Below are 184,883 nucleotides of genomic sequence, written 5' to 3'. Positions count from 1 at the left end.
GAGTAACGGAGGCGCGCAAAGGTTCCCTCAGGCTGATTGGAAACCAGCCGTCGAGTGCAAACGCATAAGGGAGCTTGACTGCGAGACAGACATGTCGAGCAGGTACGAAAGTAGGTGTTAGTGATCCGGTGGTCCCGCATGGAAGGGCCATCGCTCATCGGATAAAAGGTACGCCGGGGATAACAGGCTGATCGCATCCAAGAGTTCACATCGACGATGCGGTTTGGCACCTCGATGTCGGCTCATCACATCCTGGGGCTGGAGCAGGTCCCAAGGGTACGGCTGTTCGCCGTTTAAAGTGGTACGCGAGCTGGGTTTAAAACGTCGTGAGACAGTTTGGTCCCTATCTTCTGTGGGCGTAGGAGAATTGAGTGGGTCTGTTCCTAGTACGAGAGGACCGGAATGGACGATTCCCTAGTGGACCTGTTGTCGCGCCAGCGGCATAGCAGGGTAGCTATAATCGGAATGGATAACCGCTGAAAGCATCTAAGCGGGAAACCAGCCACAAGATAAGTTCTCCCTTGTCGCAAGACACTTAAGATCCCAGGAAGACCACCTGGTAGATAGGCCGGAAGTGTACGCGCAGTAATGTGTTCAGCTGACCGGTACTAATAGATCGTGAGTCTTAACTCTCTCTCTTCACCTGTTTTTCTTACATATTTCGTCCTGGTGACCACGGCGGAGGGGCCACACCCGATTCCATTCCGAACTCGGAAGTTAAGACCTCCAGCGCCAATGATACTGCCAGTCCACTGGTGGGAAAGTAGGTCGTCGCCAGGACTTTTTTTATTTCTGCTCTCCCTTCCCCATGTCCGCCATAATCTGAGCTCTCGTCTTCCACTTTTTCATCGCCTTTGCTACGCCATCTTTGTAGTCCCATCTCCTCGTTATTACTGAATTATTTTGGCATATGAGTCTTTCTGGCCTTGTGCGGTACGATCAGATAAAATGATCGTGTGTCGCTAACTGAGCACAATAGACATCAATCATGAAGCAAATAGTAGCGTGGGCCGGAAATGCCTACTTCGTTTCGCACATGCGCAATGCAGGATATCATGTCGTTGTCCTGCCAAAAAGTTTTCGCGCGGTCGGCTGGGATGACATCATTGAACACTGCGGCACCGTTCCCGACATGTTCATCTACGGTGATTGCAGCGTCCTCCCATTTCTTCGGGATATTGAATCATTCCCGTGTCCCACGATTTTTTACGCGATAGATACGCATATCCACAGTTGGTATCCACGGTTTGCACAGGCCTTCGACTTGTGCTGTGTTGCGATGCGCGATCATCGTTCAGAGTTTGCGGGGCATCGGCTCAGAGATGATCAGATCTCCTGGTTGCCGCTATTTGCCAAGGACCAGGATCGGCGCACCGATATCCATGATGGCCCGCGCTACGATGTCGTATTTGTCGGCAAGAACGATCCGTCGCTCACTCCAGTCAGGCACAGGCTCCTTCAGGAATTAGGTGACAAGGTCCCCCTGACGGTTTTGCAGGGCAGGTACAATGAAGTGTATGCCCGCGCAAAACTCGTGCTGAACATATCCGAGCATGGCGATCTGAACTTCCGGGTGTTTGAGGCCCTTGGATGCGGTGCCTGCCTGATCACGCCTCGAGTCGGTCATGGCCTTCTCGATCTTTTTTCTGACGGGAAGGATCTGTTCACCTATGATGCGGATGATCTGCCGGCGCTGGTGAGGCTCATAAGGGAACTGCTGGCGGATGAAACGAGGCGGGACAGAGTTGCCGACGCCGGTCTGGCTGCCGTTGAGGGGAAGCACCGAGCGGCAGACCGTGCGCGCGAGTTCATGGAGTGGATTTCAGCCCAGGACCTCACGCACCTGGTCCGGGAAAGGCTGGCCGCGAAGGAAGGGATCAGGCAGGGCTATCTGCGCCTGCTGTACCTTCATCTGGCCAAAGCCGAGGCTGACGCCGAACGGGCGCGGATGTATATGGAATTTGCCGGTTCGGGACCGGTCCTTTGATTGCCTGCGCACCTTCCGCATGATTCGCGGATGATGGCAGCTGCAGATTATCGGTGCTGGACCGGTTATCTCGCCGTCATGTCGACTGCTCACCCAAGGGTGGCTTTGAGCGCCCTGGCGACGTCCTCGATAATCCACGACGGTGTCGACGCACCGGCGGTGAGGCCGATACGTTCGAAGGCTTCAAGTTCGCCCCAGGGCAGCTCATCGGAGGTTTCGACATGCACTGTGAACACGCCAGCCTCCTGGGCGATTTGGGCCAATCTGCGGGTGTTGCCGCTGTTTTTTCCTCCCACCACGACCATGGCCTGAACCTCCCGCGACAGGATGCGCACCTCTTCCTGCCTGTCTTTCGTCGCCGTGCAGATGGTGTCCAAAATGGTCATCTCCTGATCGATTTCACCCAGAAGAAATTCGCGGATGGCGGTGAATGACTCGCGGTCCTGCGTTGTCTGCGCGGCAAGGAAATATCTGCTGCCCTGCGGAAGCGTCATGGCTTTCACTTCCTCAAGGCTTTCAAACACCGTGTGCTCCGTTGCGTAGCTGATGAGCCCCTTGACTTCGGGGTGGTCCCGCTCGCCGAAAAGCAGGAGATGCTTGCCCTGCTCGGCCTGTTTTTGGATGAGGATCTGCGCCTTTTTGACTTTCGGGCACGTGGCGTCGATCAGGGTTACACCAAGCCTTTCGAAGTTTTCCTGCACCTGCTTAGGGATTCCATGCGCCCTGATGATGACCACATCCGCCGGGTCGAGCCGTTTCGAGCCGTCCGTCTGCTTCACCCCGAGGTTCTGGTAGCGTTCGAGCACCTGCGGGTTGTGGATGATCGGTCCCAGAGTATGGATGGTGCCCGTGCCGGGGGGGGTGCGAACGGCCTTGTCGAGCTTGTTCAGGGCCATGTCAACGCCCATGCAGAATCCCGCGGTTTTAGCGATGATGAGTTCCATGTTCCTCCTCCGTCTCCATGTGCGTTGCTTGTCCTTCCAGCAGGGCAAACACTTCGTCCCAGGTTTTGCAGAACACGATGTCGCGCCGCAGGCTGCGCGCGCCGGGCAGGCCTTTGAGAAAGCGCGGCACCAGAGTGCGCATCTTCAGAAGTCCCAACCGGTCCATGCCGTGTCCCGTATAGAGTTCGCACAGCCTGCGAACCATGGTGATGGCCTGGTGGCCGCTCTTCTCCGATGCTTCGGCATGTCCGTGCAAGGCCAGGTAGCGCTCGAAAATCGCCGGATCGTTCAGGGCGCCCCGCGCGAACATGATGCTGTCGACACCGGTCTGCTCGACGCAGCGGACCGCGTCTTCCGCCATGAAAAGGTCTCCGCTGGCGATGACGGGCAGGCCTACGGATTTCTTCAACTCGGCCAGCCGAGGCCAGTCCGCCTGGCCGGTGAACCCCTGGGCCCCGTAGCGTGGGTGCATGGTCACCCAGCCGGCGCCCAGATCTTCGAGCCCCTTGGCTACATCCAGAAAGACCGGCTGTCCGACGTACCAGCCCAGACGGATCTTGAATCCCATGCATCCGGGTTCCGTGGCGCCGATCATGGCCTTGGCGAGTCGCAGGAGGTGCTGCGGCTCCTTCAGCAGGGCTGCGCCGCTGCCTGTTTTGGAGACTTTGCGCACCGGGCAACCGCAGTTGAGGTCGAAGTAGCGGAAACCGGCCTCCCGCAGGCGCTCAACAGCCTGCACGAGGAATTGTTCCTCGGATCCGAAAAGCTGGACGACCAGGGGCTCGTCCGCCGCACTGGTCATGAGCAGTTCCTGGGTGCCGGGGCTTTGGTAGATAAGTCCTTTGGCGCTGACCATTTCCGTCACGGCCATACGGCAGCCGTGTTCGCGGCAGAGCAGTCTGAAGGGCAGGTCCGAATAGCCGGCCAGAGGGGCAAGCCATGGCGCGTCGGGAGAAAAGGATATGCGTGGGGTCATGGGAGCTGTGGTCTATGGTTTCAATTCGATGTGTCGCTCGGATCGTGGCGGGTCGCGGTGGTGGATTTCAGGTCGAGGTAGCTCGAAAATTCCCGGGGCATCAGGATTCGGTCTTGGGCTGGTCGAGGATCAGTTCCACCTCGTCGACACTGAGACCCGTGGCCTGAGCCAGGGCCTGGGCAGACTGGCCGCGCCGGAACCCGCTCAGGATGGTCTGCCGCAGGAACTGGGGCGATTTGGTGAAGTTCTCGGCCTGTTCGAGGAGGCGGCGCATTTCCGTGGAGCGCTGGTGCAGCTTGTCTTCGAGCAGGGCCAGCTCTTCCTGCCGCTTGGCGAAGGTTTCGACGATTTCTTTTTCCAGGCGCGCGTTGAAGTCGAGCTTCTGCAGGAATTCCTGCTGCTTGTCCTGCAGGGAGCGGACGAGGAGCTCCGACTTCTTGAGTTTCATGTAGAAGATGCACGCCAGCGCCATGAGCAGGAGTTCCACTGCCGTGGACGCTGCCAGAATCCAGTAGGAAAAATCCGTGTTCATCTAGACCTGCGTGTCGATCAGGCGGCCCTGATCCGATTCCGGTTCAGGTTGCGTGTCCTGGGCTTCCCCGTGCCCGGCAAAGAACTGCCCGCTCGACTGGCTGTGGCCCTCGGGATCCACCAGGTTGCCGGAGTCTGTCGCTTCACTTTTGATGACCTGTTTCTGCTCCTGGCGCTGGCGGCGCAGCACCGCTTCCTGGGCAAGGGCCTGCTGCGCTTCGGGGTGGGCGACTTGGGTATGGTGGATTTTCTGGGCCTCCGGAATCTGGCTGATGAGCGTCGTCAGATTGAGATTGTCGACCATTACCGCACCACATATTCCTCGATAAGGATTTCCGACACGGTCCCGCTTTTCATGTGCCGGTTGATGACCGCCGCCAGATCGCTTTTGAGCTTATCGGAATTGGCCGGGTTGTCCAGAAAGGACAGGGGCGCGCTCTTCAGGTAGCCGTAGATGCCGTCTCTGATGAAAACCGACTTGACCTGCATTTCCAGGCGCATGATCTCCGTCACGTTGGGGATCGACAGGGTGAAGGTAAGGATGCGAATCTGGTCCGCAAGCGCGAATTCCACCTGAAACCGCTCCAGGCTGTGGGTCACGAGCACCGGAGGCTGCTTCGTTGCGTTGTCGGCTTCGGGCGACGAGGCTTCGGGCTGGGGATGGGGAGCGGCTTCAGTCTGTTGCCGTGGTTCTTCGGCTTCCGCCGGTTGCTTTGTTGGCTCGTCGGACGAGGATTTCATGAAGAAATACGCTCCGCCCGCGCCGAACAGCAGGCAGAGTGCCGCAGCGAGACCGAATATCAAGATTTTTTTCCGCGAACGTTTGGGGGCTGTCAGCTCTTGGGGGGCCAGAGCCGGGACTGTCTGCTCGGGCTCCTGTTCGGCGGGAGGGGGAGGCGGTTCTTCCTCTTTCTCCTCGAATTCAAGGAACAGGGCGTCGTCCAGGTCGAGTTCGACCTTCTGCAGGCCCTTGGGGACCTCGTCCCGCAGACGTTCATCATCCAGGGCGACATTGGTGTCGCCATTCTGGAGCGGCTGGGCGAGAAGGACGAGAAGGATCATGGGGCGGCCCCGACCGGCAACGGGGGACGCTGCCGGCCAGGATGGTTATTCAAAGATTTTGTTGATTTTCTGGCCCAGGGTTTCCGCAGTGAAGGGCTTGACAATGTAGTTGGAAACCTTGGCCTGCACGGCCTCGATGATGTTCTCCTGCTGGGCCTCGGCCGTGACCATGAGGAAGGGCAGGTCCGCGAACTCCTCGCTGGCGCGAACCTTGCGCAACAGTTCGATGCCGGTCATCTGGGGCATGTTCCAGTCGGAGATGATGAAATCCACCTGGTCCTTGTTCAGGAGCTCCCAGGCCGCGGCGCCGTCGTCGGCCTCGATGATGTTGGAGAAGCCGAGCTGTCTGAGAATATTTTTAATGATCCGGCGCATGGTCGAGAAGTCATCGACAATGAGCACCCGCATGTTCGTGTTGACCGCCATGTATTCCTCCGCATTGGAAATTCATGAAATCGAAGGGCCCGTCAGGTGATGTCCCCGTACTCTCGCATGAACATATGCTTGAGCTTCCCCAGGGCCTGCGAGTGCAGCTGCGAGACCCGTCCCTCGGTGATGTCCAAGGCGGAAGCCACTTCCTTCATGTTGAGTTCTTCGGTGTAGTACAAGCTGAGCACCAGCTTTTCCCGTTCGCTCAGTCTATCGATGAGATGCCCCAGCTTGTCAATGATATCCTGGAATGCCGCGGCGGCAAAGGGTTCCTGGTGATTGCGCCCCTCTCCGGCCTGCTCTCCGTGCTCCTGGATCGCCTCGAGACTCAGGATGATTTGGGAGTTCAGGGCTTCCAGCGTCGACTCCAGTTCCAGGCGGTCCTGGCCCGTGACTTCGAGCAGTTCATTGCGGGACGGGGCGTGTCCGTTCTCCTGCTCGAACTCGCGGATGACCTGTTCCAGCTTCTTGATTTTCTGTCTGAGCCCCCGCGAGAGCCAATCCATGCGCCGCAGTTCGTCGAGCATGGCGCCGCGGATCCTGTTGTCGGCGAAGGTTTCGAAGCGGATGCCCAGATCTGGCCTGAATTTGCCGAAGGCCTCCATGAGGCCCAGGGTCCCCGCGCTGATCAGGTCCGGCAGTTCGATGTGGGACGGGAGTTTGGACTTGAGGTGCAGGGCGCTGGCCTTGATGCGGGGGGCGAAGGCGCGGGCGATGCGGTCCTTGTCGGCGGGGGACAGGGACGAGAAGGAGGTTCCGGTCTGCTCCAGCACGGACCAGACCGGTTCGGCGGCGTTATTCCGCAAAGAGGAGCTTCTTCCAGAAGAACTTGATGTTCCCATCGAGATGGTCCTGCGGTTTCCATTGCGCCAGCTTGCGGGCCACGGCGGACATGGCTCTGGACGCCTCGGCCTCCGGGTTCAGGCTGCAGAAGGGCTGCTGCCGGATGACGGCCTGGCGCACCGTCGGGTCCTGGGGGATGGCGCCGACGAAATCCAGGGAGATGCCTCCCAGGAAATGGTCGCAGGCGTTGTAGAGCTTGGCGAAGATTTCCCTGGCCGCTTTTTCGCTGCCGGCCATGTTGACCAGCACGTGGAACGAGTCGACCCCATGCCGCAGCTTCAGGACCTTGATGAGGGCGTAGGCGTCGGTCAGGGACGTCGGCTCGGGCGTGATGACCAGCAGTCGGTTCTGGACGGCCAGGTTGAAGTAGAGGACGTTGTCGTTGATGCCCGCCCCCGTGTCGACGATCAGAAAGTCGATGCTGTCCTCCAGGACGTCCATGGCCTCCAGGAGTTCGAGCTTCTGTCCCGTGGACAGGGATAGCATGCCGCTCACGCCGCTGGCCGCCGGCAGGATGGAGAACCCGAATTCCGTCGGGTGGAGGATGTCGCCGATGGACACGCCTTCGTGAAAGACGTGGAACAGGTTCTTTTCCGGTGTCATGCCCAGTACGACATCGACGTTGGCCAGGCCCAGGTCCGCGTCAAGGATGACGCAGCGCTTGCCCAGCCGTGCGAGGCACAGGGCGAGATTGACGGAGACGTTGGTTTTTCCGACGCCCCCCTTGCCGGAGGTGACCGAGAGAACGATGGGGAGGTTGGCGCTCATGCTCTGTCCGGGACGTGTTATCAGTTGGTTGCGAGGGGCAGCTCGTGCCGCAGCAGGAGTTTCCAGACATCGTGCCCGCAGGGCTGGGCCAGGGTGTTCTTCAGATCCGGCCCGACGGAAAAGAGGGAGACGGGCAACCCGGTGCTGCTGGCCAGATTGATTATTTCCCCGTAATTACAGGCTTCGTCCAGCTTCGTCCAGATAATGCTGGACGCCGACGGACAGCGCAGCCGGCTCATGAAGCTCTCCATCTGGGACGAGCCGAACAGCGGGCTGAGGACCAGGTGCACGTGGCAGGGGGGCAGGGCGCCGCCGGCGGCGTCGTCCAGCCAGGACGTCAGGCTCTGGCGGCCGGGCAGACCGGGCAGGTCCACCAGGATGAGGTCGTAACTTTGCGCGTCGCCGCGCAGGGCCTCCCAGTGCTCCCTCGTGTCCAGTTCCCGGTACGAAAGCCCCGAAAGCTCGGTGTAGTGGCGCAGGTAGAGGCGCCCCTTGCCCTGGGAGCGGTCGGCGTTGACCACCAGGATGCGCGGGCCTTTTCCGTTTTTCTTCGCGGCCAGGGCCAGGCGCAGGGCCGTGCTGGTCTTGCCGCTGCCGAAGGGGCCGGCCAGGAGATGGATCTTGTGTTCCCAGGGCGTGTCCAGCCAGGGAGCGACGCCGACCATGTCGTTCATGACCGAGAGGGTGGGCGTGTCGGGCGAACGGCGGAATTTCTCCCACAGGTCCATGAGCACGTCCTCCTTCACTCCCTCGCGTTCCAGGTATTCGAAGACCAACTGCTGTCGGGGCGTGAGCAGGCCCACATCCATCTGGGGCTTGAGCACGGCCATGAGCTGCTTGCGCAGCCTCGTCCACTCCTCGCGCAGGCAGGATGCGTCGTCCTGGCCCAGGGGCGGAGCGATCTCGGCCGTTTCCGTGGCGGCGGGGGGCACATCCAGGGCGGCCATGATCTCGTAGGTGGTCACCCCTTTGACGGACCGCTTCTGGTTGCTGAGGATGATGGCGTCAGGGCCCAGCTCGTTCTTGATCCGGGCCATGATGTCCTTGGTGCTCGTTCCGGTGAATGTCCTGACCTGCATGCTAGATTTCCACCATGGCTACGGATTCGAGTCTGATGTCGGCCGGAATCTCCGCCTGGGAGATGACCGGCATGGTCGGCAGGAAGCGGGCCAGGAGCTGGGCGAGGTGCTGCCGGATGACCGGGGAGGTCAGCAGCACGGGCTGGCCCTCGGCCACGATGCCCTTTTCGGAGGCCTTGTTGATGGCCTGGATGATCTTGTGCGCCAGCCCCGGCTCCATTGCCAGGTAGGTGCCGTTGTCCGTGCGCTTGATGCTCTCCTGGAAGGCGTTTTCGATGGCCGGGTTCAGGGAGATGATGGGCAGCAGGTTGCCCGATCCCAGGTAGGGCTTGATGATGGTCCTGGACAGGCGCTGCCGCACGAATTCCGTGAGCTGGTCCGGGTCCTTGATGGAATGGCCGTAGTCGGCCAGGCATTCCACGATGCTCAGCAGATCGCGGATGGACACGTTCTCTTTCACCAGGTTCTGCAGGACCTTCTGCACCGAGCCCAGGGCCAGGATGCCGGGCACCAGTTCCTCCACGACCTTGGGGGCGCGCTGGGACAGGTTGTCCAGCAGAGCCTGGACCTCCTGGCGGCCCAGGAACTCGTGCAGGTTCTGCTTGAAGACTTCGGTCAGGTGCGTGGCGATGACCGTCGAGGGGTCGACCACGGTGTATCCGGCCATGACGGCCTCGTCCTTCTTGGCGTCGGGGATCCACAGGGCCGGAAGGTTGAAGGCCGGCTCCAGGGTCTCGATGCCCTTGATGCGGTGGCGCGCGTCGCCAGGGTCCATGGCCAGGAAGTGGTCGATCATGATCTCGGCCGAGGCCACACGGTTGCCCTTGATCTGGACCACGTACTCGCCGGGCTTGAGCTGCAGGTTGTCGCGCAGGTGCAGGGACGGCACAATGACGCCCATGTCCAGGGCGAATTGGCGGCGGATGGAGCGGATGCGCGCCAGCAGGTTGCCGTTCTGCTCCTCGTCCACAAGGGGGATGAGCCCGTAGCCCACTTCAAGTTCCATGACGTCGAGGGGCAGCAGGGCCTGGACCTCTTCGGGGCTGTCGGGCGCCGCGCCCTTCTTTTTCCTGGGTTCGGGCTCCTTGGTTTCGGCCTTGATGCGGTCGGCCAGGACGGACACGCCGAAGAGGGCGCCGGAAATGATCATGAAGGCCAGGGTCGGCATGCCCGGTACGATGGCGAAGAGCAGCAGCACGCCCGAGACGAGCTTCAGGGCCTTGGGGTGGTTGGTCAGCTGGCCGATGAACTCCTCGCCCATGCGCGCCTCGGCCGCCGCGCGGCTGACGATGATGCCGGCCGAGGTCGAGGTGATCAGCGAGGGGATGGTCGAGACCAGGCCGTCGCCGATTGTCAGCAGCGAAAAGGTCTTGGCCGCTTCCATCCAGCTCATGTCCTTCATCAGAACGCCGATGAAGATGCCGCCGACGATGTTGATGAAGGTGATGAACATGCCCGCGTTGACGTCGCCGGAGACGAACTTGCCCGCGCCGTCCATGGCGCCGTAGAAGTCCGCCTCGCGGCGCAGGTTCTCGCGCTGCCTGACGGCCTGCTCCTCGTCGATGAGGCCGGCGTTCAGGTCGGCCTCGATGGCCATCTGCTTGCCGGGCATGGCGTCCAGGGTGAAGCGCGCCGCGACTTCGGCGATGCGCGTCGTGCCGGCCACGATGACGGTCTTGTTCAGGATGAAGAGGATGAGGAAGATGACCGCGCCGATGGCGAAGTTGCCGCCGACCACGAACTCGCCGAAGGCCTGGATGACCTTGCCCGCGGCCCCGGTGCCCTGGTCCCCGTGCAGCAGGATGAGCCTGGTGGAGGCCACGTTCAGGGCCAGGCGCAGGAGCGTGGTCACGAGCAGGACCGACGGGAAGATGGAGAATTCCAGCGGCGAGGTCATGAACATGGAGGTGATGAGGATGACCAGGGAGAAGGAGATGGAGAAGGCCAGCAGCACGTCCAGGATGATGGTCGGCAGCGGCACCAGCATGACGAAAAGCGTCAGGACCACACCGCCGGCCAGGAGGAAGTCTCCCTGCTTGGTGAAGCGCTTGTAGTTGATGGTCATGGCCTGGGCGCGTGAAGACATTATTTTGACGTCCTGAAGCGGTTGCGGTTCTAGGGGCGGCGCTGCCTGGTCCGGTAGATCTGGGCCAGGATCGCGGCCACTGCCTGGTAGAATTCCTCAGGGATGGTGTCCCCGACCTCGACCACCTTATACAAGGCCCGTGCCAGGGGTTTGTTCTCGCGGATGGGGATGCCGTGTTCGCGTGCGATCTCCCTGATGCGTTCGGCCACCTTGCCGGCGCCCTTGGCCAGCACCACCGGTGCGGGAGCTTCCTGGGCGTTGTAGCGGACGGCGATGGCCAGGTGGGTCGGGTTGGTGATGATGACGTCGGCCTTGGGCACGTCCTGCATCATGCGCCGCATCATGACGGCCATCATTTTCTGGCGCTGCTTGCTCTTGACGACCGGGTCGCCCTCGGCCTGCTTGCGCTCGTCCTTGATCTCGCTCTTGGTCATCTTGATATTCTCCTCGTAGTCCCAGCGGGAATAGAGGAGGTCGGCGATGCCGATGATGAGCATGGGCGCCAGGGCGTACTGGAACATGGTCTGCCCGGCCGAGAGGACGTAGGCGGCGATGGCCTCGGGAGTCTGGTAGAAGAGGGGGATAACCTCGCCGAGAGCCTGCTTGAGGACCACGTAGGGCCCGATGGCCACGGCCACGGCCATGAAGATGCTTTTGAGCAGGCGGACGACGGACTGCTTGCTCAGGATCAGCTTCTGGAGGCCGGACACGACGTTGAGGAATTTGAACTTGGGCTTCATGACCTTGGGCGCCCAGAGCTTGCCGACCTGCAGTCGGACCATGACGAAGGCCGCGACGGCGATGACCAGCATGACGGGCAGCACCATGACGGCGATGCTGACGAGGCAGTCCTTGAAGAGCGCGTAGACCGAGGTGCGGGTCAGTTCGAAGGTGAAGCCTTCATGGAAGAACCAGCGCATGAGCTTGTCCATCTCGGCGTGGATGGTGTCCAGATACAGGCGCAGCATGATGATGCCGAAGAGCAGGGTCACGGGCTTGGGCAGCTCCTGGCTCTTGGGCACGCTCCCCTCGCCGCGGGCCTTGTTGCGGCGTTTGGGGGTGGCTTGTTCTGTGCGGCTCGGATCGTTCTGGGACATGGGGTCCTAGCGCATGGCGCCGATGAGTTGGGAGAAGAGGAGCGGCATGCGCGACACGAAACCCTCCATGTGCAGGGTCAGAATCTCGAAGATGATGCCCAGAAACAGAAAGCCGACGCTGATCTTGATCGGGAAGCCGATGATCAGCACGTTCATCTGCGGGGAGGCGCGCGAAACCAGGGCCAGGGCCAGGTCCACCAGCAGGATGGCGGCGATGACCGGGGCGCCGATCTGGATGGCCAGGACAAAAATCTGACCCGAGAGGGCGAAGACCTGGGAGACCAGCCGATCGGTGATGAGGATGGAACCCGGGGGCAGCAGGTCGAAGCTCTTCATCAGCCCGCTCAGGAGGTAGAGGTGGCCGTTGAAGCTCAGGAACGTCAGCAAACTGACCATGTAGAGGAAATGCGCCGTGACCGCCTCGGACGCGCCTGAATCCGGGTCCACGACGTTGACCATGGCGAAGCCCATCTGGAAGCCGATGAGCTGGCCGCCGGTCTGGATGGCGGCGAAGACGAAGCGGATGACCAGGCCCAGGATCAGGCCGATCAGCAGTTCCGCGCCGAGCATGACCGCCAGGGAGAACGGGTGCGCCGGCAGTTGGTCCCCGACCAGCGGCAGCCGCGGCCAGAGGGCCAGGGTCAGGGTCAGGCAGAGGGCCGCCTTGGCGGGCGTGGGCAAGGTCTGGCCGCCGAAGAAGGGCATGAGGAAAAGGATCACGCTGATGCGCATGAGCGCAAACAGAAAGGTCAGGGTGACGCCCGGATCGAAGGAGAAGAGGTCCATGCGCCGCGTAAAGCAAAACACGGACCACGGGACGGGGCTGGCCCCGATCTGCCTTTGCTGGCTGTGGAAAAGCTCGAAATTCGCAGGCCGCTCAAAAACGGCGGATTGCTAGACCATGCCTGGCCAGGACTCGGTCTGCCAGCGGCGCAGGGCGTTGAACATGTTGGTGCGGATGCGCTTGTCGCCCTTGCACAGGGACAGGGCGGCGTCCAGGGTCTCGCTGCGGGCCGTGGCGTCCTTGGATGGGCAGTCATTCTGCCAGAGGGGGAGCTTCCACTGCCGGCAGGCTTGGGAGATGGTGGACTTGTCCAGCAGGAGCAGGGGGCGGATGAGGGTCAGGCGGCCGCCGAAATAGGTCTCCTTGGGCACCAGACCGTATATTTTCCCCGTCTTCAGCATGTTCATGAAGAAGGTCGAGATCAGGTCGTCGGTGTTGTGCCCCAGGGCCAGGTGGGTCAGGTTGTACTGGCGGCAGAGGTCGAAGAGGCGCTTGCGGCGGTGCCAGGCGCAGAAGAAGCACGGCGATTTCTTGCGGTTTTCGGACGAGTGGGCCCGGGGACCGAAGTCCGTGGTTTCGAGATGGCCGGCCACCCCGTGCTCCCGCATCCAGTCGGCCAGGGGGGCGTGGTTCGTCGAGTCGAAGCCGGGGTTCAGATGGATGACGAAGAGCTCGAAGGGGAAAGGGACGATGCGCTGGCGCATGGTCATGACCTGGAGCATGACCCAGCTGTCCATGCCGCCCGACACGGCCAGTCCGATGCGGGCCCCGGGCCAGGCCATGCCCGTCTGCTGCATGAGTTTGCCGGCCTGCCCGAGGCAGGACTGCTGGGCGTATTTGAGTTTGCCCCACTGGGCCATGGCGGTCTCCGGAAATCGGCTTGCAGCGGAGCGCACAGGCGCACCCGCAGGGGTTTGACAGATTCGCGATGCGTATTATGAGCCTTAAGTGCCCGCCTCCCTATCGACGCCGCAGGCCCGTGTAAAGGGCTCGCCCCGGGGAGGAGGCGAGTTGCACGTTGACAGGGCCCGAAGGTTGTGCGTAACGTTAAATGTTATTCCCGACTCGATCCGTTGAGCCGGGCATTTTTTCTGTGTATTCTCAACTCGATATATATTTGCGGAGGTGCAATGGCCAGGATTACCGTTGAAGATTGCCTGGAGAAGGTCAACAACAGATTTCTGATCGTGCAGATGGCCATCAAGCGGGTCAAGCAGTATCACGAAGGGTACGATCCCCTCGTCTCGTCCAAGAACAAGGAAATCGTGACCGCCCTGCGCGAGATCGCCGAAGGCAAGGTCCTGCCCGATGTGGAGCACATCGAGGATTTCAGTTTCGAAGCCGACGATCAGGATGAGTGATGGCTGACAAGCGTGATTACTACGAAGTGCTGGGCGTCGGCCGCAGCGCCTCGGCGGACGAGATCAAGAGCGCCTATCGCAAGCTCGCCCTGAAATACCACCCCGACCGCAACCCGGACAATCCTGAGGCCGAGGACATGTTCAAGGAGGCGGCCGAGGCCTACGAGGTTCTGAGCGACGCGTCCAAGCGCGCCCAGTACGACAGGTTCGGTCATGCCGGCGTCAACGGCCAGGGCTTCGGGGATCATTTCCACTCCTCCGAGGACGTGTTCAGCGCCTTCGGCGACATCTTCGGGGATTTCTTCGGATTCGGCGCGGCCGCCGGTGGCCGGCGCCGTCCGCGTGCCGGGGCGGACCTGCGCTACAACCTGACCGTGTCCTTCCGCGACGCGGCCAAGGGAACCGAGGTCGAACTCAATATCCCCAAGAAGGAGACCTGTTCCGACTGCGGCGGGTCCGGCTCCACGCCGGGGCACACCCCCGAGACCTGCCAGCATTGCCGCGGGCAGGGTCAGGTCACCCAGAGCCAGGGATTTTTCCGCATCTCCGTGCCGTGTCCCGTCTGCCGGGGCGAGGGCAAGGTCATCACCCACCCGTGTGCCAAGTGCCGCGGCCAGGGCGTGACGCAGATCAACAAGAACCTCAAGGTGCGCATCCCCGGCGGCGTGGACAACGGCAGCCGCCTGCGCCTGCGCGGCGAGGGCGAGCCCGGTGATTTCGGCGGGCCGCATGGCGACCTCTACGTGGTCATCTACGTCGAGGACGACAAGATATTCACCCGCCGTGGCCAGGATCTGGTCATCGTGGCGGAGATCTCCATCGTGCAGGCCATCCTCGGGGCCAAGATCGAGGTCCCGACCCTCGACGAGCCCGTGAGCCTGGAAATCCCCAAGGGCACCCAGTCCGGCAAGATCCTGCGCATCAAGGGCCTCGGCCTGCCGCACCTGGGCAGCACCCAGAAGGGCGACCTGCTGGTGGAGGTCTCGGTGCGCATCCCGACCAACGTGACCAAAAAGCAGGAGGAGCTGTTGCGCGAGTTCGAAAAGCTCGAGGACAACCGTCCGCTGAACAAGGTCAAGGATTTCTTCAAGAAAGCCATGGGCGACTAGTCCGGGCGAAAGCTGCGAACGGCCGGAACCTGTTTCCGGCCTTTTTCATTTCAGGGAGGGCGTGTGGAAGAGAAATTGACGCATATCGACGAGGCCGGGAACGTGGTCATGGTGGACGTCGGCGGCAAGGCCGACACCAAAAGACGGGCCGTGGTCCGCTGCCGCGTGCTTCTGAACGCGCACACCTTCGACCTGCTGACCAAAAACGCCCTGCCCAAGGGCGACGTGCTGACCACGGCCAAGGTGGCCGGCATCATGGCCGCCAAGCGCACCTGGGAACTCATCCCCATGTGCCACCCCATCCTGCTTTCCAAGGCCGACGTGCGCCTGACCCCGGTGCCGGTCGACCTGTCCATCGAGATCGAGGCCGAGGCCCGCACCACAGGGCCCACGGGCGTCGAGATGGAGGCCCTCATGGCGGCCCAGGTGGCGGCCATGACCATCTACGACATGTGCAAGGCCGTGCAGCGGGACATCCGCATCACGGACTGTCGCCTGACGCACAAGAGCGGCGGCAAGAGCGGCGAGTTCAACGCCGAGTGACGTTCATCTCGATTTCCGGTTTTCACGGCGCGCCCCGGTTCATCCCCGGCGCGCCTTTTTTCGCGGCCCAGGCATCCCGTGGCGGCATATGCCGCGCAACCCTTTGACACACAAGACAAGGATATATTCGTGACCACTGAGAGCATCATCAAGGACTCTTCGGCCAATCCCGCCCCCCTGGGCCTCCTCGGCTTCGGGCTGACCACCATTCTCCTGAATATCCACAACGCCGGGCTCTACCCGGTCAACTCCATGATCATGGGCATGGGCATTTTTGTCGGCGGCATCGCGCAGATCTTCGCCGGCCTGCTGGAGTCCAAGAAGAACAACACCTTCGGCCTGACGGCCTTCACGGCCTACGGCTCCTTCTGGCTGTCCCTGGTGGCCATCTGGGTCCTGCCCGCCCTGGGCCTGGCCGAGAAGAGCGACGAGACGGCCATGGGTATCTATCTGGCCATCTGGGGCCTCTTCACCTTCTGCATGTTCCTCGGCACCTTCCGCCTGAACCGGGCCCTGCAGGTCGTCTTCGGCACCTTGGTCGCCCTGTTCTGGCTCCTGGCCATCGGCGACCTGACCCACATCGCGGCCTACAAGACCACGGCCGGCTACGTCGGTATCCTGTGCGGCTTTTCGGCCTTCTACGCGGCCATCGCCCAAGTGCTGAACGAGGTCTACGGCCGCACGGTTCTCCCGCTGGGCCCGGTGGCGAAGAAGTAGCTCGGGGACGCCATGGCGCCAGGAAAGGCCGATCACGCTGTGGTCGGCCTTTTTTTCGGCGTGCGCCCGGCAAAAGAAAAGCCCCCGTCCGGGAACGAGGGCCTTTTATCGGTCGGATGGGGGCGCTACCAGATGCGGCGCACCTTGACCCCTTTGTCGGCCATGTAGTTCTTGAGGTCCGTCACCGTGTACTCGCCGTAGTGCACGATGGAGGCGATGAGGGCGGCCGAGGCGCGGCCTTCGGTCACGGCGTCAACCATGTGCTGCGGGTTGCCGGCCCCGCCCGAAGCGATGACCGGGATGCGCACGCTGTCCGCGATGAGCCGGGTCAGGGTCAGTTCGTAGCCGTCCTTGGTGCCGTCGGCGTCGATGGAGTTGACGCACAGTTCGCCCGCGCCCAGGCGCTCGACCTCCCTGGCCCACCACAGGGCGTCGATACCCATGTGCTTGCGGCCGCCGTGGATGACGATCTCGTAGCCCGAGGGGATGGTCTCGGACGCGGGCACGCGCAGCACGTCCATGCCGACGACGATGCACTGGGAGCCGAAGGCCTCGGCCCCTTCGGTGATGATGTGCGGCGTCTTCACCGCGGCCGAGTTGACGGAGATCTTCTCGGCGCCGGCCAGGAGCACGTCGCGCATGTCGGCCAAGGTGGAGATGCCGCCGCCCACGGAGAAGGGGATGAAGATCTGCGAGGCGACGGCCTCCACGACCTTGAGCATGATGCCGCGGCCCTCGTGGGAGGCCGTGATGTCGTAGAAGACGATCTCGTCGGCCCCTTCCTCGTAGTAGCGTTTGGCCGTCTCGACCGGGTCGCCGATGTCCACGTTGCCTTCGAACTTGACGCCTTTGGTCAGCTTGCCGTTCCTGACGTCCAGGCAGGGGATGATCCGTTTACTGAGCATTGGCCGCCTCCCTGCAGTACGCGTAGAAGTTGGAGAGCAGTTTCAGGCCCGGTCGTCCGCTCTTCTCCGGGTGGAACTGGGCCGACCACAGCCCGTCGCGGCCGTGCACGGAGCAGAACTCCCGTCCGTAGTAGGTCGTGCCGATGATGTATTCGGGGGCGGGGTTGGGGTAGTAGCTGTGCACGAAATAGAATTCGCTCTCCGGGGAGATGCCGTCGAAGAGAGGGCAGTCCTTCTTGAGGGCCACGGTGTTCCAGCCCATGTGCGGGATGTTGATGGGCGAGCCGTCTTCCTCGGTCAGGTCCGGGGTGAAGATGTCGCAGCGTCCCGGGATGAGGCCAAGCGTCGTCGTGTCGTTTTCCGGGCTGTATTCGAGCAGGATCTGGCAGCCCAGGCAGATGCCCAGGAGCGGTTTGCCCGAGGCGATCTCATGGGCCATGATTTCTTTCAGCCCCGACCGGCCGAGGTAGGCCATGGCCGAACCGGCCGCACCCACGCCGGGGAAGATGAGCCCCTCGCAGCCCGCGATGACGTGGGCGTCGGCCGTGATGGTGCAGGGGATGGAGAGGTAGTCCAGGGCGCGTTTGACGCTGGTCAGGTTGCCGGCCTTGTAGTCAAGGATGGCGAGCATAGGGTGCTCCTCGTGGAAGTGGTGGACAGGAAGGCGGCACTGTAGCCAAAGCCCGTGCAAAAACCAAGACCCGAATGTTCCTCTGGCCGGAACGCCGGAGCGTCAGGCGGACTGGAATCAGTCCCGTACAGGGGCTGGCGTCTTGCCCCTGGGGCCCTTTCAAGCTAGGGGCGGTGGGAGAAGACTCGAAAGGGAGGCACTATGATCATCATCACCGGCGGCGCCGGCTTCATCGGCAGCGCCATGGCCTGGGAACTGAACCGCCAGGGCATCCGCGACATCCTCGTGGTCGACAACCTTGCCAGCACGAACAAGTGGCGCAACCTCGTGGGCCTCAAGTACCACCGCTACATCCACAAGGACGAATTCCTGGGCCTGACCAAGACCCGGTACATGGAAGGCCGCATCGAGGCCGTGATCCACATGGGCGCCTGTTCGGCCACCACCGAGGCCGACTGCGACTACCTCATGCGCAACAACCTCGAATACTCCAAGGCCCTGTGCCGTTTCGCCCTGGAGCGCGACGCGCGCTTCATCTACGCCAGCTCCGCCGCGACCTACGGCGACGGCAGCCGTGGCTTCGACGACTCCGACGAGGCCATGGAGTCCCTGCAGCCGCTCAACATGTACGGCTATTCCAAGCATCTCTTCGACCTCTGGCTCAAGGGCGACGGGCTTCTGGAAAAGGTGGCGGGACTCAAGTTCTTCAATGTCTTCGGCCCCAACGAGTACCACAAGGACGACATGCGCTCCGTTGTCTGCAAGGCCTTCACCCAGATCCGGCAGACCGGGAAGCTCAAGCTCTTCAAGTCCTACCGCCAGGAATACGCCCACGGCGAGCAGCGCCGCGACTTCGTCTACATCAAGGACTGCGTGAGGGTCATCGACTGGCTGCTCAAGAACCGCGGCGTCGGCGGCGTCTTCAATGTCGGTACGGGCCAGGCCCGGACCTGGAATGACCTGGCGCGCGGGGTGTTCGCGGCCATGGGCCGGGAGACGCAGGTCGAGTATGTCGAGATGCCCGACGCCCTGCGCGGCAAGTACCAGTACTACACCTGCGCCGACCTGAAGAAGCTGTCCGGCCGCGGCTGCGACGTGGACTTCCGTCCCCTGGAGGACGGCGTCGCCGACTACGTCCAGAACTACCTGATGCACGGCTACGCCCACCTGACGTCGCGCTACTGACGGTCGGAGCGCGGGGCGAAAAAGGCGGCCGGGTCTCCCGGGCCGCCTTTTTCAATTGCGGCGCGCTTCGAGCATGATGGAGATGATTCTCGGGTCGAGACAGGAGCGCATGAACGCGTTCATGTCCGTCTCGTCGCCCGAAGGATAGAAGGCGAGCATCAGCTCGTTGAATTCCAGGCGGCGGCTGGCCGGCAGGTTGATGGCCGGGTAGCCGTTGGCCAGGAGATGCCCGTTCATGAGGAATCTTCCCATGCGCTTGTTGACGTCATAGAAAAATTGGCAGCGGGCCATGGTCAGGAAGATGTGGATGGCCTGGTCGTAGATGTCGGGCATGCTGGCCGCGGTCAGCAGCACGTCCTCAAAGAGGCGTGGGAGTTCATCGGAAGGCGGCGGCGTGAACTTTGTTCCTGCGATCAGCACGCCGCCCGAGCGGAACCGTCCCCATTCCAGGGCGTCCTCGCGCGCAGCCAGAGCGTGAAGGGCGCAGGCCTTGTCCCGGGAGAGCTCGAATTCCCCCGCCTCGACCCATTCGAAGAGCCGAGTCCAGGCTTCGCGCTGGTTGAGGGCTATCCTCTGGTCCGAAAGTCTGTGCCCCCCGACGGTGACACCCTGCAGGAGTGTCTGGATTTCCGGCAGCGTGAATGGGATGCCCTCCAGGTTCACGGCGTCGCAGACGAATTCCGCAAGCTGTCGCTTGGCCAGCATGAGGGCCTTGGACCGGTCGGGCGTCATGCCCCAGTGCGTGTCCGTCATCAGGCGGCTCCTTGGTTGTCGGTAGCGGCTGTTCCGGCTGGCATACCTTCAGTTCCCCGCCCTTCGCAAGGCTCGGTTCACAGCTCCAGAAACGGCCCCGTGACCGAGCCGGGGTTTTGCTTCAGTTCCTCGGGCGTGCCCTGGGCCACGACCAGGCCGCCGTTCTCGCCGCCGCCGGGGCCCAGGTCGATGACGTGGTCCGAGGCGGCCACCACGTCCAGGTTGTGCTCGATGACGATGACCGAGGCGCCCTTGTCCACCAGGGTGTGCAGCACCGAGATGAGCTTGCCGACCTCGTGCATGTGCAGGCCCGTGGTCGGTTCGTCCAGGATGTAGAGGGTGCCGGGGAGGCTCCGCTTGCCCAGTTCGCGGGAGATCTTGATGCGCTGGGCCTCGCCGCCGGACAGGGTCGTGGCCGGCTGGCCCAGGCGGATGTACTCCAGGCCCACCTCCTCCAGGACCCCGAGCTTGCGCTCCAGGGCCGGGTGGTTGGCGAAGAACTGGCGGGCCTGGCGGACCGTCATGTCGAGAATGTCGGCTATGGACTTGTCGCGGTACAGGATGTCCAGGGTCTCGCGGTTGTAGCGCTTGCCGCCGCAGACCTCGCAGGTCACGAAAACGTCGGGCAGGAAGTGCATCTCGACCCGGATCTGGCCGTCGCCCTGGCAGGCCTCGCAGCGGCCGCCGCGGACGTTGAAGCTGAAGCGCCCGACGTTGTAGCCGCGCTTGCGGGCGTCCTTGCTGCCGGCGAAGATGCCCCGGATCTCGTCGAAGACCTTGGTGTAGGTGGCGGGGTTGGAGCGGGGCGTGCGGCCGATGGGGCTCTGGTCGATGGAGATGATCTTCTCCAGGGCCTCGGCGCCGTCGATGCCGCCGATGGTGCCCGGCGCCTCGACCTTGAGGCCCTGGGCGAGGGCCAGGTGCTTGTACAGGGAGTCCACCACCAGGGAACTCTTGCCCGAACCCGAGACCCCGGTGATGCAGACCAGGGAGTCCAGGGGGAAGCGGACGTCGATGCCGCGCAGGTTGTTGGTCGTCACCCCGCGCAGGGTGATGGCCCGGCCCGATTTTCTGCGCGCCGGCGGCCGGGCGATGCGCAGGTCGCCGCGCAGGTATTTGCCCGTCAGGCTCTGGGACTCGTTGACCAGCTTTTCGGGCGTGCCGGCGAAGACCAGGTCCCCGCCCAGGAAGCCCGAGCCGGGGCCGAGTTCCAGCACGTGGTCGGCCGAGCGGATGGTGGGCTCGTCGTGCTCGACCACCAGCACCGTGTTGCCGCGGCTCTGGAGCTGGCGCAGGGTGCTGATGAGGCGCACGTTGTCGCGCGGGTGCAGGCCGATGCTCGGCTCGTCCAGGACGTAGGTCACGCCGACCAGACCCGAGCCGAGCTGTCCGGCCAGGCGGATGCGCTGGGCTTCGCCGCCGGACAGGGTGGTCATGTTGCGGGCCAGGCAGATGTAGTCCAGGCCCACGTTGGCCAGGAATTCCATGCGGTGGCGCAGCTCTTTGAGTAGCGGCGTGCTGATCTCGGCGTTCACGCCGGCGAAGTCCAGGCCCTGCAGCCACTTCAGGGCGCGGGCGATGGGCAGGGCGCAGAAGTCGAAGATGTTGAGCCCCTCCACGCGCACGGACAGAGCCTCGGGCCGCAGACGGGCGCCCCTGCATTCGGGGCAGTCCATGGTCTGGCGGTAGCGCGCAAGTTCATCGCGCCAGATGTGGCCGAGTCCCTGCCCCTGTTCGAGGAAATGGATGACGCCCGGCCAGTCGCCGTCGCCGTGGAACAGGGCGTGCCGGGCCTCGATCGCGAACTCCCGCAGGGGCGTGTCCAGGGTGAAGCCCTGCCGCAGGCCCAGAGCCTTCAAGTCGGCGGCGAAGCGGTCGAAGGCGCGGCCCTTCCACGGCAGGATGGCGCCCTGGCGCAGGGACAGGCCGCCGTTGGGCGCCAGCAGCACCGGCTCGTAATATTCCACCGCGCCCAGGCCCGAACAGTGCGGGCAGGCTCCCTGGGGGCTGTTGAAGGAGAAGAGCTGGGGGCTGGGTTTGGGCAGGCTCAGGCTGCAGCGGGGGCAGACCGCGTCGGTGGAGAAGAAGATGTCCTCGCCGCCGATGACGGACACGACGATGCGCCCCTCGCCCGACGTCAGGCCCAGCTCCACGGAGTCGGCCAGGCGCTTGCGCATGTCGGCCTTGAGCACCAGACGGTCCACCACCAGGTCGACGCTGTGCTTCAGGTTCTTGGCCAGCTCCGGCATGGGGTCCAGGGGCCGCACCTCGCCGTTCACGCGCACGCGCACGAAACCCTGGCTCTTCAGTTTCTTGAAGAGGTCGGCGTGGGTGCCCTTCTTGTGGTCGACCATGGGCGCCAGGAGCATGAACTTGGTGCCTTCGGGCAGGCTCATGATGCGGTCCATGATCTGGTCGCCGGTCTGGGCCTGGATGGGCACGCCGCATTCGGGGCAGCAGGGCGTGCCCAGGCGCGCGTAGAAGACGCGCAGAAAGTCGTAGACCTCCGTGACCGTGCCCACGGTGGAGCGCGGGTTCTTGGAGATGGTCTGCTGCTCCAGGGAGATGGCCGGGGTCAGTCCCTCGATGAGGTCGATGGCCGGCTTGTCCATCTGAGGCAGGAACTGGCGCGCGTAGGCTGACAGGGACTCGACGTAGCGGCGCTGGCCTTCGGCGTAGACGATGTCGAAGGCCAGGGTGGACTTGCCCGACCCCGAAGGGCCGCAGACCACCACCAGCTTGTCGCGGGGGATGTCCAGGGTCAGGTTCTTGAGATTGTGCTCGCGCGCGCCTTCTATATGTATGACTTTGGTATCCATGAACGCCCTGTTGCTGCTGCAGGGAAAATGCAGGTTTAGACTTGCGGGATGCTACCTATAACCATATGAAAATCACTGGCAAGTGGGACATGAGGAAATGAACGTGACGCCATCCCGGAGACGACCATGAAAATCTCCCTCGGGGCCAAGACCCTGGCCCAGCCGACGCCCTTGTGGATCATCGGCTCCTATGACGAAAGCGGCAAACCCAACGCCATGGCCGCGGCCTGGGGCGGGATCTGCTGTTCCAAGCCGCCGTGCGTGGCCGTTTCCCTGCGCGAGGAGCGGCACAGCTTTTCGGCCATCACCGCCCGCAAGGCCTTCACCGTGAGCGTCCCCTCGGTGCGTTTCGCCGCCCAGGCCGACTTTTTCGGCATCGCCTCGGGCCGCGACACCGACAAGTTCGCCGCCGCGGGCCTGACCCCGGTGCGCTCGAAGCTCGTCGACGCCCCGTACGTCGGGGAGTTCCCCCTGGTGCTGGAGTGCGCACTGCTGCGGACCGTGCCGCTGGGCATGCACGTGCAGTTCATTGGAGAGATCGTAGATGTCAAGGCTGACGAGGATGTCCTGGATGCGAAGGGATATCCGGATGCGGCCAAGGTGCAGCCCCTCATCTTCACTCCTGTTTCCAGAGCCTATCACGCCGTGGGTGAGTATGTCGGGCAGGCTTTCGAAATGGGTCAGCTTTTCTGCAAGAAAGACTAGTCCGAACCTCAACCATGCGGATTTAGGGCCATGACCGAGCACTACGCCGATTTCTTCTGTTCCCGCGACCTCGTCCTGTCCCTCGTCAAGGCGGGCGTCCCGGCCAACTCCAAGTGGGGGGCCCTCATCCTCTACATGCGCTCCATCACGGAATACGACTACCTTTCCGCCGAGCAGAAGCAGCAGATGCAGGACCTGGTCATGCAGGTCATCCGGGAGCGGGACTACTCGGAAACGCGCTTCAAGGAGTTCGTGCGCCTGCAGGAGCAGATCCTCTACAAGCCCTGGAACAAGAAGCTCGAAGAGGCCTTCCGCGAGACCGTGGGCCTGATCGAGCACATCCGCTCCCAGAACATCCAGCGGGCCAAGGAAGTCAAGGACCTGCGCGAAACGACCATCAACACCGTGCGCGATCAGAACGCCCTGGAGGACATCGTCGTCGAGATCCGGGCGGCCTTCGAGAAGGTCATCTCGCAGCTGGAGGAGGACACGCGGGACCTGGTCGAGATGAGCTACACCGACCAGCTGACCAAGCTCAACAACCGCCGGGCCTTTGATCGCTACTTCCGGGCCACCCTGGCGGAGCACGTGGTCACGGGCAAGCCCATGAGCCTCATGTTTCTGGATATCGACCATTTCAAGGCCTTCAACGACTCCTACGGGCACCGCATCGGCGACCAGGCCCTGGTCACGGTGGCGGGCAAGCTCATGGGCTTCGCCCACAAGTACCGCACCATGCCCAACCGCAGCTTTTTTCCGGCGCGCTTCGGCGGCGAGGAGTTCATCGTCGCCCTGCCGGGCGTGGGCCTGGACGAGGCGAAGGAGGACGCGGAATCCCTGCGCACCATCATCGAGGAATACAATTTCATCATCCGCGATCACAACGGCCAGGTGCTGCAGAAGGGCATCAAGATCACCGTGTCCATCGGCGTGGCGACCCTGCGGCCCGAATGGACCGGCAGCCACGGCGAACGGCTCCTCGACGAGGCCGACCGGGCCATGTACCGGGCCAAAAATCAGGGCCGCAACCAGGTATGCGCCATGGGCGAGTGCTGAAGGGTTTCTTCGGGAAACGCGAAGGGCTCCACGGGATATCCGGGGGCCCTTTTCGCTTTTCAGGTGCTATGTCCGGGTCGCGTCCAGAATGACCTCCAGCCTGCGGGCGTAGGTGTGCTCCGCCAGGATGTGCTCCTGCCAGGCCAGGCGCAGCTCTTCCTTGCGTTTTGGCGCGGCGGCCAGGGCTGCCAGCAGGTCCGTGGCCTGCTCAGGGGTTTGGAAGGCCACGGGGCGGGTCAGTTCCGGCGGGAAGATCGAGAGGCCCGGCGTGTCGTCGGTCAGCAGGAAGCCGCCGCAGGCCCAGACGTCGAAATGGCGCTGGGTCAGGCCGTGGGGCAGGAGCAGACTCGTCAGGTTCAGGGTGAAGGATGCCCGGCGGCAGGCATCGGCCAGACCGGCGTAGTAGTCCACAGGGGGCAGGAGGCGAACTCCGGGCACAAGGCTGCGCCAGGCGTCGTCCCCGATGACGGTCAGGTCCGTCGCGGCGTTCAAGGCGGCCAGGCAACTCATGCGCCACGCGGCGGACGCCGTTTCCGCCCCCAGTCCCAGGACCCTTACGTCGTTGCCTGGCCAGAGGGGGATGTCCGGCAGCCTGTCGCGCCACCAACCGAAATGGGCCTGCCTACCCGGCAGCGTCCCAGCCTCGTCGGCCAGGCTTTGCGGAATCCTGCAGGCGGCGAAGAAGCGGTCCCGGTCCGGGAAGGACGAGCGGCCGACGAAGGTCAGGTCGCGGCCTGCCGGACACGCGGCTCCCGGGGCGAAGAATTTCGGGCTCCCGGCCAGGGGCAGATGCCTCGCCTCGGCGCCCATGGAACGCAGGGGCCGGGCGAACCAGTCGTCGGTGACGAAGAGGGGCAGGCGTTTCCAGAGCAGGTTTTTCTGGCCCGTGAGCAGGTGGAAGGGGTTGTCCACGCACCACACGGCCACGGGTACTCCGGCCGCCTCCAGCAGGGCCTGGTTCTCGCCCCAGGGGTCCAGGCCGTGGAAGTTGACGCTCAGGAACAGGCCGGGCGCTTCCGCTTCGAGGGCCCTGGCCAGATCGGCGGCCGGGATGGCTGCGGGCAGGCGCCTGGGCCGAAGTTCCAGGGCAAGGGCGGCGTCCTCCAGTTCCGGGACGATGAGCCCTTTATCCGGGCAGGGCAGCCAGACGTCGGCAGGCTTGCGGGCCTTGGGCGCGGGGTGCAGGGCGGCCAGCAGCGGCGCGTAGACCGAGGGCAGCAGGCGGGTGGCCGGCGTGTAGTGCAGGACTCGCACGCCGGGCAGCAGGGCCGGGGTGGCCTCCATGGAGACGGGCTCCCAGTCCGGCGGGAAGGCGCCGGGCCATGCGGGGGGCATCCGCCTTTCGAACTCCGGTTCCCGGAGCACGAGGACGCGCCGCGCTCCGGACAGCAGCGGCGCGCACAACTCGGGCTCGGGCCCCGGACAGAGGACGAGGATGTCCTCCCCACGGCCCAGCAGACGAAGATATTGCTCTCCTGCGGGGAGCGTTGTAGATATCCCAAGCTCGTTTTTGAACTTTACACGTATGGGTCTGGCTGGCATGAAGGCGCTCGCTTGGGTGGTCGGGATGCTGCCCCGGTCATGAGAGCATGAAACAATACCGCGATTACTATTTCAAAAAGGCCAAGCAGGACAACTACCCTGCCCGCTCCGTATACAAGCTTCAGGAAATGGACAAGGCGCACAAACTGTTGCGCCCCGGCCAGAAGGTCCTGGACCTCGGGGCCTGTCCCGGCTCCTGGACCCTGTACGCGGCCGAGCGCGTCGGCCCGGGCGGGCGGGTGCTGGGCGTCGACCTGAACATGCCGGACACTGTCTTTCCGGAGCAGGTGACCTTCCTGCAGGAAGACATCTTCGCGCGCTCGCCCGTGTTTCTCGGGCATCTGCAAACCCTGGCCCCCTTCGACGTGGTCATGAGCGACATGGCCCCGAAGACCACGGGATCGAAATTTACGGACCAGGCCCGCTCCATCCAGCTCGTGGAGGCGGCCTTCGCCGTGGCCGAGGAGTGGCTGGCGCCGCGCGGAACGTTCATCGCCAAGGTCTTTGAAGGCCCGGACGTGCACCCCTTCGTGCAGTCCCTGCGGGGGCGCTTCGCCAAGGTCGTCATGGTCAAGCCCAAGAGCAGCCGCTCCGAGAGCAAGGAAATCTTCATCCTGGGTCTGGGGTTCGTCCCGGCCGGACGCGAAGAGCATCGCGCATAACGAATTTTTTTGGAGGAAAACATGGCAGGACATAGTAAATGGAAGAACATCCAGCACCGCAAGGGCCGTCAGGATCTCAAGCGCGGCAAGATGTTCACCAAGGTGACCAAGGAAATCATCCTCGCGGCCAAGGGCGGCGGCGACCCGGACATGAACGCGCGGCTGCGCGCGGCCATCGATGCGGCCAAGGCCGTGAACCTGCCCAAGGACAAGATTGACACGGCCATCAAGAAGGGCACGGGCGAGCTGGCTTCCGAGGCCCTGGAAGAGATCATGTATGAAGGCTACGCGCCCGGCGGCGTGGCCATCCTCATCGAGGCCGTCACGGACAACCGGAACCGCACCGTGGCCGAGGTGCGCCACATCCTGAGCAAGGGCGGCGGCTCCATGGGCGCGGCCGGCTGCGTGGCCTGGATGTTCGACAAGAAGGGCGTCTTCGCCTTCGACAAGAAGTACACCGAGGATCAGCTCCTGGAAGTGGGCCTGGAGGCCGGCGTCGAGGACGTGCTCGATGACGACGATTCCTGGCAGGTGCAGTGCGCGGTCGAGGATTTCCATTCCGCCAAGTCCGCCTTCGAGGCCGCGGGCATCGAGATCATGAGCGCCGAGCTGAACCGCATCCCCCAGAATACCGTGGCCGTGGACGTGGAGACAGGACGCAAGGTCCTCAAGCTCTACGACGCCCTGGACGACAACGACGACGTGCAGAACGTCTACGCCAACTTCGAGCTGCCCCCGGAACTCCTGGCGGAGATGTAAGCCCGGAGCATGGCTGCCGAACGCGTCATCCTGGGCGTGGACCCCGGGTCGCGCTGCATGGGCTACGGCCTGGTGCGGGAGCGGTCCGGGGTTTTGTCCCTGGTCGAGGCTGGCGTGGTCCGGCCGGCCGAGGAGGCCATGAGCGCCCGGCTGGGGCTCATGTACTCGCGCATCACGGCGCTGCTGCAGGCCCATTCTCCGCAGGCCGTGGCCGTGGAGAATGTATTTTTCGCCCGCAACTCGGCCTCGGCCCTGAAGCTCGGGCAGGCGCGCGGGGCGGTGCTGGCCGCCTGCGGCGTGCATGGGGTCGAGGTCTTCGGCTACGAGCCCACCCTGGTCAAGAAATCCCTGGTCGGCGCGGGGCGGGCCGAAAAGAGTCAGGTGTCCTTCATGGTCGGCCAGCTCCTGGGCGTGCGCCCCGACTGGGCCGAAGATGCAGGCGACGCCCTGGCCCTGGCCATCTGCCACCTCAATCACTCCCGCTTCCTGGCCGCCGTTGCGGCTGGTCAAGACGGGGCAACTCGTCTATAGCCTCTGTCCATGATCGCATATCTCGAAGGAACCGTGCTGCGCCGCGACGCGGAGGCCTGCATCCTGCTGACCTCCGGCGGGGTGGGGTACCAGGTCCACATGACCGTCGGCGCCCTGTCGTCCCTGCCCGGGGCCGGCGACACGGCGCGCCTCTTCGTGCACACCCTGGTGCGCGAGGACGCGCTGGTGCTGTACGGCTTCGGGACCTGGGAGGAGCGGGAGGCCTTCGAGACCCTGCTGGCCGCGCCCAAGCTCGGCCCCAGGACGGCCCTGGCCATGCTCGGCTGCTACGGTCCCTCGGAGCTTGCGGCCTGCATAGCCAGGGAGGACGTGGCCGCCCTGACGCGGGTGCCCGGCATCGGGGCCAAAACGGCCAAGCGGCTGCTTCTGGACCTCAAGGACAAGCTCGTGGCCTCGGCCACGCTCTCGCCCGGCAGGACGGCCCCGACGGCCACGGCCGAGTCCGACTGCGCCGCGGCCCTGGTTTCCCTGGGTTACGGCAGGCACGAGGTGGACGAGGTGGTCCGGACCGTGTTCGAACGCGAGCCGGACCTGGACGCGGGCAGCGCCATCCGGCAGGCCCTCAAAATTTTCGCGTCGAAATAACATGGTGCACAACCCAGGCGAAGAGCACATCCGTCCGCGCACGCTGGACGATTTCATCGGACAGGAGGACGTCCGCGGCAACCTGAAGATCTACCTTCAGGCAGCCAAGGAACGCGGACAGCACCTGGACCACTGCCTGCTCTACGGCAACCCGGGCCTCGGCAAGACGACCCTGGCCCAGATCATGGCCAGTGAGCTGGGCGTGAATCTGGTCTCCACCTCCGGCCCGGTGCTGGAGCGCAGCGGCGACCTGGCCGCCATCCTGACCAGCCTGAACCGCCACGACCTGCTTTTCATCGACGAGATCCACCGCATGCCCGCAGTCGTGGAGGAAATCCTCTACCCCGGCATGGAGGATTTCAAGCTGGACCTCATCGTCGGCCAGGGGCCCGGGGCGCGTACGGTCAAGATCGAGCTGGAGCCCTTCACCCTGGTCGGGGCCACGACGCGCATCGGCCTGTTGACCTCGCCCCTGCGCGACCGCTTCGGGGTCATCTGCCGCCTGGAGTTCTACAACCCTCGCGAACTGGCCCAGATCGTGACCCGCGCCGCGCGCATCCTCGGCCTTGAGATCAGCCACGAGGGCGCCCTGGAGATCGGGCGGCGCTCCCGCGGCACGCCGCGCATCGCCAACCGGCTGCTGAGGCGCGTGGCCGACTACGCCCAGGTGGCCTGCAGCCCGGTCATCGACGCCGAGGTGGCGGCCAAGGGCCTGGACATCATGGACGTGGACTCCATCGGCCTGGACATGATGGACCGCAAGATCCTGGAGTGCATCATCGACCACTTCGGCGGCGGGCCCGTGGGCGTCAAGACCATCGCCGCGGCCTGCTCCGAGGAGGTCCGCACCATCGAGGACATCTACGAGCCCTATCTCATCCAGTGCGGGTTCCTGAAGCGCACCCCGCGCGGCCGCGTGGTAACGGCCAAGGCCTACCAGCACATCGACGGCGGCCTGAAGCTGCGCAACGCCTAGCCGGGTCGCGCGTTCAGCCGGCCGGTTTCCAGGCGGCGTGCCATTCATCCTTTCACCAACCAGTTCAGCGAGGAGCCATGAAAGTCATCGACCCCAGTTTCTCCTTCATGCACCTGCCCGACGGCGAGTTCATCCTGCAGCACCTCGAACTGGCCGCCCGCACCTGTTACAAGTCCGAGGACAAGGCCAGCCCGGACTCGGCCCGCAAGCTCCTGTCGCGTATCGTCCGCCTGGGCCACGACAGCGTCCTCGAACACATCTCCGTCACCGTGCGCATCGTCTGCGACCGCGGCGTGACGCACGAACTGGTCCGCCACCGCCTGTGCTCCTTCTCCCAGGAGAGCACCCGCTACGCCAACTACGCCCAGGACAAGTTCGGCAGCGAAATCACCGTCATCCGTCCCTTCTTCTGGGCCGCGGACGACGCACGCTACGCCCTCTGGCTCTCGGCCATGCAGGCCTGCGAGGACACCTACCTGCGCCTGGTGGACGCCGGCGCCACGGCCCAGGAGGCCAGGAGCGTCCTGCCCAACAGCCTCAAGACCGAGATCGTGACCACGGCCAACATCCGCGAGTGGCGCCACATCTTCAAGCTACGCTGCGACAAGGCCGCCCACCCCCAGATGCGTCAGGTCATGCTGCCGATGCTTGCCGCCTTTGCCCAGCGCATTCCGCTGCTCTATGACGACCTGGCCGAGCGTTTCGCCGATTCCATCCGCGAGATGAACGATCAAGGCGCCGCCGCGTCCGTCTTCTGATCCCCCCTGCCAGCGCGTTTTCATCCGGGCATGTTCAAAAAACGTGCCCTTTTTTTCGTTTTCTGATGTGAGAAATTGTCCGACAAAGATGTCGGCTCCCCTCCAAACGGCGCCACAAACGATAAATCACGTGTTTTGGCCCTCCGATGCAGATATTTCGGAGCGCTCCTGCCGGTTATTGTCTGCCCAAGCCTTTACATGCAAAGCTGTAGAAATTTCTTCGTGTACCGGGGTAGTTTTATTTTATTCATTATTTCAGCATATTGTTCAAAGATGCTCCCTGCTTGGGCGCTGAACGGAGATTTGTTCCCATTAAGGGTCCCGTGATCTAAAATTTGAAGAAAATAAAAGAAAAATTCAAATAATAAATTTGTAGATGTGGATAAATTTTTTCCTGATGTTGAAAAATATGCGTTGACAATCCGGGAGCGTCGGCCAAGCGGGACAATGACGTTTCCGCGTCGAAGCCCCGGAAGTCGAAGGAAATATGGAAATTGTTTAATTACGCAATGTTAGCCTGTATAGAAAGAGTTGGCCCGAGTCGCGACAGGCTCCCCTTACCGGAGTTGTCGCAGGTCTGTCGCTTGGCTAAGACCCCTTCCCATGATTGACGCATGGGACCGAATTTCACACTCGCTGGAGAGGACGCTTTCTCCGGGGCACTTTCAGCTCTGGGTCAAGCCGTTGCAAGGCTGCCTCGAGAACGACACGCTCGTGCTCCGGGCGCCGAACGACTTTGTCTGCACCTGGGTCAAGGATCGCATACTTGGCCGGATCAGGGATGCTGCGGCGGACGTGTTGGGATTTGCGCCCCGCGTCGACCTGGGTTCCGCCCAGGCCGGCGCTCCCATGCTTCCCGTGGAACCGGCCGCGCCCCAGAGGCGCATTGTCACCCAGCAGATGGGGCTGCCCATGGCGCACGCCCTGCCAACCCAGACCATTCACAACTGGCGGCATCAGTTCGACGATTTCATCGTCGGCCCGTGCAACAACCTCGCCTATGTCGCGTCAAAGAGCTTCTGCCAGGACGTCGCGGGCTCGGATCAGCTTTTTCTCTGCTCGGCCCCGGGCCTGGGCAAGACCCATCTCGCCCAGGCCATCGGCAGCGAGATCGCCCGCCAGACCAACCGCCAGCATCTGCGCGTCTGCTATCTGAGTGCCGAGGAGTTCTCCTCCCAGCTCGTCATGGCCATCAAGGCCAAGGCCGTAGAGCAGTTCAAGACGCGTTTCCGCTCCGATCTGGACCTTCTCCTGCTCGAAGACGTGCATTTCCTGCAGGGCAAGGAAAAGATGCAGGACGAGCTTCTGAACACGCTGAAATCCCTGCAGAACCAGGGGCGGCGCGTGGTCATGACCAGCACCTTCCTGCCGCGGGAGCTGGCGGACATCGACCCCAACCTGACGTCGCGCTTCGCCCAGGGCTTCATGGCCGTGATCAACAAGCCCGACCACCAGACCCGGCTGTCCATCATTGACGCCAAGGCGCGGGCCGCTCAGGTGAGCATGCCCGGGAGCGTCGCAGAGCTTCTGGCCACGCGCATCACCTCTGACGTCCGCCAGCTGGAGAGCTGCCTCAAGAACATCTTCCTCAAGTCCAGGCTCCTGAACATGGACATCTCCATGGACCTGGTCTGGGACATCCTCCAGAACTACGACCTTGGCGGCGGCTCCATCGACCTGGACAAGATCATCAGCTTCGTCTGCCAGGCCTACGGCTTCGGCTTCGACGACCTGTGCTCCAAGAGCCGCAAGCGCGATCGCGTCGTCGCTCGCAACACGGCCTTCTACCTGGCCCGCAAGCACACGGACCTGTCCCTGGTGGACATCGGCCGGCGTTTCAACCGCAAGCATTCCACGGTCATCAAGGGCATCGCCTCCGTGGAGCAGGAAGTGGCCCGCAAGACGTCGCTCGGCAACCAGATCGCCCGGACCATCAACCAGCTGCAGGCCTGAACCGGCCCCCCACGCTTTTTTCGCAACGCGAAAGGCCCGGATGCTGTCAAGCGCCCGGGCCTTTCGCGTTGCGTGTCGTCGATCAGCGGCTAGGAGCAGACCACCGCGCACTCCATGGCCTTTTCCAGCACCCGGCCGCCGCGGGCCGTGCCCAGGGCCGACTGCAGGGCGTCCAGGACCTGCGGGTCGTAGCTTCCCGCAGAAGCGCGCATGATCTCCAGAGTCTGGTCCGTGCTCATGGCCGGGCGGTAGGACCGGGGGCGGATCATGGCGCAGAAGCTGTTGGCCACGCTTAGAACCCGGGCCTGGAGGCTGATTTCTCCGTTCTGCAGACCCTTGGGGTAGCCGCTGCCGTCCAGGCGTTCGTTCATCTGGTAGACGGCCTCGTAGACGGGCAGCTCGAAATCGATCTGACGCAGGATGTCCCCGGCGTGCTCCACGTGCTTCTGGACCATCTGCTTCTCCTCTTCCGTGAGCTGGTCCACCTTGGTCAACAGCGACTTGTCGATGAAGATCTTGCCGATCTGGGAGAGGTGGGACGCGATCTCCACAGTGGCTTTGTCCTCGGGCGAGAGCTTCAGGGTCTCGGCCAGCAGGGACGCCACGTCGCGCATCAGGATCGAGTGGCCGGCGAGGTACGGGTCCGTGAACTCGATGGCCTTGACCAGGGCCTCAACCGTCTGGGAGATGGCCTGACGCTTGCGCTCCTCGGCTTTGACCATGCTCGTGATGTCGCGGAACACGGACACGATGCCCGTGGGCGCGCCCGAGTCCTCCTTGAGCATGACCTTGGTGATCTGGAAATAGTGCTCCTGCGACTTCAGGAAGATGCGTTCGGTGAAGGTCACGGGCCGGCCTGTCTTGAGGGCCTGGTCGTCGGACTGTTCCAGGCGTTTGCCCGTGTCGAAGCCGAACAGGGCGATGTCGTCGAGGCCCAGGACCTCCTCCTCGGGCCGCCCCACGCCGTCGGCCAGGGCCGGGTTGGCGTAGGTGTAGTTGCCGCTCAGGTTCTTCACCACGATGAAGTCCGGGATGGTGTCATTGATGGAATCCAGGAAGTTGCGCTGCTGTTCGAGCTCCTGGGCCAGGTGCTGGAATTCCCCGGCGATGCGCTTCTGGTTCTGGCCCAGGGTGCGCCACCAGATGGCGCCGAAGAGCAGGCTCAGCACCATGGCGATGAGCCCGGCGATGAGCACGGAGATGCGCGTGTAGTCCTGCAGGCTCTTGGTAGCGTCCTGCACGTCCACTTCCTGCACCATCCACAGGTCGAGGTCGGGAACCTTGATTCCGAGGGAGAATACGGGAGTCTGCCCGCCCAGGCTGTCACGCTTGGCGAACCCGAGGCTCCGGTCCGACTGCAGTTCGGGCGCCGCGGCCAGGGCCACCGTTCCCTCGGGCTTCCAGGGTACGATCTCCTGGAATCCGGCCTCGGTCAGCTGCATGAGCCGCGTGCGTTCGCCTTTGGCCGACAGCGGCGTGTTGGAGACCAGGGAGGTGACGGTCGTGCCCGCGCTCTTGGTCAGCATGACCACGGCCACGGCCTTCTTGGTCCCGTTGTCCTCGGCCGTGGACAGGATGGGCACGAACAGGTCGATGACCATGCCGTTGTCCGTCTGCCGCAAGGGCGAGAAGTGGGGCATGGGGTAGGCGAAGGTCATCTTGATCAGGCCGGACTGGACCGGCGAGAGCGGGACCATGCGGTTGTCCGAGCCGATGTAGGACTGGCCGCTGCGGTGCACGATGCGCCCGGACAGAAAGCCGGCGAAGGACGTGAAGTCGGCGAAGGTCTGGTGCATGAGGGGGAACTGGTCCGTGAGCTGGGCCAGGTGGTCGTAGTTCTTGCCCTCGGGGATGATGCCGGTGATCAGGAAGCTCGGGTCCACGTCGATGAGGTCCATGTCCGTGGCGTACAGTCGGAACAGGTCCGAGGAGATGAGCTTGTCCGTCTGCTGCACCAGCCCCGACAGCCAGGTGCCGAAGACTTCCGCGCGGCTGTTGGCCAGAAGCTCCAGGCGTTCATGGACCTGCTCCTGCAGTTCTCCCTGCTTGACCCTGACGGTCCAGGCCACCCATGCCAGCAGGGCCGTGAGGATCAGCGAAATGATCGCGACACCCATCACAAGTTCCGACTTGCTCCTGCCTACGGGTGGAGTCGTTCTGCCGTTGTCTCGTGTCATATTCCCATCTCCATTAAGGTTTTGTGTCCAGAGGGATGTGCGACCACCTGTACCGTTCGTTCAAGGAGTAGTACGGCGCGTAATGCTTGTACTTGTCGTGCGAGAAGACCACGCTGGTGACGTTGTCGAGGACCAGGGCGTCCCCGTCGATGAAGACCGCCAGGATCGCGTGCGCGATGCCCCGGATGCGGTCCTTCAGGATGACGATGCGCAGGCTCTCCGGAGAGAAGCCCAGTTCCCGCAACGCGAAATACTTGGTGATGGCGAAGTCTTCGCAATCGCCCGAAATCTTGAGAAATTCCTGCGGCGTGGCCCACCAGTCCGAGGTTCCATAGGCATCCTGGTCCAGGCGGTAGGGCCATTTGTTGAAAAACGTGTTGACCGCCTTCAGCTGCTCCATGGGCGCAAGGCCCCTGGCCTGGGACATGATGCGCTGCCAGCTCGTGGCCCCCGGGGGGCACCCCGCGCCGCTGCAGGAGTTCAGCACCCGGACCTGGGCCTCGGCCTTGGACAGGACCCGCTTCCATTTGGGCAGGGCGTCAAAGTTGCCCCTGAAGGCCGCGGTCTGGAAGAGCCGCACGGGCTGGCCCTTGGCGTCCTGGCCGGACTGCCCGGCAGGCGCCGTGCCCGCAGGTTGCGCCTGTCCTGGCGTGCGGCCTGGCGCGGTTTGCGCCTGGCTTTCGCCCCGCCAGGGCCTGGCCGCAGCCTGGCCCGTCAGGGGGCGGGTCGGAGCGGTTTCGGCCGCATCCGCGGGCGGCTGGGGGCTGGCGACCTCCGCGTCCGCCACCTGCGTCGGAGCCGGGTCAGCCGTTCGCTCCGGAGCCGCGTCCGCCACCTGCTCCGGAGCCGGGTCCGTCTCTGCGGCCTTCACATCGGGGTTCGCCGGGACCTGCTCCGGGGCTGCGTCATCCTCCATCCTGTCCGACGCATCGCGGGCCGGCGTCTCCCCGGCCCGGTCCCGGGCCGCCTGGTCGTTCAGCCTGGCGGGGGGCGCTGTCCGGCCTTCGCGCCCCTCGTCCCCGGCCGCGACGTCGCTGGGCCTGGGTGGCGGGGTTTCGTCAACCCGGCCTGCCAGGCCAGGCTTCGCCTCCTGCCGCGCATCGGTTCCGCCGATCTGTTCCGAACCGGCCCTGATCTCCGGCCCCGGCCCCTGCGCACCCATTGGCTGCGCCCGCTCCGCCAGGAACAGGCCCGGCAGCAGGAGGGCCGCCGCGATCAGCGTCAGGAGTGCCCGGGGCCGTCGCGTCAAGACATCACCGCTCCCTCAAGGCGTTCTCCTTGGCCTTGAGAATGGGTTTCAGGAGGTAGTCCAGCACGCTCTTCTTGCCCGTCAGGATGTCCACGCTGGCCGTCATGCCGGGGATGATGGGCAGCTTCTCGCCGCGGTAGACGATGGCCGCGGCCTTGGTGCGCAGCTTGACCTTGTAGAAGCTTTCGCCCTTCTGGTTCTCGATGGTGTCCGCGCTGATCTGCTCCACCGAGCCTTCGAGACCGCCGTAGATGGAGAAGTCGTAGGCCGTGATCTTGATCATGGCCTTCTGGCCCGGGTGCAGGAAGGCGATGTCCGCGGGCTTGATGTTGGCCTCGACGAGCAGGGTGTCGTCCAGGGGCACGATTTCGAGGATGGGTTCGCCGGGTTTGACCACGCCGCCGATGGTGTTGAGGATGACCTGCTTGACCGTGCCGCGCACGGGGCTGCGCACGTCGGTGCGCATGACCCGGTCCTTGCCGGCCGAGAGGGCGTGCAGCTTGGAGTTCAGCTCCACCTGGTGCTGGTTCATCTCCTGCAGGGCCATGGCCTTGAACTCGGCCATGCGCTGGGCCTCGCGCTGCTTGATCTCCTGGGCCGCCTGCTGGGTGCGCGGGATGGCCACGTTGAGGCTCTGCACGTCGCCGCGCAGGGAACTGACGGCGCGCTCCAGGGAAAGGTACTCGACTTTGGGGTAGACGTTCTTCTCCATGAGCGGCTTGGCGATGCCCAGCTGCTCTTGGGCCAGCTTCAGGTCCTGGGCGGCCTGGTTGCGGCGGATGGTCATCTCCTGGGCTTCCTGGACGCGCTGGGAGTACTGGCTACGCAGGATGGCCATCTCCTGGTTCAGCTGGGCCATGCGGGCCTGGTAGATGGCCAGTTGGTCCCGGACGGCGTCGGGGGCCTTGGCGCTGACCTCTTCGGGGAAGGACGGCTCCGTGCCCGTGGCCTCGGCCTGGAGGCGGGCGATGGCGGCCTTGTGCTCCAGGGCCTGGCTGGCCACGTCCTTCAGGGTGCTCTGGGCCAACTCGTTGCTGATGCGCACCAGGATGTCGTCCTTCTCCACGATCTGGTTCTCGCGGACCAGGATTCCTTCGAGGATGCCGCCTTCGAGGTTCTGGATGACCTGCACCCGCTGGGACGGGATGACCTGGCCCATGCCGCGCGTGACCTCGTCGAGGATGGCGAAGTGGGTCCAGGCGAGGAAGGATCCCAGCAGCAGGCAGATGGTCAGGGACAGGACGTAGGCCCAGCCGTGCCCGCGGCGGTAGAGGGCGGCGTCGACCTCGCTCATGAAGTTGAGGTCGGCTTCGGAATATTTCGGATTACTCACGTTTGGCTCCATTGCCGCGTTTCTGCAGTTCGGCCAGCACGGCGTTGCGCGGCCCGTCGGCGACGATCTTGCCGTCATCGAGGGCGATGACGCGGTTGGCTAGGGAGAGCAGGCTCGGGCGGTGGGTGATGAGGATCAGGGTCTTGCCCTTCAAGGCTGAGGCCAGGCGCAGCTTGAGCACTGCCTCCACGCCCACATCCATGGAACTGCTCGGCTCGTCCAGGATGACGATGTCCGGGTCCAGGAGCAGGGTGCGGGCAATGGTGATGGCCTGGCGCTGCCCGCCGGACAGGGCCAGGCCGCGTTCGCCGACCTGCAGGTTGAAGCCGGCCGGGTTGTTCTTCACGAAGTCCGTCACGCCGGCAATGGTCGCGGCCCGCAGCAGGGCCTGGTCGCTGACGTGGGGCGCGCCCAGGGTGATGTTCTCGCGCACCGTGCCGTAGAACAGGAAATTGTCCTGGGCCATGTAGCCGATCTTGGCCCGCAGTTCGGCCGGGTCCAGCTGCCGGATGTCCATGCCGCCGATCTTCACCGAGCCGCGCTGGGGCATGTAGAGTCCGGTGATGAGCTTGCCGAGTGTCGTCTTGCCCGATCCCATCTTGCCGATGACGGCCACGTGCTCGCCCTGGGCGATGTGGAAGTCCAGGTAGGACACGGCATTGGTCAGGCCGCTGGGGTACTTGAAGCTGACCCCCTCGAAGGTGATGGTGCCGCGCAGGTCCTGGTGCTCCATGCGCTGGGCCTCTTCGGGACGTTCGCTGGGGATCTGCATGAGCAGGTCCAGGTTCTTGAGGGCCATGCGGCTCTGCTGCAGGCGGGTCAGCATGGCGGCCACGGCGCCCAGCGGGCTCATGGCCCGGCCCACGAGGATGGAGCAGGCGATGATGCCGCCCGTGGTCATCTCGCCCTGGGCGATGCGGTACACGCCCCAGATGACGACGCCGCAGTAGACGACCTGCGAGGCGAACTGGGTGAAGCTCATGGAGAAGGTGGACAGGGCCTTGGAGCGGATGGCCGAGCGCGCGCCCTGGCCCACGATCTTTTCCCAGCGGCCGAGCATGGAGCCTTCGGCGCGGCTGGTCTTGATGGTTTCCATGCCGCTGATGGCCTCGACCAGCAGGGCGTTCTTCTGCGTGGACTCCTTGTAGCCGCCCTCGATGGCGCGCTTGAGGGGCCCCTGCATGACGATGCCGACCAGGATGACGATGGGCGCGACCACGCCCGGGACCACGGCCACGGGGCCGCCGATGTAGGCGATGATTATGATGAACAGGATCAGAAAAGGCAGGTCCACCAGGGCCAGGAGGGTCGTGGAGCTGAAGAACTCGCGCAGGGCGTCGAACTCGCGCATGTTGTTGACCAGGGCGCCCGTGGATTCGGGCTTGTGGTCCATGCGGATTGACAGGAGGTGGCTCATGAGCTTGCTGGCCACGAGGATGTCCGAGTTGCGGCCGGCGATGTCCACGAAGTATCCGCGCAGGTTGCGCAAGGCGAAGTCGAAGAAGAAGGCCAGGCCCACGCCCACGGCCAGGACCCACAGGGTCTCCACGGCGTTGTTGGGCACCACGCGGTCGTACACGTTCATGGTGAAGATGGGCGAGGCGATGGCCAGCAGGTTGATGAAGATGGAGGCCAGGATGACGTGTCGGTAGATGGGCAGGAAATGGAAGATGGTGCCCCAGAACCATTTCTTGGTGTCGAAGATCTTGAGGCCTTCGGTGCGGCTGTCGAGGCGTCCCTTGGGCCGGGCGAAGACCGCGTGGCCGGAGTAGTTCTGCCGCAGGGTCTCGATGGGCGTGTCGAAGGGCGCGTCGGGGTTCTCGGGCATGATGATGCGCGCGCTCTGCCCGTCCACCGCGGCCAGCACGCAGGCGCCGCCGTCGGTCATGAGCAGGATGCAGGGCATGTTCAGGGGCGAGATCTTCCCGATGTCCGGCTTGTGCCCGATGCGGGCGTCGATGCCCTCGCGCCGCGCTGCCCGGATGCAGGCGTAGGGAGTCAGTCCCTCCTGGGTCCGCGGCAGTCCGTTCTCCAGGGCCGTGACGGTCACGGGCCTGCCGTGCAGCCGGGAGACGATGGCCAGGCATTCGACCAGCGGGGGGGGTGAAGGCGACCTGGGAGGGCGCGAGTTGCAGGGTGATGGAGGGCCGCGCCGGTTTGGCGTCGACGGTGGGGTTGACCTCCACGGGAGTGACATTCGGGTCGTTCATGCGCTCGCTACCTCTAGGATACAGAATTTGTAGAACATTATGCGCTCCCCCCTGCGCATGCAAGGGAAATCGGGGGAGACGGCCGTCGCCCGAAAGTGTGAGGCCGAATCGGGCGACGGGAAAATGGTCACGGTTGGGAGTTGGAATATCGCTATTGTTGTCAGGTTGTTGCTGCGGCGAGGCGGTGTCTTGGTATGAGTTTCATGTAAAACACTACGTAATTGTATTTATTTCTTGGGCCTGCGTTTGTACTGTCTGCAGTATGTTGCGTCAAGAGTCTATGTAGGTATTTGGAGTGAAAGACTAATTCGATTTGCGAGTATGAAGATACGTTTTTCATACTTGCCCCTCTGTATCCCCTGCTTACCGGAAGGGCATGAAGAGTGATTTCCCGGTTTCGTTATCGGCCTGTCGGCCAGGGAAAGGAGGGCATCATGGCAGAGACAATCAGCAACACGACACGAGTGGTCGAGGCGCCGCTGGCCGACCAGACGATCGTCATCACGGCAACGGCGGGGCAGGACATTGCCCTGTCGGCGGCATTCGAACTGGTTGAACCCGTGCGCGAGGGGGAGAACGTCATTTTCGCCTTTGACAATGGCGGAAAGGTTGTCATCGATTTCGCCGATCTCGGTGAAACCCAGGTACCGAACATCGTTCTCGCCGACGGGACCATGTTGAGCGCCGAGGAGTTCCTGGCTTTCGTGGCTGGCGACCGCATGGCGGCCCTGGAAGGCGAGGGGGTCGAGCCCGCCGCCGGTCCGGCCGGGGGCGCTGCCGGCGGCGGTGTCGGCGCATACGTGGATGACGCGGGCAACATCATCGACGGCGTGGACAAGCTGGGCGGCCTGGACCCGCGGGACTTCGCCACCATCACGGTGGAGCCCCTCGAAGCCGACCCGGAAGAGGAAGTGGCGGCGGTAGTGCCGCCGAACAACCCCCCGAGCATCGTCATCAATCTCGACGCCATCGGCGACGAGGTCGACGAAGCCGGGCTGCCTGACTACGGGTCCAATGCCGGGTCCGATGCGGAGTACGCGGCGGGCAGCTTCACCCTCTCGGACCCGGACGGCCTCGACAATCTCGCTGCGCTCTCCATCAACGGCGTCTCCATCGCCATGGCGGATCTTGTCGGCAGCGCGATCATAACGGACAAGGGCACGATGACCATTACAGACTACGACCCGGCAACGGGCATCGTTACGTATGGTTACGTCCTGACAGCTGCGCAGGACCATGCAGGCGGTCCTGTCTCCGATTCCTTCACCCTGGTCCTGACCGACCTCGGGGGCCTTTCTTCCGCCCCGGTCGATATCGCGATCAACATTGTGGATGACATGCCGACGGCTGCCGACGACGGCCCGGCCGCGGTGACCGAGGACGCCTTGGGCTTCGTGTCCGGCAACGTCCTGGACAATGACGCCTCGGGCGCCGACGTGTCCAAGGAGTTCGTGTCCTGGACGGCGGACGGCCACGACAACACGGACGCCCTGGCCGCCCTCGGCGGGTACGGCAGTCTGGTCCAAGGCCCTGGCGGATCGTGGAGCTTCACCCTCGACAACACCCTGGCCTCGACGCAGTCCCTGACTGCCGAGGACAGCCTCAGCTACGACATCTGGTACACCATGAAGGACGCCGACGGCGACGAGTCGCCGGCCAGGCTGACCATCGTCATCAACGGCGCAGACGATCGCGCCACGGTGGTCACGGCGGCGGCTCAGGGCCCGGACAACACCGTCGACGAGGCGGGCCTGAACCCCGACGGGTCCAAGGCCGGCCTGAACATCGAGACGGACGACGGCACGTTCGCGGTATCCGCCACGGACGGCATCGAGAACATCGTCATCGGCGGACAGGTCTTCGCCCTTGATGAGATGCAGGCCTTCGACGGCACGCAGACGGTTGACACGGACGAGGGCATCCTGACCCTGACCGGCTACGCGGGTGACTCCTTCGGCGGAACGGTGAGCTACACCTACACGCTGAAGGCGACCATCGACAACGACACCAAGGCCGACGCGACGGACGGGCATTTCGACGACGTCGTGGCCTTGACGGTCAACGGCATCGGCGGGACCACGGCCAGCGACGACCTGGTGGTGCGCATCCTCGATGACACGCCCACGGCCGTCGATGACGCCGACAGCGTGACCGAAGGCCTGGGTCACATCGCCGACGGCAACGTGTTCATGGGCGGAGGCGGCGATGATGAGAATGTCACGGACGGAGTCCCCGACGTGCTCGGCGCCGATCAGGAAAGCTCGGGCTTCGCGGTTACGGGCATCCGACTTGGCACAGAGGCCGGCCCCGGCGCTCTGACGCTGGTGACGGCGGGAGGCGTGATCATCGCCGGCGCGTACGGCGATCTGAATATTGCGGCCGACGGCAGCTACACCTACACGCTCACGACGGATGCGATCCCCCTTGGCGTGGAGAGCGAAACCTTCACCTACGAGATCACGGACGGCGACGGCGACACGGATCTGGCCCAGCTCGTGATTGGTCTGAACCAGGACCTCCGCGTTCCCGACGTGACCGGCGACGCCCGGACCGTCTACGAGGACGGCCTGGCCGACGGTCAGCAGCACGGCGCCGACAGCGAGATCGTGACCACGGGCAGCTTCACGGTCGACGGCAACAACGAGAACTACACGCTGCTGCTCAACGGCGTGCTGATCGACGAAGAGGGTGACACCGTGGACACCGGCAAGGGCGTTCTGCAGATCACCTCCATATCCGACCCGGACGCGGGCGGCGTGGTGACCTACGGCTACACCTACACCCTGTCCGCCAACCTGGCCCATACCGGCCAGGGCGAAGTGAACCCCATCCTGGATGCCATTTCCATGACCGTCACGGACGCGACCGGCGACAGCGACCCGACGCCTGGTTCCATCCTCATCTCCATTGTCGACGACATCCCGACACTCTCGGCGGGGAACCTTGCAGTGGCCAACGAAGTCGGGACGCACACAGGGGAATACGCCTTTGAAGTCGGCGCGGACACGCAGGCTTTTGCCGACAGTTTCGACGCGGCCTCGCTGGTCTGGTTGAACCAGGCGTCCGGATTCGTCTTCGAGTACGACGGACTTGCGTCCAGCGCCTCGACGCTTGTCTACAACGCCAAGGACGCGGAAGGGAACGTGTTCTTCACCGTGTCGGTCAACAGCGACGGCACCTATGACTTCAACCTCGTCAACCCCGTGCCGGTAGCCGAGATCGAGATTCCGAGCCTGCTGGCCGGCATCTCCGGCGGCACGGGCCTTGAGAGCTACACCTTCCCGAGCGCCATGTTCGGCGGCCAGTTCGAGCTGGTGGCCACGGGCACGAGCGGCGGCGCGGACGACGGGCTCTGGATTTCCGCCACGGACCTGGGCGTGGGTGACAACGTCATGCACGGCAACAAGGGCGATGTCCTGACCTTCGATGTGGTGCCCGTCGACGGCTCGACGGCATCCATCTCCGAACTGACCATATCCATGTCGGGCACGGCCGGGACAAAGGACACGGACATGGTCACGCTCAAGGCCTACTACACGGACGGGACCTCGACCTCCGTCGATCAGGTCATCGGAAGCGATCTGGAAGTGACGTACGAACTCAATGTCGCCAAGACCGTGGATTACCTTGAACTGTACCCGTACGACAGCTCCGTGAGCTTCAAGATCGACGGGTTGTCCGCCAAGTACATCACCCAAGTCTACCCCGATGACTACGAACTGCAGTTCCAGCTGACGGGCGACGATTCGGACCTCGATACCGCTTCGGCCGGGTTCGTGGTCGCAGTGAACACGGAAGACGAAGACGGGTATGAAATCCACGGCACCAGCGGCCACGATTTCGTGTACGGCACGGACGGCGACGACGTCCTGTTTGGTCACGACGGCAACGACGTCCTCTTCGGAGGCAAGGGCGGCGACACCCTGACCGGCGGGGAAGGGGCGGACACCTTCGTCATCCTCGGCGGAGACCTGGACGGCGGCGTCGACCACATCACCGACTTCCATGTCGGCGGTGGGGACACCCTCGACGTGAGGGGCCTGTTCACGCCCGCAGCGGGCAGCGAGCTCGGGGACTATCTGGAATTCCGGAACGTGACGACCGTCGACGCGACGACCAGGACCGCGGACCTGTACGTTGACCAGGACGGCTCCGGAGCCGGCGCGGCCGTGCATGTGGCCACGATCACCATCACGGGCCTGGCCGCCGAGGCGGACACCGGGGCCGAGGTGCTCGGTGCCATGGAAAGCCAGATCAAGCCCGAAATGCCCTGACGGCGACGGATTGCGGGAGGGGGGCTTTGGCCCTCCTTCGCGCCGTTTCGCAGGTGTGTTCGCGAGTTGAAGGAAGCCATCGGAGGGAACTCCCATGATCGAGACACTGCGCATGATATCCTTCGCCGGTCAGCCCGTGCCCGATGACGGGCTGACCATCCGGACGCCCCAAGGCTGGGACCTGACGGTCTGGCCGGACGGGCACTACGCCTTCGCGCCGCCGGAAGGCGGGGCGGCGGACGGGCAGGCGCCGGTCACGACCTTCTACAGCTACGTCATGGAAGACATCGACGGTTCGACCTCCGTGGGGACCCTGGCCTTGAACCCGGGGGACGAGGCGCCCGGCCCTGCGGAGGATTTCCAGGCCTGGTCGCTGCCCGAGCTGCTTCACGACGAGGCCGGTGCGGCCCGGCTGCTGCTCGGCGGCGAGGACGGCCATGACCATGCGGCGGCCGCCGCTGCGGATGCCCTGGTGCATGAGCCTCACCTTGATTTCATGGGCGACGGCTCCTTCGATGACGATCTGACGCGTCTCATTCTTCACTCCCAGAATTCATGACCCGCTCTCCTCAAAAAGCGAGGCCGTTTCCAGGGCGCGAGGCGCCCTTTTCATTTCTGTCGGCCGGACAGAGCTGAACTTTCCTTTGCTTTGCGGGGGCGTCCAGCCTGTGCGCTTTTGGAGGCGGGCGGGGCTTCGTGATGCGAATGCGGCGTATTGATGGCTCTTGTCATGAAAGAGCATAAGTTCGGCATGTTGCGGGCGTGCTGAAAAGGAGGGAAGGCCGGAGGCTCACCCGAAAGTGTGAGTTGTGAGGTATGATTGGTTGTTTTTTAATAACCGCTCTTTTTAGCGCTTTCATCTCCTAAGCGTCTGAAATCATGCCCGTCGAGACTGGAAAAGTACGAGAACTAGTTTAATACTTTGGAAAATTTTTTTCATACTTGACCCTATTCTGGCTCACATTCATATACGTAACCATAATAAGAAAATTATTTTTTAATTCTTACCTATACCAAGTCCCGATCAGGGCGGAGGGTTCCATGGCTGAGACGACGCAGAACACCAAGCAGATAGTCCAGGCACCGCAGGCAGGCGAAACCATCGTCATCAAGGCCATGCCCGGACAGGACATTGTGTTGTCGGAAGCCTTCGAGCAGGTCGATCCTGTCCTCGAAGGCTCGACGGTACTCTTCGCCTTCGACAACGGCGGCAAGGTAGTCATCGACTTCGCCGACCTGGGCGAAGTCCAGATCCCGAACATCGTCCTCGCCGACGGCACCATGCTCGGCGTAGATGAATTCCTGGCCTCGGTCGCAGATAACAAGGAAGCGGTTCTGGGCGGTGAAAACATAGAGCCTGCAGCCGGGCCGGCTGCAGGCGGTGCGGCCAGCGGAGGTGTGGGCTCGTATGAGGACGGCGCCGGTGACACCATTGGCGGCGTGAGCAAGCTGGGCGGGCTGGACCCGAGGAACTTCACGACGATTACGGTGGATTCGCTGGAGGCTTCCCCTGAACCAGAAATCGCGGATGGCCAGCCGAGTGCCAGCGTGACTGCCGGGGCGGTGGACGAGGATGGCTTGGAAGGCAGAGTCGGGTTCAATGACGGTATCCCAGGCGGACTAGGCGATCATCCGACAGATTCCAGCGTATATTCGGGCTCTCTTGGTTATGATTTTGGTCCGGACGGGCCTTCGGCGACCGCCCCTTTTTCGTGGAATACAGGCGGTCTTTCCGCCATGGGAGTTACGTCCCAGGGCAATACTGTTCTTTACGAAGTTGTTGACGGCGGCCTGACGCTGAACGCGTATTATATCTACGGTGAGCCTCAGGGCGAAGCCGAGGGCGATTACGAATACGGTCGAGTGGAAGTATTCAGTGTGACAGTGACTGATGTCGCTGCTGGGGCATTTGTTTTCGAACTTTATAAGCCTCTCGATCACACCGTTTCGGGTACGGAAGACGATATTGTCTACAACATCGGCTTCACCATAACTGACGGTAACGGCGACGCCGCCACAGGCGGCCTATCCATGATTGTGGATGATGATTCGCCGGTGATCACCCTTGGTGGTTCGGAATTGCCGACCCTTATCTTGGACGAGTCCACGACTGGGTCAGGAATCGTTGAAAGCCCCCAGGATACTGGTAACTCAAATATTGCCAATGCAATTAGCCTTGATGGGCATTTTACATTGGGCGAAAATGCCGACGTGGCAAATTCTGGGACAATGCCATTTGTCTCCATTCATGCAGTTGGTAATGGTTCATATGATTTCTATTCATTCACGGTGACCCAGCCTGGAAGCGTTGGTGTATTTGATATAGATTACGGGGCTGGTCATGGTGGAAGCTTTGACTCTATTGTGAAGTTGTACAATTCAAGTGGGGTGCAGCTTGTTTGGAGCGACGATGCGAGTGTAAGCTATGGAGGCTCTGGGAGTACTTCTGGGCTTGATACTTTCCTCACGTACAATTTTTCAGTGCCTGGAACATACTATGTTGCGGTGGGCAGTTATTACGATGGCCCTCTTCCTGTAGGTGCAACATATCAACTTCAGCTGTCCCTTACGGATCCTGTAATGGGTGAGAGCGGAGGGTCTGGCGACGGAATCCACATTATGTCCGCTGATTTCTCTGGTAATTTCGATTATGCATACGGTGCGGACGGTCCCGGTGATGTGGATTATGCTCTGAAGCTTCAGGCAGACGGAGATGGACCTGTTGCTTCCGGACTTTTCGCTGTGGATTCTTCGGATACAGAGACAGAAGTTGATGGTTACGGCCAAGGAGCTGCGATCCTGCTGTCGATGGAAGGGGACGACATTGTTGGCAAGGTGGGCGGCAGTGACACGGTCTACTTCAGAATCACGGTCAACCCGGACACCGGCGTCGTCACCTTCGTGCAGTATGAAAATGTCTGGCACGCCAACACCGAGAATCACGACGATGCCTCGTGGCTGAACACGATGGGTGGAACCATCGTGCTCGGGGCCTCTGTGGTCGATGCCGACGGGGATTTGGTTACCGCAACTCTCAATCTGGGAGACGGTGTGTTCGCCATTGAGGACGACGGCCCGACCCTGTCGGTCGAGACCGAAGTGGACCGGGTTGAGGCCGCTGCGCTCGAGTCTCACCTCGACGAGACGGTGGGTCTGGACCGCGGCGCCGATGCCGATGGGAACACGGACGACGCGGGTCCCGGCCTTGGTCAGGTGACGACGAACGTGAGCGGCGGTCTGCTGAGCCTGTTCGCGGCTGTCGGCGGGGACTACGGTTCCGACGGCGCAGGCACGACGGTCGGAGCGCTGAGCTTCATCGGCCTTCCCGAGACGGGCGGGCTGGCGACGACGCTGTCCGCGACGGACGGCGGAGCGATCAGCCTTGAGGCGGACGGCGCGACGAAGATCAACGGCGTCGACGGCGATGGCGACGTGGTCTTCACGATCGAGATCGTGAGCGTGGGCGACCCTGCGGCGTACCAGCTGCAGACGACGCTGTACGAGGCCCTCGACCACGGCCCCGGCGGCAACCAGTTCGACTCCGCAGTGGACCTTCTGCTCTCGGGCGAAGGCTCCGTGCAGCTTCAGTACGAGGTGACGCGTACGGATGCGGACGGCGACTTTGTGACGGATTCCGCCGCGGTGGACCTGGTCACGAACGAAACGAGCTACTTCAGCTTTGACGACGACGGTCCGACCCTGTCGGTCGAGGTTGCGATGTCCGAGTCTGAGGCCGCTGCGCTCGAGTCTCACCTCGACGAGACGGTGGGTCTGGACCGCGGCGCCGATGCCGATGGGAACACGGACGACGCGGGTCCCGGCCTTGGTCAGGTGACGACGAACGTGAGCGGCGGTCTGCTGAGCCTGTTCGCGGCTGTCGGCGGGGACTACGGTTCCGACGGCGCAGGCACGACGGTCGGTGCGCTGAGCTTCATCGGCCTTCCCGAGACGGGCGGGCTGGCGACGACGCTGTCCGCGACGGACGGCGGAGCGATCAGCCTTGAGGCGGACGGCGCGACGAAGATCAACGGCGTCGACGGCGATGGCGACGTGGTCTTCACGATCGAGATCGTGAGCGTGGGCGACCCTGCTGCGTACCAGCTGCAGACGACGCTGTACGAGGCCCTCGACCACGGCCCCGGCGGCAACCAGTTCGACTCCGCAGTGGACCTTCTGCTCTCGGGCGAAGGCTCCGTGCAGCTTCAGTACGAGGTGACGCGTACGGATGCGGACGGCGACTTTGTGACGGATTCCGCCGCGGTGGACCTGGTCACGAACGAAACGAGCTACTTCAGCTTTGACGACGACGGTCCGACCCTGTCGGTCGAGGTTGCGATGTCCGAGTCTGAGGCCGCTGCGCTCGAGTCTCACCTCGACGAGACGGTGGGTCTGGACCGCGGCGCCGATGCCGATGGGAACACGGACGACGCGGGTCCCGGCCTTGGTCAGGTGACGACGAACGTGAGCGGCGGTCTGCTGAGCCTGTTCGCGGCTGTCGGCGGGGACTACGGTTCCGACGGCGCAGGCACGACGGTCGGTGCGCTGAGCTTCATCGGCCTTCCCGAGACGGGCGGGCTGGCGACGACGCTGTCCGCGACGGACGGCGGAGCGATCAGCCTTGAGGCGGACGGCGCGACGAAGATCAACGGCGTCGACGGCGATGGCGACGTGGTCTTCACGATCGAGATCGTGAGCGTGGGCGACCCTGCTGCGTACCAGCTGCAGACGACGCTGTACGAGGCCCTCGACCACGGCCCCGGCGGCAACCAGTTCGACTCCGCAGTGGACCTTCTGCTCTCGGGCGAAGGCTCCGTGCAGCTTCAGTACGAGGTGACGCGTACGGATGCGGACGGCGACTTTGTGACGGATTCCGCCGCGGTGGACCTGGTCACGAACGAAACGAGCTACTTCAGCTTTGACGACGACGGCCCGACCCTGTCGGTCGAGGTTGCGATGTCCGAGTCTGAGGCCGCTGCGCTCGAGTCTCACCTCGACGAGACGGTGGGTCTGGACCGCGGCGCCGATGCCGATGGGAACACGGACGACGCGGGTCCCGGCCTTGGCCAGGTGACGACGAACGTGAGCGGCGGTCTGCTGAGCCTGTTCGCGGCTGTCGGCGGGGACTACGGTTCCGACGGCGCAGGCACGACGGTCGGTGCGCTGAGCTTCATCGGCCTTCCCGAGACGGGCGGGCTGGCGACGACGCTGTCCGCGACGGACGGCGGAGCGATCAGCCTTGAGGCGGACGGCGCGACGAAGATCAACGGCGTCGACGGCGATGGCGACGTGGTCTTCACGATCGAGATCGTGAGCGTGGGCGACCCTGCTGCGTACCAGCTGCAGACGACGCTGTACGAGGCCCTCGACCACGGCCCCGGCGGCAACCAGTTCGACTCCGCAGTGGACCTTCTGCTCTCGGGCGAAGGCTCCGTGCAGCTTCAGTACGAGGTGACGCGTACGGATGCGGACGGCGACTTTGTGACGGATTCCGCCGCGGTGGACCTGGTCACGAACGAAACGAGCTACTTCAGCTTTGACGACGACGGTCCGACCCTGTCGGTCGAGGTTGCGATGTCCGAGTCTGAGGCCGCTGCGCTCGAGTCTCACCTCGACGAGACGGTGGGTCTGGACCGCGGCGCCGATGCCGATGGGAACACGGACGACGCGGGTCCCGGCCTTGGTCAGGTGACGACGAACGTGAGCGGCGGTCTGCTGAGCCTGTTCGCGGCTGTCGGCGGGGACTACGGTTCCGACGGCGCAGGCACGACGGTCGGTGCGCTGAGCTTCATCGGCCTTCCCGAGACGGGCGGGCTGGCGACGACGCTGTCCGCGACGGACGGCGGAGCGATCAGCCTTGAGGCGGACGGCGCGACGAAGATCAACGGCGTCGACGGCGATGGCGACGTGGTCTTCACGATCGAGATCGTGAGCGTGGGCGACCCTGCTGCGTACCAGCTGCAGACGACGCTGTACGAGGCCCTCGACCACGGCCCCGGCGGCAACCAGTTCGACTCCGCAGTGGACCTTCTGCTCTCGGGCGAAGGCTCCGTGCAGCTTCAGTACGAGGTGACGCGTACGGATGCGGACGGCGACTTTGTGACGGATTCCGCCGCGGTGGACCTGGTCACGAACGAAACGAGCTACTTCAGCTTTGACGACGACGGTCCGACCCTGTCGGTCGAGGTTGCGATGTCCGAGTCTGAGGCCGCTGCGCTCGAGTCTCACCTCGACGAGACGGTGGGTCTGGACCGCGGCGCCGATGCCGATGGGAACACGGACGACGCGGGTCCCGGCCTTGGTCAGGTGACGACGAACGTGAGCGGCGGTCTGCTGAGCCTGTTCGCGGCTGTCGGCGGGGACTACGGTTCCGACGGCGCAGGCACGACGGTCGGTGCGCTGAGCTTCATCGGCCTTCCCGAGACGGGCGGGCTGGCGACGACGCTGTCCGCGACGGACGGCGGAGCGATCAGCCTTGAGGCGGACGGCGCGACGAAGATCAACGGCGTCGACGGCGATGGCGACGTGGTCTTCACGATCGAGATCGTGAGCGTGGGCGACCCTGCTGCGTACCAGCTGCAGACGACGCTGTACGAGGCCCTCGACCACGGCCCCGGCGGCAACCAGTTCGACTCCGCAGTGGACCTTCTGCTCTCGGGCGAAGGCTCCGTGCAGCTTCAGTACGAGGTGACGCGTACGGATGCGGACGGCGACTTTGTGACGGATTCCGCCGCGGTGGACCTGGTCACGAACGAAACGAGCTACTTCAGCTTTGACGACGACGGTCCGACCCTGTCGGTCGAGGTTGCGATGTCCGAGTCTGAGGCCGCTGCGCTCGAGTCTCACCTCGACGAGACGGTGGGTCTGGACCGCGGCGCCGATGCCGATGGGAACACGGACGACGCGGGTCCCGGCCTTGGTCAGGTGACGACGAACGTGAGCGGCGGTCTGCTGAGCCTGTTCGCGGCTGTCGGCGGGGACTACGGTTCCGACGGCGCAGGCACGACGGTCGGTGCGCTGAGCTTCATCGGCCTTCCCGAGACGGGCGGGCTGGCGACGACGCTGTCCGCGACGGACGGCGGAGCGATCAGCCTTGAGGCGGACGGCGCGACGAAGATCAACGGCGTCGACGGCGATGGCGACGTGGTCTTCACGATCGAGATCGTGAGCGTGGGCGACCCTGCTGCGTACCAGCTGCAGACGACGCTGTACGAGGCCCTCGACCACGGCCCCGGCGGCAACCAGTTCGACTCCGCAGTGGACCTTCTGCTCTCGGGCGAAGGCTCCGTGCAGCTTCAGTACGAGGTGACGCGTACGGATGCGGACGGCGACTTTGTGACGGATTCCGCCGCGGTGGACCTGGTCACGAACGAAACGAGCTACTTCAGCTTTGACGACGACGGCCCGACCGCCGGTTCGACCGCCGCTGCGACCCTTGATGACGAGGGCCTCGCTCCTCACGGCATTCCCGGCCAAGGCACTGGCGATGTGGATGGCGTGCTGATCTCCACTTCGGGGGTTCTGCCTCACGACTTCGGTTCCGACACCCCCGGTGCTGTCGGGTTTAGCGCGATGCACAATCAAGCCGGTGTCGTGGGTGCCGAGGCCGTGACCTACAATTGGGATGCCGGCACGAATATGCTGACCGCTGTGTCCGCACGGGGCACGGTCTTCACCATCGAGGTGACTGATCCCGAAACCGGGGCCTACACCCTGACGCTCGACAAGAACGTCCTGCACGCATCCCTGGATGGCATGGTCGGCGACAACACCGAGAACGACGCCCTGGTCACCCTGAATTACACCGTGACTGACGGTGACGGGGACAATGTGAACGGCACCCTCAGCCTGACCTTCGATGACGACATGCCTGTCTTCACTTCGGCTCAAGCCGGAGAGGTCGACAATGTCGCCGACGAAGTGTTCCACGGAACGCTGAGTTTCGCCATCGGTGCAGACCAGCCCGTTCCCGGCGGCGCTTTGAGCCTCATCGGGAACGAAGCTCCCGCGGACTTGAGTGTCGGCGGTCTGCCGGTCTCCTACTACGTGGATCCCGACGCGCCGAACGTTCTCGTCGCCCACACGGGAGGAGACCCGGACATTGTCGCGAATCAGGTCTTCACTCTGGTATTGAACGAGTCCGGCAGCTATGACTTCACTCTGCTCAAGACGATCGACAACTCCACTCTGGTCGAGATCGGCTCCTCGACATCCTTCGGCGCCGGCCCCACCGGATTCCAGGTTCTGCAGGATGCCGGCGCGACGCAGCAGCTTGCGGTTCTTTCCGGCTGGGATTGGACCGGAACACCGGCCCAGCTCCAGTCCTGGCTGGACAATGGGGTGCTTGACCCCACCCTGACCACCCAGAAAAGCGTGAACGGAAGTACGGCCGGGTGGGGCATCGGAAACAACCAGTTCGAAGGGGCTGAAATTTTCCGCATCGACTTCGATGACTTCGATTCCTACGACTCCTTGGTGACGGATCCGGGCTTCAACGGCCCGCCCGTCAACTTTACAACGGTGGATTTGATCAACTTCGCGGATGCGGACAAGATCGCCTACGTCATCCATTACACGGACGGTTCTTTCGACTCCGACAGCGGTACGGTGCTGGCTCTGGCCGGTGACGACAACGTCATGACTCTGGGCGAGGCCGGCAAGTTTATCGACTACATCGAGTTCATGGACATCAGCGGAAATGGCAAGTTCGATGTGGTCAACGTTTCCACGGTGACACCCGGCGACGATATCGATCTGGGCTTCGACTTCACCGTGACAGACGCCGACGGCGACACCGTGTCCGGTAGCCTGGACGTGACGGTGAATGGTTACGAGGTCGAGCCCGACCCGCTGCTTATAGTCGGATCCTCGGTCGGCGACGACCAGCACTCCCTCGCGGACTACACCGTCGGCGATGGGCCGGGCGTCATCACTGGCGACGACGCCGATGATATCCTGGTGGGAGATCCCGGAGGGACGCGCCTCGTGTTCGAGCCGGGCAGTAATTACAACATATCACTCATAGTCGACTCGTCAGGCAGCATGACCGCAATGAGCGGGACGGACGGCCTCAGCAGGATGGATTTAGCCAAGGAGGCCTTGAAGCACCTTGTCGAGCAACTCGCCGGTCACGACGGGACGGTAAATCTCCAGCTGGTGGATTTCGACAGCGGGCTGACGGTCAACCTGCACTGGGCCGATATCACCCTCTCGGATTTGACGAATATCGATGCGGCCATCGACAACATGATGGCATTGGGCGGCACCAACTATGAGGCGGCGTTCAATGCATCCGCGGAATGGTTCAACTCCCTGTCGAACGGATTTGAGAACCGGGCGTACTTCCTCACGGACGGCGACCCGACATACTATCTCGATGACAATGGCGCCATACGGGGGCCTGGCAATACCACGGACTACGATGTGATGAGCAATTCCCTGGATGCGTTCGTCGCCCTGTCGAACGTCAGTCCCGTGTTCGGGATCGGCATAGGGAGCGGCGTGAATGAAGACTATCTGAAGTTCTTTGATAACACCGACCCCGCTGGCAGTGCGGCCGTGCCCCTGACGGACGTTGCCGTCGGATCGACGGTGCTTGCCGACTTCAGCTCCTCCGGCGGATTGAATGGCTCCGACGCGTGGACTAGGACGGGTGACAGCACTGGAAACGTCGCCATCGCGTCGGCTTCGGGGAATTCCTTTCTCGTGGTCACCGACAATACGGCCTCAGCTTCCGGGCCAGTGAATGCCACGAGCTCCAGTTTCACTGTGAATGCCGCAGTTGATGGTTCGGCAAGGTTGAGCTTCGATTACCAGACGGACAATTACAGCAATTCCGATGCGTTTACCTGGACCCTCCAAAAGAATGACGGAGGGGGCTGGACCGCTGTTGCCAATGGCCAGGAACCCGAACACATCAGCGGTTGGCGCGGGGTTGAGATCGATGACCTCGACAACGGCATGTACCGGCTTGTCTTTTCGGTCCTCAATGGTCAAGGAGGCGGCGATCTGGTCAGGATCGACAATATTGTGGTGGACTACATGGAGACGGCTCATGTCGGCCAGCCTGAGATCGTGAATACGGCCGCGGAACTCGAGGCCGCCCTGCAAGGCGGCTCGTCGACGACCACGGTCATCGACGCCGGTGATGACGTCATCGTCGGCCATGACGGAAACGATCTCATCTTCGGCGACTCGGTGAACACGGACGCCCTTGCGGATTCTCACTCCCTGACGACGCCCGACGGTACGGGCTGGGGGGTGTTCGATTCCCTTGGCTGGGATCGCCAGCAGGTTGTCGACTACCTCCACAGCAACCATGCGGCCCTCTCCGCCGAGAGCGGCAGGGACGGCGGGCATGATCTCATCTACGCAGGACTCGGCAACGACACCGTTTATGGTCAGGAAGGAAACGATGTCATGTACGGAGGACTTGGCAACGACTCGTTGAATGGCGGTTCGGGAGATGACGTCCTGGTCGGAGGGCCCGGTGCCGACACTATGGCCGGAGGCGCCGGCAGCGACACGTTTGCCTACCTTGGAGGCGACCTCGACGGCAGCGTCGATCAGATCACCGACTTTCATTTGGGGGCCGGGGGGGACAAGATCGATGTAAGTGATGTGCTTGAAGGTTATACAGCCGGGAGCGACAACTCCTACTTCAAGTTTGACAACATCACGATCGACACGGTTAACGACACCGCTTCCATCGACCTGAGCGTCGATGTGAACGGGGCAACAGGCGGGCAGGAGTGGACACCTGTGGCGCATGTTGAAATCCAGAACTTTACAGGCACAACTGATCAAGACGTGGTCAACGAGATGCTGAGCCATATTGTAAAGCCGGAAATGCCATAACAACTCGGTTGGCGAAAGGGCTGCTTGTTTCCCTTTCGCCAACTATGAATTTAATGTCTCGCTGTACTATTGATGCTAAGTGGATGTTTTTCAGAGAAGATGATGCTCTGAATGAGGAATTTCCGGGGTTCTCGCAGAGATTGCCGCATTTTATGATACTGACAGACAATGGGAGAACGCTCCTATGGCCGACACGATAAAAATTACAACCTTCGCCGGCCAACCCGTCCCCGATGACGGTTTGGTCGTTCACCCGCCCCAGGGCGGGGAGCTGACCATCTGGCCGGACGGGGGGTATGCGTTCATGCCTCCGGAAGGGGGTGTGGTCGTTGGTGGGCAGTCGCCTGTGACGACCTATTACAGCTTTGTCATGGAAGACATTGACGGCTCGAGTTCCGTGGGGACGTTTGCCTTGAATCCTGCGGAGGAGGTGCCGGGGGGCATGGATGATTTCCGGGCGTGGTCGTTGCCCGAGTTGTTGCATGATGAGGTCGATGCTGCTTTGCTCTTGGCTGGCGGGCATGATGCGCATGTGGATGCGGCGAGCGTCGACGCGCATGGGCCCCACCTGCATGTGGAGTTCGCGGCGGCCGATTCTTTCGACGACGACCTGACGCAACTGATCATGCACTCCCAGCATTCATGACGTGTCTTACGGAAACGTAAGGCGGATTATTTTGTAAAAAAGGGTGCATAGCGCCCTTTTTTCATTTACAAAGATTCATGGCGTAGTTACAGGATCAACAATATCGGAATTCATTCTGAACTCATCGGGACCTCATCAAGGAGAGGAAGTTATGTCCACATCGAAAATCGGCCTTTCCCTCGCATTCGCAATGTTACTGACTGGTGCCGCAGCGTACGCAGAGGATCAGATCACCGTGCAAAAAAGCGTGATCGATACCTTGCGCTACGCTCCCCGTCTTGAAATGATCAAACAGAACCGTCAGGCCGTGGGCCATGACCTCGAAAAATCCAAGGGCCGCTGGTACCCCAAGATCGACGTGCGCGGCGGGTACGGCGTGGATTCCTTCCATGACGGAATTTCCAATAACAACAATGACAGATCCGAAGATTGGCGCGAACGCTCGGAACTGGGCGGTTACCTGACCCAGCGCCTCTATGACGGCGGCGAGGCCTCGAGCCAGATCCGCCTGGACGAATCCCGTCTGGAATCCCTGCAGTACAGGGTTTTCGACAACGCCGAATCCCTGGCCCTGGACGCCATCATCGCCTCCCTGGAAGTCTACCGGCAGCGCGAGCTGCTCTTCCTGGCCGAAGAGAACGTCAAGGCGCACAAGGACATCCTGGCATCCCTCAAGGAACGTGAAAAGGCCGGAGCCGGCAGCGTGGCCGACGTGACCCAGACCCAGGCCCGCATGTCCATGGCCCAGGCCTCCTTGGAAAAGACACACACCAACCTGCGTGACGCCCTGTCCGAATTCCAGCGCCTGACCGGCTACCTGCCCGGTCAGATCGAAATGACCCCGTACCCGGCCGACAAGCTGCCCGCCACCATCGAAGACATGACCGCCCAGGCCAAGGCCAGCAACCCCAAGATCAGCGCCGGCACCCAGGACGTGACCTCCGAGCAGGAGCGCGTCAACGTGGCCAAGTCCAACTACCACCCCTATGTCTATGCCGAACTGTCCTCGCAGTACTCCGACGGCGTGCAGGACTCCGAAGACTGGGAACGCACGGACGCGGCCATGGTCCGCTTCAACTGGAACCTCTACAACGGCGGGTCTGACTTGGCCGCGACCAAGGCCGCCAAGGCCCGCATGCGTCAGAGCCAGGCCGACCTCGATGACCTGACCCTGGCCGTCGAGGACGAGACCAAGGTCACATGGGCGCAGTTCAACTCGGCCCAGAAGGAAGTGGCGGAATACACCGAGGCCGTGAAGCAGAACCGCGCCACCAAGGAAGTCTACCTCGAACAGTTCGGCGTGGCCCAGCGAAGCCTCTTGGACGTGCTGGATTCCGAGAACGAAGTCTTCCAGTCCTCCAACCAGCTGGTGACCTCCTCGGTCAACGAACACATTGCGGCGTACAAGCTCATGGCCCTGTCCGGTTCCCTCATCAAGAGCTTGGGCGTGGACCCCGAGTTGTACAAGAGCGCGGCCCGGAACCAGGAAGAATAGGCTTTCGGTCACCCGCACGGAAAAGGAGGCGCAAGCCTCCTTTTTTTATGGAGTTTTTTGAATTGGTGCTGGTGCATGCATATACCCATGGACGACCGGTCGGCACCATGGTAGGCGCTGGTGCGTTCCGGCCGTCCGTGCAAGCCGATATCCGCCACGGACGCCATGCGCTGACGCCTCTTGAAATTTTTTCTCAAATATTCATCTGGTTATGTTTAGGGGTGGGCGCACCGGGAAGGCCGGTAAAGGCTGGGGCCGATACAGAATTGTCCGCAACTTTGGAGGAGGAGACCGTGTTAGCTGATTTCGGAAAGAAACTGATTTTGGGGCTTATCGCAGCCGCCTGCGTGGTCGGCGTGCACGCAGCCATGATCGCTTCCGTAGCGGGGTGACGTTTCTACGTACCGCCAGACGATATATTCCGCGCAGTGAAGACGCGCGACGAAGACCCCGGGCCGGCAAGGCGCGGGGTCTTCGCGTATGAGGGGCAATGAGGACGGGGCGGCAGGCCTGTGCGCCTGCCACCCCGTGCGGAGGGAGGATGGTTGAGAGGTTACGCGGCCAGGCTGTCCCTGTTGGACGCGATGCGGGCGTAGAGCCAGTTGTCCGTGCCCACGCGGCTGGCGACGATGCGCAGGGACGAGGACAGGCAGCGTCTGGCCCGGAGGTGCATGCCCTGCTGGGCGTAGACCAGAGCCAGGCTGTTCAGGATCTTGGCCTTCATCATGGGCATGCCGGCCCGGCGCAGGCCGCCCATGGCAGTCTTGAGCAGGGTTTCGGCCTCGCCGGTCCTGCCGTCGTTGGCCAGGGCCATGGCCGCCTTGCATTGCCTGGCGGCCTTGATGGCCGGGTGGCTGCACCCGGTGCAGGTGGAAAACAGCGGGGTCATGGTGCCTCCTTGATGCGCGATTGGCTGACTGGTTAAAAAAACTCAACGTATACAGGCCGTTCAAAAATGGCCTGTCAGAGGGCCGAGCCGATCTGGTAGATGCCCGTGGACACGCCGAAGGCCAGGACTGTGTTGAAGGTCACGGAGAAGGCCGCCCATTTCCAGCCCAACTCCCGGCCGATGACGGCCACGGTCACGAAGCAGGGCGCGTAGAGGAGCACGAAGGCGATGAGGCTCGCGGCCACCCAGACGTTCCAGGCCGGGTCGGTGCGCAGCTGCTCCGAGAGGCCCGCGCTTTCCTCGGGGTCAACCTCGCCCAGGGAGTAGGCAGTGCCCAGGGTCGAGACGATGACTTCCTTGGCCGCGAAGCCGCCGACCAGGGCGATGTTGGTCCGCCAGTCGAAGCCCGCCAGGCTGGAGACGGGTTCCAGAGCCGTGCCGATCCGGCCCGCCACGGAGGCGCGCAGTTCCTGTTGGGCCTGGGCGTTGTCCACCAGGGTCAGCGCTTCGTCCCTGGCTTCGTCGGAGTCCCAGGCCGAGGCCTCGATGCTGGCGCGCTGGGCGTCGAATTCCGCGATCGTTTCCTCGGACGGGCCCGGGAAGGTCATGGCCGCCCAGAGGAGGATGGAGATGGCCAGGATGACCGTGCCGGCCTTCTTGACGTACTGCCAGACACGCTCCCAGGTGTGCAGGCACAGGCCCTTGAGGGTGGGCATGCGGTAGGGCGGCAGTTCCATGACGAAGGGGGTCGCCTCGCCCTTGATGATGGTCGAGCGCAGGAGGCGGGCCGTGAGCAGCGCCATGACCCAGCCGCCCAGGGTGATCCAGAACAGGGCGCTGGCGCCTGAGTTCGGGAAGAAGGCCGCGGCCAGGAGCAGGAAAACCGGCACTTTGGCGCCGCAGCTCAGGAAAGGCGCAGTGAGGACCGTGGCGATCTTCTCCTTGGGGCTTCTGAGGGTGCGCGCGGCCATGACGCCGGGCACGGCGCAGCCGCCGGGGATGCCGCCGGAGATGATGAAGGGCATGACCGAACAGCCGTGCAGCCCGAAGACGCGGAAGACGCGGTCGAGCATGTAGGCCATGCGAGCCATGTAGCCCGAGTCCTCCAGGAAGGACAGGAAGAAGAACATGATCATAATCAGGGGCGTGAAGCCGAGCACGCCGCCCACGCCGTCGATGATGCCCGAGACCACCAGCGAGGCCAGGAACCCTTCGGGCAGGATGGCCGTGGCCGTGTCGCCGAGCCAGCCGAAGAAGGCCTCCAGCCAGCCCATGGGCACCTCGCCCAGGGCGAAAGTCAGCTGAAACATGCCGTAGATGATGGCGAACATGAGTACCGGGCCGGCCAGGCGGTTGGTCAGGACGCTGTCGAGCCTGTCCGTCAGGTCGAAGCGGGCCCGGGTCGTGGGCCGCGTGATCACGCCGTCCTTGAGCAGGGCGGCGATGAAGCCGTAGCGGTAGTCGGCGATGATGGCCTCTGGGTCCGCGTCGAGGGTCGTCCGGCAGTGCTCGGCCAGGCCGGCGGCCATTTCCCGTAGCCGGTCGTGCACCTGAGGCGACGCCGCGCCCCGGGCCATGACCTCGGCGTCGTTTTCAAGGTACTTGAGGCCGATCCAGCGGGCGGGGTAGCGGCCTTCCAGAAAATTCGACGATTCGATGAGGGCCTGCATGCGGTCCAGGGTTTCATCCAGGTCATGCCCGTAGGAAATGCGCAGGCCGGGATGCGTGGCCCTGTCGCGCATGGCCTTGCGAGCCTCGGCCAGCAGACTGTCCCGGCCCTCGCCAGTGCGCGCGACCATCTCCAGGATGGGGGTGCCCAGCAGCGCGGATAGGCGCTTGGTATCGATGGTCACGCCCTTGCGGCGGACCTCGTCCATCATGTTCAGGGCGATGATGGCCGGCGTGCCGAGTTCCAGGATCTGGAGCACGAGGTAGAGGGAGCGCTCCAGGTTGGTCGCGTCGAGGACCGTGACCACCGCGTCGGGGCTCGTGTCCACGAGGAAGTTGCGGGCCACCAGTTCGTCCTGGGTGTACGCCGTCAGGGAGTAGGTGCCGGGCAGGTCGACCACGGTGATGTCCAGGTCTTCGACCAGCAGCCGCCCCTCGCGTTTCTCAACGGTGATGCCGGGGTAGTTGCCGACATGCTGCCGCGCGCCGGTCAAGTTGTTGAAGAGGGTCGTCTTGCCGGAATTGGGGTTGCCCATGAGGGCCATGGTCGCGTTCATTGCAGGGTTTCTCCGTTTTCGCCGACGCGGACGGTGATCAGGTCGGCCTCGTTGTTGCGCAGGGTCAAGGTGAAGTCGCGCAGGCGCAGGGCCACGGGGTCTTTGAGAGGCGCGCGGCCGATGATGGTCACGGCGGTTCCGGGCACGAGGCCCATGTCGCGGATGCGCCGCCCCAGCTCGCCCGTCGCGCTGACGGAGAGGATGGTTCCGGACTGGTTTTCCTGCATGTGTCTGAGAGGGATGGAGAGGAACATGGGGACTCCTGAATTAGATATGGCTAACTATGTGTGTAAAAAAAGGCCTCTGCGACGAGAGGCTGATTGTCATGGGACTGGGGTCAGTCTTTGCGGGATGGGCACGAGCCGTCGGGCCTGGGCTGGATCTCCCCGGAGCAGCCAGAACAGCCGCAACACCCGCCGCTCTTCTTCCGGAAGCGGGAGCCCAGGTATATCCCTGCGACGACAATGACGCCTAAGGTGACGAGAAGGTCGAAATTCATGGTGACTCCGTAAAAAGTTTGTCTTGATGAACTCTTTATGGGGGTGTGAGTGGGGAAGTCAATAGAAAAGTTAGTTGTGTGAAAAATATGAGAGTCGTCCTCGGGGACGTGCGTGGAAGGGCGGGCGCGGAAGGCGTCAGTTCGGGTCGGAGGAAATGAGGCCTGCGGCGGCGAGGACGTGCGCTGTCGCTTTGGGTTCCTGGCCGATGTGGCGGGCCATTTGGGCAAAGGAGTGCAGCATTTTGCCGCGCCTGGTTTTGTGGATGCCGCTGGCAATTTTCCCGACAGCCGAAATTTCGGCGGGGAGTTTGCATAGCGTTTTGCAGACAGATTCGACTTGTCTGTAATCTTTGTACTTTTTTGCCGCATTCCGACGTGCGTCGGCGACGATGAGTTTGTGCACGACAAATGCGGACATCGATGGCACGCACACCTTGCCGATATCCCTGGCTTCGAGGACAGTCGGGTTGTCCAGGAGGATTTTGAGATACGGCAGGGCCTGGGTCGTGATGCCCAGATTTTTTACCGCGTCGTCCCGTTTTCGCTGCTGTCCGTTGCCCTGCCTGTCCTGGAGGAATTCGACCACGAAGTCGTCACATCGGTATACGAAGACATTGCTGTGGTAATCGAATTGCTCCTCGAATCCCATGCTTTTCAAGATGTCTGCGATACTGACCTGTTTTCCCGAATACGGAACTCTTACTGCGAGATCGACATCAAGATGCGCATTCCGGAGAAACTGAACACTGATTCCATGCCAAACTGAACACGCGTTCCGGCTGAAACTGACCAGGAAATCGAAGCGAAGCGACGCTGGTTTTGGAACGCTATGGGAACTGGTCAGTTGGGGTCAATGATGGATTTCATCTTCCGCATGGATTCTCCTTTGAGGTTGAGCTGGTAGGCGTTGTGGACGAGACGGTCGAGAATGGCGTCGGCCATTGTCGCGTCAGCGAGGTAGTCGTGCCAGGCCGCGACGGGCAGTTGGCTGGTGACGATGGTCGAATGCCTTCCGTGACGGTCTTCGAGCAGTTCAAGCAGTTCCCTGCATGCGGCTGGGGTCATCGGAGCCAGCCCCCAGTCGTCGAGCACGAGCAGAGGGGTTTTGGCAAAGGACCGCATGAGCTTTCCGTACCGGCCGTCGGCTTTGGCGATCAGCAGATCCTCCATGAGCCGAGGCAAGCGCATGTACAGGGCGTCGAAGCCTTCCAGACAGGCCTTGTGAGCCAGGGCGCAGGCCAGAAAGCTCTTCCCTACGCCGGTCGGTCCAGTGATGAGCACGTTGTGTCCCTTGCCGATCCAGGAGCAGGAGCCCAGGCCCATAACCAAGGGTTTGTCGAGACCCCTTGGAGTGTGGAGGTCGATGTCCTCGAAGCAGGCCGCGTGCCTGAGCTTTGCCCTCTTCAGTCTGGTCGTAAGACGGCGGTTCATGCGGTGCATCTTTTCGCGGTCGATGAGAAGCGCCAAGCGCTCTTCAAAGGACAGTTCTTCGATGCCCTGCATGGCCCGCTGTTCCTCCAGAGCCCTGGCCATGCCGCCAAGGCCGAGGGCATTGAGAGTCTGCGTGGTTGGGTGACTCAGCATGAGGCCTCCTTGCGATAGTATTCCGGGCCGCGCACGTTGTCGTGGTGTATGGAGGTCTGATCAGCGTTGCGGATCGGCAACGGCAGACGGTCCAGTCCGGTCTTGAGGATGGACTTGAGGCTTTTCTGAGAAAGGGCGCCCAGATGCAGCGCCCGTTCGCAGGCCGCGTCCAGGCGTTCGGGACCGTGCTCCTTGGCCAGCCCAATGACGCCCAGGCAGGATCTGTAGCCCTGCACAGGATGTTTGCGCGAGTCTATGATGGCCTCGGCCAGCGCAAAGACATTGGGGCCGAGCTTCCGTGCCCATTCCATGATGCGCTCCGGGGTCCAGCCCGCGTATTCTTGGTGGCTCTTGGGCATGTGTTCCATCACGGTCGTATGCCGTCCTTTCTGCATGGACCTAGGATGCACGGACACGCGCTGGCCCTTGTGGAAGCATTCCACGCTGGTGGCCGTGATCCGAACGTCGACACGTTTTTTGATGAGGCTGCACGGCACGGAGTAATAATGCCCGTCCACTTCGACATGGTAGTCGATGTTGACCGTGGCCTGCTTCCACTCGGCAAAGACGTAAGGGGCGCACGGCAGCGGGAGGAGTGCTGGCTTGTCGAGGGTTTCGAAAGCCTCCCTTCGGCTGCCCGGCAGCTTTTTGAACGGTCGGGAGTTGAGGTCGGCTACCAGGGCGGCGATGGCAAGGTTGGCTTCGTGCAGGGACAGAAAGATCCGGTTGCGCAGTCTGGCCAGAATCCAACGCTCCACAATCTGCACGCCGACCTCAACCTTGGCCTTGTCCTTGGGCTTGCGCACCCTGGCCGGGATGACGGCCGAGCCGTAGTGTGCAGCCATGTCGTCGTAGGTCGGATTGATGTCGGGCTCGTAGCGGCAGGCTTTGTTGACGCCCGACCGCAGATTGTCGGGGACAAGCAGATGCGGGGCGCCGCCGAAAAAGGTGAAGGCGCGGACATGGGAGCCGATCCAGTCCGGCAGGCCCTGCGTCCACGTGGCCTCGGCAAAGGTGTAGTTGCTGGCACCAAGCACGGTCACAAAGATCTGGGCCTCGCGAACCTTGCCGCTGAACGGGTCCTGGATGGGAAGGGTCTGGCCGGCGTAGTCAATGAAAGCCTTTTCCCCGGCCAGATGGATTTGGCGCATGGATGGCTTGAGTTTGCTGACGAAGGCGCGGTAGCGGTCGCAGAAGCAACTGTATTGCAAGCCGTCGGGTTGCTCTGCCTTGTACTCCTCCCAGAGCAGAAGCAGGGTCACAGAGCGTCGTTTGCGCTCTATGTGGACGTCGGCCCAGTTCGGCTCCGGCCGCTTCACAGTGCTCGGCGGCAGGGGCGGAAAGAGCAGGCTCTCAATATCCGAGTCGGACAAGCCGGGCGGCAAAGGCCAACCTATATTGGCCGCCCGAGATCGACGCAGATACTCGATTGCGGTGTTGTGTGAAATGCTGAGGCTCTGACCGATCTGTCGCACGGTCAGCCCTGATTGAAAGTGAAGTCGTAAGACGTCTTTGATCTTGCGCATGGATAACCTCGAATTGGCCATGGGCACCTCCTGAAAAGGAGTATGCCCGAGTTATCCAGCGCCGCACCCGCTGAGGAAATTTTTCCCGTGGGATCGAACACGACCCGGTGTTCAGTTTGTTCCGGAATCGGTGTTCAGTTTCCCATGGATTCCGTGTTCAGTTTGCCGCGGAATCGGTGTTCAGTTTGCTCCGGAATCCATGTTCAGCTTGGATCGGAATACGCATCAAGAGTGCGTTCCGGGTAAAACTCAACCCCGAAATTGCTTTGGAACACTTTGAAGCACCACGATCCTATGAGCTGCAATCCGTCATCCCAAAGACCTTCATTGGCGAATTTTTCAAAAATGTCTCGCAATGATTTCGTATAGTCTTGATTTGTGAGTTCTTTTTTGCCTATATGAAGATCTTTCATCGCTTTTTTTACAGAACGTATGGATGATATATGTTTTTTTCTTTGGGATAGTTCTTTTGAAATTATTTCTGCAATGACTGATTTATGATGCCCTATATATGTGTCTATGCGCATATTATGAGATATTCTGCGCAAATATAGATAATATTTACCGCAAATAGACTTTGATATCAAAGTCCCTGTTGCGTTTACAAGAAGCCGTCCGACCAACTCTTGCTTCAAAGAGCGGTAATAGTCGCGGCTTTCTTGAAGGATGTCATGGATTGCTGCTGTCATGGTTGCGTCCTGTCGATAATATTTTTACCCACAGAAAATAGAAAAAGCAAGTTTCTGTGGGTAATTTTCAGGGCGGCCATGTCGTTTCCAAACGAATGTCGCAAAACGTATGGGACGGCGCAAGGCGTGGGTATACGTATTTCAATGAAGAAATAGATAATGAAATTGATGGAGTACGAGTTGGGAAATGGGTGGTTGCAAAGCAGTAGATGCGCGCCTCATGACGCACGGTACTGCCCTGTGGGGACGTGCGGTTTGTCATTCCCGCGCAGGCGGGAATCCATGTATTTGGGCATTCGAGAACCATGGATCCCCGTCTTCACGGGGATGACGCGGAGGCGTGGCGGACGTGCGGTTTGTCATTCCCGCGCAGGTGGGAATCCATGTATTTGGGCATTCGAGAACCATGGATCCCCGTCTTCACGGGGATGACGCGGAGGCGTGGCGGACGTGCGGTTCGTCATTCCCGCGCAGGCGGGAATCCATGTATTTGGGCATTCGAGAACCATGGATCCCCGTCTTCACGGGGATGACGCGGAGGCGTGGCGGACGTGCGGTTTGTCATTCCCGCGCAGGTGGGAATCCATGTATTTGGGCATTCGAGAACCATGGATCCCCGTCTTCACGGGGATGACGCGGAGGCGTGGCGGACGTGCGGTTTGTCATTCCCGCGCAGGTGGGAATCCATGTATTTGGGCATTCGAAAACCATGGATCCCCGTCTTCACGGGGATGACGCGGAGGCGTGGCGGACGTGCGGTTTGTCATTCCCGCGCAGGTGGGAATCCATGTATTTGGGCATTCGAGAACCATGGATCCCCGTCTTCACGGGGATGACGCGGAGGCGTGGCGGACGTGCGGTTTGTCATTCCCGCGCAGGTGGGAATCCATGTATTTGGGCATTCGAGAACCATGGATCCCCGTCTTCACGGGGATGACGCGGAGGCGTGGCGGACGTGCGGTTTGTCATTCCCGCGCAGGCGGGAATCCATGTCTTTCCACGGTCTCGCTGTGAATTCGCGGAGTTTACGGCTTGATGTAGGCGCAGCCCTGCTGCTGGAGTTTGATCAGGGCGACGACGCCGGCCGGGATGGGGGAACAGCCAGGGCAGAGGGCGTCTTCGGGGATGTCGAAGGCGCGCAGGGCGTTCTGGCAGACGAAGATCATCACGCCTTTGTCCAGCAGACCCTTGACGCGGTTGACGTGCTCTTCCGCGAAGTCGGCGCGGAAGAATTTCACCGCCGGGCCGTTGACCACGAGGTTGATGCGGGCCTCGGGCTTGGCCGCACGCAGGTTTTCCATGTTGGTCAGGGTGATGCGCAGAATTTTTTCCTCGTCCAGGTCCAGGTGGAAGACGACCTTCATCGGGCACTCCTTTTTCGCGGTTGCATGTCCGCGTGATGCATACGATTCAACGGCTCAGATTGCAATTGCGCAGGTTGTCCAGGTGGGTCGAGACATAGAAGGGCGCGGCGTCCGGCGGAAGCGGCAGGGGCCGGCGGCGGCGCAGGCCGTCGAGGTAGGCCAGGGTCCGCTCGATGACCTCCGTGCCGCCGCACGGGCCGTGCGAGGGGATGACGGTACGGACCCGCGTGTCCGCTCGCCAGCGTTCGAGCTCGTCGATCCAGCCGCCGAGATCGCACCCGCGGGGCACGCAGGGGCAGGGCAGTTCGACGGTGTCCCCGGCCAGCAGAAGGTCCAATTCCGTCACCAAGGCCACGATGGCGTCGGGCGTGTGGCCGGGAAGGGCCCGCAAGGAGACGGTGACTCCGCCGAGGTCGAGTTCCAGGCTGCGCTCGAAGGTGATGTCCGGGGGCAGCAGCCTTACGGCGTCCCATTTTCCGGGGTCCGCGCCCCGCAGTTCGGACAGGGCCGCCGGGGCCTCGGTCTGAAAGCGCTTGACGGCCGCCCGCTGGGCGATGATCAGTGGGGAGGCGAAGGCGGCCGTGCCCTGGATGTGGTCCCAGTCCGCGTGGCTGTAGACCACGAGGGGCGGCGCGTCCGCGCAGGCCCTGGCGAACGGGGCCATGTCGTCGGGATGGGTCAGGGTGTCCCAGACGAGGCTGCGCCTGGAGCCTTGGAGGAGGACGCCGCGGACCCGGAAGTCACCGGCGTCGACTTCATGGATGACAGGGGCTGTGCTCATGCGGGTTTTGTACGGATTATCGTTTCGGGAGGGAAGGGGGAGACGGTCATGACGGATGCGTGTACAAACGCGGGGCTGGCGCCGCAGGACGATGCCGCGCGGCGATGGGACGCGCTCCTGGAGCGCCTGCGCGGCCTGGGCGAGCTGACCGTGGCCCTCTCCGGGGGCGTGGACAGTCGTTTTCTGGCGCACGCGGCCCTGCGGGCCGGCACGGTCCCGCACCTCGTCCACGTGCGGGGCCCCCACGTGGCGCCGACCGAAACCGCCTACGCCCTGCGCTGGGCCCGGCGTCAGGGGCTTTCGGCGCGCGTCCTGGACCTCGACCCCCTGGCCCTGCCCGAGGTCGCGGCCGGCCACAGGGAGCGCTGCTACGCCTGCAAGTCCTTCCTGTTCCGCCGGATCGCGGATTGCGCCCGCGGGGCGTTGTGCGACGGGTCCAACGCCTCGGACGGGGCGCAGTTCAGGCCCGGCCTGCGCGCCCTGCGGGAGCTCTGCGTCCTGTCCCCCCTGGCCGAGGCGGGGCTGACCAAGGACGATATCCGCCGCCTCGGTCGGCAGACGGGCCTGGAATGGCCCGGCCAGCAGTCCCGGGCCTGCCTGCTGACCAGACTCCCCTACGGGATGCCTCCCGAACCGGGCCTGCTGGCACGCCTGGCGGAGGGCGAGCGGGCTGTGGAGGGCATTCTGCATCAGGCCGGGCTAGCTGACGCACCGTTTCGCCTGCGCGTCAGCGACACGGACTGTTATGAACTGCATGTGGCTGCCGCGTCACTGCCCAGGCACGTGATTGAACAGCTGATCGGTACGCTTCACGGCATGGGCTTTCCATCCAGTACGGTGCGCTGCATGAGCGCTGTCAGCGGCTATTTCGATGCGGCAGGGCCGGCACGAAATTCACATTCCTGAACTTGCGCAGCGTGGCGCAGTGATGCTACATGCCGGACGAGACGATTGATCAGTTCCGTTGCGTGCGCGTCATGGTGGCGCCGCGCTCCTATCCATGCTTGGAGTGATCAATCGTCTCTTTTTTTTCAGCATCGGCGGTCGAGCTTGAAGACGAGAACGATGCCCACCGCCACTGCTCCCGGGCAGAAGGCGTAAACCCCATGGAACTCTGCGCTCCGGGAATTCCGCCCACGGTGATGCCGATGAGTCCCGTCCGGCCCCCCCGGGGGCAGAAAGACGATCGTGACCACCGAGAGCAGGAGCCTGCGTCGGTTCAGCTTCTCCGGGAAATGATTGACGAATTCCTGGTGGGCCAGGATTGCGCGCTCTCGTAGGGCGTCCAAGTCTCTCGCCTGCCGAAGCATAAAAAAATGATAAAGGATTGCCGGGGGTTCGGCGCCGCCTTTGGCATTGCTTTTTGGCCCTGGCAAGCGTAAAGGCTGAGCGTCTCACGTATGAAGATCCGGGCATTTCGCCCGGACGAATGAACAGGAGAACAGACAGTGGATTCTGGCGACAGTTGCGGCCCTAGGCCCTGCTTCCGACATTTCAATCTTTTCTGCCGAGCCCCCCGTCCCCGAGCCTGATCAGGCCGCCTGACGGAGCCTCGGCGTTCCGGCAGGTGGAGCATGTTTTCAATCTTTCTTTCCCGTCGCCTGGCCTTCCGGCATTTTTTTGCCCGGACCGGTCGGGCCTTGCCTGCCGCGGGTCGCGCCGCGGACCCGTTCTCGTGACTCTTGCTTTGGTTTCCGGCTTTTGACCGCGTCGGGGCTTTCCCGTCGCGCCTGCACGAAGGCACTTACAACCACGGCATGGAGTCACGCCATGATCATCATCAACAAAACCATCGAAGGACGTCTCGTCCCCCAGGAGCACCTGGACGCCGACTGCTGGATCAACATGATCAACCCCTCGCAGGAGGAACTGCAGCGCATATCCGTTCTCCTGGGCGTATCCCTGGACCACCTGACCGACCCCCTGGACGCCGATGAGCGCGCCCGCCTGGAGTTCGAGGACGGAGTGATGCTCGTCGTCCTGCGCGTGCCGGTCGAGAACGTGTCCGATTCGAGAATACCCTTCCTGACCATGCCCATCGGCGTCATCATCACGCCCACGGCGGTCGTCACCGTCTCGCGTTCCCAGCAGGATCTGGCCACGGCCATCCTGAACGGACGCACGCGCATCGTCGACACGGCCGACCGCATACGTTTCCTGATCCACCTGATGCAGCGCACCTCGCTCATCTACCTGCGCTATCTCAAGGACATCATCCGCCGTTCCGATGTCATCGAACATCGCCTGCAACAGTCCATGCGCAACGAGGAGCTGATCGAACTGCTGGGCATCGAAAAGAGCCTCGTCTACTTCACGACGTCGCTCAAGGCCAACGACATCATCATGGACAAGGTCCTGCGGATGCGGCTCATCCAGTTGACGGAAGACCAGACCGACCTGCTCGAGGACGCGATCACCGAAAACAGGCAGGCCATCGAAATGTCCAAGATCCACAGTGACATCCTGTCGGGGACCATGGACGCCTTCGCCTCGATCATCTCCAACAACATGAACATGGTCATGAAGTTCCTGACGGGGTTCACCATCATTTTGATGATCCCCAACATCATCAGCGGCGTCTACGGGATGAACATCGTCACCCCGTTCCAGGACTCCCCTTACGCCTTTGCCATCGTGTCCGGGGTGACCCTGAGCGGCTGCCTCCTGGCGTGGCTGGTCCTGGCCAGGAAACGCTGGATGTAGGTTTTTGGACGCACCGCGAAACGGGCCCTCGGGCCCGTTTTTTTGTGGTCAGGCTGGCGTATTGGAAAATTCGAAATTCGCGGGCCGCCCCAAAACGGCGGCCCGCTAGCGGTCGGCCCAGAGCAGGCGCAGACCGAGCAGCATGAGGATGGCCCCTGCGCCCTTGTGCAGCCAGGCCGAGAGGGACGGGCGTGCGGCCAGGCGGGAGTTCAGGGCGCCGGCGCCCAGTGCCACCAGGCCGAAGCCGAACATGGTCAGGACGACGAAGGTCAGGCCCAGGACCGTCATCTGCAGCGCCGGGTGCCCCTGCGCCGGGCGCACGAACTGCGGGAAGAAGGCCAGGAAGAAGATGGCCACCTTGGGGTTGAGCATGTTGGCCATGACGGACTGGCGAAAGATGACGCGGGCCGTCTTGTGTTCGCCCTCGCCGCCGAGGGCGAGGGACGGGTCGGCGGCCCAGAGCTTCCAGCCGATGTAGAGGAGGTAGAGGCCGCCTGCGATCTTCACCGCAGTGAAGGCCACGGCCGAGGAGGCCAGGATGGCCGAGAGGCCGCAGACCGCCAGGAGGGTGTGGCCGATGTTGCCCAGGCTGAAGCCCAGGGCCGCGGCCAGGGCGGCGCTGCGCCCCTGGGCCACGCCGCGGGTCAGGACGTAGATGATGTCGGGGCCGGGCGTGAAGATGAGGACGAGGGACGCCAGGCTGAAAAGGACGATCTGGTCGATGCTGATCATGAGCGCTCCGGGTGTTGATCCAGGGTCGATAATCGATGATCCGGCCCGGGGCAAGGCTTACCCCGGTGCAAAAAAGAATCCCCGCCGACATGCGCCGGCGGGGATTCGTGCGTTTCAGAGGGTGGGCCTACTTGGCGAAGGTGCACTTGGGGTAGGTGCACGTGTTGCACTGCAGGCAGACGCCGCCTTCGGCCAGGCGCGCCAGGTCGCGCCGCGTGATGGGCGCGTCGGCCAGCAGGCGCGGCAGGAGCACGTCCAGGCTCGTGGTCTTGAAGAACAGGGCGCAGGCGGGCACGCCCAGGACCTGCGCCCGGCCGATGCGGCCCACCAGGGTCATGGCGCCGGGCAGCAGGGGGACGCCGTGCAGGGCGTCGGTCAGGCCCGCGTCCTCCAGACCGCCGCGGGTCACGTCGTCGGGGTCCACGGACAGGCCGGCCGTGGTCACGATGAGGTCCGCGCCCAGGCCCAGGAGTTTCTTCACGCCGTCGGCGATGGCCTGGCGGTCGTCGGGGGCGAATTCCTCGCCGATGACCGTGGAGCCCAGGGCTTCGGCCTTGGCACGGATGATGGGCGCGAAGCGGTCCTCGATGAGGCCCTGGAAGACCTCGGTGCCCGTGACCAGGGTGCCGATCCGTGCCCGGCGCAGGGGCAGGATGGACAGCAGCGGTCTTTCGCCCAGGGCGGCCAGGGCCCGGCTGAAGTTTTCGCGCGAAAGGAAGAGGGGGATGGCCCGGGTCCCGGCCACGAGGCGTCCTTCCTCGACCAGCGCGTACTGCTGGCGCGTGGCGCACATGACGTGGGGCACGAGGTTGAAGCGCTCCAGGGCTTCCAGATCCACCTGCAGCAGGCCTGCCGACGTCGCATGGAAGTCGATCTTCCCTTCCCGCGGCGTGTCCGAGTAGGTGATGCCGTCCCCGGACATCCGCTTGGCGAAGGCCAGGGCCGCGTCGTTCTCGTGGACCCAGGCGCCGTCCGGCAGGCTCTCGTCCTGGACGTAGACGGTGTTTCGGCCCATCTGCTGCAGGCGGCAGACGTCGCCGGCCGTGATGGTCTGTCCGGCGGTGAACTCGGCACCCTTGCTCTCGCCGGCCACGATGCGGGTCATATCGTGCAAGGCCTTGCGGCCCACGGCCTCGGCCACGGGCACGCGCGTGGGGCGGGCGCTGTCGCAGGCGGCCGCGGCGGCCCCGGATTCGACGTAGGGCGCCTCGCCCTGACAGCCGCGGCAGATGGCCCCGTCGCTGACCGGGTAGGCCTCGCGGCAGACCGGACAGGCCTCGATGCGGGTCATGTGCGCATGCCCCAGCAGGCGCGGCTGGACCGTGACCTTCTCCAGGCGCAGGATGGCGTCCCCGGCGTCCTCGATCTCGCGGAAAAGGGCCTCGGTGTCCTGCTCCTTCTTGGGCGTGAGCTTCAGGAACCAGCCCTTGATGTTCGGCCAGTTCTCAAGGGCGTCCAGGTCCACGCTGACGCGCACCCCCTCGCCCGTGTACTTGTCGTAGAGGGACACGGCGTAGCGGCCGAGGTTGACGATCTTCATCCAGTTGTTGCCGGTGCTGCACAGGGTCAGGAGTTGCACGGCGTCGGGCAGGCATTTCTTGCTCTCGACCACAGCCTCGAAGAGGATGCCCGCCGGCAGGGCGGCCTTGGCCATCTCGACCATGTACCCGCCGATCAGCAGGCCCGGGGCCGGGTAGCCGTGGAACGCGGCGGCCCTGTCCTTGAATTCCTGGAAGGTGTATTGTCCAATATTCATGAATACCTCACGATTTGAGAAAGTTTCGTGACCGGGAAGACCTAGCAGGCGAGGCGGCAAAAGAGAAGCTTGTGAAAAAGATTCGTAGCGTGACGGAAGTTCGGGGCCTCGCATCGTCCGGAGTCCCAAAACAAAAAAGCCGGTCGTGATGACCGGCTTTGATGTCTGGAGCCCACAAGCAGGATTGAACTGCTGACCTCGTCCTTACCAAGGACGCGCTCTGCCAACTGAGCTATGTGGGCTTGTGTCTGGTCGGGATGAGAGGATTTGAACCTCCGGCCCCTTGAACCCCATTCAAGTGCGCTACCAGGCTGCGCTACATCCCGACACGAGAAGACGCTTCTATGGAGAGCCTCGGTCTTTGTCAAACACTTTTTTGCGGAATATTTCGAAGAACATGCCGGGGCGTCCGGGACGGGAAAAGCAGGGAGCGGCGGCCCGCCGGCCGCCGCTCCCGGGATATTCGGCTCAGATCCTGAACCTGGACACCTGTTCGCGCAGGCGCTCGGCCAGTTCCGAGAGTTCCCGCGCGCTGGACTGCACGGTCTGGCTGCTGGCCGTCATCTCGCCCGATGCGGTCCGGACCTGCTCGATGTCCCTGCTCACGTTGCGCGTCATGGCCGAGCTGGCGGCGACGTTGGAATTGATCTCGGTGATGCCCGTGGAAGCCTGCCCCACATTCTCGGCGATGTCGCGGGTGGTCACGGACTGCTCCTCCACGGCCGCGGCGATGGTGGTGACGATGTCGTTGACCTCGGAGATGACGCCGGAGATGTCGGAGATGTCGTGGACCGTCTGGCTGGTCACGGACTGGATGCCGCTGATGCGGTCGCGGATGTCGTCCGTGGCCCTGGCCGTCTGCTGGGCCAGCTCCTTGATCTCGTTGGCCACCACCGCGAACCCGCGTCCGGCCTCGCCGGCGCGGGCCGCCTCGATGGTGGCGTTCAGGGCCAGCAGGTTGGTCTGCGAGGAGATGGCCGTGATGGTCGCGGTCACGGTGTTGATCTCCCGTGCGGCCTCGCCGAGCTCGTTGACCCGTCCCGAAGCCTGCTGGGCCCTGGTCACGGCGCTTTCCGTCGTGTTCTTGGCCCGCTCAGAGTTCTGGGCGATCTCGTGGATGGTGGCGGACATCTCCTCGGCCGCGGCCGCCACGGTGTTCATGTTGACCGAGGCCTGCTCCATGGCCGCCGATACGGACGTCATGTTCTCCGTGACCTCGCCCGTGGCCCTGCTCACGGCGTTGGCCATGCTCGCGGTCCGGTTCGACCCGTCGGTCATCTGGGTGGAGATGCTCGACAGTTCCGTGGATGCGGCCGCCAGGGCCTGGGTCGCGGCGGTGATCTCGCCGAGCATTTCCTTGGTCCGGCCGACCATGGTGTTCATGGCGTCCGACAGATGCCCGATGGCGTCCTTGGCGGCATGGTTGAAGGTGATGGTGTAGTCGCCCTCGGCCACCTTGAGGCTCTGCTCGGCGATGCGGTTCAGCGGACGGGTGATGGCCCGCACCAGCACGATGGCGACCAGGACGCCGAAGAGCATCGCGCCCGCTCCGACGAGGATGGTCTTGATGATGATCTTCCGGTCAATGCCCTGGACCATCTGTACGTTGTTCAGGCCCACGGCGATATGCCAATCCCAGGGCTCGAAGAATTTGGTGAAGGTGATCTTCTGTTCGCCGTTCCATTGGTATTCGAGAAATCCATCCTTGTGGTTCCGGAACGCATCGCCGATGCCTTGGACTTCGAAGATGTTTTGTCCTTCGAGAGTGGGGTGGATGAGCACATCGCCCTTGGAGTTGTATATGAAGAAATAGCCGACGCCGGCCGCCTTGGTCGTGTTGATCATGTCCCGCAGTTGCGGGGTGAGAATCCTGCGCCCCACGAAGAGGACGGCCACGATCTTGTCGTCGGCGTTGAGCACGGGCTTGTAGCTGGTCACGTACCAGTCGTCGACCACGAAGGCCCGGCCGTCGTACGTTTCGCCGTTCATGACGGCCTTGTAGACCGGGCTGTCGGAGGGGATGAAGGTGTCCACGGCGCGGTCTGTCTCGTTGATGCGGACGTTGGTGGATACGCGCAGGAGCTTTCCGTCGACGACCTGGAAAATGGTCGCCACGCCGCCCGTCATCATCTGGATTTTGTCGACGATGCCCGTGTTGCCGTTCATGACCGTGCCGCCGAGCATCAGGCGCGGTATCTTGACCTGTTCCTGGGCCTTGGTCACCTGATTGGTGACGGTCCGGTCGAGCATGTAGCTCGAATCGAGGTCGAAGGTTCCGTACCGCTCAAGTTCGCCTTCCAGGATGATCATGTCCGCGGCGAGCTTTTCCTGCAGCAGGGAGTTCTGCGCGTTGAGGGAGTTGAAGACCGAACTGGCCGTGCTTTCGACGGAATTCTTGCCCATCTCGAAGAGCCCCTTGCGGACGTCTATCGTCGTCACGGCGATGACCAGGACAAGGGACAGGGCCAAAATGGCCAGGATGCCCGTGAAGAGCTTGGTCGTGAATCTGATGGCGTGTATGTTCAAGGAACCTCCCTCCTGTCAGTGTGGTACTACGGCTATTGTAGTACGTTTATATGCAAGAAGTGAGTAATGATCAATATTACGAATAGGAAATTGATCTGCCCCGCGCAGGGGCTCGGATCAGAAGCGCAACGTGGCCTTGAGCCGCGATGGGTGCAGGAGCAGGTCGAGTCCGGCCTCGATGCCGGGGACGAGGATGTGCGCCGCGTTCAGGGCGGCCATGGCCACCCCTTCGGGTTGGAGCACCGCCACGGACAGGCCGGCGTGGCGAAGCATTTCCGCGTCGTTGTTGCCGTTGCCCATGCAGACGCAGGACTGCGGGCCCAGGGCGCGGATGAAGTCGGCCTTGGCTTTTCGTTCGTCGCCGGGTTGGAGGATGTGCACGTTGTGGTCGCTCGGCCCGAAGGTCGAACGCACGGTGCCGAAGGTGTCGGCCGTGAGGATGTGGGTGTTCAGGACTGCACCGAGCTGGGTCAGGCGCGAGAGGACGCCGGGCTGGATACGCCCGTCCAGGGCCAGGGTGCCGTTGTAGTCCAGGACGAGGTGGTGCAGCGTCAGTTGGCCGAAGCCGGGGATGTCGAGTTCGATCATGGTTCCGTCGTGCCGGCCGGCCTGGCGGCATGGCCGCCATCGGGGCATGGTTGGTGGTTGTGCGCGCGGGGCAGGTTTTTTTCCTCGTACATGCGGAGGTCCGCAGCGCGAATCAGTTCGTCCAGGCTCTGGTTTGGCCTGTGGCGGCTGACGCCCACGGAGGCCGATATGCCAAGCCGCGTGTCCATGCCGCACAGGTCCGAGACGTCGATTTCGTCCAGGGTTTCGCGCAGGCGCTGCACGAAGCATGCGGCCATGGCCGCGTCCGTGCCCGGAAGCAGGATGACGAACTCGTCGCCGCCCATGCGCACGAAGATGTCGTATTTGCGCACCATGCCCCTGATGGCCCGGGCCACCCCCACCAGGACCAGGTCGCCGGCCTCGTGGCCGAGGGTGTCGTTTACGGCCTTGAAGCCGTTTAAGTCGATGAAGAGCAGGTGCACGGGCAGCCCCTTGCGGACGGCGAAGTCCAGGATGCGCGGGGCGTGCCGCTCCAGGTAGGCGCGGTTGTTCACGCCGGTCAGGGCGTCGCGCACGGTCAGTTCTTCGAGCTGGGCGTGCTCCAGGGCCGTGATCAGGGTGCAGGCCAGGATGTCGCAGAAGTGGCCGAGGAAATCCGTGGCCTTGTCCGGGGCGTAGCGCTCGGGGTCGGGATCGTAGGCCGAGACGATGCCGATGGTCTTGCCCTGCTGGTATTTGTGTCCGAGAGCGAAAATGAAGCAGGAGCCTTGGGGCGGGTCGTGTTCGAGTCCCAGGAAGAAGCCCGGGTTCTCGATGCGCCCGACCTCGCCGAGGAAGAGGCGCGGCGCGTGGGGCGTGGGCGAGAACTGCCGGATGCGCTCGCGGATGATCCGGGCCGGGGCATGTCCGATGTCGTCCGGGATGCGGTCCTCGAAGATGTCCCGGTCGAGGACCAGGTGCAGGGTGTGGAGGCTGCGCAGCGTGCGGATGGATTCGAGGATCGCGGGCAGGTCTTCCAGGCGCTTGACCTGCTGGACCAGGTCGATGGTCCCGCGGAAGGTCTCGAAGGTGTCCAGCAGGGCCTTGTAGGAGGTCACCATGGCGTCGAAGCCGCCCTTGGAGACCCGGAGGCGCTGACGCAGGTCCTCGTTCTCCTCGACCACACGCTTGGCCGGGGACGGGGCGTGGATGATCCGTTCCCTGATCCAGGCCCCCAGGGCCTTGAGGTTCGTGCGCAGGCTTCGGGCGTCACCCAGGCCGGCGCTGGCCTCGACGGCGGACATGAGGTCCCGCATCTCGGCCAGCAGGGCGTTCGCGTTGCGCGCCATGGCGGTTGGTTCAGGCCAGGGACTGCAGCTTTGCCAGCACTTCGGCGGCGTGTCCGGCGGCTTTGACCTCTGGCCAGGCGTGGCGGACCACGCCGGCCGGGTCGATGAGAAAGGTCGAGCGGGCCACGCCCATGTATTCCTTGCCGTAGTTCTTTTTCAGGCGCCACGCCCCGAAGTGCTCCAGGACCTGATGGTCGGGGTCGCTCAGGAGGTCGACCAGCAGCTCGTGCTTGCCCGTGAAATTCTGGTGGGATTTGACCGAGTCGGGGCTCATGCCCAGGACCACGGCGTTCAGGGCCGCGAACTGGTCCTTCAGGGCCGAGAACTCCTGGGCCTCGACCGTGCAGCCCGGCGTGTTGTCCTTGGGGTAGAAGTAGAGGACCACCCATTTGCCGCGGTGGTCTTCCAGCCGGACGTCGGAGCCGGAGGCGCTCTTCAGGCAGAAGGACGGGGCCGGCTCGCCGGGGGTGGGAATCTTGAAATCCATCATGTGCTGCTCCTGTGGGGAATACGTACTCATGGGCTACGTAGCCCATCCCCAAGGGGCGTGCAAGCTCAGGGCGCGGTGGCGGCGCTCAGTCCGGCCAGATAGCCCGTGGACAGGGCCGCCTGGAGGTTGAAGCCGCCCGTGTCGGCGTCCATGTCGAGCACCTCTCCGGCCAGGAACAGGCCCGGGCAGACCCGGGACTCCATGGTCTTGGGGTTGACCTCCGTCAGGCTGACCCCGCCGGCCGTGACGATGGCCTCGCGCAGGGGGCGGTACCCGCTGACCGTGAAGCGCAGCTCCTTGAGCCACAGACGCAGCCGTTTGCGCTCCTCGGCCGAGACTTGGTGGGCGGCCTTGTCCGCGGCCAGGCCGGTCTGGTCGAGGCAAACGGGGATGAGCTTCGGCGGCATGAGCCCCTTGAGCAGGTTCTCCATGTGCATCTTGCCGTGCTCCTTCAGGTCGCGCTGCAGGCGGGCGTCGAGCTTGGCGGGGTCCAGGGCGGGCTTGAGGTCGATGAGCACTTCGGTCTTTCGGCCCTGGTCCACGGACTGCACGGCGGCCTTGCTCAGGGTCAGGATGATGGGGCCGGACAGGCCGAAATGCGTGAAGAGCATCTCGCCCATCTGTTCGGTCGCCTTTTTCCCGTCCACCCGGAGCTCCGCGCGAACGTTCTTCAGGGACAGGCCCTGAAGGCGCCCGGCCGTGTCGCCGGCCGTGACCAGGGGGATGAGGGCGGGGGCGATGGCGGTGATGCCGTGGCCGAGGCTGCGGGCCAGGTCGTAGCCGTCGCCGGTGGAGCCGGTGGCCGGGTACGACGCGCCGCCCGTGGACAGGATGACCCTGTCCGCCGTGAGGGTCTGGGCGCCGAAGCGGACCGCGAAGCCATCGGTCCGTCGCCGGACGTCGCCGACCCGGCAGCCGGTACGGATGGTCGCCCCGCTTGTGCGGGCGTGGCGCACGAAGGCGTCCACGAGGTCCTGGGCATTGTCGCTGACGGGAAAGAGGCGTCCGCCGCGCTCCTCCTTGACCGGGACGCCGAGCCCGGCGAGCAGTTCGATGGTGTCGGGGGTGAAGAAGTGGGCCAGGGCCGGCCGCAGGAAACGGAAGTTCCGGCCGAAGTGCGTCAGGAACTCGTCAAGGGGGGCCGTGTTGCCGATGTTGCCGCGCCCCTTGCCGCAGATCCTGAGTTTCCGGCCCGGGCGGTCCATGCGTTCGAGCAGGGTCACGCCGGCACCCCGGGAAGCGGCCGTGGCTGCGGCCAGGAGTCCCGAGGGGCCTCCGCCGATGACGATGACGGTATGTTTCATGGGCATCCTTCAAAAAAATGCATTCTGAAGGGCCTCGGGACGGAAGTAAACCATTATTGACGGATCCGGCCGCATCAGTCCTGCTTGACGCGCAGCGTGATGGCGGCGGGGCGGCCGTCGGTGATGCGATAGTCGAGGTTGAGCTTGTCGATGGCCACGGCCGGTCCGGGAATGTTGATCAGGCCCGAGGACTCGCCGGACTTGAGCTGCACGGGGATTTTGAGGGGGATGGGGTCGCCCTTGACCGGCACCAGGACCAGGCCGTTCAGCTGCACGGTGGCGCCGTCTATCTGGAAGCGCAGGTTGTCGATCTTGCCCATCTTTTCGCCAATCGGGAGGGAGGCGCCGGCGCCGGAGGCGGAGAGGGTCACTGGTTCAAGGGCCACCCAGGGGCCGGCCAGGGCCGGTGCGGCCAGTACAAGGCACGCGAGGAGAGCGAAAGCGGTTTTCATGTCAGGCTCCATGGAAGTGTTTTACCCCTGTTGTTTACGCCGGCCCGGGACCGTGATCAAGGACGGAAACGGAACGGGCGGGCCTGCGTGTTCAAATATGTTGGAAAATCGGGCCCGGCGGGGTAAAGGATCGCAGTGATATGGCGAAAACCGGCCAAGGGTGGGGTGTGCATGGCTCAAGAGACGATGTCGCGGGAAGAACTGCAGGACGAGGTCGCCCGGCTGCGCCGGCGCGTGGCGGAGCTCGAAGCCGGCTCCGGCTCCTGCCTCCGCTTGGGTGCCGGGGATGACGAGAGGCTCACGGCCTCCTTTCTCCTTGAAAACGCGCCTGTCGGGGTGATCATCCAGAATGCCGACGGCAGCATCCGCTTCTGGAACAGGATCGCGAGGGAAATTTTCGGCAGCGCCGAACACGAACTGGCCCCATCCTCCTTCCAGGTGGGCGTCTGGACCATCCTGCGCCCCGACGGAAGTCCCTGGCCTGTCGGCGACCACCCTTCCAGGGTCACCTTGGCGGACGGCAAGCCCCTGCGGAACCAGATCATGCGGCTGCGACGGGATGAAGGGACGGAGCGCTGGCTGTCCATCAACACCGAACCCGTGTTCGACGGACGGTTTGCGGCCGTCGCCGCGGTCATCATCACCTTTCTCGACATCACCTCCCAGCGGGAAGTGGCCGAAACCCTGGCCCGCAAGGACGCGCTCCTGCAGGCCATGCTGCGCAATCTCCCCTTCGATTTCTGGGCCCGGGACAACGAGGGACGGATCGTCATGCAGAGCGAAGCGTCCGTGGCCCTGTGGGGCGACCTCATGGCGACGGTGCCTGATCAGGCCGAGGTCGCCGGGGAAATTCTCGAAAACTGGAAGATCACCAACGCCAGGTCCTACGCGGGCCACGTCGTCGAGCACGACGTGGAGTACCTCGTGCCCGCGGGCGAGAGGCGCGCCTTCCACGGCATCGTCGCGCCCATCCGTAGGGGAGAGGAGATCCTGGGGATTCTCGGCGCGAACATCGACGTGACCGAACACCTGCGCTCCATCGAGGCCTTGAAGAGATCCGAGGCCAACCTGGCGGCGCTGCTCGACTCCATTGAAGAGTCCGCGGCCCTGTTCGAGACCGACGGGACCGTCATCACCTGCAACGCGACCTTCGCCGCCCGTGTGGGAAGGACCGTGGCCGAGTGCGTCGGCCGATCCGTCTACGATCTGGTGCCGGCGAACGTGGCCGCACGGCGGCGGGAGCGCCTGGAACGCGTCCTGCGTACCGGGGAGCCTCTGACCTTCGAGGACGAGCGGCTGGGGCGCTGGATGCGGCACAGCCTGAGCCCGGTCCTGGGACACGACGGGTCCGTCGCGGCCGTGTCGACCTTTGCCACGGACCTGACCGAGCGCGTGCGCAGGGAGCGCCTGCTGGTAGCGCGGCAGAGGCTGAGCGAGTACGCCATCAACCACCCCCTCAAGGAACTGCTGCGCAAGGCCCTGGACGAGGCCGAGGACGTGACCGGAAGCACGCTGGGCTTCCTGCATTTCCTGAACGAAGACCAGCGCACACTGTCCATGTACGCCTGGTCCTCCAGGACCATGGCCACGGGTTTCCGGGCCGTGACCCAGGACCTGCATTTCGATATGAACCACGCCGGGGTCTGGGCCGACTGCGTGCGGGAGCGGAGACCCGTCATCCACAACGACTACGCCTCCCTGGCGCACCGCAAGGGCGTCCCCGCAGGGCATCCCGAGCTGGTGCGCCAGCTCCTGCTGCCGATTCTGCGTGGTAACAGGATCGTGGCCATCCTGGCCGTGGCCAACAAGCCCGAGGACTACCACGACGGCGACGTGCAGACCCTGGACGAGCTGGGCAACCTGCTGTGGGACATCCTGGAGTACAAGCGGGCCCAGGAAAACCTGCAGAAGAGCGAGGACCTCCTCAACCTGACGCAGAGCCTGAGCAGGATCGGAGGATGGGCCTGGGACGCGGACACCCAGACCATGACCTGGACCAGGGAGATGTACCGTCTCCACGGCATGTCGCCCGACGAGTTCCCTGCCGGTTCGAAGGAGCACCTGCGACGCAGCCTGGCCTGCTTCGACCCCGGAGGCCGGGAACTCGTCCAGCGTTCCCTGGAGGCCTGCCGGCGCGGCGGGCAGCCTTTCGACCTCGAACTTCCGTTCACGTCTGCCGACGGGCGGAAGATGCTGGTGCACGTCCGGGCCGTGGCCGTCCGGGAGGGCGGGCGCGTGGCCAGGGTGCTGGGCACCGTCATGGATGTCACGGCCCTGCGGAATCTGGAACTGAGGTACATGGCCCTTTTCCAGAACATGACCGAGGGGTTCGCCCTGCACGAGATCATCGTCGACGAGGGCGGCAGGCCTACGGACTACCGCTTCCTGGACGTGAATCCCGCCTTCGAGCGCATCACCGGGCTTTCGGTTGCGGATGTCGTCGGCAGAACAGTGCGCGAGGTCATGCCGGCGACGGAGCCGGCCTGGATCGAGATCTACGGGCGCGTGGCCCTGACCGGCGAACCGCTCTTCTTCGAGGAATATTCCAGGGCCATTGACAAGTTTTTCGAGGTTTCGGCCTTCCGCCCCGCGCCCATGCAGTTCGCCTGCATCTTCTCGGACATCACGGCCCGCAAGCGCCAGGAGTCCGAGCTGCGCAAGGCCAAGGAGGCCGCCGAAGCGGCCAATGTGGCCAAGTCCGGATTCCTGGCCAACATGAGCCACGAGATCCGCACCCCGTTGAACGGCATCCTCGGCATTCTGCAGTTGCTCGAGTCCATGAGCCTCTCGGACGAGCATGTCCGCCTGGTGCGCATGGCGGCCGCCGCGGCCGGCCGTCTCACCGGACTCCTGACGGACCTGCTGGACCTTTCCAGGATCGAGTCCGGCAAGCTCACGCTGGCCAGCAGGCCTTTCGAAATGGCCGAGCTGCGGGACGCCGTCATGGGCCTTTTCGCCCTGTCCGCACGGGAAAAGGGCATCGAACTGAGCTTCAGCGTGGCTGCCGACGTGCCTTCCCGGCTGGTGGGCGACGAATCGCGGCTGCGCCAGGTCCTGTTCAACCTGGTCGGCAACTCCGTCAAATTCACGGCCGGCGGTTTCGTGCGGGTCGAGGCGGGTCTTCTGCCCTGCGGGCACGGGTCCCGGGTACTCTTTTGCGTCGCCGATTCGGGGCCGGGCATCCCCGACGCGCGTGTGGACGACATCTTCAAGCCCTTCGTGCAGGGCGAGGAGTCCTTTGTCCGCCACCACCAGGGGGCGGGTCTCGGCCTGGCCATCGTCCGGCGCCTGATGGACCTCATGGGCGGCTGCCTGTGCGTGGACAGTTCGCCCATGGGCACGACCATGTGCTTTTCCCTGCCCCTGGGCCGGGGCGAGGACGCCCGGGATGTCCGCGAGACGGTTCCGCCCTGTGCGCAGCCGTCGCAGGGCCTGCGCATCCTGCTGGTGGAGGACGACCCGGTGAGCATGTTCGCGGCCGGGCGGGTGCTCGAAAAGGCCGGCCATCTGGTCACTCGGGCCGGGGACGGGGCCGAAGCCGTGGAAACCCTGCGCAGGGAGGACTTCGACCTCGTGCTCATGGACGTGCAGCTTCCCGTCATGGACGGCGTGAAGGCCACGGGCGCCATCAGGCGCGATGTTTCCCTGGGCGCGAAATCCCGCATCCCCGTCGTGGCCATGACGGCCTACGCCATGAGCGGCGACCGGGAGAAGTTCCTGGCCGCGGGCATGGACGACTACATCGCCAAACCCGTCAGTCAGGCAGAGCTGCTGGCGGTTCTGGACCGGGTCGGCCTGTGCGGGGATAGGGCTGCGGCGAGGGAGAGGGACGGCGATGCGGACTCCTGAGGCCCGTCTGCAGGCGCTCGAAGCCGAACTGGCCAGCCTGCGCGCGAGGATGCGCGTCCTGGTCGACGGCTCGCCGTTGGGCATCTTTTTCGACGACGCGCAGGACAAGTGCGTGTTCGTCAACACGACCTTCTGCGAGATGATGGAGCTCTCCGAGGCCGAAGCCCTGGGCGACGGCTGGGCCAAGACCGTGCACATCGACGACCTGCCGGGGCTGCTGCGGGAACGGGCGCGGGCGGTGTCCGAGGGCACGGCGCTCTTCCGGGCCGAGTACCGTTACGCCTGCCCCAGCGGGCGCGCGGGGTGGGTCGAGGAGCAGACCCGGCCCGTGCACGGACCGGACGGGGAACTGCTCGGCTATGTCGGCACCCTGGCCGATATCACCGCGCGCAAGAACGAGGAGGAGCTTCTGGCCCGCCACAGCGAGGAGCTGGAAGAGCGGGTGCGCGAGCGCACGGCCGAGCTGAGCGGCATGAACGTCGCCCTGGAGGTGCTGCTGCGCAAGCGCGAGGAGGACCGCGAGGAGCTGGAGCGGGCCGTGCTGGCCAACGTCCGCCGCCGCATCCTGCCGGCCCTGGAGCGGCTGGAGACGGCCTGCCGCGGGGAGGCCGGGTCTCTGGCTGCCGAGATCAGGCACGGCCTGCAGGAGTTGACTGACCCCTTCCGGCATCGCCTGTCCACGGCCTGTCAGGACCTGACCCCGGCCGAGCTGCGCGTGGCCGACCTCATCCGCGAAGGGTTGTCCACCAAGGAGATCGCCGCCCGCCTGGGGATCGGCACCTCCACCGTCGACACCCACCGTCACGGCATCCGCCGCAAGCTCGGCCTGGACACCCGCCGGACGAACCTGCGCGCCTACCTGCTGTCCCTGGGCGTGTCCTGAATATGGAATTTTCTTCCATATTCTGTCCGCATTAATCCGCTATTGTCTTTTTTGGCCCCCGCTGGTTCAAGGACGGTCCAATCCACAGGGAGGACGACATGAACCAGGAAACACAGGAATTGCTCAACACCGGTCTGGCCCGCATGTTCAAGGGCGGGGTCATCATGGACGTGGTCGACCCGCAGCAGGCGCGCATCGCCGAGGAGGCCGGGGCCTGCGCGGTCATGGCCCTGGAACGCGTGCCGGCGGACATCCGCGCCGATGGCGGGGTGGCCCGCATGTCGGACCCGGGCATGATCCGCGGCATCATGGAGGCCGTGTCCATACCGGTCATGGCCAAGTGCCGCATCGGCCATTTCGTGGAGGCCCGCATCCTCGAAGCAGTGGGCGTGGACTTCATCGACGAGAGCGAGGTTCTGACCCCGGCCGACGAGGCCTTTCACATCGACAAGAAGGATTTCAGGACGCCCTTCGTATGCGGTTGCCGCGACCTGGGCGAGGCCCTGCGCCGCATCGCCGAGGGTGCGGCCATGATCCGCACCAAGGGCGAGGCCGGCACGGGTGACGTGGTCGAGGCCGTGCGCCACGCCCGCGCCGTGCGCGAAGGCGTCCTGCGGGCGCGGCACATGCCCGCGGAGGAACTGGTCGCCTTTGCCCGCGAAATCGGCGCGCCCCTGGATCTGGTCCGCCAGGTCAGGGATCTCGGGCGGCTGCCCGTGGTCAATTTCGCGGCCGGCGGCATCGCCACCCCGGCCGACGCGGCCCTGATGATGCAGCTCGGCATGGACGGTGTGTTCGTGGGGTCGGGCATCTTCAAGAGCGCTGACCCGGCGCGGCGCGCCCGGGCCATCGTCGAAGCCGTGACCCATTGCGACGACCCGCAGATCCTGGCCCGCATCAGCGAGAATCTGGGCGGAGCCATGTCCGGCGTCGCCGCGCGCACCCTTGAGGGCGAACGCAGGTTCGCGGGCCGGGGCTGGTGATGCGCATCGGGATTCTGGCCCTGCAGGGGGCCTTTGCCGAGCATCGGGAGACGCTCTCGCTCCTGGGCGTGCGGGCCGAACTGGTGCGCACGCCCGGCGGGCTCGAAGGGTTGGACGGCCTCATCCTGCCCGGCGGGGAGAGCACGAGCATGCGCCGCCTGGCCGCGTGGGGCGGTCTGGATGGGGCCCTGCGGGATTTCGGGTCGGTTCGCCCGGTCTGGGGCGTGTGCGCCGGGCTCATCCTGATGGCCCGGCGGGTGGAGGACGAGGAGCCCTTTGCAGGCCTCATGGACATGGCCGTGGCCCGCAACGCCTATGGTCGGCAGAATGAGAGCTTCGTGGCGGACCTGCGCCTGGAGCGCCTCGGCGGCGCACCGTTCCCCGGCGTATTCATCCGCGCGCCGCGCGTGACGGAGGCGAGTCCGGACGCGGAGGTCCTGGCCCGCCACGACGGCTGGCCCGTGGCCCTCGTGCAGGGATTTCTGCTGGCCACCTCCTTCCATCCGGAGTTGACGCCGGACCCTCGAATGCACGCATTCTTCCTGCAGCTTTGCGCTGCGCGGGCCGCGTTGCCGTAAAGGCGTGAAGTCTGTTATGGGTAGCCCACAGGAGGCACCCATGGACTTCACGCTGCCCGCATACCGCGAACCCGACTTTTCGGCCCCGGAACTCCGGGACGCCCCCGTGGCCCGCTTCGAGCCGGCCCCGGCCAATGGCGTGGCGCCGGCAAACTTCCACGCCACATCCATCTTTCCGGAATACATACATCTCTCGCCAGGCAACTGGTTCCTGCCGACGCATTCGCGCATGGACTGCGTCATGGTGCGCGAGGGCGAGGCCGTGGCCGTGCGCGAGTTCCGCAACCTGCGCCGGGGCGATGCAGTGGCCGTGGGGCGCGGGGAGAACGGCGAGGACGGCATTCTCGTGCACACCCGCGGGTTCGCAGGTCCGGACGAGGCCGCCGACAAGTTTTCCTTCCGCCGCAGCGTCAGTCGCGAGACCGCGTTTTCCGTGGACTACGACGAACTCTACGCCCTGCTGCGCCATGAGCGGGACCACGGCCGCATCGTCTGGGTCCTGGGCCCGGCCGCGGTCTTCGACTTTGATGCCCGCGAGGCCATGGTCGGGCTCATCCGCCGCGGCTTCGTGCATGCCGTCCTGGCGGGCAACGCCCTGGCCGTGCACGACCTCGAAGGGAGCATGTACGGTTCAGCCCTGGGTCAGGACATCTATTCCCGCCGGAGCCTGCGGTTGGGGCATTACAACCACCTCGACGCCATCAACGCCGTGCGGGGCATGGGCTCCATCGAAGGGGCCATCGCCGCCGGGCTCGTCACCGACGGCGTCATGCACGCCCTGCACGCCAAGGGAGTGCCCTACGTCCTGGCCGGTTCCATCCGCGACGACGGCCCCCTGCCCGAAACCATCGCCGGCGCCTACGAGGCCCAGGCCCGCATGCGCGCCGTGACCGCCGAGGCGACCACGGTCATCGCCCTGGCCACGCAGTTGCATTCCATCGCCACGGGCAACCTGACGCCGTCCTACGCCGTCTGGCAGGGACGCGTGCGGCCGATCTACTTCTATTGTGTGGACATGTCGGATTTCGTGACCACCAAGCTGGCCAACCGGGGTTCGCTGGGCGCGCGGGGGGTGCTGACCAACGTGCAGGACTTTCTGGTGACAGTGGACCGGGGACTGGGCGGCGAGAGGCGGAAGGGATAAGGAAGGCCGGCCGGGCCGGCCTTCCGTGCGGGAAAAGGGATCAGGCGCCGTCGGCGAACATCTTGCGGGGGTCGAAGCCCATGATGAAGGCTCCCCAGTGCTTGCCGTCCACGTAGATGGGCATGGACAGGTCGTTCAGGATCTCGCCCGTGTCACGCATGTAGGTCTGCAGGAGCAGCGGTTCGGTGTGGGAGCAGCGGCGCTGCTCGGTGCGGTTGTTCAGGTAGATGCGCTGGTGCCGGCTGTGGAGCAGGTCGCGGGCCGGGTCGCCGGTCATGGGCTGGGACACGGCGCCGTGGTGCACGGGCAGGTAGCCCTTGCGGTCGATGGCCAGGCAGTAGATCGTGCCCGGGATTTTCTTGACGTTCTCGTCCACCACGGACTGCATCTCCTTGACGAAGATTTCGCTGAAGGCCGTCAGGAACTTCTGGGGGTTGGTGTTCGGCACGGGCCTGTACTGGGTGTCGAAGACGTTGACCCCTCGGTCCTTCATGGCCTGGATGCGGGTCTGGTAGTCGTCGCGGAATTGCCTGGCCGTGGCGATGACGGCGTCGAACTTCCCCTCGCCGGTCTTGAAACGGGCCACGAGTTCGAGCATTTGCTCCGTGACCCCGTTCAGGGTGTCCACCGACGTGGCCGAGACGTTCATGTCCGCGGCGATCTCCTGGCTCAGGGCGTTGATGTTGTTGACCTTCTGCACGACGTCGCTGTTGTTGGTCGAGAGTTCCTCGATGGCTGCGGCGATCTTGATGAGCTGGTCGTTGGCCGTCTCGAAATCCCCGATCATGCGCTGGAAATTTTCCGTGGCCGCCGTGACCACGCTGTCCGTGTCGCGTGCGTAGTCCAGGATCTGGGCCGTCTCGGTCTGCGTGCGCTCGACGATCTTGATCATGGCCGAGATGTTGTTGGAGATCTCCTCCGTGGCCGGCTTGATGCGTCTCGACAGTTCGCGCACCTCCTCGGCCACCACGGCGAAGCCCTTGCCGTGCTCACCGGCCCGGGCCGCCTCGATGGTCGCGTTCAGGGACAGGAGGTTGGTCTGTTCCGAGATGCCGTTGATGATGGTCACGATGCTCAGGATGTTGGCCGAACTCTTGCCCAGGTCATCGACGGTGTTGCGGAAGGACTCGACGATGTCGTTGATCCTGTGGATCTTGTCCGTGACGTCCTGCAGTTCGGCGTGGGAGCTGTGGGCCGTGTTCAGGTTGCTGGTGGTCTTCTCGGCCACGTACTGGGTGTTCTGGGCGATCTCGGCGATGGCCGTGTTGGCCTCGTTGCTGGCCATGGCCACTTCTTCGGCGATGGCGCCCTGGCGGGACGTCTTGCTGCGGGTGTCGAACACGGACTTGGCCATGCGCGTGCTGTCCAGGGCGATGTCGATGCCCATCTTCCTGATGCGTTCGACCAGTTCCCGCACGCTGCCCAGGAAGGCGTTGTAGCAGGTGGAGATGTGCTGCAGGTCCGGGTTGTCCACGTCCTGCATGGTGCAGGACAGGTCGGCCTCCTGCCCCTGGAGATTCTGGAACACGGCGCCGATCTCGGCCACGCCCTTGGATGCCTCGCGCTGTAGCGCCTTCATGGCGAAGGCGCCGGCCGCGGCGGCCAGGATCAGCAGGACGACGAGGACGATGCGCGTGGCGGCGGGGAGGGAATCCCAGGCCGTCAGCAGCGCCCAGCCCACCCCCAGGGCGTTGAGGGCGACGAGGCCCGTGACGGCCGCGGCGATCTTGCCCCGCAGCGTGGAGAGAGCGCCTTTTCCGGAGGATGCGGAGGGGTCGGTCGTTTTCATGGGAGTCCCTTGGGTGAAAGTTGTATGACGAAACATAGACGAGCCCGAGGCAAAAGAGAATAGCCTCGGCCGTAAAAGTGTCAACTCCTCCCGTGCGGCGGATACAGTGGCCTTTCTATGGACAACGTCACGGCGATGCCGTTATCAGGTACCTCCAAACATCGGAGGTGCCCGTGAGCATACTGATCAGAAAGGTGCGCCTGAAAGGCGAGGTGGTGGACGTGCTCATCAAGGGGAGCCGCTTCGACTCCATCGGCACGGACGTCGACGCCGTGGCCGACGTGGTCATCGACGGCTCGGGCAAGGCGATCCTGCCGTCCTTCCACAACGCCCACACCCATGCGGCCATGACCCTGCTCCGCGGCTACGCCGACGACATGGAGCTGCACACCTGGCTGTCCGAACACATCTGGCCCTTCGAGGCCAGGCTGACCGAGGACGACATCTACTGGGGGGCCAAGCTTGCCTGCCTGGAGATGATCAAGTCCGGCACGACCTTTTTCGCCGACATGTACTGGCACTGGAAAGGCACGGCCCGGGCGGTGGAGGAGATGGGCATGCGCGCGGCCCTGTCAGCGGCCTTCTTCGATTTCGAGGACCAGGGCCGGGCCGAGGCCATGAAACGGCAGGTCATGGACCTGCACGAGGCCAGCTCGTCCTGCTCCGACCGCATCCGTTTCATCCTCGGCCCCCACGCAATCTACACCGTGTCCTCCGATTCCCTGCGCTGGCTCAGGGATTACGCCCTGGAGCACGGCCTGCTTATCCACACCCACCTTTCCGAAACGAGGAAGGAGGTGGAGGACTGCCTGGGCCGCTTCGGCAAGCGCCCTGTGGAGTACCTGCATGACCTGGGCCTGCTGGCCCCCAACCTGAGCCTGGCCCACGCCATCTGGGTCGATGACCGGGAGATGGCGCTGCTGGCCGAAAACGGTGTGCAGGTCGTGCATTGTCCCGTCTCGAACATGAAGCTCGCCTCGGGCCGGTTCGACTACGCCGCCATGCGCGCCCACGGCGTGGGCGTGGCCCTGGGCACCGACGGCTGCTCCTCCAACAACAACCTGGACATGGTCGAGGAGGCCAAGGTGGCGTCCCTGCTGGCCAAGGTCACGGCCATGGACCCGACGGTCTTTCCGGCCCAGGAGACCCTCGACGCGGCCACGGTGAACGGCGCGCGCATGTACGGCCTCGACGCCGGGCGCATCGCCACGGGCATGCTCGCGGACTGCATCCTCGTGGACCTGAACCATCTGCGCATGGTCCCGGGCCACAACCTCGTCTCCAACCTGATCTACGGCGCGGGCAGCGCCTGCGTGGACACGACCATCTGCAACGGCCGGGTGCTCATGCTCGGGGGCAGGGTCGAGGGCGAGGAGGAGATCCTGGAGCAGGTCCGCGCCAGCGTGGCCCGGCTGACCGGGCGGACGGCGCCCGAGGCGGACGCGTGCTGATCGTCTACACGGGCAACGGCAAGGGAAAGACCACGGCCTGCGTGGGGCAGGCCGTGCGGGCTCTGGGGCAGGGGTTGCGGGTGGCCTTCGGACAGTTCATGAAGAAGGACGGCCAGGCCGGGGAGCAGAAGATGCTCGCGGACCTGCTGGGTGAGCGCTTCCTGGCCTCTGGCGCCGGGTTTTTCCGCGACGCGGAGTTCCCCACGCACCGCCAAAAGGCCGAGGCCCTGCTGGCCTGGGCCGGGGAAATGCTCGACCGGGGCGTGGACATGCTCATCCTGGACGAGACCCTCTACGCCCTGAACCACGGGCTGCTGCTCGAAGGCGAGGTGCGCGGCCTCATCGAACGCTGCCGCGAGTTGGGTTGCCACCTGGTTCTCTCCGGCCGGGGCGCGCCCGACTGGGTCGCGGAGCTGGCCGACATTGTCTCCAGCGTGACCGAGGTCAAGCACATCTACGCCCAGGGCGGCAAGGCGCGGCGGGGAATCGAGTTCTAGCGCCCCTGTTCCCGCATCCCGGCCCACTCCTTCCTGATGACCTCCTGCCCGCAGTCCGGGCAGGCTCCCAGGCGCAGCCTGTTGCGCAACACGGTGAACCCGGACCGCTCGACCACGGTCTTGCCGCAGCCCGGGCAGACCGTGTTCTCCAGTCCCGACCCAGGGACGTTCCCGACGAAAATGTGGTGCAGTCCTTCGGCCCGGCCGATGTCCCAGGCCCGTTTCAGGGTGTCCAGGGGCGTGGGCCGGTGGTTCATCATGCGGTGGCAGGGGTGGAAGCGCGAGACGTGCCAGGGAACGTCCGCGCCCAGCTCCGTGCGCAGGAAGCGGGCAATGTCCCTCAGCTCCCCATCGGAATCGTTTTCATCGGGGATGACCAGCGTCGTGACCTCCAGGTGCCAGCCCAGCCGGCGTATGCGCGCGAGATTTTCGAGCACGGGCTTCAGGCGGGCGCCGCAGACGTCGCGGTAGAACTCGTCGCGGAAGGACTTGAGGTCGATGTTGGCGGCCTGGATGAACCCGTCCAGGGCGTCGAGGCACTCGGGGCTCTGGAAGCCGTTGCTGACCATGATGTTGGCCAGGCCTTCACGGCGGGCCAGGGTCGCGGTTTCGAGCATGAGTTCGAAGAAGACGGTCGGTTCGGAGTAGGTGTAGGCGATGGACGCCGCTCCGGACGAATGCGCCATGCGCACGATTTCTCGGGGCGAGACGGCTCGTCCCTCGATGGGAAGACCCTGGCGAGGCGGCTGGGAAAGGGTCCAGTTCTGGCAGAAGGCGCAATCCAGGTTGCAGCCCGGGGTGCCGAGGGACAGGGTCGTGCTGCCCGGCTGGAAGTGGAAGAGCGGCTTTTTCTCCACCGGGTCAAGGTTCAGGGCCGCGATTTTGTCGTAGGACAGGGAGACGAGTTGACCGCCGTCGTTTCTGCGCACGCCGCACTTTCCGGTTTCTCCCGCCTCGATGCGGCAGAAGTGGGAGCACAGCCGGCATTGCACCGTGTCATCCTTGAGCGGCCGCCAAAGCAGCGCAGGTGTCGTCATTTCCTTCCCCTCGTGTGGATTTCCGGGGCGATGATGAGCGGCCCCTGGTACTGTTGCGCGTCGGTGTTCCTGGGCTGCGGCGTGACCTGCATCAGGGTGCCGTTGTCGGGGTCTGATTCGATGCGCATGTTCCCGTCGCCTCCGTCGCTGCCGGCCCCTGGCCCGGTCTGCATGACCGTGTCCTCGCCTTCGCCGGAATGGATGACGATGTCCGAGGCCCATGCAGCCCCTGCGGCCCACGCGGCGCAGCAGACCAGGGCCATGACCAGCCTTGCCAAGGCCCTGGTTTTTGCTTTACTTGGACCAGTCACGAGTTTATGCAACGTGGCCTCCGGTGAAATTGATTTTCAATACGCATAGCTCGTCGAAGGCGAAGAAACAAGGAGATGTACATGTCCCAGCGAGACAAGGCCTACAAGGATGCAGGGGTTGATATCCAGGCGGGGAACACCTTCGTGTCCCGCATCAAGTCCCTTGTCGCATCGACCTACACCAAGGGCGTTGTCAACGATATCGGCGGGTTCGGAGGCCTTTTCAAGCCGTCCATGTCCATGTTCAACGACCCCGTGCTGGTGGCGTCCACCGACGGCGTCGGCACGAAGCTCAAGCTCGCCTTTCTTTTCGACCGGCATGACACCGTGGGTATCGACCTGGTGGCCATGAGCGTCAACGACATCATCGTCCAGGGCGCCAGGCCCCTCTTTTTCCTCGACTATTTCGCCACGGGCAAGCTCGATATCGACAAGGCCGAGGCCGTCATCAAGGGCATCGTCGACGGTTGCAAGGAGGCCCAGTGCGCGCTCATCGGCGGCGAGACGGCCGAGATGCCGGATTTCTACGCCGAGGGCGAGTACGACCTCTCGGGCTTCTGCGTGGGCATGGTCGACAACGACAAGGTCGTGGACGGATCGAGCATCGGCGTGGGCGACCTCATCATCGGCCTCGGCTCGTCGGGCGTCCATTCCAACGGCTATTCCCTGGTCCGCAAGCTCTACGCCCAGTCGGGTCTCGCTTCCGACGAGATCTTCCCCGGCACGGACAAGACCGTGGCCGAGGTGCTCCTGGCCCCGACGCGCATCTACGTGGAGGCCGTGCGCAACGTCATGCGCGACTGGGAAATCCATGGCATGGTCCACGTCACCGGCGGCGGATTCTACGACAACATCGTGCGCGTCCTGCCCAAGGGCGTGACGGCCCAGATCCGCTTCGGCTCCTGGAAGGTGCCCCCGGTTTTCGAGTGGCTGCGCTCCGAGGGCAAGCTGTCCTGGGAGGAGATGCTGCAGATCTTCAACACCGGCATCGGCTACATCATGATCGTGAAGAAGGACGTGGTCGTGGACGTGGTGCATCGCTTGGGCGCCCTGAAGCAGGATGCCTGGGTCATCGGCGAGATCGTCGAGCGTGTCGAGGGCGAGGAGCAGGTCCGCATCGACTTTCCCTCTCCCGCCGCCGACACCTGCGCATAGCGGCCGTTTCCGGCCTTTCTTTCAAGCGCTTGCCAAGGCCGCAGAACCCTGCGGCCTCTTTTTTTGCTCTTTTTCCAGGCCGATCAGCAGGCAGCACGTCAGGACGAGGATCATGCCCGCGGCGCTGACGGGGGTGACAGTCTCCCCGAAGGCGGCCACTCCGATGACGATGTTCGCCACCGGCGTGACCAGGGCGATGACGGATCCCTGGGACGCCGAGAGGGCCTTGTAGGAATAGGTCATGAGCAGCTGTCCGATGGCCGCGGTGACGCCGATGCCCAGCAGGATGAAGCCGCCGCGGATGCCGATGTCGGACGGAACGACGTTGGCCGGGATGAGCATGAGCCAGAAGCCGACCACGCACTGGGAGAAGAAGATGGCGTAGGAGGATTCCGTGGCGCGGAGCTTGCGCACGATGACGATGGCCAGGCCCGAGAGCATGCCGCCGGCCAGGGCCAGAAGTTCGTTCAGGCCGATGGCGGTCAGCAGGTCGTCGCCGCGGCCCGAGGAGGTCAGCGCGACGCCGAAAAAGGACAGGAGGATGAGGCCCCAGGTGCGCGGCGAAACGCGTTCGCCGAGCAGCAGGACGCCCCAGATGGCCGCGAAGACCGGGTAGGTGTAGCTCAGGAGCGTTCCCTTGCCCAGGCCGATGGCGTTGATGGACCAGAAAAAGAGGAAGACGGAGATTCCCCCGGTCAGGCCGCGGGCGAAAAGCAGGGCCGGGTTGTGGAAGTCGAGGCGGATGCGTCGGCCCATGGCCGCCGTGCCCAGCAGGGTCAGGCCGATGGCGAAGCGGAAGAGCGACGTCTTGAACGGGTCGATGCCCGGCGCCAGGTGGATGAGCGTCGAGGTGGCCGAAAAGAACAGCGTCGAGGCCAGCATGCTGAGAAGGCCCCGGGTCCGGTCGTTCATGGCTTACGTCCAGAGTACGGGTTCGCCGTCCCGCAGGAACGGGTTGAAATACCCGTAGTTGATCCAGGGGCAGGCCTTCTTGAGCCGCTTCATGAAATTGGCCAGGCCCATGCACGGTTCCGTCGGATCGCCAACGCAGCCCAGGTAGAGTTCCGGGTCGAGGCTCAGGTTGCGCATCTGGATATAGTCCGGCCTGGTGGCCGAGACGAGTTCGGTCAGGGCTTCCAGTTCGCTTTCCGTGTCGCTTACGCCGGGAAAGAACAGGTAGTTCAGGGACACGAACAGCCCGTGCTCCTTGGCCGTGGCGATGGTCCGCCGCACGTCGCCGAAGGCGTAGCCGTGGGGCCGGTAGTAGCTGTTGTAGACAGCCTCCCGCGCGCTGTTGAGGCTGACGCGGATGGAGTCGAGGCCGGCCTTGGCCAGACCGGGGATGGCTTCGGGCAGGCTCGCGTTGGTGTTCACGTTGACCGTGCCCTGTCCGTGCTGGGCGCGGAAGCGGCCGATGGCCTCGGCGATGAGGGCCGCCTCGGTCAGGGGCTCGCCCTCGCAGCCCTGGCCGAAGGACAGGACCGGGTTCTTGGCCCGCCGTGCGTGCAGGAGCATGACCTCCACGATCTCCTCGGGGGTGGGCGTGAAGTCGATGCGGTTCTGGGGCGAGGGGAAATCGGAGCCCGCCGGTTGGTGCGAGATGCAGCCGTAGCAGCGTGCGTTGCAGGCCCTGGCCGTGGGCAGGGGCCCCTCGTAGCGCCCCAGGGCCAGGTTCTTGGCCGCAGGGCAGCAGAAGGTCAGGGCGCAGCGGGCCAGGTGCTGGATGAGGCGGTTTTTCGGGTAGCGCCGGAGCAGGTCCTCGGCGCCCTTGGAAATTCTTTCGGGGGCCACGCCCGTGAAGACCTGGCGACGGTCCTTGTCGACCTGGGTGGCCGCGACCCAGAAGCGGTCGCGGGCAAACCCCACCGCGCCGTAGGCGAAAAGGGGCAGGTTCGGCGCGCCTTCGGATTTGAGATAGGCGGCTGTGGCCGAGAGGGTGTAGGACGGGCAGACGAAGGCGGCCACGGCCCGCTCTTCCAGGGCTTCGGCTTTGCCCGTGGCCGGGTCCAGGCCCAGGGCGCTTCGCCCGGGGAGGAGGTAGAGGTCGCTGCCCTCGGGCAGGGGGATGAGCTCGTCCGGGCGCGGCAGGGCCAGCTCCCGTCCCCTGCGCACGAGCATGAGCAGTTCCGGGTGGTCGTACACGCTGCCGTCCGCATCCGCGAACACCAGGACGGGTTGTATCTTTTTGCTGCTCATGCGGCGCTCCTTGAAAAAAAGAAGGCAGAGGTGCGCATGCACCTCTGCCCCGGAATGTTCGAAAACAAGAGGCGATTAACGCTTGGAGTACTGGAACCTGGCGCGGGCTGCGCGCTGACCGTACTTCTTTCTTTCCTTGACGCGGGAGTCGCGGGTCAGGAAGCCGGCGCGCTTCAGGACGCCGCGCATTTCCGGATCGAACTCCAGCAGGGCGCGGCTGATGCCGTGGCGCACGGCCTGGGCCTGTCCGGAAAGTCCGCCGCCGGTGACGCGGCAGGCGATGTTGAACTTTTCAATGGTCTTGGTCAGCTTGAGGGGCTGACGGATGATCATCTGCAGCGTGGCGCGGGGGAAGTAGTCGGCCAACTCGCGTCCGTTGACGGTGATGGTTCCGGTGCCCTTGTACAATCTGGTCCGGGAAACGGAAGTCTTTCTTTTGCCGGTACCGTAGAAGAAATCTTGGCTCATAATCCTCTCCATCCCTGCTTAGATGTCCAGCACTTCAGGCTGCTGGGCCTGGTGGGGGTGTTCCGTGCCGGAGTACACTTTCAGTTTCTTGATCAGCTGGTAGCCCAAGGCGCTCTTGGGGAGCATGCCGCGGACCGCCTTGTGGATGACCGTTTCGGGGCTTTTGCCCATCATTTCTTCCAGGGTGGTCTCCTTGAGACCGCCCACGTAGCCGGTGTGACGGTAGTACACCTTCTGGGTGGGCTTCTGCCCGGTCACTTTGATCTTGTCCGCGTTGATGACGATGATGAAATCGCCGTTATCCATGTGCGGGGCGAACTCGGCCTTGTGCTTTCCGCGGAGGCGGGTGGCTATTTCCGTCGCAAGACGGCCCAGGACCTTGTCCTTGGCGTCGACAAGGTACCATTTGTGGGTCAGTTCGCTTGCTTTGGGGCTGTAGGTCTTCATTTCTGTGGCTCCTGCCGGTAAAACCCGTGTCGTTGCGGGTGCTTTCAACCTTGAAATCGGTGGTAACGTGCACAAATGGTTGTGCTTTACCCCTCTAACCGCTACAACGTAACGAAACAATGCTTGTGGGATAAGGAACGAATCAGCTATCTGTCCTGGGCCCGCTTGTAAAGCATTTTTCGCAGGAATTCGAAGAAAATTTTTCACCCGCCGGGACGGTCCCGGCAACACCCGGAGGTCGATGGTGGCCAGCATACGCAAGGGCCTGCTTCAGCTCGTTTTTTCCGGAAGCTTCATGAAGCGCTGGAACGACAAGATGCGTCCCATGGAGCTTGTGGAGGTGGACAAGCAGGCCCACAAGATGATCGCGGCCTGGCTCCTGTTCGAGCTCAACTCCCAGGGCATGTCGCCCGAGGAGAAGTCGGCCCTGGGCGAGGACATCGTCCGCGGCGGCATCTTCGACTACCTCTACCGGCTGGTCATCACCGACATCAAGCCGCCCATCTTCTACCAGATCAAGGCCAACCCCGCCCATTACGAAAAGCTCACGGCCTGGGTCCTGAACGAACTCCAGCCCAGGGTCCAGCCCCTGGGCAAGGATTTCTGGGACGCCATGCGCACCCATTTCGAGCGCCAGGTGCGGCGCGACGAGAGCCTGGCCTCGCGCATCCTCGACGCGGCCCATCTCTTCGCCAGCCGCTGGGAGTTCCACCTCATCCGAGACCTGAACCAGTGGGACGAGGAGATGGACGAGATCGAGGAGAACTTCCGCCAGGGCCTTGAAGCCCACCTCGATCTGGCCGGCGTGCGCCAGCTCCTGGAAGGCCCCGGGACCAGGCTCGGCAAGTTCGCCTTCATGTGCGGCCGCCTGCGCTTCCAGAAGCGCTGGTCCCAGACCCCGCGCATCCCCGAGACGTCGGTCCTGGGGCACATGTTCATCGTGGCCTGCCTGGCCTATTTCTTCAGCATCGCCGTGGGCGCCTGTCCCGTGCGGCGGCACAACAATTTCTTTGCCGGCCTTTTTCACGACATCCCGGAACTCCTGACCCGTGACATCATCTCGCCGGTCAAGAGTTCCGTGCAGGGCATCGGCGACCTGATCCGCGAGTACGAGGGCAAGGAACTCGAGCAGCGCCTCTTTTCCATCCTGGACCGTTCGGTGTATACCGACCTCGTGGAGCGGCTCTCGTATTTCCTGGGCATCGAGGTCGGCTCCGAGTTCGAGGCCACCATCCTGCAGGACGGCGTGGCGCGCGTCGTCGGCTGGGAGCAGCTCCAGGGACAATACAACGAGGACCGCTTCTGCCCCAAGGACGGGCGCATGCTCAAGATCTGCGACCACCTCGCGGCCTTTCTCGAAGCCTACACCGCGCTGTCCAACGGCATAACCAACTCGCATCTGCAGCAGGCTTCATGGCGGATCAGGAACCTCTACCAGAACCAGTCCCTGACCGACGAGCTGCACATCGGGGCGCTGCTGGCCGATTTCGACTGAGGACACCACAGGGGCGGACCCTGTTTTTCGACATACTCAACACTGGAGTTCATCATGCTGGTTCGCAAAAGGGTCTGGGACATCATGCGTTCGGATTTCGCCATCGTGCGCGAGGACGCGAGTCTGTCCGAAGCCATCGGCGCCCTGCGGGACATCCGCGGCAGGCAGCCCGACGGCAGTTTCGTGCTGGTTTTTTCCAAGAGCGAGAAATTCCTGGGCATCCTGTCCATGTGGAATCTGATCCAAGGCATCGGACCGTGCCTGCTCAAGGGCTCGGTCCTGGACGGCAACGAGGTGGACTGGGACCGGGCCTTCTCCATCGCCTGCCGCAGCTGCGCCCAAGTCCGTATCACCGACTGTCTGCAGCACGATATCCCCATGCTCAAGCCCAACGATCCCCTGGCCAGGGTGCTCGAGGTCTTCCTCGACTACCGCCGCGGCCGGGCCGTGGTAGAGGAGGGCGGGCGCATCATCGGCGTGGTCTGTCTGGCCGACCTCTTCAAGGAGATCAGCGATTCGCTGATACCCTAGCGTGTCCGGTTGCGCAGGCTTCGTGTCGCGAAGCCTGCGCCACTTCGCGCCGGCCATGAGGCCGGGCGCAGTGCCCGAACGCCGTCCGCATGTCCAACCGGGAAGGGAGGCCTCTCCGATATGTCCGCAGCAAGATCGACCGTAGGACGCGCATCACTTCGTGGAAGACGGTTGTCGATCCCGGCCGCAGCCGTCTCGAATGCGGCCCGGCGTGGGCGCCTGGACGTCGAGACGGCTTCCCTGCGGAGCTCCCTGCGCGACGCGCGGGACCGTGAGGAGAAATTCCGCGTTCTCGTGGAGCATCAGACCGATCTCGTGGTCAAGGTCGACGCGCAGGGGCGCTTTCTGTACGTGAGTCCGTCCTATTGCCGCACCTTCGGCAAAGCCGAGTCCGAACTCCTCGGCACGGCCTTCATGCCCCTGGTCCACGAGGAAGACCTTCCCGCGACCCGGGAAGCCATGAAAAACCTCCTCATCCCTCCGCACCTGGCCTACATGGAGCAGCGGGCCATGACCGCCGCGGGCTGGCGCTGGTTCGCCTGGAACGATTCCGCGATCCTTGGCCCCGCCGGAAACATCGTCGAGATCATCGGCGTGGGCCGGGACATCACGGAACGCAAGGCTTCGGAAGAGCTGCTGCGCCAGAGCGAGGAGCGCTTCGCCAAGTCCTTCAACGCCAACCCCGCGCCTCTGATCCTCTCGGACATCGCCACCGGAACGTTTCTCGACGTCAACGAACGCTGGGTGGAGATGCTCGGCTACCCGCGCGAGGAGCAACTCGGCCGCACGTCCCGGGAGGTCGGCATCTGGGCCGACCCCGGTGAGCGGGACCGGGCCATAGCCGTGCTGCGCGAAAAAGGGTTTTTCAAGGACTTCGCCATCGAATTCCTGACTCGCTCGGGCGAGACGCGCTTCGCGCTGTGGTCGGCCGAAACCGTCAGCCTGCAGGGCCGGGACGTCATGCTCTCGCTGATCGTCGACATCACTGAACGCAAGCAGACTGAGGAGGCCCTCCGCCGCAGCGAGAAGCTCTACCGTTCGGTCATCGACAACATCCAGGACGTTTTCTACCGCACCGACGCGGCCGGGCGCCTGTGCATGGTCAGCCCTTCGGGCGCGCGTCTGCTGGGGTACGGCAGCGTCGAGGATATGCTCGGCAGACCCAACGAGGAGTTCTGGTTCGAGTCCCATCGTCGCGAGCAGTTTCTGGAGCTGATGCGGTCGCGCGGCCGGGTGACGGATTTCGAGGTGCACCTGAAGAGGGGGGACGGCACCCCCGTGCTGGTCGCCACCTCAAGCAATTTCTACCACGACGAGGCCGGGAACGTGCTCGGGGTCGAAGGCATCTTCCGCGACATCACCGACCGCAAACGCACCGAGGAGATGCTCCGCCAGTCCGAAGAGAAGTTTTCCCGCCTGTTCAAGCTCTCACCCGACGCCATATCCCTGTCGGAGCCGGAAAGCGGGGCTCTCGTGGATGTCAACGAGGCCTTCGTCTCCCTCTCGGGCTACTCCCGCGAGGAGCTTCTGGGCCGCACGACCCTGGAGCTCGGCCTGTTCGCGGACCCCGAAAGCCGGGCGGCCATGCTCGAGCGGCTGCTGCGGACCGGCCACGCGAGCAACGTCGAGATGGGTTGCCGCCGCAAGGACGGCACGTTGCTGCGCTGCAACATCTCCTGCCAGTTCATTCCCATCGGGCCCAAACGCTTCCTGCTGTCCGTGGTCCGAGACATGACCGAATTCAGCCGCATGCAGGAGATGATGATCCAGACAGAGAAGATGGTCTCCGTGGGTGGCATCGCCGCCGGCGTGGCTCACGAGATCAACAACCCCCTGGCCATCATCGTGCAGGCGGCTCAGAACATGGCCCTGCGGGTCAGGCCGGATTTCGCGAGGAACATCGAGAAGGCGGGCGAGTTGGGCGTCGACATGCAGGCCGTGTGGGCCTACCTGGAGGCCCGCGGCCTGCCGAACATGGTCCGGGACATCCAGGCGGCAGCCATGCGCGCGGCCAACATCATCCGCCACATGCTCGATTTCAGCCGTCTGAGCGAGTCCCGGCGGGAGCCCTGCGACATGGCGCTCATCGTGGACAAGGCCCTGGACCTGGCCGCAAACGATTACGATCTGAAGAAGACCTTCGATTTCCGGAAAATCCGGGTGATCAGGAGCTTCCCGGACAATCTCCCCCAGGTCGAGTGCTCCGAGATCGAGATCGAACAGGTCCTGCTGAACCTCCTGCGCAACGCGGCCCAGGCCATGGCCGATCCGCCGGCAGAGGACCCCTGCATCGAGATCCGCCTTGCCTGCGGCGACGGGGAGGTCCGCGTGGAGGTCGAGGACAAAGGCCCGGGGGTGCCCTATGAGGTGCAGCGCCGCGTCTTCGAGCCCTTCTTCACCACCAAGCCGCCGGGCATCGGCACGGGACTCGGACTTTCGGTGTCCTACTTCATCGTCACGCGCGGGCACGGCGGCAGGATGTGGCTTGATTCCGAGCCCGGCCGCGGTGCTGTTTTCGGCATCGGGCTGCCGGTTTCCGGCACCGGAAAGGCCAAGACCTCTGCGGCCTGACCCCCGTGAAGCATCCCTTCGCGGCCACGAGAAAAGCCCCCGGACCGGCACGCGGTCGCGGGGGCTTCTGTCTGGTTTGACCAGGACCTATGCCTTCTTCGTCGAGCGAACTTCCGGCCAGATCTCGTCGATGGCCTCCACGGTCTTGACCGTGATGCGCTTTCTGAGCTCCTTGGGAATCTCGTCCAGGTCGTGGGCGTTGCGGGCCGGGATGAGGACCTTGCTCACGCCGTGGCTGACCGCGGCCAGGATCTTCTCCTTGATGCCGCCAACGGGCATGACCCGGCCGCGCAGGGTGATCTCGCCCGTCATGGCCACGTCCGAGGCGATGGGCTCGTTGGTGATGGCCGACATGAGGGCCGTGACCAGGGTCACGCCGGCCGACGGGCCGTCCTTGGGCGTGGCGCCGGCCGGGACGTGGATGTGGATGTCGTGGGTGTCGAAGAAGTCCTCGCCGATGCCCAGGGTCGCGCTCTTGCTGCGGGCGTAGCTGAGCGCCGCCTGGGCGCTCTCCTTCATCACGTCGCCGAGCTTGCCCGTCAGGATGAGCTTGCCCTTGCCCGGCAGCAGGCTGCACTCGATGTGCAGGATCTCGCCGCCATACGGGGTCCAGGCCAGGCCCAGGGCCACGCCGGGGGGCATGGTGCTCTCGCGCTCCTCGTCCATGAATTTGGGCTGGCCAAGCAGCTTGACCAGGGACGCGTTCGTCACCCGGAAGGGGCCCTTCTTTCCTTCGGCCACCCTGCGGGCGTACTTGCGGCAGACGGAGCCGATCTCGCGCTCCAGGTTGCGCAGGCCCGCCTCGCGCGTGTAGCCCCGGATGATCTCGGCCAGTACGGCGTCGGAGATGACCAGGGTTTCGTCAGTGAGCCCGTTCTCCTTGATCTGGCGGGTCAGGAGGTAGCGCCTGGCGATGACAATCTTCTCCTGCTCCGTGTAGCCGGGGATGCGGATGACCTCCATGCGGTCCAGGAGGGCCGACGGGATGGTGTCCAGCATGTTGGCCGTGCAGATGAACATGACCTTGGACAGGTCGTAGGGCACGTTCAGGTAGTGGTCCGTGAAGGAGTTGTTCTGCTCCGGGTCCAGCACCTCCAGCAGCGCCGAGGACGGGTCGCCGCGGAAATCGCTGCCGAGCTTGTCGATCTCGTCGAGCATGATGACCGGGTTCACGGTCCCCGCGTCCTTCATGGACTGAATGATGCGTCCGGGCATGGCCCCGATGTAGGTCCGCCGGTGGCCGCGTATCTCTGCCTCGTCACGCATGCCGCCCAGGGACATGCGTACGAACTTGCGCCCCAGGGACCGGGCGATGGATTTGCCGAGCGACGTCTTGCCCACGCCGGGAGGGCCGACGAAGCACAGGATGGGGCCCTTCATGGTCGGGTTGAGTTTACGCACGCTCAGGTATTCGAGGATGCGCTCCTTGACCTTCTCCAGGTCGTAGTGGTCCTCGTGCAGGATTCTGGCCGCCTCCTTGATGTCGAGGCGGTCCTTGGAGGCCTTCTTCCAGGGCAGGTCGATGATCCAGTCGATGTAGGTGCGCAGGATGGTCGCCTCGGAGCTGTCCGGGTGCATGGACTCAAGGCGCGAGAGCTGCTTGTCGGCCTCCTTCTTGACCTTCTTGGGCAGCCCCAGGGCGTTGATGGTCTTCCGCAGTTCCTCCATCTCCTCGCCCTCGCCGCCCTTGTCGCCGAGTTCGCGTCGGATGGCCTTCAACTGCTCTCGCAGGAAGTATTCGCGCTGGGCCTTGTCCATGCCTTCCTTGGCCATGCTCTGGATCTTGGCCTGCATGGAGGCCACCTCGACCTCCTTGACCAGCTGGGAATTGACCAGGTTCAGGCGCTCGATGGGGTCGTGGCTCTCCAGGATGCGCTGGGCCTCGGAAGACTTCATGCGCAGGTTGGAGGCCACCAGGTCGGCCAGACGGCCGTGTTCGTTCACGGCGTTGAGCACGTTCATGATCTCGGCCGCATCGATGCCGCGCAGGGTCAGGATCTTCTCGCTCTGCTCCTTGACCGAACGCAGCAGCGCCTCCTCTTCGGGGCCGGGGTTCTCGACCACGAGTTCGTCGATGGTCTCGATGCGGACCTTGTCATAGGGGTCGTGCTGCTCGAATTCGAGGATGCGCGCGCGGGTCAGGCCCTGCACCAGGACCTTGAGCCGGCCATCGGGCATCTTGAGCATGCGCATGATCATGGCCACGGTGCCTGTGCGGTAAAGGTCGTCGGGGGTGGGGTCGTCGACGCTCTCGTCCTTCTGGGTGCTGATGAAGATGTAGCGGCTGCCGTTCAGGGCCGCGTCCACGGCCTGCACGCTCTTTTCCCGCCCCACGAAGAGGGGCAGGATCATGTAATTGAAGACGACGATGTCGCGCACCGCCAGCAGGGGCATCACGGTCGGGATCTCCGCCTCCTGGACTGCGCTTTCGGCGCTGGCTGTATCGGAATTTTCGCCCTGAATTTCTTCATTTTCGGGGGAAAAGGTTTTTTCGTCGCTCACTGTGGTCTCCTCGTGGGGTTGTAATCGCGAAATTTCGGCCGCGAAAAAAGGAATTCAGTCAAGTATAAGGCCAATCGATCCTCAGGCAAGCGGAAAAATGGGATTTTGGCCCCTTGAGACCAAAAAAATCAGATCAGGCCGAGGGCGCGGAAGCTGGAACAGCTGCGGCCGGTGACGATGATGTGGTCCAGCAGGCGCAAGCCCAGGTCCGAGGCCAGCCGGCCTACGGTTTCGGTCAGGGTGCGGTCCTGGCGGGACGGGGTCGGGTCGCCGCCGGGGTGGTTGTGGACGAGGATGAGGCCGCTGGCGTGGTGGCGCAGGGCCAGTTCGAGGATTTCTCGCGGGTAGGCCGCGGTTTGGTCTACAGTGCCCTGGAAGACGCGTTCGAAGCGGATGAGGCGGTTCTGGTTGTCCACGAGGATGACCCAGAACTCCTCCTTGGTCAGGTGCCCCAGGCGCGAGCAGACCATGTCGCGGACCTGCTCGGGCGAGGAGAATTTCTCCCTGGCGGCCAGGGGGCGGCAGGCCGCGCGTGCGCCGCATTCGCGCAGGGTGCGCCAGAGGGAGGCCGCGGCCTCGCCCAGTCCGGGCACTTCGGCCAGGCGGTCCGGGTCGGCCTGCAGGGCGTCAGCCAGGGACCCGAAGCGCGAGATCATGTCCTTGGCGATGGGCTTGGTGTCCCTGCGGGGCAGGGCGTGGGTCAGGAGGAGTTCGAGGAGTTCATAGTCGGACAGGGCCCGCGGGTCTGCGGCCAGGCGTTCGCGCAGGCGCTGGCGGTGGCCGTGGTAGTGGGCCGGCGCTTCCCTCACCACAGGCGCGCCGCGTCCTTGACGAGGTTTTCCATGACCTGGGCCGGTTTGAGGCGTCCGGTCTTGATGTCTGTGTCGGCCTTCAGGACCAGGTCCCAGAAGCGGCTGATGCGCACGGGCCCGAGGCGTTTGGCCAGGTTGGCCTTTTCGGCCTTGAGGCTCGGGTAGAGCTGCACCTTGGCGTCCTCGCCGTGCAGGAGCTGCCAGAGCATGCGAGCCTCGCGCAGCATGAGGGATGACACGGGGAAGACCATGTCGCCGCTGGCCATGGCCGGGTCGTTCATGAGCCGGTCCCAGGCCTGGCGCCGGCCCTGCGGGCTCTGCAGGGAGCGCAGGAAGGAGAAGAGGTCGAAGGGGTCTTCGGAGCCGAGGACCGTCAGGTGTTCGGGCTGGATGGTCTTTGCGCCACCGGCCAGGAGAAGGATTTTTTCCAGTTCGTTGCGCAGGGCGATGGTCGCCAGGGGCAGGGACTCGGCCAGGGCCTTTTTCACGCCCGGCGCGAAGGCCAGGCCGTGCCGGGCCGCGAAGCGGTCCAGTTCCTGGCCGATGTTCGAGCGGGTCAGGCCGGGGTGCTCCCAGATCCAGCCGCGCTTCTGGGCCGCGGCCCAGTACTTGCCCTTGGTCACGGCCTTGGCCGTTTTGGGCTTGCCCTTGTCCCACTCGGCTTCGAGGCAGAAGATGGGCCAGACCGAGGGCCTGGCCATGGCCAGCAGCGGTTCGATCCGGCCCCAGAACTCGTCGGGCTGTTCCTGGGCGCGGCGCAGGATCACGGCGTTGGGCGGCCCCATCATGGAGGGCACCGTCAGCGTCTGCCAGTAGCGGTCGGTCGGGTCCTCGTCACCCCAGAAGACCCGGGCCGCGAAGCCCTTGCCTTCGAGAAGCTCGTCCACCCGGTCCCGGATCAGCTCCGGGTCCGCGCAGACGAGGAAGGAGAACCCTTGCCTGTCCATGGCCCGGTCAGAACTTCTGGCTCAGCCTGTCGGCCACCGTGCGCACGGCCAGGTCGATGGCGCCCTGGGTGGCGTCCTTCTTGCCGCCTGAGCCGCGATAGGATTCCGAGGCCACCACCGGCCCGGAGGTCCAGATGAGGGCGCTGGTCTTCGTGCTGAAGAAGCTGACCTCCATCTGGATGGTGACTCGGGACTTGAAGGTCACGTCGTCGCGGCCCTTGACCGCGTCGGAGGTGCTGTACGAGCGCACGTCGACGTTGACCGTGGCCTCGGCCTCTTCCCGGTCGACCCAGGTCACGTTGCCTCGTCTGGTCAGTTCGTCCCGCAGGCTGCCTCTGAGCATGGGTTCGATCCAGGTTTCCGTGGTCGGGTTGGTGACTTTGGCCAGGAAGAGGCGCGTGCTGTCCTTGGGCAGGTCGATGGGCGCGTTGGCCGTGAGCTGGTACCCGCAGGCGGGCAGCAACAGGACGACGCCAAGAAGCAGCAGGAAGACCCTACCGGACCACGACATTGACCAGCTTGCCGGGGATGACGATGACTTTGACAATGTTCTTTCCCTCGATGTGACGTGCCACGTTTTGATCGTTCAGGGCCTGGGCCTGGATGTCCTCGGAGGAAGCTTCGGCCGCCACGCTGATCTGCCCGCGCAGCTTGCCGTTGACCTGCACGACCACGGTCACCTCGCTCGTTTTCAACGCCTCGGGGTCGTGGGTCGGCCAGGGCTCCAGGGCCAGGGTCCGGGTGTAGCCCAGCCGCGCCCACAGCTCCTCGCAGATGTGCGGGGCGATGGGCGAGAGGGCCACCAGCAGGGAGGAGATGGCCGAGGACAGGAGCCTGGGGCCGTTTGCGCCGCCGCGCACCTCGTCCTTGGTCGCGTACAGGGTGTTGACCAGCTCCATCATGGCCGCGATGGCCGTGTTGAACTGGAACTTGTTCTCCATGTCGCGCTCCACGCGGCGCACGGTATCGTGCTCCTTGCGGCGCAGTTCGGCCTCGGCCTCGGTCAGGGCCCCGTCCACGGCCGCGCAGGGGCCCACGGGCGAGAGGACGTCCTCAAGCTCGTCCACCAGGCGCCACAGGCGGCTCAGGAAGCGGCTCGAACCCTCGATGCCCTTGTCGTTCCACTCCAGGTCCTTCTCGGGCGGGGCGGCGAAGAGGCAAAAGAGGCGCACGGTGTCGGCGCCGTACTTGGAGATCATCTCGTCGGGGTCCACCACGTTGCCCTTGGACTTGGACATCTTGGAGCCGCCGAGGAGCACCATGCCCTGGGTCAGGAGGTTCTTGAAGGGCTCGTCATGGTTCAGGTAGCCCTCGTCGCGCAGGGCCTTGACGAAGAAGCGCGAGTACAGGAGGTGCAGGATGGCGTGCTCGATGCCGCCGATGTACTGGTCCACGGGCATCCAGTAGTCCACGTCGCGCGGGTCGAAGGCAGCGTCGTCCTTGCGGGCCGAAAGGTAGCGGGCGAAATACCAGGACGACTCGACGAAGGTGTCCATGGTGTCGGTCTCGCGGCGCGCGGCCTGTCCGCACTTGGGGCAGGTCACGTTGACGAAGCTCTCGCATGCGGGCAGCGGCGAGCGGCCGTCCGGGTTGACCTTGACGTCCAGGGGCAGCTCCACGGGCAGGTCCTGCACGGGCACGGGCACGATGCCGCAGGCGTCGCAGTAGATGACCGGTATGGGTGCGCCCCAGTAGCGCTGGCGGGAGATGTTCCAGTCGCGCAGGCGGTAGTTGACCGTGGGCTTGCCCAGGCCGTCCGTCGCCAGGTGGTCGATGATGGCCTGCTTGGCGGCCTCGCTGTCCATGCCGTCAAACTTTCCGGAGTTGGCCATGACGCCGGGCTCGGTGTAGGCCTCCGTCATGGACGAAAGCTCCAGGTTCCCCTCGCGGGGCATGATGACGATCTGCATGGGCAGGTCGTACTTGGTGGCGAATTCGAAATCGCGCTGATCGTGGGCCGGGACGGCCATGACCGCGCCGGTGCCGTAGCCCATGAGCACGAAGTTGGCCACGTAGACGGGCATCTCGCGGCCCGTGACGGGGTTCACGCAGTAGCGGCCCGTGAACACGCCTTCCTTTTCCAGGTCTTCGGCCGTGCGCACGATGCGGTCCATCTTGGAGATGCGCTCGACGAAGCTGCGCACCTCGGCCTCCTGCCCCGTGCCGGGGATGAGTTTTTCCACCAGCGGATGCTCGGGGGCCAGGCTCATGAAGGTCGCGCCGAAAAGGGTGTCGGGGCGGGTGGTGAAGACGGTGATGTCTTCGTCCAGATCCTTGACCTTGAAGGAAATCTCGGCGCCGACGCTCTTGCCGATCCAGTTGCGCTGCATGGTCAGGACGCGCTCGGGCCAGCCGTCGGTCAGGGTGTCCAGGGCCTGGAGGAGCTCTTCGGCGTAGTCGGTGATGCGCAGGAACCACTGGGACAGCTCCTTCTGCTGCACCTCGGAGTCGCAGCGCCAGCACAGGCCTTCCTCGACCTGCTCGTTGGCCAGGACCGTGTGGCAGCTCGGGCACCAGTTGACCGGGGCCTTCTTGCGGTAGGCCAGGCCCTTTTCCAGAAATTTGAGGAAGAACTCCTGCTCGAAGCGGTAGTACTTCGGGTGGCAGGTGGCGATTTCACGTTCCCAATCGTACGAATAGCCCAGGCGCTTCAACTGGGAGCGCATGTAGGCGATGTTCTCGTAGGTCCACTTGGCCGGGTGCGTGTTGTTCTTGATGGCCGCGTTCTCGGCGGGCAGGCCGAAGGCGTCCCAGCCCATGGGGTGGAACACGTCGAAGCCCTGCATGCGCTTGTAGCGGGCCACCACGTCGCCGATGGAGTAGTTGCGCACGTGCCCCATGTGGATGCGTCCCGAAGGGTAGGGGAACATCTCCAAGACGTAGTACTTCCTGCCGTCGCGGGTCTCGCTGGTCCGGAAACAGGCCTGGTCCTCCCAGGCCTTCTGCCATTTTTCCTCGATGTCCTTGAAATCGTAGTGCCTCATGCTGTCCTCAGGATGTCGTGTGTCCGGACTGTATTATTCGCTGTCCCGCTCGGCGTCCTTGGCCGCGGCGTCCAGGACGCCGTTGACGAAGGTCTTGGAGTTGTCGTCCCCGAAGTCCTTGGCCAGCTCGATGGCCTCGTTCATGGCCACCTTGAAGGGGATGTCGGGGCAGAAAAGCATCTCGAAGAGCGAGAGTCGCAGGATGGTCAGCTCGACCTTGGCGATGCGGTTCAGCTTCCAGTGCTGGGAATGCCTGGTGATGATCTCGTCGATGGCCGCGCGGTTGTCGAAAACCCCCTGCACCAGGGTCCAGGCGTAGGAGTCCTCGCGGGTGATGTCGAACTCTTCCTCGGCCCAGAAGTTCTCGAAGGAGCGGACGAGTTGCTCCTTGCTCATGGCCGTGGCGAAGTTCAGCGAATAGATGACCTGAAAGGCGAAGCGGCGTTGATGCCGTCTGTTGTGCGTCACGTGAATCCCCGGCCTCTCTAGAGCTGCTGCAGCACGCGCAGGGTTTCCAGGGCCGCGGCCGCGGCCTCGACGCCCTTGTTGCCGCCCTTGCTGCCGGCGCGCTCGATGGACTGCTCCAGGGTGTCCGTGGTCAGCAGGCCGAAGCCGATGGGCACGCCCGTCTCCATGGACACGTGGGCGATGCCCTTGGTGGCCTCGTTGCAGACGAAGTCGAAGTGCGGGGTCGCGCCGCGGATGACCGCTCCCACGCAGACGATGGCGTCGGCCTTGCCGCTTTTGGCCACCTTCTGGGCCACCAGCGGCATCTCGAAGGCGCCGGGCACGCGGATGATGGTCAGGTCTTCGCGGGCCGCGCCGTGGCGGACCAGGTAGTCGACGGCGCCGCCGATGAGGCGGTCCACGATGAAGTCGTTGAAGCGGCTGGCGATGATCGTGATCTTGAGGTCCTGGGCCTGCAGCTGGCCCTCGATGGTCTTGATGTGCAGCATGGCGTCTCCTTGTGGGAAATTATTTTTTCTCGGCGTCGAGGTGCAGCAGGTGGCCGAGCTTGGCGTACTTGGTGTGCAGGTAACACTTGTTGTCGTCGCAGGCCGGGATTTCGATGGGTACCCGCTCCTCGACCTTCAGGCCGTAGCCTTCGAGTCCGATGATCTTCTTGGGGTTGTTGGTCATGAGGCGCATGCGCTTCACGCCGAGGTCCACCAGGATCTGGGCGCCCAGGCCGTAGTCGCGCAGGTCCGGGGCGAAGCCCAGTTCGATGTTGGCCTCGACGGTGTCGCGGCCCTCGTCCTGCAGGTGGTAGGCCTTGATCTTGTTCCCCAGGCCGATGCCCCGGCCTTCCTGGCGCATGTACAGGATGACGCCCGCGCCCTCGTCGTTGACCATCTGCATGGCCCGCTGCAGCTGGCTGCCGCAGTCGCAGCGCATGGACCCGAAGACGTCGCCCGTCAGGCATTCGCTGTGCACGCGCACCAGCACCGGGGTCTCCTCGTTGATCTCGCCCTTGACCAGGGCGATGTGGGTGTGGCTGTCGATGTCGTTCTCGTAGGCCACGATGGTGAACTCGCCGTAGCAGGTGGGCATGCGCGCCTCGGCCACGCGGCGGACCAGCGAGTCCTTGCGGGAGCGGTAGGCGATGAGATCGGCGATGGTCGCGATCTTCATGTCGTGCTCTTCCGCGAACTTCTTCAGGTCGGGCATGCGCGACATGGTGCCGTCGTCGTTCATGATCTCGCAGATGACGGCCGCGCCCTTGAGGCCGGCCAGGCGGGCCAGGTCCACGGAGCCCTCGGTCTGTCCGGCGCGCACCAGGACCCCTCCGGGCTTGGCGCGCAGGGGAAAGATGTGGCCGGGGGTGGCCAGATCATCGGGTGTGGTCTCGTCGGCCACGGCCGTCTGGATGGTCAGGGCCCGGTCGTGGGCCGAGATGCCCGTGGTCACGCCCTGCTTGGCCTCGATGGACACGGTGAAGTTGGTGCCGAACTTGGAGGTGTTGCGCCGCGCCATGAGCGGAAGCTGCAGCTTGTCCACCAGGGACGGGTCCAGGGCCAGGCAGATGAGGCCGCGGCCGTACTTGGCCATGAAGTTGATGGCCTCGGGCGTGACCTTTTCGGCGGCGATGGTCAGGTCGCCCTCGTTTTCGCGGTCCTCGTCGTCGACCAGGATGATCATCTTCCCGGCCTTTATCTCGTTGATGGCCTCTTCGGCCGTGCATCTGTGCATGGTATCCTCGTGGTTGGACGCCGGACGGCTCGGATCAGAATCCGTGCTCTTTCAGGAAGTCCGGGGTGATTTTCGAAGGTTGGGGCCGGGCCGGACTCTCGTTCCAGGGGGCGAGCATGCGCTGGACATACTTGCCGATGACGTCGGTCTCCATGTTGACCCGCCGTCCCGGAGCCCAGCCGGAGATGGTCGTCTCCCGCTGCGTGGCCGGGATGATGTTTACTTCCAAATAATCCCGACCGCAATCGTTGACTGTCAGGCTGATTCCGTCCAGGGCCACGGAGCCCTTGGGGATGACCTGGGAGGCGCAGGCTTCGGGGAAGCCCAGGCGGTAGATGCGCGACTGCCCGGCCTGGCGGACGGACAGGACCTCGGCCAGGCAGTCCACGTGGCCCGAGACGATGTGGCCGCCCAGGCGGTCGCCCATGGCCAGGGCGCGCTCCAGGTTGACCCCGGCGGACACGCGCAGGGCGCCGAGGTTGGTCACGGACAGGGTCTCGGCCGAGGCGTAGGCCGTGAACCAGCCCTGGCCGAAGGTTTCCACCGTCAGGCAGACGCCGTTCACGGCGATGGACTCGCCCAGGGCGTAGTCGGTCAGGGCGAAGTCGGGGCGCAGGGTGAAGCGCGTCTCGCTCCCGCCGCCGTCCACGGCCGCCACCCGGCCCAGGCCTTGAATGATGCCTGTGAACATGGCTACTCCTTTGGTCGAAGTCGAAGGTACAGGTCGGTGCCGAAAAATCCCTGTTCCACGAGCCGGAATTCCCAGCAGTCGCTCATGGCCGCAAAGCCGCGACCGGCGAAGACGGGCCGCGCCCTCTCGTCGCCCAGGACCTTCATGGCCTGGAACAGGCGCAGTTCGTCCACCAGGCCCTGGCGTTGCATGGCTCCGGCCAGGTGGCCGCCGCCTTCGGTCAGCGTGTAGTGACAGCCGTGCTCACGGCGCAGGAAGCGCAGCCCCTCGGCCAGGTCCAGGCTTCCGTCCGGGTCGCCGGCCAGGGCCGGCAGCCCCCGGACCGTGACGCCCAGGTCGGCCAGGCGCGCCGCCATGGCGGATTCGCTCTGCGCCTTGGTGGTCCAGAAAACGGTCTGTCCCGGCCGGGAGGAAAGAAGGTTCGAGTGACCGGCCGGGTCGGGCAGGGTGCGCGTCACGACAACCGCCAGGGGCTGCGGGCCTACGTGGCCGGGCAGACGGCAGGTCAGGGACGGGTCGTCGGCGCGGTAGGTGCCGCCGCCGACGATGATGGCCCCGCACCAGGCGCGCAGCCGGTGCACTTCCCGGCGCGATTCCTCACCAGTGATCCAGGCGGCCCGGCCGTCGCGGGACGCGATCCTGCCGTCCAGGGTCGTGGCCAGCTTGAGGATGGAGAAGGGGCGGTCCGTGGTCTGCCAGACCAGGAAATCGGCGATGAGGTCCCGGCACTCCCGTTCGCGCACGCCCATGCGCACCGTCACGCCCCGGCTGCGCAGAAATCCGGCGCCGCCGCCTTCGACGGTGGCGTTGGGGTCGGCGCAGCCCACGACAACCTCCGGAACACCCGCTTCGAGGATGGCCCGGGTGCAGGGCGGGGTCTTGCCCTGGTGGTTGCAGGGCTCCAGGGTGACGAAAAGGGTGCAGGTGCGCGGGTCCACGCCCTTGGCCGCCGCGTCGCGCAGGGCCTCGACCTCGGCGTGGGCCTTGCCCCAGGCCGTATGCCATCCCTCGGCCACGACCTCTCCGTCGCGCACGAGCACGGCCCCCACGCAGGGGTTGGGCGCGGTCAGGCCGCGGCCGCGCTCGGCCAGCGCAATGGCCCGGCCCATGAAGCGCGCGTCATCTGCCATCGGTCTCCCTCTCCATGCGATGGTAGGGGATGCCGGCCTCGTCGAGCATCTCGCGCGACATGTCGTCGGGGTAGCCTTCGGCGAAATGGATGGCCCGCACCCGGCAGTTGATGAGCATCTTGGCGCACAGGATGCACGGCTGGGTGGTGCAGAAGATGTCCGCGCCCTCGATGCTCACGCCGTGGATGGCGGCCTGTATGATGACGTTCTGCTCGGCGTGCAGGGCCCGGCACAGTTCGTGGCGCTGCCCCGAGGGGATGCCCAGCTTTTCGCGCAGGCAGCCGATCTCCAGGCAGTGGGTCAGGCCTGCCGGCGCTCCGTTGTAGCCCGTGGCCAGGATGCGCTTGTCCTTGACGGCCAGAGCCCCGACCTTGCGGCGCAGACAGGTCGACCGCTCGGCCACGAGGTAGGCGATGTTCATGAAATATTGCGGCCAGGGGATGCGGTTGTCCATGGTCACCTCTTTGGAAACGAATCAACCACAGGGCCGTGGAAGCGGCCCTGTGGTTGGGGAAAGCCGGCGGGAAACGGCGCGGTTTACCAGGCGAAAAGCGGGAACTGGCCCGCGAATTTTTCCACTTCCCTGCTGATTTCGCGCAGCCGCGTCTCGTTGTCGAGACTGCCCAGGGTCGCGACGATCCACTTGGCCACCTTGCGCATGTCGTCGGTCTTCATGCCGCGGGTGGTCAGGGCCGGCGTGCCCAGGCGTATGCCGGACGTGACGAAGGGGGAGCGCGTCTCGAAGGGCACCGTGTTCTTGTTGACGGTCATGCCGGCGTGGTCCAGGCCGATCTCGGCGTCCTTGCCCGTGATGTCGTGGCTGGTCAGGTCCAGGAGCATGAGGTGGTTGTCCGTGCCGCCCGAGACCAGGTCGAAGCCCGCGTCGGTCAGTTCCTTGGCCAGGGTCTTGGCGTTGTCCAGGACCTGCTGCTGGTAGTCCTTGAACTCGGGGCGCAGGGCCTCGGCGAAGGCCACGGCCTTGGCCGCGATGACGTGCATGAGCGGTCCGCCCTGGATGCCGGGGAAGATCTGGGAGTTGAGGGTCTTGCCGAATTCCTCGGAGCTGAGGATCATACCGCCGCGGGGGCCGCGCAGGGTCTTGTGCGTGGTCGTGGTGGTGAAGTGGGCGTGCTTGATGGGCGAGGGGTGCAGACCCGTGGCAACCAAACCGGCGATGTGGGCCATGTCCACCAGGAGCTTGGCCCCGACACTGTCGGCGATGGCGCGGAAGCGTTCGAAATCCAGGGTGCGCGGGTAGGCGCTGGCCCCGGCGATGATCATCTGCGGCTTGTGCTCCCTGGCCAGAGCCTCGACCTCGTCGTAGTTGATCTGGCCCGTTTCCTTCTCCACGCCGTAGAACACGGTCTTGAAGAGGCGGCCCGAGAAGTTCACGGGGCTGCCGTGGGTCAGGTGCCCGCCGTGGGACAGGTTCATGCCCAGGATCGTGTCGCCGGGCTGGATGGCCGCGAAATAGGCGCCCATGTTGGCCTGGGAACCGGAGTGGGGCTGGACGTTGGCGTACTCGGCGCCGAAGAGCTGCCGGGCCCGCTCCATGGCCAGGTTCTCGGCCATATCCACGAATTCGCAGCCGCCGTAGTAGCGCTTGCCCGGGTAGCCTTCGGCGTACTTGTGGGTCATGACGCTGCCCATGGCGATGCGCACCGCATGGGAGGTGAAGTTCTCGGAGGCGATGAGCTCGAGCTTGGTGATCTGGCGGTTGGTTTCCAGTTGGATGGCTTTGGCTATCTGCGGATCCTGGCGTGTGAGTTCGTCCATGGCTTCTCCACTCTGTTGGGCCGCGCGTGCGGCGGATCGTTATTTGAAACTGCGCAGGATGATGGAGGCGTTGGTGCCGCCGAATCCGAACGAGTTGCTGATTCCGTATTCAAGCGCCATTTCCCGGCTGCCGTTCGGCGTGTAGTCGAGGTCGCAGTCCGGGTCCGGGGTGTCCTGGTTGATGGTGCCGGGAACGATGCCCGTGACGAGGCTCATGGCCGTGAACACGGCCTCGGCTCCGCCGGCGGCGCCCAGAAGGTGGCCGATCATGCTCTTGTTGGCGGTGATGGGCATCCTGTAGGCGTGGTCGCCGAATACGGCCTTGAGGGCCTTGGTCTCGGTCTTGTCGTTGAGCTTGGTCGACGTGCCGTGAGCGTTGACGAAGGATACCAGTTCCGGGGCCAGTTCAGCGTCGCGCAGGGCGCATTTCATGGCCTGGGCCATGCCCGTACCGGACTCCTCGGGGGCGGCGATGTGGTAGGCGTCGCCCGAGGCGCCGTAGCCCACGACCTCGGCGTAGATCTTGGCCCCGCGCTTCTTGGCGTGCTCGAGCTCTTCGAGCATGAGCAGGCCCGCGCCCTCGCCGATGACGAAGCCCGTGCGGTCGGCGTCAAAGGGACGGCTGGCCTTGGTCGGCTCATCGTTGCGCGTGGACAGGGCCTTCATGGCCGTAAAGCCGGACACGCCCATGGGCGTGATGGTCGACTCCACACCGCCGGTGATGCAGGCCTTGACCCGGCCGAGCTTGATGTCCGAGAAGGCATAGCCGATGGCGTGGGTGGCTGAGGCGCAGGCCGAGGTGGTCACCAGGTTGGGGCCTTTGGCACCGGTCTGGATGGAAATCTGCCCCGAGGCCATGTTGGCAATCAGCATGGGTATGAAGAAGGGCGAGATGCGTCCGGGCCCGGACTTGAGGAGCTTGGAATGGAAGTCCTCGATGGTCGACAGGCCGCCCAGGCCGCAGCCCAGCAGCACGCCGACCTCTGGGGCCGTCTCCTCGTCCATGACCAGGCCGCAGTCTTCCATGAGCTGCTTGCCTGCGGCCACGGCGATTTGGACGAAGCGGTCCATGCGTTTGGCGTCCTTGACGCTGGCATAGTCCGTGGGGTCGAAATTCTTCAGTTCGCCCGCAATCTTCGCGTCGAACTCCGAGGCGTCGAAGAGGGTGATGGGGCCGATGCCGCTCACGCCGGCCACAAGGTTGGCCCAGCTGTCCTGCAGGGTGTTTCCGATGGGGGTCAGGGCCGACAGGCCGGTTACGACAACGCGTTTACCAATCATGATCTTCTCGAAAAATGGGACATGCCCTGCGGACGGGTCCGCAAGGCGGTGCATGAAAAAAAAGGTACCCCAGACGGACCGGGGTACCGTGTCATGTCGACGGTGCGGGTCCTTAGGACTTGGACTTGATGTAGTTGACGGCGTCCTGGACCGTGGCGATCTTCTGAGCGTCCTCGTCATCGATCTCGATGTCGAATTCCTCTTCCATGGCCATGATCAGTTCGGTCAGGTCCAGGGAATCGGCGCCCAGGGACTCCACGAAGGAGGACTCGGGCTTCACTTCATCCGCGGAAACGCCCAGCTGCTCAACCACCAGTTCTTTGACTTTTTCTTCGATAGACATTGCTTTCCTCCAAAGTGTGTATGCGTACGAATTGAGGAACCAGGCTACAGGTACATGCCGCCGTTGATTCCGAGCACCTGACCGGTGATGTAGGACGCCTGGTCGGATGCGAGATAGGCCACGGCGTCGGCGATTGCCTGCGCCGACCCGAGGCAGCCCAGGGGAATGCGTTCCAGGTACTTGTCCCGCACTTCCTTGGGGAGTGTTTCAGTCATGTCGGTCTCGATGAACCCCGGCGCGATGGCGTTGACGGTCACGCCGCGCGACCCCAGTTCCAGTGCCGCGGCCTTGGTCAGCCCGATGAGGCCGGCCTTGGACGCGCAGTAGTTGGCCTGTCCGGCGTTGCCCATCTGCCCCACGACGGAAGAAATGTTGACGATGCGGCCGCGGCGCTGCTTGAGCATGATCTTGGCCGCCTGCTGCAGGCAGACGAAGGCGCCGGTGAGGTTGATGTTCAGCACCTGTTCCCACTGCTCGCGCTTCATGCGCATGATCAGCCCGTCCTTGGTGATGCCGGCGTTGTTGACCAGCACGTCGAGGCTGACCTTGTCCTTGATGTGCTCGGCGAAGAAGGCCTCCACGGCATCCCAGTCGCTGGCATCCAGCAGGAAGCCCCGGGCGGTCCCGCCTGCGGCGGCGACTTCGGCGCACACGGCCTCGGCAAGCTCCGGACGGCTAACATAGGTGAAATAAACCTGGTACCCCGAGCCTGCAAGTTTTTTTACGATGGCCCGGCCGATGCCGCGGGTGCCGCCGGTGACCAGTGCCGTCTTGATCGGTTCGCTCATGGTTGACCTCGTGGGGTTGCTGGAAACGCAGGAGTTGAGTGCGTACTCAATGACCGCTAAAATTGCAACAAGGCCGATGCCCAGGTAAATCCGCCGCCGAATGACGACAGCAGGACCTTCATGCCGGGCTGGATGCGGCCGATGGCCACGGCCTCGGTCAGGGCGATGGGGATGGAGGCGGCCGAGGTGTTTCCGATGCGGTCTACGTTGACGTAGACCTTGTCCATGCCGACATCGAGCTTCTTGGCGATGGCCTCGATGATGCGGATGTTGGCCTGGTGGGGGATGATGAGGTCGACGTCGTCGGCCGTCAGGCCGTTGCGCTCCAGAACCGTCTCCGAGACCTCGGCCATGCAGCGCACCGCGTACTTGAACACGTCGCGGCCGTTCATCTGCACGAAATATTCAGGACCCACGGGCTGGCCGAGAACCGGCTTGCAGGCCGAGCCGCCGCCGTGGATGGTCAGGAGGCCGCCGACCGATCCGTCGGCCTTGAGCATGGCGTCCAGGACCTTGACGGGACCGGGATTCGCCGCGCCCGTGACGATCGCCGCCCCGGCTCCGTCGCCGAAAAGCACGCAGGTCGTGCGGTCTTCGAAGTTGACGCGCGAGGTGCAGACCTCGCTGCCGACGACGAGAATCCGCGCTTCCGGGTGGAGGCAGGTGAAGGCCCTGGCCGTTTCCAAACAATAGAGGAAGCCGGAGCAGGCCGCGGCCAGGTCGAAGGCGGGCAGGCCCTTGAGCCCCAGCATGTCCTGCAGCAGGCAGGCCGTGGTCGGGAGGTTGTAGTCCCCGGAAAAGGTGCCGACGAAGATGTGGGTCAGGTCCTGGGGCGCGAGGCCGGCGTTGTCCAGGGCCTTGCGGGCGGCGTTGAAGGCCAGGACCGAACAGGGCTCGTCGCCCTGGGCGAAGTATCGATTCGTGATGCCGGTGCGGGTCACGATCCATTCGTCGGATGTGTCGACCATGCGTTCGAGGTCCGCATTGGTCATGGCGGTCCGGGGCAGATGGAGCCCCAGGCCGGAGATGTAGCACGGTGAAGACATGTGATTCCTACGTTCCCTTGGGATCGCCGGGCCGAGTCCGGGGCTAGAGCGCCGAGGCTTCCTGACGCGTGGCCGAAGCCTGGCCGCTTCTGGAGAACAGGCTCAGTTCCGTGTTGGCGTGCAGGCCGGCCACGAGTTGGTCGTTGGCTTTTTTCTGCACGAAGAGGGCGGCCTGCTGCAGGGCGGTTGTGATGGCGCGGGCGTTGGACTTGCCGTGGCAGACCATGGCTATGCCGTTGAGGCCCAGGATGGGGGCGCCGCCGTACTCGGCGTAGTCGATCTTCGTGGCGAAGCGCTTGAACGCGGGCAGGGCGATGAGCGTCCCGAGCCGGGACCAGATGGATTTCTTGAGTTCCGTCTTGAGCATGGAGGCCAGGGCCGAGCCCAGCCCTTCGCTGAGCTTCAGGGCCACGTTGCCGACGAATCCGTCGCAGACAATGACGTCGGTCTCGCCGGTGAAGACGTCGCGGCCTTCCACGTTGCCGACGAAATTCAGGGATGAACTCTTCAGCAGGGCATAGGCTTCCTTGGTCAGGGCGTTGCCCTTGCCTTCCTCCTCACCGATGCTCAGGATGCCGACCTTGGGATTGGCGATGCCCAGCACGTGCCTGGCCAGCACTTCGGCCATGAGGCCGAACTGGACCAGGTTGTAGGGCTTGCAGTCCGCGTTGGCTCCCACGTCGATGAGGACGATGGGCTTCTTGAGCGTCGGCATGATGGAGGCCAGGGCCGGCCTGTCCACCCCGTTTATGCGACCGAGGATGAACATGCCGCAGGCCAGGGCGGCTCCTGAATTGCCGGCGGTGACGCAGCCGTGGGCGCGGCCTTCGCGCACCAGGCGGAAGGCCACCTGCATGGAGCTGTCCTTCTTGCGTCGCAGGATGTCCGAGGGTTTCTCGGCCATGCCCGCCACCTGGGTGGTGTGCACGACCTCGATTTCCACGTCGGCGTGCGGATGCCTGTCCAGTTCCTTGCGGATGGACGTCTCGTCACCGACCAGGATGATCCTGGCGCCGGTCTCGCGGGCAGCGGCGAGGGAGCCCGGAACATTCACTTCCGGGCCGAAATCCCCCCCCATGGCGTCCACGGCGAGACAGATGTCTTTAGGCATCTGCAGCCTTGGTGTACTGGCGTCCCTTGTATTTGCCGCAACCGGGGCAGATGCAGTGGGACAGGCTGGCTTCGCCGCACTCGCAGTACACGACGTTGGGGATGGCCACGTGGTCGTGGGAACGGCGCATGTTTCTTCTGGACTTGGATGTTTTCTTCTTAGGCAATGGCATGATGGCACCTCTATCCTGAACGAGATCTAATTGGTTTTGATTTTAACGCCTTGCAGCGCCCGGGCCAGGGGGGACTGGCTGTCCAGGTTGCTGCAGACGCATGGCTCCAGGTTCCTGTTTTTGCCGCAGTGCGGGCATAGACCCAAACACGTGTCGGCGCAAAGTATTTTTTCGGGCAGGGCCAGCTGGAATTCCTCCCACAAAAGCCCGGCCACGTTGAGCTCCCAGCCCGCGTCCGTGGCGCGGAGGTGGCTCTCCTCGCCTTCGAGGGCCTCGACATCTTCGTGGGCTTCGAAGGTGTCGAAGGCGTGGTCCACTTCGACGGTCGCATCCTCCAGGCAGCGGTGGCACGAAGCCTTGATTGCGCCCTTGATGCTGCCGTGGATCAGGAATCCGTCCGCCTGGGGAACGATGAAGAGCGTTGACAACAGGGGCGTCATGGCTTCAAAATCGAACTGGAACTCCTTCCAGAGTTCCCGCCACAAGTCTTGATCCTCAAATGAAAATTCCCGACCGGTCGCCGGGAGATGTGTCAGCCCAATCCAATGTTCGACCATGAGTGTACCTCGAATCGAAACGTGTATATGGGTCTTCTTTTTCCTGTCAAGGATTTTTACTTGCCATTCTCGGCGGCCGGATATATGGGTGCAAATTCCTCTGGCGGCAAATTATGTTCATGGCCTGCCGGAAGGTCTCGGAGCTGCCAGGCCATGACAGCTTAAGATATTTTCACTACTCAGGAGGACGATATGTCAAAGGTATGCGAAGTATGCGGGAAGAGGCCCCAGGTCGGCAACAACGTCAGTCACGCCAACAACAAGACCAAGCGGCGCTTCATGCCCAACCTCCAGTCCGTTCGCGCCCAGCTGCAGTCCGGCGAAGTGAAGCGGATGCGTGTCTGCACCCAGTGCATCCGTTCCGGCGCCGTGACCAAGCCCGTCGCCAACTAGGCTGTCCTGTCTTTTCCAGCAAAAAAGGCGACCCTCGGGTCGCCTTTTTTGCTGATGATCGCTTTGCGCCTTCTCACTTCTTGAGCTGATGGTTCACGAAGTCCCAGTTCACGAGCTTGTCGAGGAAGTCCTGCAGATAGTCCGCCCGCCGGTTCTGGTAATCAATGTAATAGGCGTGCTCCCACACGTCGGCCGTGAGCAGGGCCTTGGCGCCGTGGGCCATGGGCGTGTCGGCGTTGGGGGTCTTCATGATCTCGAGCTTCCCGTTTTTCTCCACCAGCCAGGCCCAGCCGCTGCCGAACTGGGTCATGCCGGCCTCCTTGAAGGCCTTGGCGAAATTTTCGTAGCTGCCGAAGGCCTGGTTGATGCCTTCGGCCACGGCCCCGGTAGGTGCTCCGCCACCGCCGGCCTTCATGCAGCGCCAGTAAAAGGAGTGGTTCCAGACCTGGGCGGCGTTGTTGAAAATGCCGACCTTGGAGGGGTCGCCGGCCGTAGCCATGACGATTTCACGCAGGGTCTTGCCGTAGAGGTCCGTGCCCGCAATCAGCTTGTTGGTGTTGTCGATGTAGAGCTGGTGGTGCTTGCCGTGGTGGAAGTCGAAGGTTTTGGCGCTGATGTACGGGCTTAAGGCGTCCTTGGCATAGGGAAGATCCGGGAGCACGAAGATCATACAAGCCTCCTTTTGATGAATGGAACATTGTGCCGCTTGTTCGGTGAAAATCCGTCCGTCGTGCGGACGTGGAGTCACACGGGGGAAGTCGACTCCAAAGTGAATCAATGGGGTGGTTCTGTCAACAGGAGACGAAGAAAAGGGCGACTTCTCGCGGTCCGTCAGTACAGGGCGAACTTGGCCAGCCGACCGTCCAGGCCGCCGTTTTTAAGGGGCTTTTTCCATTCTGGCTTGAGCCCGATGTGCTTGAGCAGGGCCCTGTCGCCGAAATAGACGAAGGCCGTGGAGCCCTGGCAACGGCGCTTCAGGTGGTCGCCGAAATGCTTGAACCAGGCGCCCATGTCGTCTCCCTTGCCCAGGCGGATGCCGTAGGGCGGGTTGCAGACGATGGTCGTGCCGGCGAGGTCCAGGCGCTCGAAGAAATCCCTGCGTCCCACGATGACGTCCTCGCCGCCGGGCAGTCGGGAAAGGTTGACGCGGGTGGCCTCCACGGCCGCGGGGTCCAGGTCACTCCCTCGCAGGTCCGCTTCGAGCCCCGTTTCCGGGTCGATGGAAGACGGGTCGCGCCATTCCCGGTCCCACAGGCCCGGGTCGAAATCCGGTAGCCGCTGGAAGCCGAAATTGCCGCGCAGCAAACCGGCGGGGAGGTCGGCCGAGAGCATGAGGGCTTCGCACAGGATGGTTCCCGAGCCGCACATGGGGTCCACCAGAGGGGAGCGGCCATCCCAGCCGGTCATGCGCAGCATGGCCGCGGCCACGGTCTCGGCCATGGGCGCGTCGACGCTCTGCACCCGGTAGCCGCGGCGGTGCATGGAGCCGCCGGAAACATCCAGGCTTATGGTCGCCGTGTCCTCGTGGATGTGCAGGTGCAGCCATAGGTCCGGCTCGCGCGGGTCCACGCTCGGCCGGCGGCCCGTGTGGTCGCGGAACCAGTCGGCCACGGCGTCCTTGAGTTTGAGGCCCGCGTACTGCGAGTGCCCGATGGCGCTTTTGGACACGTTGGCGAAGACGGCGAAGGTCTGGTCCGGCGTCAGAAAGTCCGACCAGCGGACGTCCCTGGCCCCGGCGTAGAGAGCCTTGTCCGTGAGGCAGGGAAAGCGCACCAGCGGCGCAAGGACGCGCGAAACCAGCCGGGAACGGTAGACGATGCGGTACAGGGCCTGGGCGTCGGCGCGGAAACGCACGAAGCGGAAGCCGCGGGTGCAGTCCGTGGCCCCCAATTCGGCCAATTCGGCCAGCGCCAGGTCTTCGATGCCGTCGGCGACCTGGGCGGTGAAGAGGTTGGTTTTCTGGTAGTCGTACATGGGGTGGACCTTCTGGACGAGATGGACGGCATGGACGTGATGGACACGGCCGGAAGAGAAGGAAAAGGCCCGGTTGCCCGGGCCTTTTCTTACAGGGTCAGGGCCTTGCGGAAGCGCGCCAATGTGCGCTCGCGGCCGAGGACCTCCATGGTCTCGAAGAGGCCGGGGCTCATGGTCGTGCCGGTGATGGCCACGCGGATGGGCTGGGCCAGGGCCTTGAATTTGAGGCCGGTCTCCTCCAGGTAGGCCGCGGCCATGTCCTCCAGGGACTTGTGGTCGAAGGCGGGCAGGGCTTCCATGCGGGAGGCCATGACGGCCAGGTGTTCGCGGATCTCAGGCGTCAGGAACTTGGCCACGGCCGCCCCGTCGTAGGGCAGGGTGCCTGCGTCGTGCAGGAAGAAGGCGGCTTGCTCGGCCATCTCTTTCAGGGTCTTGGCCCGGGGCTGGTAGAGGGGGACGATGGCCTCCAGGTACTCCGGGGCCGGGTCGAACTGCGTGGCCTGGCGGACGATTTCGCCCAGCAGGCCCGCCAGCCGCTGCACGTCCCCGGTCTTGATGAAGTGGCTGTTGGTCCAGTTGAGCTTGTCCATGTCGAAGACCGAGGCCGATTTGCCCAGGCCCTCCAGGGAGAATTTCTCCAGCAGCTCGTCGCGCGTGAAGAGTTCGTCGTCGCCGTGGGACCAGCCCAGGCGCACGAGGTAGCTGAGCATGGCCTCGGGCAGGTAGCCCATGTCCTTGTACATCATGACCGAGGTCGCGCCGTGGCGCTTGCTCATCTTCTTCTTGTCGGGCCCCAGGATCATGGGAACGTGGCCAAACTTGGGCAGCGGGAAGCCCAGGGCCTGGTAGATGAGGATCTGCTTGGGCGTGTTGTTCTGGTGGTCGTCGCCGCGGATGACGTGGGTCACGCCCATTTCGGCGTCGTCCACGACCACGGCCATCTGGTAGATGGCCGAGCCGTCGGCGCGGCGGATGACGAAGTCGTCCATCTCCTGCACGTCCCAGGCGATGGGACCCTTGATGATGTCGTCGAAGACGACCTTGCCCGTGAGCGGCGTCTTGAAGCGCACCACCCGGCCAGGGCCGGGCCCGAGGCCCATCTCGCGGCACTTGCCGTTGTACTTGGGCTTGAGTCCTTTGGCGCGGGCCGTCTCGCGCATCTCTTCCACTTCCTCGGGCGTGCAGGAGCAGTAGTAGGCCCCGCCGGTCTCGAGGAGCTTGTCCACGTAGCTGTTGTAGATGTCGCCGCGCTCGCTCTGGAAGAAGGGGCCTTCGTCGAAGTCCAGGCCCAGCCAGTGCATGGCGTCGATGATGGCGTCGGTCATCTCCTGCGTGGAGCGGGCCTGGTCCGTGTCCTCGATACGCAGGATGAACTTGCCGCCGTTCTGGCGGGCGTACAGATAATTGAAGAGCGCCGTGCGGGCGCCGCCGATATGCAGGTAGCCCGTGGGGCTGGGGGGGAACCGGGTCACGATCTGGGTCATGGTGTCTTCCACTATCCGGCGGCTCACGCCGCCTGCTGCCGCGCCCCGCGCATGGCGGGGTGCGGGAAAAGGGTTTGGCTGTGTCGGGAGTGCCGAAGGCGCGACGGGCTAGACGGCCTCGACGGCCTTTATGCCGGGCACCATCTTCTTGACGGCGCGCTCGATGCTGTTCCTGAGCGTCATCTGGGACATGGGGCAGCCCTTGCAGGCTCCGGTCAGGCGGACCTGCACGATGCCGCTGGGCAGGATGTCGACCAGTTCCACATAGCCTCCGTCGGCCTGCAGGATGGGCCGCACGGTGTCGAGGGCCTTTTCGACCTGTTCTCGCATGGCGTTCTCCGGGGCCCGGGCACTATCCGTGGCGTCGGGCCCGTGTCAATCATTCCTCGAAGAGAAGCCCGGCCATGAGCTTTTCCGGATCTCGGCGCTCGGGCACGACCTCGTGCGGGATCCTGTCCTCGTTCCAGTCCGTGGACACGTAGAGGCCGCAGTAGCAGGCGCCGAACTCGGCCACGTCGGGCTCGCGGTACACGCAGGGGCAGAGGATGTCCTTGTCCAGGTCGCGGTTGCCCGAGGCCAGGCGGCAGGGGCAGGCCATGTATCCGTAGCGGTCGCGGTTGACCAGCAGGCTCTCCATGAGGTCCAGGACAAAGGCCCTGTCCCTGTTGAAAAAGTAGCCTTTGGCTTCCTGCAGGGGTCGCAGCTTGTCGAGCAGTTCTTCGGGTGTCATCATCTTTCCAGCGCCTCTTTGATCTGGTCCTGCTTGAAGCCGACGATGGCTTCCTCGTCCACCAGCAGGGTGGGGAAGGACAGCTTGGGGTTGACCTTCTTGATGGCTTCGATGATCTGCTTGCGCTCCTCGCCTTCGAGCTTGTCAACGAAGATGCAGTCATACTTGGCACCGCAGTCGTCGAGGTATTCCTTGGTCTTCTTGCAGTGGATGCAGGTGCTCAGGGCGTAGAGCGTGATGGATTTGCCGTTCATATATCCTCCTTGCTATGCAGGGGGCGTTGGGATAGCCCTTGGCCGTCTCATGGATTGGGAAGCTATAAAGATTAATCGCCCCGCCGTCCACGACGGGATGGGGCCTTCCTGTTGGAGAACACAATGCGCGAGAATTTTTTGGTTTTCGGGTCGCCCAGGATCGAAGAGGACGAAATAGAGGAGGTGGTTTCCTGCCTTCGCAGCGGCTGGATCGGAACCGGCCCGCGGGTGGCGGAGTTCGAACGCCGTTTCGCCGCCTACAAGGGCGCCACGCATGCCATCGCCGTCAACTCCTGCACCGCGGCCCTGCACCTGAGCATCCTGGCCGCCGGAATCGGGCCCGGCGACGAAGTCATCACCACGCCCATGACCTTCTGCGCCTCGGTCAACGCCATCATCCACGCCGGGGCCACGCCCGTACTGGCGGACATCGACCCGCGCAGCATGAACATCGACCCGGAAAAGGTCGGGGCGAAGATTACGCCGCGCACCAAGGCCATCCTGCCCGTGCACTTTGCCGGCCGTTCCTGTGACATGGACCCGCTGTGCGCCATTGCCGAAGAGCACCGTCTGACCATCATCGAGGACTGCGCCCACGCCATCGAGACGGAGTATCGCGGCCGCAAGGCCGGGAACTTCGGCGACTTCGGCTGCTTCAGCTTCTACGTGACCAAGAATGTCATCACCGGCGAGGGCGGCCTCATTCTCGCCCGCAAGCCAGAGCACGCGGCGCGGCTCAAGGTCCTGGCCCTGCACGGCATGTCCGCCGATGCCTGGAAGCGCTTCGGCGACGAGGGCTACAAACACTATCTCGTGACCGAGGCCGGGTTCAAATACAACATGATGGACCTGCAGGCGGCCATCGGTCTGCGCCAGATGGAGAAGGTCGAACCGTTCTGGGAGCGGCGCCGGGAAATCTGGACGCGCTACATGAACGAGCTGTCGGACCTGCCCCTAACCCTGCCCGCTCCCGTGGAGCCGGACACCCGCCACGCGTTCCACCTCTTTTCCATCCTGGTGGACGAGGCGCGGTCCGGAATCAGTCGCGACGCCTTCCTGACGGCCATGACGAAGTACAAGATCGGTGTGGGCGTGCACTATCTGTCCATCCCCGAGCACCCGTTCTATCAGGGCCGCTATGGCTGGTCCCCGGACCAGTACCCGCACGCCCGCGACATCGGCCGCCGCACGGTCAGCCTGCCCATCTCGGCCAAACTGACGGACGCCGACGTAACCGACGTTATCCAGGCCGTACGGGAGATTCTGGCCAAATAGGTCCATCCGGCCTGGCCGAGATCCAACATGCACGGGGTGCAGGGGGCGAGCCCCCTGCACCCCGGAGGCGACTTCTTCCTTAAAGCCGGACTGGCCGGCTTTTTTTACGCCCTGCTCACGACGGGCTGCGCAGTGCGCGGCCAAATCGCCAGCGTTCCACCAGAAAGAGGGCGACGGCCGCCCAGACCATGGAGAAGCCCGCCAGTTGGGTGCGGGTGAAGGGTTCGTGGTACATGAAGACGCCCAGCAGGAACTGGATGGTGGGGGCGATGTACTGCAGGATGCCGATCATGGACAGGGGGATGCGCTGGGCCGCGGCCGCGAACAGGGCCAGCGGTGCCGTGGTGACCGCGCCTGCGCCGACCAGGAGCAGGTCAGAGATCGTTCCGGCGTGGAGGAAGACGCCTTTGCCCTCGAATTCGCTCCAGGTGATCCAGGCCAGCGCGGGGGGAAGCAGGAGCGCGGTTTCCAGTGTCAGGCCCTCGAAGGCGGGCAGAGGCGCGCGTTTCTTGGCCAGGCCGTAGAGGCTGAAGGTCGATGCCAGCACCAGGGCGATCCAGGGCAGGCGCCCGTAGTTGAAGGCGAGGTAGACGACCCCGGCGGCGGCCAGGGCCAGGGGGGCCCACTGCAGGCCGCGCAGTCGTTCGCGCAGGAAGAAGACGCCCAGCAGCACCGAAAGCAGGGGCGTGATGAAGTACCCCAGACTCGCCTCGACGATGTAGCCCGCGTTGACGCTCCAGACATAGATGAACCAGTTCACGCCGATCAGCAGGCTCGCCAGCATGTAGCAGCGCCGGACCTCGGGGGACAGGCGGCCGCACAGGGGGCGCAGCCGCCCGAGCAGGCCCAGGAACACGGCCAGGGTAACGAAGGACCAGGCGATGCGGTGCGACAGGAGCTGGGCCGTGGGGACGTGTCCCAGGAGCTTCCAGTAGACGGGCAGCAGGCCCCAGCTGATGTAGGCCCCGGCGGCCATGAGAATTCCCGGTTGCATGTCGTTTTTTTCTTCCGTTGCGTTCAATGTTGTGGCGGCGTCGCTAGAGGCTGCTCAGGTACTCCGGGCCGAGCTGGCGCATCTGGTTCTGTATCCAATTCGCCCGCTGCATGACGTAGGGGGACGGGCACTGGGCCAGGAAACGCCTCGGGTTGGGCAGTACCGAGGCCAGGATCGCGGCCTCGTGGCGGCTGAGACGGTCGGGCGTTTTGCCGAAAAATCGCTTCGCCGCCGCCTCGACCCCGTACGTCCCGTCCCCGAATTCGGCGATGTTCAGATACACCTCCAGAATCCTCTCCTTGGACCACAGAATTTCGAGCAGGACGGTCAGGCCCGCTTCCAGCGCCTTGCGCACGTAGCTGCGCCCGGACCAGAGGAAGAGGTTCTTGGCCACCTGCTGGGTGATGGTGCTCGCCCCGCGGACCCGCGCGCTTTTCTCGTTGTGCTCCATGGCGCGGGCGATGGCGTCCACGTCGAAGCCGAAGTGGCTGGGGAAGTTCTGGTCCTCGGCGGCGACAACGGCCAGAGCCATGTGCCGCGGGATGTCCTTCATCGGCGTCCACGCATACATGACGGCCGGGCCGCCGTCACCGAAAAGCCGCTCGGCGTGCCGCACGAGCATGAAGGCGCTGGTGGGCGGGGGCACGAAGCGCAGGACGGCGATGAGGAGCACGATCCCCGGCAGGAGCCATCCGACCCCGCGCAGCACGCGGCGCAGCAGGCCTGTAGGGCCGCTGCCCGGCTTGCCGCTGGTGGAGCGCGCTGGGGTGCGGCGCGTGGTGGCGGAGGTTGTCTTGCGTGCCATGTTGGGGCTAGTGGTTCGGTTGCAGGGCGGGCGCCCGGCCAACGTTTGTGCGCCCGGGCCATGCCAAAGTCAATCCGCACCGTACGAGGGGACGAACATGAATCTTCTGCGCAACGCAACCCTGGACACCATCCACGCCCGTCACAGCATACGGCAGTTCTCGCCCGAGCCCCTGCCCGAGGACATGCTCACGACCATTCTCGACGCGGCCAACCAGGCCCCTTCGGCCCACAACCGCCAGTCCTGGAAGTTCGTCGTTCTGGAGGGCGACGCCCGGACGGAACTTGCCGAGCGCGTCTCGACCATCTCCAAGACCTTCGAGAAACCGGCCTCGTCGCTTCTGCGCATGGCCGCCCGCAGCATCGCCTCGGCCCCGGTGACAATCGCCGTGGTCAACACCGGCGACCTCATCAGTCACGGCACGGAGCTGTTCCAGGTCGACAAGGACCAGGCCTTCGACTTCTTCCGCACCATGGAGATTCAGAGTTCGGCCGCTGCCGTGGAGAACCTGCTCCTGGCAGCCACGTCGCTGGGTCTGGGCGCCGTGTGGCTGGGCATCCTCTACCTGGTCAAGGACCGGGTGCTCGATTTCCTGCAGGAGCCGGGCGGCGAGTTCATGGCCGTGGTGCCCGTCGGCAAGCCGCTTCGGCCCACTCAGGGGCCGAACAAGAAGCCCCTGGAGAACGTCGTCAAGAAAATCTGAGCAGCCTGCGGAGGGCGCCATGGCCGAAACGCGCATCGAGACCGACAGCATGGGACCCGTCGAGGTCCCGGCCGACCGTTACTGGGGGGCCCAGACCCAGCGCTCCCTGAAGTACTTCCGCATCGGGCAGGACGTGATGCCGCTGGAGGTCATCCGCGCCTTCGGCGTGCTCAAGCTCGCCTCTGCCCGGGCAAACATGGCGCTCGGCAAGCTCCCCGGAGACCTGGCCGAGCCGATCATGGCGGCCTGCCGCGAGGTCATGGACGGGCGGCTCGACGGGCATTTCCCCCTGCGCGTCTGGCAGACGGGCAGCGGCACCCAGACCAACATGAACGTCAACGAGGTCGTGGCCAACCGGGCCATCGAAATCCTCGGCGGGGTCATGGGCAGCAAGGGGCCCGTGCACCCCAACGACCACGTCAACATGTCCCAGTCCTCCAACGACACGTTTCCGGCGGCCATGCACATCGCCGCGGCCCGGATGCTTACGGGCGAGCTTCTTCCGGCCGTGGAGGCCATGCGGGCCGGACTGGAAGCCAAGGCCGCGGCCTGGGACCGGATCGTCAAGATCGGCCGCACGCACCTGCAGGACGCCGTACCCATGACCCTGGGCCAGGAGTTCTCGGGCTACGCGGCGCTGCTGGCCGACAATCTGGAGCGCCTGCGCGGCTGCCTGCCGCATCTGTGCCGGCTGGCTCTGGGCGGCACGGCCGTGGGCACGGGCCTGGGCACGCACCCCGACTTCGCGCGTGCGGCGGCGCGGGAGATCGCGGACATCACGGGCCTGCCCTTCGAGCCAGCCCCGAACTTCTTCGCCGCCCTCTCGGCCCATGACGCCGTGGTCATGGCGTCGGGCGCCGTGCGCACACTGGCCGGGTCCCTGATGAAGATCGCCAACGACATCCGCTGGCTGGCCTCGGGGCCCCGGGCCGGCATCGGGGAACTGGTCCTGCCGGCCAACGAGCCCGGTTCGTCCATCATGCCCGGCAAGGTCAACCCGACCCAGTCCGAGGCCATGACCATGGTCGCAGTCCAGATCATGGGCCTGGACGCGGCTGTGGGGTTCGCCGGGTCCCAGGGCAACTTCGAGCTTAACGTCTTCAAGCCCCTCATGATCTTCAACCTGCTGACCGGCATGCGTCTGGCGGCCGACGCCTGCCGGAGTTTCACCGAACACGCCCTGCAGGGGCTCGCCGCGGACGAGGCGGTCATCGCCAGGCATGTCGGGGATTCCCTCATGCTGGTCACGGCCCTCTCTCCCGTCATCGGCTACGACAAGGCCGCCGAGGTGGCGCACAAGGCTCACGCCGAAGGCACGAGCCTGCGTCAGGCCTGCCTTGAACTCGGGTATCTGGACGGGGGGAGGTTCGACGAACTGGTGCAGCCGCTCCGGATGGCCAGGCCGCACGGGACGGGCTGAAGGGCATCCCGCCGTTCCCGGAAGCGGGGCGGCGGGATGGACTAGGTGCCTTTTTTGCCCTTTTGGTTGAGTTCCGCCAGCCGGATGTATTTCTGGAAGGCGTAGAAGAAGGAGTTGACCGCCAGCACGAAGCCCGCCTTGCCGTCGAGGAAACCGCGGCGGAAGACGTAGATCTTCAGGAACCTGGCCAGGCCGTGGCCCAGGGCCTTGGCCACGCCCGAACGCTTGCCCTTGGCGTGCATCTCCTCGGCTGCGATCTGTGTGTAATAGTTGATCTTGTCGACGTGCTGCTTCAGGTTTTCGTAGGGGTAGTGGATGATGTCGCCCGTCAGGCGGCGAGTCTTGCCCCTGGGTTCGAAGCCGTAGTGCGGGCCCGAGACGTGCACGCCCGTGTCGGCCAATCGGAAGACGCGCGGCAGCAGGTCCGGGTACCAGCCGCTGTGGCGCAGGAAGCGGTCGAAATAGAACGACGTGCGCGGGCAGATGAAGGCGCTCATGCCCTGCGTGTCCTCCAGGACCGTCATGACCGAGGCCCGCAGCTCGTCGGAGAGGATCTCGTCCTGGTCCAGGGACACAACCCACGGCGTCTCGATGTGGGCAAAGGCGAACTCGAACTGCTTCTTGGGGCCGGGCCAGGGGTTGACCAGCACCGTGGCCCCGTGGCGTTCGGCGATGTCGCGCGTGGCGTCGGTGCTGCCCGAGTCCACGACCAGCAGCCGGTCGCAGAAGTCCAGCGATTTCAGACAGTCATCCAGATATTTGGCCCCGTTCAGGGTCAGGACCAGCCCCGTGACGGCGGGCCTAGCCAAGGCCTTTCTCCTCCAGCCCGCGCAGGATGGCGGCGAAGACGGCGTCCTCGTCCCTGTTGGCGTCCACCACCAGGAAGCGTCTGCGGTGCAGGGCGGCCCAGGTCAGGTAGCCTTCGCGGATGCGGGTGTGGAAGGTCATGCTCTCGGCCTCGAAGCGGCCTTCGGTGGCGGCCTTGTTGTCGCGCATGTTGCGGGTCAGGGCGCGTTTGAGGCCGATCTCCGGGTTCACGTCCAGGAGGATGGTCACGTCGGGCCACAGGCCCTGCACGGCCACGTCGTTCAATTGGTGCAGCAGGCTCGGTTCGAGTCCGCGGCCGTAGCCTTGGTAAACCACGGTTGAGTCGGCGAAGCGGTCGCAGATGACGGTCCGTCCGTCCTCCATGGCCGGCCGGATGATCGAGGCCACGTGCTGGGCGCGGTCGGCCAGGTAGAGGAACAGCTCGCTGGTGGGGCAGAGGTCGCTATTTTTGGGGTCGAGGAGAATCCGGCGCAGTTCCTTGCCCAGGCGGCTCCCACCGGGTTCAAGGGTGTGCAGGACGTCGTGGCCCTGCCTCACGAAATGCTCGATGAGTTTTTTGCACTGCGTCGATTTGCCACAGCCTTCCATGCCTTCGAACGTCAGAAACATGCATTCACCTCACTCGTGGTTGGATGTTGCGGTGAAGCCCATGGCCTTCAGCAGGGGCGAGGCGTCGGGTTTCGGGGCGGTCTTTCTGGCCTGTTTTGGCTCCGCGCCCGGGGTCTGCTTCGGCGTGCGCTCCGGCTGAAAGAGGTAGCGGCCCAGGGTGCGGTGGTACTCGCTCCAGCCCTGCGCATCCTCTCCTTCGGGGGTGGTCAGGGCGCCCTGCACGGTGTTGATCTTGGAATCCAGGTTGTCGGCGTAGTGCAGAACAAAAGCTTCCATGGTCTGCGGCACGCAGGGCGAACCGAAGGCCAGCTCGCCGTGGTGGGTGACGATGACGTGCTTGAGGTGCATGGCCAGGCCCTCGGGCAGGTCCTTGGCCTTGCGCAGGAAGGGCTCCAGCAGCTCCAGGCCGATCTGGATGTGACCCAGCAGGCGCCCGGCGTCGGTGTACTCGCGGCTGACGCCGTGGGACAGCTCGAAGGCCTTGCCCAAGTCGTGGCACAGGGCGCCCACGAGGAGGATCTCCTTGTCGACCTGCGGGTAGAGTTCCGACAGGGCCCTGCAGATGCGCATGATGGCCAGGGTGTGTTCCAGCAGGCCGCCGGCGTAGGCGTGGTGGATGGTCTTGGCGCCGGGCGCGCTCAGCAGGGCCGTGCGGATGGTCTCGTCGCGCAGGATGCTTTTGCACAGGGACGCCCAGGGTTTGTACGTCAGCTCGGCGTGCAGGAAGGCCTCCAGTTCCTCCAGAAGCCGGGCCGGCGGGACAGTGGAAGTGGGCACGAAATCGGCCATGTCCAGGCCCCGCTCCGCGGGGTCGATGACCACCATGCTGTTGATCCGCAGTTGCCGGACGCCGTTGTACGTCTCCTCCCGGCCGTTGACCTCGACGAACTGATCGACCTGCAGGGACTCGTAGCTCTGGCTCTGGGGGAACCAGATGCGCGCCTCGATGCTGCCTGTCCGTCCTGTCAGGGTCAGGTGCCAGTACGGTCCGTTCTTGGCCTTTTTGGATTGTGCCTGGGAAATGACAAAAACGCCTGAAACAGTCTGATCTTCGGGAAAATCGCTTACGGATTTTTTTTCATTCGTCATCGAGTTGCAATTCCTGTATGAATATGGGAAAATACCGTTACGTTGAAGTATTATAATTTTCAAGAAGATTGGACGGTTGAGTCCTCGCCTGCTATGGTGTCAGGCGGCGTCTTTTCCGTCCTTACAGGCAAGTTTTCGGCCTTGGCAAGGAGTGTGGCCCTGCCTGCCGGGTCAGAATGCTTTTCAGGGGGCGGGGGCGTGTCGTTCGTGTGACCTGCAACGGAACATCCAACACAAGCGAAAGTTATGTCCAAAAAGAAAGGTCAGGCAAAAGTGACGATTTACCCGGACTGGTGCAAGGGCTGCGGAATCTGCGCCGCCTTCTGCCCGGCCGGGGTGTTCGAGCTTCGTGCGGACGGCAAGTCGCACGTGGTCCGCGAGGCCGAATGCGTGAACTGCGGCTTCTGCGAACTGCATTGTCCCGATTTTGCGGTTTCCGTGACGCCGAAGGAGATCAGCCGCAGAAAGACCGATGCGTTCGTGGATCCGCGGGACGAGGTTGCGAATCCGTCCGCCGGGACGGATCCGGGTCCGGAAGAGAACGTTGGAACACCTAACCGGGAAGAGGATCATGGCCACAAAAAAGCGTAAGAAGAAGGAAATGTTCGCCCTCGGCAACGAGGCCGTGGTCGAAGGGGCCCTGCTTGCCGGTTGCACCTTCTATGCGGGCTATCCCATCACCCCTTCCACGGAGATCGCCGAGGTCATGTCCGCCCGGCTGCCCTTGGTCAAGGACGGCGTCTTTTTGCAGATGGAGGACGAGATCGCCAGCATGGGCGCCATCATTGGCTCATCCCTGGCCGGCCGCAAGTCCATGACGGCCACCTCCGGCCCCGGCTTCTCCCTTATGCAGGAGAACCTGGGCTACGCCTGCATGACCGAGGTGCCCCTGGTCCTGGTCAACGTCATGCGCGGCGGTCCCAGCACCGGCCTGCCGACCAGTCCGGCCCAGGGCGACGTGCAGCAGGCCCGCTGGGGCTGTCACGGCGACCACCCCATCATCGTGCTTTCGGCCAGCGACGTGCAGGAATGCCTGGAAATGACCGTCGTGGCCTTCAATTTCGCCGAAAAGTACCGCACGCCCGTCATCCTGCTCCTGGATGAGATCACGGCCCATACCCGCGAGAAGATCGTCATTCCCGACCCCGAGGATTTCGAGATCATCTCCCGCGTCACGCCCGCCATGCCGCCCGAATGGTACGTGTCCTACGAGGAAACCATGCGCGGCGTGCCGGCCCTGCCGCCGCTCGGTTCGGGCTACCGCTTCCACGTCACGGGCCTGACCCACGACCAGAACGGCTTCCCGACCTCCAAGCCCGACGAGGTCAAGGCCCTCATGCACCGGCAGTTCCGCAAGATCGACCAGTTCTTCTACGACATCCAGCTGGTGGACGAGGTGAACTGCGACGACGCAGAGGTTGTCGTCGTGGCCTACGGCTGCGTGGCCCGTTCGGCCGAGCTGGCCGTGCACATGGCCCGCGAGCGCGGGGTCAAGGCGGGGCTCCTGAAGCTCAAGACCCTCTTCCCCTTCCCCAAGACCGCTGTGCAGACCCTGGCGCGCCAGTGCAAGGCCCTCGTCGTGCCGGAGATGAACATGGGCCAGATTTCGCGCGAGGTGAAGCGCGTCAACAACGGCCTGACCCACGTCATCACCAACAACCGCGTCGACGGGCAGATCATCACCCCCTCGGAAATCTTCAAAAACATCATGCAGGCGTGACCATGGCACAGGTAACACAACTCATCCACGACTACCTCCGGCACAACAAGAAGTTCCCTCACGTGTACTGCGCGGGCTGCGGCCACGGCATCGTGCTCGGGTCGCTCATCCGCAGCGTGCACGGCCTGGGCTACGCCAAGGACGACATCGTGCTCGTGGCCGGCATCGGCTGCTCCGGCCGCATGGCCGTCTACGTGGACTTCAACACCGTGCACACCACCCACGGCCGCGCCCTGACGTTTGCTACGGGCATCAAGATGGCCAACCCGAACCTCAAGGTCATCGTCGTCATGGGCGACGGCGACGCCATGTCCATCGGCGGCAACCACCTCATCCACGCGGCGCGCCGCAACATCGGCCTGACCACGCTGGTCCTGAACAACAACATCTACGGCATGACCGGTGGCCAGTACTCGCCGACCAGTCCCGTGGGTACGGTTTCGGCCACCTCGCCCTTCGGGCAGCTTGAGCGCAGCTTCGACATCGTGGACATGGCCATGGCCAGCGGCGCGAGCTACGTGGCGCGCGGCACGGTCCTGCACGCGACCATGCTCGACGGGCTCATCGCCGACGCCCTGGAGAAGCCCGGCTTCAATCTGGTGGAGATCCTGACCCCCTGCCACACCCAGTACGGCCGCAAGAACAAGTTCAAGACCGTGGTCGACATGTACCAGTGGTACAAGAAGAACACGGTGAAGCTCGACCGCTACCGCCAGCTCACGCCCGAGGAGCAGGGCACGTTCACGCCCATCGGCGTGTTCCGCGACGAGATGAGGCCAGGTCTGGAAATGCGGTACGCCGAACTGCGCAACAAGCTTCAGGAGCAGCGACATGCCTAAGCAGCACGAACTGAATCGATTCGAGATCCGTCTCTCCGGCACGGGCGGGCAGGGCATCCTGACCCTGGGCAAGATCATGGGCCAGGTCCTGGCCATCGACCACGGCTTCAACGTCACCCAGACCCAGAGCTACGGCCCCGAGGCCCGCGGCGGCGCCAGCCGGGCAGACCTGGTCATCAGCTCGCACCGCATCAGCTATCCCAAGCCCGTAAACCTTGACATGCTCGTGGCTCTCAGTCAGGAGGCCTGCAACCTGTACTTTCGGAACCTGAAGCCTTCGGGCTTCCTGCTCGTGGACACCTCGCTGGTGACGCAGACGCCCTCGAACATCTTCTGGGGCCTGCCCTTCACGAGCATGGCCCGGGACAAGGTCGGCGTGGCCCAGGCCACCAACATCGTCTGTCTCGGGGCCTTGAGCCACTTTCTGCCGTTCATGAACTTCGCCAACGTGAAAAAGGCCCTGGCCGGGGTGCTCCCGGCCAAGATACTCGACGTCAACGTCAAGGCCCTGACCCTGGGCTACAACCAGGCCAGGAAACTCTATCCGGACGCTTCCGAAAAATGGACATTCTCCTCACCAACGACGATGGAATCCGAGCAGTAGGCCTGCGGGCCCTGTACGCGGCGCTGGTCAAGGCCGGCCACCGCGTGCACGTGGCCGCGCCCATGACCGAGCAAAGCGCCGTGGGGCACTCGGTCACGCTCTTTTCGCCCCTGCGGGTCAGGGAAGTGGAGGAGCCGGGCTTCTCGGGCCTGGGCATCTCGGGGACTCCGGCGGATTGCGTCAAGCTGGCCCTGAGCCACCTGCTCCCGAAGCGTCCGGACATGATCGTGTCGGGCATCAACGCCGGCGCCAACGTCGGCGTTGATGTCCTTTATTCGGGCACGGTCTCGGCGGCCACCGAGGGCGCCCTGGCCGGCATCCCGGCCATGGCCGTGTCCGTGGACGACTACCACCCGGAAGAACTCTCGGCCCAAGCCGGGTATGCCGCGGGCATGCTGGAGGGCGGTTTCTGGTCCTCGTTCCCGAACCAGTGCGTCCTGAACGTGAATTTCCCGGCCGGTGCCCTGGCCGACGCCAAGGGCCTCAGGGTCTGCCGCCAGACGTCCTGCACCTACCGGGATTGGTACGACGAACGCAACGATCCCCGCGGCAACCCGTACTACTGGCTGTGCGGGGTCATCCCGCCGGAGAACGTGGAGCCCGACACGGACCGCGACTCCCTGAGCCGCGGGTACATCACGGTCACGCCCCTGACCTTTGACTTAACCCACGCAGAGTATATGAAGACTCTTGCCCGGCAGTTGGCCGGGAACGACTAACCGGATTTCAAGGAGACGACCATGCCTCTGACCACCCCCAAGGAAATGTTTGCCCGAGGTTACGCCGAAGGGTTCGCCATCGGCGGTTTCAACGTGAACAACATGGAGATCATCCAGGGGATCATGGAGGCGGGCAATCTCGAGAAATCCCCGCTCATCCTGCAGGTTTCGGCCGGCGCCCGCCGCTACGCCGGACAGGTCTACATCATTAAGCTCATGGAGGCCGCCCTGGCCGAGAACGACCTGCCCGTCTGCCTGCATCTGGACCACGGACAGAATTTCGAGATTTGCAAGGAAGTCATCGACGGCGGCTTCACCTCGGTCATGATCGACGGCTCGCACCTGCCCTACGAGGAAAACATCGCCCTGACCAAGAAGGTCGTGGCCTACGCCCATGACCGCGGCGTATGGGTTGAGGCGGAACTGGGGCAGTTGGCCGGCGTCGAGGACGACGTGGACGTGGAGCACAGCGTCTACACCAACCCCGAGCAGGCCGCCGACTTCGTCGGTCGCACGGGTTGTGACTCCCTGGCCATCGCCATCGGCACCAGCCACGGCGCCTACAAGTTCGCCGGCGAAGCCAAGCTCGACTTCGACCGCCTAGAGAAGATCAAGGCCCTGCTGCCCGGCTATCCCATCGTCCTGCACGGTGCGTCGTCCGTACCCCAGGAGTTCGTCGAGATGGCAAACGCCTACGGCGCTCAGATCGCGGGCGCCAAGGGTGTGCCCGAGGATCTGCTGCGCAAGGCTGCCGCCTCGGCCGTGTGCAAGATCAACATCGACACGGACATCCGCCTGGCCATGACCGCCACCATCCGCAAGTACCTGGTCGAGAACCCGTCGCACTTCGACCCGCGCCAGTACCTGCAGGTCGCCCGCAACGCCGTGCGCGACATGGTCGCCCACAAGATCCGCAACGTCCTTGGTTCATCCAACAAGATTTAAGCCCACGAGGAACAGAACATGGCTGTCAAAATCGCACTGAACGGATTCGGCCGCATCGGCCGCTACCTGGCCCGCATCGTGGCCGGCAACAAGGATCTGCAGCTGGTCCGCGTCAACGCCCGCGGCGACAACGCGCAGCTGGCGTACCTGCTCAAGTACGACTCGGTCCACGGTACCTTCGCCGGGGACGTCACTCCCAACGAGCAGGGCTTCCTGCTGAACGGCCAGCAGGTCGAGGTCACCCGCAACGCCCCCGACGCCTGGGACTGGACGGGCATCGACATCCTGGTCGAGTCCACGGGCAAGTTCACGGATCGCGAAAGCTGCGAGAAGCACCTGGCCGCCGGCGCGAAGAAGGTCCTCATCTCCGCCCCCGGCAAGAACGCCGACCTGACCGTGGTCATGGGCGTCAACGACTCCCTCTACGACCCGGCCGCGCACAACATCGTCTCAAACGCCTCCTGCACGACCAACTGCCTGGCCCCGGCGGCCAAGGCACTGAACGACGCCTTCGGCATCAAGCACGGCCTGATGACCACCATCCACTCCTACACCATGAGCCAGCGGATGCTCGACGGCACCCACAAGGACATCCGCCGCGGCCGCGCCGGCGCCATGAACATCCTGCCCACGACCACGGGCGCGGCCAAGGCCGTGAGCCTGGTCATCCCGGCCCTGGCCGGCAAGCTGGACGGCATGGCCGTGCGCGTGCCCACGCCCAACGTGTCCCTGGTGGACCTGGTGGTCGAGGTCGAGAAGTCGACCACGGCGGCCGAGGTCAACGCGGCTCTGAAGGCCGCGGCCAGCGGCCCCGAGGGCGGCGCCATGGGCTACACCGAAGTGCCGCTCGTCTCCATGGACTACGTAGGCAGCCACTACGGCGGCGTGGTCGACGGCCTGTGCACCTCGGTCATGAACGGGAGCATGGTCAAGATCATCGTCTGGTACGACAACGAGGCGGGCTTCACCCACCAGCTGAAGCGTTTGGTCGCCATGGTCGGGGCAAAGCTCTAGGCATTTCTGCATCTTCCGCACAGAAACGCCCGGCCCGCCCGGGCGTTTCCGTTTTTGGGCGGCTTGCAATTCGGCCCCGCCTTTTCTAGTCTCTGGCGGTATATTTTGAACGATGTGCTTTGGCTGTGCAGAACAAGGTTATGAGACGGCGTGTGGAGGAACAGATGGACCAAGCCGCTTTGGTGGCAATTCTTGACCGGTTGTGTTCTGCCTCCGAAGAGACCGGGACCGTCGAGTTCAAGTCGAACTGGGATAGTCCTCGTGACATCGGCGAATACATTTGTGCCTTGGGCAACACCGCTCGCTTGGACAATAAGGATCGGGCCTGGTTGCTGTGGGGTGTGGAGAACGGGACCCATCGCATCACAGGGACGACGTTTGATCCTTTTTCGGCAAAGGGAGAGGGGAACCAATCCCTGATTATGTGGCTGATGCAAAAGATCAGTCCAAAGCCGGATTTTCAGTTTCATCGCCTGGAACATGCGGACGGTCCGGTTATCATGCTGGAAATCCACCCCCCGCGCATGGTGCCGCTGGCATTTCAAAGCGAGCGGTTTATTCGGGTTGATAGTCATAAGACGAAGCTTGCGAAGTATCCCGCCATAGAGGGGCGCCTTTGGGCTGCACTGCAGAGCCCCGAAGATTGGTCCAGTCAGATAATTCCCGGAGCCACATTTGATGATCTTGATCCTGATGCCGTGTCTTTTTGTCGACAACGGCTGCTTGATCATCTGATGAAAGGGGAAAGTGATCCGGAACGGCAGGAGAAAATTCGAACGGATGTACATGGGTGGGATATCGCCACGTTGCTCAACAAATGCCGACTGACTGTTCAGGGGCGGATAACTCGGTCCACGCTACTTCTTTTGGGCAGAGATGAATCCGCGCATTTTTTGTCTCCGGCAGACGTCAAGATCACGTGGATTCTCCGCGATGACCAAGGCAGGATGATCAGTAGCCAGCATTTTGGGATGCCTTTGCTGCTGGCTACTGATGCCGTGTTCCGCCGTATCCGCAATGTGCCCATCGAGTACATGCCGGATGGCAACCTTTTTCCCATTCCGATCCCGCAATATGACACGTGGGTTATCCGCGAAGCGCTGCATAACTGCATTGCGCACCAGGACTATCGGCTGGGAGGCAAGGTCAATGTGGTTGAATATCCTGACAAGTTGGTGTTTTCCAACTTGGGTTCGTTCATCCCGCAAAGTGTGGAGTGGATGTTGGAGAATCAGTCTCCGCCCGAGCATTACCGGAATCAGTGGCTTATAGACGGGATGATCCGCCTGCGCATGATTGATCAGGCTGGAAGTGGCATTCGGCGCATGTACGAAACACAACGAGAGAGGTATTTCCCTCTACCTGACTATGATTTCAAAGAGGAAATCGACGGTCTTCCTCGGGTGACGCTTTCGTTGAGTGGGAAGATTCTGGATGCCAACTATACACAACTTTTGATGAGCCGCGCGGACCTCAAGCTTGGTCAAGTTTTTCTGCTGGATAAAGTGCAGAAAGGGTTACCCATCGCGTCAGGAGAGGCAAGGGTCCTGCGTTCCGCAAAACTCATTGAAGGTCGCGCTCCAAATTTTTTCATATCGGCGAAGGTTGCTGAGTGGACGGGTCAAAAGGCTCAGTACATCCATAATCGCGCGTTTGACGACGATCATTATCGGAAGCTGATCACGGAATACATCCGGCAATACAAACAGGCGTCTCGGCAAGAATTGGATGAGTTGCTGCTGCCGAAATTGTCGGACGTTCTGACATTGAAGCAGAAACGAGATAAAATAAGAAATTTGCTTCAGGCTTTACGGCGTGAAGGACATATTCAAAGACAAGGAAGTCGTAAAACTGCCTTGTGGACGCCGGGTTCCGAGGCCGAACTTAATGGCTAACCTGTTGCCGGTTTAGCTCGTTTAGCTTTAAATCAAGTAATAAATTTAGTAATAAAATTGATTTAATAGTTCAAAATAATTGGATAATTAATGGGTCCGGGGCTGTGGTTTCCGGCCTTCGGCACACCGCACCCGAAGCCGTGTACACTCTTTGCCCAAACTCAGATTATACGGCAGATCGAATCCGTGATGACGCCGGGATCAGGATGTGCCCACTGGTTCAAGCGGGTGTTGGAGCCGGTTGTAATGGGTGGCAATTATCTGAAAGAACAGACTTTTTTCTTTGTCTTGCGGATACCCTCAACCTTTTCTACTTTCTTTATCCCCATTCCCGACAATCCCGTTTTCCCCCGAGAGCACCATGAGCGGTTTCACCCACCTGCATTGCCATTCCGAGTACAGCCTCCTGGACGGCGCCATCCGTCTGAAGGACCTGTGCGCTCGGGCCGTGGATTTCGGCTTTTCCTCGGCCGCCATCACCGACCATGGCAACCTCTACGGCTCCCTGCCGTTCTACCTCGAAGCCAAGAAACACGGCATCAAGCCCATCATCGGCAGCGAGGTCTACATCGCCGAGGACATGACCGACCGGGAGAACAAGAAGCGCTTCCATCTGGTCCTGCTGGCCCAGAACCTCACGGGCTTTCACAACCTGGTCAAGATCGTGTCCGCCGGATTTCTGCAGGGTTTCTACTACAAGCCCCGCGTGGACAAGAAGCTCCTGCGCGCCCACAGCGAGGGGATCGTCTGCCTCTCGGCCTGCCTGCAGGGTGAAGTGCCCTACTCCCTGCGCCACAGCACCTTCGACAAGGCGCTCGTGGTGGCCCGGGAGTACATGGATATCTTTCCGGACCGCTTCTACCTGGAGTTGCAGTCCAACGGCCTCAAAGAGCAGGAGGTCGTCAACGACCGGCTCATGGAACTGGCCAAGGAGACGGGACTGCCCCTGGTGGCCACCAACGACTGCCACTACCTGGGCAAGGACGACTACGAGGCCCACGACATCCTGCTGTGCGTGGGCACGGGCAAGATCGCCTCGGAGAAGCAGCGCCTCAAGTTCGACACCAACGAGTTCTACTACAAGGCCCCCGAGGAGATGGAGGCGGCCTTCGCCCATTGCCCCGAGGCCATCGAGAACGCCGGCCGCATCGCCGACATGTGCGAGGTGGAGCTTAAGCTCAAGCAGCATTTCTTCCCGGTCTACGACGTGCCCGAAGGGTCGAGCCTGGACGAGGAGTTCCGCCGCCTGGCGGTGGAGGGCCTGCAGGAGCGCATCGCGGCGTTGCCCTACGAGGTGGACGAGGACTTCTACCGCGAGCGCCTGGAATTTGAACTGGAGGTCATCATCGGGAAGGGCTTTCCGGCCTACTTCCTCATCGTCCAGGACTTCATCAACTGGGCCAAGTCCCAGGGCATCCCGGTTGGCCCGGGGCGCGGTTCGGCCGCCGGGTCGCTGGTCTCCTACGCCCTGAAGATCACGGACCTGGACCCCATTCGCTACAAGCTCTTCTTCGAGCGCTTCCTGAACGTGGAGCGTGCGTCCCTGCCCGACATCGACGTGGACTTCTGCTACAACCGGCGCGACGAGGTCATCAAGTACGTGACCCGCAAGTACGGGGCCGATCACGTGGCCCAGATCGTGGCCTTCGGGACCATGAAGGCCAAGGGCGCCATCCGCGACGTGGCCCGGGCCCTGGACGTGAGCCTCAAGGACGCCGACCGCATCGCCAAGCTCATCCCCGACGACCTGAAGATGACCCTGGCCAAGGCCCTGGACGAGGAGCCCGACCTGCGCGCCCTCATCGACAGCGAGCCGCAGTTCCGCAAGCTCTACGACGTGGCCCGCCGCCTGGAGGGGCTGGCCCGCCATTCGTCCATCCACGCCGCCGGCATCGTCATCTCCCAGAAGCCCATGGTCGAGTACCTGCCGCTGCACAAGGGCAAGAACGGCGAGATCGTGACCCAGCTGGACATGAAGAAGGTCGAGCTCATCGGCCTCATCAAGTTCGACTTTCTGGGGCTCAAGACCCTGACCGTCATCGACGACGCCCTGAAGCTCATCCGCAAGAACGGCAAGCCCGTACCGATCCTCGAAAAGCTGCCCCTCGACGACCCCCAGACCTACGAACTGCTCTGCCGCGGCGAGACCGACGGCGTGTTCCAGCTGGAATCCGACGGCATGCGGCGTGTCCTGCGGGGCCTCAAACCCTCCTGCTTCGAGGACATCATCGCGCTTCTGGCCTTGTACCGTCCTGGCCCGCTGGAATCCGGCATGGTCGACGACTTCATCGGCCGCAAGCACGGCCTGCGCAAGGTCGAGTACGAGTACCCGGAGCTGGCCCCCGTGGTGCACCCCATCCTGGAAGACACCTACGGCGTCATCCTCTACCAGGAACAGGTCATGAAGATCGCCTCGGACCTGGCCAAGTATTCGCTCGGCGAGGGCGACAACCTGCGCCGGGCCATGGGCAAGAAGGACCCGGCCGAGATGGCCAAGCAGCGGGTGCGCTTTCTGGACGGCGCGCGCGAGAACAACATCTCTCAAGAGGCGGCCGAGTACATCTTCGACCTGATGGAGAAGTTCGCGGGCTACGGCTTCAACAAGTCCCACAGCGCTGCCTACGCCGTCATCTCCTACCAGACGGCCTACGTGAAGGCCCACTACCCGGCCGAGTTCATGGCCGCCATCATCACCTCGGAGGTTTCCAACTCCGACAAGATCCTGGCCCACGTCAGCGCCTGCCGGGACATGAACATCGATGTCCTTCCCCCCGATGTGAACCGCAGCTTCAACGAGTTCACCGTCGAGGGCGAGTCCATCCGCTACGGCCTGTCGGGCATCAAGGGCGTGGGCGAGGGGGCTGTGGAGTCCATCGTCGAGGAGCGGGAGAAGGGCGGGAATTTCACCAGCCTGCTCGATTTCTGCCAGCGCGTGAACCTGCGCAAGGTCAACAAGAAGGTGCTCGAGTCTCTCATCAAGTCGGGCGCCATGGACGCCTTCGGGTGCTCGCGCCGGGCCCTGCTGGAGGGCCTCGACAAGGTCCAGGCCATGGCCCAGAAGCGGGCCAAGCGCAAAACATCGGGGCAGCTCTCGTTCATGGGCATGGTGGAGGAGAACACCTGCAACCTGACTGGCCTGGGCATCGAGGGCGACGAGGCGGCTCTGCCCGAGTACGGGGACGACGAGAAGTGCCGCATGGAGAAGGAGGCCTTCGGCTTCTTCCTTATCGGCCACCCGCTGCAGCCTTTCCGGCAGGAAATCCGCAGGCTCGGGTACACGTCGCTGGCGCAGTGCGTGGACCTGCCCGAGAAGACGCCGGTGCAGGTGCCGGTGCTGGTCACGTCCATCAAGACCATCACCACCAAGAAGGGCGACCGCATGGCCTTCTGCGGCATCGAGGACCTGGGCGGCTCGGGCGAGGCCATTGTCTTCGCCGAGCCCTACGCGGCCAGCCGCGACCTTCTGGCCTCGGAGGAGCCTCTGCTCATGACAGGCACCGTGGCCAAGCGGGAGGCTGCGGTCGGCGAGGAGGGCGAGGAAGGGCCCAAGAAGGCCAAGGTCCTGGCCGAGTCCTTCAAGCTCCTGTCGGACGTGGTGGGCTCGGGCTCCGAGCCGGTGGTGCTCCTGGTGCGGGCCAACGGCCGCGAACCGGACTGGGCGGGGCTCGGGGAGATCGTGCTGCGCTACCCGGGCCAGGCCCCGGTTCAGGTCGATTTGGTGCGCGAGGACTATGTGTGCCGTCTGCAGTTCGGGCCCGATTTCATGGTCGCGCCGTGCCCGGACTTCTGGCGGGAATTCGAACTGTGGCGGCAGGTCTGAAGGAGATATCGCTCCTGCACCAAAAGAGTTGGCGTCATGTGCCCGCGGACGCGTGTTTCTGCGGGGGGCGCGAGTCGGCGGGGTCCGGGCCGGGGCTGCCGGAACTCCTTCGCGGGCCTCGTAATGCCTCCCGGCCTTGCGGTTCGGCGAGGAGGCGTCGTCCGGCTTGGGAGGCGGCCGGCAAGCAAACGATGCCTGGCTCAGTCGGACAGCCGACAGCCCCGGCCCGGACCCCACCGACTCGCTTGAGGCTGCCCGTCATGCCGTGGAAAATTTTTCGGACGTGACGCACACAACGTCCGCTGGTCGGGGGATTCGCGAAAAATGGTAACACGTTGGGATTCGGAGTAACAACATGGGCAAGGGACAATGGCGGCTGCGGGTCAGCGGCGATTTCAGCTCGTCGCACCAGCTGCGGCATTACGAGGGCAAGTGCGAGAACATGCACGGCCACAATTTCGAGGTCGAGGTGGACGTGGTCGGCGACCGGCTCGATCCGAAGCTCGGCATCCTCATGGATTTCAAGACATTGAAGCGCCTTCTCAAGACCGTGACCGACGAGTTGGACCACCGGCACCTGAACGAGCTGCCCGTCTTCGCGGATCAGAACCCTTCTTCGGAGCTGCTTGCGCAGTACGTCTACCGCCGCATGAAGGACCTGCTGGCCGCGCACCCCGTGCGCCTGGAGCAGGTCATGGTTTCGGAGAAGGCCAGTTCCCGCGCCTACTACTCCGAAGGGACGGACTGATGCGCGCGGTCCTGCAGCGGGTGCGCAGCGCCAGGGTGACTGTGGGCGGGCGCGTGACGGGCGAGATCGGCCCGGGCGTGCTGGTCTTCGTCGGCTTTGGCAGGGGCGACGAGCCCGGTATGGCCGGCGGGCCGGTCTGGAACAGGTTTGTGGACAAGCTCCTGGGCCTGCGGCTCTTCCCCGACGCCGGCGGGCCCATCAATGCGAGCCTGGCCGACCACGGCGGGGGTATCCTCGTCGTATCCCAGTTCACCCTCTACGCCGACGTGCGCAAGGGCCGCCGCCCGTCCTTTTCCACGGCGGCCCCGCCCGAAGCCGCCCGGTCCCTGTACGACGCCTTCACCGCCGACCTGCGCCGCCGCTGGCCCGACGTGGCCGAGGGCGAGTTCGGCGCGGACATGGACGTGTCCCTGGTCAACTGGGGGCCGGTGACCATCTGGCTGGACAGCGACGAACTGTAGCGTGGCGGTCCGGGAAAGCTCGGGAAGCCGGAAATTGTTCTGATTTCGATTCCGTTCTGCCGCGCATGCTCCCCACCATTCTGTTCAGCGTCATCCCCGCGAAGGCGAGAATTCAGGGCAACAATTGCACGGCTTTTTGTGTCGGTCGGCGTCATCCCCGCGAAGGCGGGGATCCATGCGTTTTTGGCTTGAAGCATGGATCCCCGCCTTCGCGGGGATGACATGGTGCGTTGCCGACGGCCATGCCGTGTGACACGGGCTCCCGCTTGGCAGGCATGTTGCTAGGATGTCGGCGAACGTTCACTTTTTGACAGGAAGTCACATGCCGCGTCTTTTCATGGGATCGAATGGAATTTTTATGAGCTATTGCGACTGGATGGGCGCATTATGACCGCCTCCCCGTGTGGGTACACAGCCGAGGCTCTTCGATTCGAGGACGGCTCCCTGGACGTGCGCATCGTTCTTGACGGCCGCGTCCGTCACCTGGGCGGGCGGCGGGGGGTCGAGAACGAGGTGCGCCGCGCAGCCGACGTGCCGGGCGAGGGCGCGCTGCCCGTGCTGCTCGGTTCGGGCCTGGGCGCGGGGCTGACTGACATCCTGGCGCGGATCACGGGCCCCGTGGCCGTGGTTGACGCCGAGAGCGCGATTTACGGACTGACGGACGTGCGGGAGCAATGGCGGGGCGACTCCCGGGTGCTGTGGATCGACGAGCTCGACCCAGAAACCGTCCTGGCCGCATTGACCCGCTGGCAGCTCGGCCACGGCGGCCTGCCCTTCGCCCCGGTCCTCGACCCCTTCTACGCCCGGTTGCGTCCGGATTTGTACCGCGTCCTGGCCGAACGGCTCGAACTGTCCCGCAAGGTCGATTTCTGGGGTCGGGCGCGCTACCCCAAGTTTCGTTCGCCCGAGCTGCGGGTGCTCCTGCTGACGAGCTCCTATTTTCTGATGGGCGAACTGCAGGCGGCCTGCACGCGCCTCGGCTACGCCACCTGCTTCGTGCAGCTGCCCAGCCAGGAGGTGGGCAGCCAGGAGTTCGTGGAGCGCATGCTGGCGGAAATCCTGGTCTTCCGCCCCGACTTCGTGCTGACCATCAACCACCTCGGCGTGGACAAGGAGGGAATCCTGACCGGCCTCCTGGCCCGGCTCGAGCTGCCCCTGGCCTCGTGGTTCGTCGACAACCCCCATCTCATTCTCTACATCTACGAAAATCTCTCCTCGGACTGGGTCACGCTCTTCACCTGGGACGCGGACAACATCGCGTCCCTGAAGACCCAGGGCTTCGGGCGCGTGCATTACCTGCCCCTGGCCACGGACCCGCACCGCTTCGCCTTCGCGCCGGACACCAGGCCCGTGCGCGAAGTGGCCTTCGTCGGCAACTCCATGGTGCACAAGGTGCGGGCCAAGCTCGAACGGTACGCATTACCGGACGCGCTCGCGCGCGACGTCGCGGATCTCGGCCGCGCCTTCATGGAGAGCGGCCTCCTGTCCGTCGGGGATTTTCTCGACTTTGAGCGGCCCGGCCATGCCGCGCTGTTCCGGTCCCTGCCCGACGCGGACACGCGGCTGGCCTTCGAGACCCTGGTCACCTGGCAGGCGACCCTGCTCTACCGCCTGCAGCGGGTGGAATGCCTGTTGCCCTTCAATCCCATGCTGGTCGGGGACCCGGGCTGGCATGAACTGCTGCCCAAGGGCGGCTGGACCTATCACCGCGAACTCAACTATTATGACGATCTGCCCCGGTTCTACCCGGCCACGCGTGTCAACTTCAACTGCACGAGCCAGCAGATGAAGGGCGCCGTCAACCAGCGCGTCTTCGACGTGCCCGTGTGCGGCGGCTTCCTGCTCACGGACCATCGTCGCCAGATGGAGGATCTCTTCGAGCCCGGCCGCGAAATTGTCTGCTACGGCGATCCCGAGGAAATTCCGGACCTGGTGCGCCACTACCTGGCCCGCGACGACGCGCGGCGGAAGGTCACGGAGGCGGCGCGCAGCCGTATCCTGGCCGAGCACACCTACGACCTGCGCCTGGCATCCCTGGCGCGGACCATGCGCGAGATTTACGGGTAAGCCGTGAAGAGGCCCATCCTCGTCATCCAGATGCAGCGCATGGGGGACCTGATCCTGTCCTTCCCGCTTTTTTTGTGGCTGGGGCGGGCGTTTCCCGGCCACCCGGTCTGGGTCATGGCCGAACCCGCCTTCGCCGGCCCCCTGGCGCGCCTGAGCCCCGGCGTGCGCTATCTGGGGTACGGCCAGGCCGAGGCCGTGCTGCACGAGAAGTTTCATCTGGTCCTGAACCTGAGCCACCGGCCCCAGAGCATGGAGCTGGCGGGGCGCCTGCAGTCCGACGCGCTTGTCGGCGGGTATGCGCGGGACGGGGTCGTCCGCGTCAACGGCGCCTGGCAGGAATACCGTCTGTCCCTGACGCACAACAACCGTCACAATCGGTTTCACTGGGCCGATCTGAACGCCCTGGACGTGATCCCGCCGGGCGTCATGGCCGCGACGAGCTGGCCCAGGCCGCGCGCCATGCCGGCGGACGTGCGCCAAGTGGGGCTTTTCCTCGGCGCGAGCGAGCCGGACAAGCGGCCCTCGGCCCGGTTCTGGGCGGAACTGGTGGGGGCGGTCGAGAAGCGCGGGCTGACGCCCGTCCTGCTCGGCGGACCGGCCGAAGTGGAACTCGGCCGCGAGGTGCGCCGTCTGGCCGGGCGGCCCGTGGCCAGCGCCTGCGGCGCCCTGGGGCTGGACCGGTTCGCCCTGTTCGGCCAGCGCCTGGCGGCCATGGTCACGCCCGACACGGGGCCCATGCACCTGGCGGCCTGGACGGGTCTGCGGGTCCTGAACCTGTCCATGGGTCCGGTCCACGCCTGGGAGACGGGGCCGTACCAGCCGGGCCACCTTGTCCTGCGCAGCTCCCGCGACTGCGTGGGCTGCTGGCGCTGTCGCTTCGACAGCCCGCGCTGCCATGAACCCTTCCGCCCGGCGCGAGTCGCGCGGCTGCTCGATGCGGCCCTGCGCGGACCAGCGGATCGCCTTGCCGCCATGCGGTTGCCCGGCCTTGAACTCTTCGTGTCGGGCCGACGGGATGGGCTGTACCACCTTTCTCCGCTCTCCATCCGACCGCGGGCCAGTCAGGCCGTCGGCGCGTACTGGAGGGCCTTCTGGATGCACGCCTTCGACATCGGCACGGAGGCCGGGTGCCGCCTGGCCGCCGATGCCCTGCGCCGTGAGCACGGCGCCCTGGCCCGCGTCATGGCCGTACAGGGGGCGCGCTTTCTGCGCAGCCTGGCCGCCTGCGCCGATCCCGTGCGGCAGGCTCTGGAGTGGCAGCGCGTCTCGCCTTCGCTTCGCCCCCTGAGCGGCTACTGCGCGGCCCACGTCTCCAACCGGGACGGTTCCCCGGACAGCCTGCGGCGGGTCCTTGCCCTGTCCGAGGCGTACGTTGGATTTCTGACGGAACGCTGACGCGTCACGACTTCACCCAACAAAAAAGGCGACCTGCAGGTCGCCTTTTTTGTTGGATTTTTTGGTGAATGCTTTCCTCACTGGACCGATGTCTCGGCCCCTCCTTCCTCCCAGCCGCCGCCAAGAGCGGCGTAGAGTTCGACCACGGCCAGTTGCTTGGCCAGGCGCGCGGCCAGGAGGTCCTGGCGGGCCGAGAAGAGGGTGCGCTCGGCGTCGTGCACGGCGAAGGCGCTCTCCAGACCGGCTTCGTAGCGCTTGTCCACGAGGATGCGGCTCTGCCCCGCGCTGGCCACGCGCTGGGCCTGAGCCCGGGATTGTCCTTCAAACCCTTCGTTCTTGGCCAGGGCGTCGGATACCTCGCGGAAGGCGTTCTGCACGGCCAGTTCGTAGGCAGCGACCCTGATCTGCCGGTCTGCCTCGGCCACCTTCAGGTTGGCCTTGTTCCGGCCGGCGTCGAAGATGGGCAGGGAGATGCTCGGGATGAAGGTCCAGGTCCGGGCCGCGGCGTCGAAGAGGTCGTGGAGTTCGAGGCTCGCGTAGCCCATGCTGCCCGTCAGGCTGATGCGCGGGAAGAAGGCGGCCCGGGCCGCGCCGATCTGGGCGCCGGCGGCCCAGAGGCGATGCTCGGCCTCCAGGATGTCCGGCCTACGGGCCAGCAGTTCCGACGGCAGGCCCGGGGCCACGGCGGCGTCCATGGCCACGTCGCGAACGGCTCTGGCCGGCAGGTCCAGTTCGGCCACGGGGCGCCCCGTGAGCACGGCCAGGGCATTCTCGTCCATTGCCACTTGGGCCGTGAGGCGGGCTTCCTCGGACTGGGTCACGGCCACGGCCTCCTCGGCCTGATGGCGTTCCAGGTCCGTGGCCATGCCGTTTGCGATCCTGGCCAGGGTCAGAGCCAGGGTGGCCTGGCGGCTCTGCCGGGTTTCACGGGCCAGGTCCAGGGCCTCGCGGTCGCCGGCCAGGGTCAGGTAGGTCCTGGCCACCTGGGAGACCAGGGTGATGTGCACGGCGCGGCGCGCTTCTTCAGTGGCCAGGTACTCCTCCAGGGCCTTGTCTTCCAGGCTTCTGATTCGCCCGAACAGGTCCAGTTCGAAGGAGGAGACGCCGAGTCCCGCCGCCCATTGCCGGTCGATGCCCTCGATGCCGCCGCGTAGGTCGCCCGGGGAGCGGGTGTTGGAGTTCCGTCCCGAGGCGTCGATGTTGGGCAGGCTGTCGGCCCGGACAACTCCGTACTGGGCGCGGGCCTTGTCCAGGGCGAGCACGGCCTGGCGCAGGTCTCTGTTCTCCCGCAGGGCCGTTTCGATGAGTTTCTGCAGGGCGGGGTCCGCAAAGACCTCCCGCCAGCCGGTTTCGTTGATGTCGGACGGCGTCGTGCCTGCGTCGGCCTTGGCGGCCGCCCACGTCGCGGGCAGGTTCACCTCGGGTCGTTCGCGGTCCGGGGCCATGGTGGCGCACCCGGCTGCAAGGAGCAGGGTCAGGGTCAGGATTATTCTTCGCATGCTTCGCCTCCGCTGGGAATGATGACGCGCGACATGGCGTTCTTGGGGTTCCTGCGGGAGATGCCCAGCTTCGCCACGATGACGAAGAAGACCGGGACGAGCAGGGAACCCAGGATGGTGGAGGCGATGGTGCCGCCGATGACGCCCGTGCCGATGGAGTTCTGTCCGCCCGATCCGGCGCCGGAGTTCAGCGCCAGGGGGAGAACGCCCAGGCCGAAGGCCAGGGAGGTCATGATGATGGGGCGAAGTCTCTGGCGGGCCGCCTCGACGACGGCCTGCACGAGGTCCATGCCGGACTCCGCCAGGCTCTTGGCGAACTCGACGATGAGGATGGCGTTCTTGGCCGCCAGGCCCATGGTCGTCAGCAGGCCGACCTGGAAGTAGACATCGTTGCTCAGGCCCCGAAGGCTGACGGCGGCCAGGGCCCCGACCACGCCGAGGGGGATGACCAGGATGACCGATGCCGGGAGGCTCCAGCTCTCGTACAGGGCGGCCAGGCAGAGGAATACCACCAGGATGGACAGGCTGTAGAGCAGCACGGTCTGGGATCCGGCCTGGCGTTCCTGGAAGGACAGGCCCGTCCAGGAGTAGCCGATGCCTTCGGGCAGTTTTCCGGCCAGTTCTTCCATGGCGGCCATGGCCTGGCCCGAGCTTTTGCCTGGGGCGGGGGCACCGAGGATCTGCATGGCCGGGACGCCGTTGTAGCGCTCCAGGCGGGGCGAACCCGTGCTCCAGTGGGCCGTGGCAATGTTCGACAGGGGCACCATCTGGGCGGACTTGCCGCGTACATGCCAGCGGCCGATGTCCTCGGGCATCATGCGGTAGGGCGCCTCGCCCTGCATGATGACCTTCTTCACGCGGCCCTTATCCAGAAAGTCGTTGACGTAGGAGCTGCCCCATGCCGCGGCGATGACGCCGGTCACGTCGGACACGGCCAGACCCAGGGCGCTGGCCTTGTCCCAGTCGATGTCGATGCGGTACTGGGGCGTATCCTCAAGGCCGTTGGGCCGGACCATGGCCAGGTCCGGGTGCTGGGCGGCCATGCCGAGAAGCTGGTTGCGCGCCGCCATGAGCTTGTCGTGGCCAAGGCCGGCCATGTCCTGCAGTTCAAAGTCGAACCCGGCGGCGTTGCCGAGTTCGAGCACCGCCGGTGGCGCGAAGGCGAAAACCTGGGCGTCGCGGTATTGCGAGAACGCGGCCATGGCCCGGCCTGCCACGGCCTTGACCTTCAGGTCCGGGGTCTTGCGCGCGTTCCAGTCCTTGAGGCGGATAAAGCAGATGGCCGTGTTCTGGCCGCTGCCGCCGAAACTGAAACCCGCGACGCCGAGGACGGATTGAACCGTTTTCTCCTCTTTCTGCAGGAAATGGTTTTCGATGCGTTCCAGGACTTCGAGGGTTTTCCCCTGGGTGGTGCCCACGGGCAGCTGTGCCTGCACAAAAAGGATGCCCTGGTCCTCGTCGGGGAGGAAGGCCGTGGGCAACCGCTGGAAGAGGAAGAACATGCCGCCGAGCAGCAACGCGAACATGATGAGCGAACGGCCCCAGCGCCGGATCATGTGGCCGACGATGCCCTGGTAGCCCGATGCCATGCGATCGAAGGACCGGTTGAACCAGCCGAAGAAGCCTTTGCGGCCGTGTCCCGCCTTGGCGGGCCTGAGCATGGTCGCGCACAGGGCCGGAGTCAGGACCAGGGCCACGAGCACCGAGAGGACCATGGCCGAAACCACGGTGATCGAGAACTGGCGGTAGATGACGCCCGTGGAGCCGCCGAAGAAGGCCATGGGCACGAACACGGCCGACAGGACCAGGGCGATGCCGACCAGCGCGCCGGAAATCTGCGTCATGGACAGCTTCGTGGCGTCCTTTGGCGACAGGCCGTCCTCGTGCATGATGCGCTCCACGTTCTCGACCACGACGATGGCGTCGTCCACCAGCAGGCCGATGGCCAGGACCATGGCAAACATGGTCAGGGTGTTGATGGAGTAGCCGAAAGCCGCGAGCACCCCGAAGGTGCCGAGCAGGACCACGGGCACGGCGATGGTCGGGATGAGGGTCGCCCGGAAGTTCTGCAGGAAGAGGAACATGACCAGGAAGACCAGGACCATGGCCTCGATCAGGGTACGCACGACCTCTTCGATGGAGATGCGGACGAAGGGCGTGGTGTCGAAGGGTTCCACGACCTTCATGCCCGCCGGGAAGGTGGGCGTGATCGAGTCCATGAAGGCCCATACGGACTGGACCGTGGTCAGGGCGTTGGCCCCGGTGGCCAGCTTGATGGCCATGGCCGCCGAGGGCTGGCCGTTGAAGCGGGATATGACCTGGGCGTTTTCGGGCCCGAGTTCGACCTTGGCCACATCGCCCAGACGCACGGTGGACCCGTCGGGGTTGACCCGCAGCAGGACCTCCTTGAACTGTTCGGGAGTCTGCAAACGGTCCTGGACCGTGACCGTGAAGTTGAGGCGCTGATCCTGGACCGACGGCAGCCCGCCCAGTTGTCCGGCCGAGATCTGGGCGTTCTGGGCCCTGATGGCGGCGCTCACGTCGGCGGGGGTGAGGCTGTAGGTATGCAGCCGGTCGGGGTTGAGCCAGATGCGCATGGCGTGCTGGGAGCCGAACAGCGTGACCTCGCCGACGCCGTCCACGCGGCTCAGGCCGTCAAGGATGTTGGCGGCCACGTAGTCGGCCAACTGCACGTTGGTCATGGAGCCGTCCTCGGACACGAAGCCGAGCACGGTCAGGAAGTTCTTGGCGGCCTTGGTGACCTGCACGCCCTGGGCCTGGACCTCTTGCGGCAGGAGCGACATGGCCAGCTGCAGCTTGTTCTGGACCTGGACCTGGGCGATGTCGGGGTTGGTGCCGGCCTTGAAGGTCAGGGTGATGGTGGCCTGGCCCGAGGACTCGCTGGTCGAGGACATGTAGTCGAGGTTGTCGATGCCCTTCATCTTCTGTTCGATGACCTGGGTCACCGAGTCTTCGAGGGTCTTGGCCGACGCGCCGGGGTAGGTCGCGCTGACGGACACGGACGGCGGGGCGATGGGCGGGTACTGCGAGATGGGCAGGCCGGATATGGCCAGGACGCCGGCCAGCATGGTGGCGATGGCCAGAACCCAGGCGAAGACCGGCCGGTTGATGAAAAAATGAGCCATGATATCTCCTTCTCTTTCCGGCTGGGGCGCGCGGAATCCGTTCGCGCCCCGGCTGGGCCGGGGCAACGGGGAGCGAGTTTATTGATTGGGGGACGGAATCAGTTGGCGGTCTGGGCGACGCGGACCTGCGTGCCGGGTCGCACCTTCTGCAGTCCTTCGATCACAACGCGGTCGCCGGAGGCCAGGCCCTGGCGCACGATCCAGTCGCCGCCCACGGCGCGGTCCAGCTCCAGGGGGCGGGCGGCGATGGTCTCGCCGGCGTCCACGACCATGGCCATGGCATGGCCCTGGGCGTTGCGGACCACTGCCTGCTGCGGAACGAGCATGGCCTTGGCCAGCACGCCTTCCTCGATGACCGCGCGGACATACATGCCGGGCAGCAGGTCGCGGTCGGGGTTGGGGAAGACGGCGCGCAGGGTCACGGAGCCGGTGCTCTGGTCCACGCTGGCCTCGGCCAGCTGCAGGGTTCCCTGCAGAGGATAGCTCGATCCATCCTCCAGGATGAGACTGACCTTGGCGCCCGCCTCGCCGGCGGACTGCATGCTGCCGCTGGCCAGGGCGCGCTTGAGGCGCAGCAGTTCTACGTTGGACTGGGTCAGGTCGACGTAGATGGGGTCGAGCTGCTGCACGGCGGCCATGGCCTGGGCCTGGTTGGCCGTGACCAGGGCGCCGGCGGTGACGGAGGAGCGGCCGATGCGCCCGCCGATGGGCGCCGTGACCCGCGTGCGTTCCAGGTCGATGCGCGCGGCGTCGAGTTGGGCCTGGGATGCGGCCACGTTGGCCTCGGCCAGGGCCAGGGCGGCCATGACCTCGTCATGGTCCTGCTGGCTCACTGCCTTGGTGCGGATCAGGTCGCGGTAGCGCGCGGCCTTGAGTCTGGCCGGTTCGAGCTCGGCCTTGGACTTGGCCACGGCGGCCTTGGCTTGGGCCACGGCCACCTCGTAGGTGGACGGGTCGATCTGGTAGAGGAGGTCGCCGGCCTTGACTTCCGTGCCTTCGGTGAAGGCGCGCTGCTTGATGATGCCCCCGACCTGGGGCCGTATTTCGGCCACCTGGTAGACGGCGGTCCGTCCCGGCAGTTCCGAGGTCAGGGTCACGTCCGTCTCCTGCATGGTGACCACGGCCACCTCGGGGGCGGGCTTGGCTTGGGCCGCGGCCGGCTGGTTGGCCTGGGACGGCTTGTGCCAGGCGAGATATCCGAGGCCGACTGCGGCCATGACGGCGATGGCGATGAGTGTCTTCTTCATGAGTACCTTCCTGAAGTTCTGGTGCATGAAATTTATGAGTGACAGGTGATGATGCGGTAATACAATCAGGGGGCCACGGCCTGCAGGAACATCTGCCAGTTGGCCTCGGCCTGGGCCTTGGGGTCGATCATGTCGCCCCGGCGGCTGTAGAGGATGGCGATGGTCAGGAACTGCCCCAGGAACTGGACGAAAATGCGGTCGGCGTCGATGTCCCGGCGGATCTCCCCGGCGGCCTGACCTTCGCGGACGATGTCCGAGATCTGCGCCTGCTGCTGCCGGTGGCTCTCCACCAGGCGGGCCTTCAGGTCCGGTTCGTCGATCCAGATGGAATCGGAGAGGACGAGGATGGGCAGGGCGCGGTAGCGCTCGATGACGCTGACATGCAGGTCGAAGCAGCGGCGGAGTTTGGCCAGGGGCGGGCCCGGTTCCTCGAAGGCCATCCGGATGCCTTCGCTTTTCACGGAGTCGAGAAGGTCGAGGACGCTGGACAGAATGTCCGCCTTGCCCCCCGGGAAGTGCCTGTACAGGGCCGGAGCGGTCACGCCCACGGCCCGGGCCACGTTGCGCGCGGTCAGGGCGCCGACGCCCTGATCGGCCACGAGGGCGAGGGCGGCTTCGGCGATCTGTTCGCGGCGGATGGTGGTGGTCAGTCGTTTTGCCATGGGCGGCTAGTTAACGATCGTTCACTTTGGCGTCAAGAAGGAAATTTCAAACTTCACAAAATGTGTCCGAGCCCGGAAAAGGGAGGACGTTCTGTGCGGGATATGGCAGGACATGGCCTGCGCTACTGGCTTGCGAAAAGGGCAACGGGCTGAAATTTTTGCTTGCCAGCGCAGAATGATTTCTTTAGAGGTCTTCTTGATAATTTTTACTAATAATAAACAACGCAACCATAAGGAGTAACACCTGATGAGCAAGACTACCGACAACCTGAAGGAAGCTTTCGCCGGAGAATCCCAGGCCAACCGCAAATACCTGGCGTTTGCCAAGAAGGCGGACGAAGAGGGGCTGCCGCAGGTTGCCAAGCTGTTCCGCGCCGCCGCCGAGGCCGAGACCATCCACGCCCATGCCCATCTGCGCCTGCTGAAGGGCATCGGCTCCACGGCCGACAATCTGAAGGAGGCGGTGGCCGGCGAGACCCACGAGTTCAAGTCCATGTACCCGGCCATGATCGCCGACGCGAGTGCCGAGGGCGAGAAAGCCGCCGAGCGCTACTTCGGCTTCGCCAACCAGGCCGAGGAGTGCCACGCCAACCTGTACGCCAAGGCCGCCGAGAAGATGGCCGCCCTTGAAGCCGTGGACTACTACGTCTGCAGCGTCTGCGGACACATCCATGAAGGCCAGCCCTCCGACAAGTGCCCCATCTGCGGCGCTGCCCCCAAGGCCTACAACGTCGTGGGCTAGCGTTCTTTCGCCTGCCCATGACCGCTTGAGCCGCATCCTTTCGGGGGTGCGGCTTTTTCATGCTTGCCGAAGGCGCTGCCGGTCATATCTGACTGAAAATACGAGGAGGCGACCCATGAAAATCGCCGTGGAAATCACGATCTTCGGGCACCGCTTTTCCGAGGTGGTCGACTACCCCGGCACGCCGCATTCGCAGGCCGAGGTCATTCGCTGGCTCATGAACCAGACCGAGTTCCGGTGGGTCGACTACGAACACTCCCGCAGCGAGGAGCGAATTCTGTACGATCTCGAGGACGGCGTGAAGCAGTGATGCGGGTTGGCGTAAGGGCGACCTTGCGACGGTGGGTCGGGGGGCTGAAAACAAGAAAGGCCGCGCTGTGGGGCGCGGCCTTTCTTGCTGGCTATTTCCTGACGGGCGGCGGGGTCGGGCGCCCCTTGGCCTTGGTGAAGACGAAGCCGCCGTCCTTGCCCTTGCGGTTGAACATGGACAGCACCTTCTCGGCTTCCTGGAAGGGCAGGGACACGAAGGCGAAGGTCTCCATGATCTGGATGTCCCAGACCTTGCGCGACGGGATGCGGCAGTTCTCGTCCAGGAAGGTCAGCAGGCGCTTGGGGGTCAGACCGTCCTTGCGGCCCTGGGTGACGAAGAGGCGGGTCTTGCCTTTCTTGTCGACCACGAAGGCGTCCTCGATCTCGCGGTAGTTGGAGGCGTCGAGTTCCTCCTGGAACATGTGCTGCAGCAGGGCGGCCAGGGTCTCGCGCGGCTTGCTCTGCTCAAGCAGTTCCTGGGCCATGCCCAGAAATTCAAGTTCCGGCTCCGTTGCCACGATGGCCGCCAGTTCCGCCCGGATACGCTCCTTCTTCATCTGGATGACGTCGCTGACCTTGGGCAGTCGCGCCTTGCGGATGTCCGTCTTGGCCTGCTTGCTGATGAACTGCAGGCGGCGGTATTCGGACGGCGTGATGAAGGTGATGGCGATGCCTTCCTTGCCGGCGCGGCCCGTGCGGCCGACGCGGTGCACGTAGGCCTCGGGGTCGTGGGGCAGGTCGAAATTGATGACGTGGGTCAGGTCGTGCACGTCGATGCCGCGCGCGGCCACGTCCGTGGCCACGAGGATGCGCGCCAGGCGCTTCTTGAACTTGGCCAGGATCTTCTCGCGCAGGCTCTGGGACATGTCGCCGTGCAGGGTGTCGGCGTCGTAGCCGCGCTCCATGAGGCGCTGGGACACGGCGTCGGCGTCGACCTTGGTGCGGGTGAAGACCAGCCCGTAGAAGTCCTCCTCCATGTCGATGATGCGGCACAGGGCCTCGAACTTGTCGGCCGCCGACACCTCGAAGTAGATCTGGTCGGTCTGGGTGGCGGTCAGCTGTTCGGACGCGGCGCGGATGACCTGGTAGTCGCCCATGTATTTCTTGGCCACGCGCAGGATTTCCGGGGGCATGGTGGCGGAGAAGAGCATGGTCCGCTTCTCGGCCGCCGTCTGCTCCATGATCTCCGTCACGTCCTCCAGAAAGCCCATGTTCAGCATCTCGTCGGCCTCGTCGAGGATGAGGAAGCGGATGCTTGAGAGGTCGAGGGTGCCGCGGCGCAGGTGGTCGAGGACCCGGCCCGGGGTGCCGACGACCACGGACACGCCGCGCCTGAGGTTGCGCAGCTGGATCTCCATGGACTGCCCGCCGTAGATGGGGGTCACGCTGACGGTACGGCCGCCGCGCAGGGAGTTGATCTCCTCTGCCACCTGAATGGCCAGTTCGCGGGTCGGGGCCAGGACCAGGGCCTGCACCTTGCGGGCGTCCTGATCCAGGAGTTCCAGCAGCGGTAGGCCGAAGGCCGCGGTCTTGCCCGTGCCCGTCTGGGCCTGGGCCACGATGTCGCTTTCGCCGGCCAGCACGGCCGGGATGGTCTTGATCTGGATGGGGGTGGGCTCCTCGAAGCCCTTGCGGGACAGAGCCTGGATGGTCAGGTCGGACAGACCCAATTCGGAAAAAGTCGTCATGATGATACCTTGCGGGCCCGAGGCCACGCGGTCAAAAGTGCCCGGCTCTGGAACCGGGCCTGCACCATGAGACCGACTGTCCAAGACGGGGAAAACGCATTTCAGAAACGTGTGGAACCGGATGAGGCTGAAGCTCAAGAAGGTCGTGCGGATAGGGGGAACGCTCCCCCGCGAGGAAATGCTCGGGGTAAATAGACGACGTGCGCTCCGTTGGCAAGCAAAAAAGCGTCCTTTCCGGGGCCATCGCCCCGGCTCCGCCTTCAGCGGGCCAGGGCGATGGCGGCCAGGCTCTCCAGTTCCTCGGACAGGCCCAGGGCCTGGGTCATGCTCCCGCCCCAGCAGACCAGGCCGTGGTCGTCCATGAACACGGCCTGGAAATAGCGGGCGGCCTGTCCCGCGGATTCCCCGAGTTCCGGCGTGCCGGGTATCTCGGACGGGATGCGGGTCAGCTTGGTGGCGAAGACCTGCCCTTCGTAGAGGGGCAGCTGCAACAGGGAACCCTTGCCGCGCAGGGACAGGGCGATGAGCTTCGGGGGGTGGGTATGCACGATGGCCTGGGCCGCCGGCTGGTTGCGGTAGATTTCCAGGTGCACGGACAGCTCCGAAGATGCCTGTGCCGACGACAGCGCGTCGCCGCTCTCAAGATCGACCACGGCCAAGTCCCGGGGCGAAAGGTGGCCCTTGGCGCTGCCCGTGGCGGTGATGACCACCCGGGAGCCCTGGCGCACGCTGATGTTGCCGTTGAACCCGGCGAAGAGCCCGCGCAGCCAGCCGTCGCGGCCCGCCTCGATGATGGCCCGCCCGGTGTCCGGGTTGACCAGGGAGGGGAATTCCTCCCGGCCGGGGTCCGCGGAGTTGTCCGGCTTGATGTCGATGACGGGCGTGCCGTCGATGACTTCCAGGGGATGGACCTGCAGGCGCAGGCCTTCGCGTCCGGTGATGTGCACGTTGTGCAGGCCGATGGGCGTGGGCCGGTCCGGGGAGCGGGTGGAGAAGATGCCGCGCATGGGCAGGTCGCGATTGCCCCGGGGGTGGCAGCGCAGCACGGAGCGGTCGCCCTGGTGCATCCAGGTCAGCACGACGACGGCGTCGCCGATCTGGAGGTCCGTGGCCGCCGGTTCGAATTCGGGCATGATCTCGATCCAGACCGGGGGCAGGGCCGTGTCCCCGTGTTTGGGACATTCCTCGCGGGTGCGCAGATGGGAGCGGACGATGCCGACGATGCTGGGGTTCATGTACGGTCCTTGGTGGATGTTTTCGCTGGTCAGTCTGAACCTACCGTCCGTGTAACGGCCAGTCAAACACCTGGCTTATTTCCGGATGGGCCGGCGCAGGGCGTCGTGCATTTCCGAACGACGCTTGTATTGGGGCATCGCGGGTGGTAGCGTCTTGACAAGACCTAACCGCAACCCGGAGCGCGCATGAACCGCTTCTCCACCAGTCTCCTGGGCGAGGCCAAAACCCTGCTGCTGGCCACAGACGGCTCGAACTACAGCGACGGCGCCGTCCAGGAGGCCGTCTTTTTCGGGCAGGCCTGCCAGGCCAGGGTCGTCGTGCTGCATGTCGTCAGGATCGACACGGAGTCCCTGAAGTCTGCCAATTCCAAGGTCACGCGCAGGCAGCAGGAGATCGCGCCCTACATGGAGGGAGTCCGCAGGATGGCCAGGGACAGCGGGGTGGAGTGCGAGACCGTGGTCGTCGGGTCGTCGGTTCCGGAGCACGCCATCGTCGAACAGGCGCGCATGCGCGGGGCGGACGTCATCCTCATGGGCCGCCACGGCCGCGCCGGCCGGCTGTACCTCATGGTCGGGAGCATGACCTCCAAGGTCATCGGCCTGGGTTTCCCCATGGTCCTCGTGTTGCCCAAGGATTCCCTGCTGACCGGGACGCATGTCCTCGTGGCCGTGGAGGATTCGCCGAGCAGCCGGCTGGCCGTGGAGGAGGCCCTGAGCCTGGGGATGTGCTGCGTGACCCTGCAGCGTCTGACCTTCGTGGCCGTGGCCAGACGCGAGAGCGGCCTCGGCGCGGCCCGCAAGATGGTCGAGGACGTCTGCGCGCGGGGCCGGGAGAAGTGGCCGCACCTGCAGTTCGAAGCCGTGGCCGACGTCGGGCACCCCTCGAACGTCATCGTCCGGGCCGCCGAGGAGCGCGGGGTGGACATGATCATGATCGGCGGGGTCAACGGCAGTCGGCTGCCGAGGATGTTCACGGGCCGCGTGACCAAGGAGGTCTGCGGCTGGGCGCACTGCGCCGTGCTGGTGGTCACTGCCTAGGAGCCCGTCCAAAATCCGTTCTGGACTGCGTTGCTCCCCGATTCCTGAGGGCTCATGTAGACGGCTACACTTCGCCCTCCGGAATCGGGGAGCGCCTTGCCAGAACGAATTTTGAACAGGCTCCGTCTTCAACAGGAAAGTTTTCAGAAGAGGTCTGCAGGTGCGTTTCAGGGGCCTGGCCTCTTTTTCGAATAATCTGGCAAGGAACAGTCTCATGTCGATCAGGCTTTTGCGCTTCTTTCCCTTTCTGGCGTGGTTTCCCCTGTCCATGCTGACGGTGCGGGCCGACCTCATGGCCGGCATCACCGGCGCTCTGATCCTGGTGCCCAAGGCGATGGCCTACGCCCAGCTCTCGGGCCTGCCCCTCTACTTCGGCCTCTACACCGCCTTCGTGCCGGCCATCGTCGGCGCCCTGTGGGGGTCGTCCCGGCAGCTCGCAACGGGGCCCGTGGCCATCGTCTCCCTCATGACGGCCGCCGCGGTCACGCCCCTGGCCGTGTCCAACACCCCGGAATACATTGGCCTGGCTCTGCTGCTGACCTTCCTCGTGGGCCTCATCCAGCTGCTGCTGGGCGTGCTCAAGCTCGGGACCATCGTCAATTTCGTGTCCCACCCCGTGATCCTCGGGTTCATGAACGCCGCGGCCATCATCATCGGCCTGTCCCAGCTGGATCTGATCCTGGGCATCCCCAAGGGGCGCAGCGACTTTTTCCTGAAGGATATCTGGGAGATGCTGCGGCTCGTCTCCCACACGCATCTGCCCACCCTGGGCATGGCTCTGCTGGGCCTGACCCTGCTTCTCGGGCTGAAGAGGGTTCCCGCACTGTCCAAGGCCGGCGTCCTCGTGGCCGTGGTTATTGCCACGCTGGTCAGTGCCCTGGTCGGGTACGACAAGAAGAGCGGCGCCGTCCTGGAGGATATCGTCACGCCCCAGGCCCGCGGACTGGTCGCCGAATATGAGGCGACGAGCGGACGCATGAAGGAGGTGGCCGCGCTCATCGCCGACACCTCCGCCCGCCAGCGTCAGGCGGACAAGGACGGGCAGGTCTGGGCCGCGGCCGGCCTGCGGCATCAGGTCGAACTGGCCAGGCTGGACATGCGCTCCCTGGAGCGGCGGCACAACGAACTGCTGCGCGGCGTGCGTCAGCTGCGTTTCGTGCGTCCTGAAGGCATGGACTCGGGGCCCCTGTATGAGGAGGGGGAGGTGCCCGGCGACGTGGTGCCCGACGGACGGGCCTGGCACATCAAGGCCATCGACGGCGGCGTCATGAAGCTCGCGGGCGGCGGCGAGGTGGTGGGCTCGGTGCCGGCGGGGCTGCCGTCCCTGCAGCTCCCGGCCATGAATCTCGACGCGGCGCTGCAGCTCCTGTCCGCGGCTCTGATCATCGCCATGGTGGCCTTCATGGAGTCCATCTCCATGGCCAAGGCCATGGCCAGCAAGGCCAGGCAGCACATCGACCCCAACCAGGAGCTCATCGGGCAGGGCCTGGCCAACATCGGCGGTTCGTTCTTCCAGGCCTATCCGGCCTGCGGCTCCTTCACTGGCTCGGCCATCAACCTCCAGGCCGGGGCCAGGACCGGACTGGCCATGGTCTTCAACGGCCTGTTCGTGGCCGTGACCCTGCTCTTCTTTACGCCCTGGCTCTACCATCTGCCCAAGGCCGTACTGGCCGTGATCATCATCCTGGCCGTCGTCGGCCTGCTGACCCCCCACGCCTTCGTCCACACCTGGCGGGCCAACCGCGGGGACGGCGCGGTCGCGGCCGTGACCTTCGTCGTGACCCTCCTGGCCGCGCCGCACCTGGACCGGGGCGTCATCGTCGGCGCGGTCCTGTCCATCGGTCTGTACCTGTACCGGACCATGTCCCCGCGCGTGGCCATCCTCGGGCGGTACGCCGACGGCACCCTGCGCGACGTGCACGTCCATCCCGGCCTGGCCACGTCACACAGGGTCACGGTCCTGCGCTTCGACGGCTCCCTCTATTTCGCCAACGTGGCGCATTTCGAGGACGCGGTGCTCAAGGCCGTGGCCGACCATTGCGAGGCCAAGTACCTGCTGGTCGTCGGTGACGCCATCAATTTCCTGGATTCTTCGGGCGAGGAGATGCTGCAAAGCCTGGTGGGGCAGCTCAGGGAGGCGGGCGTGGAGCCCGTGTTCTCGGGCCTCAAGCGGCAGGTTCTGGACGTCATGCGGGCCACGAGCCTCTACGAGCGCATCGGGGACGAGAACATCTTCGCCACGGAATGCCAGGCCCTGAAGGATATTTTTCAGCGGCTCGGCGAGAAGGTCGAGGACGACGCCCTGTTCGACCACGTCAAGGCCATGGTCTGCTGAACGGGGAGAATCCTTCGGACCGCCGGAAATGGGGCGTCGGCCTGGCCGGCGTCCCGTTTCGTCATTCCAGTTCCACGAAGTCCTCGATGATGAGCTTGAGCCCGAAGCCGGGGAAATTGATCTTGTACTTGTTGGGCTCCACCCGCTGCACGACTTTGCCGCGGCCGAAGATCTTGTGCCGGGCGTAGGTGCCCTGGACCGGCGTGTGGCCTTCGGGCCTGGCCCGGGGCGGCTCCTGGCCGGGGAAGTCCTCGGCGCAGGTCGAGGGCGTTGGGGTCGTCTGCGGTCTGAGGGGCGTCCTTGGCGACGGGGCCGTCTGCAGCCCGACGCCGCCCGTGAACTGCTCCCGGTAGCGGGACATCAGGTGGGAGGGTATGTCCTGCAGGAAGGGGCTGATCCGGGCAGGGGTGGTAGCCGCGAGTTCCCGGCTGTAAAGGGTCTCGGGGGAGAAGAGGGTCAGGCTGTCGCGGGCCCGGGTGCAGGCCACGTACAAGAGGCGCCGCTCCTCCTCGAAATCGTCGTTGTCGTTCATGGCGTGACGCGAGGGAAAGCGGTCCTCGACCAAGTCGATGACCAGCACTGCGTCCCACTCCAGCCCCTTGGCCGAATGCACCGTGGACAGGGTCACGGCCTGGCCGCGGGCCTCCTCGGCGTCGGGGCTGTCCAGGCTCAGGTCGCCCAGGAAGGAGGGTATGTCGTCGTATCCCAGCGCGATCTGGGTCAGCTCCTCCAGGCCCGCCTCGCGGCGCGGGTAGTCGTCGGGGAACCGCTCCTTCATGACGGGCAGGTAGTAGTCGAGCACGAAGGTGATGGCCGTGGAGGGCCGCATGACCTGGGTGCGCAGGGTGTCCAGCACGCGCAGCAGTTCGTCCAGTTCCGGCTTCTTGGTCCGCTGGGCCTTGAGGAACGCCTGGTCGTTGATCATGGCCGCATGGTGGATCTTCTGGGCGCTCTTGGGCCCGATGCCCGGCACGTTGCCAAGCACCCGCTGCCAGGCCGGCAGGTCCGAGGCGTTCAGCCCCAGGCGCAGGCAGGCCAGCACGTCCTTGATGTGCGCCGCCTCGGAGAACTTGATGCCGCCGTACTTGCGGAAGGGCAGGGCGATCTTGTTCAGCTCCACTTCGACATGGTATGATTGATACCCCGCCCGGAAGAGCACGGCGATCTGGTCCAGTGGGTGGGTGCGGGTCAGTTCGGCGATCTTGGCCGTGACCAGGCGGGCCTGGCTGCGGTCCGAGAAGGGCAGGACGTGCTCGGGCAGACGCGAGTCCGTGCGCTCGGAAAAGAGGCGCTTGCAGAACTTTTCGCGGAAGCCGTCGAGGATGGCGTTGGTCAGTTCCAGGATGGGCTGGGTGGAGCGGTAGTTCTGCTCCAGCTTGACGACCCTGGCGCCGGGAAATGTCTTCGGGAAGTCCAGGATGTTCTTCACGTTGGCGCCGCGGAAGGCGTAGATGGACTGGGCGTCGTCGCCCACGGCCATGACGTTGGGCCGTTCGTCCCCCGGCTTGGTCAGCAGACGCACCAGTCGGGCCTGGACCAGATTGGTGTCCTGGTACTCGTCGACCATGATGTGCGAGATGGACGAGGTCACGGCCTCGCGCACGTGCTGGTGGTCGTTCAGCAGGCGCTCCAGCAGGAAGAGCAGGTCGTCGTAGTCCAGCAGGCCGCATTCGGCCTTGATGCGCTCGTACTCCTCGATGAGCCGGGTCAGGTCGTCCTCGTAGGTTCCGAGGTGGTAGGCCTCCTGGCGCAGGACCTGGGACAGGGGCAGCTCCTTGTTGCGGCTCTTGCTGTACAGGCCCAGGATCGTGGCCCGCTTGGGGAACTTGCGGTCCCCGCGGCCGATGCGCAGGCGGTCCTTGGCCTGGCCCAGGATGTCCTCGCCGTCGCCGCGGTCCATGACCGTGGCGCCGCGTTCGAAGCCCAGCAGGCCCGCGTACTGCTTGAGCAGGGAGTAGGCGAAGCCGTGGAAGGTGCCGCCGCGCACGCCGCCCAGGCCCTGGTGGCCCAGGAGCGCCTCGGCGCGGTGCAGCATTTCCGACGAGGCCTTGCGGGTGAAGGTCAGCAGCAGGATTTCAAAGGGGGAGACGCCGGACTCCACCAGACGCGCCAGGCGGTAGACCACGGTGCGGGTCTTTCCCGAGCCAGCGCCGGCGATGACCAGGACCGGGCCGTCCAGGGTGGTGGCGGCCTCGTACTGGGCCGGGTTGAGATCGTTTTCGTAGTCGATGCGCATGGGTCTCAGTTTTCCAGGATGGTGGCGGGGAGGCCGTAATGTTCGAGGATCAGGCGGCCGACGTCCGTGGGCGTGCGGGCTCCCGCGCCCATGGAGTCGTAGAAGAACACGTCGTCGGCCGTGTGCATGCCCTGGCGTCCAAAGTGTCCGAAGACGCCAGACCTGCCGAATTTGCCCTTGAGGTCGAAACCGGCCTCGGGAATCAGGATCAGGTCCGGGGCCAGGTGGGCCTGGGGGCCGTGGTAGAGGTCTGACCCGCGCAGGACGCTGCGGACGACCCTGCGCCCGTGCCAGGTCAGCCCGGACAGGGCCCGCATGAGTTCCGGCACGAGCCGTTCGCCCTCGGCGCGTGTCAGCGTGCCGCGGGCGAATCGCCCCTTCGTGTGCAGGTAGATGCGCCCCGGGTCAAGGGCGAAGGCCCTGGCGCCGGGGTCGATGGCGTCGGTGTCCCATTCGCTGCCGGGCGGGCGGGACAGGCGCAGCAGTCCCCGCTCCGCGAGCCAGGCGTTGAGGTCCACTTCCTGCACGAGGGAAGTGAAGCCGTGGTCGGCCATGATCACGAGGCGTTTGGGCCCAGGCAGGGCCTCGTACATGCCAAGCACCCTCCCGACGAGCCGGTCCCAGGCGGCCATGAAGCGCAGGGCCTCGGAACGCCAGGGATGGAAGGGCTCCGTCAGGGCCGGGAAGAGGAAATGCCCCAGACGGTCCGTTTCCGTCAGCACGAGGAAGAAAAGATCCCAGGACATGTCCGGCCACAGGAGTTCCAGGGCCTTTTCCCGGCAGGCCAGGGTACGGTGCAGTTCCTCCAGCAGGAAGGCCGGGTCCGTGGCCCCGCGCACGGTGTCGGCCTCGACCGTGTAGCCGTGGTCGGCCAGGATGCCCGCCAGGGCCGGGGGATGCACGGCGCCTTCCAGGGCGCTTGCCGGGAAGCCCGCCACAAGCACGGCCCGCATGGGCCGCACCGGGGCCAGGTTGGGCATGTTCACGACCTTGGAGAAGAGCCCTGCTTCGGCCAGCCGTTCAAAGATGGTCGGACCGTGCACATGGGTGAAATCCGTGAACCGCAGTTCGTAGCTCTGCGGGTCCATGTGCGTGAAGCCGAAGACGCCGTGATGGCCCGGGGGGCTTGCGGTGAACATGCTGGTCCAGTTCACGGGCGAGAGTTCGGGCAGCTCGGCGGAAATGGCCTTGCAGTGCGACGAGGCGACGACGGCCGAGAGGTTCGGCAGCAGCCCCTGGGCGCACAGTGTGCCGGCCAGGGACCAGGGCAGGCCGTCCAGTCCGAGGAAAACCAGTCGGGGAGAATGCATGGGGGCGATGTAGCAGGGGGCGAGGCCGTTGGCCAGACGTGAAAACCGGCCCGTCCGGCCGGCAAATTTCGAACAAAGTGGCTTTCCCCCCCTTGCGCATGAGCCCGTAGATATTAGAAAGCAAACTATTATCAATCGGCCCCGGAAGCCCCCTCGGACCATGCGGGACGCACCGGAGCGCAACAACGGGAGCAAGCAATGATCAAGAGAGATAACGTCGTGACGTTCATGGGCAACCCTCTGACCCTGGTCGGCCCCGAGATCACCTCCGGCATGGCGGCCCCGGATTTCTCCGTGGTCGACAACGACCTGGGCCCCGTGTCCCTGGCCGCCCTGAAAGGCAAGGTGGCCATCATTTCCGCCGTCCCGTCCCTGGACACCCCGGTTTGCGACATGGAGACGCGTCGCTTCAACCAGGAGGCCCAGGCCCTCGGCGACAAGGTCAAGGTGCTGACCGTGAGCATGGACCTGCCCTTCGCCCAGAAGCGCTGGTGCGGCAATGCCGGCGTGGCCAACGTGCAGACCGTCTCCGACTACCAGGCCGCATCCTTCGGCCAGGCCTACGGCGTGCTCATTGACGGCCTGCGTCTCCTGGCCCGGGCCATTTTCGTGGTCGATGCGGCGGGGAAGGTGGCCTACGTGCAGGTCGTGCCGGAAGTGACCCACGAACCCGACTACGCCGCGGTGCTCGATGCCGTGAAAAAGCTGCTGTAATTCGTCTTCAACACATCACACTACACTCCATATTACGAGGAAGGTGACCCATGCTCAGTCCCAAGATGGAAAAAGCCCTGAACGATCAGATCAACGCGGAAATGTTCTCCGCCTACCTCTACCTGGCCATGGTGGCCTACTTCCAGGACAAGAATCTGAGCGGCTTCGCCAACTGGATGACCGTCCAGAACCAGGAGGAGTCGTTCCACGCCATGAAGTTCTTCAGGTACGTCGCGGAGCGCGGCGGGCGCGTGACGCTCGGCGCCATCGACAAGCCCCAGTTCGAGTGGGAGAGCCCCCTGGCGGCCATGGAGGCGGCACAGCAGCACGAGGCCTACATCACCGGCCGCATCAACGACCTCATGAACCTGGCCATCAAGGAGAAGGATCACGCCTCGGCCAACTTTCTGAACTGGTTCGTGGCGGAGCAGGTCGAGGAGGAGGACAGCGTGAACGAGGTCGTGCAGAAGCTGCGCCTGGTCGGCTCTAACGGCGGGGGGCTGTTCATGATGGACCGCGACATGGCCACCCGCGTCTTCACTCCCCCGGTGGAATAGGGGTGAGCGGGGCAGGACGGCCTGTCCCGCCGAGCGGCCGCTTTTTCGCAAGGGGCGTGTCGCGAAATGCATTGACAACCTGCTGAAGGCGGCAATAGACCGGCCGCAGCAGTCATACCCTCGTCCTCATGAAGGCAGGCCGGGTCTCCCGGCCGCCTTTTTTTATGTGAGTCCATGGAAAGAATCTGGGTCAAGATAGCTCGCCTGAGCCGCTACACCTACCTCCGCATCGTGCGCATCAAGGCGCCGGCCGAATCCATCGCCCTGGGCCTGGCCTTGGGTGTCTTCGCCGGGGCCCTGCCTTTGTTGTCTCTGCAGATGGCCATCGCAGTGGCCCTGGCCCTGCTGCTGCGGGGGAACGTCATCGCCGCGGCCCTCGGCACGTGGTGGAGCAATCCGTTCAATTGGGCCATCGTCTTTCCCCTCTTCTACCTGCTCGGCAAGGTCTTCGTGCCCGTTGACGTCACGCCCCTGAGCATCGCCGAATTCATTCATCTGCCTCTGCTGGAACTCCTGCAGCGCGGTTGGCAATGGCTGCTCATCACCACCCTGGGCGGCACCATCGCCGGCATCCCCATGTCCATCGCGACCTATTTCATCACCCTGCGCGCCGTGCGCATCTTTCACGACAGGCGCGCCATGCGGAAGCTGGAACGCCAGCGTCGGGTGCTGCGCCGTGGCTAGCTCCGGGTTTTCCCAGCCCAAGAGGTCCCTGGGGCAGAATTTCTTGTCCGACCCCAACATATGCCGTCGCATCGTGGCCGCGGCCGAACTCGGCCCCGCAGACCCGGTCCTGGAGATCGGCCCGGGACGGGGCGCCCTGACCAGCGTTCTGGCCGGGCACGCCGGGCCGGTCATGGCCCTGGAGAAGGACTCGCACCTGGTCCGCTTCATCCGGCAGGAGTTTCCGCGCGTCGGCGTGGTGCACGCCGACGGCCTCGAATTTTGCTGGGAGGGTACGGGCGGGCTGCCCGGCCTGACCCTTGTCGGCAACCTGCCGTACAACGTGGCTTCGCCCATGATCTGGGAGATGGTCCACCGCTGCCGTTCCTGGAAGACCATGCTTTTCATGGTCCAGAAGGAGGTGGCCCTGCGGCTCACGGCCCGGGCCGGGAGCCGGACCTACGGCGCCCTTTCGGCCTGGGTCGGCAATTTCGTGCGGGCCGAGTACGTGTTCACCGTCCCCCCGCACGTCTTCACCCCGCGACCCAAGGTCGACTCGGCCATCGTGCGCTTCAGGCCACGGCCGGATCCGGCCCTCGCGGAGGCCGCCGCCCTGTCGCGCCTGCTCAAGGTTCTGTTTCAGCAACGCCGCAAGCAGCTCGGCACCATCCTCAAAACGTATTGGTCCGAAGCCATCGAGGACTGGTGCGGGCAGGCGGGCGTGGACCGGCGCGTTCGGCCCGAGGACCTGGACCCCGATCTGCTGCGCAGGCTGGCGCCGTTGATCGTGTACGGAAATGGGGGGGAGCGGGACCCGAAAAGCCCGAGAACGTAGGTATTGCCTGTATTTTTGGAAAATAGACTTGACTTTGCCCTGGAAATTCTGTTTGCCTGCGCTCTGGGCGTTTGCGCCGGAAACCAAGGCTGTATTTGGCTTCAGGCCTCTGGACATGGTCCTTTTCTTCCAGTAGGGAGAAGCGCATTCGCATCTGGGATTTTTTCGAATCAGGCTGGTTGTGCCACATGTTGACGGCTGCGGGGTGCATGAGGCTTCTGGAGAGTCTCTCCGCGTCCGTTTGGTGAATTACTGCAAAGGAGGAAGACTGATGACGAAAGCTGAATTGGTTGCCAAGATGGCGGAAAAGGCCGGATTGACCAAGGCGAACGCCGAGCGTGCCCTTACCGAATTTCTGAAGGCCGTCCAGGAGACCCTGGTGACTGAAAAGAAGATGACCCTGACCGGCTTCGGCACCTTCGTGGTCGAAGAGCGCCAGGCTCGCACCGGCCGCAATCCCCGCACCGGCGAAGAACTGAAGATTCCCGCCTGCAAGGTCGTCAAGTTCCGCCCCGGCAAGGAACTGAAAGAAGCCATCAAGTAAGTCCGACAAGGGGGAGCTATGTTGCACGGGGAAACTGTTCAGAGCCCTCTGCCCCAGGATCTTCCCTGGTGGCAGCCGGACCATGCCATCTTTTTCGGAGTTCTCTACGCGGTTCTGTTCATTATCGGAAGCGGCGTGGGTGTTGTCATCCTCAAGTCTCTCGCCGAGACCATCAAGGAAAAGATGTAGCCGCCTGATTTTCAGAGCTTTTCAAGGGCGCCCAGGCGCCCTTTTTTTTCGCGCTTATTTCTCTTGCCATGCCTTTCGGCTTTGCGTAAGAAGCACAATTTCCTGCACGGTACGAAGTGCAGCCAAGATCGAGAACGGGAGGTGATCCGTTTGCCAGGTGTATACATGGGTGACAGCGATACGTTTGACTACTCCCTGCGGAAGTTCAAGAAGCAGGTCGAGAAGGCCGGTATCCTTTCCGAGCTGAAAAAGCGTCAGCATTTCGAGAAGCCCAGCATCCAGAAGAAGAAGAAGGAAGCTGCGGCCAAGAAGCGTCTGATGAAGAAGATCCGTAAACTTCAGGTGATGTAATGAGTCTCTCCGAGCGCATTGAAAAGGACTACGTTGCCGCTTTCAAGGCGAAGAGGACTGACGAGGTGGCTGTCTTGAGAATGCTCAAGGCAGCCGTCAAGAACAAGCAGGTCGAACTCCGGCGGGAGTTGGCCGACAATGAGCTTCTCGACGTCGTGGCCAAGCAGGTCAAGCAGCGTCAGGAGTCCATTGACCAGTTCCGAGCCGCGGGTCGGGTCGATCTGGCTGAAATCGAGGAGCGCGAGCTTCTCATTCTGCGCACCTATCTCCCCACGGCCCTCTCTCCCGCAGAGTTGGAAGAGGCCGTCACGACGACCATCCAGGCCCTCGGCGCTTCCGGCATGAAGGACATGGGCCGGGTCATGAACGCCATCCTGGCCGAATACGCCGGCCGCATCGACGGCAAGGAACTGAGCGCCCTGGTACGGGCGAGACTCTCTTCATAATCCTATGGATTCAAGAACATTGCAGCTGCTGGAATTCCCCAAGGTCCTGCAGCACCTTTCGCATTTTGCGGTCAGCGAGGCGGGCAGGGATGCCTGCCTTTCGCTTTTGCCCGATACCGACCCCGTCCGCATCGCCGAGCGCCTGTCCCTGGTGCGCGAAACCATGCATCTGTGCGGCAGTCGGGACGTGCATCTTTCCGTATTTCCCGACGTGGCCGGCGTCTTCGCTTTCCTGAAGAACCCCCTGGCCTATCTCGACCTGGACGGCCTGGCCGGCGTGCGCGAGATGCTGGGGGCCGCCGCCAAGCTGCTGGACGGCCTGGGCGACGCCGACCCCGGTCGCTATCCCGGCCTGAGCGCCCTGGTCGCGGGTCTGACCCTGCCGCCCAAGACGTGGTCGGCCCTGTCGCGCTGTTTGGGCCCGGACGGGACCATTCGCGACGAGGCCTCGCCGGAGCTCTACTCCGTGCGCCAGGAAATCCGCCGCGTGCACCAGATGTGCACGCGCAAGGTCCAGGACTTCTTCCAGAACAAGGACCTGCAGTTCATGCTGCAGGACGAGTTCCTGACGATCTCCTCGGACCGCTACGTCCTGGCACTGAAGAACAATTTCAAGGGGCGCCTCAAGGGCATCGTCCACGACTATTCCCAGACTGGCGAGACGTGCTACTTCGAGCCGCTCTTCCTGGTGGAACTGAACAACGACCTCCAGGAGCACAAGCAGGAGGAGCGAGCCGAGGAGCAGAAGATCCTGCGCTTCCTGAGCGAACTCATCCGCTCGGAGCAGGGTGCCATCGAGCGCACCTTCGCGGAACTGGTCCGCTTTGACGGGCTCCTGGCCATCTGCCGCTTCGCCGCCAAGGCCGGCGCCCATGTGGTCGACGTGGCCCCCGACGCGCCCCTGCACCTCACGGAAGCGCGCCACCCGCTGCTCGTCTTCGGCCATGAGGGCGTCGTGCCCGTGGACCTTGTCCTGCACGAGGGCCAGAAGGTGCTGATCATCACTGGCGGCAACGCCGGCGGCAAAACCGTGTGCCTGAAGACCCTGGGGTTGCTCGGCCTCATGGCCCACGCCGGGCTGCCGGTCACGGCCGCCGAAGGCAGCACCATGCCCCTGTGGGACAATTTCGTCGTGTCCATGGGCGACGAGCAGTCCATCGAGCAGAGCCTGTCGACCTTCACGGCCCAGATTCGCCATTTCAGCGAGATCTGGCCGCGCATCGACGCGCGCACCCTGGTCGTCCTCGACGAGTTCGGCGTGGGCACGGACCCGAGCCAGGGCGCGGCCCTGGCCCAGGCCGTGGTCGACGGCCTGCTCGAGCGTGGCGCCTGGGTCGGCGTGGCCACGCATTTCCCGGCCCTCAAGGCTTACGGCCTGTCCCGCGAGGGCGTGCGCGCGGCCTCGGTCATCTTTTCGCCGGACACCAGAAAGCCGCTCTTCAAGCTCGGCTACGATCAGGTCGGCGCCAGCCGCGCCCTGGACGTGGCCCGCGAGCAGGGCCTGCCCGACTCCATTTTGGCCCGGGCCCAGGAGTACCTGTACCTGGACGCCGGCAACACCGAAGAGGTCTTCGACCGCCTGAACCGCCTGGCCGCGGAGAAGGAGGACGAGCTCGAAAAGCTCAAGGCCCGCACCCTGGAGGCCGAGCGCAAGTTCGCCCGCAAGCTCGAAAAGCTGGACCAGGAAAAAGCGCGCATGCAGACCGAGCTGCGCACGGCGGCCGGCGAGATCATGCGCGAGTGGCGCGAAGGGCGGCGCGGACGAAAGGAGGCCCTCAAGGAACTGGCCCAGCTGCGGGAAGGCGTGGCCCAGACGCGGGGCGAAGAGGAAGAGGTCAAGAAACTTTCCATCGAGGCCATTGCCCAGGGGCAGGTCCTGTTTTATCTGCCCTGGAACAAAAAGGGCCAGGTCCAGGAAGTGGACGGCAAAAAGGAACGCGTGCGCCTGGACATGGGCGGCGTGTCCCTGTGGGTCTCCCTGGCTGACGTCCAGCCCGGGGAGCGTGACAAGACCGACGGCGGCAAGGTCGTGGTCCGCAGCGCTCCCGCGCCGGTCACCCCCTTGCGCCTCGACCTGCGGGGCTACCGCGCAGACGAGGCCGAGGCCGAGCTGGCCAGGTTTCTGGACAAGGCGCTGCTGGCCGGGCGGAGCGAGGTTGAGATCGTGCACGGTATGGGCAGCGGCGTCATGCGCAAGGTCGTGCACGAGCATCTGAAGCGTTCCATGGCCGTGGATTCGTACCGTCTGGCAGACGCGGACGAAGGCGGCGACGGCATGACCAAGGTGGTTCTGGCGGGATAATTTCAGCAAACGGAGCCTGATGAGCACGTTCGACCAGGGACTCATCGCGCAGATCAAGGCGCGCCTGCGCATTGAGGACGTGATCGGAAGGCACGTGGAGCTTCGTCCGGCCGGTACCAGGCTGGTGGCCCCGTGCCCCTTCCATCAGGAGACCAAGCCGTCCTTCTCGGTCAATCCGGAAGGTGGCTTTTACTATTGTTTCGGGTGCCAGGCCTCGGGCGACGTCATCGAGTTCTACCGGGCCATCAACGGCCTGGAGTTCGGCGAGGCCGTGGAGGCCCTGGCGCGAGAGGCCGGTCTGGAGACCCGCCGGCGCCCTTCGTACCAGCCTGCAGGGGCCCTGTCCAAAGGACAGTGCCTGGAGATGCACGCCATGGCCGCGGCCTTCTTCCGGCAGACCCTCGCCCGGCCCGCCGGGCAGGCCGCTCGTGACTACATCGCGCGGCGGGGACTGGCGCCGGAGATCGTCGAGCGCTTCTGCCTGGGTTGGGCCCCGCCCGGATGGAACGAACTGCGCGACCATCTGCGGCGCGGCGGCTTTTCCGAGCAGCTGGCCGAGAAGGCCGGGCTGGTCAGCAAGTCGGCCAAGGGCTCGTACTACGACCGCTTCCGCGAGCGGCTCATTTTTCCGATCATGAACCTGTCGGGTCAGACCGTGGCCTTCGGCGGCCGCAGCCTGACGGACGGGGACGGGCCCAAGTACCTGAACTCGAGCGAGACGCCCATCTACACCAAGGGCGAGCACCTCTACGGACTGTACCAGGCCCGCCGCGCCATGTCGCACACCAAGAGCGTGCTGCTGACCGAGGGGTACGTGGACGTGCTGAGCCTGCACCAGTTCGGCTTCGAGAACAGCTGCGGCGTCCTCGGCACGGCCCTGACCAGGGAGCAGGTCCACCGCCTGTCCGGGTTGGTGGGTCGGGTGGATCTGGTCTTCGACGGTGACAACGCCGGCCGCAAGGCGGCCCTGCGCAGCGCCGAGATGATCCTGACCCAGGGCCTGAAGTGCCGGGTGCTGCTCATGCCCGAGGGCGAGGACGTGGACTCCGTGCTGCAGAAGTTCGGCCGGGAGCGCCTGGAGGAACTCGTGTCCCGGGCCGTGGACGGCCTCGATTACTGCATGCGTCAGGTTTCGGAGACCCGCTCTCCCAAGGAGGTGCTGCAGTGGGCCAGGGGCTTCGTGCGGCAGCTCGGCGACCACGACCTGCAGGCCTTTTACCTGCCGAAACTTCCGGCCGGGCTCGGACTGTCCGAGGCCGAGTGGCGGCAGGTGCTGCCGGAGCCGGGCGGCGGGGCGGACAAAACCGCAGGCGGCAGTCCCCCGGCCAGGCTTGAAGCCTGCAAGCCGGCGCAGCGGGACCGGGACCTGCTGGCCTTTGCCGTGCGCTTCCCCGAATACCACGGGCCGCTGCAAGAGCTTGGCATGGGATCGGCTCTGGCCACGGAGCGCGGCAGGATTTTCTGGAGCAAGATTTACGGTGCCAACCCGCATGAGGTCTTGAGCACCCTCGATCAGGGCGAGAAGCAGTTTTACGTGCAGTGTCAGATGCGCTCCGATGTCGCCATGGACGACGGGAGGGGCGAGTGGGACGAGATCAGGGAATTTTTGCAGCAGACCGGCCGGCGCCGCGAACTGGACAGCCTGAACGCGGGCCTGCGCAAGGCCCGCCTGGACGGGGACTTCCAGGAAGAGCTGCGTCTGCTGGCCCTCATTCAGGCCAGAAGGCAGGGCTGAAGTCCCGCGGCGTTCCTGCCGGCGGGTGCATGGTTTTCATCAATTTTGGGGGTACGGATGAGCAATATCAAGGATGTGCAGCAGATTCAGGCGCTCATAGCCGAAGGGAAGAAAAAGGGCTTTCTGACCTTCGATGAGCTCAACAAGGCTCTGCCTTCGGAAGTCAACACTCCCGAACAGATCGATGAGATCATCGTCATCTTCGACCAGCTCGACATCGACATCGTCGACGAGAAGCTGTCCCGCGGCATCGAGATCGCCGAGGACGACGGCGAGGAGATCAAGGAGGAGGAGAAGCTCGAGCTGTCCGAGGATGAGGACGGCGCCGACTATTCCTCCCGCAGCAACGACCCCGTGCGCATGTACCTGCGCGAGATGGGCGCCGTGGGCCTCCTGGACCGCGACGGCGAGGTCTACATCGCCAAGAAGATCGAGGCCGGCGAACTCGAGGTCATGTACGCCCTGGTCGAGGTGCCCGTGGCCGTCGAGGAACTGGTGCGCGTCGGCGAGGACCTGAAGAAGGGCCGCATGAAGCTCAAGGACGTGGTCAAGACCATCGAGGAAGACGACCCGTCCGAAGAGGAGATGAACCAGCGCGAGCGCGTCATCAAGCTTCTTGAGGAAGTGAAGAACATCTATCGCAAGAAGAAGCCCCTCTACACTCGCCTCGACGAGTGCGCGACTCTCGACAAGCGCGTCTTCGGCATCCAGAAGAAGATCATGGACTACAAGGAAGGCGTGGTGCAGTGCCTGCGAGACATCAAGCTCGAAAAGACGCTCATCGACCGCATCATCGAGACCGTGGGCGACTACGTGCGCCAGATGCACAACTGCCGCCGCGACCTGTCGGCCTACATTCTGTCGCTGGGCAAGTCCCAGGACGAGATTTTCGGCATCTTCAAGCAGCTCGACGCCCGGACCATCAACCCCGTGGCCGCCGCCGACCAGCTCGGTATGACCATGGAGGAACTCTTCTCCTTCAAGGAAATGGTCAACGGCAAGATCGAGATCCTGGGCAAGCTGCAGGAAAACGCCATGCATGACGTCGACCAGCTGGAGGAGATCCTGTGGCGCATTCGCAAGGGTAACACCGACGCCCTCGACGCCAAGCAGGAGCTCATCCGCGCCAACCTGCGCCTGGTCGTGTCCATCGCCAAGAAGTACACCAACCGCGGCCTGCAGTTCCTGGACCTCATCCAGGAAGGCAACATCGGCCTCATGAAGGCCGTGGACAAGTTCGAGTATCAGCGCGGCTACAAGTTCTCGACCTACGCCACGTGGTGGATCCGCCAGGCCATCACCCGCGCCATCGCGGACCAGGCCCGCACCATCCGCATCCCGGTGCACATGATCGAGACCATCAACAAGCTGGTGCGCACCTCGCGCTACCTCGTCCAGGAACTCGGCCGCGATCCCTCCCCCGAGGAGATTGCCGAGCGCATGGACTACCCGCTGGAGAAGGTCAAAAAGGTTCTCAAGATCGCCAAGGAGCCCATCTCCCTGGAGACGCCCATCGGCGACGAAGAGGATTCGAGCCTGGGCGATTTCATCGAGGACAAGAAGGCCGTGGCCCCGGCGGACGAGGTGGTCAACACCAAGCTGGCCGAGCAGATCGCCCAGGTCCTCTCCGACCTCACGCCCCGCGAGGAGCAGGTCCTGCGCAAGCGCTTCGGCATCGGCGAGAAGAGCGACCATACGCTGGAAGAAGTGGGTAAGCTCTTCAACGTCACCCGCGAGCGCATCCGCCAGATCGAGGCCAAGGCCCTGCGCAAGCTGCGCCACCCCGTGCGCAGCCAGCAGTTGCGTTCCTACTATGAATCCTGATCGAGGCCCCATCCGGATTTCCAAGGCAACCCTCCCGGTTGCCTTCTTTTTTGGTACACTGCGGACGCTTGCGGCCGCGGCCCTGGTGCTGGGCCTTCTGGCCCAGGCTGCACTGGCCGGGGACTGGCGCGTGCGGGTCGAGAAGGTGCTGGACGGGGACACGGTGGTTCTGGACGGTGGCGAACGGCTGCGGCTGCGCGGCATCGACGCGCCCGAGGTCGGGCACAAAGGCGCCCCGGGACAGTACTACGGTCCCGAGGCGACCGAGGCCCTTGCGGCCCTGGTGGCCGGGAAGACCATCGCCCTGGACAGGGACGAGCTGGACCGGGATCGCTACGGACGCCTGGTGGGCCTGGCGCGGCTCGCTGACGGGCGGCTGGTCAATCTGGCCATGATTGAACAAGGGGCCGCTTTCGTCTATCCACATCACTCGGACGGGGACGCGGAACTGGGCCATCGCCTTCTGCAGGCCCAGGTTGCGGCCATGACGCGCGGCAAGGGTTTCTGGCCGGCGCTGCTTCGTTCCCCGGCCGCGGGGCGCGGCTATCTGGGCAACCGTAATTCCCGGCGGTTCCATGCCTTGTCCTGTGCGCAGGGGCGCACGGTCGGCACGGCCAACCAGGTGCGGTTTTCCTCCCTTTCGGAGGCATTCGCGGCCGGTTTCGCCCCTGCCCGGGAATGCACCCCCTGGCCCGTTGAGCGGGGACGCTAGCTCACCACAACCGGAGAAATCTGCTTGAGAGTCATCATTGTCGGCGCGGGAGAGGTCGGGTTCCACATCGCCAAGCGGCTGGCGTCGGAAAACAAGGACGTCGTGGTCATCGACCGCAACCCGGCGGTCCTGCAGCGCATCCTCGACCACATGGACGTGCAGGTGCTCGAAGGGTCGGGCTGCAGCCCCCTGGTGCTGCGCGAGGCCGGCGTCGACAAGGCCGACATGCTGCTGGCCGTCACGGACAGCGACGAGATAAACCTCATGGCCTGCACCTTCGCCAAGATGCTCGCGCCCGGCCTGACCAAGCTGGCCCGCATCCGCAACGACGAGTACACGGCCTACGCCGGGCAGCTGGCGCGGGAGATCGGCATCGGCCTGATCATCAACCCCGAGGTCGAGGTCGTGCGCAGCATCGAACACATGCTGCGCGCCCCCGGCGCCGTGGACATCAGCGACCTGGCCGGCGGCCGGATCAAGATCGCCGGGACCTGGATCACCGAGGGCAACCCCCTGGCCGGTCTGCGCCTCCTGGAACTGCGCCGCAAGGCTGGCGACATGCCGCTCATCGTCGCGGCCATCGTGCGCAACGACAAAGTCATCGTGCCCACGGGTTCCGACGAGATCCGCCACGGCGACCTGGTCTACTTCGTCTGCGAGGACAGCCAGCTCCAGCGGGTCTTCTCGTTCCTGGGCAACCGGCAGGGCAGGAAGAGCAGCGTGCTGATCATCGGCGGGGGCAACATCGGCCTGCGACTGGCCCGCTCCCTGGAGAAAAAGCCCATCCACGTGAAGCTTCTGGACAAGAGCCCCGAGCGCTGCGCCGAGCTGGCCGGCGAACTGGACCGGACCGTGGTCCTGGTCGGGGACGGCACGGACCAGGAGGTGCTCCTGGAGGAGAACATCGGCGACATGGATGTGGTCGTGACCATGACCGGCAACGAGGAGAGCAACATCCTGTCCTCTCTGCTGGCCAGGAAGCTGGGCACGCCCATGGCCATCACGCGGCTGAACAAGATCGAGTACATGCCGCTGGTGCGCGCCATCGGCCTGGAGCACATCGTCAGTCCGCGCCTGTCGGCCGTGAACAGCATCTTCAAGCATGTGCGAAAAGGCGGGGTGCTTTCGGCCGTGGCCATCAAGGACGGGGCCGAGGCCCTGGAGGCCCTGACCGGGCCGGATTCGAGCCTCGTCGGCAACGCCCTGAAGGATCTCGCCTTTCCCAAGGGCGTGCTCGTGCTGTGCATCATGCGCGGCGACAGCGTGCTCATCCCCTCTGGCGACGACGTGGTCCGCAGCGGCGACAGGCTGTTCATCCTGAGCCTCACGGAGTCCATCCCCGAGGTCGAGCGGATGCTGACCCGAGGCCGGGAGGAGGACTGATGCGCTGGCCCGTCGCCCTGCACGTGACCGGGCTCATCCTCGTCTGCGTGGGCCTGTGCATGCTCGTGCCCCTGGCCTGCGGCTGGTACTACGCCGACTCGTCCGTGCCCCCGCTTTTCCTGTCCCTGTGCGTCACGGTGCTGACCGGGTTTTTCCTCATGTTCCAGTTCCGGCGGCCTGGCCCCATGGTCATCAACCATCGCGAGGGCATGGTCATCGTCTCCGTGGGCTGGGCCGTGTGCGGGTTCTTCGGCGCCCTGCCTTTCGCCCTGGGCGGCTTCCCGTCCTTCACGGACGCCTATTTCGAGTCCGTATCCGGGTTCACGACCACGGGTGCGTCCATCCTGACCAACATCGAGGCCCTGCCCAAGGGCCTTTTGCTGTGGCGTAGCCTGACCCACTGGCTGGGCGGCATGGGCATCATCGTCATGACCATCGCCATCCTGCCGTTTCTGGGCGTGGGCGGCATGCAGCTCTACAAGGCCGAGGTGCCGGGGCCTGTGGCTGACAAGCTCCAGCCGCGTATCAAGGACACGGCCATGAGCCTGTGGAAGGTCTATGTGCTGTTCACGGTCGCGCAGGTCATCCTGCTCCTTTTCGGGGGCATGGACCTCTTCGACAGCGTCTGCCACGCCTTCGGGACCATGGCCACGGGCGGCTTCTCCACGCGCAACGCGTCCGTGGCGGCCTATGGCTCGGCCTACATCGACTACGTCATCTCGTTCTTCATGCTCGCGGCGTCGCTCAATTTCGCCCTGCACTTCCAGCTCTTCAGAGGGCGGCCCCTGGTCCTGTGGCGGGACCCCGAGTTCCGGTTCTTCGGCGCCCTCGTGGCTGCGCTGACCCTCGTCGTGGTGCTGTCCATCCGGTTCATCAATTATCAAACCTGGGCCGACGCGGCGCGCTACGGCGTCTTTCAGGTGGCATCCATCATTTCGACCACGGGCTTCGCCACCGCAGACTACGAGCTGTGGGGCCCCCTGCCGCAGGGCATCCTGCTCCTGTGCATGTTCGTGGGCGGGTGTGCCGGGTCCACGGCCGGCGGCATCAAGGGCATGCGGGTCATGCTGCTCTTCAAGCACGCCTACCGTGAGCTGTTCCGCATGGTCCACCCACGCGCCGTGCTGCCCATCAAGTTCGGTCAGAAGCTGGTCAAGGAGGAGGTGCTGGCGAGCATCTGGGGCTTCTTCGTGCTCTTCATCGCCCTGTTCGTGCTGTCCTCTCTGGCCCTGGCGGCCATGGGCGTGGACGTGCTGACCTCATTCGCCGCCGTGGTGGCGTGCATCGGCAACGTCGGCCCCGGCCTGGGCGAGGTCGGCCCCGTGGACAACTACGCCCTGATACCGGCGATGGGCAAATGGGTGCTGATTTTCTGCATGTTGCTGGGAAGACTTGAAATTTATACTGTTTTGGTGCTTTTTGTGCCTGAATTCTGGAGAAAATAGCCCAAGGAGGCATTCATGACGCAGTGGATCGAGATGGGAAAATTCGCGGAACTGGACGAAACGGCGAAGAAGGAAGCCAACCGCCTGGCGGAGTATGCCATCGACGTGGCCCTGGACCCGTCCAAGGTCATCCGCTTCGAGGAGACGGAGAAAGGTTTCCGCCTCATGATCGACGAGGACTTGTACACGTTCTACCAGGGCATCTGATGACCCGGGAGGTGCTGCGGCGCATGCGCTCCCGGTTCGTGGGGCTGGCGGGCGGGTACGCGGAGCGGCTGGGGGAGCGGCGGGAGCACATCGTGCTCAAGCGCGACCACTCCCTGCGCGTGCACGCCCTGGCCGCCAGGATCGTGGCCGGCGAAGGGCTGGCGCCGGCCCTCCCGTACCTGGCCGCGTCCCTGCTGCACGACATCGGGCGCTTCCCGCAGTTCGAGCGCTTCGGCACGTACCGCGACGACGAGTCCGTGGACCATGGGGACGAGGGGGCCGCCTTCCTCGAAGGAAGCGACTTCCTCGACTGCTTCGCGGGCCGGGAGCGGGACTGCGTCGTCCAGGCGGTGCGGATGCACAACAAGCGGGAGATTCCGGAGGGCATGGACCCGCTGGCCAGGTCCATCTGCGAGGTGGTGCGGGACGCCGACAAGCTCGACATCGTGCCCGTAGTCCTGTCCAAGATGCTGGCCGCCGGGCCGCGCGACCCGGTGGTCACGCTTGGGCTCGCCGACGAGCCGCTGGCCTGGACGCCGTCGGTGCTGGAGGCTGTGGCCGCGGGCAGCAACCCGTCCTACAAGGAGCTTCGCTGCATCAACGATTTCGCGCTGCTGCTCGCGTCCTGGGGGCCGGTGCTGGTGTATGGCGCCAGCCGTCGCCTTTTCGCCGACCGGGGCTACCTGGACCGCCTGTTCGCCACTCTCCCCGCCGAGCCCGTCTTCGTCGCCCTCAAGGTCGATCTGGCCCGCCGTCTCGCGGCTTGAGCTGCAGCCATAAGAGCCCGTCCAGCGCCTGCAGGATTTCGCCGTACAGCCCGCCGTACCCTGGAAACTTGCCGAAGAGTTCCTGTTTGCTCCGCTGCAGGCTGGGCGAGGCGCTCGCTTCGGGCGAAGAGGGGGAGATGGCCAGAATGCGGCGCTCCTCCAGCAGGTATTGCCTGGTTCGGCGGCAGAACTCCCTGCACAGCGACAGGGTTGGCCCGCTACGTGCCTCCCACAAGGCCTGCGCCTCGGACGGCGCGGTCGTGTGCCGCGCCTGCCAGACCATGGCCAGCAGGAAGTTGAGGGGCGAGCCGGGAACGCCGCGCCGCCAGCCCAGGAGCCACGGCGCGCGCCAGGAGAGCAGGAAATGCCCCTGGCCGAAGGCGATGAGGCCCGCAAGTTCGGCCTGCATGTCGGCGAGGGCGCGGTCAGCCCACTGAGGGGCTTCCAGGCGAAGGTCCCAGGCCGGGACGGTGGCGCCGCGTTCAAGGCCCAGCAGACGGCAGAGCAGGGCGTTGGCCTGGGGCGAGTCCGGCGTCTCCAGGTGGGCGTAGCTGAGCACGAAGGCCCCGCGTCCGAACCTGCCCCGGACGACGCACGGTTCCCCGCGCAGCCTCTCCGGATTCAGATTGATGCCGTAGAGCTCCTCCCACTGTCCCACCTCGCCAGCCGCGACGCCCGACCATTCCAGGTCCGCCGACCAGAAATCACGGCCCGGACCTTCATAGCGAGCCACGACTTCCAGAGGCTGCGCCCCGTCGGGCTCGAACTGGGACGGCCACCAGACCGGCAGGTCCGCCTCGTAATCGGGGCCGCCGTCGCAGACCGTGCATCGCAGGTGCCCGCTGAAGTTGGGCAGCCGGCGGCTGGCCGCCTTGCGGGACCACGAGCACAGGTCCAGGCACGGCGTGCCACCTTCGGACCCCAGTGCCAGTCCGGCCCCGCCGCAAAAGCCGAAGTAGGTTCCCCCGCTTTCGACGAAGTCCCGGATTTCCTGCCGTCCTTCTTCTCCCAGGGCTTCGGACTTGAGGCGGGCCCATCCTCCGGGAACCATCAGCGCGGAAGGCCTGAGGCTTCTCAGGAGGCCGGAGCGGACTTCATTGGCTCTGACCAGGGTGAAGGAGGCTTCCAGGGCCGACAGGGCGCGGTGCAGGAGCAGGCCCCAGAGGTGCGATTCGTCCCACAGGACGGCCAGGGTGGAGGAAGGGGTGCGCATGGCCGTATCGCCTAGCAGGATACGGCATGGCGGGCAAGTCGGGCTTGATTTTTGGGGTGCGCCCCAGTACTCATTTTTGTTTCCGCCGCGCCGGGCCTCCCGGCGCTTTTTTCGCCGCAATCAGCTCACTGGAGTCCAATCATATGGCCAACGAGACGCTTTCCAAGGGATACGAACCCGCCGACGTGGAAGGGCGCTGGCTCGACTACTGGAAGTCGCACCAGAGTTTCACGCCCGACGCGGCCAAGGCCGCCGCGCACCCGAAGGACAACTACTCCATCGTCATCCCGCCGCCCAACGTCACCGGCGCCCTGCACATGGGCCACGCCCTCAATATCACCCTGCAGGACATCATGTGCCGCTTCATGCGCCAGCACGGCAGGACCGTCCTGTGGGTGCCGGGCACGGACCACGCGGGCATCGCCACCCAGAACGTGGTGGAACGCAAGCTCCTGGCCGAAGGCAAGCGCCGCGAGGATCTGGGCCGCGAGGCCTTCATCGAGCGCGTCTGGGAATGGAAGGAGGACTACGGCGGACGCATCCTGAACCAGATCCGCCGCCTGGGCGCCAGCGTCGACTGGACCCGCGAGCGCTTCACCATGGACGAGGGCCTGTCCAAGGCCGTGCGCGAAGTCTTCGTCTCCCTCTACGAACAGGGCCTGGTCTACCGCGGCAAGTACATCGTCAACTGGTGCACCCGCTGCCACACGGCCCTGGCCGACGACGAGGTCGAGTACGCCCCGGCCAAATCCACGCTCTACCACCTGCGCTACCCCCTGGAGGACGGCTCGGGCTCCGTGACCGTGGCCACGGTCCGCCCCGAGACCATGCTCGGCGACACGGCCGTGGCCGTGCACCCCGAGGACGAGCGCTACCAGGACATGGTCGGCAAGTTCGTCATCCTGCCCCTGGTGGGCCGCCGCATCCCGGTCATCGCCGACGCCTACGTGGACCGCGAGTTCGGCACCGGGTGCCTCAAGATCACCCCGGCCCACGACATGAACGACTGGGAGCTGGGCCGCAAGCACGGCCTGGAAGCCATCGGCGTCATCGACGACAAGGGCCGCATGAACGACAACGCGCCCGAGAAGTATCGCGGCATGAGCGCCGCCGAGTGCCGCACGCTCATCGTCGAGGATCTTGAGGCCTGCGGGTCCCTGGTGTCCGAGGAGCCCTACGAGAACAAGGTCAACCAGTGCTACCGCTGCAAGACGACCATCGAGCCCTTCGTGTCCGAGCAGTGGTTCGTGTCCGTCAAGCCCCTGGCCGAGAAGGCCCGGGCCGCCGTGGAAGACGGCCGCACGACCATCTGGCCGGCCCAGTGGAACAAGACCTACTACAACTGGCTCGACAACATCCGCGACTGGTGCATCTCGCGCCAACTGTGGTGGGGCCACCGCATCCCGGTCTGGACCTGCCGCGACTGCGGCGAGGTCATCGTGGCCCGCCAGGACCCGACGGCCTGCACGTGCGGCAGCTCCAACCTGGCCCAGGACGAGGACGTCCTCGACACCTGGTTCTCCTCGGCCCTGTGGCCCTTCTCGACCATGGGCTGGCCCGAGAAGACGCACGAGCTGGCGGCCTTCTATCCGACGTCCCTCCTGGTCACGGGCTTCGACATCCTCTTCTTCTGGGTGGCCCGCATGATGATGATGGGCTTGCAGTTCATGGACAACGTGCCCTTCAAGGACGTCTACATCCACGCCCTGGTCCGCGACGAGCACGGCAAGAAGATGTCCAAGTCCACGGGCAACGTCATCGACCCCCTGCAGATGATCGACAAGTACGGCTGCGACTCCCTGCGCTTCACCCTGACGTCGTTTGCCGCCATGGGCCGCGACATCAAGCTGTCCGAGGCGCGCATCGAGGGCTACCGGCATTTCATCAACAAGATCTGGAACGCGGCCCGCTTCGCGCTGATGCACGTGGACGGCAACGAGCCCGAGTTCGACCCGTCGTCACTGACCGGCCTGCACCACAAGTGGATCCTGCACCGCCTGGAGGTGCTCAAGAAGGAGCACGCGGCGCAGATCGAGGGTTACCGCTTCAATGAGGCGGCCCAGGGGCTCTACGGCTTCGTCTGGCGCGAGTTCTGCGACTGGTACCTGGAACTGATCAAGCCCGAGCTCTACGGTGAGGACCAGGCGGCCAAGGCCGCGGCGCGTTCGTGCCTGAAGCACGTGCTGTCCGAGATCATGGTCGTGGCGCACCCCATCATCCCCTTCGTGACCCAGGAGATCTGGTCCTGCATCCCGGCCCTGGACGCCGAGAGCCTGTCCGTGCGCCCCTATCCCAAGGCCCGCCCTGAATGCGAGGACGAGGGGGCCGTGCGCGACATGGAGTTTCTGCAGGGCGTCATCGTGGCCGTGCGCAACATCCGCGCCGAGCTGGGTGTGGCGCCGGGCATCGCCCTGAGTGTCCTGGTGCGCGCCGGCGGCGAGGACCAGGCGTTCCTGGCGGCCCACGAGACCGAGATCGCGGCCCTGGCCCGCGTCGGCTCCCTGACGGCGGCCCCGGACATCGAGCCGCCCAAGGGCTGCGCCTCGGCCGTGGTCCGCGGCTGCGAGCTCTTCGTGCCCCTGGCCGGCGTGGTGGACTTCGTGGCCGAGCTGGCCCGCCTGGACAAGGAACTGGGCAAGATCACCAAGGAACTCGATTTCGTGACCAAGAAGCTCGGCAACGAGAGCTTCGTCAGCAAGGCCCCCGAGGACGTGGTGGCCAAGGAGAAGGCCAAGGCGGCGGAGTTCGCCGAGAAGAAGGCCGCCCTGGAACAGCTGCGGGCCAAGGTGCAGGAGTTCGTTGGCTGACGTCCTTCATTCTTGAAAAGGCAAAGGCATGGATTCCCGCCTTCGCGGGAATGACTTGAAGTGACTCGCCGTTTCAGCGTCATCCCCGCGAAGGCGGGGATCCATGCCTTTACCAGACTGGCCGAAGGCCTCCGGCCGCGGACGTAAGCTGTCCCGGAAAATGTAAACCAAAGGAAAGAACATGGCCAAAGCGTATCTCATCGGCGCGGGTCCGGGCGACCCGGGCCTGATCACGGTCAAGGGGCAGCGCCTCCTGCAGGAGTGCGAGGTCGTCATCTACGACTACCTCGCCAACAAGAGCTTTCTGTCCCTGTGCCGCCCTGACGCCGAGATCATCTACGTGGGCAAGAAGGGCGGGGACCACACCCTGCCCCAGGACCAGATCAACGAACTCATCGTCAGGAAGGTCAAGGAAGGCAAGGACGTGGCGCGCCTCAAGGGCGGCGATCCGTACATCTTCGGCCGCGGCGCCGAGGAGGCCGAGGAACTGCTCGAAGCGGGCCTGGAATTCGAGGTCGTGCCCGGCGTGACTTCGGCCGTGGCCGGCGCGGCCTACGCGGGCATCCCGCTGACGCACCGCAAGTACGCCTCCTCCGTGTCCCTCATCACGGGCCACGAGGATCCGACCAAGCCCGACTCGGCCCACAACTGGCCGGCCCTGGCCACGGCGGCCAGCACCCTGTGCTTCTACATGGGCGTCAAGAACCTGCCCTACATCACGGGCAAGCTCATGGAGAACGGCATGCGCCCCGACATGCCCGCCGCCCTGGTGCGCTGGGGCACGACGAGCGAGCACCAGTCCTGGGTCTCCACCGTGAGCGAAATTTCGGCCCTGGCCGAGCGCGAGGGCGTCAAGGCCCCGTCCATGCTCGTGGTCGGCGAGGTGGTGCAGCTCCACGACACGCTGAACTGGTTCGAGAAGCTGCCCCTGCACGGCAAAGGCGTGGTCGTGACCCGCGCCCGCGAGCAGGCCAGCGGCCTGAAAGACACCCTGGAGCGCCTGGGCGCGGCCTGCTACGAATTCCCGACCATCACCATCGTGCCCCTGGACGACTACGCCCCGGTGCGCGAGGCCATCGACGGGCTCGGTGGCTACGACTGGGTCATCTTCACCTCGGTCAACGGCGTGCGCCATTTCTGGAACCAGCTCGAACTGGTCGGCAAGGACGCCCGGGCCCTGGGATCCGCGCAGGTCGCGGCCATCGGTCCGGCCACGGCCGAGGCCCTGCTTGAGCGCGGCATCCGCCCCGACTTCATCCCGCCCAAGTATGTGGCCGAATCCGTGGTCGAAGGGCTTCTGGAGCGCGGCGTGGCCGGGAAGAAGGTCCTTATCCCCCGGGCCAAGGTCGCCCGCGAGGTGCTGCCCGAGGAACTGGCCAAGGTCGCTGCGCAGGTCGACGTGCTGCCGGTCTACGAGACGATGCTGACCCAGGAGGACGGGGCCGAGATCGTCGACCTTCTGGAAAAGGGCAGACTCCACTACCTGACCTTCTCCAGCTCCTCCACGGTGGAGAACTTCTTCGCCCTGGTCCCGGCCGACACCTTGCGCCCCTACGTGGGCAAGGGACTCAAGATCTGCTGTATCGGACCCGTGACGGCCAAGACCCTGAAGGAGTATGGTTTCACCCCGGACATCATGCCCGAGGACTACACCATCCCGGCCCTGGTCGACGCGCTGGTGAAGGGGTGATATGAGTCTGGCCCTGGGCGTTCTGGTCTCCGGTTCAGGCTCCAACCTGCAGGCCATTTTGGACCGGGTGCGGGAGGGGAGCCTTGCTGCCGACATCCGCATCGTCATCGCCAACAAGGCGGACGCCCTGGGGCTGGACCGCGCCCGCGAGGCCGGCATCCCCACGGCCTGCGTCCTGCACGCGGACTTTCCGCGGCGCGAGGACTTCGACCGCGAGCTGGTGCGCCTGCTGCGGCAGGCCGGCGTGGAGTGGGTGGCCCTGGCCGGGTTCATGCGCATCCTGACGCCTGAGTTCCTGACGCCCTTTGCCGGCCGCGTGGTCAACATCCACCCGGCCCTGCTGCCGGCCTGCGCGGGGCTGCACGCCCAGCGCCAGCAGGCCGGGCACGGGGTGCGCCTGGCCGGGTGCACGGTGCACTTCGTGGACGAGCAGATGGACCACGGCCCCATCGTCATCCAGGCCGCGGTGCCCGCCTTCGCGGACGACGACGAGGCGTCCCTGGGCGCGCGCATCCTGGACATGGAGCACCGCATCTATCCTCAGGTCCTGCAGTGGATCGCCGAGGGGCGCGTCAGGGTGAACGGGCGTCAGGTCGTCGTCAACGGCGTCGCCCGGACGTTTACGGGCCCGCACTGGACCAACCCTCCGCTGGAACCACCTTTCGACCGCTAAGGAGGCAGGCATGCACGCATATCAGCTGGTTCTGACCGATGAGGAAAAGCGCTTCTGCAAGGACCTCATCCGCTACGTCATCGCCCA

161 protein-coding genes, 2 tRNA genes, 2 rRNA genes and 1 pseudogene (2 of these 166 cut by a window edge) are annotated in these 184,883 nt (G+C 64.4%); 78 read left to right on the top strand and 88 right to left on the bottom strand.

The genetic code is table 11. The features are described 5' to 3' along the window. The 3 genes from ACYQ3G_RS03305 to ACYQ3G_RS03295 all read left to right on the top strand — a co-directional run. Positions 1-633: ribosomal RNA gene (locus ACYQ3G_RS03305) — 23S ribosomal RNA — on the top strand; it begins 2,310 nt to the left of the window's first position. Positions 634-665: 32 nt separating this feature from the next. Next, positions 666-780 (top strand): 5S ribosomal RNA (gene rrf / locus ACYQ3G_RS03300). A 208-nt stretch (positions 781-988) separates the two neighbouring features. Then, positions 989-1,987: a glycosyltransferase family protein gene (locus ACYQ3G_RS03295; protein ID WP_459822323.1), complete on the top strand. Its 999-nt coding sequence runs from the start codon at positions 989-991 to the stop codon at positions 1,985-1,987. An 89-nt stretch (positions 1,988-2,076) separates the two neighbouring features. On the opposite strand, the gene ispH is transcribed toward ACYQ3G_RS03295, so the two are convergent. Next, on the bottom strand, positions 2,077-2,877 hold the full coding sequence (gene ispH, locus ACYQ3G_RS03290; RefSeq protein ID WP_459824168.1) for a 4-hydroxy-3-methylbut-2-enyl diphosphate reductase: 801 nt from the start codon (positions 2,875-2,877) through the stop codon (positions 2,077-2,079). Between ispH and ACYQ3G_RS03285 the strand changes: the two are divergent. After that, a pseudogene (locus ACYQ3G_RS03285) lies at positions 2,853-2,915 on the top strand (hypothetical protein); the annotation flags it as partial. The gene ispH and the pseudogene ACYQ3G_RS03285 sit on opposite strands and share 25 nt — an antisense overlap. Here the strand turns inward: ACYQ3G_RS03285 and ACYQ3G_RS03280 are convergent. The 12 genes from ACYQ3G_RS03280 to ACYQ3G_RS03225 form a co-directional block, all read right to left on the bottom strand. Then, positions 2,912-3,907, bottom strand: coding sequence for a tRNA dihydrouridine synthase (locus ACYQ3G_RS03280; RefSeq protein WP_459822321.1), 996 nt, complete (start codon positions 3,905-3,907; stop codon positions 2,912-2,914). The pseudogene ACYQ3G_RS03285 and the gene ACYQ3G_RS03280 overlap by 4 nt on opposite strands. Before the next feature lie 100 nt (positions 3,908-4,007). Then, positions 4,008-4,439 carry a hypothetical protein gene (locus tag ACYQ3G_RS03275; protein WP_459822319.1) on the bottom strand — a complete coding sequence of 144 codons (432 nt, stop codon included), beginning with the start codon at positions 4,437-4,439 and terminating at the stop codon, positions 4,008-4,010. Further along, positions 4,440-4,742: a hypothetical protein gene (locus ACYQ3G_RS03270; protein WP_459822317.1), complete on the bottom strand. Its 303-nt coding sequence runs from the start codon at positions 4,740-4,742 to the stop codon at positions 4,440-4,442. Next, positions 4,742-5,500, bottom strand: coding sequence for a flagellar basal body-associated FliL family protein (locus ACYQ3G_RS03265; protein WP_459822316.1), 759 nt, complete (start codon positions 5,498-5,500; stop codon positions 4,742-4,744). Before ACYQ3G_RS03265 ends, ACYQ3G_RS03270 begins: the two co-directional genes overlap by 1 nt. A 45-nt stretch (positions 5,501-5,545) precedes the next feature. After that, a complete protein-coding gene (locus tag ACYQ3G_RS03260; protein WP_028578405.1) occupies positions 5,546-5,926 on the bottom strand; it encodes a chemotaxis response regulator CheY in 381 nt (126 codons plus the stop codon). A 41-nt stretch (positions 5,927-5,967) separates the two neighbouring features. Next, positions 5,968-6,771, bottom strand: a complete 804-nt coding sequence (locus ACYQ3G_RS03255; protein ID WP_028578404.1) for a FliA/WhiG family RNA polymerase sigma factor — start codon at positions 6,769-6,771, stop codon at positions 5,968-5,970. Further along, on the bottom strand, positions 6,725-7,540 hold the full coding sequence (locus ACYQ3G_RS03250) for a MinD/ParA family protein (RefSeq protein WP_028578403.1): 816 nt from the start codon (positions 7,538-7,540) through the stop codon (positions 6,725-6,727). The genes ACYQ3G_RS03255 and ACYQ3G_RS03250 overlap by 47 nt, the downstream gene beginning before the upstream one ends. A 20-nt stretch (positions 7,541-7,560) precedes the next feature. Then, positions 7,561-8,619 carry a flagellar biosynthesis protein FlhF gene (locus ACYQ3G_RS03245; RefSeq protein ID WP_028578402.1) on the bottom strand — a complete coding sequence of 353 codons (1,059 nt, stop codon included), beginning with the start codon at positions 8,617-8,619 and terminating at the stop codon, positions 7,561-7,563. A gap of 1 nt (position 8,620) precedes the next feature. Then, complete coding sequence (gene flhA, locus ACYQ3G_RS03240) at positions 8,621-10,705, bottom strand: flagellar biosynthesis protein FlhA (protein ID WP_028578401.1); 2,085 nt, start codon at positions 10,703-10,705, stop codon at positions 8,621-8,623. A gap of 29 nt (positions 10,706-10,734) precedes the next feature. Next, positions 10,735-11,802, bottom strand: coding sequence for a flagellar biosynthesis protein FlhB (flhB, locus tag ACYQ3G_RS03235; protein WP_459822313.1), 1,068 nt, complete (start codon positions 11,800-11,802; stop codon positions 10,735-10,737). 6 nt (positions 11,803-11,808) lie between these two features. After that, positions 11,809-12,588, bottom strand: a complete 780-nt coding sequence (fliR, locus tag ACYQ3G_RS03230; RefSeq protein ID WP_459822311.1) for a flagellar biosynthetic protein FliR — start codon at positions 12,586-12,588, stop codon at positions 11,809-11,811. A 108-nt stretch (positions 12,589-12,696) separates the two neighbouring features. Further along, a complete protein-coding gene (locus ACYQ3G_RS03225; protein ID WP_459822309.1) occupies positions 12,697-13,446 on the bottom strand; it encodes a tRNA lysidine(34) synthetase in 750 nt (249 codons plus the stop codon). A 270-nt stretch (positions 13,447-13,716) separates the two neighbouring features. Here ACYQ3G_RS03225 and rpoZ point away from each other — a divergent pair, with 270 nt between their 5' ends. The 4 genes from rpoZ (at position 13,717) to ACYQ3G_RS03205 (ending at position 16,316) form a co-directional block, all read left to right on the top strand. Next, positions 13,717-13,947, top strand: a complete 231-nt coding sequence (rpoZ, locus tag ACYQ3G_RS03220; protein ID WP_028578397.1) for a DNA-directed RNA polymerase subunit omega — start codon at positions 13,717-13,719, stop codon at positions 13,945-13,947. Next, a complete protein-coding gene (gene dnaJ / locus ACYQ3G_RS03215; RefSeq protein WP_459822307.1) occupies positions 13,947-15,056 on the top strand; it encodes a molecular chaperone DnaJ in 1,110 nt (369 codons plus the stop codon). The genes rpoZ and dnaJ overlap by 1 nt, the downstream gene beginning before the upstream one ends. 63 nt (positions 15,057-15,119) lie before the next feature. Next, a complete protein-coding gene (moaC, locus tag ACYQ3G_RS03210; RefSeq protein WP_028578395.1) occupies positions 15,120-15,599 on the top strand; it encodes a cyclic pyranopterin monophosphate synthase MoaC in 480 nt (159 codons plus the stop codon). Between the two features lie 147 nt (positions 15,600-15,746). Beyond that, a complete protein-coding gene (locus tag ACYQ3G_RS03205; RefSeq protein WP_459824166.1) occupies positions 15,747-16,316 on the top strand; it encodes an acetate uptake transporter in 570 nt (189 codons plus the stop codon). Between the two features lie 125 nt (positions 16,317-16,441). Here ACYQ3G_RS03205 and hisF read toward each other — a convergent pair whose 3' ends face one another. Then, positions 16,442-17,221 (bottom strand): imidazole glycerol phosphate synthase subunit HisF, encoded by a 780-nt coding sequence (hisF, locus tag ACYQ3G_RS03200; protein WP_459822305.1) that lies wholly within the window; start codon positions 17,219-17,221, stop codon positions 16,442-16,444. After that, positions 17,211-17,852 carry an imidazole glycerol phosphate synthase subunit HisH gene (hisH, locus tag ACYQ3G_RS03195; RefSeq protein ID WP_459822303.1) on the bottom strand — a complete coding sequence of 214 codons (642 nt, stop codon included), beginning with the start codon at positions 17,850-17,852 and terminating at the stop codon, positions 17,211-17,213. The genes hisF and hisH overlap by 11 nt, the downstream gene beginning before the upstream one ends. A 201-nt stretch (positions 17,853-18,053) precedes the next feature. Between hisH and rfaD the strand changes: the two genes are divergently transcribed. Continuing rightward, positions 18,054-19,037, top strand: coding sequence for an ADP-glyceromanno-heptose 6-epimerase (rfaD, locus tag ACYQ3G_RS03190; RefSeq protein ID WP_028578391.1), 984 nt, complete (start codon positions 18,054-18,056; stop codon positions 19,035-19,037). Between the two features lie 51 nt (positions 19,038-19,088). Here the strand turns inward: rfaD and ACYQ3G_RS03185 are convergent, their stop codons facing one another. Together ACYQ3G_RS03185 and uvrA are read right to left on the bottom strand one after the other, a co-directional pair. After that, complete coding sequence (locus ACYQ3G_RS03185) at positions 19,089-19,790, bottom strand: Fic family protein (RefSeq protein ID WP_459822301.1); 702 nt, start codon at positions 19,788-19,790, stop codon at positions 19,089-19,091. Positions 19,791-19,867: 77 nt separating this feature from the next. Beyond that, a complete protein-coding gene (gene uvrA, locus ACYQ3G_RS03180) occupies positions 19,868-22,609 on the bottom strand; it encodes an excinuclease ABC subunit UvrA (RefSeq protein ID WP_459822299.1) in 2,742 nt (913 codons plus the stop codon). A 126-nt stretch (positions 22,610-22,735) separates the two neighbouring features. On the opposite strand from uvrA, the gene ACYQ3G_RS03175 reads away from it, so the two are divergent. Further along, positions 22,736-23,314, top strand: a complete 579-nt coding sequence (locus tag ACYQ3G_RS03175; protein ID WP_459822297.1) for a flavin reductase family protein — start codon at positions 22,736-22,738, stop codon at positions 23,312-23,314. Between the two features lie 30 nt (positions 23,315-23,344). Beyond that, positions 23,345-24,370, top strand: coding sequence for a GGDEF domain-containing protein (locus ACYQ3G_RS03170; protein WP_459822295.1), 1,026 nt, complete (start codon positions 23,345-23,347; stop codon positions 24,368-24,370). Positions 24,371-24,436: 66 nt separating this feature from the next. On the opposite strand, the gene ACYQ3G_RS03165 is transcribed toward ACYQ3G_RS03170, so the two are convergent. Next, a complete protein-coding gene (locus ACYQ3G_RS03165; RefSeq protein ID WP_459822293.1) occupies positions 24,437-25,912 on the bottom strand; it encodes a glycosyltransferase family protein in 1,476 nt (491 codons plus the stop codon). A gap of 47 nt (positions 25,913-25,959) precedes the next feature. On the opposite strand from ACYQ3G_RS03165, the gene ACYQ3G_RS03160 reads away from it, so the two are divergent. The 7 genes from ACYQ3G_RS03160 to ACYQ3G_RS03130 all read left to right on the top strand — a co-directional run bounded on the left by ACYQ3G_RS03160 (position 25,960) and on the right by ACYQ3G_RS03130 (position 32,157). Beyond that, a complete protein-coding gene (locus ACYQ3G_RS03160) occupies positions 25,960-26,574 on the top strand; it encodes an RlmE family RNA methyltransferase (RefSeq protein WP_459822291.1) in 615 nt (204 codons plus the stop codon). A 21-nt stretch (positions 26,575-26,595) separates the two neighbouring features. After that, positions 26,596-27,333 (top strand): YebC/PmpR family DNA-binding transcriptional regulator, encoded by a 738-nt coding sequence (locus tag ACYQ3G_RS03155; protein WP_028578385.1) that lies wholly within the window; start codon positions 26,596-26,598, stop codon positions 27,331-27,333. 9 nt (positions 27,334-27,342) lie between these two features. Next, a complete protein-coding gene (gene ruvC / locus ACYQ3G_RS03150; protein WP_459822289.1) occupies positions 27,343-27,864 on the top strand; it encodes a crossover junction endodeoxyribonuclease RuvC in 522 nt (173 codons plus the stop codon). Between the two features lie 9 nt (positions 27,865-27,873). Continuing rightward, positions 27,874-28,470, top strand: a complete 597-nt coding sequence (ruvA, locus tag ACYQ3G_RS03145) for a Holliday junction branch migration protein RuvA (RefSeq protein ID WP_459822287.1) — start codon at positions 27,874-27,876, stop codon at positions 28,468-28,470. A gap of 1 nt (position 28,471) precedes the next feature. After that, a complete protein-coding gene (gene ruvB, locus ACYQ3G_RS03140; protein ID WP_459822285.1) occupies positions 28,472-29,446 on the top strand; it encodes a Holliday junction branch migration DNA helicase RuvB in 975 nt (324 codons plus the stop codon). A 77-nt stretch (positions 29,447-29,523) separates the two neighbouring features. Further along, positions 29,524-30,204, top strand: a complete 681-nt coding sequence (gene thyX / locus ACYQ3G_RS03135; protein ID WP_459822283.1) for an FAD-dependent thymidylate synthase — start codon at positions 29,524-29,526, stop codon at positions 30,202-30,204. A 603-nt stretch (positions 30,205-30,807) separates the two neighbouring features. Next, on the top strand, positions 30,808-32,157 hold the full coding sequence (locus tag ACYQ3G_RS03130; RefSeq protein WP_459822281.1) for a chromosomal replication initiator protein DnaA: 1,350 nt from the start codon (positions 30,808-30,810) through the stop codon (positions 32,155-32,157). Between the two features lie 89 nt (positions 32,158-32,246). Here the strand turns inward: ACYQ3G_RS03130 and ACYQ3G_RS03125 are convergent, their stop codons facing one another. The 4 genes from ACYQ3G_RS03125 to ACYQ3G_RS03110 form a co-directional block, all read right to left on the bottom strand. After that, positions 32,247-34,274: an HD domain-containing phosphohydrolase gene (locus ACYQ3G_RS03125; RefSeq protein WP_459822279.1), complete on the bottom strand. Its 2,028-nt coding sequence runs from the start codon at positions 34,272-34,274 to the stop codon at positions 32,247-32,249. A gap of 73 nt (positions 34,275-34,347) precedes the next feature. Next, positions 34,348-35,583, bottom strand: a complete 1,236-nt coding sequence (locus ACYQ3G_RS03120; RefSeq protein ID WP_459822277.1) for a transglutaminase-like cysteine peptidase — start codon at positions 35,581-35,583, stop codon at positions 34,348-34,350. A gap of 4 nt (positions 35,584-35,587) precedes the next feature. Continuing rightward, positions 35,588-36,928, bottom strand: a complete 1,341-nt coding sequence (locus tag ACYQ3G_RS03115) for an HlyD family type I secretion periplasmic adaptor subunit (RefSeq protein WP_459822275.1) — start codon at positions 36,926-36,928, stop codon at positions 35,588-35,590. Beyond that, positions 36,909-38,966: a type I secretion system permease/ATPase gene (locus tag ACYQ3G_RS03110; protein WP_459822273.1), complete on the bottom strand. Its 2,058-nt coding sequence runs from the start codon at positions 38,964-38,966 to the stop codon at positions 36,909-36,911. Before ACYQ3G_RS03110 ends, ACYQ3G_RS03115 begins: the two co-directional genes overlap by 20 nt. Positions 38,967-39,560: 594 nt before the next feature. Here ACYQ3G_RS03110 and ACYQ3G_RS03105 point away from each other — a divergent pair. The 6 genes from ACYQ3G_RS03105 (at position 39,561) to ACYQ3G_RS03080 (ending at position 56,787) form a co-directional block, all read left to right on the top strand. Beyond that, a complete protein-coding gene (locus tag ACYQ3G_RS03105; RefSeq protein WP_459822271.1) occupies positions 39,561-43,400 on the top strand; it encodes a VCBS domain-containing protein in 3,840 nt (1,279 codons plus the stop codon). A 94-nt stretch (positions 43,401-43,494) separates the two neighbouring features. Then, complete coding sequence (locus ACYQ3G_RS03100) at positions 43,495-43,959, top strand: hypothetical protein (RefSeq protein WP_459822269.1); 465 nt, start codon at positions 43,495-43,497, stop codon at positions 43,957-43,959. A 482-nt stretch (positions 43,960-44,441) separates the two neighbouring features. Then, complete coding sequence (locus tag ACYQ3G_RS03095) at positions 44,442-54,254, top strand: DUF5801 repeats-in-toxin domain-containing protein (RefSeq protein ID WP_459822267.1); 9,813 nt, start codon at positions 44,442-44,444, stop codon at positions 54,252-54,254. Positions 54,255-54,438: 184 nt separating this feature from the next. Further along, on the top strand, positions 54,439-54,900 hold the full coding sequence (locus ACYQ3G_RS03090) for a hypothetical protein (protein ID WP_459822265.1): 462 nt from the start codon (positions 54,439-54,441) through the stop codon (positions 54,898-54,900). Between the two features lie 151 nt (positions 54,901-55,051). Next, entirely contained in the window at positions 55,052-56,395 is a 1,344-nt protein-coding gene (locus ACYQ3G_RS03085) for a TolC family outer membrane protein (protein WP_459822263.1), read from the top strand. Positions 56,396-56,442: 47 nt separating this feature from the next. Continuing rightward, positions 56,443-56,787 (top strand): hypothetical protein, encoded by a 345-nt coding sequence (locus tag ACYQ3G_RS03080; RefSeq protein WP_459822261.1) that lies wholly within the window; start codon positions 56,443-56,445, stop codon positions 56,785-56,787. Positions 56,788-56,948: 161 nt separating this feature from the next. Here ACYQ3G_RS03080 and ACYQ3G_RS03075 read toward each other — a convergent pair whose 3' ends face one another. The 10 genes from ACYQ3G_RS03075 to ACYQ3G_RS03030 form a co-directional block, all read right to left on the bottom strand. Next, positions 56,949-57,284, bottom strand: a complete 336-nt coding sequence (locus ACYQ3G_RS03075; protein WP_459822259.1) for a tetratricopeptide repeat protein — start codon at positions 57,282-57,284, stop codon at positions 56,949-56,951. A 74-nt stretch (positions 57,285-57,358) separates the two neighbouring features. Further along, complete coding sequence (feoB, locus tag ACYQ3G_RS03070; protein ID WP_459822257.1) at positions 57,359-59,509, bottom strand: ferrous iron transport protein B; 2,151 nt, start codon at positions 59,507-59,509, stop codon at positions 57,359-57,361. Continuing rightward, entirely contained in the window at positions 59,506-59,763 is a 258-nt protein-coding gene (locus ACYQ3G_RS03065) for a FeoA family protein (RefSeq protein ID WP_459822255.1), read from the bottom strand. Before ACYQ3G_RS03065 ends, feoB begins: the two co-directional genes overlap by 4 nt. Positions 59,764-59,846: 83 nt before the next feature. Then, a complete protein-coding gene (locus ACYQ3G_RS03060) occupies positions 59,847-60,008 on the bottom strand; it encodes a hypothetical protein (protein WP_459822253.1) in 162 nt (53 codons plus the stop codon). Between the two features lie 136 nt (positions 60,009-60,144). Continuing rightward, positions 60,145-60,759, bottom strand: coding sequence for a GSU2403 family nucleotidyltransferase fold protein (locus ACYQ3G_RS03055; protein ID WP_459824164.1), 615 nt, complete (start codon positions 60,757-60,759; stop codon positions 60,145-60,147). An 89-nt stretch (positions 60,760-60,848) separates the two neighbouring features. After that, positions 60,849-61,592, bottom strand: coding sequence for an IS21-like element helper ATPase IstB (gene istB, locus ACYQ3G_RS03050; protein ID WP_459822251.1), 744 nt, complete (start codon positions 61,590-61,592; stop codon positions 60,849-60,851). After that, positions 61,586-63,118 (bottom strand): IS21 family transposase, encoded by a 1,533-nt coding sequence (gene istA, locus ACYQ3G_RS03045; protein ID WP_459822249.1) that lies wholly within the window; start codon positions 63,116-63,118, stop codon positions 61,586-61,588. The genes istB and istA overlap by 7 nt, the downstream gene beginning before the upstream one ends. A gap of 203 nt (positions 63,119-63,321) precedes the next feature. Then, a complete protein-coding gene (locus tag ACYQ3G_RS03040; protein WP_459822248.1) occupies positions 63,322-63,807 on the bottom strand; it encodes a nucleotidyltransferase family protein in 486 nt (161 codons plus the stop codon). A 1,025-nt stretch (positions 63,808-64,832) separates the two neighbouring features. Next, on the bottom strand, positions 64,833-65,171 hold the full coding sequence (locus tag ACYQ3G_RS03035; protein ID WP_459822246.1) for a DsrE family protein: 339 nt from the start codon (positions 65,169-65,171) through the stop codon (positions 64,833-64,835). Between the two features lie 46 nt (positions 65,172-65,217). Continuing rightward, positions 65,218-65,952 (bottom strand): MBL fold metallo-hydrolase, encoded by a 735-nt coding sequence (locus tag ACYQ3G_RS03030; RefSeq protein WP_459822245.1) that lies wholly within the window; start codon positions 65,950-65,952, stop codon positions 65,218-65,220. A 48-nt stretch (positions 65,953-66,000) separates the two neighbouring features. On the opposite strand from ACYQ3G_RS03030, the gene larE reads away from it, so the two are divergent. Next, entirely contained in the window at positions 66,001-66,858 is an 858-nt protein-coding gene (gene larE / locus ACYQ3G_RS03025; RefSeq protein WP_459822244.1) for an ATP-dependent sacrificial sulfur transferase LarE, read from the top strand. A gap of 864 nt (positions 66,859-67,722) precedes the next feature. After that, positions 67,723-68,655, top strand: coding sequence for a magnesium transporter CorA family protein (locus ACYQ3G_RS03020; RefSeq protein ID WP_028577159.1), 933 nt, complete (start codon positions 67,723-67,725; stop codon positions 68,653-68,655). 105 nt (positions 68,656-68,760) lie between these two features. On the opposite strand, the gene ACYQ3G_RS03015 is transcribed toward ACYQ3G_RS03020, so the two are convergent. From ACYQ3G_RS03015 to ACYQ3G_RS02970, 10 genes are all read right to left on the bottom strand, one after another. After that, positions 68,761-69,387 (bottom strand): LysE family translocator, encoded by a 627-nt coding sequence (locus ACYQ3G_RS03015; protein ID WP_459822241.1) that lies wholly within the window; start codon positions 69,385-69,387, stop codon positions 68,761-68,763. 127 nt (positions 69,388-69,514) lie between these two features. Then, positions 69,515-71,143 (bottom strand): FmdE family protein, encoded by a 1,629-nt coding sequence (locus ACYQ3G_RS03010; protein ID WP_459822239.1) that lies wholly within the window; start codon positions 71,141-71,143, stop codon positions 69,515-69,517. 166 nt (positions 71,144-71,309) lie between these two features. Continuing rightward, positions 71,310-71,385 (bottom strand) — tRNA-Thr (locus ACYQ3G_RS03005). Positions 71,386-71,392: 7 nt separating this feature from the next. Then, a tRNA-Pro gene (locus tag ACYQ3G_RS03000) sits at positions 71,393-71,469 on the bottom strand. A 142-nt stretch (positions 71,470-71,611) separates the two neighbouring features. Continuing rightward, entirely contained in the window at positions 71,612-73,669 is a 2,058-nt protein-coding gene (locus ACYQ3G_RS02995) for a methyl-accepting chemotaxis protein (protein ID WP_459822237.1), read from the bottom strand. A gap of 117 nt (positions 73,670-73,786) precedes the next feature. After that, positions 73,787-74,257, bottom strand: coding sequence for an HAD family hydrolase (locus tag ACYQ3G_RS02990; protein ID WP_459822235.1), 471 nt, complete (start codon positions 74,255-74,257; stop codon positions 73,787-73,789). Next, positions 74,254-75,546 (bottom strand): GGDEF domain-containing protein, encoded by a 1,293-nt coding sequence (locus ACYQ3G_RS02985; protein ID WP_459822233.1) that lies wholly within the window; start codon positions 75,544-75,546, stop codon positions 74,254-74,256. The genes ACYQ3G_RS02990 and ACYQ3G_RS02985 overlap by 4 nt, the downstream gene beginning before the upstream one ends. Positions 75,547-75,556: 10 nt before the next feature. Then, entirely contained in the window at positions 75,557-76,036 is a 480-nt protein-coding gene (locus tag ACYQ3G_RS02980; RefSeq protein WP_459822231.1) for a peroxiredoxin, read from the bottom strand. 65 nt (positions 76,037-76,101) lie between these two features. Continuing rightward, positions 76,102-77,340 carry a BaiN/RdsA family NAD(P)/FAD-dependent oxidoreductase gene (locus ACYQ3G_RS02975; protein WP_459822229.1) on the bottom strand — a complete coding sequence of 413 codons (1,239 nt, stop codon included), beginning with the start codon at positions 77,338-77,340 and terminating at the stop codon, positions 76,102-76,104. Between the two features lie 74 nt (positions 77,341-77,414). Beyond that, positions 77,415-77,792, bottom strand: coding sequence for a hypothetical protein (locus ACYQ3G_RS02970; protein WP_459822227.1), 378 nt, complete (start codon positions 77,790-77,792; stop codon positions 77,415-77,417). 171 nt (positions 77,793-77,963) lie between these two features. Between ACYQ3G_RS02970 and ACYQ3G_RS02965 the strand changes: the two genes are divergently transcribed. The 5 genes from ACYQ3G_RS02965 (at position 77,964) to ACYQ3G_RS02945 (ending at position 85,229) form a co-directional block, all read left to right on the top strand. Continuing rightward, positions 77,964-81,641: a PAS domain S-box protein gene (locus ACYQ3G_RS02965; RefSeq protein ID WP_459822225.1), complete on the top strand. Its 3,678-nt coding sequence runs from the start codon at positions 77,964-77,966 to the stop codon at positions 81,639-81,641. Beyond that, positions 81,628-82,524 (top strand): helix-turn-helix transcriptional regulator, encoded by an 897-nt coding sequence (locus ACYQ3G_RS02960; protein WP_459822223.1) that lies wholly within the window; start codon positions 81,628-81,630, stop codon positions 82,522-82,524. Before ACYQ3G_RS02965 ends, ACYQ3G_RS02960 begins: the two co-directional genes overlap by 14 nt. Before the next feature lie 98 nt (positions 82,525-82,622). Further along, positions 82,623-83,507, top strand: a complete 885-nt coding sequence (gene pdxS, locus ACYQ3G_RS02955; protein ID WP_459822221.1) for a pyridoxal 5'-phosphate synthase lyase subunit PdxS — start codon at positions 82,623-82,625, stop codon at positions 83,505-83,507. Further along, entirely contained in the window at positions 83,507-84,085 is a 579-nt protein-coding gene (gene pdxT / locus ACYQ3G_RS02950; protein WP_459822219.1) for a pyridoxal 5'-phosphate synthase glutaminase subunit PdxT, read from the top strand. The genes pdxS and pdxT overlap by 1 nt, the downstream gene beginning before the upstream one ends. A gap of 40 nt (positions 84,086-84,125) precedes the next feature. Next, entirely contained in the window at positions 84,126-85,229 is a 1,104-nt protein-coding gene (locus ACYQ3G_RS02945) for a putative NPN-dependent ornithine cyclodeaminase (protein WP_459822217.1), read from the top strand. 40 nt (positions 85,230-85,269) lie between these two features. Here the strand turns inward: ACYQ3G_RS02945 and ACYQ3G_RS02940 are convergent, their stop codons facing one another. Next, the gene (locus tag ACYQ3G_RS02940) at positions 85,270-87,018 is read right to left on the bottom strand and encodes a methyl-accepting chemotaxis protein (protein ID WP_459822215.1); all 1,749 of its coding nucleotides are present in this window, start codon (positions 87,016-87,018) and stop codon (positions 85,270-85,272) included. A gap of 173 nt (positions 87,019-87,191) precedes the next feature. On the opposite strand from ACYQ3G_RS02940, the gene ACYQ3G_RS02935 reads away from it, so the two are divergent. Beyond that, the gene (locus ACYQ3G_RS02935; RefSeq protein WP_459822213.1) at positions 87,192-88,469 is read left to right on the top strand and encodes an amidohydrolase; all 1,278 of its coding nucleotides are present in this window, start codon (positions 87,192-87,194) and stop codon (positions 88,467-88,469) included. Continuing rightward, a complete protein-coding gene (locus ACYQ3G_RS02930; protein ID WP_459822211.1) occupies positions 88,463-88,966 on the top strand; it encodes a cob(I)yrinic acid a,c-diamide adenosyltransferase in 504 nt (167 codons plus the stop codon). The genes ACYQ3G_RS02935 and ACYQ3G_RS02930 overlap by 7 nt, the downstream gene beginning before the upstream one ends. On the opposite strand, the gene amrS is transcribed toward ACYQ3G_RS02930, so the two are convergent. Next, a complete protein-coding gene (gene amrS / locus ACYQ3G_RS02925; RefSeq protein ID WP_459822209.1) occupies positions 88,963-90,003 on the bottom strand; it encodes an AmmeMemoRadiSam system radical SAM enzyme in 1,041 nt (346 codons plus the stop codon). The two genes, ACYQ3G_RS02930 and amrS, sit on opposite strands and share 4 nt — an antisense overlap. Then, positions 90,000-90,326, bottom strand: a complete 327-nt coding sequence (locus ACYQ3G_RS02920) for a hypothetical protein (RefSeq protein ID WP_459822207.1) — start codon at positions 90,324-90,326, stop codon at positions 90,000-90,002. The genes amrS and ACYQ3G_RS02920 overlap by 4 nt, the downstream gene beginning before the upstream one ends. Positions 90,327-90,395: 69 nt before the next feature. On the opposite strand from ACYQ3G_RS02920, the gene purM reads away from it, so the two are divergent. After that, complete coding sequence (purM, locus tag ACYQ3G_RS02915; RefSeq protein WP_459822205.1) at positions 90,396-91,469, top strand: phosphoribosylformylglycinamidine cyclo-ligase; 1,074 nt, start codon at positions 90,396-90,398, stop codon at positions 91,467-91,469. A gap of 21 nt (positions 91,470-91,490) precedes the next feature. Here the strand turns inward: purM and ACYQ3G_RS02910 are convergent, their stop codons facing one another. The 4 genes from ACYQ3G_RS02910 to rplM all read right to left on the bottom strand — a co-directional run bounded on the left by ACYQ3G_RS02910 (position 91,491) and on the right by rplM (position 94,580). Further along, complete coding sequence (locus ACYQ3G_RS02910) at positions 91,491-92,381, bottom strand: DMT family transporter (RefSeq protein WP_459822203.1); 891 nt, start codon at positions 92,379-92,381, stop codon at positions 91,491-91,493. Between the two features lie 3 nt (positions 92,382-92,384). After that, complete coding sequence (locus tag ACYQ3G_RS02905) at positions 92,385-93,665, bottom strand: radical SAM family protein (protein ID WP_459822201.1); 1,281 nt, start codon at positions 93,663-93,665, stop codon at positions 92,385-92,387. Positions 93,666-93,740: 75 nt separating this feature from the next. After that, positions 93,741-94,133: a 30S ribosomal protein S9 gene (gene rpsI / locus ACYQ3G_RS02900; RefSeq protein WP_028577143.1), complete on the bottom strand. Its 393-nt coding sequence runs from the start codon at positions 94,131-94,133 to the stop codon at positions 93,741-93,743. 18 nt (positions 94,134-94,151) lie between these two features. Continuing rightward, entirely contained in the window at positions 94,152-94,580 is a 429-nt protein-coding gene (gene rplM / locus ACYQ3G_RS02895) for a 50S ribosomal protein L13 (protein WP_028577142.1), read from the bottom strand. 244 nt (positions 94,581-94,824) lie between these two features. Here rplM and ACYQ3G_RS02890 point away from each other — a divergent pair, with 244 nt between their 5' ends. From ACYQ3G_RS02890 to ACYQ3G_RS02880, 3 genes are all read left to right on the top strand, one after another. Then, complete coding sequence (locus ACYQ3G_RS02890; RefSeq protein ID WP_459822198.1) at positions 94,825-96,075, top strand: HD domain-containing protein; 1,251 nt, start codon at positions 94,825-94,827, stop codon at positions 96,073-96,075. A 54-nt stretch (positions 96,076-96,129) separates the two neighbouring features. Further along, positions 96,130-96,606, top strand: a complete 477-nt coding sequence (locus ACYQ3G_RS02885) for a CBS domain-containing protein (RefSeq protein WP_459822196.1) — start codon at positions 96,130-96,132, stop codon at positions 96,604-96,606. A gap of 171 nt (positions 96,607-96,777) precedes the next feature. Then, positions 96,778-99,177, top strand: a complete 2,400-nt coding sequence (locus ACYQ3G_RS02880) for a PAS domain-containing sensor histidine kinase (protein ID WP_459822194.1) — start codon at positions 96,778-96,780, stop codon at positions 99,175-99,177. Between the two features lie 87 nt (positions 99,178-99,264). Here ACYQ3G_RS02880 and lon read toward each other — a convergent pair whose 3' ends face one another. The 19 genes from lon to ACYQ3G_RS02785 form a co-directional block, all read right to left on the bottom strand. Beyond that, positions 99,265-101,640, bottom strand: coding sequence for an endopeptidase La (lon, locus tag ACYQ3G_RS02875; protein WP_459824161.1), 2,376 nt, complete (start codon positions 101,638-101,640; stop codon positions 99,265-99,267). A gap of 167 nt (positions 101,641-101,807) precedes the next feature. Continuing rightward, positions 101,808-102,488: a RadC family protein gene (gene radC / locus ACYQ3G_RS02870; RefSeq protein ID WP_459824159.1), complete on the bottom strand. Its 681-nt coding sequence runs from the start codon at positions 102,486-102,488 to the stop codon at positions 101,808-101,810. Then, a complete protein-coding gene (locus ACYQ3G_RS02865; protein WP_459822192.1) occupies positions 102,485-103,438 on the bottom strand; it encodes a DNA polymerase III subunit delta in 954 nt (317 codons plus the stop codon). The genes radC and ACYQ3G_RS02865 overlap by 4 nt, the downstream gene beginning before the upstream one ends. A 7-nt stretch (positions 103,439-103,445) precedes the next feature. Next, positions 103,446-103,949 carry an LPS assembly lipoprotein LptE gene (gene lptE / locus ACYQ3G_RS02860; RefSeq protein ID WP_459822190.1) on the bottom strand — a complete coding sequence of 168 codons (504 nt, stop codon included), beginning with the start codon at positions 103,947-103,949 and terminating at the stop codon, positions 103,446-103,448. Beyond that, positions 103,933-106,422 carry a leucine--tRNA ligase gene (gene leuS, locus ACYQ3G_RS02855; RefSeq protein WP_459822188.1) on the bottom strand — a complete coding sequence of 830 codons (2,490 nt, stop codon included), beginning with the start codon at positions 106,420-106,422 and terminating at the stop codon, positions 103,933-103,935. Before leuS ends, lptE begins: the two co-directional genes overlap by 17 nt. A gap of 33 nt (positions 106,423-106,455) precedes the next feature. Then, complete coding sequence (nusB, locus tag ACYQ3G_RS02850) at positions 106,456-106,890, bottom strand: transcription antitermination factor NusB (RefSeq protein ID WP_459822186.1); 435 nt, start codon at positions 106,888-106,890, stop codon at positions 106,456-106,458. Between the two features lie 17 nt (positions 106,891-106,907). Beyond that, positions 106,908-107,378, bottom strand: a complete 471-nt coding sequence (gene ribH / locus ACYQ3G_RS02845; protein WP_459822184.1) for a 6,7-dimethyl-8-ribityllumazine synthase — start codon at positions 107,376-107,378, stop codon at positions 106,908-106,910. A 19-nt stretch (positions 107,379-107,397) separates the two neighbouring features. Beyond that, positions 107,398-108,612, bottom strand: coding sequence for a bifunctional 3,4-dihydroxy-2-butanone-4-phosphate synthase/GTP cyclohydrolase II (locus tag ACYQ3G_RS02840; RefSeq protein WP_459822182.1), 1,215 nt, complete (start codon positions 108,610-108,612; stop codon positions 107,398-107,400). 34 nt (positions 108,613-108,646) lie between these two features. Continuing rightward, a complete protein-coding gene (locus tag ACYQ3G_RS02835; RefSeq protein WP_459822180.1) occupies positions 108,647-109,303 on the bottom strand; it encodes a riboflavin synthase in 657 nt (218 codons plus the stop codon). A 2-nt stretch (positions 109,304-109,305) separates the two neighbouring features. Then, positions 109,306-110,433, bottom strand: a complete 1,128-nt coding sequence (gene ribD, locus ACYQ3G_RS02830) for a bifunctional diaminohydroxyphosphoribosylaminopyrimidine deaminase/5-amino-6-(5-phosphoribosylamino)uracil reductase RibD (RefSeq protein ID WP_459822178.1) — start codon at positions 110,431-110,433, stop codon at positions 109,306-109,308. Next, positions 110,423-110,887 (bottom strand): deoxycytidylate deaminase, encoded by a 465-nt coding sequence (locus ACYQ3G_RS02825; RefSeq protein ID WP_028577129.1) that lies wholly within the window; start codon positions 110,885-110,887, stop codon positions 110,423-110,425. The genes ribD and ACYQ3G_RS02825 overlap by 11 nt, the downstream gene beginning before the upstream one ends. Positions 110,888-110,970: 83 nt before the next feature. Continuing rightward, a complete protein-coding gene (gene glyA / locus ACYQ3G_RS02820) occupies positions 110,971-112,209 on the bottom strand; it encodes a serine hydroxymethyltransferase (RefSeq protein ID WP_028577128.1) in 1,239 nt (412 codons plus the stop codon). 39 nt (positions 112,210-112,248) lie between these two features. Further along, positions 112,249-113,490, bottom strand: a complete 1,242-nt coding sequence (gene fabF / locus ACYQ3G_RS02815; RefSeq protein WP_459822174.1) for a beta-ketoacyl-ACP synthase II — start codon at positions 113,488-113,490, stop codon at positions 112,249-112,251. A 112-nt stretch (positions 113,491-113,602) separates the two neighbouring features. Beyond that, complete coding sequence (gene acpP, locus ACYQ3G_RS02810) at positions 113,603-113,833, bottom strand: acyl carrier protein (RefSeq protein ID WP_028577126.1); 231 nt, start codon at positions 113,831-113,833, stop codon at positions 113,603-113,605. 44 nt (positions 113,834-113,877) lie between these two features. Continuing rightward, the gene (fabG, locus tag ACYQ3G_RS02805; RefSeq protein WP_028577125.1) at positions 113,878-114,621 is read right to left on the bottom strand and encodes a 3-oxoacyl-[acyl-carrier-protein] reductase; all 744 of its coding nucleotides are present in this window, start codon (positions 114,619-114,621) and stop codon (positions 113,878-113,880) included. A 56-nt stretch (positions 114,622-114,677) separates the two neighbouring features. Further along, a complete protein-coding gene (locus ACYQ3G_RS02800; RefSeq protein WP_459822170.1) occupies positions 114,678-115,667 on the bottom strand; it encodes a beta-ketoacyl-ACP synthase III in 990 nt (329 codons plus the stop codon). A 43-nt stretch (positions 115,668-115,710) separates the two neighbouring features. Next, complete coding sequence (gene plsX / locus ACYQ3G_RS02795; protein ID WP_028577123.1) at positions 115,711-116,778, bottom strand: phosphate acyltransferase PlsX; 1,068 nt, start codon at positions 116,776-116,778, stop codon at positions 115,711-115,713. Next, entirely contained in the window at positions 116,771-116,950 is a 180-nt protein-coding gene (gene rpmF, locus ACYQ3G_RS02790) for a 50S ribosomal protein L32 (protein ID WP_012805285.1), read from the bottom strand. Before rpmF ends, plsX begins: the two co-directional genes overlap by 8 nt. A 26-nt stretch (positions 116,951-116,976) precedes the next feature. Next, on the bottom strand, positions 116,977-117,435 hold the full coding sequence (locus tag ACYQ3G_RS02785) for a YceD family protein (protein ID WP_051307028.1): 459 nt from the start codon (positions 117,433-117,435) through the stop codon (positions 116,977-116,979). Positions 117,436-117,699: 264 nt separating this feature from the next. Here ACYQ3G_RS02785 and rpmB point away from each other — a divergent pair, with 264 nt between their 5' ends. Further along, complete coding sequence (gene rpmB, locus ACYQ3G_RS02780) at positions 117,700-117,900, top strand: 50S ribosomal protein L28 (protein ID WP_028577121.1); 201 nt, start codon at positions 117,700-117,702, stop codon at positions 117,898-117,900. Between the two features lie 73 nt (positions 117,901-117,973). On the opposite strand, the gene ACYQ3G_RS02775 is transcribed toward rpmB, so the two are convergent. From ACYQ3G_RS02775 to ACYQ3G_RS02750, 6 genes are all read right to left on the bottom strand, one after another. Next, positions 117,974-118,570 (bottom strand): superoxide dismutase, encoded by a 597-nt coding sequence (locus ACYQ3G_RS02775; RefSeq protein WP_028577120.1) that lies wholly within the window; start codon positions 118,568-118,570, stop codon positions 117,974-117,976. A gap of 161 nt (positions 118,571-118,731) precedes the next feature. Continuing rightward, on the bottom strand, positions 118,732-119,874 hold the full coding sequence (locus tag ACYQ3G_RS02770; RefSeq protein ID WP_459822161.1) for a THUMP domain-containing class I SAM-dependent RNA methyltransferase: 1,143 nt from the start codon (positions 119,872-119,874) through the stop codon (positions 118,732-118,734). 89 nt (positions 119,875-119,963) lie between these two features. Further along, complete coding sequence (gene gltX, locus ACYQ3G_RS02765; protein WP_459822157.1) at positions 119,964-121,358, bottom strand: glutamate--tRNA ligase; 1,395 nt, start codon at positions 121,356-121,358, stop codon at positions 119,964-119,966. Between the two features lie 108 nt (positions 121,359-121,466). Then, positions 121,467-121,688, bottom strand: coding sequence for a NifU family protein (locus tag ACYQ3G_RS02760; RefSeq protein WP_459822154.1), 222 nt, complete (start codon positions 121,686-121,688; stop codon positions 121,467-121,469). A 49-nt stretch (positions 121,689-121,737) separates the two neighbouring features. Next, positions 121,738-122,088 (bottom strand): ferredoxin-thioredoxin reductase catalytic domain-containing protein, encoded by a 351-nt coding sequence (locus ACYQ3G_RS02755; RefSeq protein ID WP_459824156.1) that lies wholly within the window; start codon positions 122,086-122,088, stop codon positions 121,738-121,740. Beyond that, on the bottom strand, positions 122,088-122,342 hold the full coding sequence (locus ACYQ3G_RS02750) for a glutaredoxin family protein (RefSeq protein ID WP_459822151.1): 255 nt from the start codon (positions 122,340-122,342) through the stop codon (positions 122,088-122,090). Before ACYQ3G_RS02750 ends, ACYQ3G_RS02755 begins: the two co-directional genes overlap by 1 nt. A 123-nt stretch (positions 122,343-122,465) precedes the next feature. On the opposite strand from ACYQ3G_RS02750, the gene ACYQ3G_RS02745 reads away from it, so the two are divergent. Then, positions 122,466-123,617: a DegT/DnrJ/EryC1/StrS family aminotransferase gene (locus ACYQ3G_RS02745; protein WP_459822149.1), complete on the top strand. Its 1,152-nt coding sequence runs from the start codon at positions 122,466-122,468 to the stop codon at positions 123,615-123,617. 115 nt (positions 123,618-123,732) lie between these two features. Here the strand turns inward: ACYQ3G_RS02745 and rarD are convergent, their stop codons facing one another. Both rarD and mtgA read right to left on the bottom strand, forming a co-directional pair. Then, the gene (gene rarD, locus ACYQ3G_RS02740) at positions 123,733-124,611 is read right to left on the bottom strand and encodes an EamA family transporter RarD (RefSeq protein WP_459822147.1); all 879 of its coding nucleotides are present in this window, start codon (positions 124,609-124,611) and stop codon (positions 123,733-123,735) included. A gap of 43 nt (positions 124,612-124,654) precedes the next feature. After that, positions 124,655-125,416, bottom strand: a complete 762-nt coding sequence (gene mtgA, locus ACYQ3G_RS02735; protein ID WP_459822145.1) for a monofunctional biosynthetic peptidoglycan transglycosylase — start codon at positions 125,414-125,416, stop codon at positions 124,655-124,657. A gap of 97 nt (positions 125,417-125,513) precedes the next feature. On the opposite strand from mtgA, the gene ACYQ3G_RS02730 reads away from it, so the two are divergent. Both ACYQ3G_RS02730 and fumC read left to right on the top strand, forming a co-directional pair. After that, positions 125,514-126,119 carry a nitroreductase family protein gene (locus ACYQ3G_RS02730; protein WP_459822143.1) on the top strand — a complete coding sequence of 202 codons (606 nt, stop codon included), beginning with the start codon at positions 125,514-125,516 and terminating at the stop codon, positions 126,117-126,119. Between the two features lie 19 nt (positions 126,120-126,138). Continuing rightward, entirely contained in the window at positions 126,139-127,539 is a 1,401-nt protein-coding gene (fumC, locus tag ACYQ3G_RS02725; protein ID WP_459822141.1) for a class II fumarate hydratase, read from the top strand. Between the two features lie 41 nt (positions 127,540-127,580). Here the strand turns inward: fumC and ACYQ3G_RS02720 are convergent, their stop codons facing one another. The 3 genes from ACYQ3G_RS02720 to ACYQ3G_RS02710 are packed head-to-tail and all read right to left on the bottom strand — an operon-like array spanning position 127,581 to position 130,065. After that, complete coding sequence (locus ACYQ3G_RS02720; RefSeq protein WP_459822139.1) at positions 127,581-128,348, bottom strand: glycosyltransferase family 2 protein; 768 nt, start codon at positions 128,346-128,348, stop codon at positions 127,581-127,583. Continuing rightward, positions 128,341-128,976, bottom strand: coding sequence for a dTMP kinase (gene tmk, locus ACYQ3G_RS02715; RefSeq protein WP_459822137.1), 636 nt, complete (start codon positions 128,974-128,976; stop codon positions 128,341-128,343). Before tmk ends, ACYQ3G_RS02720 begins: the two co-directional genes overlap by 8 nt. Positions 128,977-128,985: 9 nt before the next feature. Continuing rightward, the gene (locus tag ACYQ3G_RS02710) at positions 128,986-130,065 is read right to left on the bottom strand and encodes a 3'-5' exoribonuclease YhaM family protein (RefSeq protein WP_459822135.1); all 1,080 of its coding nucleotides are present in this window, start codon (positions 130,063-130,065) and stop codon (positions 128,986-128,988) included. Between the two features lie 246 nt (positions 130,066-130,311). Here ACYQ3G_RS02710 and ACYQ3G_RS02705 point away from each other — a divergent pair, with 246 nt between their 5' ends. The 13 genes from ACYQ3G_RS02705 (at position 130,312) to ACYQ3G_RS02645 (ending at position 146,292) form a co-directional block, all read left to right on the top strand. Then, positions 130,312-130,656 carry a 4Fe-4S dicluster domain-containing protein gene (locus ACYQ3G_RS02705; protein ID WP_459822133.1) on the top strand — a complete coding sequence of 115 codons (345 nt, stop codon included), beginning with the start codon at positions 130,312-130,314 and terminating at the stop codon, positions 130,654-130,656. Continuing rightward, positions 130,637-131,785 (top strand): 2-oxoacid:acceptor oxidoreductase subunit alpha, encoded by a 1,149-nt coding sequence (locus ACYQ3G_RS02700; protein WP_028577107.1) that lies wholly within the window; start codon positions 130,637-130,639, stop codon positions 131,783-131,785. The genes ACYQ3G_RS02705 and ACYQ3G_RS02700 overlap by 20 nt, the downstream gene beginning before the upstream one ends. Positions 131,786-131,787: 2 nt before the next feature. Next, positions 131,788-132,624, top strand: coding sequence for a 2-oxoacid:ferredoxin oxidoreductase subunit beta (locus tag ACYQ3G_RS02695; RefSeq protein ID WP_459822131.1), 837 nt, complete (start codon positions 131,788-131,790; stop codon positions 132,622-132,624). After that, the gene (locus ACYQ3G_RS02690; RefSeq protein ID WP_459822129.1) at positions 132,617-133,228 is read left to right on the top strand and encodes a 2-oxoacid:acceptor oxidoreductase family protein; all 612 of its coding nucleotides are present in this window, start codon (positions 132,617-132,619) and stop codon (positions 133,226-133,228) included. The genes ACYQ3G_RS02695 and ACYQ3G_RS02690 overlap by 8 nt, the downstream gene beginning before the upstream one ends. Beyond that, a complete protein-coding gene (surE, locus tag ACYQ3G_RS02685; protein WP_459822127.1) occupies positions 133,186-133,947 on the top strand; it encodes a 5'/3'-nucleotidase SurE in 762 nt (253 codons plus the stop codon). The genes ACYQ3G_RS02690 and surE overlap by 43 nt, the downstream gene beginning before the upstream one ends. A gap of 21 nt (positions 133,948-133,968) precedes the next feature. Continuing rightward, positions 133,969-134,892, top strand: coding sequence for a class II fructose-1,6-bisphosphate aldolase (fba, locus tag ACYQ3G_RS02680; protein ID WP_459822125.1), 924 nt, complete (start codon positions 133,969-133,971; stop codon positions 134,890-134,892). An 18-nt stretch (positions 134,893-134,910) separates the two neighbouring features. After that, positions 134,911-135,906: a type I glyceraldehyde-3-phosphate dehydrogenase gene (gene gap / locus ACYQ3G_RS02675; protein ID WP_459822123.1), complete on the top strand. Its 996-nt coding sequence runs from the start codon at positions 134,911-134,913 to the stop codon at positions 135,904-135,906. 164 nt (positions 135,907-136,070) lie between these two features. Then, positions 136,071-137,801 (top strand): RNA-binding domain-containing protein, encoded by a 1,731-nt coding sequence (locus tag ACYQ3G_RS02670; RefSeq protein WP_459822121.1) that lies wholly within the window; start codon positions 136,071-136,073, stop codon positions 137,799-137,801. A 361-nt stretch (positions 137,802-138,162) separates the two neighbouring features. Continuing rightward, a complete protein-coding gene (gene dnaE, locus ACYQ3G_RS02665) occupies positions 138,163-141,621 on the top strand; it encodes a DNA polymerase III subunit alpha (RefSeq protein WP_459822119.1) in 3,459 nt (1,152 codons plus the stop codon). 355 nt (positions 141,622-141,976) lie between these two features. Next, the gene (queD, locus tag ACYQ3G_RS02660) at positions 141,977-142,369 is read left to right on the top strand and encodes a 6-carboxytetrahydropterin synthase QueD (protein ID WP_459822117.1); all 393 of its coding nucleotides are present in this window, start codon (positions 141,977-141,979) and stop codon (positions 142,367-142,369) included. Next, the gene (dtd, locus tag ACYQ3G_RS02655) at positions 142,369-142,830 is read left to right on the top strand and encodes a D-aminoacyl-tRNA deacylase (protein WP_459822115.1); all 462 of its coding nucleotides are present in this window, start codon (positions 142,369-142,371) and stop codon (positions 142,828-142,830) included. Before queD ends, dtd begins: the two co-directional genes overlap by 1 nt. A 387-nt stretch (positions 142,831-143,217) precedes the next feature. Continuing rightward, positions 143,218-144,897: a CgeB family protein gene (locus ACYQ3G_RS02650; RefSeq protein WP_459822113.1), complete on the top strand. Its 1,680-nt coding sequence runs from the start codon at positions 143,218-143,220 to the stop codon at positions 144,895-144,897. Between the two features lie 3 nt (positions 144,898-144,900). Then, on the top strand, positions 144,901-146,292 hold the full coding sequence (locus ACYQ3G_RS02645) for a glycosyltransferase family 9 protein (protein WP_459822111.1): 1,392 nt from the start codon (positions 144,901-144,903) through the stop codon (positions 146,290-146,292). A 77-nt stretch (positions 146,293-146,369) separates the two neighbouring features. Here the strand turns inward: ACYQ3G_RS02645 and ACYQ3G_RS02640 are convergent, their stop codons facing one another. The 4 genes from ACYQ3G_RS02640 to ACYQ3G_RS02625 form a co-directional block, all read right to left on the bottom strand. Beyond that, the gene (locus ACYQ3G_RS02640; protein ID WP_459822109.1) at positions 146,370-147,791 is read right to left on the bottom strand and encodes an efflux transporter outer membrane subunit; all 1,422 of its coding nucleotides are present in this window, start codon (positions 147,789-147,791) and stop codon (positions 146,370-146,372) included. After that, positions 147,779-150,937, bottom strand: coding sequence for an efflux RND transporter permease subunit (locus ACYQ3G_RS02635; RefSeq protein ID WP_459822107.1), 3,159 nt, complete (start codon positions 150,935-150,937; stop codon positions 147,779-147,781). The genes ACYQ3G_RS02640 and ACYQ3G_RS02635 overlap by 13 nt, the downstream gene beginning before the upstream one ends. Before the next feature lie 98 nt (positions 150,938-151,035). After that, on the bottom strand, positions 151,036-152,184 hold the full coding sequence (locus ACYQ3G_RS02630; RefSeq protein WP_459822105.1) for an efflux RND transporter periplasmic adaptor subunit: 1,149 nt from the start codon (positions 152,182-152,184) through the stop codon (positions 151,036-151,038). Between the two features lie 65 nt (positions 152,185-152,249). Next, a complete protein-coding gene (locus ACYQ3G_RS02625; protein WP_028577095.1) occupies positions 152,250-152,846 on the bottom strand; it encodes a TetR/AcrR family transcriptional regulator in 597 nt (198 codons plus the stop codon). A gap of 247 nt (positions 152,847-153,093) precedes the next feature. On the opposite strand from ACYQ3G_RS02625, the gene ACYQ3G_RS02620 reads away from it, so the two are divergent. After that, complete coding sequence (locus tag ACYQ3G_RS02620) at positions 153,094-153,588, top strand: rubrerythrin family protein (RefSeq protein WP_028577094.1); 495 nt, start codon at positions 153,094-153,096, stop codon at positions 153,586-153,588. A gap of 115 nt (positions 153,589-153,703) precedes the next feature. Beyond that, the gene (locus tag ACYQ3G_RS02615) at positions 153,704-153,898 is read left to right on the top strand and encodes a hypothetical protein (protein ID WP_028577093.1); all 195 of its coding nucleotides are present in this window, start codon (positions 153,704-153,706) and stop codon (positions 153,896-153,898) included. A gap of 91 nt (positions 153,899-153,989) precedes the next feature. Here ACYQ3G_RS02615 and ACYQ3G_RS02610 read toward each other — a convergent pair whose 3' ends face one another. Then, positions 153,990-155,585, bottom strand: a complete 1,596-nt coding sequence (locus ACYQ3G_RS02610; protein WP_459822102.1) for a DEAD/DEAH box helicase — start codon at positions 155,583-155,585, stop codon at positions 153,990-153,992. Positions 155,586-155,845: 260 nt separating this feature from the next. Then, positions 155,846-156,820 carry a tRNA (N6-threonylcarbamoyladenosine(37)-N6)-methyltransferase TrmO gene (tsaA, locus tag ACYQ3G_RS02605; RefSeq protein WP_459822100.1) on the bottom strand — a complete coding sequence of 325 codons (975 nt, stop codon included), beginning with the start codon at positions 156,818-156,820 and terminating at the stop codon, positions 155,846-155,848. Positions 156,821-157,006: 186 nt separating this feature from the next. Here tsaA and ACYQ3G_RS02600 point away from each other — a divergent pair, with 186 nt between their 5' ends. Next, positions 157,007-157,858, top strand: coding sequence for a universal stress protein (locus tag ACYQ3G_RS02600; protein WP_459822098.1), 852 nt, complete (start codon positions 157,007-157,009; stop codon positions 157,856-157,858). A 214-nt stretch (positions 157,859-158,072) separates the two neighbouring features. Continuing rightward, the gene (locus ACYQ3G_RS02595; RefSeq protein WP_459822096.1) at positions 158,073-160,193 is read left to right on the top strand and encodes a SulP family inorganic anion transporter; all 2,121 of its coding nucleotides are present in this window, start codon (positions 158,073-158,075) and stop codon (positions 160,191-160,193) included. A 61-nt stretch (positions 160,194-160,254) separates the two neighbouring features. Here the strand turns inward: ACYQ3G_RS02595 and ACYQ3G_RS02590 are convergent, their stop codons facing one another. Beyond that, positions 160,255-162,429, bottom strand: a complete 2,175-nt coding sequence (locus ACYQ3G_RS02590) for an ATP-dependent helicase (protein ID WP_459822094.1) — start codon at positions 162,427-162,429, stop codon at positions 160,255-160,257. A 5-nt stretch (positions 162,430-162,434) separates the two neighbouring features. Then, complete coding sequence (locus tag ACYQ3G_RS02585) at positions 162,435-163,739, bottom strand: alkaline phosphatase family protein (protein ID WP_459822092.1); 1,305 nt, start codon at positions 163,737-163,739, stop codon at positions 162,435-162,437. A 198-nt stretch (positions 163,740-163,937) separates the two neighbouring features. On the opposite strand from ACYQ3G_RS02585, the gene tpx reads away from it, so the two are divergent. From tpx to ACYQ3G_RS02505, 16 genes are all read left to right on the top strand, one after another. Next, positions 163,938-164,453: a thiol peroxidase gene (tpx, locus tag ACYQ3G_RS02580; protein ID WP_459822090.1), complete on the top strand. Its 516-nt coding sequence runs from the start codon at positions 163,938-163,940 to the stop codon at positions 164,451-164,453. A gap of 50 nt (positions 164,454-164,503) precedes the next feature. Beyond that, positions 164,504-165,010, top strand: a complete 507-nt coding sequence (locus ACYQ3G_RS02575; protein WP_459822088.1) for a ferritin — start codon at positions 164,504-164,506, stop codon at positions 165,008-165,010. 174 nt (positions 165,011-165,184) lie between these two features. Continuing rightward, positions 165,185-165,694, top strand: coding sequence for a DUF2062 domain-containing protein (locus ACYQ3G_RS02570; protein WP_459822086.1), 510 nt, complete (start codon positions 165,185-165,187; stop codon positions 165,692-165,694). After that, positions 165,687-166,508 (top strand): 16S rRNA (adenine(1518)-N(6)/adenine(1519)-N(6))-dimethyltransferase RsmA, encoded by an 822-nt coding sequence (gene rsmA / locus ACYQ3G_RS02565; RefSeq protein ID WP_459822084.1) that lies wholly within the window; start codon positions 165,687-165,689, stop codon positions 166,506-166,508. Before ACYQ3G_RS02570 ends, rsmA begins: the two co-directional genes overlap by 8 nt. Before the next feature lie 271 nt (positions 166,509-166,779). Continuing rightward, positions 166,780-167,052 carry an HU family DNA-binding protein gene (locus tag ACYQ3G_RS02560; RefSeq protein WP_028577083.1) on the top strand — a complete coding sequence of 91 codons (273 nt, stop codon included), beginning with the start codon at positions 166,780-166,782 and terminating at the stop codon, positions 167,050-167,052. 18 nt (positions 167,053-167,070) lie between these two features. Continuing rightward, the gene (locus ACYQ3G_RS02555; protein ID WP_156902504.1) at positions 167,071-167,241 is read left to right on the top strand and encodes a hypothetical protein; all 171 of its coding nucleotides are present in this window, start codon (positions 167,071-167,073) and stop codon (positions 167,239-167,241) included. 150 nt (positions 167,242-167,391) lie between these two features. Then, positions 167,392-167,592 (top strand): 30S ribosomal protein S21, encoded by a 201-nt coding sequence (rpsU, locus tag ACYQ3G_RS02550; RefSeq protein WP_028577082.1) that lies wholly within the window; start codon positions 167,392-167,394, stop codon positions 167,590-167,592. Beyond that, positions 167,592-168,038, top strand: a complete 447-nt coding sequence (locus tag ACYQ3G_RS02545; RefSeq protein WP_459822081.1) for a GatB/YqeY domain-containing protein — start codon at positions 167,592-167,594, stop codon at positions 168,036-168,038. The genes rpsU and ACYQ3G_RS02545 overlap by 1 nt, the downstream gene beginning before the upstream one ends. A 4-nt stretch (positions 168,039-168,042) precedes the next feature. Beyond that, positions 168,043-170,340 (top strand): endonuclease MutS2, encoded by a 2,298-nt coding sequence (locus tag ACYQ3G_RS02540; RefSeq protein ID WP_459822079.1) that lies wholly within the window; start codon positions 168,043-168,045, stop codon positions 170,338-170,340. 19 nt (positions 170,341-170,359) lie between these two features. Continuing rightward, positions 170,360-172,075, top strand: a complete 1,716-nt coding sequence (dnaG, locus tag ACYQ3G_RS02535; RefSeq protein ID WP_459822077.1) for a DNA primase — start codon at positions 170,360-170,362, stop codon at positions 172,073-172,075. 57 nt (positions 172,076-172,132) lie between these two features. Further along, on the top strand, positions 172,133-173,899 hold the full coding sequence (gene rpoD / locus ACYQ3G_RS02530; RefSeq protein ID WP_028577078.1) for an RNA polymerase sigma factor RpoD: 1,767 nt from the start codon (positions 172,133-172,135) through the stop codon (positions 173,897-173,899). An 85-nt stretch (positions 173,900-173,984) separates the two neighbouring features. Further along, entirely contained in the window at positions 173,985-174,611 is a 627-nt protein-coding gene (locus tag ACYQ3G_RS02525; RefSeq protein WP_459822074.1) for a thermonuclease family protein, read from the top strand. A gap of 24 nt (positions 174,612-174,635) precedes the next feature. Next, entirely contained in the window at positions 174,636-175,994 is a 1,359-nt protein-coding gene (gene trkA / locus ACYQ3G_RS02520; protein WP_459822072.1) for a Trk system potassium transporter TrkA, read from the top strand. Further along, positions 175,994-177,439 (top strand): TrkH family potassium uptake protein, encoded by a 1,446-nt coding sequence (locus tag ACYQ3G_RS02515; protein WP_459822070.1) that lies wholly within the window; start codon positions 175,994-175,996, stop codon positions 177,437-177,439. Before trkA ends, ACYQ3G_RS02515 begins: the two co-directional genes overlap by 1 nt. A 15-nt stretch (positions 177,440-177,454) precedes the next feature. Then, the gene (locus ACYQ3G_RS02510; RefSeq protein ID WP_459822068.1) at positions 177,455-177,646 is read left to right on the top strand and encodes a hypothetical protein; all 192 of its coding nucleotides are present in this window, start codon (positions 177,455-177,457) and stop codon (positions 177,644-177,646) included. After that, positions 177,646-178,413 (top strand): HD domain-containing protein, encoded by a 768-nt coding sequence (locus ACYQ3G_RS02505; protein WP_459822066.1) that lies wholly within the window; start codon positions 177,646-177,648, stop codon positions 178,411-178,413. Before ACYQ3G_RS02510 ends, ACYQ3G_RS02505 begins: the two co-directional genes overlap by 1 nt. Here the strand turns inward: ACYQ3G_RS02505 and ACYQ3G_RS02500 are convergent. After that, entirely contained in the window at positions 178,379-179,626 is a 1,248-nt protein-coding gene (locus ACYQ3G_RS02500; RefSeq protein WP_459822064.1) for a BPL-N domain-containing protein, read from the bottom strand. The genes ACYQ3G_RS02505 and ACYQ3G_RS02500 overlap by 35 nt on opposite strands. Before the next feature lie 143 nt (positions 179,627-179,769). On the opposite strand from ACYQ3G_RS02500, the gene ACYQ3G_RS02495 reads away from it, so the two are divergent. From ACYQ3G_RS02495 to amrA, 4 genes are all read left to right on the top strand, one after another. Then, positions 179,770-182,433, top strand: coding sequence for a valine--tRNA ligase (locus tag ACYQ3G_RS02495; protein WP_459822062.1), 2,664 nt, complete (start codon positions 179,770-179,772; stop codon positions 182,431-182,433). A gap of 181 nt (positions 182,434-182,614) precedes the next feature. Then, positions 182,615-184,123 (top strand): uroporphyrinogen-III C-methyltransferase, encoded by a 1,509-nt coding sequence (gene cobA / locus ACYQ3G_RS02490; protein ID WP_459822060.1) that lies wholly within the window; start codon positions 182,615-182,617, stop codon positions 184,121-184,123. 1 nt (position 184,124) lies between these two features. Further along, the gene (gene purN, locus ACYQ3G_RS02485) at positions 184,125-184,796 is read left to right on the top strand and encodes a phosphoribosylglycinamide formyltransferase (RefSeq protein ID WP_459822058.1); all 672 of its coding nucleotides are present in this window, start codon (positions 184,125-184,127) and stop codon (positions 184,794-184,796) included. Positions 184,797-184,806: 10 nt separating this feature from the next. After that, on the top strand, positions 184,807-184,883 hold the start of the coding sequence (gene amrA / locus ACYQ3G_RS02480) for an AmmeMemoRadiSam system protein A (RefSeq protein ID WP_459822056.1). Its footprint extends 475 nt past the window's final position; the window shows 77 of its 552 coding nt (coding positions 1-77); its start codon is at positions 184,807-184,809; the stop codon falls past the right edge of the window.

It is taken from the genome of Desulfomicrobium salsuginis, from assembly GCF_054657795.1.
The sequence above is the reverse complement of the archived record's forward strand: the minus strand, read 5'-3'. Positions and strand labels throughout refer to the sequence as shown.

Excerpts from the sequence above, each read along its gene's own strand:
- ACYQ3G_RS03075 (WP_459822259.1), bottom strand. The coding sequence starts at position 57,284 with ATGACCCCGCTGTTTTCCACCTGCACCGGGTGCAGCCACCCGGCCATC.
- leuS (WP_459822188.1), bottom strand. The coding sequence starts at position 106,422 with ATGAGGCACTACGATTTCAAGGACATCGAGGAAAAATGGCAGAAGGCC.
- ACYQ3G_RS02635 (WP_459822107.1), bottom strand. The coding sequence starts at position 150,937 with ATGGCTCATTTTTTCATCAACCGGCCGGTCTTCGCCTGGGTTCTGGCC.
- ACYQ3G_RS02640 (WP_459822109.1), bottom strand. The coding sequence starts at position 147,791 with ATGCGAAGAATAATCCTGACCCTGACCCTGCTCCTTGCAGCCGGGTGC.
- ACYQ3G_RS02575 (WP_459822088.1), top strand. The coding sequence starts at position 164,504 with ATGCTCAGTCCCAAGATGGAAAAAGCCCTGAACGATCAGATCAACGCG.
- tmk (WP_459822137.1), bottom strand. The coding sequence starts at position 128,976 with ATGTTTCTGACGTTCGAAGGCATGGAAGGCTGTGGCAAATCGACGCAG.
- ACYQ3G_RS02760 (WP_459822154.1), bottom strand. The coding sequence starts at position 121,688 with ATGCGAGAACAGGTCGAAAAGGCCCTCGACACCGTGCGGCCCATCCTG.
- rpmF (WP_012805285.1), bottom strand. The coding sequence starts at position 116,950 with ATGCCATTGCCTAAGAAGAAAACATCCAAGTCCAGAAGAAACATGCGC.
- flhB (WP_459822313.1), bottom strand. The coding sequence starts at position 11,802 with ATGTCCCAGAACGATCCGAGCCGCACAGAACAAGCCACCCCCAAACGC.
- ACYQ3G_RS03265 (WP_459822316.1), bottom strand. The coding sequence starts at position 5,500 with ATGATCCTTCTCGTCCTTCTCGCCCAGCCGCTCCAGAATGGCGACACC.
- ACYQ3G_RS02835 (WP_459822180.1), bottom strand. The coding sequence starts at position 109,303 with ATGTTCACAGGCATCATTCAAGGCCTGGGCCGGGTGGCGGCCGTGGAC.
- thyX (WP_459822283.1), top strand. The coding sequence starts at position 29,524 with ATGAAAGTCATCGACCCCAGTTTCTCCTTCATGCACCTGCCCGACGGC.
- ACYQ3G_RS02555 (WP_156902504.1), top strand. The coding sequence starts at position 167,071 with ATGTTGCACGGGGAAACTGTTCAGAGCCCTCTGCCCCAGGATCTTCCC.
- dtd (WP_459822115.1), top strand. The coding sequence starts at position 142,369 with ATGCGCGCGGTCCTGCAGCGGGTGCGCAGCGCCAGGGTGACTGTGGGC.
- fba (WP_459822125.1), top strand. The coding sequence starts at position 133,969 with ATGCCTCTGACCACCCCCAAGGAAATGTTTGCCCGAGGTTACGCCGAA.
- ACYQ3G_RS03170 (WP_459822295.1), top strand. The coding sequence starts at position 23,345 with ATGACCGAGCACTACGCCGATTTCTTCTGTTCCCGCGACCTCGTCCTG.
- hisH (WP_459822303.1), bottom strand. The coding sequence starts at position 17,852 with ATGCTCGCCATCCTTGACTACAAGGCCGGCAACCTGACCAGCGTCAAA.
- rarD (WP_459822147.1), bottom strand. The coding sequence starts at position 124,611 with ATGCAACCGGGAATTCTCATGGCCGCCGGGGCCTACATCAGCTGGGGC.
- ACYQ3G_RS02800 (WP_459822170.1), bottom strand. The coding sequence starts at position 115,667 with ATGTCTTCACCGTGCTACATCTCCGGCCTGGGGCTCCATCTGCCCCGG.
- ACYQ3G_RS02510 (WP_459822068.1), top strand. The coding sequence starts at position 177,455 with ATGACGCAGTGGATCGAGATGGGAAAATTCGCGGAACTGGACGAAACG.
- dnaE (WP_459822119.1), top strand. The coding sequence starts at position 138,163 with ATGAGCGGTTTCACCCACCTGCATTGCCATTCCGAGTACAGCCTCCTG.
- ruvC (WP_459822289.1), top strand. The coding sequence starts at position 27,343 with ATGGCTGCCGAACGCGTCATCCTGGGCGTGGACCCCGGGTCGCGCTGC.
- ACYQ3G_RS02625 (WP_028577095.1), bottom strand. The coding sequence starts at position 152,846 with ATGGCAAAACGACTGACCACCACCATCCGCCGCGAACAGATCGCCGAA.
- ACYQ3G_RS02610 (WP_459822102.1), bottom strand. The coding sequence starts at position 155,585 with ATGACGACTTTTTCCGAATTGGGTCTGTCCGACCTGACCATCCAGGCT.
- amrS (WP_459822209.1), bottom strand. The coding sequence starts at position 90,003 with ATGACGACACCTGCGCTGCTTTGGCGGCCGCTCAAGGATGACACGGTG.
- ACYQ3G_RS03225 (WP_459822309.1), bottom strand. The coding sequence starts at position 13,446 with ATGGCCCAGTGGGGCAAACTCAAATACGCCCAGCAGTCCTGCCTCGGG.
- ACYQ3G_RS02690 (WP_459822129.1), top strand. The coding sequence starts at position 132,617 with ATGCCTAAGCAGCACGAACTGAATCGATTCGAGATCCGTCTCTCCGGC.
- larE (WP_459822244.1), top strand. The coding sequence starts at position 66,001 with ATGACGGATGCGTGTACAAACGCGGGGCTGGCGCCGCAGGACGATGCC.
- ACYQ3G_RS03275 (WP_459822319.1), bottom strand. The coding sequence starts at position 4,439 with ATGAACACGGATTTTTCCTACTGGATTCTGGCAGCGTCCACGGCAGTG.
- ACYQ3G_RS02500 (WP_459822064.1), bottom strand. The coding sequence starts at position 179,626 with ATGCGCACCCCTTCCTCCACCCTGGCCGTCCTGTGGGACGAATCGCAC.
- ACYQ3G_RS02585 (WP_459822092.1), bottom strand. The coding sequence starts at position 163,739 with ATGCATTCTCCCCGACTGGTTTTCCTCGGACTGGACGGCCTGCCCTGG.
- purN (WP_459822058.1), top strand. The coding sequence starts at position 184,125 with ATGAGTCTGGCCCTGGGCGTTCTGGTCTCCGGTTCAGGCTCCAACCTG.
- ACYQ3G_RS02745 (WP_459822149.1), top strand. The coding sequence starts at position 122,466 with ATGCGCGAGAATTTTTTGGTTTTCGGGTCGCCCAGGATCGAAGAGGAC.
- ACYQ3G_RS02985 (WP_459822233.1), bottom strand. The coding sequence starts at position 75,546 with ATGGCGCGCAACGCGAACGCCCTGCTGGCCGAGATGCGGGACCTCATG.
- ACYQ3G_RS03250 (WP_028578403.1), bottom strand. The coding sequence starts at position 7,540 with ATGAGCGCCAACCTCCCCATCGTTCTCTCGGTCACCTCCGGCAAGGGG.
- fabF (WP_459822174.1), bottom strand. The coding sequence starts at position 113,490 with ATGATTGGTAAACGCGTTGTCGTAACCGGCCTGTCGGCCCTGACCCCC.
- ACYQ3G_RS02945 (WP_459822217.1), top strand. The coding sequence starts at position 84,126 with ATGGACTTCACGCTGCCCGCATACCGCGAACCCGACTTTTCGGCCCCG.
- ACYQ3G_RS02670 (WP_459822121.1), top strand. The coding sequence starts at position 136,071 with ATGGACCAAGCCGCTTTGGTGGCAATTCTTGACCGGTTGTGTTCTGCC.
- ACYQ3G_RS03030 (WP_459822245.1), bottom strand. The coding sequence starts at position 65,952 with ATGAGCACAGCCCCTGTCATCCATGAAGTCGACGCCGGTGACTTCCGG.
- hisF (WP_459822305.1), bottom strand. The coding sequence starts at position 17,221 with ATGCTCAGTAAACGGATCATCCCCTGCCTGGACGTCAGGAACGGCAAG.
- ACYQ3G_RS02545 (WP_459822081.1), top strand. The coding sequence starts at position 167,592 with ATGAGTCTCTCCGAGCGCATTGAAAAGGACTACGTTGCCGCTTTCAAG.
- ACYQ3G_RS03115 (WP_459822275.1), bottom strand. The coding sequence starts at position 36,928 with ATGGAGCCAAACGTGAGTAATCCGAAATATTCCGAAGCCGACCTCAAC.
- gap (WP_459822123.1), top strand. The coding sequence starts at position 134,911 with ATGGCTGTCAAAATCGCACTGAACGGATTCGGCCGCATCGGCCGCTAC.
- ACYQ3G_RS02975 (WP_459822229.1), bottom strand. The coding sequence starts at position 77,340 with ATGAAACATACCGTCATCGTCATCGGCGGAGGCCCCTCGGGACTCCTG.
- pdxT (WP_459822219.1), top strand. The coding sequence starts at position 83,507 with ATGCGCATCGGGATTCTGGCCCTGCAGGGGGCCTTTGCCGAGCATCGG.
- ACYQ3G_RS02695 (WP_459822131.1), top strand. The coding sequence starts at position 131,788 with ATGGCACAGGTAACACAACTCATCCACGACTACCTCCGGCACAACAAG.
- ACYQ3G_RS02825 (WP_028577129.1), bottom strand. The coding sequence starts at position 110,887 with ATGGACAACCGCATCCCCTGGCCGCAATATTTCATGAACATCGCCTAC.
- ACYQ3G_RS03080 (WP_459822261.1), top strand. The coding sequence starts at position 56,443 with ATGGAGTTTTTTGAATTGGTGCTGGTGCATGCATATACCCATGGACGA.
- ribH (WP_459822184.1), bottom strand. The coding sequence starts at position 107,378 with ATGCTGCACATCAAGACCATCGAGGGCCAGCTGCAGGCCCAGGACCTC.
- cobA (WP_459822060.1), top strand. The coding sequence starts at position 182,615 with ATGGCCAAAGCGTATCTCATCGGCGCGGGTCCGGGCGACCCGGGCCTG.
- ACYQ3G_RS02770 (WP_459822161.1), bottom strand. The coding sequence starts at position 119,874 with ATGTACGACTACCAGAAAACCAACCTCTTCACCGCCCAGGTCGCCGAC.
- ACYQ3G_RS02595 (WP_459822096.1), top strand. The coding sequence starts at position 158,073 with ATGTCGATCAGGCTTTTGCGCTTCTTTCCCTTTCTGGCGTGGTTTCCC.
- ACYQ3G_RS02540 (WP_459822079.1), top strand. The coding sequence starts at position 168,043 with ATGGATTCAAGAACATTGCAGCTGCTGGAATTCCCCAAGGTCCTGCAG.
- flhA (WP_028578401.1), bottom strand. The coding sequence starts at position 10,705 with ATGTCTTCACGCGCCCAGGCCATGACCATCAACTACAAGCGCTTCACC.
- ACYQ3G_RS02755 (WP_459824156.1), bottom strand. The coding sequence starts at position 122,088 with ATGACACCCGAAGAACTGCTCGACAAGCTGCGACCCCTGCAGGAAGCC.
- rpmB (WP_028577121.1), top strand. The coding sequence starts at position 117,700 with ATGTCAAAGGTATGCGAAGTATGCGGGAAGAGGCCCCAGGTCGGCAAC.
- surE (WP_459822127.1), top strand. The coding sequence starts at position 133,186 with ATGGACATTCTCCTCACCAACGACGATGGAATCCGAGCAGTAGGCCTG.
- ACYQ3G_RS02775 (WP_028577120.1), bottom strand. The coding sequence starts at position 118,570 with ATGATCTTCGTGCTCCCGGATCTTCCCTATGCCAAGGACGCCTTAAGC.
- rfaD (WP_028578391.1), top strand. The coding sequence starts at position 18,054 with ATGATCATCATCACCGGCGGCGCCGGCTTCATCGGCAGCGCCATGGCC.
- ribD (WP_459822178.1), bottom strand. The coding sequence starts at position 110,433 with ATGGCAGATGACGCGCGCTTCATGGGCCGGGCCATTGCGCTGGCCGAG.
- ACYQ3G_RS03090 (WP_459822265.1), top strand. The coding sequence starts at position 54,439 with ATGGCCGACACGATAAAAATTACAACCTTCGCCGGCCAACCCGTCCCC.
- ACYQ3G_RS03165 (WP_459822293.1), bottom strand. The coding sequence starts at position 25,912 with ATGCCAGCCAGACCCATACGTGTAAAGTTCAAAAACGAGCTTGGGATA.
- ACYQ3G_RS02905 (WP_459822201.1), bottom strand. The coding sequence starts at position 93,665 with ATGAGCAGCAAAAAGATACAACCCGTCCTGGTGTTCGCGGATGCGGAC.
- ACYQ3G_RS03185 (WP_459822301.1), bottom strand. The coding sequence starts at position 19,790 with ATGACGGACACGCACTGGGGCATGACGCCCGACCGGTCCAAGGCCCTC.
- ACYQ3G_RS02965 (WP_459822225.1), top strand. The coding sequence starts at position 77,964 with ATGGCTCAAGAGACGATGTCGCGGGAAGAACTGCAGGACGAGGTCGCC.
- ACYQ3G_RS02630 (WP_459822105.1), bottom strand. The coding sequence starts at position 152,184 with ATGAAGAAGACACTCATCGCCATCGCCGTCATGGCCGCAGTCGGCCTC.
- ACYQ3G_RS02710 (WP_459822135.1), bottom strand. The coding sequence starts at position 130,065 with ATGACGAATGAAAAAAAATCCGTAAGCGATTTTCCCGAAGATCAGACT.
- ruvA (WP_459822287.1), top strand. The coding sequence starts at position 27,874 with ATGATCGCATATCTCGAAGGAACCGTGCTGCGCCGCGACGCGGAGGCC.
- ACYQ3G_RS02885 (WP_459822196.1), top strand. The coding sequence starts at position 96,130 with ATGCTGGTTCGCAAAAGGGTCTGGGACATCATGCGTTCGGATTTCGCC.
- ACYQ3G_RS02515 (WP_459822070.1), top strand. The coding sequence starts at position 175,994 with ATGCGCTGGCCCGTCGCCCTGCACGTGACCGGGCTCATCCTCGTCTGC.
- uvrA (WP_459822299.1), bottom strand. The coding sequence starts at position 22,609 with ATGGATACCAAAGTCATACATATAGAAGGCGCGCGCGAGCACAATCTC.
- ACYQ3G_RS02865 (WP_459822192.1), bottom strand. The coding sequence starts at position 103,438 with ATGGACAGGCAAGGGTTCTCCTTCCTCGTCTGCGCGGACCCGGAGCTG.
- acpP (WP_028577126.1), bottom strand. The coding sequence starts at position 113,833 with ATGTCTATCGAAGAAAAAGTCAAAGAACTGGTGGTTGAGCAGCTGGGC.
- tsaA (WP_459822100.1), bottom strand. The coding sequence starts at position 156,820 with ATGAACCCCAGCATCGTCGGCATCGTCCGCTCCCATCTGCGCACCCGC.
- ACYQ3G_RS02600 (WP_459822098.1), top strand. The coding sequence starts at position 157,007 with ATGAACCGCTTCTCCACCAGTCTCCTGGGCGAGGCCAAAACCCTGCTG.
- ACYQ3G_RS03040 (WP_459822248.1), bottom strand. The coding sequence starts at position 63,807 with ATGACAGCAGCAATCCATGACATCCTTCAAGAAAGCCGCGACTATTAC.
- ACYQ3G_RS03130 (WP_459822281.1), top strand. The coding sequence starts at position 30,808 with ATGATTGACGCATGGGACCGAATTTCACACTCGCTGGAGAGGACGCTT.
- ACYQ3G_RS03270 (WP_459822317.1), bottom strand. The coding sequence starts at position 4,742 with ATGGTCGACAATCTCAATCTGACGACGCTCATCAGCCAGATTCCGGAG.
- ACYQ3G_RS03060 (WP_459822253.1), bottom strand. The coding sequence starts at position 60,008 with ATGAATTTCGACCTTCTCGTCACCTTAGGCGTCATTGTCGTCGCAGGG.
- ACYQ3G_RS03035 (WP_459822246.1), bottom strand. The coding sequence starts at position 65,171 with ATGAAGGTCGTCTTCCACCTGGACCTGGACGAGGAAAAAATTCTGCGC.
- rpsI (WP_028577143.1), bottom strand. The coding sequence starts at position 94,133 with ATGAGCCAAGATTTCTTCTACGGTACCGGCAAAAGAAAGACTTCCGTT.
- ACYQ3G_RS02840 (WP_459822182.1), bottom strand. The coding sequence starts at position 108,612 with ATGCACAGATGCACGGCCGAAGAGGCCATCAACGAGATAAAGGCCGGG.
- ACYQ3G_RS02590 (WP_459822094.1), bottom strand. The coding sequence starts at position 162,429 with ATGCGCATCGACTACGAAAACGATCTCAACCCGGCCCAGTACGAGGCC.
- ACYQ3G_RS03100 (WP_459822269.1), top strand. The coding sequence starts at position 43,495 with ATGATCGAGACACTGCGCATGATATCCTTCGCCGGTCAGCCCGTGCCC.
- istB (WP_459822251.1), bottom strand. The coding sequence starts at position 61,592 with ATGCTGAGTCACCCAACCACGCAGACTCTCAATGCCCTCGGCCTTGGC.
- dnaG (WP_459822077.1), top strand. The coding sequence starts at position 170,360 with ATGAGCACGTTCGACCAGGGACTCATCGCGCAGATCAAGGCGCGCCTG.
- dnaJ (WP_459822307.1), top strand. The coding sequence starts at position 13,947 with ATGGCTGACAAGCGTGATTACTACGAAGTGCTGGGCGTCGGCCGCAGC.
- istA (WP_459822249.1), bottom strand. The coding sequence starts at position 63,118 with ATGCGCAAGATCAAAGACGTCTTACGACTTCACTTTCAATCAGGGCTG.
- ACYQ3G_RS03015 (WP_459822241.1), bottom strand. The coding sequence starts at position 69,387 with ATGATCAGCATCGACCAGATCGTCCTTTTCAGCCTGGCGTCCCTCGTC.
- rpoD (WP_028577078.1), top strand. The coding sequence starts at position 172,133 with ATGAGCAATATCAAGGATGTGCAGCAGATTCAGGCGCTCATAGCCGAA.
- ACYQ3G_RS02750 (WP_459822151.1), bottom strand. The coding sequence starts at position 122,342 with ATGAACGGCAAATCCATCACGCTCTACGCCCTGAGCACCTGCATCCAC.
- ACYQ3G_RS02560 (WP_028577083.1), top strand. The coding sequence starts at position 166,780 with ATGACGAAAGCTGAATTGGTTGCCAAGATGGCGGAAAAGGCCGGATTG.
- fumC (WP_459822141.1), top strand. The coding sequence starts at position 126,139 with ATGGCCGAAACGCGCATCGAGACCGACAGCATGGGACCCGTCGAGGTC.
- ACYQ3G_RS02615 (WP_028577093.1), top strand. The coding sequence starts at position 153,704 with ATGAAAATCGCCGTGGAAATCACGATCTTCGGGCACCGCTTTTCCGAG.
- ACYQ3G_RS02700 (WP_028577107.1), top strand. The coding sequence starts at position 130,637 with ATGGCCACAAAAAAGCGTAAGAAGAAGGAAATGTTCGCCCTCGGCAAC.
- fliR (WP_459822311.1), bottom strand. The coding sequence starts at position 12,588 with ATGGACCTCTTCTCCTTCGATCCGGGCGTCACCCTGACCTTTCTGTTT.
- mtgA (WP_459822145.1), bottom strand. The coding sequence starts at position 125,416 with ATGGCACGCAAGACAACCTCCGCCACCACGCGCCGCACCCCAGCGCGC.
- ACYQ3G_RS02730 (WP_459822143.1), top strand. The coding sequence starts at position 125,514 with ATGAATCTTCTGCGCAACGCAACCCTGGACACCATCCACGCCCGTCAC.
- ACYQ3G_RS02970 (WP_459822227.1), bottom strand. The coding sequence starts at position 77,792 with ATGAAAACCGCTTTCGCTCTCCTCGCGTGCCTTGTACTGGCCGCACCG.
- rplM (WP_028577142.1), bottom strand. The coding sequence starts at position 94,580 with ATGAAGACCTACAGCCCCAAAGCAAGCGAACTGACCCACAAATGGTAC.
- ACYQ3G_RS02705 (WP_459822133.1), top strand. The coding sequence starts at position 130,312 with ATGTCCAAAAAGAAAGGTCAGGCAAAAGTGACGATTTACCCGGACTGG.
- ACYQ3G_RS03065 (WP_459822255.1), bottom strand. The coding sequence starts at position 59,763 with ATGTTCCTCTCCATCCCTCTCAGACACATGCAGGAAAACCAGTCCGGA.
- ACYQ3G_RS02980 (WP_459822231.1), bottom strand. The coding sequence starts at position 76,036 with ATGATGGATTTCAAGATTCCCACCCCCGGCGAGCCGGCCCCGTCCTTC.
- ACYQ3G_RS03295 (WP_459822323.1), top strand. The coding sequence starts at position 989 with ATGAAGCAAATAGTAGCGTGGGCCGGAAATGCCTACTTCGTTTCGCAC.
- pdxS (WP_459822221.1), top strand. The coding sequence starts at position 82,623 with ATGAACCAGGAAACACAGGAATTGCTCAACACCGGTCTGGCCCGCATG.
- glyA (WP_028577128.1), bottom strand. The coding sequence starts at position 112,209 with ATGGACGAACTCACACGCCAGGATCCGCAGATAGCCAAAGCCATCCAA.
- ACYQ3G_RS03105 (WP_459822271.1), top strand. The coding sequence starts at position 39,561 with ATGGCAGAGACAATCAGCAACACGACACGAGTGGTCGAGGCGCCGCTG.
- ACYQ3G_RS03175 (WP_459822297.1), top strand. The coding sequence starts at position 22,736 with ATGAAAATCTCCCTCGGGGCCAAGACCCTGGCCCAGCCGACGCCCTTG.
- ACYQ3G_RS03085 (WP_459822263.1), top strand. The coding sequence starts at position 55,052 with ATGTCCACATCGAAAATCGGCCTTTCCCTCGCATTCGCAATGTTACTG.
- queD (WP_459822117.1), top strand. The coding sequence starts at position 141,977 with ATGGGCAAGGGACAATGGCGGCTGCGGGTCAGCGGCGATTTCAGCTCG.
- ACYQ3G_RS02990 (WP_459822235.1), bottom strand. The coding sequence starts at position 74,257 with ATGATCGAACTCGACATCCCCGGCTTCGGCCAACTGACGCTGCACCAC.
- ACYQ3G_RS03245 (WP_028578402.1), bottom strand. The coding sequence starts at position 8,619 with ATGCAGGTCAGGACATTCACCGGAACGAGCACCAAGGACATCATGGCC.
- ACYQ3G_RS02650 (WP_459822113.1), top strand. The coding sequence starts at position 143,218 with ATGACCGCCTCCCCGTGTGGGTACACAGCCGAGGCTCTTCGATTCGAG.
- ACYQ3G_RS02505 (WP_459822066.1), top strand. The coding sequence starts at position 177,646 with ATGACCCGGGAGGTGCTGCGGCGCATGCGCTCCCGGTTCGTGGGGCTG.
- ACYQ3G_RS02960 (WP_459822223.1), top strand. The coding sequence starts at position 81,628 with ATGCGGACTCCTGAGGCCCGTCTGCAGGCGCTCGAAGCCGAACTGGCC.
- ACYQ3G_RS02620 (WP_028577094.1), top strand. The coding sequence starts at position 153,094 with ATGAGCAAGACTACCGACAACCTGAAGGAAGCTTTCGCCGGAGAATCC.
- lptE (WP_459822190.1), bottom strand. The coding sequence starts at position 103,949 with ATGTCGTGGTCCGGTAGGGTCTTCCTGCTGCTTCTTGGCGTCGTCCTG.
- feoB (WP_459822257.1), bottom strand. The coding sequence starts at position 59,509 with ATGAACGCGACCATGGCCCTCATGGGCAACCCCAATTCCGGCAAGACG.
- ACYQ3G_RS02495 (WP_459822062.1), top strand. The coding sequence starts at position 179,770 with ATGGCCAACGAGACGCTTTCCAAGGGATACGAACCCGCCGACGTGGAA.
- ACYQ3G_RS03095 (WP_459822267.1), top strand. The coding sequence starts at position 44,442 with ATGGCTGAGACGACGCAGAACACCAAGCAGATAGTCCAGGCACCGCAG.
- ACYQ3G_RS03260 (WP_028578405.1), bottom strand. The coding sequence starts at position 5,926 with ATGGCGGTCAACACGAACATGCGGGTGCTCATTGTCGATGACTTCTCG.
- ACYQ3G_RS03280 (WP_459822321.1), bottom strand. The coding sequence starts at position 3,907 with ATGACCCCACGCATATCCTTTTCTCCCGACGCGCCATGGCTTGCCCCT.
- rpoZ (WP_028578397.1), top strand. The coding sequence starts at position 13,717 with ATGGCCAGGATTACCGTTGAAGATTGCCTGGAGAAGGTCAACAACAGA.
- purM (WP_459822205.1), top strand. The coding sequence starts at position 90,396 with ATGTCCCAGCGAGACAAGGCCTACAAGGATGCAGGGGTTGATATCCAG.
- ACYQ3G_RS02910 (WP_459822203.1), bottom strand. The coding sequence starts at position 92,381 with ATGAACGACCGGACCCGGGGCCTTCTCAGCATGCTGGCCTCGACGCTG.
- ACYQ3G_RS03160 (WP_459822291.1), top strand. The coding sequence starts at position 25,960 with ATGAAACAATACCGCGATTACTATTTCAAAAAGGCCAAGCAGGACAAC.
- ACYQ3G_RS03010 (WP_459822239.1), bottom strand. The coding sequence starts at position 71,143 with ATGAATATTGGACAATACACCTTCCAGGAATTCAAGGACAGGGCCGCC.
- tpx (WP_459822090.1), top strand. The coding sequence starts at position 163,938 with ATGATCAAGAGAGATAACGTCGTGACGTTCATGGGCAACCCTCTGACC.
- ACYQ3G_RS03020 (WP_028577159.1), top strand. The coding sequence starts at position 67,723 with ATGATCATCATCAACAAAACCATCGAAGGACGTCTCGTCCCCCAGGAG.
- fabG (WP_028577125.1), bottom strand. The coding sequence starts at position 114,621 with ATGAGCGAACCGATCAAGACGGCACTGGTCACCGGCGGCACCCGCGGC.
- ACYQ3G_RS02570 (WP_459822086.1), top strand. The coding sequence starts at position 165,185 with ATGGAAAGAATCTGGGTCAAGATAGCTCGCCTGAGCCGCTACACCTAC.
- ACYQ3G_RS03255 (WP_028578404.1), bottom strand. The coding sequence starts at position 6,771 with ATGGGAACATCAAGTTCTTCTGGAAGAAGCTCCTCTTTGCGGAATAAC.
- gltX (WP_459822157.1), bottom strand. The coding sequence starts at position 121,358 with ATGACCCAGATCGTGACCCGGTTCCCCCCCAGCCCCACGGGCTACCTG.
- ACYQ3G_RS02940 (WP_459822215.1), bottom strand. The coding sequence starts at position 87,018 with ATGAAAACGACCGACCCCTCCGCATCCTCCGGAAAAGGCGCTCTCTCC.
- ruvB (WP_459822285.1), top strand. The coding sequence starts at position 28,472 with ATGGTGCACAACCCAGGCGAAGAGCACATCCGTCCGCGCACGCTGGAC.
- ACYQ3G_RS03125 (WP_459822279.1), bottom strand. The coding sequence starts at position 34,274 with ATGGGTGTCGCGATCATTTCGCTGATCCTCACGGCCCTGCTGGCATGG.
- ACYQ3G_RS03155 (WP_028578385.1), top strand. The coding sequence starts at position 26,596 with ATGGCAGGACATAGTAAATGGAAGAACATCCAGCACCGCAAGGGCCGT.
- plsX (WP_028577123.1), bottom strand. The coding sequence starts at position 116,778 with ATGCCTAAAGACATCTGTCTCGCCGTGGACGCCATGGGGGGGGATTTC.